244 protein-coding genes, 7 tRNA genes and 1 other RNA gene (2 of these 252 running past the window's edge) are annotated in these 230686 nt (G+C 30.5%); 115 read left to right on the forward strand and 137 right to left on the reverse strand.

All coding sequences use genetic code 11. The annotated features are described in order from the left end of the window. The 3 genes from cysS to HA141_RS06475 all read left to right on the forward strand — a co-directional run. Window positions 1-592: the final stretch of a cysteine--tRNA ligase gene (cysS, locus tag HA141_RS06465; protein ID WP_209118075.1), read on the forward strand. 878 nt of this gene lie to the left of the window's left edge; 592 of the gene's 1470 nt are visible here — the last part of the coding sequence; the start codon falls outside the window, past its left edge; the stop codon is at window positions 590-592. 82 nt (window positions 593-674) lie between these two features. After that, window positions 675-1904 carry a 1-deoxy-D-xylulose-5-phosphate reductoisomerase gene (locus HA141_RS06470; protein WP_209118077.1) on the forward strand — a complete coding sequence of 410 codons (1230 nt, stop codon included), beginning with the start codon at window positions 675-677 and terminating at the stop codon, window positions 1902-1904. A 2-nt stretch (window positions 1905-1906) separates the two neighbouring features. Further along, window positions 1907-2251 carry a (2Fe-2S) ferredoxin domain-containing protein gene (locus tag HA141_RS06475; protein WP_032521576.1) on the forward strand — a complete coding sequence of 115 codons (345 nt, stop codon included), beginning with the start codon at window positions 1907-1909 and terminating at the stop codon, window positions 2249-2251. Here the strand turns inward: HA141_RS06475 and HA141_RS06480 are convergent. Genes HA141_RS06480 through HA141_RS06495 form a run of 4 tightly spaced genes read right to left on the reverse strand, consistent with a single transcriptional unit; the run spans window position 2238 to window position 6191 of the window. Continuing rightward, window positions 2238-3326 carry a YheT family hydrolase gene (locus HA141_RS06480; RefSeq protein ID WP_209118079.1) on the reverse strand — a complete coding sequence of 363 codons (1089 nt, stop codon included), beginning with the start codon at window positions 3324-3326 and terminating at the stop codon, window positions 2238-2240. The two genes, HA141_RS06475 and HA141_RS06480, sit on opposite strands and share 14 nt — an antisense overlap. Next, complete coding sequence (locus HA141_RS06485) at window positions 3307-4746, reverse strand: NAD(P)(+) transhydrogenase (Re/Si-specific) subunit beta (protein ID WP_209118081.1); 1440 nt, start codon at window positions 4744-4746, stop codon at window positions 3307-3309. The genes HA141_RS06480 and HA141_RS06485 overlap by 20 nt, the downstream gene beginning before the upstream one ends. A gap of 8 nt (window positions 4747-4754) precedes the next feature. After that, entirely contained in the window at window positions 4755-5048 is a 294-nt protein-coding gene (locus HA141_RS06490) for an NAD(P) transhydrogenase subunit alpha (RefSeq protein WP_011863273.1), read from the reverse strand. 12 nt (window positions 5049-5060) lie between these two features. Then, on the reverse strand, window positions 5061-6191 hold the full coding sequence (locus HA141_RS06495) for a Re/Si-specific NAD(P)(+) transhydrogenase subunit alpha (RefSeq protein WP_209118083.1): 1131 nt from the start codon (window positions 6189-6191) through the stop codon (window positions 5061-5063). Window positions 6192-6318: 127 nt separating this feature from the next. Here HA141_RS06495 and HA141_RS06500 point away from each other — a divergent pair, with 127 nt between their 5' ends. The 3 genes from HA141_RS06500 (at window position 6319) to trxB (ending at window position 8732) form a co-directional block, all read left to right on the forward strand. Continuing rightward, window positions 6319-6897 carry a hypothetical protein gene (locus tag HA141_RS06500; protein WP_025894761.1) on the forward strand — a complete coding sequence of 193 codons (579 nt, stop codon included), beginning with the start codon at window positions 6319-6321 and terminating at the stop codon, window positions 6895-6897. 154 nt (window positions 6898-7051) lie between these two features. Next, window positions 7052-7276, forward strand: coding sequence for a hypothetical protein (locus HA141_RS06505; RefSeq protein ID WP_025888753.1), 225 nt, complete (start codon window positions 7052-7054; stop codon window positions 7274-7276). Between the two features lie 79 nt (window positions 7277-7355). After that, window positions 7356-8732 (forward strand): thioredoxin-disulfide reductase, encoded by a 1377-nt coding sequence (trxB, locus tag HA141_RS06510; RefSeq protein ID WP_209118085.1) that lies wholly within the window; start codon window positions 7356-7358, stop codon window positions 8730-8732. Between the two features lie 9 nt (window positions 8733-8741). On the opposite strand, the gene infA is transcribed toward trxB, so the two are convergent. From infA to petM, 4 genes are all read right to left on the reverse strand, one after another. Beyond that, window positions 8742-9008 carry a translation initiation factor IF-1 gene (infA, locus tag HA141_RS06515; RefSeq protein ID WP_025938552.1) on the reverse strand — a complete coding sequence of 89 codons (267 nt, stop codon included), beginning with the start codon at window positions 9006-9008 and terminating at the stop codon, window positions 8742-8744. Window positions 9009-9100: 92 nt separating this feature from the next. Continuing rightward, a complete protein-coding gene (locus tag HA141_RS06520; RefSeq protein ID WP_002807551.1) occupies window positions 9101-9313 on the reverse strand; it encodes a hypothetical protein in 213 nt (70 codons plus the stop codon). 54 nt (window positions 9314-9367) lie between these two features. Beyond that, window positions 9368-10330: an NAD(P)H-binding protein gene (locus tag HA141_RS06525; RefSeq protein WP_209118087.1), complete on the reverse strand. Its 963-nt coding sequence runs from the start codon at window positions 10328-10330 to the stop codon at window positions 9368-9370. Window positions 10331-10387: 57 nt separating this feature from the next. Further along, window positions 10388-10486 (reverse strand): cytochrome b6-f complex subunit PetM, encoded by a 99-nt coding sequence (gene petM / locus HA141_RS06530; protein WP_011132786.1) that lies wholly within the window; start codon window positions 10484-10486, stop codon window positions 10388-10390. Window positions 10487-10579: 93 nt separating this feature from the next. Here petM and HA141_RS06535 point away from each other — a divergent pair, with 93 nt between their 5' ends. Together HA141_RS06535 and ilvN are read left to right on the forward strand one after the other, a co-directional pair. Continuing rightward, complete coding sequence (locus HA141_RS06535; RefSeq protein WP_209118089.1) at window positions 10580-11521, forward strand: alpha/beta fold hydrolase; 942 nt, start codon at window positions 10580-10582, stop codon at window positions 11519-11521. A 6-nt stretch (window positions 11522-11527) separates the two neighbouring features. Further along, entirely contained in the window at window positions 11528-12052 is a 525-nt protein-coding gene (gene ilvN, locus HA141_RS06540) for an acetolactate synthase small subunit (protein ID WP_209118091.1), read from the forward strand. Here ilvN and HA141_RS06545 read toward each other — a convergent pair. Both HA141_RS06545 and HA141_RS06550 read right to left on the reverse strand, forming a co-directional pair. Then, entirely contained in the window at window positions 12049-12654 is a 606-nt protein-coding gene (locus tag HA141_RS06545) for a peptidylprolyl isomerase (RefSeq protein WP_209118093.1), read from the reverse strand. The two genes, ilvN and HA141_RS06545, sit on opposite strands and share 4 nt — an antisense overlap. Window positions 12655-12698: 44 nt before the next feature. Further along, window positions 12699-13256: a photosystem I assembly protein Ycf4 gene (locus tag HA141_RS06550; protein WP_209118095.1), complete on the reverse strand. Its 558-nt coding sequence runs from the start codon at window positions 13254-13256 to the stop codon at window positions 12699-12701. A gap of 180 nt (window positions 13257-13436) precedes the next feature. Here HA141_RS06550 and psbD point away from each other — a divergent pair, with 180 nt between their 5' ends. Then, the gene (gene psbD, locus HA141_RS06555) at window positions 13437-14513 is read left to right on the forward strand and encodes a photosystem II D2 protein (photosystem q(a) protein) (RefSeq protein ID WP_002807316.1); all 1077 of its coding nucleotides are present in this window, start codon (window positions 13437-13439) and stop codon (window positions 14511-14513) included. Then, a complete protein-coding gene (gene psbC, locus HA141_RS06560) occupies window positions 14497-15879 on the forward strand; it encodes a photosystem II reaction center protein CP43 (RefSeq protein WP_079296603.1) in 1383 nt (460 codons plus the stop codon). The genes psbD and psbC overlap by 17 nt, the downstream gene beginning before the upstream one ends. A 60-nt stretch (window positions 15880-15939) precedes the next feature. Here psbC and HA141_RS06565 read toward each other — a convergent pair whose 3' ends face one another. Continuing rightward, complete coding sequence (locus tag HA141_RS06565) at window positions 15940-16551, reverse strand: nucleoside triphosphate pyrophosphatase (protein WP_209118097.1); 612 nt, start codon at window positions 16549-16551, stop codon at window positions 15940-15942. A 67-nt stretch (window positions 16552-16618) separates the two neighbouring features. Between HA141_RS06565 and HA141_RS06570 the strand changes: the two genes are divergently transcribed. Together HA141_RS06570 and HA141_RS06575 are read left to right on the forward strand one after the other, a co-directional pair. Then, window positions 16619-18148, forward strand: coding sequence for a cobyric acid synthase (locus tag HA141_RS06570; RefSeq protein ID WP_209118099.1), 1530 nt, complete (start codon window positions 16619-16621; stop codon window positions 18146-18148). Beyond that, window positions 18145-18396, forward strand: coding sequence for a 2Fe-2S iron-sulfur cluster binding domain-containing protein (locus HA141_RS06575; protein WP_209118101.1), 252 nt, complete (start codon window positions 18145-18147; stop codon window positions 18394-18396). Before HA141_RS06570 ends, HA141_RS06575 begins: the two co-directional genes overlap by 4 nt. 730 nt (window positions 18397-19126) lie before the next feature. Here the strand turns inward: HA141_RS06575 and HA141_RS06580 are convergent. Both HA141_RS06580 and HA141_RS06585 read right to left on the reverse strand, forming a co-directional pair. Next, a tRNA-Ser gene (locus tag HA141_RS06580) sits at window positions 19127-19211 on the reverse strand. Between the two features lie 62 nt (window positions 19212-19273). Continuing rightward, window positions 19274-20245, reverse strand: coding sequence for an extracellular solute-binding protein (locus tag HA141_RS06585; RefSeq protein WP_245157332.1), 972 nt, complete (start codon window positions 20243-20245; stop codon window positions 19274-19276). 153 nt (window positions 20246-20398) lie between these two features. Here HA141_RS06585 and HA141_RS06590 point away from each other — a divergent pair, with 153 nt between their 5' ends. Both HA141_RS06590 and HA141_RS06595 read left to right on the forward strand, forming a co-directional pair. Next, window positions 20399-21064 (forward strand): Fe2+-dependent dioxygenase, encoded by a 666-nt coding sequence (locus HA141_RS06590; RefSeq protein ID WP_209118105.1) that lies wholly within the window; start codon window positions 20399-20401, stop codon window positions 21062-21064. Window positions 21065-21141: 77 nt separating this feature from the next. Further along, the gene (locus HA141_RS06595) at window positions 21142-21381 is read left to right on the forward strand and encodes a hypothetical protein (protein WP_209118107.1); all 240 of its coding nucleotides are present in this window, start codon (window positions 21142-21144) and stop codon (window positions 21379-21381) included. A gap of 74 nt (window positions 21382-21455) precedes the next feature. Here HA141_RS06595 and HA141_RS06600 read toward each other — a convergent pair whose 3' ends face one another. The 5 genes from HA141_RS06600 to HA141_RS06620 form a co-directional block, all read right to left on the reverse strand. Next, entirely contained in the window at window positions 21456-22739 is a 1284-nt protein-coding gene (locus HA141_RS06600) for a porin (protein WP_209118110.1), read from the reverse strand. 141 nt (window positions 22740-22880) lie between these two features. After that, window positions 22881-23750 carry a glycine--tRNA ligase subunit alpha gene (gene glyQ / locus HA141_RS06605; RefSeq protein WP_209118112.1) on the reverse strand — a complete coding sequence of 290 codons (870 nt, stop codon included), beginning with the start codon at window positions 23748-23750 and terminating at the stop codon, window positions 22881-22883. A 247-nt stretch (window positions 23751-23997) separates the two neighbouring features. Then, entirely contained in the window at window positions 23998-24384 is a 387-nt protein-coding gene (locus HA141_RS06610; RefSeq protein ID WP_209118114.1) for a DUF1824 family protein, read from the reverse strand. A 26-nt stretch (window positions 24385-24410) separates the two neighbouring features. Then, window positions 24411-24743, reverse strand: a complete 333-nt coding sequence (locus HA141_RS06615) for a phenylpyruvate tautomerase MIF-related protein (RefSeq protein WP_209118116.1) — start codon at window positions 24741-24743, stop codon at window positions 24411-24413. Window positions 24744-24745: 2 nt separating this feature from the next. Beyond that, window positions 24746-24916, reverse strand: a complete 171-nt coding sequence (locus tag HA141_RS06620) for a hypothetical protein (RefSeq protein WP_209118118.1) — start codon at window positions 24914-24916, stop codon at window positions 24746-24748. A gap of 148 nt (window positions 24917-25064) precedes the next feature. Here HA141_RS06620 and HA141_RS06625 point away from each other — a divergent pair, with 148 nt between their 5' ends. Both HA141_RS06625 and HA141_RS06630 read left to right on the forward strand, forming a co-directional pair. Continuing rightward, entirely contained in the window at window positions 25065-25700 is a 636-nt protein-coding gene (locus tag HA141_RS06625) for a methyltransferase domain-containing protein (protein WP_209118120.1), read from the forward strand. 98 nt (window positions 25701-25798) lie between these two features. Next, complete coding sequence (locus HA141_RS06630) at window positions 25799-26044, forward strand: hypothetical protein (RefSeq protein ID WP_209118122.1); 246 nt, start codon at window positions 25799-25801, stop codon at window positions 26042-26044. A 4-nt stretch (window positions 26045-26048) separates the two neighbouring features. Here HA141_RS06630 and HA141_RS06635 read toward each other — a convergent pair whose 3' ends face one another. From HA141_RS06635 to fldA, 3 genes are all read right to left on the reverse strand, one after another. Further along, window positions 26049-26702 carry a DUF3386 family protein gene (locus HA141_RS06635; RefSeq protein WP_209119198.1) on the reverse strand — a complete coding sequence of 218 codons (654 nt, stop codon included), beginning with the start codon at window positions 26700-26702 and terminating at the stop codon, window positions 26049-26051. Window positions 26703-26778: 76 nt separating this feature from the next. After that, on the reverse strand, window positions 26779-27837 hold the full coding sequence (locus tag HA141_RS06640; protein ID WP_209118124.1) for a chlorophyll a/b binding light-harvesting protein: 1059 nt from the start codon (window positions 27835-27837) through the stop codon (window positions 26779-26781). A 144-nt stretch (window positions 27838-27981) separates the two neighbouring features. After that, on the reverse strand, window positions 27982-28506 hold the full coding sequence (gene fldA, locus HA141_RS06645; protein ID WP_209118126.1) for a flavodoxin FldA: 525 nt from the start codon (window positions 28504-28506) through the stop codon (window positions 27982-27984). A gap of 142 nt (window positions 28507-28648) precedes the next feature. Between fldA and HA141_RS06650 the strand changes: the two genes are divergently transcribed. From HA141_RS06650 to HA141_RS06670, 5 genes are all read left to right on the forward strand, one after another. Beyond that, entirely contained in the window at window positions 28649-29383 is a 735-nt protein-coding gene (locus HA141_RS06650; protein WP_209118128.1) for an AhpC/TSA family protein, read from the forward strand. Window positions 29384-29397: 14 nt separating this feature from the next. After that, a complete protein-coding gene (locus tag HA141_RS06655; RefSeq protein WP_209118130.1) occupies window positions 29398-29667 on the forward strand; it encodes a SemiSWEET transporter in 270 nt (89 codons plus the stop codon). A 74-nt stretch (window positions 29668-29741) separates the two neighbouring features. Next, window positions 29742-29966, forward strand: a complete 225-nt coding sequence (locus HA141_RS06660) for a hypothetical protein (RefSeq protein WP_209118133.1) — start codon at window positions 29742-29744, stop codon at window positions 29964-29966. Window positions 29967-30170: 204 nt separating this feature from the next. Continuing rightward, on the forward strand, window positions 30171-30962 hold the full coding sequence (locus HA141_RS06665; RefSeq protein WP_209118135.1) for an AEC family transporter: 792 nt from the start codon (window positions 30171-30173) through the stop codon (window positions 30960-30962). A gap of 59 nt (window positions 30963-31021) precedes the next feature. Further along, window positions 31022-31273, forward strand: coding sequence for a CopG family transcriptional regulator (locus tag HA141_RS06670; RefSeq protein ID WP_209118137.1), 252 nt, complete (start codon window positions 31022-31024; stop codon window positions 31271-31273). Here HA141_RS06670 and HA141_RS06675 read toward each other — a convergent pair. From HA141_RS06675 to HA141_RS06685, 3 genes are read right to left on the reverse strand one after another with little or no spacing between them, the layout of a single operon-like run. Beyond that, the gene (locus HA141_RS06675) at window positions 31270-33075 is read right to left on the reverse strand and encodes an ArnT family glycosyltransferase (RefSeq protein ID WP_209118139.1); all 1806 of its coding nucleotides are present in this window, start codon (window positions 33073-33075) and stop codon (window positions 31270-31272) included. The genes HA141_RS06670 and HA141_RS06675 overlap by 4 nt on opposite strands. A 15-nt stretch (window positions 33076-33090) precedes the next feature. Next, window positions 33091-34167 (reverse strand): glycosyltransferase family 4 protein, encoded by a 1077-nt coding sequence (locus tag HA141_RS06680; RefSeq protein WP_209118141.1) that lies wholly within the window; start codon window positions 34165-34167, stop codon window positions 33091-33093. Between the two features lie 28 nt (window positions 34168-34195). Next, window positions 34196-35137, reverse strand: a complete 942-nt coding sequence (locus tag HA141_RS06685) for a DMT family transporter (protein WP_209118143.1) — start codon at window positions 35135-35137, stop codon at window positions 34196-34198. Between the two features lie 52 nt (window positions 35138-35189). Here HA141_RS06685 and sppA point away from each other — a divergent pair, with 52 nt between their 5' ends. The 12 genes from sppA (at window position 35190) to HA141_RS06745 (ending at window position 45898) form a co-directional block, all read left to right on the forward strand. After that, entirely contained in the window at window positions 35190-35999 is an 810-nt protein-coding gene (gene sppA, locus HA141_RS06690) for a signal peptide peptidase SppA (RefSeq protein WP_209118145.1), read from the forward strand. Window positions 36000-36005: 6 nt separating this feature from the next. Beyond that, window positions 36006-36389, forward strand: coding sequence for a chorismate mutase (gene aroH, locus HA141_RS06695; RefSeq protein ID WP_209118147.1), 384 nt, complete (start codon window positions 36006-36008; stop codon window positions 36387-36389). A gap of 69 nt (window positions 36390-36458) precedes the next feature. Beyond that, window positions 36459-37037, forward strand: coding sequence for a DUF2808 domain-containing protein (locus tag HA141_RS06700; protein WP_209118149.1), 579 nt, complete (start codon window positions 36459-36461; stop codon window positions 37035-37037). Window positions 37038-37067: 30 nt separating this feature from the next. Further along, window positions 37068-37205 carry a 50S ribosomal protein L34 gene (gene rpmH, locus HA141_RS06705; RefSeq protein WP_002808184.1) on the forward strand — a complete coding sequence of 46 codons (138 nt, stop codon included), beginning with the start codon at window positions 37068-37070 and terminating at the stop codon, window positions 37203-37205. A gap of 13 nt (window positions 37206-37218) precedes the next feature. Beyond that, window positions 37219-37605 (forward strand): ribonuclease P protein component, encoded by a 387-nt coding sequence (gene rnpA / locus HA141_RS06710; RefSeq protein ID WP_209118151.1) that lies wholly within the window; start codon window positions 37219-37221, stop codon window positions 37603-37605. Further along, on the forward strand, window positions 37602-38015 hold the full coding sequence (locus HA141_RS06715; protein ID WP_209118153.1) for a PH domain-containing protein: 414 nt from the start codon (window positions 37602-37604) through the stop codon (window positions 38013-38015). The genes rnpA and HA141_RS06715 overlap by 4 nt, the downstream gene beginning before the upstream one ends. A 72-nt stretch (window positions 38016-38087) precedes the next feature. Continuing rightward, complete coding sequence (gene yidC, locus HA141_RS06720; protein WP_209118155.1) at window positions 38088-39230, forward strand: membrane protein insertase YidC; 1143 nt, start codon at window positions 38088-38090, stop codon at window positions 39228-39230. Between the two features lie 15 nt (window positions 39231-39245). Then, the gene (locus HA141_RS06725) at window positions 39246-40712 is read left to right on the forward strand and encodes an AAA family ATPase (protein ID WP_209118158.1); all 1467 of its coding nucleotides are present in this window, start codon (window positions 39246-39248) and stop codon (window positions 40710-40712) included. 123 nt (window positions 40713-40835) lie between these two features. Then, window positions 40836-42113 carry a serine--tRNA ligase gene (gene serS / locus HA141_RS06730; RefSeq protein ID WP_209118160.1) on the forward strand — a complete coding sequence of 426 codons (1278 nt, stop codon included), beginning with the start codon at window positions 40836-40838 and terminating at the stop codon, window positions 42111-42113. 9 nt (window positions 42114-42122) lie between these two features. Continuing rightward, a complete protein-coding gene (gene rseP, locus HA141_RS06735; RefSeq protein ID WP_209118162.1) occupies window positions 42123-43202 on the forward strand; it encodes an RIP metalloprotease RseP in 1080 nt (359 codons plus the stop codon). A 61-nt stretch (window positions 43203-43263) separates the two neighbouring features. Then, complete coding sequence (gene rpsN, locus HA141_RS06740) at window positions 43264-43566, forward strand: 30S ribosomal protein S14 (protein ID WP_012008067.1); 303 nt, start codon at window positions 43264-43266, stop codon at window positions 43564-43566. A gap of 166 nt (window positions 43567-43732) precedes the next feature. Beyond that, window positions 43733-45898 carry a polyribonucleotide nucleotidyltransferase gene (locus tag HA141_RS06745; protein WP_209118164.1) on the forward strand — a complete coding sequence of 722 codons (2166 nt, stop codon included), beginning with the start codon at window positions 43733-43735 and terminating at the stop codon, window positions 45896-45898. Here the strand turns inward: HA141_RS06745 and HA141_RS06750 are convergent. Further along, the gene (locus HA141_RS06750; protein ID WP_209118166.1) at window positions 45895-46803 is read right to left on the reverse strand and encodes a 3'(2'),5'-bisphosphate nucleotidase CysQ; all 909 of its coding nucleotides are present in this window, start codon (window positions 46801-46803) and stop codon (window positions 45895-45897) included. The genes HA141_RS06745 and HA141_RS06750 overlap by 4 nt on opposite strands. A gap of 3 nt (window positions 46804-46806) precedes the next feature. Here HA141_RS06750 and rsmI point away from each other — a divergent pair, with 3 nt between their 5' ends. Both rsmI and HA141_RS06760 read left to right on the forward strand, forming a co-directional pair. Next, window positions 46807-47670: a 16S rRNA (cytidine(1402)-2'-O)-methyltransferase gene (gene rsmI, locus HA141_RS06755; protein ID WP_209118168.1), complete on the forward strand. Its 864-nt coding sequence runs from the start codon at window positions 46807-46809 to the stop codon at window positions 47668-47670. A gap of 84 nt (window positions 47671-47754) precedes the next feature. Beyond that, the gene (locus tag HA141_RS06760) at window positions 47755-47919 is read left to right on the forward strand and encodes a hypothetical protein (protein ID WP_348535322.1); all 165 of its coding nucleotides are present in this window, start codon (window positions 47755-47757) and stop codon (window positions 47917-47919) included. Here the strand turns inward: HA141_RS06760 and HA141_RS06765 are convergent, their stop codons facing one another. After that, a complete protein-coding gene (locus HA141_RS06765; RefSeq protein WP_209118172.1) occupies window positions 47920-48564 on the reverse strand; it encodes a hypothetical protein in 645 nt (214 codons plus the stop codon). A 142-nt stretch (window positions 48565-48706) separates the two neighbouring features. Here HA141_RS06765 and HA141_RS06770 point away from each other — a divergent pair. Together HA141_RS06770 and HA141_RS06775 are read left to right on the forward strand one after the other, a co-directional pair. Continuing rightward, a tRNA-Arg gene (locus HA141_RS06770) sits at window positions 48707-48780 on the forward strand. 88 nt (window positions 48781-48868) lie between these two features. Beyond that, a complete protein-coding gene (locus tag HA141_RS06775) occupies window positions 48869-50185 on the forward strand; it encodes an O-antigen ligase family protein (protein WP_209118174.1) in 1317 nt (438 codons plus the stop codon). Window positions 50186-50655: 470 nt separating this feature from the next. On the opposite strand, the gene HA141_RS06780 is transcribed toward HA141_RS06775, so the two are convergent. Genes HA141_RS06780 through HA141_RS06810 form a run of 7 tightly spaced genes read right to left on the reverse strand, consistent with a single transcriptional unit; the run spans window position 50656 to window position 56711 of the window. Beyond that, window positions 50656-51795 (reverse strand): glycosyltransferase family 4 protein, encoded by a 1140-nt coding sequence (locus tag HA141_RS06780; protein ID WP_209118176.1) that lies wholly within the window; start codon window positions 51793-51795, stop codon window positions 50656-50658. A gap of 37 nt (window positions 51796-51832) precedes the next feature. Continuing rightward, window positions 51833-52693: a glycosyltransferase family 2 protein gene (locus HA141_RS06785; protein ID WP_209118178.1), complete on the reverse strand. Its 861-nt coding sequence runs from the start codon at window positions 52691-52693 to the stop codon at window positions 51833-51835. After that, window positions 52683-53450, reverse strand: a complete 768-nt coding sequence (locus tag HA141_RS06790) for a class I SAM-dependent methyltransferase (protein ID WP_209118180.1) — start codon at window positions 53448-53450, stop codon at window positions 52683-52685. The genes HA141_RS06785 and HA141_RS06790 overlap by 11 nt, the downstream gene beginning before the upstream one ends. After that, the gene (gene galE, locus HA141_RS06795; RefSeq protein ID WP_209118182.1) at window positions 53447-54454 is read right to left on the reverse strand and encodes a UDP-glucose 4-epimerase GalE; all 1008 of its coding nucleotides are present in this window, start codon (window positions 54452-54454) and stop codon (window positions 53447-53449) included. Before galE ends, HA141_RS06790 begins: the two co-directional genes overlap by 4 nt. A 53-nt stretch (window positions 54455-54507) precedes the next feature. After that, window positions 54508-54996, reverse strand: coding sequence for a polysaccharide biosynthesis protein (locus HA141_RS06800; RefSeq protein WP_209118184.1), 489 nt, complete (start codon window positions 54994-54996; stop codon window positions 54508-54510). 36 nt (window positions 54997-55032) lie between these two features. Continuing rightward, window positions 55033-55632, reverse strand: a complete 600-nt coding sequence (locus tag HA141_RS06805) for an acyltransferase (protein ID WP_209118186.1) — start codon at window positions 55630-55632, stop codon at window positions 55033-55035. After that, complete coding sequence (locus HA141_RS06810) at window positions 55632-56711, reverse strand: glycosyltransferase (protein ID WP_209118188.1); 1080 nt, start codon at window positions 56709-56711, stop codon at window positions 55632-55634. The genes HA141_RS06805 and HA141_RS06810 overlap by 1 nt, the downstream gene beginning before the upstream one ends. A gap of 141 nt (window positions 56712-56852) precedes the next feature. On the opposite strand from HA141_RS06810, the gene gmd reads away from it, so the two are divergent. Both gmd and HA141_RS06820 read left to right on the forward strand, forming a co-directional pair. Beyond that, window positions 56853-57965 (forward strand): GDP-mannose 4,6-dehydratase, encoded by a 1113-nt coding sequence (gene gmd, locus HA141_RS06815; RefSeq protein ID WP_209118190.1) that lies wholly within the window; start codon window positions 56853-56855, stop codon window positions 57963-57965. Between the two features lie 21 nt (window positions 57966-57986). Next, on the forward strand, window positions 57987-58982 hold the full coding sequence (locus tag HA141_RS06820; protein WP_209118193.1) for a GDP-L-fucose synthase family protein: 996 nt from the start codon (window positions 57987-57989) through the stop codon (window positions 58980-58982). Here HA141_RS06820 and HA141_RS06825 read toward each other — a convergent pair. The 11 genes from HA141_RS06825 to HA141_RS06875 all read right to left on the reverse strand — a co-directional run bounded on the left by HA141_RS06825 (window position 58971) and on the right by HA141_RS06875 (window position 70012). After that, the gene (locus HA141_RS06825; RefSeq protein WP_209118195.1) at window positions 58971-60095 is read right to left on the reverse strand and encodes a glycosyltransferase; all 1125 of its coding nucleotides are present in this window, start codon (window positions 60093-60095) and stop codon (window positions 58971-58973) included. The genes HA141_RS06820 and HA141_RS06825 overlap by 12 nt on opposite strands. Before the next feature lie 6 nt (window positions 60096-60101). After that, entirely contained in the window at window positions 60102-61073 is a 972-nt protein-coding gene (locus HA141_RS06830; protein WP_209118197.1) for an SDR family NAD(P)-dependent oxidoreductase, read from the reverse strand. 127 nt (window positions 61074-61200) lie between these two features. Continuing rightward, window positions 61201-63024, reverse strand: coding sequence for an ABC transporter ATP-binding protein (locus tag HA141_RS06835; protein WP_209118199.1), 1824 nt, complete (start codon window positions 63022-63024; stop codon window positions 61201-61203). A gap of 54 nt (window positions 63025-63078) precedes the next feature. Next, window positions 63079-64284 (reverse strand): N-acetyl sugar amidotransferase, encoded by a 1206-nt coding sequence (locus tag HA141_RS06840; protein WP_209118201.1) that lies wholly within the window; start codon window positions 64282-64284, stop codon window positions 63079-63081. Between the two features lies 1 nt (window position 64285). Continuing rightward, window positions 64286-65047, reverse strand: coding sequence for a HisA/HisF-related TIM barrel protein (locus tag HA141_RS06845; protein WP_209118203.1), 762 nt, complete (start codon window positions 65045-65047; stop codon window positions 64286-64288). Next, complete coding sequence (gene hisH / locus HA141_RS06850; RefSeq protein ID WP_209118205.1) at window positions 65048-65665, reverse strand: imidazole glycerol phosphate synthase subunit HisH; 618 nt, start codon at window positions 65663-65665, stop codon at window positions 65048-65050. Then, the gene (locus tag HA141_RS06855; protein ID WP_209118207.1) at window positions 65662-66798 is read right to left on the reverse strand and encodes an N-acetyl sugar amidotransferase; all 1137 of its coding nucleotides are present in this window, start codon (window positions 66796-66798) and stop codon (window positions 65662-65664) included. Before HA141_RS06855 ends, hisH begins: the two co-directional genes overlap by 4 nt. A gap of 3 nt (window positions 66799-66801) precedes the next feature. Next, window positions 66802-67743, reverse strand: a complete 942-nt coding sequence (locus HA141_RS06860) for a hypothetical protein (RefSeq protein WP_209118209.1) — start codon at window positions 67741-67743, stop codon at window positions 66802-66804. A gap of 34 nt (window positions 67744-67777) precedes the next feature. Continuing rightward, window positions 67778-68836 (reverse strand): pseudaminic acid synthase, encoded by a 1059-nt coding sequence (pseI, locus tag HA141_RS06865; protein ID WP_209118211.1) that lies wholly within the window; start codon window positions 68834-68836, stop codon window positions 67778-67780. A gap of 235 nt (window positions 68837-69071) precedes the next feature. Then, window positions 69072-69509 carry a hypothetical protein gene (locus HA141_RS06870; RefSeq protein WP_209118213.1) on the reverse strand — a complete coding sequence of 146 codons (438 nt, stop codon included), beginning with the start codon at window positions 69507-69509 and terminating at the stop codon, window positions 69072-69074. Beyond that, window positions 69506-70012 carry a GNAT family N-acetyltransferase gene (locus tag HA141_RS06875; protein ID WP_209118215.1) on the reverse strand — a complete coding sequence of 169 codons (507 nt, stop codon included), beginning with the start codon at window positions 70010-70012 and terminating at the stop codon, window positions 69506-69508. The genes HA141_RS06870 and HA141_RS06875 overlap by 4 nt, the downstream gene beginning before the upstream one ends. Window positions 70013-70196: 184 nt before the next feature. On the opposite strand from HA141_RS06875, the gene HA141_RS06880 reads away from it, so the two are divergent. Then, on the forward strand, window positions 70197-70688 hold the full coding sequence (locus tag HA141_RS06880; protein ID WP_209118217.1) for a GNAT family N-acetyltransferase: 492 nt from the start codon (window positions 70197-70199) through the stop codon (window positions 70686-70688). Window positions 70689-70707: 19 nt separating this feature from the next. Here the strand turns inward: HA141_RS06880 and HA141_RS06885 are convergent, their stop codons facing one another. The 3 genes from HA141_RS06885 to HA141_RS06895 are packed head-to-tail and all read right to left on the reverse strand — an operon-like array spanning window position 70708 to window position 74613. After that, window positions 70708-71997 (reverse strand): DegT/DnrJ/EryC1/StrS family aminotransferase, encoded by a 1290-nt coding sequence (locus HA141_RS06885; RefSeq protein WP_209118219.1) that lies wholly within the window; start codon window positions 71995-71997, stop codon window positions 70708-70710. Continuing rightward, a complete protein-coding gene (locus HA141_RS06890; protein WP_209118221.1) occupies window positions 71994-72965 on the reverse strand; it encodes a Gfo/Idh/MocA family protein in 972 nt (323 codons plus the stop codon). The genes HA141_RS06885 and HA141_RS06890 overlap by 4 nt, the downstream gene beginning before the upstream one ends. A gap of 52 nt (window positions 72966-73017) precedes the next feature. After that, window positions 73018-74613: a CDP-glycerol glycerophosphotransferase family protein gene (locus HA141_RS06895; RefSeq protein WP_209118223.1), complete on the reverse strand. Its 1596-nt coding sequence runs from the start codon at window positions 74611-74613 to the stop codon at window positions 73018-73020. A 443-nt stretch (window positions 74614-75056) separates the two neighbouring features. Between HA141_RS06895 and HA141_RS06900 the strand changes: the two genes are divergently transcribed. The 3 genes from HA141_RS06900 (at window position 75057) to HA141_RS06910 (ending at window position 79001) form a co-directional block, all read left to right on the forward strand. Further along, complete coding sequence (locus tag HA141_RS06900; protein ID WP_209118226.1) at window positions 75057-76646, forward strand: hypothetical protein; 1590 nt, start codon at window positions 75057-75059, stop codon at window positions 76644-76646. Window positions 76647-76917: 271 nt separating this feature from the next. After that, window positions 76918-77931, forward strand: a complete 1014-nt coding sequence (locus HA141_RS06905) for a zinc-binding dehydrogenase (protein ID WP_209118228.1) — start codon at window positions 76918-76920, stop codon at window positions 77929-77931. Next, on the forward strand, window positions 77919-79001 hold the full coding sequence (locus HA141_RS06910; RefSeq protein ID WP_209118230.1) for a Gfo/Idh/MocA family protein: 1083 nt from the start codon (window positions 77919-77921) through the stop codon (window positions 78999-79001). The genes HA141_RS06905 and HA141_RS06910 overlap by 13 nt, the downstream gene beginning before the upstream one ends. Window positions 79002-79170: 169 nt before the next feature. Here the strand turns inward: HA141_RS06910 and pseF are convergent, their stop codons facing one another. From pseF to pseB, 3 genes are read right to left on the reverse strand one after another with little or no spacing between them, the layout of a single operon-like run. Continuing rightward, entirely contained in the window at window positions 79171-79857 is a 687-nt protein-coding gene (gene pseF / locus HA141_RS06915; RefSeq protein ID WP_209118233.1) for a pseudaminic acid cytidylyltransferase, read from the reverse strand. Then, a complete protein-coding gene (pseC, locus tag HA141_RS06920) occupies window positions 79854-81032 on the reverse strand; it encodes a UDP-4-amino-4,6-dideoxy-N-acetyl-beta-L-altrosamine transaminase (protein ID WP_209118235.1) in 1179 nt (392 codons plus the stop codon). Before pseC ends, pseF begins: the two co-directional genes overlap by 4 nt. Next, the gene (gene pseB, locus HA141_RS06925; protein ID WP_209118237.1) at window positions 81029-82048 is read right to left on the reverse strand and encodes a UDP-N-acetylglucosamine 4,6-dehydratase (inverting); all 1020 of its coding nucleotides are present in this window, start codon (window positions 82046-82048) and stop codon (window positions 81029-81031) included. The genes pseC and pseB overlap by 4 nt, the downstream gene beginning before the upstream one ends. A 294-nt stretch (window positions 82049-82342) precedes the next feature. On the opposite strand from pseB, the gene HA141_RS06930 reads away from it, so the two are divergent. From HA141_RS06930 to HA141_RS06955, 6 genes are all read left to right on the forward strand, one after another. Beyond that, complete coding sequence (locus HA141_RS06930) at window positions 82343-83200, forward strand: hypothetical protein (RefSeq protein ID WP_209118239.1); 858 nt, start codon at window positions 82343-82345, stop codon at window positions 83198-83200. Between the two features lie 110 nt (window positions 83201-83310). Continuing rightward, window positions 83311-84093: a class I SAM-dependent methyltransferase gene (locus tag HA141_RS06935; RefSeq protein WP_209118241.1), complete on the forward strand. Its 783-nt coding sequence runs from the start codon at window positions 83311-83313 to the stop codon at window positions 84091-84093. An 84-nt stretch (window positions 84094-84177) separates the two neighbouring features. After that, window positions 84178-85332: a UDP-N-acetylglucosamine 2-epimerase gene (gene neuC / locus HA141_RS06940; RefSeq protein WP_209118243.1), complete on the forward strand. Its 1155-nt coding sequence runs from the start codon at window positions 84178-84180 to the stop codon at window positions 85330-85332. A 2-nt stretch (window positions 85333-85334) separates the two neighbouring features. Beyond that, window positions 85335-86018: a cytidylyltransferase domain-containing protein gene (locus tag HA141_RS06945; protein WP_209118246.1), complete on the forward strand. Its 684-nt coding sequence runs from the start codon at window positions 85335-85337 to the stop codon at window positions 86016-86018. A 95-nt stretch (window positions 86019-86113) separates the two neighbouring features. Further along, a complete protein-coding gene (locus HA141_RS06950; RefSeq protein WP_209118248.1) occupies window positions 86114-87109 on the forward strand; it encodes an N-acetylneuraminate synthase family protein in 996 nt (331 codons plus the stop codon). A gap of 103 nt (window positions 87110-87212) precedes the next feature. Beyond that, a complete protein-coding gene (locus HA141_RS06955; protein ID WP_209118250.1) occupies window positions 87213-88382 on the forward strand; it encodes an NAD-dependent epimerase/dehydratase family protein in 1170 nt (389 codons plus the stop codon). A 46-nt stretch (window positions 88383-88428) separates the two neighbouring features. Here HA141_RS06955 and HA141_RS06960 read toward each other — a convergent pair whose 3' ends face one another. From HA141_RS06960 to HA141_RS06970, 3 genes are all read right to left on the reverse strand, one after another. Next, the gene (locus tag HA141_RS06960; RefSeq protein WP_209118252.1) at window positions 88429-89805 is read right to left on the reverse strand and encodes a hypothetical protein; all 1377 of its coding nucleotides are present in this window, start codon (window positions 89803-89805) and stop codon (window positions 88429-88431) included. Window positions 89806-90162: 357 nt separating this feature from the next. Next, window positions 90163-90537, reverse strand: a complete 375-nt coding sequence (locus HA141_RS06965) for a DoxX family membrane protein (RefSeq protein ID WP_209118254.1) — start codon at window positions 90535-90537, stop codon at window positions 90163-90165. Between the two features lie 62 nt (window positions 90538-90599). Then, window positions 90600-90974, reverse strand: a complete 375-nt coding sequence (locus tag HA141_RS06970) for a DoxX family membrane protein (RefSeq protein ID WP_209118256.1) — start codon at window positions 90972-90974, stop codon at window positions 90600-90602. A gap of 186 nt (window positions 90975-91160) precedes the next feature. Here HA141_RS06970 and HA141_RS06975 point away from each other — a divergent pair, with 186 nt between their 5' ends. The 4 genes from HA141_RS06975 (at window position 91161) to HA141_RS06990 (ending at window position 93250) form a co-directional block, all read left to right on the forward strand. Next, window positions 91161-91901, forward strand: coding sequence for an AAC(3) family N-acetyltransferase (locus HA141_RS06975; protein WP_209118258.1), 741 nt, complete (start codon window positions 91161-91163; stop codon window positions 91899-91901). Window positions 91902-92442: 541 nt separating this feature from the next. After that, window positions 92443-92515: transfer RNA gene (locus tag HA141_RS06980), tRNA-Ala, on the forward strand. 136 nt (window positions 92516-92651) lie between these two features. Continuing rightward, window positions 92652-92969 carry a hypothetical protein gene (locus tag HA141_RS06985; RefSeq protein ID WP_209118260.1) on the forward strand — a complete coding sequence of 106 codons (318 nt, stop codon included), beginning with the start codon at window positions 92652-92654 and terminating at the stop codon, window positions 92967-92969. Between the two features lie 53 nt (window positions 92970-93022). Then, the gene (locus tag HA141_RS06990; RefSeq protein WP_209118262.1) at window positions 93023-93250 is read left to right on the forward strand and encodes a hypothetical protein; all 228 of its coding nucleotides are present in this window, start codon (window positions 93023-93025) and stop codon (window positions 93248-93250) included. Between the two features lie 171 nt (window positions 93251-93421). Here the strand turns inward: HA141_RS06990 and HA141_RS06995 are convergent, their stop codons facing one another. The 3 genes from HA141_RS06995 to HA141_RS07000 form a co-directional block, all read right to left on the reverse strand. Continuing rightward, window positions 93422-94465, reverse strand: coding sequence for an SGNH/GDSL hydrolase family protein (locus tag HA141_RS06995; protein WP_209118264.1), 1044 nt, complete (start codon window positions 94463-94465; stop codon window positions 93422-93424). A gap of 1 nt (window position 94466) precedes the next feature. Further along, window positions 94467-94628 (reverse strand): DUF5989 family protein, encoded by a 162-nt coding sequence (locus HA141_RS09660; protein ID WP_219050208.1) that lies wholly within the window; start codon window positions 94626-94628, stop codon window positions 94467-94469. A 757-nt stretch (window positions 94629-95385) separates the two neighbouring features. Continuing rightward, window positions 95386-96342, reverse strand: coding sequence for a hypothetical protein (locus HA141_RS07000; RefSeq protein WP_209118266.1), 957 nt, complete (start codon window positions 96340-96342; stop codon window positions 95386-95388). A gap of 226 nt (window positions 96343-96568) precedes the next feature. Between HA141_RS07000 and HA141_RS07005 the strand changes: the two genes are divergently transcribed. After that, the gene (locus tag HA141_RS07005) at window positions 96569-97402 is read left to right on the forward strand and encodes a hypothetical protein (RefSeq protein ID WP_209118269.1); all 834 of its coding nucleotides are present in this window, start codon (window positions 96569-96571) and stop codon (window positions 97400-97402) included. 53 nt (window positions 97403-97455) lie between these two features. Here HA141_RS07005 and HA141_RS07010 read toward each other — a convergent pair whose 3' ends face one another. Further along, on the reverse strand, window positions 97456-98334 hold the full coding sequence (locus HA141_RS07010) for a hypothetical protein (RefSeq protein ID WP_209118271.1): 879 nt from the start codon (window positions 98332-98334) through the stop codon (window positions 97456-97458). A gap of 400 nt (window positions 98335-98734) precedes the next feature. On the opposite strand from HA141_RS07010, the gene HA141_RS07015 reads away from it, so the two are divergent. The 6 genes from HA141_RS07015 (at window position 98735) to HA141_RS07040 (ending at window position 105432) form a co-directional block, all read left to right on the forward strand. Beyond that, entirely contained in the window at window positions 98735-100426 is a 1692-nt protein-coding gene (locus tag HA141_RS07015) for an ABC transporter ATP-binding protein (RefSeq protein ID WP_209118274.1), read from the forward strand. Between the two features lie 62 nt (window positions 100427-100488). Continuing rightward, window positions 100489-101178 carry a class I SAM-dependent methyltransferase gene (locus HA141_RS07020; RefSeq protein ID WP_209118276.1) on the forward strand — a complete coding sequence of 230 codons (690 nt, stop codon included), beginning with the start codon at window positions 100489-100491 and terminating at the stop codon, window positions 101176-101178. 62 nt (window positions 101179-101240) lie between these two features. Continuing rightward, on the forward strand, window positions 101241-102392 hold the full coding sequence (locus HA141_RS07025; RefSeq protein WP_209118279.1) for a 3-dehydroquinate synthase family protein: 1152 nt from the start codon (window positions 101241-101243) through the stop codon (window positions 102390-102392). A 122-nt stretch (window positions 102393-102514) separates the two neighbouring features. Continuing rightward, window positions 102515-103216, forward strand: a complete 702-nt coding sequence (locus tag HA141_RS07030; RefSeq protein WP_209118281.1) for a cytidylyltransferase domain-containing protein — start codon at window positions 102515-102517, stop codon at window positions 103214-103216. A 9-nt stretch (window positions 103217-103225) separates the two neighbouring features. Beyond that, window positions 103226-104218, forward strand: a complete 993-nt coding sequence (locus HA141_RS07035; protein WP_209118283.1) for a sulfotransferase domain-containing protein — start codon at window positions 103226-103228, stop codon at window positions 104216-104218. A 2-nt stretch (window positions 104219-104220) separates the two neighbouring features. Next, window positions 104221-105432 carry an ATP-grasp domain-containing protein gene (locus HA141_RS07040; protein ID WP_209118285.1) on the forward strand — a complete coding sequence of 404 codons (1212 nt, stop codon included), beginning with the start codon at window positions 104221-104223 and terminating at the stop codon, window positions 105430-105432. On the opposite strand, the gene HA141_RS07045 is transcribed toward HA141_RS07040, so the two are convergent. From HA141_RS07045 to HA141_RS07140, 20 genes are all read right to left on the reverse strand, one after another. After that, window positions 105429-107300, reverse strand: coding sequence for a nucleoside-diphosphate sugar epimerase/dehydratase (locus tag HA141_RS07045; RefSeq protein WP_209118287.1), 1872 nt, complete (start codon window positions 107298-107300; stop codon window positions 105429-105431). The two genes, HA141_RS07040 and HA141_RS07045, sit on opposite strands and share 4 nt — an antisense overlap. A 21-nt stretch (window positions 107301-107321) precedes the next feature. Beyond that, a complete protein-coding gene (locus HA141_RS07050; protein ID WP_209118289.1) occupies window positions 107322-108500 on the reverse strand; it encodes a DegT/DnrJ/EryC1/StrS family aminotransferase in 1179 nt (392 codons plus the stop codon). Between the two features lie 4 nt (window positions 108501-108504). Continuing rightward, a complete protein-coding gene (locus tag HA141_RS07055) occupies window positions 108505-109143 on the reverse strand; it encodes an acetyltransferase (protein ID WP_209118291.1) in 639 nt (212 codons plus the stop codon). A 46-nt stretch (window positions 109144-109189) separates the two neighbouring features. Continuing rightward, entirely contained in the window at window positions 109190-109894 is a 705-nt protein-coding gene (locus HA141_RS07060; protein ID WP_209118293.1) for a PIG-L deacetylase family protein, read from the reverse strand. Window positions 109895-109896: 2 nt separating this feature from the next. Beyond that, the gene (locus HA141_RS07065; protein WP_306822736.1) at window positions 109897-110463 is read right to left on the reverse strand and encodes a sugar transferase; all 567 of its coding nucleotides are present in this window, start codon (window positions 110461-110463) and stop codon (window positions 109897-109899) included. A gap of 13 nt (window positions 110464-110476) precedes the next feature. After that, window positions 110477-111436, reverse strand: a complete 960-nt coding sequence (locus tag HA141_RS07070) for a GNAT family N-acetyltransferase (RefSeq protein WP_209118297.1) — start codon at window positions 111434-111436, stop codon at window positions 110477-110479. Further along, window positions 111436-112572, reverse strand: a complete 1137-nt coding sequence (locus HA141_RS07075) for a glycosyltransferase (RefSeq protein WP_209118299.1) — start codon at window positions 112570-112572, stop codon at window positions 111436-111438. The genes HA141_RS07070 and HA141_RS07075 overlap by 1 nt, the downstream gene beginning before the upstream one ends. Before the next feature lie 37 nt (window positions 112573-112609). Next, window positions 112610-113746, reverse strand: a complete 1137-nt coding sequence (locus HA141_RS07080) for a hypothetical protein (RefSeq protein WP_209118301.1) — start codon at window positions 113744-113746, stop codon at window positions 112610-112612. Further along, window positions 113722-114915 carry a glycosyltransferase gene (locus tag HA141_RS07085; RefSeq protein WP_209118303.1) on the reverse strand — a complete coding sequence of 398 codons (1194 nt, stop codon included), beginning with the start codon at window positions 114913-114915 and terminating at the stop codon, window positions 113722-113724. Before HA141_RS07085 ends, HA141_RS07080 begins: the two co-directional genes overlap by 25 nt. 9 nt (window positions 114916-114924) lie before the next feature. After that, window positions 114925-115725 carry a class I SAM-dependent methyltransferase gene (locus tag HA141_RS07090; RefSeq protein WP_209118306.1) on the reverse strand — a complete coding sequence of 267 codons (801 nt, stop codon included), beginning with the start codon at window positions 115723-115725 and terminating at the stop codon, window positions 114925-114927. 44 nt (window positions 115726-115769) lie between these two features. Then, window positions 115770-116903: a glycosyltransferase gene (locus tag HA141_RS07095; protein ID WP_209118308.1), complete on the reverse strand. Its 1134-nt coding sequence runs from the start codon at window positions 116901-116903 to the stop codon at window positions 115770-115772. A 2-nt stretch (window positions 116904-116905) separates the two neighbouring features. Then, the gene (gene asnB / locus HA141_RS07100) at window positions 116906-118807 is read right to left on the reverse strand and encodes an asparagine synthase (glutamine-hydrolyzing) (protein ID WP_209118310.1); all 1902 of its coding nucleotides are present in this window, start codon (window positions 118805-118807) and stop codon (window positions 116906-116908) included. A gap of 66 nt (window positions 118808-118873) precedes the next feature. Then, window positions 118874-120127 (reverse strand): glycosyltransferase, encoded by a 1254-nt coding sequence (locus HA141_RS07105; protein WP_209118312.1) that lies wholly within the window; start codon window positions 120125-120127, stop codon window positions 118874-118876. A gap of 8 nt (window positions 120128-120135) precedes the next feature. After that, a complete protein-coding gene (gene rffA / locus HA141_RS07110; protein ID WP_209118314.1) occupies window positions 120136-121272 on the reverse strand; it encodes a dTDP-4-amino-4,6-dideoxygalactose transaminase in 1137 nt (378 codons plus the stop codon). After that, on the reverse strand, window positions 121269-121910 hold the full coding sequence (locus HA141_RS07115; protein ID WP_209118316.1) for an RraA family protein: 642 nt from the start codon (window positions 121908-121910) through the stop codon (window positions 121269-121271). The genes rffA and HA141_RS07115 overlap by 4 nt, the downstream gene beginning before the upstream one ends. A 101-nt stretch (window positions 121911-122011) precedes the next feature. Continuing rightward, a complete protein-coding gene (locus tag HA141_RS07120) occupies window positions 122012-123106 on the reverse strand; it encodes an aldo/keto reductase (protein WP_209118318.1) in 1095 nt (364 codons plus the stop codon). A 97-nt stretch (window positions 123107-123203) separates the two neighbouring features. After that, the gene (gene rfbB / locus HA141_RS07125; protein ID WP_209118320.1) at window positions 123204-124295 is read right to left on the reverse strand and encodes a dTDP-glucose 4,6-dehydratase; all 1092 of its coding nucleotides are present in this window, start codon (window positions 124293-124295) and stop codon (window positions 123204-123206) included. Window positions 124296-124344: 49 nt separating this feature from the next. Continuing rightward, on the reverse strand, window positions 124345-125220 hold the full coding sequence (gene rfbA / locus HA141_RS07130) for a glucose-1-phosphate thymidylyltransferase RfbA (RefSeq protein ID WP_209118322.1): 876 nt from the start codon (window positions 125218-125220) through the stop codon (window positions 124345-124347). Between the two features lie 61 nt (window positions 125221-125281). Further along, window positions 125282-125749 (reverse strand): protein-tyrosine phosphatase family protein, encoded by a 468-nt coding sequence (locus HA141_RS07135; protein ID WP_209118324.1) that lies wholly within the window; start codon window positions 125747-125749, stop codon window positions 125282-125284. Window positions 125750-125752: 3 nt separating this feature from the next. Beyond that, window positions 125753-128113 carry a GumC family protein gene (locus HA141_RS07140; protein WP_209118326.1) on the reverse strand — a complete coding sequence of 787 codons (2361 nt, stop codon included), beginning with the start codon at window positions 128111-128113 and terminating at the stop codon, window positions 125753-125755. A 175-nt stretch (window positions 128114-128288) separates the two neighbouring features. Here HA141_RS07140 and HA141_RS07145 point away from each other — a divergent pair, with 175 nt between their 5' ends. After that, the gene (locus HA141_RS07145; RefSeq protein ID WP_209118328.1) at window positions 128289-129371 is read left to right on the forward strand and encodes an SLBB domain-containing protein; all 1083 of its coding nucleotides are present in this window, start codon (window positions 128289-128291) and stop codon (window positions 129369-129371) included. 149 nt (window positions 129372-129520) lie between these two features. Here HA141_RS07145 and HA141_RS07150 read toward each other — a convergent pair whose 3' ends face one another. From HA141_RS07150 to HA141_RS07165, 4 genes are all read right to left on the reverse strand, one after another. Then, a complete protein-coding gene (locus HA141_RS07150) occupies window positions 129521-130528 on the reverse strand; it encodes an NAD-dependent epimerase/dehydratase family protein (RefSeq protein ID WP_209118330.1) in 1008 nt (335 codons plus the stop codon). Window position 130529: 1 nt separating this feature from the next. Continuing rightward, window positions 130530-131795: a nucleotide sugar dehydrogenase gene (locus tag HA141_RS07155; protein ID WP_209118332.1), complete on the reverse strand. Its 1266-nt coding sequence runs from the start codon at window positions 131793-131795 to the stop codon at window positions 130530-130532. A gap of 41 nt (window positions 131796-131836) precedes the next feature. After that, window positions 131837-133288 (reverse strand): nucleotide sugar dehydrogenase, encoded by a 1452-nt coding sequence (locus tag HA141_RS07160; protein ID WP_209118335.1) that lies wholly within the window; start codon window positions 133286-133288, stop codon window positions 131837-131839. A 188-nt stretch (window positions 133289-133476) separates the two neighbouring features. Continuing rightward, on the reverse strand, window positions 133477-134919 hold the full coding sequence (locus HA141_RS07165; protein ID WP_209118337.1) for a mannose-1-phosphate guanylyltransferase/mannose-6-phosphate isomerase: 1443 nt from the start codon (window positions 134917-134919) through the stop codon (window positions 133477-133479). A gap of 100 nt (window positions 134920-135019) precedes the next feature. Here HA141_RS07165 and HA141_RS07170 point away from each other — a divergent pair, with 100 nt between their 5' ends. Together HA141_RS07170 and HA141_RS07175 are read left to right on the forward strand one after the other, a co-directional pair. After that, window positions 135020-136159 (forward strand): glycosyltransferase family 4 protein, encoded by a 1140-nt coding sequence (locus HA141_RS07170; RefSeq protein WP_209118339.1) that lies wholly within the window; start codon window positions 135020-135022, stop codon window positions 136157-136159. Between the two features lie 133 nt (window positions 136160-136292). After that, window positions 136293-137417 (forward strand): glycosyltransferase family 4 protein, encoded by a 1125-nt coding sequence (locus tag HA141_RS07175; protein ID WP_209118341.1) that lies wholly within the window; start codon window positions 136293-136295, stop codon window positions 137415-137417. Here HA141_RS07175 and lexA read toward each other — a convergent pair. The 6 genes from lexA to HA141_RS07205 form a co-directional block, all read right to left on the reverse strand. Continuing rightward, a complete protein-coding gene (gene lexA, locus HA141_RS07180) occupies window positions 137414-137962 on the reverse strand; it encodes a transcriptional repressor LexA (protein ID WP_245157335.1) in 549 nt (182 codons plus the stop codon). The two genes, HA141_RS07175 and lexA, sit on opposite strands and share 4 nt — an antisense overlap. A 128-nt stretch (window positions 137963-138090) precedes the next feature. Next, entirely contained in the window at window positions 138091-139017 is a 927-nt protein-coding gene (gene argF, locus HA141_RS07185; RefSeq protein WP_209118343.1) for an ornithine carbamoyltransferase, read from the reverse strand. 27 nt (window positions 139018-139044) lie between these two features. Then, the gene (ftsH, locus tag HA141_RS07190) at window positions 139045-140907 is read right to left on the reverse strand and encodes an ATP-dependent zinc metalloprotease FtsH (protein ID WP_209118346.1); all 1863 of its coding nucleotides are present in this window, start codon (window positions 140905-140907) and stop codon (window positions 139045-139047) included. Between the two features lie 109 nt (window positions 140908-141016). Further along, window positions 141017-142114, reverse strand: coding sequence for a bifunctional diaminohydroxyphosphoribosylaminopyrimidine deaminase/5-amino-6-(5-phosphoribosylamino)uracil reductase RibD (gene ribD / locus HA141_RS07195; RefSeq protein WP_209118348.1), 1098 nt, complete (start codon window positions 142112-142114; stop codon window positions 141017-141019). Between the two features lie 15 nt (window positions 142115-142129). Next, window positions 142130-142630, reverse strand: coding sequence for a DUF3122 domain-containing protein (locus HA141_RS07200; RefSeq protein WP_209118350.1), 501 nt, complete (start codon window positions 142628-142630; stop codon window positions 142130-142132). Further along, window positions 142605-142856 carry a hypothetical protein gene (locus HA141_RS07205; protein WP_032513062.1) on the reverse strand — a complete coding sequence of 84 codons (252 nt, stop codon included), beginning with the start codon at window positions 142854-142856 and terminating at the stop codon, window positions 142605-142607. The genes HA141_RS07200 and HA141_RS07205 overlap by 26 nt, the downstream gene beginning before the upstream one ends. Before the next feature lie 83 nt (window positions 142857-142939). Between HA141_RS07205 and cbiE the strand changes: the two genes are divergently transcribed. Next, window positions 142940-144214 carry a precorrin-6y C5,15-methyltransferase (decarboxylating) subunit CbiE gene (gene cbiE / locus HA141_RS07210; protein WP_209118352.1) on the forward strand — a complete coding sequence of 425 codons (1275 nt, stop codon included), beginning with the start codon at window positions 142940-142942 and terminating at the stop codon, window positions 144212-144214. 13 nt (window positions 144215-144227) lie between these two features. Here cbiE and HA141_RS07215 read toward each other — a convergent pair whose 3' ends face one another. Beyond that, window positions 144228-145136, reverse strand: a complete 909-nt coding sequence (locus HA141_RS07215) for an NAD(+) kinase (protein WP_025942499.1) — start codon at window positions 145134-145136, stop codon at window positions 144228-144230. A gap of 70 nt (window positions 145137-145206) precedes the next feature. Further along, window positions 145207-146214 (reverse strand): phenylalanine--tRNA ligase subunit alpha, encoded by a 1008-nt coding sequence (gene pheS, locus HA141_RS07220; RefSeq protein WP_209118354.1) that lies wholly within the window; start codon window positions 146212-146214, stop codon window positions 145207-145209. 68 nt (window positions 146215-146282) lie between these two features. Here pheS and surE point away from each other — a divergent pair, with 68 nt between their 5' ends. Beyond that, window positions 146283-147092 carry a 5'/3'-nucleotidase SurE gene (surE, locus tag HA141_RS07225; protein ID WP_209118356.1) on the forward strand — a complete coding sequence of 270 codons (810 nt, stop codon included), beginning with the start codon at window positions 146283-146285 and terminating at the stop codon, window positions 147090-147092. Here the strand turns inward: surE and HA141_RS07230 are convergent. Then, window positions 147072-147605, reverse strand: a complete 534-nt coding sequence (locus tag HA141_RS07230; protein ID WP_025913739.1) for a DUF3611 family protein — start codon at window positions 147603-147605, stop codon at window positions 147072-147074. The genes surE and HA141_RS07230 overlap by 21 nt on opposite strands. Window positions 147606-147673: 68 nt before the next feature. Between HA141_RS07230 and HA141_RS07235 the strand changes: the two genes are divergently transcribed. The 5 genes from HA141_RS07235 (at window position 147674) to HA141_RS09725 (ending at window position 150340) form a co-directional block, all read left to right on the forward strand. After that, window positions 147674-148597 (forward strand): bifunctional riboflavin kinase/FAD synthetase, encoded by a 924-nt coding sequence (locus HA141_RS07235; protein ID WP_209118358.1) that lies wholly within the window; start codon window positions 147674-147676, stop codon window positions 148595-148597. Between the two features lie 7 nt (window positions 148598-148604). Beyond that, a complete protein-coding gene (locus tag HA141_RS07240) occupies window positions 148605-149660 on the forward strand; it encodes a thiamine phosphate synthase (RefSeq protein WP_209118360.1) in 1056 nt (351 codons plus the stop codon). Next, window positions 149650-149859 carry a sulfur carrier protein ThiS gene (gene thiS / locus HA141_RS07245; protein WP_209118362.1) on the forward strand — a complete coding sequence of 70 codons (210 nt, stop codon included), beginning with the start codon at window positions 149650-149652 and terminating at the stop codon, window positions 149857-149859. Before HA141_RS07240 ends, thiS begins: the two co-directional genes overlap by 11 nt. A gap of 113 nt (window positions 149860-149972) precedes the next feature. Then, window positions 149973-150140, forward strand: coding sequence for a hypothetical protein (locus HA141_RS07250; protein WP_209118364.1), 168 nt, complete (start codon window positions 149973-149975; stop codon window positions 150138-150140). Window positions 150141-150208: 68 nt separating this feature from the next. Then, window positions 150209-150340, forward strand: a complete 132-nt coding sequence (locus tag HA141_RS09725) for a hypothetical protein (protein WP_257473164.1) — start codon at window positions 150209-150211, stop codon at window positions 150338-150340. A gap of 4 nt (window positions 150341-150344) precedes the next feature. On the opposite strand, the gene larB is transcribed toward HA141_RS09725, so the two are convergent. The 7 genes from larB to era all read right to left on the reverse strand — a co-directional run bounded on the left by larB (window position 150345) and on the right by era (window position 155294). Further along, complete coding sequence (larB, locus tag HA141_RS07255) at window positions 150345-151001, reverse strand: nickel pincer cofactor biosynthesis protein LarB (protein WP_209118366.1); 657 nt, start codon at window positions 150999-151001, stop codon at window positions 150345-150347. Continuing rightward, on the reverse strand, window positions 150998-151444 hold the full coding sequence (locus tag HA141_RS07260) for a TIGR03792 family protein (protein ID WP_209118368.1): 447 nt from the start codon (window positions 151442-151444) through the stop codon (window positions 150998-151000). The genes larB and HA141_RS07260 overlap by 4 nt, the downstream gene beginning before the upstream one ends. Next, the gene (gene ispF / locus HA141_RS07265; protein ID WP_209118370.1) at window positions 151434-151940 is read right to left on the reverse strand and encodes a 2-C-methyl-D-erythritol 2,4-cyclodiphosphate synthase; all 507 of its coding nucleotides are present in this window, start codon (window positions 151938-151940) and stop codon (window positions 151434-151436) included. The genes HA141_RS07260 and ispF overlap by 11 nt, the downstream gene beginning before the upstream one ends. Window positions 151941-152076: 136 nt before the next feature. Beyond that, complete coding sequence (locus HA141_RS07270; protein WP_209118372.1) at window positions 152077-153018, reverse strand: hypothetical protein; 942 nt, start codon at window positions 153016-153018, stop codon at window positions 152077-152079. Between the two features lie 387 nt (window positions 153019-153405). Then, window positions 153406-153546: a hypothetical protein gene (locus tag HA141_RS07275; protein WP_209118374.1), complete on the reverse strand. Its 141-nt coding sequence runs from the start codon at window positions 153544-153546 to the stop codon at window positions 153406-153408. A gap of 53 nt (window positions 153547-153599) precedes the next feature. After that, window positions 153600-154382, reverse strand: coding sequence for a tRNA (guanosine(37)-N1)-methyltransferase TrmD (gene trmD, locus HA141_RS07280; RefSeq protein ID WP_209118376.1), 783 nt, complete (start codon window positions 154380-154382; stop codon window positions 153600-153602). Further along, window positions 154383-155294: a GTPase Era gene (gene era / locus HA141_RS07285; protein WP_209118378.1), complete on the reverse strand. Its 912-nt coding sequence runs from the start codon at window positions 155292-155294 to the stop codon at window positions 154383-154385. It lies immediately after the preceding gene. Window positions 155295-155332: 38 nt separating this feature from the next. Here era and HA141_RS07290 point away from each other — a divergent pair, with 38 nt between their 5' ends. After that, window positions 155333-155860, forward strand: coding sequence for a hypothetical protein (locus HA141_RS07290; RefSeq protein ID WP_209118380.1), 528 nt, complete (start codon window positions 155333-155335; stop codon window positions 155858-155860). Between the two features lie 50 nt (window positions 155861-155910). On the opposite strand, the gene HA141_RS07295 is transcribed toward HA141_RS07290, so the two are convergent. From HA141_RS07295 to HA141_RS07315, 5 genes are all read right to left on the reverse strand, one after another. Next, complete coding sequence (locus tag HA141_RS07295; RefSeq protein WP_209118382.1) at window positions 155911-156648, reverse strand: Bax inhibitor-1/YccA family protein; 738 nt, start codon at window positions 156646-156648, stop codon at window positions 155911-155913. Window positions 156649-156721: 73 nt separating this feature from the next. Continuing rightward, window positions 156722-157678, reverse strand: a complete 957-nt coding sequence (locus tag HA141_RS07300) for a PhoH family protein (protein WP_209118385.1) — start codon at window positions 157676-157678, stop codon at window positions 156722-156724. Window positions 157679-157714: 36 nt separating this feature from the next. After that, window positions 157715-158080 carry a 30S ribosomal protein S16 gene (gene rpsP, locus HA141_RS07305; protein WP_209118388.1) on the reverse strand — a complete coding sequence of 122 codons (366 nt, stop codon included), beginning with the start codon at window positions 158078-158080 and terminating at the stop codon, window positions 157715-157717. Window positions 158081-158134: 54 nt separating this feature from the next. Next, window positions 158135-159610 (reverse strand): signal recognition particle protein, encoded by a 1476-nt coding sequence (gene ffh / locus HA141_RS07310; RefSeq protein WP_209118390.1) that lies wholly within the window; start codon window positions 159608-159610, stop codon window positions 158135-158137. 47 nt (window positions 159611-159657) lie between these two features. Then, on the reverse strand, window positions 159658-161763 hold the full coding sequence (locus HA141_RS07315) for an IMS domain-containing protein (RefSeq protein ID WP_209118392.1): 2106 nt from the start codon (window positions 161761-161763) through the stop codon (window positions 159658-159660). A 148-nt stretch (window positions 161764-161911) separates the two neighbouring features. Here HA141_RS07315 and pdhA point away from each other — a divergent pair, with 148 nt between their 5' ends. After that, window positions 161912-162949 carry a pyruvate dehydrogenase (acetyl-transferring) E1 component subunit alpha gene (gene pdhA / locus HA141_RS07320; protein ID WP_209118394.1) on the forward strand — a complete coding sequence of 346 codons (1038 nt, stop codon included), beginning with the start codon at window positions 161912-161914 and terminating at the stop codon, window positions 162947-162949. Here the strand turns inward: pdhA and HA141_RS07325 are convergent, their stop codons facing one another. Next, window positions 162950-163891 (reverse strand): RpoD/SigA family RNA polymerase sigma factor, encoded by a 942-nt coding sequence (locus tag HA141_RS07325; RefSeq protein WP_209118396.1) that lies wholly within the window; start codon window positions 163889-163891, stop codon window positions 162950-162952. It lies immediately after the preceding gene. Between the two features lie 138 nt (window positions 163892-164029). Then, window positions 164030-165595: an NAD(P)H-hydrate dehydratase gene (locus HA141_RS07330; RefSeq protein WP_209118398.1), complete on the reverse strand. Its 1566-nt coding sequence runs from the start codon at window positions 165593-165595 to the stop codon at window positions 164030-164032. A gap of 46 nt (window positions 165596-165641) precedes the next feature. Between HA141_RS07330 and mnmA the strand changes: the two genes are divergently transcribed. Further along, window positions 165642-166796 (forward strand): tRNA 2-thiouridine(34) synthase MnmA, encoded by a 1155-nt coding sequence (gene mnmA / locus HA141_RS07335; RefSeq protein ID WP_209118400.1) that lies wholly within the window; start codon window positions 165642-165644, stop codon window positions 166794-166796. Here mnmA and HA141_RS07340 read toward each other — a convergent pair. Further along, complete coding sequence (locus HA141_RS07340; RefSeq protein WP_209118402.1) at window positions 166789-168276, reverse strand: apolipoprotein N-acyltransferase; 1488 nt, start codon at window positions 168274-168276, stop codon at window positions 166789-166791. The genes mnmA and HA141_RS07340 overlap by 8 nt on opposite strands. Window positions 168277-168362: 86 nt before the next feature. Between HA141_RS07340 and HA141_RS07345 the strand changes: the two genes are divergently transcribed. The 3 genes from HA141_RS07345 to sodX all read left to right on the forward strand — a co-directional run bounded on the left by HA141_RS07345 (window position 168363) and on the right by sodX (window position 169832). Next, window positions 168363-168935 carry an FKBP-type peptidyl-prolyl cis-trans isomerase gene (locus HA141_RS07345; protein WP_209118404.1) on the forward strand — a complete coding sequence of 191 codons (573 nt, stop codon included), beginning with the start codon at window positions 168363-168365 and terminating at the stop codon, window positions 168933-168935. A gap of 78 nt (window positions 168936-169013) precedes the next feature. Next, complete coding sequence (gene sodN / locus HA141_RS07350; protein WP_209118406.1) at window positions 169014-169487, forward strand: superoxide dismutase, Ni; 474 nt, start codon at window positions 169014-169016, stop codon at window positions 169485-169487. An 81-nt stretch (window positions 169488-169568) separates the two neighbouring features. Beyond that, window positions 169569-169832 carry a nickel-type superoxide dismutase maturation protease gene (gene sodX / locus HA141_RS07355; RefSeq protein WP_245157314.1) on the forward strand — a complete coding sequence of 88 codons (264 nt, stop codon included), beginning with the start codon at window positions 169569-169571 and terminating at the stop codon, window positions 169830-169832. A 5-nt stretch (window positions 169833-169837) separates the two neighbouring features. Here the strand turns inward: sodX and HA141_RS07360 are convergent, their stop codons facing one another. Genes HA141_RS07360 through HA141_RS07375 form a run of 4 tightly spaced genes read right to left on the reverse strand, consistent with a single transcriptional unit; the run spans window position 169838 to window position 173787 of the window. Beyond that, window positions 169838-170509, reverse strand: coding sequence for a hydantoin utilization protein A (locus tag HA141_RS07360; protein WP_209118408.1), 672 nt, complete (start codon window positions 170507-170509; stop codon window positions 169838-169840). A gap of 55 nt (window positions 170510-170564) precedes the next feature. Next, window positions 170565-171452, reverse strand: a complete 888-nt coding sequence (gene trpC / locus HA141_RS07365; protein WP_209118410.1) for an indole-3-glycerol phosphate synthase TrpC — start codon at window positions 171450-171452, stop codon at window positions 170565-170567. A gap of 12 nt (window positions 171453-171464) precedes the next feature. Next, window positions 171465-172904, reverse strand: coding sequence for a dihydrolipoyl dehydrogenase (gene lpdA / locus HA141_RS07370; RefSeq protein WP_209118412.1), 1440 nt, complete (start codon window positions 172902-172904; stop codon window positions 171465-171467). 7 nt (window positions 172905-172911) lie between these two features. Further along, window positions 172912-173787, reverse strand: coding sequence for a TrmH family RNA methyltransferase (locus HA141_RS07375; RefSeq protein WP_348535327.1), 876 nt, complete (start codon window positions 173785-173787; stop codon window positions 172912-172914). Between the two features lie 158 nt (window positions 173788-173945). On the opposite strand from HA141_RS07375, the gene murA reads away from it, so the two are divergent. From murA to HA141_RS07395, 4 genes are all read left to right on the forward strand, one after another. Continuing rightward, on the forward strand, window positions 173946-175316 hold the full coding sequence (gene murA / locus HA141_RS07380) for a UDP-N-acetylglucosamine 1-carboxyvinyltransferase (RefSeq protein WP_209118414.1): 1371 nt from the start codon (window positions 173946-173948) through the stop codon (window positions 175314-175316). A 524-nt stretch (window positions 175317-175840) separates the two neighbouring features. After that, a tRNA-Leu gene (locus HA141_RS07385) sits at window positions 175841-175922 on the forward strand. A gap of 5 nt (window positions 175923-175927) precedes the next feature. After that, window positions 175928-177103 (forward strand): aspartate aminotransferase family protein, encoded by a 1176-nt coding sequence (locus tag HA141_RS07390; RefSeq protein WP_209118416.1) that lies wholly within the window; start codon window positions 175928-175930, stop codon window positions 177101-177103. Between the two features lie 11 nt (window positions 177104-177114). Further along, window positions 177115-178338 (forward strand): bifunctional folylpolyglutamate synthase/dihydrofolate synthase, encoded by a 1224-nt coding sequence (locus tag HA141_RS07395; RefSeq protein WP_209118418.1) that lies wholly within the window; start codon window positions 177115-177117, stop codon window positions 178336-178338. 5 nt (window positions 178339-178343) lie between these two features. Here HA141_RS07395 and HA141_RS07400 read toward each other — a convergent pair whose 3' ends face one another. Continuing rightward, complete coding sequence (locus tag HA141_RS07400) at window positions 178344-179699, reverse strand: FAD-binding oxidoreductase (protein ID WP_209118420.1); 1356 nt, start codon at window positions 179697-179699, stop codon at window positions 178344-178346. A gap of 36 nt (window positions 179700-179735) precedes the next feature. Next, entirely contained in the window at window positions 179736-180971 is a 1236-nt protein-coding gene (locus HA141_RS07405; protein ID WP_209118422.1) for an amidohydrolase family protein, read from the reverse strand. Window positions 180972-181100: 129 nt separating this feature from the next. On the opposite strand from HA141_RS07405, the gene HA141_RS07410 reads away from it, so the two are divergent. The 6 genes from HA141_RS07410 to ftsZ all read left to right on the forward strand — a co-directional run bounded on the left by HA141_RS07410 (window position 181101) and on the right by ftsZ (window position 186158). Continuing rightward, window positions 181101-181173 (forward strand) — tRNA-His (locus HA141_RS07410). A 72-nt stretch (window positions 181174-181245) separates the two neighbouring features. After that, window positions 181246-182640, forward strand: coding sequence for a tRNA (N6-isopentenyl adenosine(37)-C2)-methylthiotransferase MiaB (gene miaB / locus HA141_RS07415; RefSeq protein ID WP_209118424.1), 1395 nt, complete (start codon window positions 181246-181248; stop codon window positions 182638-182640). Window positions 182641-182652: 12 nt separating this feature from the next. Beyond that, window positions 182653-183720 (forward strand): D-alanine--D-alanine ligase family protein, encoded by a 1068-nt coding sequence (locus tag HA141_RS07420; protein WP_209118426.1) that lies wholly within the window; start codon window positions 182653-182655, stop codon window positions 183718-183720. Between the two features lie 10 nt (window positions 183721-183730). Further along, complete coding sequence (locus HA141_RS07425; RefSeq protein ID WP_209118428.1) at window positions 183731-184141, forward strand: hypothetical protein; 411 nt, start codon at window positions 183731-183733, stop codon at window positions 184139-184141. Further along, complete coding sequence (locus tag HA141_RS07430) at window positions 184138-184863, forward strand: cell division protein FtsQ/DivIB (protein ID WP_209118430.1); 726 nt, start codon at window positions 184138-184140, stop codon at window positions 184861-184863. Before HA141_RS07425 ends, HA141_RS07430 begins: the two co-directional genes overlap by 4 nt. A gap of 179 nt (window positions 184864-185042) precedes the next feature. Further along, window positions 185043-186158: a cell division protein FtsZ gene (gene ftsZ / locus HA141_RS07435; protein ID WP_209119204.1), complete on the forward strand. Its 1116-nt coding sequence runs from the start codon at window positions 185043-185045 to the stop codon at window positions 186156-186158. 12 nt (window positions 186159-186170) lie between these two features. Here the strand turns inward: ftsZ and ffs are convergent. Then, window positions 186171-186267, reverse strand: an RNA gene (gene ffs, locus HA141_RS07440) — signal recognition particle sRNA small type. 47 nt (window positions 186268-186314) lie between these two features. Here ffs and panB point away from each other — a divergent pair. Then, on the forward strand, window positions 186315-187088 hold the full coding sequence (gene panB, locus HA141_RS07445; protein WP_209118432.1) for a 3-methyl-2-oxobutanoate hydroxymethyltransferase: 774 nt from the start codon (window positions 186315-186317) through the stop codon (window positions 187086-187088). Here the strand turns inward: panB and hemW are convergent. Continuing rightward, window positions 187081-188304 (reverse strand): radical SAM family heme chaperone HemW, encoded by a 1224-nt coding sequence (gene hemW, locus HA141_RS07450; protein ID WP_209118435.1) that lies wholly within the window; start codon window positions 188302-188304, stop codon window positions 187081-187083. The genes panB and hemW overlap by 8 nt on opposite strands. Before the next feature lie 96 nt (window positions 188305-188400). Here hemW and HA141_RS07455 point away from each other — a divergent pair, with 96 nt between their 5' ends. From HA141_RS07455 to HA141_RS07485, 7 genes are all read left to right on the forward strand, one after another. Next, window positions 188401-189510 carry a PIN/TRAM domain-containing protein gene (locus tag HA141_RS07455; RefSeq protein ID WP_209118437.1) on the forward strand — a complete coding sequence of 370 codons (1110 nt, stop codon included), beginning with the start codon at window positions 188401-188403 and terminating at the stop codon, window positions 189508-189510. Between the two features lie 40 nt (window positions 189511-189550). Beyond that, window positions 189551-190213, forward strand: a complete 663-nt coding sequence (locus HA141_RS07460) for an ATP-dependent Clp protease proteolytic subunit (RefSeq protein WP_209118439.1) — start codon at window positions 189551-189553, stop codon at window positions 190211-190213. A 26-nt stretch (window positions 190214-190239) separates the two neighbouring features. Then, a complete protein-coding gene (locus tag HA141_RS07465; protein ID WP_209118441.1) occupies window positions 190240-190851 on the forward strand; it encodes an ATP-dependent Clp protease proteolytic subunit in 612 nt (203 codons plus the stop codon). 110 nt (window positions 190852-190961) lie between these two features. After that, complete coding sequence (gene ilvC / locus HA141_RS07470) at window positions 190962-191951, forward strand: ketol-acid reductoisomerase (protein WP_209118443.1); 990 nt, start codon at window positions 190962-190964, stop codon at window positions 191949-191951. Continuing rightward, complete coding sequence (gene cbiB / locus HA141_RS07475) at window positions 191939-192964, forward strand: adenosylcobinamide-phosphate synthase CbiB (protein WP_209118445.1); 1026 nt, start codon at window positions 191939-191941, stop codon at window positions 192962-192964. The genes ilvC and cbiB overlap by 13 nt, the downstream gene beginning before the upstream one ends. 52 nt (window positions 192965-193016) lie before the next feature. Beyond that, window positions 193017-193262: a chlorophyll a/b-binding protein gene (locus tag HA141_RS07480; RefSeq protein WP_209118447.1), complete on the forward strand. Its 246-nt coding sequence runs from the start codon at window positions 193017-193019 to the stop codon at window positions 193260-193262. After that, window positions 193263-193475, forward strand: coding sequence for a hypothetical protein (locus tag HA141_RS07485; protein ID WP_209118449.1), 213 nt, complete (start codon window positions 193263-193265; stop codon window positions 193473-193475). It begins immediately after the preceding gene. On the opposite strand, the gene HA141_RS07490 is transcribed toward HA141_RS07485, so the two are convergent. The 4 genes from HA141_RS07490 to HA141_RS07505 all read right to left on the reverse strand — a co-directional run bounded on the left by HA141_RS07490 (window position 193470) and on the right by HA141_RS07505 (window position 194801). After that, on the reverse strand, window positions 193470-193727 hold the full coding sequence (locus HA141_RS07490) for a hypothetical protein (protein ID WP_209118451.1): 258 nt from the start codon (window positions 193725-193727) through the stop codon (window positions 193470-193472). The two genes, HA141_RS07485 and HA141_RS07490, sit on opposite strands and share 6 nt — an antisense overlap. A gap of 56 nt (window positions 193728-193783) precedes the next feature. Beyond that, window positions 193784-194029, reverse strand: a complete 246-nt coding sequence (locus HA141_RS07495) for a hypothetical protein (protein WP_209118453.1) — start codon at window positions 194027-194029, stop codon at window positions 193784-193786. Between the two features lie 54 nt (window positions 194030-194083). Next, window positions 194084-194341: a hypothetical protein gene (locus tag HA141_RS07500; protein WP_245157316.1), complete on the reverse strand. Its 258-nt coding sequence runs from the start codon at window positions 194339-194341 to the stop codon at window positions 194084-194086. Window positions 194342-194525: 184 nt separating this feature from the next. Next, the gene (locus tag HA141_RS07505) at window positions 194526-194801 is read right to left on the reverse strand and encodes an HU family DNA-binding protein (RefSeq protein WP_025930770.1); all 276 of its coding nucleotides are present in this window, start codon (window positions 194799-194801) and stop codon (window positions 194526-194528) included. Window positions 194802-195424: 623 nt separating this feature from the next. On the opposite strand from HA141_RS07505, the gene HA141_RS07510 reads away from it, so the two are divergent. After that, window positions 195425-197458: a glycogen debranching protein gene (locus HA141_RS07510; RefSeq protein WP_209118457.1), complete on the forward strand. Its 2034-nt coding sequence runs from the start codon at window positions 195425-195427 to the stop codon at window positions 197456-197458. A gap of 1 nt (window position 197459) precedes the next feature. Here HA141_RS07510 and HA141_RS07515 read toward each other — a convergent pair. After that, window positions 197460-197530, reverse strand: a tRNA-Gly gene (locus HA141_RS07515). Window positions 197531-197642: 112 nt separating this feature from the next. Between HA141_RS07515 and HA141_RS07520 the strand changes: the two genes are divergently transcribed. Genes HA141_RS07520 through plsY form a run of 5 tightly spaced genes read left to right on the forward strand, consistent with a single transcriptional unit; the run spans window position 197643 to window position 201811 of the window. Then, the gene (locus HA141_RS07520) at window positions 197643-198992 is read left to right on the forward strand and encodes an MFS transporter (protein WP_209119207.1); all 1350 of its coding nucleotides are present in this window, start codon (window positions 197643-197645) and stop codon (window positions 198990-198992) included. 9 nt (window positions 198993-199001) lie between these two features. Beyond that, the gene (locus HA141_RS07525; RefSeq protein WP_209118459.1) at window positions 199002-199757 is read left to right on the forward strand and encodes an MlaE family ABC transporter permease; all 756 of its coding nucleotides are present in this window, start codon (window positions 199002-199004) and stop codon (window positions 199755-199757) included. Between the two features lie 4 nt (window positions 199758-199761). Next, on the forward strand, window positions 199762-200166 hold the full coding sequence (locus HA141_RS07530) for a DUF3119 family protein (protein WP_209118461.1): 405 nt from the start codon (window positions 199762-199764) through the stop codon (window positions 200164-200166). A gap of 35 nt (window positions 200167-200201) precedes the next feature. Then, the gene (locus tag HA141_RS07535; protein ID WP_209118463.1) at window positions 200202-201212 is read left to right on the forward strand and encodes a DUF3086 domain-containing protein; all 1011 of its coding nucleotides are present in this window, start codon (window positions 200202-200204) and stop codon (window positions 201210-201212) included. A gap of 5 nt (window positions 201213-201217) precedes the next feature. Further along, the gene (gene plsY / locus HA141_RS07540) at window positions 201218-201811 is read left to right on the forward strand and encodes a glycerol-3-phosphate 1-O-acyltransferase PlsY (protein WP_209118465.1); all 594 of its coding nucleotides are present in this window, start codon (window positions 201218-201220) and stop codon (window positions 201809-201811) included. Here the strand turns inward: plsY and pyrF are convergent. Genes pyrF through HA141_RS07555 form a run of 3 tightly spaced genes read right to left on the reverse strand, consistent with a single transcriptional unit; the run spans window position 201795 to window position 204111 of the window. Further along, window positions 201795-202523: an orotidine-5'-phosphate decarboxylase gene (gene pyrF / locus HA141_RS07545; RefSeq protein WP_209118467.1), complete on the reverse strand. Its 729-nt coding sequence runs from the start codon at window positions 202521-202523 to the stop codon at window positions 201795-201797. The two genes, plsY and pyrF, sit on opposite strands and share 17 nt — an antisense overlap. A gap of 6 nt (window positions 202524-202529) precedes the next feature. Further along, the gene (gene tyrS / locus HA141_RS07550) at window positions 202530-203768 is read right to left on the reverse strand and encodes a tyrosine--tRNA ligase (RefSeq protein ID WP_209118469.1); all 1239 of its coding nucleotides are present in this window, start codon (window positions 203766-203768) and stop codon (window positions 202530-202532) included. 19 nt (window positions 203769-203787) lie between these two features. After that, a complete protein-coding gene (locus tag HA141_RS07555; RefSeq protein ID WP_002807348.1) occupies window positions 203788-204111 on the reverse strand; it encodes a DUF1825 family protein in 324 nt (107 codons plus the stop codon). A gap of 150 nt (window positions 204112-204261) precedes the next feature. Between HA141_RS07555 and HA141_RS07560 the strand changes: the two genes are divergently transcribed. Beyond that, window positions 204262-204873, forward strand: coding sequence for a hypothetical protein (locus HA141_RS07560; protein ID WP_209118471.1), 612 nt, complete (start codon window positions 204262-204264; stop codon window positions 204871-204873). A 24-nt stretch (window positions 204874-204897) separates the two neighbouring features. Beyond that, window positions 204898-206370: a leucyl aminopeptidase gene (locus tag HA141_RS07565; RefSeq protein WP_209118473.1), complete on the forward strand. Its 1473-nt coding sequence runs from the start codon at window positions 204898-204900 to the stop codon at window positions 206368-206370. Between the two features lie 12 nt (window positions 206371-206382). Here the strand turns inward: HA141_RS07565 and msrA are convergent, their stop codons facing one another. Genes msrA through purC form a run of 7 tightly spaced genes read right to left on the reverse strand, consistent with a single transcriptional unit; the run spans window position 206383 to window position 213236 of the window. After that, window positions 206383-206985, reverse strand: coding sequence for a peptide-methionine (S)-S-oxide reductase MsrA (gene msrA / locus HA141_RS07570; protein WP_209118475.1), 603 nt, complete (start codon window positions 206983-206985; stop codon window positions 206383-206385). Window positions 206986-207002: 17 nt separating this feature from the next. Further along, on the reverse strand, window positions 207003-208181 hold the full coding sequence (lpxB, locus tag HA141_RS07575; protein WP_209118478.1) for a lipid-A-disaccharide synthase: 1179 nt from the start codon (window positions 208179-208181) through the stop codon (window positions 207003-207005). Next, a complete protein-coding gene (lpxA, locus tag HA141_RS07580; RefSeq protein WP_209118480.1) occupies window positions 208178-209020 on the reverse strand; it encodes an acyl-ACP--UDP-N-acetylglucosamine O-acyltransferase in 843 nt (280 codons plus the stop codon). Before lpxA ends, lpxB begins: the two co-directional genes overlap by 4 nt. Window positions 209021-209024: 4 nt before the next feature. Further along, window positions 209025-209483 (reverse strand): 3-hydroxyacyl-ACP dehydratase FabZ, encoded by a 459-nt coding sequence (fabZ, locus tag HA141_RS07585; protein WP_209119209.1) that lies wholly within the window; start codon window positions 209481-209483, stop codon window positions 209025-209027. Between the two features lie 17 nt (window positions 209484-209500). Beyond that, on the reverse strand, window positions 209501-210337 hold the full coding sequence (gene lpxC, locus HA141_RS07590; protein ID WP_209118482.1) for a UDP-3-O-acyl-N-acetylglucosamine deacetylase: 837 nt from the start codon (window positions 210335-210337) through the stop codon (window positions 209501-209503). Further along, on the reverse strand, window positions 210338-212464 hold the full coding sequence (locus HA141_RS07595) for a BamA/TamA family outer membrane protein (RefSeq protein ID WP_209118484.1): 2127 nt from the start codon (window positions 212462-212464) through the stop codon (window positions 210338-210340). A gap of 43 nt (window positions 212465-212507) precedes the next feature. After that, window positions 212508-213236 (reverse strand): phosphoribosylaminoimidazolesuccinocarboxamide synthase, encoded by a 729-nt coding sequence (purC, locus tag HA141_RS07600; protein ID WP_209118486.1) that lies wholly within the window; start codon window positions 213234-213236, stop codon window positions 212508-212510. 137 nt (window positions 213237-213373) lie between these two features. On the opposite strand from purC, the gene purD reads away from it, so the two are divergent. After that, entirely contained in the window at window positions 213374-214705 is a 1332-nt protein-coding gene (purD, locus tag HA141_RS07605) for a phosphoribosylamine--glycine ligase (protein ID WP_209118488.1), read from the forward strand. A 4-nt stretch (window positions 214706-214709) separates the two neighbouring features. Beyond that, window positions 214710-216776 (forward strand): HAMP domain-containing sensor histidine kinase, encoded by a 2067-nt coding sequence (locus HA141_RS07610; RefSeq protein ID WP_209119211.1) that lies wholly within the window; start codon window positions 214710-214712, stop codon window positions 216774-216776. Here the strand turns inward: HA141_RS07610 and kaiC are convergent. Both kaiC and kaiB read right to left on the reverse strand, forming a co-directional pair. Further along, window positions 216773-218302 carry a circadian clock protein KaiC gene (kaiC, locus tag HA141_RS07615; RefSeq protein WP_209118490.1) on the reverse strand — a complete coding sequence of 510 codons (1530 nt, stop codon included), beginning with the start codon at window positions 218300-218302 and terminating at the stop codon, window positions 216773-216775. The two genes, HA141_RS07610 and kaiC, sit on opposite strands and share 4 nt — an antisense overlap. A gap of 75 nt (window positions 218303-218377) precedes the next feature. Beyond that, window positions 218378-218692, reverse strand: coding sequence for a circadian clock protein KaiB (gene kaiB / locus HA141_RS07620; protein ID WP_209118492.1), 315 nt, complete (start codon window positions 218690-218692; stop codon window positions 218378-218380). 143 nt (window positions 218693-218835) lie between these two features. On the opposite strand from kaiB, the gene rplU reads away from it, so the two are divergent. Both rplU and rpmA read left to right on the forward strand, forming a co-directional pair. After that, window positions 218836-219276: a 50S ribosomal protein L21 gene (gene rplU, locus HA141_RS07625; protein WP_209118494.1), complete on the forward strand. Its 441-nt coding sequence runs from the start codon at window positions 218836-218838 to the stop codon at window positions 219274-219276. A gap of 9 nt (window positions 219277-219285) precedes the next feature. Continuing rightward, the gene (gene rpmA / locus HA141_RS07630; RefSeq protein ID WP_209118497.1) at window positions 219286-219546 is read left to right on the forward strand and encodes a 50S ribosomal protein L27; all 261 of its coding nucleotides are present in this window, start codon (window positions 219286-219288) and stop codon (window positions 219544-219546) included. Here the strand turns inward: rpmA and HA141_RS07635 are convergent. Beyond that, window positions 219539-220213 carry a class I SAM-dependent methyltransferase gene (locus HA141_RS07635; RefSeq protein WP_209118499.1) on the reverse strand — a complete coding sequence of 225 codons (675 nt, stop codon included), beginning with the start codon at window positions 220211-220213 and terminating at the stop codon, window positions 219539-219541. The two genes, rpmA and HA141_RS07635, sit on opposite strands and share 8 nt — an antisense overlap. Before the next feature lie 155 nt (window positions 220214-220368). Here HA141_RS07635 and truB point away from each other — a divergent pair, with 155 nt between their 5' ends. After that, a complete protein-coding gene (gene truB, locus HA141_RS07640) occupies window positions 220369-221283 on the forward strand; it encodes a tRNA pseudouridine(55) synthase TruB (RefSeq protein ID WP_209118501.1) in 915 nt (304 codons plus the stop codon). A gap of 3 nt (window positions 221284-221286) precedes the next feature. Here the strand turns inward: truB and HA141_RS07645 are convergent, their stop codons facing one another. After that, the gene (locus tag HA141_RS07645; RefSeq protein ID WP_209118503.1) at window positions 221287-222462 is read right to left on the reverse strand and encodes a SpoIID/LytB domain-containing protein; all 1176 of its coding nucleotides are present in this window, start codon (window positions 222460-222462) and stop codon (window positions 221287-221289) included. 89 nt (window positions 222463-222551) lie between these two features. On the opposite strand from HA141_RS07645, the gene rnz reads away from it, so the two are divergent. Together rnz and HA141_RS07655 are read left to right on the forward strand one after the other, a co-directional pair. Beyond that, window positions 222552-223490 carry a ribonuclease Z gene (rnz, locus tag HA141_RS07650; RefSeq protein ID WP_209118505.1) on the forward strand — a complete coding sequence of 313 codons (939 nt, stop codon included), beginning with the start codon at window positions 222552-222554 and terminating at the stop codon, window positions 223488-223490. Between the two features lie 74 nt (window positions 223491-223564). Continuing rightward, window positions 223565-224125: a pentapeptide repeat-containing protein gene (locus HA141_RS07655; protein WP_209119214.1), complete on the forward strand. Its 561-nt coding sequence runs from the start codon at window positions 223565-223567 to the stop codon at window positions 224123-224125. Between the two features lie 13 nt (window positions 224126-224138). Here the strand turns inward: HA141_RS07655 and HA141_RS07660 are convergent, their stop codons facing one another. From HA141_RS07660 to serA, 4 genes are all read right to left on the reverse strand, one after another. Then, complete coding sequence (locus HA141_RS07660; protein ID WP_209118507.1) at window positions 224139-224504, reverse strand: hypothetical protein; 366 nt, start codon at window positions 224502-224504, stop codon at window positions 224139-224141. Between the two features lie 78 nt (window positions 224505-224582). Further along, a complete protein-coding gene (locus HA141_RS07665) occupies window positions 224583-224882 on the reverse strand; it encodes a ferredoxin (RefSeq protein WP_032520210.1) in 300 nt (99 codons plus the stop codon). Between the two features lie 144 nt (window positions 224883-225026). After that, on the reverse strand, window positions 225027-225929 hold the full coding sequence (gene prmA / locus HA141_RS07670) for a 50S ribosomal protein L11 methyltransferase (RefSeq protein ID WP_209118509.1): 903 nt from the start codon (window positions 225927-225929) through the stop codon (window positions 225027-225029). Window positions 225930-225947: 18 nt separating this feature from the next. Further along, window positions 225948-227534 (reverse strand): phosphoglycerate dehydrogenase, encoded by a 1587-nt coding sequence (serA, locus tag HA141_RS07675; RefSeq protein ID WP_209118511.1) that lies wholly within the window; start codon window positions 227532-227534, stop codon window positions 225948-225950. A 99-nt stretch (window positions 227535-227633) separates the two neighbouring features. Here serA and HA141_RS07680 point away from each other — a divergent pair, with 99 nt between their 5' ends. The 6 genes from HA141_RS07680 to HA141_RS07705 all read left to right on the forward strand — a co-directional run bounded on the left by HA141_RS07680 (window position 227634) and on the right by HA141_RS07705 (window position 230589). After that, complete coding sequence (locus HA141_RS07680; RefSeq protein WP_209118513.1) at window positions 227634-228200, forward strand: hypothetical protein; 567 nt, start codon at window positions 227634-227636, stop codon at window positions 228198-228200. Beyond that, on the forward strand, window positions 228201-228992 hold the full coding sequence (locus tag HA141_RS07685; protein ID WP_209118515.1) for a photosystem II S4 domain protein: 792 nt from the start codon (window positions 228201-228203) through the stop codon (window positions 228990-228992). A 49-nt stretch (window positions 228993-229041) separates the two neighbouring features. Further along, window positions 229042-229113, forward strand: a tRNA-Val gene (locus HA141_RS07690). A 66-nt stretch (window positions 229114-229179) separates the two neighbouring features. Further along, entirely contained in the window at window positions 229180-229797 is a 618-nt protein-coding gene (locus tag HA141_RS07695; RefSeq protein ID WP_209118517.1) for a methyltransferase family protein, read from the forward strand. After that, window positions 229790-230341, forward strand: coding sequence for a pyridoxamine 5'-phosphate oxidase family protein (locus HA141_RS07700; RefSeq protein ID WP_209118520.1), 552 nt, complete (start codon window positions 229790-229792; stop codon window positions 230339-230341). The genes HA141_RS07695 and HA141_RS07700 overlap by 8 nt, the downstream gene beginning before the upstream one ends. A 74-nt stretch (window positions 230342-230415) precedes the next feature. After that, entirely contained in the window at window positions 230416-230589 is a 174-nt protein-coding gene (locus HA141_RS07705) for a hypothetical protein (RefSeq protein WP_209118522.1), read from the forward strand. On the opposite strand, the gene HA141_RS07710 is transcribed toward HA141_RS07705, so the two are convergent. Beyond that, window positions 230581-230686, reverse strand: partial view of a DoxX family protein gene (locus HA141_RS07710; RefSeq protein WP_209118524.1) — the 3' portion only. Its footprint extends 446 nt past the window's final position; 106 of the gene's 552 nt are visible here — the last part of the coding sequence; the start codon falls outside the window, past its right edge — the gene reads right to left on this strand; it ends in the stop codon at window positions 230581-230583. The two genes, HA141_RS07705 and HA141_RS07710, sit on opposite strands and share 9 nt — an antisense overlap.

A 230686-nucleotide genomic window follows, 5' to 3' on the forward strand; every position in this document is an offset into this window, starting at 1 on the left:
ATATTTTGTTATGACTGTGAATTATAGAAAACCACTTGATTTTACTGAAGAAGCTTTAAGGAGTGCTTCAGAAGCTTGGAAAAACATTAATGTAGCCCTTTCTTTTATGGACCTTACAAAAGGTGCTTTTAGATCTATTGAAAAAAATGAATCTCTCGAAGAAGAATATAAAGAGAAAATAAGTTTTGAATTATCTCAAAAAAAGCTTAAATTTTCTGAGGCTCTTGGAAATGACCTTAATACAGCAGGTGCTATTGCAATTATTTACGATTTAGCGAAACCATTAAAAAACTTTTTAAACCAATTTCAAAGGGTTGAAGGTTTTAAAATAGACCTAAATGAAAAATTCTTTCTACTTGAGAATTTTAAAACTCTAGAAAAGTTGACTGAGGTACTTGGTCTTAAAAAAGAGGTTTTAGTAAAAGAAAGTAAAATAAAAGAAGACGAAATATCATCGCTTATTGATGAAAGGTTGAAAGCAAAAATGGAAAAGAATTATGCGAAGGCAGATGAAATCAGGAATTTGTTAAAAGAAAAAGGTATTGAACTTATTGATCAATCAAAGGAAATAACCACATGGATAAGGGTATAAATTTTAAGAAAAAAACCAATTTGAAATTTTTGTTTTTTAAATACACCTTTAGATGGGAAGATAATAGAAATATCAGAGAAAATTGAAATACATTACTGTGCTCGGTTCTACTGGTTCAATAGGGACTCAAACTCTCGAAATAGCTAGTGAGCAGCCTGATAAGTTTAAAGCCGTAGCTCTTTCCGCAGGAAGAAATATTAGTTTATTAACTGAACAAGTTAAAACACATAAACCAGAGGTGGTTGCAATTGAGGATGAAAGTCTTATAGAAGATTTAAAAGATAATATTAATAACTTAGATTTAGATGTTGCTCCCTTGGTTCTAGGTGGAAAGCAGGGGATTAACGCAGTTGCGGCATGGGACAAGGCAGATACTGTGGTAACAGGGATAGTAGGCTGTGCAGGCTTAATTCCAACAATGTCAGCAATTAATGCGGGGAAAAATATTGCACTTGCTAACAAAGAAACTTTAATTGCTGCAGGACCAATTGTTATTCCTGCATTAAAGAAAAATAATAGTAGGCTTTTACCTGCTGATTCAGAACACTCTGCTATCTTTCAATGTTTACAGGGATTACCTAATTATGAAAATGCAGATTTTTCAACAGGAGAGATGCCTAAGGGTTTAAAAGCCATACATTTAACAGCTTCAGGTGGTGCTTTCAGAGATTGGGCCGTTGAGGATTTAAAGCATGTCACAGTGGAAGATGCGACTTCACATCCTAATTGGGATATGGGAAAAAAAATAACTGTAGATTCTGCAACTCTTATGAATAAAGGATTAGAAGTTATAGAAGCTCATTATTTATTTGGGACCTCTTACGAAAATATCGAAATAGTTATCCACCCTCAAAGTATTATTCATTCAATGATTGAGATGGAAGATTCTTCAGTATTAGCTCAATTAGGTTGGCCAGATATGAAACTACCGATTTTATATGCGATGAGTTGGCCTGAAAGATTTAAAACAAATTGGAAAAGATTAAACTTAAGTGAAATTGGAAAATTAACTTTTAGAGAGCCAGATGAGTTTAAATATCCATGCATGGGACTTGCCTATGCTGCAGGAAAATCATCTGGGACTATGCCTGCAGTCTTAAATGCTGCTAATGAAATGGCTGTTGAACAATTCCTCAAAGAAAAAATTTCTTTTCAAGAAATTCCAACATTTATAAGTAAAGCTTGTGAATCACATATGGAGAATTTGAATTTGAGTCCCGAATTGGAGGATATTCTTGACGTAGACAATTGGGCCAGACTTTTTGTTAAGCAAGAAATTAAAAAAGGGAAAAAATACGTAAGTATTGGATAAAAGTGAATATAAAAAAACATCTTCTACTATGCGCAACACCCACAAAACAGAAATGCTTTAAAGGCAACGAAGGGCAAAAAACATGGGAATGTCTGAAAAAGACTTTAAAAAAATTTGAGAATGATCCCTCTACAAAAAACGTTCATATATTAAGATCAAAAGCTGACTGTTTAAGGGTATGTAAGAACGGCCCAATTCTTCTTATTTGGCCTGATGGTATTTGGTATGAGAAAGTTTCTCCAGAAAAAATTTCAGAAATTTTTACCTCACATATTATTAACGGTAAGCCAATAGAAAAATGGATTTTCAAAAAAACACCATTTTTAAATAGTCCTAGATACTCATAAACCAGTTCTTTACGACTTCGTCTGACCAGCAGCCATTAATCGAATGAAAACCATTATGACCTCCTTTTTCAGTTATTAAAATAGTAAATTTATCAATAGATTCTTTTCCTAAATTCAAAGTATCCTTATATGGAACCCAGGGATCATCCTTGGCATGAATAAAAAGCATTGGAGGTAATTTTTTTATTGAGTTTTGAATTCTAAATATTGGAGAAGCTTTAATATAATAATCCTCTAAAGAATTAAATCCCCAACAAGGAGCTGTAAATTTCTGATCAAATTCTCTTATACTTTTTAAATTTTTAATTTTAATTCTTAATTTCTCGTTATCAAGGAGTTTGCCCTCATCATTAAATCCCTCCCATAACTGATTTTTTAAGCGGTGAAGTAGCCATTTTTGGTAGATAGAATTTCTAGGTTTTTCAATACACAGACTGCATGAAGACAAATCTAAAGGGGTACTCACGCAGGCAAGGCCATCTAAAAGTTTTTCTCCTTTGTTTTTGTCGTAATCTAGGCAGGCATTTAAAAGAATTGTTCCACCTAAAGATAATCCAACTCCGTAAATTGGAAGATTATTATTCCTTTTGATAAGATCTTTGAACTCTAAATTAATCAATTTTTTAAAATAATTAATTGCTGAAATTACATCACTGGAGCATCTAGCACAATAATTTCCTTTAGCTAAATATCTCGCTGATCCAGATCCTCTTAGATTTAATTTAAGAACTCCAAAACCATTATTTGCTAATTTCCTAGATATTCTTCTTAAACCAAACCGTTTAGTTGAGCCCCCTAAACCATGTGTAACGATTACAAAACCCCTAAGTGAGTTTAAGTTTTCAGGTAATTCTAAAAAACCTAAAAGATAATCACATTCAAATTTTTTAGAAAGAATTTTATTAATCGGAAAGAATATTTTTTTATTTTTTTTTGATTTACCAAAATCAATAACAAAAGTATCTCTCAAAGTTTGTAAGTCGCCACCTATCCAAGGTAAGACTTCTCGAAATGGCTTATTTTTTATGTAATCTAAGAAACTAAAAGATATACTATTATTTCTCCCCAACTCCAAGATCCTTTAATTCTCCAATCAAATCATTCAGTACCTTTTTTGCATCACCAAAGACCATTGAGGTATTTGGCAGATCAAATAAATCATTTTTAATTCCGGAGTAACCTGCACTCATACCACGTTTAATTACAAATACAGTTCTTGCTTCCTGCACATCAAGAACTGGCATGCCATATAAAGGAGAAGAGCTATCATTTTTAGCTTGAGGATTAACCACATCATTTGCTCCTAAAACTAAAACAACATCCGTTGCTGGAAAATCAGGATTTACAACGTCCATCTCTTTAAGTTGTTCGTAAGGAACATCTGCTTCTGCTAAAAGTACATTCATATGTCCAGGCATCCTCCCTGCTACAGGATGAATTGCGTAAACAACTTCAATACCATTTTGCTCTAGTTTTTTTGTCACTTCCCTTAAAGTATGTTGTGCTTGAGCTACCGCTAGACCATAACCAGGAACAATAATTACCTTGTTAGCTGCCTCTAAAGTCAATGCACATTCTTCAACACTGCAAGAAGTTATATTTGTGTATTCTCCTGAACCAGAAGAGGTCGTACTTTGCGCAGACAAAGACCCTCCAAAAAGAACTGAGACCAATGATCTATTCATACCCTTGCACATTACCTGAGTAAGTATTAGACCTGCTGCTCCAACCATTGCGCCTGCTACTATCAAAAGCTGACTATCTACAACGAAACCTGCTGCTGCTGCTGCAATACCTGAATAGCTATTTAATAAAGATATAACGACTGGCATATCAGCTCCACCAATTGGCAAAGTAACTCCAATACCTAATAAAGAAGAAACTATAACTAAAAGCCAAATAGAACTTGTATTGCCGTTTATCAAATCAAAAAAGGCTATCAAGGAAGCAACTGCAAAAACAATATTTACAAAATGTCTAACTTTGCTCTGAGTCCATCCTGGAGTTGACAACCAACCCTGTAACTTTGCCATCGCGACAATTGAACCTGTGAAAGTTATGGCACCAACAAATATAGAAACAGATATTGAAACTTCGTTAATCAGTGACTTAAAAAAATCAAAATTTTCTTGTCCACCAGATATAGGAAAAATTGCCACTCCTAAAGCAACTAAAAGTGATGACATTCCTCCACAACCATTGAACAATGCCACTGTTTCAGGCATGGAGGTCATAGGTACTTTTTTTGCAAGAATTGCTCCAAATAAACTACCTATGATTGATCCAATTATTATCCAAATCCAAGACTGAATAGCAATTCCAGAAGTACCTAAATAATAAGAAAGTAATCCTAATACTGATAGCGACATTGCAAATGCAGCTAATCTATTGGCATCCCTTGCTGATTTTACTTTTGACAATCCTTTTATTCCCAAAGCCAGTAAAAGTACTGCTAGAAGGTCAATAACGAATTTAATGATTACAGGTAGATTCATGTTAAAACTTACTTCTTATTTGATGGTTTACGACTAAACATCGCGAGCATTCGATCAGTCACAAAGAAACCTCCCACAACGTTGAAAAGAGCAAATCCAAGAGAAACTGAACCAATGATTAAAAGTGGTACGTTACCTTCTGCTTTTACAATTAAAGTCAAGGCTGCAAGCATTGTTATTCCTGAAATTGCATTTGCTCCACTCATTAGAGGTGTATGAAGAGTAGGAGGAACTTTTCCAATTAACTCGAGGCCTAATAAACTACCAAGTAAAAGAACCCAAAGAAGACTGATAAAAGACATAATTTTAAAACCTCAATTTTCAAAAACTTTATTTTGAAGAACAACTCCTTCATCGCTTAATAAACATCCAGAAATGAGTTCATCCTCTTTATCTAATTTAATTACACCATCTTTTACAAATGGTGTAATCAAAGATGTTAAGTTCTTAGCATAAAGTGAACTTGCATCATAAGGAACTGAAGAGGGTAATTCGCCCGCTCCTATAAGTTTTACCCCATCTTTGATAATAGTTTCATTAGATTTTGTTCCTTCGCAGTTCCCTCCCTGAGAAACAGCTAAATCAATAACTACTGCTCCAGGCCTCATTTTTTCAATCATGGGTGAGTCTATTAAAACAGGGGCCTTTTTACCTAGAACTTGCGCAGTACATATAGCAACATCAGCTTCAGATAAATATTTAGTTAAAGTTGCCTTCTGTTTTGAGAGAAATTCGGGTGTTACAGCTTTTGCATAACCTCCTGCCTCACCAGGCTTTTCCTCAACTTCAGGAAGTTCTATAAATCTTGCTCCAAGGGACTCTACTTGTTCTTTAACAGCAGGTCTAATATCAGATACAAATACTATTGCTCCAAGTCTTTTCGCCGTCGCAACTGCCTGTAATCCTGCAACTCCTCCACCAAGAACCACTACTTTTGCAGGTTGGACTGTCCCTGCTGCAGTCATAAGCATTGGAAAATATCTATCTAACTCACTTGCAGCCAAAAGAACTGCTTTATATCCAGCAATATTGGCCTGTGAAGAAAGAACATCAGAAGACTGAGCTCTACTAATCCTCGGAAGCAACTCTAGTGATAAAGCTGAAATCTTATTACTATTTATAATTCTAAGAAGCTCTTTATTACCATATGGGTTAAGAAGACCAAGAAGAACAGCGCCTTTCTTTAACTTAGTTAAATTATTCTCTGATGGAGTTTGAACACAAAATATTAAGTCAGCTTCACCCCAAATTTTTTGATCTAGGTTTTTTATTATTGTTCCGCCCGATTCTTCATATGATAAGTCACTAAATCCTGATAATTCTCCTGCTGAACTTTCAATATAAATATCACATCCAAGGCTTTTTAATTTCTTTACCGCTTCTGGTGTTGCTGAAACTCTCCTTTCACCAGAGCTCGTTTCGGAAGGAATAAGTATCTTTGTCAATTTATTTATTTTTTTAACATACTAAATATAAATTGAAGAAAGTCAAAAGTCTTGGATTTTTGTTAAAAATATATTTTCTTTTCTATAAAAAATAGCTATCTAGAATATATAAGTACTAAATAATCCAATGAGTATAAAAGCAATCGAATGTCCTGATGGAGTTTGCCACAGTCATCATGGTGGTCATGCTGTTCCAAGGCAAGCTATGCAGAAAAATCTAGAAAAGCATGGCAAAGACTGGTGCGAGAAATTAGCAGAGAGAATTTATGAAATGTCAGTTGATACTTATTCACAGACAGTCATGCCCAGTCTCCACTCGGCAGGTTGGCAAAGAAGGCATTTAGACTGGGAATTTAAGCTGGCAGAAAATGATTCTGAACCTGACGAAGCTCTTGTTGAAGGAATTATTAATGCCACAGAAAGCTTTCTAAGGAGTAGTGAGGTGCATCGATTATTTATTCAGGAATTAGTTCAGGGCACATTCGAGGAAGCAAATGATAAAAAAATAATTTCTAAAGCAATAAAATCTATCATCGAAGAAGAAATTGTTAGTTCACTTAGAGAAAAGAAAGAAACTCTTTTAAAGAAAATATCCGCAAAATTAATATCAGAAGAAAAAGTTAGCGAGGAACTTGCAATAAATTCAGCTAAAGAGGGTTTTGAGGAAGTTGAAAGGCTACTTGCAAATCACAGCGAGGCAGTCTAACTCTATTTCTTTATATTTTCTTTATAATTAACCCAAAAATTGGCTCAAATATAAACTAAAGATTAAATTATTGTTTGGAAGTACAAAGTTGTAACTTATTAGACAATATATAGGTTGTCCGATGTGTTTATCTATATACAACTTTTATGTTTCAATGGACAATTTCATTAGAAAAAGGATCGATATAGCGACCTGTTGGGCTACTAACAGAATTTCTGCAATGGACACTTTAGAAAGGTATGAAGACAGTTACGCAATCGCAGAAGAATTTAGAGAGTGGATACTACATATTGGAGAAAAGAACGAAAATTTAAAAGATTCTGTTTTAAACTTCCCAAAGGAATTAAAAAAATTATTAGACCAAAAAGTCAACGATTGAGTCATAAATCTATCGAGTGAAATCCGCCCTACATTATTTGGGTTTGTTTATTATCATTAGAAGTGAAATTAGCAAATAAATGGAAAATAGAGAGCAGATTTCAAACGTAGAAAATGTTGTAATTATAGGCTCGGGACCTGCGGGTTATACAGCTGCTATATATGCAGCAAGAGCAAATCTTCAGCCTTTGCTCGTAACAGGATTTAATTCTGGAGGAATTCCTGGTGGTCAATTAATGACTACAACATTTGTTGAAAATTATCCAGGTTTCCCAGATGGAGTACTAGGTCCTGAATTGATGGATTTAATGAAAGCTCAAGCAGAAAGATGGGGTACTAATCTATACGAAAGTGATGTTGTCTCAATAAATACTGATTCACATCCCTTTGAATTAAAAACTTTAGAAGGGACTATAAAAGCAAACGCAATTATTATTGCAACTGGTGCAAGTGCAAACAGATTGGGCGTTATAAATGAAGATAAATTTTGGAGTAAAGGAATAAGTGCTTGTGCAATATGTGATGGAGCTACCCCACAATTTAGAGATGAAGAATTAGCTGTTATTGGAGGAGGAGACTCTGCATGTGAAGAAGCAGCATACCTCACAAAGTATGGCAGCAAAGTGCATCTGATTGTTAGATCAGGAAAATTAAGGGCCAGTGCAGCAATGGTTGATAGAGTAAAAGCTAATCCAAAGATAGAAATCCATTGGAACACAAAAGTTGATAAAGCTGATGGTTCTGAATGGCTTGAGAGAATAGAAACTATTCACTCTCAAGAAGGTCAAGGGGAAATTAATATAAAGGGTCTTTTTTACGCTATAGGACACACGCCAAATACGAAGTTCTTAGAAAACAAAATTGATTTAGATAATAAAGGATATATTGCTTGCAAATCAGGAAGACCAGAAACATCTATTGAAGGCATTTTCGCTGCAGGTGACGTTGTTGATTCAGAATGGAGGCAAGGAGTTACTGCCGCAGGAACAGGCTGCATGGCAGCATTAGCCACTGAAAGGTGGCTGGCCGAAAAGAACTTAGCAAAAACTATAGTCAGAGAAACACCCGAACCAGAAAAAAAACTTAATTCATCAGATTTCAATGAAGAAGAGGTTAATGAAGACACCTTCGATTCAAACTCTGAATGGCAAAAAGGCAGTTATGCATTAAGAAAGCTCTATCACGAGAGTAAAAAACCTCTCTTAGTTATTTTTAGCTCCCCAAGCTGCGGCCCATGTCATGTCCTGAAACCTCAATTAAAAAGGGTAATTAAAGAACTTGATGGTGCAGTGCTCGGGGTTGAAATAGATATTGATAAAGATCAAGATATTGCAAAACAAGCTGGTATAAATGGCACCCCAACAGTTCAACTCTTTAAAGAAAAGCTATTAAAAAAACAATGGCAAGGCGTCAAACAAAGAAGTGAGTTTAAAGAAGCTATAAAAAATATTCTCTAAAGAAACTTTTTACTTATTATTCCTTTTAGGATTATTTTTATTAGTTGTAGGTCTAGCATTCCCTGCGTTTCTTTCTCTATAAGTTATCCTCCCCCTAGAAAGATCATAAGGGCTTATCTCAACTAAAACTTTATCTCCAGCTAATAATTTAATTCTAAATTTAGTCAATTTGCCTGCGGCTCTGCATAAACATTGATGTCCTTCAGGTTGTTCCAAGGTAACCAAATAAAATCCATTTCCCTGTTCTTTTTCTATTACACCTGAAGTTTCAATCATTAATTAATCTTTTACTAATTTCATATTATCAGAAAAAGATTGGCCAAAATTGATTTAAGAAAAATTACATACGTAAAAATATGAAATTCAATTCAAATAGAAAATTTAATTTCATTAATTATTTGAAGTTGACCATAGTAAAAATTTGCTTTCGCAATTTTTTCAGAATCTTCTAATTGATCAAAAAAAACAAACCCAAGACTTTCCCATAATGAAGATCCGCAAACATTATTCAATTCATTTTTTGCTTCTTTTGCAAAATTATCTAGTTTTCGCTCAAGATTTTTAGACTTAGAAACAGACATAGTCAATACTATTTATATAGTACAAATATACTATACAAATCTAAGATTGCAATATTAAAAAGGTAATCTCTTTTTTTCCTCAATATTTAGATCTGCTTCCATTTCCCTTAACCTTTTAAGTATTTGTTGGTAGTACTCCTTTATATAACTCTCTAGTGATGTCATATCTTCTTTTTTAAGTTCCAAAATTTCATAAGTTTTGCTCATGTCGGCATCTAATGATTCACCACTACTAGTTACTTCAGCGAAAGCCAATCTTTCAGCAACATTTAAAGAATCTTGGAAAAAGGAAACTACTTTTTGAGTAACAGTAATTAGGAAGGGGGAAACTCTAAAAATTTTCGCCTTTTTTTCACTAAATTTTTCACATAAAGATATAACTTCGTTTGAATCCCATGCTTTGGGACCTACTAACGGTAATGATGTTCTGTGAGTTTGAGGATTATCTAGTGCTGCCACAACAACTTTCGCCATATCTTGAGTATTCATATACGCAATTTTAGTTGGGGTTCCACTCATCCAAACTGCTTGACTATCCAAGATTGGGATGGCGAATTGGCCAATAACTCCTTGCATAAATGCCGCACATTTGAAGATTGTATAGTTTAAATTAGACTTCTCAAGAAGTTTTTCAGTGCAAAATTTAATGTCCATCAAAGGAACATTTCTAAACTTTTCAGTTAGAAGGATGGAAAGAAATATTACCCTTTTTACATTTAAAGATTCGCAAGCATTAAATAAATTAAGTTTTCCATCCCAGTCTATCTCATAAATACTTTTTGGATCATCAGGCCTGCTAGTCGCCGCATCAATAACTACTTCAATATCTTGCAATGCATATTCAATATCAGATGAATTTAATAAATTACCTTTTGTTAGTTCACAACCCCACTCTTGCAGAAAGGAAGCTTTTCTTGGGTTTCTTACAAAGCATCTGACTTCATGTCCATCTTCTATAGCTTGCTTCGCTATTTGTCTACCAAGTGTACCTGTTGCTCCTACTAAAAGAATCTTCATATTTAAGATTTGCTTAACTTGTAGACCATAACTCAAATTGTGATGTATTCGTGAGAATCAATCTCCCTGAAACTTTAATAACAAAGCGCCACCAACCAATCCAATTGGTATCAGTATCCAAAAAACTGCTGCAATACTAAAAATTTCTTTTGCCATAGTAAAATTTTATGATTAATATAATTTACATTCAATATACATTTATTTGTTAAAAAAGTAGATAATGCAAATATCTTGAAAATTTTTAAGTAAATGAATAATAATTTTGCAAAAAATATAAACTTCCCTAATTACTGGAATTGGAATGGTTTTAAAATTTGCTGGAGTGTTGCAGGCGAAGATAATGAAATTCCAATTATTTTTCTCCACGGATTTGGCGCCAATCGAAAACATTGGAGAAACAATTTAGAATATTTTGCGAAAAGGAATTGCGCCACATATTCGCTAGATTTAATAGGATTTGGAGATTCAGATCAACCTGGGATTAGACAAATTGGAAAACTAGATAATGAGATTTGGTCTAATCAAGTGAAAGACTTTATTGCACAGGTGATAAGACCAAAGAATTCTGGGAAAGTAATTCTTATTGGCAATTCTCTGGGATCACTAGTTGCTTTAACATGTGCTGTTTCATTGGAGGATCAGATTGCAAAAGTTATTGCATCCCCGTTGCCAGATCAAATTCAAGAAAATAAAAAGTCGATAACAAAAAAATCATCACTTATAAAATTTCAAAATAAATTCATAAGAATATTTTTTATATTTTTCCCTTTGGAGATCATTTTATTTTTAATAACCAAATTAGGAGTCATAAAACTGGGACTAAATTCTGCTTATTTCAAAAAAGATAATGTTGATCGGGAACTAATAGATTTAGTGACAAAACCAGTTTTAAGGAAAACTTCAGCTAGATCATTACGAGCAATGTGTATTGGGATGTCTTCAAGAGATGAAAAATTTAAAGCCTCTTACCTTTTGAGAAAACTCAGCGCCTCAAGAAAAGTTCCCTTTTTATTAATTTGGGGAGAAAAAGATAATTTCATACCTTTGTTTGTTGGTAAAAAGATTGCAAATTTCCATAGATGGGTAAAATTAAAAATAGTATCCAATTCAGGGCATTGTATCCATGATGAAGATCCTTCAGTATTCAATAAAATCTCTTATGAATGGATTAGAGATTTAAAAACTTTTTAAAAAAATATGAAACATACATTGTCAGTTCTTGTAGAAGATGAATCTGGAGCATTGAGTAGAATCTCAGGTCTCTTTGCTAGGAGGGGATTCAACATAGATAGCCTCGCAGTAGGCCCTGCAGAATCCAAAGGGATTTCAAGGTTAACGATGGTTGTAGAAGGTGACGATGAAACTCTTCAACAAATGACTAAGCAATTGAATAAGTTATTTAATGTCCTAGGAGTTGTAGATTTTACTAATCTCGCAGCTGTTGAGAGGGAATTAATGCTACTTAAAGTTTCATCGAAAGAAGATACTAGAAGTAATATTTTAGATATAGTTCAGATATTCCGTGCAAAGGTTGTTGACGTTTCAGATATAGCCTTAACACTTGAAGTGGTAGGAGATCCAGGTAAGTTAGTTGCTTTAGAGAAATTACTCGAACCTTACGGAATTCTCGAAATAGCAAGAACTGGTAAGGTAGCTCTTAAACGCTCTTCAGGAGTTAATACAGAAATGCTGAAAATAAACAAATTTTCTCTAGAAATTTAATTAGATATCTTGACTTCTTTGATATAGTCGCCATTCTCAATTTTTTTAAGAGTATCTAATCCTTTTATGATTTTTCCGAAAATTGAATATCTTCCGTCTAGTTCAGGAATATTATTAGTTACAAAAAAAAATTCAGTAGAAGAAGAATTATTTTTACCGCTCTTAACCATAGATATTGAACCACTCACAAAAGTATTAACTAATTTTTCAGTTTCATAAGGATTTTTGGTTTGGTAATTATATCTCGGATTAATTTCTTCTTTAAATTTTATTTCTAAAGGTATTGAATGACTTTTTTTATTTAGAGTTTGAATTCGTTCAAAATAAAATTTGTTTTCTGGATTAATACCTCCATGTATAAATTTTAGTTGGGGATGATTTACTATTTTATAAAACTTTTGGTTTTCATAAATATTTTTTTCTATATTCTCTAAAAAGTTTGACACTGTTACTGGATTATCTTTCCCAAATAATTCAACCTCAAAATCACCTTTTGAAGTTTTAAAAAAAACTATTTTATTACCTTGGATACAATTGAATTTGAATTTTTGGCAGTAATAATTTGAATCAATTTCGTTTTTAAGACTACAAGCTACTACCAAAAGCGAGACCTGGAAAAAAGATAATGCTCTTAAAAGGTTATTTTTTATTTTAGACCCTCCAAATTAACACCCAAAAATTTAGCCAGCCGAGCTCCTTCTTCTTCAACTTGAAGCAGTGGTTTAAGTTCACCTGCTCCGCTTAGGGGAAGAGGTTTTTTTCTACCCTTTAAAACCAAAGTAATTCTTCTTCTAGGGTTAAATCCCTCACTAATATCTAACTTAACCGATTTAATTTCATCAAAATTTAATTTAACTTCAATTTCTTTAAATAATCCTTTTCTTTTTATTTCCACAGATTTTGATGATTTATCAAAATAATTACTCCCTGAACCAAAATTTATGTAAACCAAATACCACAAGTAAAAATTTAATAGATTGGCAATAACTCCGTATGCTCCCATTATGATTCCTTGAGGGATAAACAATAAAGTGGAAGGATTCCCCAAAGGTAATAAATCCCTACCTGTGTAGCTAGATATAGAGGCTAAAAGAAAACCAATACCTCCTATGGTTAGCATTCCTCCAATAATATAATTTGAAATTTTTCTTGATCCACCAATTTTTTGTTCGATTTTATCGAAAGAAGTGAGGTCTGAATTCATTTTTATCTTTTTTAGAGCCTAATTCAGATAATTTAACAAACTAAGGGAGTATTCTTACCTAATTTTTAATAAAAAAGTCAGGAAAGCTTTACAAGGCGTTTCAGATATACAAATATTTCCCCACATTACTCACAATCTTTGTTACAGTCACTGCGTATCCCGAAGCTAAAAACGATTCTCATGACGATCGCAGTTGGTAGCGCCCCACAAAGAGGATGGTTTGATGTCCTCGATGATTGGTTGAAGCGCGACCGCTTTGTATTTATTGGTTGGTCCGGACTACTTCTACTTCCTTGTGCATATCTTGCTATTGGTGGTTGGTTCGTCGGAACAACATTTGTTACCTCTTGGTACACACACGGAGTTGCAAGCTCATACCTTGAAGGTTGTAACTTTTTAACAGCAGCTGTAAGCACCCCTGGTGATGCCATGGGACACAGTCTTTTATTTTTATGGGGTCCTGAAGCCCAAGGTAGTTTTGTAAGATGGCTACAACTTGGAGGTCTTTGGAACTTCGTTGCATTACATGGAGTATTTGGCCTAATTGGTTTTATGCTTCGTCAGTTTGAAATTGCTGGCCTTGTTGGAATTAGACCATACAACGCGTTAGCTTTCTCAGCAGTAATCGCAGTATTCACAAGTATCTTCCTTATTTATCCTTTAGGACAGCATAGTTGGTTCTTCGCGCCTTCATTCGGTGTTGCAGCAATCTTCCGTTATATCCTGTTCATTCAAGGTTTTCACAATATCACTTTAAACCCTTTCCACATGATGGGAGTTGCTGGAATTCTTGGTGGTGCTCTACTTTGCGCTATCCATGGAGCTACAGTACAAAATACTTTGTATGAAGATACAAGTATATATACAGATGGTAAGGTTCAAAGTTCAACATTTAGAGCTTTTGATCCAACACAAGAAGAAGAAACCTATTCAATGATTACAGCGAATAGATTCTGGAGTCAAATCTTCGGTATTGCTTTCTCAAATAAGCGTTTCTTACATTTCTTGATGCTATTTGTACCTGTTATGGGTATGTGGACATCTTCAATTGGTATTGTAGGCTTAGCACTAAACCTGAGGGCTTATGATTTCGTAAGCCAAGAAATCCGTGCAGCAGAAGATCCAGAATTTGAAACTTTCTATACAAAAAATATACTTTTGAACGAAGGTATGCGAGCATGGATGTCTTCTGTGGATCAACCACACGAAAACTTTGTATTCCCTGAGGAGGTTCTTCCACGTGGAAACGCCCTTTAATAATCTATTAAGAGCTCCAAACCAAAGTATTGAGGAAACTGGTTATGCCTGGTATGTAGGCAACGCTAGATTAATCAATTTATCTGGACGTTTATTAGGAGCTCACATTGCTCACTCTGGACTAATAGTCTTTTGGGCGGGAGCAATGATGCTCTTTGAGGTTAATCATTTTACTTTTGATAAACCAATGTGGGAGCAAGGTTTAATCTGTATGCCACACGTTGCAATGTTTGGCTATGGAATAGGCCCTGGTGGTGAAGTTACTGATATCATGCCTTTCTTCCAAGCAGGCGTGGTTCACTTGATAGCTTCCGCTGTTCTTGGTTTTGGTGGTATCTACCATTCATTAGCAGGTCCAGAAAAGCTTGAAGAAGATTTTCCATTTTTCTCCACAGATTGGAGAGACAAAAATCAAATGACTAATATCCTTGGATATCATTTGATTGTTCTAGGTGTAGGTGCTCTAGCATGGTCAGTAAACTGGTGTTTTATTGGCGGTGCATACGACACATGGGCACCCGGTGGTGGTGAAGTTAGACTTGTAAACCCAACGTTAGATCCAAGAGTTATTCTTGGTTATCTATTCAGATCTCCATGGGGAGGAGCTGGTTCAATAATCGGTGTCAACTCCATAGAAGATATTGTTGGTGGACATGTTTATGTGGGTATTACTGCAATTATTGGAGGAATATTCCATATCTTTACTAAACCTTTTGGATGGGCAAGAAGAGCATTTATTTGGAATGGTGAAGGACTATTAAGTTATGCTCTTGGTGGAATTTGTGTAGCAAGTTTTATCGCTTCAACATTCATTTGGTTTAACAACACTGCTTACCCTTCCGAATTTTATGGTCCTACAAATGCTGAAGCTTCACAGGCCCAAAGCTTTACTTTCCTAGTGAGAGATCAAAGAATTGGAGCTAACGTAGGTTCAACAATGGGGCCAACAGGTTTAGGTAAGTATCTCATGAGATCTCCTACTGGCGAAATTATATTTGGTGGTGAAACAATGAGATTCTGGGATTTCAGAGGTCCATGGTTAGAGCCTTTAAGAGGACCTAACGGATTGAGCCTTGAGAAAATCCAGAATGATATTCAGCCTTGGCAGGTAAGAAGAGCTGCTGAATATATGACTCATGCTCCTAACGCTTCTATCAACTCTGTTGGTGGAATTATTACAGAGCCTAATGCTGTTAACTTCGTTAACTTAAGACAGTGGTTAGCTGCAGCTCAATTCTTCCTAGGATGGTTTACATTTATCGGTCACCTTTGGCATGCTGGACGTGCTAGAGCAGCCGCTGCTGGTTTCGAAAAAGGAATCGACAGAAAGAGTGAACCAGCTCTTGAATTGCCTGATTTAGATTAATTTCTATCTCAATTACAAAAAGCCCTATCTTTTGATAGGGTTTTTTTTTGCTCAATTTTACTATCTATACAAATTTTCTCTGAGCCATGGCAGGCTTAAACCCATTACATTACTGAAACAACCCTCTATTTTTTCTATATATTTCCCGCCTATACCTTCCAAGGCAAATCCTCCGGCGCAATATAAAGGTTCATTTGTATCTACATAACTCTTGATTTCCCAATCTTCCAACTTAGAAAAATAAACTCTTGAACTTACTGTTTTTTTTATTATTTCAGCAATTTTAAAAATTTTGGAAGTTGAATCAAAATTCCCAATTATTAGAGTATGACCAGTATGTAAAAATCCAAATTCTCCAGACATTTTTTTCCATCTAATAAATGCCTCCTCTTTATTAGATGGTTTTCCATAAGCTTCTCCTTTAAATTCAAAAATTGAATCGCACCCAAGTATTTCCACTGGACCATAATTAAATTCTTCTGGAAATGATATGTTTTGAATATTTTCAGATAAATTATTAGCCTTTTGAAAAGATAATTCCAAAGCTAAATTAAATATATTCTTTTCTTGAATAGTAGTTTCATCAAAGTCACTTGATTTTTGGATAAATTCAATTTGACAATTTTCTAGTAATTTCTTTCTAGATTGAGAAGCAGAGGCTAGAATTAACACAAATTTTTTTCCAAATTATAATTCAATTTACTTAATTAATAAATTTTTAAATTAATACAAATTACTTATGGAGTTAGAAGCAAAATTATATGAAATAAAGAAACCAATAATGGTACTAGGCACTTCCAGTGGAGCAGGGAAATCTTTAACGGTTACTGCTATTTGCAGGATTCTTAAAAATTTAGGAGAAGAACCAATCCCTTTTAAAGGACAAAATATGAGTAACAACGCTTGGGTTGATTGGGAAGGTGGAGAGATGGCATATTCACAAGCTCTTCAAGCTTTTGCTTGTGGTATTAATCCCTCTGCAGAGATGAATCCAATTTTATTAAAACCACAGGGCAACTCAAAAAGCGAGGTCATTCACCTTGGTAAAAGTGTAGGGATAACAACCGCCAAAAATTACTACCAAGATTGGTTTATTCCTGGCTGGGAAGTAATTAAAAAAAGTCTTAATTCTATTTATAAAAAAAAACCAAATTGCCGTTTAATTATCGAAGGAGCTGGAAGTCCAGTAGAGATGAATTTGATTCATAGAGACCTTACAAATTTAAGAGTTGCTAAGTATTTAAATGCAAATTGCATTTTGGTTACTGATATTGAAAGGGGAGGAGTTTTTGCACAAATAATCGGAACCCTTGAATTAATGAAACCTAAAGAAAAAAAACTTATTAAGGGAATAATTATAAATAGATTCAGAGGAGACCTTTCATTATTTGAAGAAGGGAAAAAATGGATAGAAGATAAAACTCAAATACCAGTTATCGGAATTGTCCCATGGTTAAATGATTCATTCCCCCCAGAAGATTCTTTAGATTTACTAGAAAAAAAATCACGTTTCACAAATCCTGATATCAAAGTTGGAATAATAAAATTACCCTCTATAAGTAACTTCTCAGATTTTGATCCATTAGAAAATGAAGAATCAATATTAATTGAATGGATTAGAGAATCGCAGAACTTGAGAAAGTATGACTTTATTATTCTGCCTGGGAGTAAACAAACTATTAAAGATCAGATTTTTCTTGAAAATTCTGGTATAGCTCAAGATATAAGGGAATATTCCAATAACAAAGGAAATATTATTGGAATTTGTGGAGGTTTACAAATGTTAGGAACAACACTCGAAGATCCTTATTTCAAAGAGGGTTCCAAAAATATTTCCGAACAAAAAATTAAAGGAATTGGATTACTACCATTAAAAACAACTTTCTTTGAAAAAAAATTAACACGTCAAATTAACTCTGAATCTGTATGGCCATGCAAATCAAAAATTAATGGATTTGAAATTCATAATGGTCAAACCGAATTGAATAAAATGCAAAGTGCTTTAAAAATTAACCCTATTTTTAAGGAATTAAATCTAGGTTGGTATAAAGAAAATAATGGGGGAGGTACTATTGCAGGAACTTATATACATGGGATTTTTGAAAATGATAGCTGGAGAGATCAATATATTAATTTAATAAGAAAGAGTAAAAATTTACCAATATTAAGTAAAAAATCAATATCTTACAAAATGAAGAGAGAATCTATTATTGATAATCTTGCTAACGAATTCGATAAACATTTAAATCTTAAACAATTTTTAAATTGAAAGAAAAAAAAATAAAAATTATTTGGCCAAATAAAAATGAAACATTTGTTTCAGAGGGAGATGATTGGTTCTCATCTGCTGAAAAAGCAGGTTTAGAAATCCCAACTGGATGTCTCACTGGAAGTTGTGGAGCCTGTGAAATAGATGTAAATGGTGAAACAGTGAGGGCTTGTATAAGTGATATTAAAATTAAAAAAAAATGTACGTTAAAGGTTTCTCTTACTACAGATCCATTCTGGGAAAAATAACTTTTTCTAAACATTACCAATTATTAGAAAAAGAAAAATATAGTAGAAAAGTGACCCTAAAAACGTGTTTAAGAATATTATCTTTTTCCTGATTTTTGTAGAGGCAATAATATAGCTTCCTAAAACATGGGGTAAGATTGGGAAAGATCTTATTATTAAAATATAGAAAGATTTAAAATTAATTTTTACAAAAAATTTATACAAATTATTATTTTCTGGCTTTTTCAAGAACAACATATTTTTAGAAAATCTGAATTTAATTTTTCTCAAGATAAGAACTTGAATTACACTTAAGATTGTTAATACAGGAGAAAAAAATAAAATATAATAAAGTCCAAAAAGCTTTATTAATAAAAAGTCAAAAATTATTGAAAAAGGGAGGCCTAAAAATATAGAAATAATATTCAAAGCTATTAAATAACTGTATTGAACATTTTCAAGTAACGATTCAAAATCATAGGTATATTTAAATATTAGTGCCAAAAAATAAACCACTAAATAGGTGAAAAATATTTTAAAAATTACTGATTTAAAATTCATATTTTTATTCATATAAGATCAATTATTCCAAATAAATACAAAAAAAATTTTTAAAACACTTTTTAAAGGTAACACTTAGCAAAACATAAATTAATAAGGTATTGTCTTTTTTATTTTCTTTGAAAATAAATCTGGTATTTCTTAACTTAGTTTTCTAACTATGTACTTTGTCACTAAATGTATTTATGAACGGAGAGGGTGGGATTCGAACCCACGAATAGTTTCCTATTAAACGATTTCGAGTCGTTCGCTTTCGACCACTCAGCCACCTCTCCTTCTATTTATAAGTATGCATAAAATTAAAATATATTTACGTTCAATCAAATTATCTTAATTTTTAATCCCACCCTGCATCTTTCATTAATTTTATAGCAAGAGAGTTATTTTCCCCAAGGTCTTCAACAGTTACCTTATCAGGAGTGAATTCTCCAAAGTCTTTAACAATTGGATTTTGATTAACCTCTTTTAATGGATGTTCAAAAGTAGGGGCAGCCAGTCCTTTACTTCCCTTAGGAGATGCCAGATATTCAAGAAGTTTAATAGCTTCATTTTTGTTTGTTGCGTATTTAGCTACCCCACCAGCACTAATATTTACATGAGCGGGATTTGGCGTGATGACTGATGTTCGTTTTGCATATAAAGCATCTCTTCTTCCATTAACACCTGCTAACATTCTTGCGACATAGTAATGATTAACAATCCCTACTCCACATTTTTTCTTAGAAACAGCTCTTATTATTGAAATATCCCCTGGGAAGAAAGGTTTAGAAACATTAGAAATCATTCCACTTAACCAAGCTTTAGTTATTAATTCACCTTTGTTAACTATTTGATTGGCAACTAAAGATTGATTATATGGACTTTTTCTATTTCTTAAGCATACTTTACCTTTTAAAGACGGATCAGCTAAATCAGTGTAGTCCCTAATCTTGCTCACATCTACAACTTTTGGATTGGCTACCATAACTCTCACTCTTCTAGTCAATGCATACCATTCTTTGCTTTTATCCTTTAGCCCTATTGGAACATCATTTTCTAAGGATTTTGATTCTACACTTTGAAGCAATCCAGCTTTAGCCGCATTAGTAATTCTTGCTGCATCAACTAGCAATATTAAATCCGCTTGGGAATTCTTCCCCTCTCTTTTCAATCTTTCAAGTAATGATATTCCTGCAGCCTCGATAAGTCTAACTTTAATTCCCGTTTCATCTGCAAACTTTTTATAAACACTTCTATCAGTGTTGTAATGTCTACCCGAATAAACTTTGACTTCCTTTTCCTTTGAATTAGCAGGAATATTAAAATTCAGTACAAAAGAAAACGCTAATATAGAGTAAATTATTCTTCTTAGATTTTGCACTTTCCAAAAATAGTATCTATGGTTACTTTATATCTAACTTGATAACAAGGCTTCTTAAAGAGAATTTCTATACATCGATCTGTATCATTTTTTATATCAAAAATGAATTATCTAACTCATCAACTATTGAATTCTGAAGAACTAGAAATTCTTATAAAAGAATTAAACAAAGAGGAATTATTTTGGGAAGATGGCAAACATACTGCTGGAAATCATGCTGCCAAGGAAAAAAATAATTTACAACTTAGGAGAGATTTAGATTTTTCAAAAAAATTTTCAGGATTAATCATAAAAAAGATTCTTAGTAATGATTTAATTAAAAGCTTCGCCTTACCCAAAAAGATTCATGGAACAATCTTCTCAAAATCCAAGAGCGGGATGAAATATGGACGTCATATTGATAATCCTTACATGTCATCTGGTAGAGCAGATTTATCTTTTACAACATTTTTAAGTTGCAAAGACAACTACGAGGGTGGTGCATTATCAATTGAGAGTTTCGACTCAGAAAAAAAATTTAAACTTAATGCAGGGGAAATAATAATTTATCCAAGTACATTTATACATTCAGTAGAAGAAGTTATGTCTGGTGAAAGATTAGTATTTATTGGTTGGATTGAAAGCTATGTTAGAAGCATTGAAGAAAGAGAATATTTATTTGATCTAGATACTGCAGCAAGATCATTACTTACTAAATATGGAAGATCAGAAGAGGTTGACCTTGTCTTTAAATCATATTCAAATCTTTTAAGAAGATTAGGCGATTAGCCATGAATCATTTTATACACTAGATAGAAAAACTTTTTTTAAATACTTAAAATAAAAAATATGTTTCGGAGTTTTCAATGCCCAAGAAAAGCTCAATTGCAATATTTTTAGCCGCAACTAGTGCTATTGCTATCTCATCTACAGAAAATTCAACCTTAATAGCATCAGAGAATGAGTTGGGAGGTTTAAAAGAATGGAATACTGATATGCCCCTAGACGCTGATTTCAAATTAGATGCTAAAGCTCAAGAATTGGCTGACGAGGCTGCAGAATCAAGTGTCTGCATACCCATCGGTGAAGGAGAGAATTGTTGGTAAATTTAAGCTGAATAGTCAAAAAAAAACACCCATATAGGGTGTTTTTTTAATATTAGTTTAAGTAAAGCTAATATTTAGAATTTGAACTTTGAAGTAACAAGGAGACCAAAGATGTCGTCATCTTCATCTGCTGCGATGTCATTTCCACCGAAAATTGCAGGTGTTATCTCCATTGAATCATTTGGCCTGAAAGAATAATAAGCTTCCCAAACTTGGGCGCCAACTTCGCCAGTGTCTCCTCCACCTTGCACTTCAGTAGCTGATAAAGGTTGTGTGAATGCAATGCCGATTCTGTCATCTGCTTGGATCATATCTTTCCAAGTAAATCCAACCATGTAACTATTTGCTTGTGTAGTGTTACCAGCTGTAAATACTCCTCCATATGATTTAGTGTCATAACCCACTGAGATTTCAGGCACTGTAGTACCTGTTTCCTCTGGCATCCAATAAGCTCTTAGGGCATAACCAATAGAGTCTCTAGCTACTTGCCTACCCATTGTAGTTGCATTGTAATCATGAGCACTCCAGTTACGTGCGTTTGATAGAGTTCCTGAAACGTGCCATCTATCAGTTGTATAGGCAATTTGTGAATCCCACTTAATTGCGTTACCAGGAGCAAACCAACCTTCGCCTTCGTCAGCACCCTTGTCAACAACATTGGTAGCGAAACCAATTCCGTTATCAAGTTCATACTTAAGTCCGTAACCTACATCTGTACTTGCTCCAAAGTTACTATTTCCACCAAGTTTAAAAGATTTAAGTGCACCTGGCTTATAGATAGAAGGAGTAATGTACATGTAGTAGTTTTCGATCCTTGGGCCTACAAAAGCGGTAACTTTTTCACCAAGAGGGAACGTATACCACATCTTATCCACCTCTAGGAGATCACTATTATCTTTAGTCTCTATGTGATATGTGTATTTGTTTTTCCATTGATCTCCTTGTTCACCTGTCTTAAGACGAACATAAAGATTATCATCACCTGAAAAACTTGTATTCAAGTTCATTGTAAATGTATAACCTGTTTGAGTATCCTCAGAACCACCAAATTCGTTTCCACCATCAACAGCACCAGCCCACATCACAGCTTTACCATCCATAGTTGTGGTTTCAGAGAAGGTTCCAGCTTCAAATTGATTTCGTTGAACCTCAAGGCCATTAATATCGCCTTTATTATTTGAAACATCACTAAAATCATTAGCGAATGTTTTATGGTCAAATCTTGGAGTTTTCTTTTTTTTGCTACGAGAGTAGCTATTCATCTCCTCAATATTGACTATATCGGAAGCTTGAGCAGCTATTGGAGCTAATAAGCTCAAAGTTGCACCAGCTACCAACATTTGTTGGAAGAGTTTCATTTTACCTCACACTTAATAAACCCAAATAAAATGGGTAACTATACTGTATCGAGCGTAACTAAAAAAGAAAGAAATATAAGTTTCAAATACGTGTAACTTTTGATACTTTTAGTTTCCATCTTTATATAAAATCTCTACAATTCAAAACTTTCTTAATGGATAGTCTAAGAATTCTCTTTCTGCCACCCAAGACGACGCAACTTCTCTAGCTAATTTTCGAATCTTTTCAATATATTGGGCACGATCTGTAACTGAAATAACTCCTCTCGCATCAAGCAAATTAAATGTATGACTACACTTTAAAACATAATCAAGAGCTGGATAAGTCAACTTCTTTTGGATTAAGGAATTTGCTTCTTCTTGGTAAATTTCAAATAATTTCCTTAGATTAATAGGACTCGAATCAGTAAAATTATATGAGCATTGACTTTTTTCAAATTGAAGCCAGATATCACTATATTTAAGATTTTTATTCCAATTTAAATCCCAAATACTTTCTTTATCCTGCAAGAACATTGCAACTCTCTCTAATCCATAGGTAATTTCAATCGGTATTGGACTACAATCTAACCCCCCGCATTGTTGGAAATAGGTAAATTGAGTAACTTCCATTCCATCCAACCAAACTTCCCAACCTACTCCCCAGGCACCAAGAGTTGGTGATTCCCAATTATCTTCTACAAATCTTATATCGTGATTTTCAGGATTAATCCCTAATGACTCCAAAGAATTCAAATATTTTTCCTGTATTCCATCTGGTGATGGCTTAATTATTACTTGATATTGAAAGTAATGTTGAGCTCTATTTGGATTGTCGCCAAATCTCCCATCAGTCGGCCTTCTACATGGTTCTGTATATGCAACACTCCATGGTTCTGGTCCAATAGCCCTCAAAAAAGTATGAGGATTCATAGTCCCAGCACCCTTTTCAGTATCATATGATTGCATTATTAAGCATCCTTCTTCAGACCAAAATTTATTTAAGTTTTGAATTATATCCTGAAAAAACATCTATTTAAAAAATCTAAAACCTATAGCATAAACATACAACATAATAACAAACCTCTTAGGAAGAAGAACAAAAATAATTCATTCAAAATATTATTTTCTTTCCTAAAAAAATCTTTTTTCAGATGTCAAAAATAAAAACTTATCAATTTTGATTAACAAAATTGTTGATCAAATCTGATTAACTAATCAAATTCTAAAAAAATATATTCTCGACATTTGATATTAATGATTAAAAAATTTAAAAAGATTAATTAAAAAAATCTAGTGGGAATGGTCCATAAGTATTTGATCCTTTAGCATCTTCATCAAATTGACAAGTTATTAAAATTCCTTCTCCCAGACCATTTTCAGATCTAACAAAAACATTACCAGTTTTTTGGTTACCTTTTAAAAAAACACTCCCTTCAGCATGAAGCGAATCTAAATTACAAAATTTAATTGAGGAGTATTTTTTTAAAATTGATTTTAATGATTCAATAGCCTTTGTATCACAAGGTGCCATTATTCCTATTGTTATCCAGTCGGCATTAAAAATATTAGTTTCTAATTCTTCTAATAATTTTTTTACTTCACTATCACTTAATTTAGGAGCAGTTCTAAGACTATTTAACTCTTTTAATTTATTTATTTCCATTTAATTAATACCTAAAACAAAAACTATTATCCAAAGGTTCTTCCATTCCAAGCCCACATTGAAGCAGGCACATCCTCGAATGAAATATAAATCTTATCTATTGGAATTCCCATTTTCTTATACACAAAATTAGATATTGGCTTTGCCATTTCTGAAGGATTTAAAGATCCTATTGACTTAATCTCTAAGAAGCAACAAGGGCTATCATCATCAAAAAACATTTCGGAATTATTATCTAATTTAGCCATAACAAATCTTTTTGATTTATTTGTTAATGAAGAAACTAATATTGAAATTTCTTCAAGTATTTTTTTCTTATCCTCTATTTTTGCTGAAGTAGAAATATTAATGTAAGGCATATTTATGCAGCTAAATTATCTTTTTGCAAATCATTTTGAAGTTTAAAATTTTTATTTTTCAAAACTTTTTTTGATGAAAGATATGCAATATCATATTGACTTATTCCGTTTCTATATGGATTAAAAAGAGCATTTTTAGATCTACTTTTTTTGCTCCTTTTGAAATCAATCATTTTCAACTAAATTATTAATTAGTAATTTAACTTTTTTTAAGTATATGTCTAGCTTTTTTAAAAATCTTTAATTAAATGCAAAATATATTCTTAATCACAATATGCATATCTATTTACTAGATTTAATTTACATAAATTCATAGTCATTTTGGAAGTTTTAAAAAATTATCAAAGAAAAAAACTTGATGAAAGCAATGATGAAGAATTCTATTCTGACCCAAAATTTGTTTATCATCTAGACGCTAACTTCAGGCAATATTTATCAAATATTTATAAAAAAGAAATTTCAGATAATTCAACTGTCCTAGATTTAATGTCCAGTTGGGATAGTTATTTACCTGAAGAGAAAAAATACAAAAAAGTTATTGGGCATGGATTAAACAAACAAGAACTTGAGAAAAACAAAATTTTTGATAATTTTTGGACACAAAATTTCAATTTAAATCAAAAAATTCATTTAGATAATGAAAGTGTTGATTATTGTTTAATGGTCGCAGCTTGGCAATATTTACAATATCCAGAAAATTTAACTAAAGAAATCTCGAGAATTTTGAGTAATCACGGCAAGTTCATAATATCTTTTTCAAACAGAGCATTTTGGCATAAGGCTCCCAACATATGGACTTCATCTACAGAAGAAGAAAGAATTAAATATGTAAGAAAAGTATTAATATCAAACGGATTTAATGAGCCAAAAATAATTAAAAAGTTTAATGAACCAGCCTTGAATATCTTTAATTTTTTTAGTAAAGACCCATTTTATTGTTTAATTGCAACTAAATAGTAAGTAATACTTTTACTACCTTTAAAACAAAGCTATGAAAAAGATCTATAGCCACACTTTTAAATTTTTACTAATATTGGATAGTTAAAAATAATAATATGGGCTCTAAAAGAGAAAAATATCCTGAAAAATGCCCTTGGGATCTTGGACCTAATCAGCATTTAGCTAAAGAAGAAAACTGGACTTTAAGATTAGGTGATGCACACGTATGTTTTAGCAAAAATAAATTAGACAATAATTATTTTCATGTAATTAGTAATGAAAATGAAGAACAAATTTTAGCCTTCAGAGCAAGACTTCTTTATCAAAAACTACTTGACAAAGGATTTAGATTGGTTGAATAAAAACCTATTTTAATAAACTTAAATCCTCGAAAAAAAACTTTTGTATTTCTTCTTCATTATTATGGTTTAGATATCTTATCGATCTAGAATTTAAAATCCAATAATCCTTTTTACCTACATTTATAAACTCATCTTTGTATTCAAATTTTTGAGTATCTGTCTTCAGGGTTTTTGAATTAATTTGTTGAGAAGTATATTTCTTACTAAGGAAACCAACTCCAGTATCAAAAAATTCCTCAACAAAAATTTCAATAATTGTTCCATGGATTCTTCTATAAACCATATTAATACAATCATCTTTAACCCTATACTTATCTCCTTCATTTTTCCCGGAAACAACTATTTCAATTCCATTTTCAGAACTTTTAAGTAAATTAAAATTATTTTCTGAATGAACTGAATAAAATTCTCTTTTTACCCTGTGAATACATACTTCAAACAATTGCGAGGCAATACTTTTCTTGATCTTTTCATCTTCTATATATTTAATTTCAGGTTTAAAATTTTCTCCTAGTGAGAATTCACCTTCATAAGCATGTTTGTCAAATAAATAAGTACATTTGCCTTTATATCCTCTGAAATCAGAATTCCATGTATATCTTTTTTGATAAGCATCTCGAAAAATCTCCTTACAATTAATTTCTCCTTGATTCTCCATTGATTTTTTTGAATACATTTAGTAATACTACAAAAAAAACCCTCCTGTTAGAGGAGAGTTTTTTTATTAGATTGAACTAGTTTTGAGTAATTTTTGTATTTTCAATATTGTCAAATGCTTGACCAATTTTCTTAAAGTCAAATCCCATTGCTCTTAATGCATGCCAAAGATGACCTTGTAAGAAAAAGAATCCCAAATAAAAATGAGTATTAGCAAGCCAAGCTCTTGAGCTGTATGCTCCCGAACCTAAATCAACCGTATCAACAAAATAAGGTGCAAATTCAAATTGAAGCTTTAAGGGCTCTCCATATAAATCAACTGGATATATGGTTGTATTTGAAGCACACCAAAAAGCAGCAACAAAAGCCATATAAGAAACACCAACTACTGAATAAGACAAAATAGCCTCAGCACCAAGTAATCCTTTTCCTTTAAATTCTGTATATTCTCCAAATTGCTTTGTACAAATATGGAAAACTCCTCCTATTATTTCAAGGAAAGCTAAGAAGGCATGTCCTCCCATAACATCTTCAAGACTATCTATTTTTAAAAAGTCAAATTGATGGTTCCAAATAGCAGCAATATCTAAGTTGTAAACAACTTGTCTTGTAGATCCTAAAGCTGGGTCATAAATTCCATGAATTCGTGCCCATTCAACGAACATTATTGCTCCAAGACCAAGAAAGATTAGATGATGACCAAGAATAAAAGTTAATTTATCAGGATCATCCCATTCAAAGTCAAATTTTTGTGGCTTACTATTTTCCGGATAGTCTCCAAGATCACCTGCAAATTTATTGGAGTGTAATAATCCCCCAGCACCTAATACAGCTGAAAAAATTAGATGTAATGTGCAAATTACAACAATTCCATATGGTTCTGTGATAACACCATTTTCAATACCGCCAATTCCAATACCGGCTAAGTGAGGTAAAACAATTGCTTTTTGTGCACCCATAGGAATACTGGCGTCGTAACGAGCCAATTCGAATAATCCAAAAGCTCCTGCCCAAAACATCATTAAGCCTGCATGGGCAGCATGAGCTGCTATGAATTTACCTGAACGGCCAACAACACCAGAATTTCCTGCATACCAGTCATAGGTGACATCAGATTTTCCGTAAGTTTGTAACACTTGATTTAAATAAACAGCAAGTTGAGCATATTGCTTATTAGTTTGTTTTTTTACATGTTCTTTACAGATTTAATTACTTATGTAAAAAAAACATATATCGAAAGAACAAATGTTACAACTTGGGAAATTAATATCTTTGAAAGCTTAAGCCAATGATGGGATTTCGCTCTTAAGCTGAGAAGCCCATGTTTCAAGACGTGAATCAGTCAAATCGGATTCACTATCCTCATCAAGAGGTAATCCACAAAAGCTTTCTCCAATTACACTTTTAGACTCATCAAATGTATAAGTAGATTTATCTACGTAACCCACCATTTCCGCGCCTGCTTTTGTGAAGTAGCTATGAAGTTCTTCCATGGCGTCGCAATAATTTTCCGTGTAGGTAGAAGAGTCTCCTAAACCAAAAATTGCGACTTTTTTACCTGATAAACTTAGTTCACCAATATCCTCTAATATTGAATCCCATGCAGTTCCTGATCTTTCTTCATCTGCACCAGTATTCCAAGTTGGTATCCCACAGATAATTCCCTCAAGACCTTCAAATTCTGAAAGATCATCCACATCAGATACATCTTTAGGTGCTTCTGCTGAAGAAATAAAGTTGTGAAGACGATCAGCTACGTCTTCAGTTTTTCCAGTTGTAGTTGCGTAATAAATTCCTACAGTCATAACTTAAAAATGTTTACATTAGAATAATAAAATCTAAAAACGTTAAATTAATTTCTTTAAAAACTTTTTCATGTAAAATTTTATACTAATCAAAGTAAGAAAATTTTTTTGAAATAATTTAAGAAAAAATATTTAAAATATCGTGACCGACAAATTTCAAATTAAAATCAAAAACCTCGTTGAAGGATTTAATTTTAATGGAGAAAAAAATTTCAAATTAATTGTTTTATTTGGTTTATTAGGAGATTTTGATAGCTTTGAATATGCAATAAATTTGAAAAATTTTATAGATAATCATCAAGATACAAATTTAGATATCTTTGCTATTGCTATTGGTACCCAAAGGGGAAAAGAAAAATTCTGTAACTTTACAGGTTTAGGTGTAGAAAATTTAAGAGTTGTTTCTGATAATCAAATCCACAATAATTTAAATGTTTCAAGAGGATTAGATATAGGTTTAGGAGGTTGGATGAATATGCTTTTGATGCTATCAGGAATCAATTCTTTTAAAACAATCAAGGAAGTTATAAGAGGTTATACAGGAGACCGAAAGGCAAAACAAATCTATTCAGAAATTGACAAAATTGACGTTTTGAAATTACTAAATTTTTCAGGTAATTCTTTTAGCAAGGTTTTCGGAGATGGTTATTTGAGACCATTTGAATTAGCAACATTTAGATTAAACAACATGAATGAAATAATCCAAAATTGGGATGATTATATTCCTCATGCGAAATATCTTCCTCAAAGAGGAGCTTCCTTTTTATTAAATGATAAAAATCAAGTTATTTATAAATTTTTTTCAAGTGATGTTCTTGGTTATTCATCAAATATGAGAAATCCTTTAGGCTTTTTGTCTGATTATATTAAAGAATAATTTTTTAACCTTTTATGAATGAAGACATATTTGGATATCTTGCCGCGATTTTAACAACAGTTGCATTTCTTCCTCAATTGATAAAGACTCTAAAAACAAAAAAGGCAGATGATGTTTCATTGACAACTTTAATAATGTTCATTATTGGAGTTTTATCCTGGATTATTTACGGTTATAAAATTTCTTCTATCCCTATATTGATTGCTAATTTGATTACCTTAATTTTAAATCTTATGATATTAACCTCAAAATTATATTTTTCAAAAATCTCAAGTCAACAATAATTACCCTGATATTATTAAATTATAGAAATATTAGTTAAATACTATATATCATTAAACTAAATTTTTTTCTTATCTTGAAAACTTCAAAATGCTGGGTTTGGTTCAAAGGAAGCCTTAACAATGGTGGTTTTTGGAAAGAGGGATTTACTTGTACTTTTGATGAAAAACCCGGGGTTTTAATAGAAAGTCCTGCTTATGTCACTTGTAGAGTTCCAAATTGGAGAGTTCTAACTAAAGAACCAGAAGATCTATATAAATCTCCTTTAATTCCAGATAATGCAATTTGGAAGATAATTTAATTTATCCATGAGTTAAAAAAACTTTTTGACTGTTCGACGGCAAGTTAATATTGCTTTATTAAATATTTAATTAATACTATCTACTCTCTTTTTATAAATATTATCCCTTTATTAATTTTTGGTTTTTTTCTCGGGAAAAAGAATCCAAAGATTTCTAAATATATTGCAAGGCCTCTTATTAGATTTGGTATTCCACTAAGTGTAATGGGTCTTCTATTGAAAGAGGGTATAGATATAAACCTTATTAAAAGCTCATTTTTAGCATTCTCACTAATTGGATTTTTAATTATTCTGATAAATATATTCCAAATATTCAAAAATAAGCTCCCAAATTACACTTTACAGCTGGCAGGCCTAATAGGTAATACATCATTTCTTGGAATACCAATTGCAATTGCTCTTCTACCTTCAACAACTATTAATTTCACAATAGGTTATGACTTAGGTACAACACTATTCGCTTGGCTATTTGGACCTTTATTTCTTCAAGAAAATTCAGTAAACAAGAAAATTCCAAATATCGAAGGATTATTAAACGCATTGATAAATAGTCCTGCCTCAAGAGGGATTATTGGTGTACTTTTGGCATATCTTTTTGATTTAAACGAGTTATTAGGCAATTATCTTTGGATACCTGCGAGAATAGTTATTGCATTCGCAATAATAATTGTCGGAACAAAACTGGGCATGATAACAAATCAAAAGGGTGAAGTTTTTGATCTAAAAGAAGAAATTAAATACTCAATTTTATTAAAGTTATTTATTCTACCTTTTATTGTTTTTGTAATAAGCAAATTATTAAATTTTGACTTCTATCAATCATCTGCTGTAATACTTCAGGCAGGAACCCCAACCGCGATATCCACAATTTTAATGGCAGAGGCTTACGGCCTGAAACAAAAAATTGCATCAAAAATTCTATTTTCCTCCACTTTAATTTCAATAGTTACAATTCCTCTTTTAAAAATCTTAATGAATGCATTTAAAAATGCATGATTTTTGAATATTGTAAAGATAATGTCCTGATAACTACATAATGTCTTAAGATTTAGGTTATGAAGTCAGCGAACCCTGAAAATGAATACATTCCTTTAGATCTCAGGATTTCTGTAAGGAGGGATACTCTTAGGCTAATCTCAGAGATGGCTCAAGATATGGGAATAAGCATTAACGAAGTTTTTAGTTTTTTAGCCGAAGATTCTGTTGTAGATCTCGAATTACTTGAAGATTTAAATAAAATTGAAATCCCCAGCAAGTGTAGCCTTGATGATCTAAAAAACGCTCTTCTTAAAAAAAGACTTTGCTAGAATTTTTCAACATTTCTATTTTTCCAGTCTGATTTATAACCACTATTCACTAAAAGTTCCGAATACTTACGTAAATCACTTTTCTGAATTCGCCATAAATTATAAATCCCATATACGCCCAATTTTTGATGTTTGATATTTGACCAGTGCTGTTCGCGCGAAGAGTATTGATCTATAACAACTAATAAAGATTTGTATTCATAATCAGGTTGATCCTCATAATTTTCTCTCCTATCAGTATTTAATCTGTCTGAGAGATTAATTAACCCTTCCTTAGTATTTGGTTCGTAAAAAACTATTTGTCTAGAATAATAATGTAATGACGGTTTTCTTATCCCGATCATTGCTAAAGTTTCTTTCCCTTCACGAATATCTAATATTAATTTTGAGATATTCCTCAAAGGTAATTGTCTAGAGGTATCAGCTAATTTTCTTATTGGCGACATCAAAAAAGATTGTCCAATTAAAAAGAAAATTTGAAGATAAAGAAATATATTTTTGACTTTGAAAGAAAATAAAATTATTGCAAGAATAGTAAACGAAGAGAATAACAATTTAGCTTTAAAAATGATCCCAGAAAGTATTAGTTCAGATACCAAATTGGGCATTTCAGGATCATTTATTGTACTTAGCCAAATATTTGAGAAAAAGAATGCTATTGAGAGGCCAAACAAAATTAAAATATTAAAAATCCATAAATATAAATAACTTTTATTCGAATTTTTTAAGTTTACAAAGCTATTACTAATTAAAATTGCCGCTGCGGGAATTGCTGGCAACCAATAGCTTGGAAGTTTCGTAGCAGAAATACTAAAGAAGATTAAAACTGACACTAACCAACATAGAGAATATGTGTAAAGAGTTTCAGTGACATTGCAACTTTCTTTTGAACTTTTCAAGAAATCCTTAAAAGCCCTAAATATACCGTCATATAAAAAAGGGGTGAATGGTAATGAAGCCAATATCATTATGTAAAGAAAAAACCAGAAAGGTTCTGCATGATTATTGACAACTGATGTATATCTTTGAAAATTATGGTAACCAAAAAAGTTTTCCCAGAAAGGCTTACCTTCTTTTATTAGTTCTAAAAAATACCATGGAACACTTATTAAGGTTGTTATAAAAAAACCCTTCTTGGGGTTTATCTTGCCAAGCAAACTTTTCCAATCCTTTTGAATAAATAAAAAAGATGTAACAGTCAATGTTGCTAAAATTAAAGCAACAGGTCCTTTAGTTAAAATTGCAAGCCCCAAAAAAACCCATGCTGAGATGCATTGATCATTATTGTCACTTGCCATTCTTCTCCAAAACAAGAGTAGACTAATCCCTAGAGTTCCTGTTAATAAAGCATCACTTACAGCAGTTCTACTCCAGATAATGATCAATGGAGACAGAGCAAATCCTAGTGATGCAACTATTGGAGTAAGGAATTGCCTATCACCTTTCTGTGGCCAACAAAACAAAGTATCTCCAATCATCAACATTAAAAATAATGATCCCAAAGCTGAAGGAAGTCTCGCTGAAAGTGTCCCCAAACTATCCCAAATTTCGTTTTTCGGTAATGAGTAAAAAAAACCCATTAGCCAATATATTAGTGGAGGCTTATCAAAACGAAACATACCATTGACTTTTGGAGTTAACCAATCGCCAGATTCACTCATTGCCCGTGCAGCAGCTGCAAATAAAGGAGGAGTTTCATCCACTAGTCCTGTAGTTCCTAAACCTAAAATAAAAATAATAATTCCAGAAACTAAAACTATCAATAAGGTTATGAACCTTTTTTTTGAATCTAAAAGAATCATTTAATATTATTTATGTTACTTATATTCATTAATTACTTTATTAAGCCAGTTCACAACCTTGTTAGCAAATATATTTGTAGAAGCATTATTTTCTACCCATTTTCTACAATTTTTACGCTTTATCTTTTCGATAATCCCTACATAGGAAAGAAGATCTTCTTTATCATCAGGATTAGCAAGATACCCTGTTTCCCCATGCCGAATAATTTCACTTGGCCCACCCCTATTATAAGCAACAACTGGAACCCCACAGGCTAAAGCTTCAACAATCACGTTTCCATATGCCTCATTCCATTTCGGAGTATTTAGCAACACCCTACATTTACCAAGTTCTTTTTGTAATTCATCGGTTGCCAAAAACCCCATCCAATCTATGGTTCCCCTGGGGAATGATTGTTCTATCTTTGATGCATAGTTTTCATCCTCTATAAATCCCCAAACTCTTAATTTTTCTCCAAGTTTATTTGCTACATAAGCTGCATCCTCTAAACCTTTCTCCGGTGCCACCCTTCCAACCCAGCCTAATGGCCCCTTCATTGAATCTTGAAAAATATAATTATCTAATTTAAAACCATTTCCAATAATTATTGGTTTTTTAATAAATGGATAATCATTAGCTTGATTTTTTGAATGAAAAGCAAAGTTATATGGATGTTTAGAATATACCTTTGAAATTAAATTACTTATTACTGAACTTTCAGAACCCATACTAATAATGTGAGCAATCGGTATATCCGAATTTAGAGTAATCCAAATAGGCAACCAATCATAAGACATATTCAATAATACATCTGCTTTATTGGCGATATCTAACCCCTTTTCAACCATTCCTGCAAGAAGTGAATTGTCTGGGATAATTACAGGAGAATTGAAATCTTGATGCTGCCAACTAATTTGATCTTCACCTTCTGCAAAATGCAAATTTGCTTTTTCATTACCTTTATGTAATTTAGAATTTCTTGGGGCTATTACATCTACAGAGTGACCTAAAGAAAGAAAACCTGAAACTAAAGAATTTAAAGTTAACTCAACTCCTCCACCTTTGCCACTTCCTAGAAAACCTATTGGAGTACTAATCAAAACTATTCGCATTATTGAACTTTTTACACTAAAAAACTATTTAAATAGTAGTATCTGTCAATTTATTTTCCCACAAAGACCTTCTCTGACTAACACAAAATACCGAGATAAGAACAAAAACTACTCCTACCCATTGAATAATAGTAAGTCTTTCATCTAACCAAACACCTCCACTAAGAAGAGCAAATACAGGAGTTAAAAATGCAAGAGTACTAAATCCAGTTATTTCTTTATTGTTAGCAAAGTAAAAAAACAACCCATAGGCTATTGCTCCTCCAAAAATACTTGCAAATGACATGAGAGTCCAATCAAAAATTGACCAATCTGGAATTATTTGAACATTTGATTTTAAGCAATGCTTAATAATCAAAGGTATACTCCCAAAAACCATGTGCCACCCTGTAACAGCAACTGGATCACTTTTTGTGCAAGTAAATCTAATTAAAATTGTTCCTATTGCCATAGCCAGAGAAGCCGCTAGCATCCAAAGTTCTCCAAAGTTAAAAGCCACATTATTAATAGCCGTATCAGACATTAACCACCAATTTTGTAGAAATTCTTGAGGAACACCCAAAAATACGATTCCTCCCAAGCCAAAAAGTAATCCTAACCATCCTATTGGATTAATTAAATTCCCAAAAATTGCCCTTGCTAAAATAGCTACCAAAAGAGGTTGAGAATCAATCAATACAGAGCCAAGACCTGCTCCAGTTTTTTCAATCCCATAAGTTAAAAACAACTGAAAGAAAGTGGCGTCTACAATTGTAAAAACAAAAAACCACTTCAAATCACACTTATAAATTTTTAAATCTCTTTTAAAGAAATATGTTGTAATTAGAACAAGAATTCCTGCAGGAAGTAACCTCAAAGAAGCAACAAACTCTGGCCCAGCACTAGATACTAAGGGGGTCATAGCCGCCATTGAAGTACCCCATAGTGCAAAAGGTAGTATCATTAAAAACCAATTTAGGATTGAATTCATTAGGTCTGCTGATAATCTTTTTAAAGTAGTTTTATGTTTTTACTTTAAAAGAATGATTTGGCCTTTTAGACGAAAGTCAAAAAAAAGAATGGCTCGTATTGTAATTGATGAGCCTATTACAAGTTCAACAAGAGTTTCCGTCCTTAAAGCTCTTAAACAAATTGAGGATAGGGAATTTCCTGCTTTAATCGTGAGAATTGATTCACCAGGAGGAACTGTTGGGGATAGCCAAGAAATATACTCCGCTATTAAAAGACTAAAAGATAAAGGATGTAAAGTTATAGCTAGTTTTGGAAACATATCGGCCTCTGGAGGAGTTTATATTGGTGTTGCATCTGACAAAATAGTTGCGAATCCAGGCACAATCACAGGATCTATTGGTGTGATTATAAGAGGAAACAATTTATCTGAACTATTTGATAAGGTTGGCATAAAATTCGAGACTGTTAAAAGCGGCGTATTTAAAGATATACTTTCTCCAGATAAACCTTTAAGCGAGGAAGGCAGAGGACTACTTCAAGGCCTTATTGATGAAAGCTATAAACAATTCACTGAAGCTGTTGCTGAAGGAAGAAAATTACCTGTAGAGGAAGTAAGAAAATTTGCAGACGGGAGAATTTTCACTGGTACACAAGCAAAAAAATTAGGCCTCGTTGATGAGGTTGGAGATGAATTCGTTGCAAGAGAACTTGCGGCAAAAATGGCTGATATTGATCCTAAAGTTCAGCCCTTAACATTTGGGAAGAAAAAAAAGAAAATACTTGGCCTAATTCCAGGAAGTAAAATTATTGAAAAAGTTGTTAATAATATCTTTTTTGAGATTGATTCATCCAATAAAATACTTTGGTTATATAAGCCTTAAATTAATATGAATGAAAAAATGAAAGATGATTATAAAATTACATTTATTCGAGGAGCTACAACAGCAACTGGAAACACTGTTAAGGAAATAGAGGATGCCGTAGTGGAATTAATAGATGAATTAATCTTACGCAACAATCTAATTAAGACCAACTTATTATCTATTATGTTTACCTCGACAAAAGACTTGGATGCATGTTTCCCTGCTTCAATTGCAAGGAAATGTAATGGACTTGATTCTGTAGCATTTTTAGACTGTCAACAAATGTATGTCCCTAATGATGTTGATTTTTGTATAAGAATAATGGCACAAGTTTTATTACCTTCAAATAATTCTGTAAAGCATCCCTATTTAAGAGGGGCATCAAAATTAAGGACCGATAGATGTTAACCTTAATAAAACAATTTCCACTTTAAATTTGGATATACTCTATTTCAACTTAAAAATTAACTCAATATAATGTCAAAAAAAACAAAGAAACTTCCACTAAATTTTAAAATTTTAAGATTACTTCTTATTCCTACAATATTAATAACAGTTCCATTTTTCAATAAGATACAAGAAGCTAAAGCAGGTTTAGAATTTCAATGGGACGAGGACCCTTCTTTCAAAAGATTAAAGTGGTTCCAAAAAGAAAATAAAAAAAGATTTAGAAATAAAATTTATTTTTTCTTAAGGCCATCTGATAGAAATGCTGAGCTTTTAAAGATAAATCTATCCATCCCTAAAACCTTTAAAGTAAATTTAAAAGAAGAAAAAATAAGCCTTTGCAAGGTGAGAATAGGTGGTTTTGAAAATAGAACTAAATGTTTAGAAAATATTCCTGCTGATATTGAAATTATTTCTGAAGAATCATCTTTACGTTCTATAAATATCTATCCCTATAAACCTATTCCCTCTAATAAAGAAAGTTATGCGATTCTTCTAAAAGTCTTCAATCCAAAAAAATCAGGGCTATATCAATTTCATTCTTATGGGCAACCAAAAGGGGGATCAGTTTCAAGTTATTTAGGTAGCTGGACTATAGTGATCGATTAAATGATAAATTAATTAAGGATAATAAAAAAAATGACTAAAAGAACATTTGGTGGAACATCAAGGAAAAGAAAACGCGTTTCTGGTTTTAGGGTAAGAATGCGTTCTCATACGGGTAGGAGAGTTATTAAAAGCAGAAGACAAAAAGGTAGAGAAAGAATAGCTGTTTAACAGACAATTTAAAATGGCCTTACCTTATGATATGCGCTTAAAAGGTCATAGAGCTTTTAATTATATCCATAAAAATTCTAAAAAATATCATGGAAAATTAATGACATTTAAACTTGCAAAATCAAATCCTGAAATTTTATCATCCCATAAACTCAAAAATACCTCAAACAATTTGAAGATTGCAATTGCTATTAGTAAAAAAGTTTCAAAAAAAGCTGTAGAAAGAAATAAAATTAGAAGAATCCTACAAGAGTGGGTATTATCCAATAATAAAAAAATTGATAACCACAAACCTTATTGGTTACTTGTTAACCTTAAAATTGGAGATTTCTGCAATGATAAAAAAAGACTTTTGGAGGAATTTCAAAACTTAATGTTCAAATCTCGTCTAATCAAATGATTAACATGAATGAAGAAACCTTTTATGAGGGTGGTCCTGCAAAAAGTGATTTAATAATAAATCTTATAGCAGGTATAACTATTCTTGGTTTGCCTTTTACCTTTGCAGCAATTGTTAGATCCTTATGGTTGAGATATAAAATCACCAACAAGAGAATCTCAATAAATGGGGGATGGTTTGGCAAGAACAAGACACAAGTCTCTTTAAGTAATATTGAAGAAATTAGATCTATTCCTAGGGGATTTGGGTCATATGGTGATATGGTTCTTATTCTTAATGACGGATCAAAGGTTGAGATGAAATCACTAGCACTTTTCAGAGAAAAGCAAAAATTTATTGAAGAAAATATAAACAAAAGATTTCAAATACCTAATCTTAATGAGGTTGAAGGATTTGCTACTAAATCCTAATTAAATTAATTACAAAAAACTTATTTTCTTGTAAAATAAAATGTCTACTAAAATTACATTCTTTTTAATATCGTGATAGGGTTCATTTCTGAAAAACTACTTATCCCGATTCTAGATTTTTTCTACGGTTTAGTTCCAAGTTATGGTTTAGCAATTGTTGCATTAACGGTTGTTATTAGAATTGCACTTTTCCCTTTAAGCGCAGGTTCAATTAGAAGTGCCAGAAGGATGAAAATTGCACAACCGGTAATGCAAAAAAGACAGGCAGAAATAAAATCTAAGTTTTCAGGTGATCCAAAGAAACAACAAGAGGAATTAGGAAAACTAATGAATGAGTTTGGTAGCCCTCTTGCTGGTTGCCTTCCATTAATAGTTCAAATGCCAGTTCTATTTGCATTGTTTGCAACACTTAGGGGGTCACCATTTGCTGATGTACCTTACAACATAAATCTAAAAGTCGTTCCTCAAGATCAAATTGCCGCTATCGATCCAAAACCTTATAAATCTCCGAGACACTCTATTTTTATTACAGAAAAGTCCCATTTCCCTGTAATAGCTTCAATCCCTAGTGGAACAAAATTAGGAACAGATGAATCAATTAAAGTAAATTTGCAAACAACAAATGGGAACAGTTACTCGGAAGTTTTATCCAATTATGATAATGGTTCAAAATTCCTTCCTAAATGGTCAGTTTCAAAAGGATCTGAAAATATAAAAGTTTCTCAAGACGGCACAGTAACGGCGATTAAACCAGGTGATGCAACAATTGAAGCAAAAATTCCTGGTCTAGCTGCTAAAAGTGGTTTCCTATTTATTAAAGCTCTGGGCCAAGTTGGTTTTTATGTAGATGGGGCTGTTAATTGGGATATTGCAGCACTAGTTGGTGCCTTTGGATTAACACTACTTCTCTCTCAAGTATTGTCTAGTCAAGGGATGCCAGCAAATCCACAGCAATCAACAGCAAACAAAATTACACCAGTCATGATTACTGGAATGTTTCTTTTCTTTCCACTACCTGCAGGCGTTTTACTATATATGGTTGTTGCCAATATATTTCAGGCATTTCAAACTTTTCTTCTTAACAAAGAAGCTCTTCCTGAAAACCTACAGAAAATATTAGATCAACAATTATTAGCCAAAAATGAAGTAATAACAACTTCTTCGACACCCATTTCAGATAAAAGATTACCTTTTGAACCTAATAGTAAAAAATAGTCTTAATCTTAGATAATGAATTCTTGGTCTAGAAATTTAGAATTACTTATAAAATCAAGAACCTCATTAATTTGGATCAGGACTAAAGAAGAGGAAAGATTAAAAAAATTAATTAATTTCTCTTGTGAAAGATTAAAAGTAAAAAGATTCATTTGTTGGGACTGTGTTAACGGTATTAAAGGATTAATAAATGAAGAAGGTAAATTTTCGAACAACCCATTAGGTGTGCTTAATTGGCTTAAGGAACAAAATTCTGAAGTCTCAACAATTCTATTAGTTAAAGATTTTCATAAATTTTATGATGATCCATCTATCAATAGAACTATTAAAGAACTATCTTCAGCGCTTAAGGAAACTTGTCATAATTTAATTATTTGTTCTCATCTATTCCCATCATCTGAGGATCTTGATGAATTAATGACAATTATCAACTTACCCTTACCAGATCAAAAAGAGTTAAAAAATTTAATAAAGACAATTGCTATAAATACCGACTCAAATCTTAATGATCAAGACTTAAACGAACTTTCAATAGCTTCTAGTGGATTAACCGAAATAAAAGTAAAGCAAGTTACCGCAAAGGCACTTACTCAAAGAGGGAAAATAAGTAAAGAGGATATCAAAGATATTCTTGAAGAGAAAAAACAAGTTATAGCTAGAAGTGAAATTTTAGAATTTTTCGAAGCCAAATCAAGTCAAGATGATATTGGTGGTTTAAATGTTTTAAAAGTTTGGCTGAATCAAAGATACAGGGCTTTTTCTAAAGAAGCTAGAGAATATGGGCTACCTATTCCCAAGGGGGTCTTACTTGTAGGAGCACAAGGGACGGGGAAATCACTTACCGCAAAATCAATTTCTAAGAGCTGGTCGATGCCGCTACTTAGGTTGGACGTGGGAAGACTATTTTCGAGCCTTGTTGGTTCAAGTGAGGCAAGAACGAGAGAAACTATATCAAGAGCTGAGGCAATGTCACCTTGTATCCTTTGGATCGATGAAATTGACAAAGGCTTTGGTGGTGATGCAAGAAGTGATGGAGGAACAAGTCAAAGAGTTTTGGCAAGTTTGCTCACTTGGATGTCTGAAAAAGATTCCCCCGTATTTGTAATTGCTACTGCTAATGCTATAGATAAGCTTCCTGCTGAATTATTAAGGAAAGGCAGATTTGATGAGATATTTTTTCTTGATTTACCGAATTCCGAAGAAAGGTTGAGTATTCTAGATTTGCACTTAAAAAAAAGAAGACCAAGTTATAATTTCCCTCTCACTACCATAATAGGGCGAACCGATGGATTCTCAGGCGCAGAACTTGAACAAGCAGTAATAGAGGGGATGCACATTTCATTCTCAGAAAATAGAGAACTTATGGAGAAAGACTTAATAAAGGCAGTTTCTGAATTAGTTCCCTTATCAAGAACAGCTAAAGAGCAAATTGATTTACTAAAAGCATGGTCATCTACAGGACGAGCTCGTTCAGCATCTTAGCTAAAATTTAATTTTTAAAATATTACATAAGTTAGGAATCATTAATTAAGTTAATTTTTCATCAAAAATACCTAATAATTAACTGAGATTAACTATCTTTATTAAGGTATCAAAAAAAAAAGAGTGTTAGATCAAAAATTAATAAGAGAAAATCCAACATTAGTTGAAGAAAATCTATCCTTAAGAGGAAAAGTTTTTAATATATCTCTCATACACGAATTAACTGTTAAAAAAAAAGAAATTGATGTTGAAATATCTAGTCTTCAATCTGAGAGTAAAAAATTAAGCAAATCGATTGGTCAAGTAATTGGTAAATCACAAAATAATAATTCACAAGAACTCAATGATTTAAAAAAAAAGGGAAATAAATACAGAATCAAAATTTCTGAACTTGAAGAAAAACAAAGAATATTAGATAAACAAGTAGATGATGAGATTTATAATTTGCCTAATTTTCCTAGCAAAGATGCTCCTCTCGGAAAAGATGAAAGTGATAATGTAGAAATAAAAACTTGGGGGGACCCTTTTAAAAAAGAGAATATTAAATCACACTGGGAAATAGGAGAAAGTCTTAATCTTTTTGACTCTGTAAAATCAACAAAAACATCAAAAAGTCGTTTTATTACTCTTTTAGGCAATGGTGCAAGATTAGAGAGGGCATTAATCAATTTCATGCTAGATATGCATACTAAAAATGGTTATTTAGAGTTAATGCCTCCCGCCTTAGTAAATTCAGAAAGTCTTAAGGGATCTGGACAATTACCTAAATTTTCAAATGAAAGTTTTAAGTGCTCAAATGACGATTTATGGCTCTCTCCAACAGCTGAAGTTCCACTTACTGCTTTTCATAGAAACGAAATTATTGATCCCAAGCAGTTACCTATTAAGTATGTTGCATATAGTCCATGCTTCAGGAGAGAAGCTGGAAGTTATGGAAGGGATACTAAAGGTTTAATAAGACTTCATCAATTTAATAAGGTTGAGCTTTATTGGTTTTGCGATCCAAGTAAATCTTCAGAAGCTCATAAAAAGATCACTGCAGATGCAGAGAGCATTTTAAAAAAGCTCAACTTACCGTATAGATTAGTAGATATTTGTACAGGAGACTTAGGCTTTTCTTCTAGTAGAACTTTTGATTTAGAAGTCTGGCTTCCGAGTAGTAGATGTTATAGGGAGATTTCAAGTTGCAGTAACTGCCTCGACTTTCAAGCTCGTAGATCATCAATTAGAACAAAAATTGATAAAAAAAATTCATATATACACACCCTAAATGGCAGTGGGCTTGCTATCGGTAGAACAATGGCCGCGATTCTTGAGAATGGCCAACAAGCAGATGGAAGCGTTAAGATTCCAGATGCTCTGGTTCCATATTTTGGGTCAAATATTTTAAAACTTGCTTAATATAAAAAAATGAATGTTTTAACCTCAATAACAGTACTTGGATTTCTGATTTTTTTTCATGAGATGGGGCACTTTCTCGCAGCAATTTTACAAGGCATTTATGTTGATGGATTTTCAATTGGCTTTGGACCATCAATTATTCAAAAAAAATATAAAGATATCACTTATTCATTTAGGGCCTTCCCTTTAGGTGGCTTTGTTTCCTTTCCTGATGAAGACTTAAATAATATTGACCCTAAAGATCCAAATCTTTTAAAAAACAGGCCAATAATTCAAAGAGTTATTGTAATATCTGCTGGAGTATTTGCTAACCTAATCCTTGCTTATACAATCTTAATAATAAATGTAACTACTGTTGGCATTCCATTTGATCCGGAACCTGGCATTTTAGTTTTAGCTACTCAACCTGAGAAGGCTGCCTATCTTGCTGGTTTAGTACCAGGAGATAAAATTTTAGAAATTGAAACCATAACTCTTGGAGCTGGTGATCAGGCAGTATCCACTTTAGTAAAAGAGATTCAAAATTCTTCAGATGATCCAATTTCTATAAAGATTGAAAGAGATGGAATTCTTAAAGATTTAACTTTGATACCAAAAAATGTTAATGGGAAAGGAACAATAGGGGCTCAATTACAACCTAATATAAAAAAAGAAACTAAAAAGACAAAAAACGTTTACGAACTTTTTAAATACTCTAATAATGAATTTTCGTCTCTCTTGGTTAAAACAATTCAAGGTTATAAAGGATTAATAACTAATTTCTCATCTACAGCTCAACAATTAAGTGGGCCGGTAAAAATCGTTGAAATTGGTGCTCAACTGTCGCAGCAAGGAGGTACAGGCATATTATTATTTGCTGCTTTAATTTCTATTAATTTGGCAGTACTCAATTCATTGCCTTTACCATTATTGGACGGTGGACAACTCGTTTTCACTTTAATAGAAGGTTTAAGAGGAAAACCTGTTCCATTAAAGGTACAAATGGTTGTAACTCAGTCCAGCTTTTTTCTTTTAGTTGGATTAAGTGTACTTCTCATTATTAGAGATACTAGTCAACTTTTAATCGTACAAAAATTATTTAACCAATAAAAGTTTCAAAAAATTGATTACCTAGATGTTAAGATTAAGGATATTTTTATTTTTTAATTAAATGGCGAAAAAGTCCATGATTGCGAGAGAAGTCAAACGCAAAAAGCTCGTAAAAAAATATGCCGCGAAGAGAAAATCATTATTAGATGAATTTAATGCTGCAAAGGATCCAATGGAAAGGTTAGAAATACATAGAAAGATTCAAGGCCTTCCAAGAAATTCTGCCCCAAATAGAGTTAGGAATAGATGTTGGGCAACTGGTAAACCAAGAGGTGTTTATAGAGATTTTGGACTTTGCAGAAATCAGTTAAGACAAAGAGCTCACAACGGTGAACTCCCTGGGGTGGTTAAATCAAGTTGGTAGTTAAAGTTTTTTATTTAAATTTTTTTACAAAAAATTATTGGCATATAGGGATTAAAGATTAATTAAGAGACATTTTTAAAATTTTTTATAGCTTATCTAAATAATTTACTCAATATGTCCCTATAAAATGTAAGAATAAATTATGTATAGATTTATAATTTAAAAAGTGGAAGGACAAAATAAGTCGATCACGTTTGACGGACGAGAGATACGACTAACAACAGGACTATATGCTCCTCAAGCAAATGGATCAGTAATGATTGAGTGTGGAGACACCTCTTTATTAGTTACAGCAACAAAAACTACTAAAAAAGAAGTTTCAGACTTTCTACCTCTAATTTGTGATTATGAGGAAAAACTTTATGCTGCAGGAAGAATTCCAGGCGGGTTTATGAGAAGGGAGGGTCGTCCTCCTGAAAGAGCAACTTTAATCTCAAGATTAATTGACAGACCAATGAGACCTCTTTTCCCTTCTTGGATGAGAGATGAAATTCAGATTGTAGCTTCCTGCCTTTCTCTTGATGAAAGGGTCCCCGCAGATGTGCTAGCAGTTACAGGTGCATCAATTGCAACTTTACTTGGAGAAATACCATTTTATGGTCCTATGGCTGCTGTTAGAGTTGGTCTTATAGGTGATGATTTCATCTTAAATCCAAGCTATAGAGAAATAGAAAAAGGTGATCTAGACATTGTTGTAGCAGGTTCACCTGACGGTATCGTAATGATTGAAGCTGGTGCTAATCAGTTAACCGAGCAAGATACTATTGAAGCAATAGATTTTGGGTATGAGGCTGTTTCTGAACTTATTAAATCTCAAGAAGATTTACTTAAAGATTTAGGAATAAAACAGGTTAAGCCCTTAGAACAGGAAGAAGATCCAACTCTAGCTTCATATTTGGAAAAAAACTGCGCTAAACCTATTAATCTTGTTTTAAAGAAATTTGAACAAACAAAAGATGAAAGGGATCTTGAACTTGAAAAAATAAAACTTGATACACAAAGTAAAATAGAATCCTTAAAAGATGACAATCAATTAAAAGTTTTAATCTCAGAGAACGAAAAGTTAATTCACTCAGATTTTAAAAAACTTACTAAGAAGTTAATGAGGGCCCAAATTATTACTAATGGCAAAAGAGTTGATGGGCGAGATCTTGATGAGGTCAGAAAGATAACTGCAAGTGCAGGGATTTTACCTAAAAGAGTCCACGGTTCAGCCTTGTTTCAGAGAGGACTTACACAAGTTCTATCTACCACAACATTAGGCACACCAAGTGATGCTCAGGAGATGGATGATTTAAACCCAAGTACTGAGAAAACATACTTACATCATTATAATTTCCCGCCATATTCGGTTGGCGAAACTAGACCCATGAGAACACCCGGCAGAAGAGAAATTGGTCATGGAGCTCTAGCTGAGAGAGCAATAATTCCAGTTCTACCTGGCAAAGAGACTTTCCCTTATGTCCTTCGTGTTGTAAGTGAAGTTTTAAGCTCCAATGGATCAACATCAATGGGGTCGGTATGCGGGAGCTCACTTTCATTATTAGATGCTGGTGTACCTCTAAAAGCTCCAGTTAGTGGGACTGCAATGGGTTTAATTAAAGAAGGCAAAGAAGTTAGGATACTTACAGATATCCAAGGAATTGAGGATTTTCTTGGTGATATGGATTTTAAAGTAGCCGGCACAGCTAAAGGTATAACTGCATTACAAATGGACATGAAAATAACAGGTCTACCAGTCTCTATCATTTCTGATGCGATAAAAAAAGCACGCCCCGCAAGGCTACATATATTAGAGAAAATGCAAGCCGCAATTGACAAGCCTCAAGAATCTCTATCACCACATGCGCCAAGGCTACTAAGCTTTAGAATTGATCCAGAATTAATTGGAACTGTAATTGGGCCTGGAGGAAGAACAATCAAAGGCATAACAGAGAGAACGAATACTAAAATAGATATAGAGGATGGAGGTATTGTTACCATCGCTTCACATGATGGAGCCGCTGCTGAAGAAGCACAGAAGATCATTGAAGGTTTAACAAGAAAAGTACACGAAGGTGAAATTTTCTCAGGTGTTGTCACGAGAATAATACCAATAGGTGCTTTCGTTGAAATCCTTCCTGGGAAAGAGGGGATGGTCCATATTTCCCAATTATCTGAAGCGAGAGTTGAGAGGGTTGAGGACGTTGTTAGACAAGGTGATGATGTAACTGTTAGGGTTCGAGAAATTGATAGCAGAGGAAGGATTAACCTTACACTTAGAGGAGTTGCGCAAAATGGAGGAATGTCTTATCCAGAACCAACTCCAACACCTGTAGCGCCTTTAAACTAGGAATCAAAGGGATATAAATCATTTTTCATAATTATTTCTTTAATTTGTAAACATAAATTTTCATGTGTTTGATTATTATTTGAAGCAATAATTATTCCGCCTTGATGATAGTTCTTAGTCCCATAACAAAGTTCCTTATTGTCTATGTTTGTTATTTCGCCGCCAGCGGCTCTTAAAATAGCTTCTGGTGCAGCAAAATCCCAATCTTTTGGTGAGCTTTTGCCTGGTAAACTGCAACTTATATAAATATCACTTTCGCCTCTTAAAATAGAGGCTACTTTACAGCCTATACTGCCCATTACATTTACTCTCTTAAATCCAACCTTATTAATTAACTCACTTAAAGTTGCGTTTCTATGATTTTTACTTGTAACAATTGTCTTCTCTCTTAACGGCTTATTATTTTGGTGAGTAGCTTTTTTTGTCAATCCATCTTTGTTTTCACACCAAACATTTTCGTTATCTGTAATCCAAAGCTCTTCTTTCTCGGGGATCAAAACTACACCAATGCAAGGTTTTTTTTCATAATTTAAGGCTAAATGCATCGCATAATTTTCTGTTCCCTGAATAAAATCCTTAGTACCATCTAATGGATCAAGAACCCACATCCATTTAGAATTAACATCTGAGTTATCTGATACAATTTTTACGTTTTCCTCACTTAATATATGCCAATCTACTCCTTTGTAGTTTTTGTTAATTCTTTTAATTATTAAATCATTAACTGCTAAATCAGCTGCTGTAACAGGTGCTGAATCATCTTTAATATTGATTATTTCTTTTGCATAATTTGGATTCTTTAGTATTTTTGAGTAATGAAGCAAAATATCTGAGGCTTCCCAGCTAAAAACACGAAGATCATCGATAAGATTATGAATATCAACACCAATTGGTAATTTAAACACAATATGAATATTAATTCCTCATCTTCTCATAGAAGCGAAGAACCTGAAAGTGGTGTTTTATATTTAGTTGGCACACCTATTGGTAATTTAAATGATATTTCTTCAAGAGCAATAAACATTCTTAGAAATGTTTCATTAATTGCATGCGAGGATACTAGACAAACAAAAAAAATTACTAACCGATTTGATATAAATAATAGACTTATAAGCTTTAACAAAAACAATTCATTAAATAAAATTCCAAAAATAATTAATTTCCTCAAAGAAGGTAAATCAGTTGCCCTTGTAAGTGATGCAGGTATGCCAAGCATTTGTGATCCTGGAGAGAATCTAGTAAGAAATGTTAAGTTACATAATTTAGAGACAATCTGTATCCCTGGGCCATCTGCTGCTTTAACTGCACTTTTGTCCAGCGGTTTCTCCGCTTCAAAATTTATTTTTGAAGGATTTTTACCAAAAAAGAAGAATGAAAGAAAAAAAATATTATCTGAAATTAGCAATAATGAAAAAACAACTATAATTTTCGAAAGTCCGCATCGTTTTAAAAAACTTTTAATTGAATTAAAAGAACACTGCGGGGGCGGAAGGGAAATTTGTGTTTCACGAGAATTAACCAAAAAATATGAAGAACAAATAAATAATAAGGTTGATAAAATTATTGATATTTTCAACCAGCGAGAAATAATTGGTGAAATAACCATTGTTATTAAAGGTCTCGAGAAAAGTAATATTGTAGAATTTAATAAATCTCATCTAAAAAAAGAACTACAGGAATTAATTAATGCCGGACTAAGTCTTTCAGCTGCCTCCAAATATTTAGCAAAAAAGAAAAACTTAACAAAAAATATGATTTATAATTTGTACTAAGAGTAAATATTAAAAATACTAAAAATGTTTTTTGAATTAAAGAAATTTTTATTCAATACATCTCTAAACATTACATTTTTTTTAATGTTACTTATTGGTATTCAAAATAGTTCGAATAAAGCGAAGATTAATTTCTTAATTAATGAGACTATTAAATTACCTATAAGTTTCATCATAGGAGCAAGTTTTATTAGTGGTTCTATGCTTGGTGGATTTATAACCTTAGATTTCTTCAAAAGCAGCAAATAGTCAAAGAGCTATTAAAACTTCAGAACTAACTATTCTAGATATTCCGCGTGATAACAAAATTGGCGCTGTTATTTTAAAAACATCGCTATTAGGCACTTTTATTACTCTTTGATCTTTTTTACTTGATCTTTTTGCCGACTTTAAGTCGAAAAAGATTTCAATAGTTTTTCTGCTCAAATCTTTTTCCGATAAAAAATTCCACTCAACATATTCTTTTAGAAATTTTGTCTCCAATTCAACTTGCTTACCAACAATCATATAGACAACTTTAGGTAATTCAACCTCCTTTATTGACACAGAAGATAAATCCTTTTGTTGCGTGTTTTCTATTTCTAAATTTAAAGGTGCAATTTCAAGAAATGTATTCTCAGGGAATGAATCATAAATAAATTCTTTAGATGATCCATCAAAATTATTATCAATAACCTTTTCTTCATCTAGTTTATTGGGATCTGAAAATCTTTTATTAGATTTGTTAAGTTTATTTATTTCAGTAAACTTATCCTCGCCAAGATTTTTTTTAAGGTGTCTGCTTATTGTTAGTTTAGTAAAATTATATTTCTTTGATATTTCTTCTAAAGATTGATTTTTAATAAAAGCATCAATTATTTCTCTTATTTGTTTTTCTGAAATTCTTTTTGCCAAAATCAAGTAATTATATTTAGTAGTTATTGTAAGAAAACAAAAGACAAAAAAAAAGTATAACTTTTATTTCTTTAGTTTAATAAATATTTAAAGAAGTCATTTTAATTGTTTAGTCATAAGCTCTCGGATATAATAATGAAATGCTCCCTTAGCTCAGCTGGATAGAGCAACTGCCTTCTAAGCAGTGGGCCGCAAGTTCGAATCTTGCAGGGAGCGCATTATTATTTCTTAAAGAATCATTCAAAAATTAATTTTTCTAATAAATAATTTAGTAAAACACGAAATTTTTAAAACTTTTTAATGAATGATAGTAAAAAAATTTAAACACATTAATTTGCGGAATAAATTAACTAATAATCAACCAAAAAAATTAGGATTTAAGCTATTTAGAATAGGTATTTTATTATTAGCTACTGCTCCTTCTTTAAGCTTTTTGCTTTTGCTATTTTCAACTTTTGGAGGATTACTTAGTAGAGAAAATAAATTTTTAGAAGATAAATATAGCCGGTTATTAATTCTAAGTTCATTTTTAATGATCTTTAACTGTTTTTTAATAACAACAGATTTAATTAAAACACCTGAATCAGATAAATCACTTATCTGGTTAGGGCTACTAAATTGGATCCCTCTATTTTGGTGTTTCTGGGGTTTTCAAAATTATCTAAACACAAAAAATGACAGGTTGGTTGCTTCAAAATTACTTGTTATTGGATCAATACCAGTTTTAATAAGTGGTTTTTGTCAAAAATTCCTTGGTCTATATGGACCCTACAGATTTTTTAACAATTTAATAATTTGGTATCAACGCCCTTTAGGAGCTGATGGAGGCGTATCTGGATTATTTAATAATCAAAATTATGCTGGTGCTTGGTTATGTATTATATTCCCACTTTGTCTAGGATTTTTATTACAAAAACATAAGAAAATTTTTCTGAACTATATTAATTTCTCAGTTGTATCCTCATTTGTAACAATGATAATCTTAACAACATCTAGATCAGCAATATTAGCGATGTTAATTTCTTACTTAAATTTAGAAAAATTTACTAGAAATAAAGTTCTGGCAATTTTTATCTCTATCCTTTCATTAATTCTGTTAGGTAATATTTTACTTCTTATTAATATTGATATTCAGAAATACATAACAGACTATCTACCAACTGGAATTTTAAATAAAATAATTTATTTTAAATTTTCAAATTTAGACACTTTACCAAGATTTGATATTTGGAGTAAATCACTAACTTTCATAAATCAAAATTTATTTTTTGGATATGGTGCTGGATCATTCCCAAATATGTATGTTCTATTTGATGGAAATTTTGAAGGAATGCAACATACACATAATATTTTCTTAGAGCTTGCCTTTAATCATGGATTATTAGTTGCGCTTTTAATTTTATTTACAATGGTTAGTATTTTAATTACTGCATCAAAAAATTATTTTTTTAATAATAGTCAGGATTTATCTTTAATTGATAAAGCATGGATTATATCATTTGCTAATTTCATAATAATTCATATGTTTGATATTACATATTTTGATGGCAGAATTAGTATTTTATGTTGGACCCTATTAGCAGGCTTAAGAAAAATGAAAAAAAATATACCTAAAATATAGAAATAGAATTTCTAGCCTTTATAAATTTTTCCCCAAAAACACACTCATATAAAGTTCTTAATTAGTAACGAAAGTTCTTATTTTACAACTTTTAGTCAAGCTAAATTATTCTTCTAAAAAAGTCTTACATTAAACATATCAATCCTTTATTTTAGAAAATTCAGCAATAATTTAACTTACTAAAAAAATAGTAAGATCTTTTTATTTTATAAGTTCTTTTTCATTGACCAGAAATGATCTAAGGGCCACTATATTCATTTCTAATTTAATTAAAGAAGCTAATTTATTTAATCGAATTTTTTCTTTTTTTATTTTCCCAAACGGAGGAATTTTCAATATTATAAAAATACTTTGAAAAATTTTTTATCCCTGTTCATTTCCTAAAACTTTTTAACTTTAACTTTTTAAGATTTTTCTCTACATATTTATTAAAAAGTAAGGAGAAATATATTTAGAATAAATGTATAAATCTATAATTCATCATATATTGATAATGTTTGCGAATTAATTATTTCAGATGAGAATTCTGATTTTGCAATTCTTAAACTCTCTTTTCCCATTTTAATTCTCAACTCTTTATCTTCAATCAATTTTTGGATTGCCAAAGATAATTTTTTAGATTCTTTTATAGGAACCAAATATCCATTTACTCCCTCTAAAACCACTTCTTTACATCCTACTGTATTAGTAGTAACTAAAGGCAATCCAATAGCAGCACCTTCTAAGAGACACTTTGGAAGACCCTCTCTATAAGAGGGTAAACATAGGATATCAGTCTCCAATAATATCCTGTTAACATCATTTACCCATCCTAACCATTCTATAATTTTTTTATCATTCCATTCTTCTAATTTTGATTGTTTGAGAGATGTTGGATTTTTCTTGTCAATATCCCCTATAAGTAAAAATCTAGCCTTTATCTTTTTATAATGTAAAATTTTTGCAGCTTCTACAAATTCATATATGCCTTTATCTTTTAACATTCTAGCTACCAATGATATGGTTGGAATTTTATTTTCTTTCTTTTTTTTAATCAATTTCTCATCAATCTCTACTCCAGCCCCTCTAATTAAAATTGATTCATTAATATTTACTATTTTTGCGTTAATAAAAAAATTCATATCATCTGAATTTTCAAAAATAACTCTATTGTTTTGATTACTACCATGATGTTTATTAAGAGTAAATTTAAACAAAAGAAGTAAGATATTTTTTAGTAATTTAGCTTTTAAACTTGATGAAGTGAATACAAATCCCATTCCAATAGGGGCATTAATTACCGACTTAATTTTTAATAATTTTGCAATAATTGATCCATAAATAATTGGTTTAGGTCCTACATTATGAATTATATCTGGCTTTATTTTATTAAAAATGTATAAATACTTTAAGAGCAAATAAAACTCATATATAGGATTAATTCCTCTTCTATCTAAAGGTAAAGAAAAAAATTTAATGCCATTTTCTTCTATATATTTTCTACTATGTTCTTCATTACAAGAAATATAAACATCATATCCAGCTTTTTTTGCTTCAAGAGCCCTTCCAAGAAAATGCGAAACAAAAAACCAATCTTCTGTTAAATTAATAATAATTTTTTTTTTAATCATCTTCAATTTTGTAATACTTAGGTATTAAAAAAGTAAATTAATTTTTTAATAAAAATTTAATTTTCCTAAAAAATAGGAAAGTTCTTAACATTAAAAATTCTGGTAGATAATTTAACATCAAATACCATATGAAAACAAGAATTAAAGGGTAATTACTTTCTTCAAGTCTCCATTTATAAAAAACATTAACTATGTTTTTAAATTTATAAAAACTTTTATTTTTAGATTTTATGTATTTCCAGATTTTTATATGATTTCGAATTGATTTTGATATTAACATGCCTGAATTAGAAACATGATAGTGAAAAAGAGGTTTAGATATACTTTTGCCATAAACCTTCCTTGATGCAAGTCTTATATTTAGCTCCCAATCCTCATATCCAAGCGTCATGTTTTCATCGTAAAATCCATTTTCTAAAAATACTTTTCTTGGTATAAAAATACAATATGGTATTTGATTTATAAACATTTGCTCGAATAAATTAAATATTTTTTTCCTCCTACCTTTTGATTCACCCTCTAAAAAACAATCCGTAAAAACATATGAGATTTTTCTCTCATTCTGCATATTAAAAAATAATTCTTCAAGAGTATTTTCTTCAATCCAATCATCTGCATCTAGAAAGAATAAATAATCACCTTTTGAAAACTTTACACCTTTATTTCTTGCTGCAGATAGACCTTTATTTTTTTGATTTATTAATTTAACTAAACTGTCATTTTTAAAACTATTTAAAATTTTTAAGGTTTCTTCATCATTCGAGCCATCATTAATTAATATTACCTCTTTTTCATTCCAAGTTTGATTCTTAATGGAATTAATAGTTTTTCTTAAAGTTTTTCCGCTATTAAAGCAAGGCACAATAACAGAAATCATTCTATGATTTTCAGAAATCATATTCGCATTTTGTCCAAATCTCTCCCCAATCAGTTATTGTTTCTTTCATAATTAAATTTACCTTCCCAAGCTCTTTTTCTAATTCTTCTAATGTATGTTCAATTTTATGATCATTGTCAGAAAAATAGTAAATCCCAAATTTCTTTCTAAAAGCAATTTGCCAATCCCTTTTAAAATATGGGACTCTAACCAAAAAAGTTTTTGCACCACTTAACTTTTGAACATTTTTTAGAAACAAAACTCTATCTTCAATATGCTCTAATACATTTGAAAGAATAACAACTTCCGAACCTATTTCAGAATAATCATCAATATTTCCATTAATAAAATTCAAATTTTTTAAATTACTTTCTTTTTGTTTTTGTTTAGCAAAATCAATATTTTTTTTACTTATATCTATTCCAGTTATAAAGCTTTTTGAAAGTTTTTTTGCAATACTGATAGCTACTGATCCATTACCGCAGCCTACATCAAGGACATTTTCGCCATTAATGATACGATCAATAAAAAATTGATGATAATTAGTTAATTGATGTTTTGGATGAATTCCGTCACCATATTTCAATGCTCTTTCATTAATAATCCAATCTAGTTTATCTTTTATTAAAAATAAGTTTTTTATTGAAATTAATGGGTTATTTTGTCTTGACTCTAAAATAAAAAAGCTTGTAAATATATATCTTCTTAATTTAGTTGGAATTAATAACCAACTATAAGAAAAGAGCTTTGCAACGCCTAAGATTATAATTTTCTTCATTTTGAATTTCTATTTACAAATTTCCATGAGCTTTCACACATTTGATTAAGATCATATTTTGCACTCCATTTAAGTATATCATTAGCTTTTTTAGGGTTCGCAAAACAGGCGGCACAATCACCTTCCCTTCTTTTAGATATTTTTATTGGTACATTTAATCCCGATACATTTTCAAAGGCTTTTTTTAATTCCAAAACACTTACACCTTTACCCGTACCAATATTGAAAAAATTTATTCCATTTTTTTTATCAATAAAATTTAATGCTTTATAATGAGCTTCTGCTAAATCCATAATATGAATATAGTCTCTTATTCCAGTACCATCAGGAGTAGGATAATCATCCCCAAATACTTCTAAATAATCTTTTATACCTCTTACAACTTTTATGATCTCAGGCATTAAATTTGCATTTTTACCAGATAATGGATCGTCTCCAATTAAGCCAGATTTATGGGCTCCAATTGGATTAAAATATCTCAAGCAAGCTACCGACCAATTTTTTTCAGCTTTATAAATATCTTTGAGGATATTTTCGATTATAATTTTTGTTTGCGCGTATGGATTTAATGGTTTCAAGATATGACTTTCATCAATTGGGCAAAAATCGGGTTCTCCATATACTGCTGCAGAACTGCTAAAAAGAAACTTTTTAACGCCTGTTAATTGCATAGCTTTTAATAAACTTATAGTCCCATTAACATTAACTTCGTAGTATTCGAGGGGATTAACTATTGATTCGGAGACTGATTTAAGAGCTGCAAAATGTATTACCGATGTTACTTTATTCTCATTAATTATTTTTATTAAGTTCTTGTTATCCCTTATATCACAATCGTAAAAGCAAACTTTATTCTTGGTGATTGTCCTAATCTTATCTACAATCTCTCTTTTACAATTACTAAAGTTATCCACTATGACATATTTCTGATTCTTCTCCGACAGTAATGTTGCAGTATGAGATCCGATATATCCAAAACCTCCAGATATTAGGATACAAGACATTTACAAAAATACCCTTATTAAAAATATATATCTATAAAATTTATATGACATTTTTAAAATATAATCCGCTCAGAATTTTTTTTAATATTTTCATTAAAAATCCAATCAACAATTTCTTTTCGTGGAGTATATCCTATTATTAATTTTCTAAGTATTAGGGTAATATTTTTTACATAATTTTTATAAATAAATCTTCCTAAAGAATCAATCTCAATAGACAATTCTTTCCAAGGTAAAAAACAATATTGAGCCTTAAAAATTTTTAGATATTTTTTAGGTAAATATTTATCCTGTATTAGAAGTTCCTCAAACAATTTTTCTACAGGTCTTAATCCAGTTATCAATATTTCAATATGAGCTTTTAGATAATTTTTATTTTTCAATTTTAAGCTAGAAAAATTAAATAACCCAATTCTTAAATAAAATTTCAGCCATACAGTTTTATCATATAAAAATGTATCTACAACAAATGAGATTATCAACCTAATTTCTCTAGGTAAATTCAGTAAAAATAATCTTAATTTATTTATTCTTATGTTCATAAACAAGTATTTACAAGATAATGCTTAAAGTAAAAATCATAACTTCAAATCTCTTTTTCTAATTAACTTAGCAGGAATCCCACCCACGACTGTATGTGACTCAATATCGCTTGTAACAACAGCACCGGCAGCTACTACTACCCCTTTACCAATCTTACAGTTTGGTAGGATTACAGCATTTGAACCTATCCAGACATCATCGTTTACAATTATTTCTCCATCTTTCATTCCTTGTTCAATTATGGGTAATTTAATTGTCTCAAAAGAATGATTACTAGATCTTAGAACAACATTTGGACCTATTAATACATTATTTCCAATTAAAATTTTACCCTTACCTCTAGCATTAATCATCACATTTGAGTTAAAACTAACATTCGAACCTATGGAGATTAGACTAGATTCAGAAGCATAAATTTTGCAATCCATCCCAAAGTAAGATTTTGAGCCTATTTTTATATTCTGAGGGAATTCAATTCTTAGGCCTGATTCAAATCTATTATTCCCAAAAGATTTTTTTAATCTTATTTTGTAATAATTATCTCTTATAAAATAACCTACTCTGCCAGGGATATTTCTTATAAAAAATTCAAGCCAATCTTTTAATTCCCTGCATATTAGATAAATCTTTTTCATTATAAATTTTTATTGGGATTTTTCTTATAAAATAATTTTACTATATTTCTAAACTTCAAAATTAAAAACAATAAATTCAAAAATAAATAAAAGGGTGATTTCAAAAGAAATCTTTTTTCTATGATTTTTCTCCTATTTTTCAATAATTGTGAAAACAACGTTAAATATTCACTAGTCATCTTTTCAGAGTCATGAGGATATTGAATTATATTTTTTTTAAATTTAGAGTAATCTTTTATCATTTTCTTCAAAGCAGGTAAAAAATCTTGATTTTCAAAAGAAACACCAAAATCGCGACAATACTCAGGTAGCGCACCACTATTTCTATAAATAATTGGCAATCCACATAGTATCCCTTCTATATGGTGCATACCAGCTGGTTCGTTAATAGAAGCCGAAATGTATAAATCATTTTTAGATAGTTCTAAAGCAAGTTTTCGACCATTCATCGGACTTAAATGTTTTGTATTTTTGAAACTAAATCCTTTTGGCAAATTACCAATATAAGTAAACTCCACTTTGTTTTTCCAATCAGAAGTGGAAAGTAAGCTATCCAACTTTTGATATACATCAAAACCTTTCATTTTGTTTGGACTCCAATGATGAGTTACAAGTCTTATGGGGTTTGTACCATTCCAACTTTTCTTTTTATGACTATTAAATATTTTTTTATCCGCACCATTAAGGATTACTTTTGAGGGTTTATCTGTAAGGTAAATATCTAAATTTTTCAACCATGACCCTATAAAAACAGTAAAGTCAGCACAGTAATTAGACCATTTGAGTAATTTATTCATATGAAATGTATTTTTTCTTTCATCACACTCATTAATCCTATGAATTACCAATGCGTTTTTATTTTTTAAGATTAAATATTTTATTATCTCTAATGAACCAAAAGTAACTCCATCATTATAAGAGCGAGGATCTATCATGAGAATTATGTCTATATCTTTGTCAATAAGAGTATTAGTAACTTCGTGACCTTTAACTTTTAAAGCTTCTACGAGTGTTTTAACAAATTGGTTGCCTCCACCCCAAGAACTATCTTTAACATCAAATCCAATAGCGACTTTCAAACCTTTAGAAATTAATTTTTAATTTAATTAATAATATCAAATTCATAAATTTATAAATTTATATAGCTATTAAACATTGAGTTTTTTAAAAATTAATTAATTTCTATATGTTATGTTTATAGATAAATATTTTTTATTTCTTTGAAAAAGGTCGCATTGATAACTGGCATTACTGGGCAAGATGGTAGTTATCTAGCTGAATTCCTTTTAAATAAAGGTTATCAAGTTCATGGTATTAAGAGAAGATCGAGCAGTTTTAATACCTATAGGATTAATCATATTTATCAAGATCCTCATGATAAAGATTGTTCCTTTAAATTGCATTATGGTGACTTAACTGATAGCACAAATATTATAAAAATAGTAAAAGAAACTCAACCTGATGAAATTTATAACCTAGGAGCTCAAAGTCATGTTTCAGTAAGTTTCGAACAACCTGAATATACTGCTAACTGTGATGGCTTAGGAATTCTTAGAATTCTCGAGGCGGTAAGGTTGTTAAACTTAGAGAAGAAGACTAAAATATACCAAGCCAGTACAAGTGAGTTATATGGTCTGGTCCAGGAAGTTCCTCAAACAGAAACAACTCCTTTTTATCCTAGAAGTCCTTATGCAGTAGCAAAACTTTATGCTTACTGGATTGCAGTAAATTATAGAGAAGCTTATGGAATTTATACATGTAATGGGATTTTATTTAATCATGAGAGTCCAAGGAGAGGAGAAACTTTCGTTACTAGAAAAATCACAAGAGGTTTAGCAAGAATTAGCGAAGAATTAGATAACATTTTATATCTTGGAAATTTAGACTCAATGCGCGATTGGGGGCATGCAAAAGAATATTGTGAATTAATGTGGTTAATGCTTCAAAAAGAAAAACCTGATGATTATGTTGTAGCAACAGGAAGACAACTTTCCGTAAGGAGTTTTGTTGAAATGACTGCTAGAGAATTAAAATGGAACAAAAATGATTCAATAAATGCAATTATCTGGGAGGGTGAAGGCATAAATGAAATTGGTAGAAGGTCTGATAATGGCCAAGTCGTTATAAGAATAGATAAAAGATACTATAGACCTTCTGAAGTAGATAATCTGCTTGGCAATCCTGAAAAAATTAAAAAAAATTTAGGATGGGAGCCAAAAATCAGTATTGAGGAAATAGTCAAGGAAATGGTAGCAAATGATCTAGATGAAATTAGGCAAGAAAAATTCTTAAGAAATAACTATATTGATAAAAAAGCTCATTTACATAAATAAAATTAAAAGCTGAAAATTAAAATGAATCTTATTAAAAAAAAAGATAAGATATTTGTTGCTGGATCTACTGGAATGGTTGGCAGCGCAATCATAAGACATTTAAATCAAAAAGGCTACAAGAATATCCTTGCCAACAATAAAACTTTTCTCAATTTACTAGATTATAGCTCCGTTGAAAAATGGTTTGAAATACAAAAACCTGATGTGGTAATTATCGCTGCAGCCAAAGTGGGTGGAATATTTGCAAATAGTAATTTTCCTGCAGAATTTTTATTAGAAAATCTCAAAATACAATCAAATTTAATAGAGGTCTCATACAAAAAAAATGTAAAAAGATTACTATTTCTTGGGAGTAGTTGCATATACCCAAAGTTCGCTAATCAGCCCATATCTGAAGAGGAATTGTTAACTGGGCCTTTAGAGAAAACTAATGAGTCTTATGCAATTGCTAAAATCGCAGGAATAAAACTTGTTGAATCATTCAGAAAGCAATATGGATTTGATTGCATATCATTAATGCCAACAAATTTGTATGGTTATGGTGATAATTACAATCTTAAAAATAGTCACGTTGTGCCAGCCATGATAAGGAGATTTGTAGATGCAAAAAGAGAAAATAATTCATCTGTAGTATGTTGGGGAACAGGAGCCCCATTAAGAGAACTTCTTAATGTTGATGATCTAGCAAAAGCATGCATTTTTGCATTAGAAACATGGAATCCCAGTCATAAAGATTCTCCAAAGATATTACCTAATGAAGAATTAACATATTTAAATGTTGGAAGTGAGGATGAAATTAGTATTAAAGATTTAGCTGTATTAATTGCCAAAATTGTTGGTTACAAGGGGTCAATAATATGGGATAAAAACAAACCTGATGGCACTCCTAGAAAAAAGCTAAATTATGAAAAAATCAAGAAAATAGGTTGGGTAACTTCCATAGATCTAGAACTAGGTTTAAAACAAACGATAGAAGATTTTAGAGTAAAATTTTCTGAAGGACTTTTAAGAGATTAAAAATTTTTCAAAAATTGATAAAGTTGAAATGTTAGCGTTTATCAGTGAAAAATGTTCCTCAACTATTTTCCTTGCTTCCTTAGAAATATATTCATAAGTCTTTCTATCATTTTCTAAAAGCTTAATAGCATTCTCAATTCCTCTTACATCTCCAGGTTTAACAAAAATACAATTTTTAAGATTATGAAAGACCTCAGGGGCCCATAATCCTTTGGTGTATGTAATTATTACTGGTTTTCCGCAAGCCATAGCCTGAAGAGTGACGCTATATCCACTTGGTTGGAAAACATCTTTTAGAGGTACTATCACAGCAAAAGAATCTTGATATAGTTTTTTAATTTGCAAATCTGATAGGGAATTTTTACTTTTATGATAGGTACCATTTGTTATTTTAAATTTACTATCATCTCTAAAATTAAGTAAGCTAGTGTGGATGTGTATTTTCTTTTTTGTAGAAACTTTCAGAAGTGTATTGAAATCTCTTGCAGGATCTTGTCCAATTGAAAAAAGATAATTTGAATTAAAATTTATTTTCTTATTTGGCTCCCAGAATTTAGTATCAACTCCAAATCTAATAAGAAATGTTTTTTCTTTTTTGATATTGAAGTTTTTAATAGAATTTAATCTATCTGCATTGCCATAAAATATTATAAAATCTAATCTTTTTAAAATTTTAAAAAATAATTTATAATAAAATTTCTTTAGAAATTTTGGAAGGTTAGTATCATAATCAGATAATTTATGAAAGGCACCTACTAATTTTATTTTGGTTTTAGTATCAATAAAAGTATAATAAAAAGCTAAACTAATACTAAATCCATCGGTTAAACTTACTACATAATCAGAAACTTTAATAATCCTTTTGAACTTGGCTACAGATAAAGGCCTTAAACCAATATTAGAAATCTTACAAAAAAAATCTTCTATTATTCGTCCAAATAAATTAAATAAATTTTTCTTATACTCTCCACTAGATGAAAGATGATTTATATCAAATCCTTTTGCTCGAAGAAAATCTATGCTTTGAAAAAAATCTTTAGGCGCTTGATTATTTTTTACTAATTCCTCTCTTTCTTTTCTTCCGCCCTTATCAAATATCAAAATTTTAGGCATTACTGGTTAGAAATTATCCTTATACCAACCTATCATTCTTTTAATACCATCTTCTATTTCAATAGTTGTTATTTTTTCTTCAAGAATTGAATTAAGTAATGTAGTGTCTGAACTTTTTATAAAACGACCTTCTGGTTTCGAAGTGTCAAAAATTATGCGCGGCTTTTTACCTGAAACATTACAAATTAAATTTACCATTTCGGATATGGAAACTGTCTCATTGGTGCCAATATTTACAGTAATATTTTTATCTACCTTTTCCATTATTTTTAGCATTATCCTTGAACAATCATATGCATGCATATAACTTCTCCTTTGATTTCCAGAACCCCAAGCATAAAGTGGATCTTCATCATCCAATATTCTTTTAACTAGCATCGGTATTGCACTTGAATATTCTCCTACCCATCTATACCTTTCGCCATATATATTAAAAGGCCTAACTATTTTTAAATTTATATTAACAATTTCTGATAACAGTATAAATTTTTGCTCTAAAAATCTTTTTGCCCAACCATAACCTCTATTTACTCTCTCAGGATCATTTTCAAATAATTCTCTTTCTCCAATCAAATCGGGGCCCTTATCCATATAAACACATGAAGAACTTGTAATCAGCAAATTCTCAGGTTTAGAACTCTCAAAAACCTCCAATAAATTATTTGTTATTTTTTCATTATGTAGCAAAGTTTCTATATGATTTTTTGATGAATAACCTACTCCATAAGCTCTACTTGCCAAATGAAATAAATTTTTAGCTTTACCAAGAGATTTTTGGGTTTGTGATAAATCTTGTAAATCAGCTTCGATAATTTCTATTTTGTCTTCAATATGTTTTAAGTTCTTTAACTGACCTTTAGAAAAGTCATCAACAACAAATACTTTATAACCACTTTTAAGAAGTATCTCACATAAAAAAGAACCTATTAAACCAGCGCCCCCAGTTACATATATCTCTTTACATAAATTTTTAATCATAAGATATTAATTTAAAAGTTTGAAAAAAAATAATTTATCACTTTATGCAATTTTGTTAAAAATCAATTATATATCATAGGTTTTGTGGAATAAAAGATAATTTTTATAAATTAACTTTTCATTATTGCTAATTATTTATTTGTGAGTCAGCAAATTTTTTAAATAAAATTGAATTTTCATAAAGATAATTTAAGTCTCCTTGATCAACTAATCTACCGCTTCTGAACAAGAAAATATGATCCACAAATTTGAGAGTTGAAAATTGATGAGATATAGAAATTAATGTAACTTTTCTATGTAATTTATTAAATGCAGATCTTATTAAATCCTGAGAAATAGAATCTAGGGAATTAGTTGCCTCATCTAAAATTATTATCTCAGGATCTTTATAAAGGGCTCTCGCTATTGCTATTAATTGTTGCTGGCCTCCAGAAAGAAGTTTGCCTCTTTCTTTTAAATTAGTTAATAAACCTTGAGGTAAATTATAAACGAAGTTTTTTAAACCAACTATCTCAAGACATTTTAAAACTTTATCTTCATCAATATCTGCTAATTCAATACCAAAAGCAATATTCTCTTTTATTGTCAAATCATTTATCTTTGGTTGTTGAGGTACGTATCCAATCTTACTTTGCCATTTGTCAACACCAAATTTTTCTAAATTTACCCCATCCACTAAAACATTGCCCTTTGTTGGATTCAATAGACCATTGCAAATATCTACTGTCGTTGATTTACCTGCACCAGAAAATCCTACGAAACCATAATGTAATCCTTTTTCAATTTCAAGATTTATATTATTTAAAGAGTAATTTTTAGAAGAGGGATATTTATAATAGACATTTATTAAAGATAATTTATTCCATAAAAATGAAGAAAAATTATTATTTTTGGTTTTATCCAAATAATTTTCATGATGTACTTCTAAAAATATCTCCTTCAATTTTTTAGAAAAGACGTGTGCGTTAGAAACGGCATTTAAGGAATTCCCTAATTTGTTCAAAAGGGGGACAATTTTGAAAGCAAGTAAAGTTATGACAGTCATAATCCCAACAAGCCTACTCTGACTAATATCACTTACGAATAAAGCGGTGCCTAATATTACAACAGACAATTGGCTTAACATAAGTACTGAATTAGCCGGAAGAAGATTATAGTTTTCTATTCGAGCTTGACCATATGCAAAATCTTTCCACAAATAATTAAATTTTTTTAGAAAATTATTTTTATTATTTGAAAGTTTTATATCCTTTATCCCCTGCAGAAGTTCTGTGAGAAAAATATTTATTTCATCAATTTTAATTCTTTGCAAATTGGTTATTCTATTTGTTCTTATCCTTATGTACTTTAAAAAATAAAATATAAAAAACGAAATCAGGAATAATAAAAACAAGCCATATCTTGGAGATAATATAACTACACTCACAAGAGGAATTATTAGACAAGAAATATATCCTATTAAAAGAGGAATTTGTTTGATAACCCCTCTACTCCAGTATGCTAAATGGTTAGAAAAAAGATTCATTAATTTTATGGAGTTTTTCTGTAAATGCCATTCATAATCCATAATTGCAAAATTTCTTACAATATCGTTTCCCAACCTACTTTGACATCTTGCTGCAAAAATATTTAAACGATATTGAGAGTAAAGACTAATTAGAGATGAACTAATTATTATTAATGTTATTGAGAGTGATAAGTAAATAATGAATATGTTTATAGTTGGCGAACCTAATAAATGCCAAAGATAATTGTAATTTTTGTCATCATAAATTAAGTTTGGATTTAGAATTACAGAAACAAAAGGGAAGATAGAAAAAACCGTTAAAATATCAAATGAAAAACTTACAAAACAAATTAAACAGTAGATAATTAATTTAATTTTTTCGTTCTTTTTAAGAAGCGAAAGAGATGTTTTAAAAACATCTAATTGATTGAATCTTATTTTCATTATTGATTTTGTTTTTAATAATTTTTAAGAATCTTTTTAGATTAAAATAAAGCTTTAAGGGTATCCTTTCCCTACATTTATTAATTTTTCTCCAATATTCCGCACAATAGAACTATTAGCTTTAAACCCTATTTTTTTCATATCAATAGTAATAATTTTACTTTTTTTATTTTTTTCATTTGGATTTCTAATTTTAAGACTATCTAATATAAAATTAATACTTCCATTTTCTATACCAAGCCAATCGCAAAATAATTGATTATACAAAGATGGCATTTGAGAATAATACTTAATGAGATTTCGGGCATCTTCTCTTGAAATCCTTTTGTGTCGTATTTCTCTGCATGCATGATCAGTAACCTTGCTAAACCCATGTTTTTTTTGTTTAATAATGTCATGCATATTCATATAGAACCAATCATCAACATGATCAAAAGTATCGAAAGTCCTATTCAATTTCGATGATTTATAATCAAATTTTTTTATCATTTCTTTATGTTGCATCAAAGGGTCCCATCTTATATAGTTTCCTAAATAAATACCTCTAATCCCAATACTTTCAATTTTCGCTTCACTAGGGTATCTATACTGCCATATATCTTCTTCATTTAGAGAGTCATAAACTTGCAAAAGATCGTCTGGTTCATATCCCATTAAATCATGATCTTTTCTATATCTCCTAGTCATCTCTACATCATGAAGATGAGAAAACATTCCTACTTGCTCTAAGCCTTGATGAGCTCCCCATATTATCAATGGTATTTTGTGAGTAACTGCTGTTTGCACAGGGAATACACTCTGACCTGCCAACGCAGGCCATTGAAAACTTTTTAGTCTTCTCAAAGTAGTTTTAATTATTTTTTTAACGCTAGTTGGATTAACATTCATAGTCAAAATGTCACAGTTAAAATTCCTCCTTAGTGTTGCTAAATTGTGGATACCAAGGGGAGTGTTGTAGTAACGATTGTATGTAACCAAAAGAGGATTTAAACCTAATTTATTTTTAACATTATGTAAGATGTAAAATGAATCTCCAGCTCCAGTAACGGGGACAATACAATCATAATTTCTTGAATCTTTACTTTTATATGGCTTAACTAACTCAACTAACTTATTCCATCTTTCATCCCAATCAATACTGTCTTTTTCTTCATGAATTCTACATCCGCTACAAATTCCTTCATTATCAATAATTAAGCCCAAAGGATGATTTGAATCGTAAAGGCATCTTTTACAGGTTTTGAAACTAACTTTTTTCATTTTATCCACAACTTTTATGAAATCTTATTTGTTTAGAATTTAATGAATTTTTGATCTTTTTTATTGAATGTTCTTTATAGTTCAAGGTATTACCTATTAGTATTCCAGATATTTGTGGTGTAGAAAGTAACTTTGAAATTTGGTGATCGTTAACTATACCCCCAAAGACTAATATTGGCAGTGAAGTATAATTAATAATCTCGTTTACAAAATCGTCATTAAAACCACCAAGTGAACCCTCCCCTTCTTTATCAATTAAAATAATCTCAGATAAGCTTTGTAAATCAGAAATTTTTTTTAAATATATGCTTATATCTTCTTTTTTGTTTAACCTATGATTATAGTACGAAATTTTTCCATTATTTTCTTTTATTAGAGGAATTGAAGCTAAGATTGCTTGCTTACCAACAGCTTCAGAAATAAGTTTAATCTCAGAAATATTATCATAAATAACAGTATCCAAAACTATTCTCTCAGCACCTGAATTAATAACTTCAATTGCATCTTTACTATTCCTAATTCCTCCCCCATAAGTAAAAGGTGTGGTTAAGCCAAGAGCACTTATTGATTTGATTAATTCAAAATCAGGTCCATTGTTTTGTCTGTCAGTTGATAGCAAAACTATTTCATCTGCTCCCCATCTATCAAAATTTTCTGCTAAACAATAGGGTTTTCCTAGAGGAAGCCATTCTTTATAAGAAAAAGACTGAACAGCCATGCTGTTTTTTACCACTATAGTTGCAATTATCCTTTTTTTTAGCATCTAAATTACCATCTCATTAATTATTCTATCCAACAACTTCATTCCTGATTGTTGACTTTTTTCAGGGTGAAATTGCAGACCTACTGTTTTTCCTCTTCTTATAGCCGCTACTATTGGGTTATCTTCTTGATTAATCCTGCTAGTAGCAAATATAAATTCCTTTGGTCCTTCGTAACAATATGAATGATTAAAAAACATTGGTTCATTATCGCTTAATTTAAAAATATTATCTTTTCTAGTAGCCTCAATTGAATTCCAACCAATATGCCATCTTTGCCCTTTAATTGGCTCAATAGAACCTGGGATTAATCCCAAACCATCTGTAAATTTTATTTCCTTTGAACAATCAGCAAACAATTGCATCCCAAGACATATTCCAATTAAAGGTTTACTAGACTTATGAGCATCTTTTAAGTAAGAAACAAGATCATACTGATATAGATAATTCATTGCCGTGGGGAATGCCCCTACCCCCGGCAAAACAATAACATTTGCTTTATCAAGTTCATTTTTGTCTCTGCATATTTTTGCTCTATAGCCCAGAGTTCTTAATGATCGCAATACAGATATGTGATTCCCAACCCCGTAATCGAGAATTGCAATAGAAATTCTACTCAATACTTAAGCCCAAATCCAACTTTAAATTTTTTTTTGATTTTTCCATTTTTATCTATTGTGAACAATTTTTTATTCATATTGTTATGAACCTTATCCCAAAAGTAATTTTCTGATATCTCAATATACTCACAGAAACTTTTAATATAATCTTCTCCACAACAACCATCATATTTCTCAATAATTTCAATACCTTGCTTTCGGTTTATTCTTTTTGCCCTAATTTCTTCGTTCACGTAGTCAGTAGCCCTACCAAAACCAAATTTATAATATTTTATCATTTGATTTAGTGTTACCCAATCCTCGTCAAGTGAAGTAAGCCCATAGAGATCGCCAGAATTTTCTGGTACGTCGCTTCTTAACTCCAAACCATTTAAAGAGGAATAGAGACCATTGTTAACTAAAGACCAATCTCCTAAAAACCAGCCTAAATAGACAATTTGCAAATTAGCATTTTCAAATTCATCAATATCTGGATAAAGGTAGGGTAATAATATTCTTTCTTCAAATCCTTCATCTTTAATCCATTCGATTCCTCCTCCACTTAAAGTATTCATGAACCTTAAATTATTTCCGTCATAACCTGTTTTTCCTAAAGTCTTAAGATCTCCTAGCTGTAAACCAGGATTTTCTCCCCAAAAAATCAATGGAATTTCATATTGAATCGCTAATCTTGGCACAGCACTAAATAATGCTAATTCAGTAGACTTACACCAATTTGTAAATTTTGAGAACGATAGAGACATTAATTTTCTCCAAGTTTCAGGTGCAGGAGCAATAGTTCTCACATCAAATCCTAACTCTATCAAGTTCGATAAATTATCAACCCCTCTTTCAGTTATCTGTTCGGGAGGATATGAAATACAGACTAATAAAGGATTAAGTTTTAATTTATCTCTTATCCATAAAGCTTGCCTAGTGCTATCTTTACCTCCACTAACCCCAATAATACAATTATGTTTATTGGAACCTTTTATTGAATACTTATCTATTAGGTCTAATAATATGTCAAATCTTTCTTGCCAATCAACATTTTTTAATTTGGAAAAATAATTACAAGCCGGACATACTCCATCATTGGTGAATGAACTATTTGGTCTTGTATTAGGTTGTAAACAACTAATGCAATATTTCATAATTTAGAGGATATTTCTTAAGTGGATTATATTTTCATGGGGTAATCTACATTTTGGAGCCCATGGAGGCATGCTACTAAAGGTTGGCAATCCGCAATTCATAGAAACTACCAATGCTTGAGTTTCACATCCAAAACAAGCATCAGTATAAACTAAAACTTCTGCAAGATCTTTTTCTATTGTTTTTTTTACAGGAATAATATTTTCAAAATTCTTTATTAAATTATCGTATTTAGAAAATTCCTCAGATGGATGAAGCTTTATTTTGACTTCTCTAATTTCATCAAAAGGGCATATAACATTCAAACTGGATAACCTATTTAGGTTGGATAAAAAATATCTCATACTTTGAAACTCTCCTTTTTCAAATTTACCCCAACTTGATCTAATAGGCTCAGTTAGATAAAGAAGTTTTGAGGGTAATAAAGAAGATTCATATGTTTCTAAATTTTTTAAATAATTAACCTTTTTCTTGATATTCTCTAACCAAATATTAGGTATTTTAAAAATTGGAGTTTCTGAAAAAACTTGATTTGCTATTTTAAAAGCTTCGCAATCAGTTACCCATATTTCATTTGGAAGAATTTCTTCCTTTCCTCTACAAAATCTCTCAAAATAATTAACCCAATGATCAATTATTGCGATACTAAAAATTCCTCTTTCATGCGCTATTTTTCTTGAATTATGCTCTAAATCACTACTCCAGCCAGTACCACTAATGAGAAACTTTGTATCAATTAGAGATTCTTCTAATTTATAGTTTTTAAATTTTTTAAAATTATCTTTAAAAATTTCTAAAGCAGGACCATCTAGGCATAATTTCGTATTTTTTGTATTATTTTTAAAAATTTCTAAAAGATGATTGGCAGCTCCTGCATCATTTGCACAAATTGTAATTTGATGATCAAAGTTTTTTATTAAAAATCTATTTAATTTATTTATCATTTAATTTAAAAAATTTTAAAATATAGGATTACATTTAAAGAAATTGATCAAAGTTAAAAGGGGAACCTTTTTTAAAACTCTTATTAGCAGTTTTACCTATAAAAGAGGATAAAAGGTATGGTGGAGCCCCCATTCCCGGTCTTACAATTCTAAGATTTTTATACGTAAATTTCTCACCCTTTTTAATATCTCTAGCAACATAAATAGATCTTCTGAATATTAAACTTTTCTCTTCAGATTTGGTTGGGCCATAATTTATTTCACCAATTGCTTCCCAAGCTCTTTTAGATTCATTTACAAGTTGAGAAAACTCCTTTGGTTCCATTGAGAATTGACTATCAACTCCACCATCAGACCTTGCTAAAGTGAAATGCTTTTCGATCACACTTGAGCCAAACGCTATGGATGCTACAGAAACCCCAATTCCAAAGGTATGATCAGAAATGCCTACTTCACAATTAAAAAGTTGCCTCAAGTGTTTAATAGTAGAAATATTTGTATCTTTAGCATTTGCAGGATACGTGCTTGTGCACTTTAGGAGGATTATTTTTTCACATCCGGCCTCTTTGGCAGTTAAAACAGCTTGTTCTAATTCTCCTAAGGAAGCCATACCTGTAGAAATAATCAAAGGTTTACCTGTTGCAGATGCTTTTTTAATCAATGGCAGATGATTATTCTCAAAACTTGCTATTTTATATGCGGGAGTATCCAATTCCTCTAAGAAATCAACAGCTTCTTCAGAAAAAGGAGAGCTAAAACAAATAATTTTTTTTTCTTTGGCTCGTTTAAATATTGCTTCATGCCATTCCCAAGGTGTATATGATTTTTTATAAAGTTCATGCAAGTTTTGGCCCTGCCACAAGCTCGATTTATCTTTTATTTTAAAATCACCTCCCTTAACGTTTAAAGTCAATGAGTCAGCCGTATATGTTTGCAACTTAATTGCATCTGCTCCACTTTCAGCAACTGCATCAACAATTTCTAAAGCCTTTTCTATACTTTGATTATGGTTACCACTCATTTCAGCTATTATGAAAGGTGAATAATTTCTACCAATTTTTCTATTAGAGATCGAAATGCCTTCCTTAAACATTTATATTAAGAATTTTTAGATATTTTACTATAAATTAATTTAATGATCAGCTATCTTATTGGGATATAAATTTCTTAGTTGAAATTAATTTATTAATTTAATTAAACTTTTAGAAAAAATAAATTCAAATATGTATTTTAGAGTTTTAGCGATCATCAAAGAAAATTTTTTGCAAAAGAATATTCTTTTATGGAATTTGGATATTTAAAGTAAAATTGGAAGACTAATCAAATTTTTAAACATCTTTTTTCCTAAATTGAAAAGTTGATTGAATTTGCTCTGCACCTAGTTTAAGTAGATCATCTACATAATCATAATCACTAACAGAAACATTAAAAATGAATTGATTAGGTATTAAACTTGTAATTCCAGGTTCCGGAGAGAAGTTTTCTAATACTTTTGTTATGACATTTCTCCTATAAACTACGTATTCAGGGAGTAAATGTATGCCAACTGTGTTGTTGAAGCCTATGTATTGCGCTCCAATATGTGTATTTCCTTTAATTACTATATTCCAAGTTTTATAAGGGTGGTTTAATACAAATTTCCGATGATCTTCAAAAGATGGTAACTTTTTATGACTTATAGAAGCATTCCTATTTTTCAGAAGAAAATATAGGAATTTAATTTCTTTCTCATTTGGAGGATTACTTAAAGAGATGAGTGAAATCACGAGACTTCTAATGAATACATATGGAACCCTTCGTTTGTGGAAGGACAGGGTAAGAATCCTGCGGAAATAAATAAATTACTGCTTCTGTAGTTATTTTTCTTTATTTCAGCAAATATAAGACTTTTCTTTCTAATTTCGCTGTTAAAGAAACTAATACCAGAAGAAAGAAGCTTTAAACCATAGCCTTTCCCTCTGAAAATAGGAGATATATTTATACTGACTTCATAATGACTTTTATTCAAATTAATTAATTCAAACCTTAAAACACCAATTGATTTTTTTTCTGATAAATCTGTAGAGATTCCTAAGTAAATAAATTTATTAGGATCTTCAAGAGAATCTTTAAACCATTTTTCATGTTCTTCCCAAGTAATAATTTTAGGATTTCTTGATAAAGATCTTGTTTCATCATCATTTCTCCATTCCCAAGTTACTCTAGCGTGAAGAATATTAGCTTTTTCTATATGAAATTTATTAATTGAATCCATAGCCTTAAAATTCATTATCAAAAGTTATCAAATGTGTATTAAAAAAATATTGAACGAATATACTTTTAAAAAATGTCATAACAGAAAAAATATACTTTCTTTTTGAACTTTTAATCAAAAGATAATTTAAAAATTATTAATTCAAAAATAGTTATTATTAATTAAATAATGTTGTTAAATAAAATTTAATCACTTCAGCATGGAACTTCGTATATTAACGCCTAAAGATGTAACAAAAGCTTATGTTGATTGGATGCAAGATAAGGAAGTAGTTAAATACTCAGAAAATCAATATAAAATATTTTCAATTAAGAGCCAAAAAATTTATGTGAAAAATTGTCTTTCAGAAAAGGATATAGTTTTATATGGTATTTTCATCAATTCAAAACATGTTGGAAATATATGCTTAAAAGGACTAAATTCAACACATAAACGAGCAGAGTTAACCTATATGATAGGAGTTAAGCAGCTTTGGGGTAAAGGTTTAGGCAATCAAGTAGTAGAAAAAATTGTATTAAAAGCAAAAGAAGAATATAAATTAAAAAAATTATATGCAGGTGTTGCTAGTGAAAATATTGCGAGTAAAAAAGTTTTAGAAAACAATAATTTTAAATTAGAAGGAATAAGAAAGAAACATCTTTTTTTAAATGATAATTTTATGGACCAGCTTGATTACGGATTAATTTTATAATTATTTCACAAATTCAATTTCATTTTAAACTTTCTAAATTACTCCAAACTTTATTAAACGCCTTAACTATGTTATTGATATCTTTATCTGATAATTCAAACAAACACATTTCGAATCCCAAATAAGTCTCATCTTGTAGTTTTTCTGCGATTGGACATATCCCCTTTTTATAATTAATTTCTCTTTTACAGATTTCAGAATTCCAAGGGAAACCTTTAGATCCATAAGCTATTTTTTTCTGATAAAGGGGTAGAAGGTGTAAATTGACATATTGTCTACTTAGACCTTGTACGCCCTCTGCAATCAAAGCTTCATATATTTTATCTCTGGATATTCCTATAATTGTTATATCCAATTGCATGAAAAACATATAGTAAGAATGAGTACAATCCTCTTTAACAAATGGTGTCTTTAAGCCTTTTAATTTAGACAAACTTTCAGATAATTTATTAGCTGCTAATCTTCTTGTTTGAACAAGAAAGTTAAGTTTTTTTAATTGTTCAATTCCAATTGCGCATTCAATTTCTCCTAATCTAAAATTATGCCCAATCATATTACTTATATTTTTCAAATCAATTGCCTCAACTGAAGCCTCTGCATGATTTCTTATTAAATACATCCTCTCGGCCAGAAAATCGTCATTAGTAACTAATATTCCTCCTTCTCCAGTATGAATATGTTTATGGTAATTAAGGCTGTAACCGCCAATATCAGTTAACGTCCCTGCAAATTTCCCTCTATTCAATGCTCCGGGGGCTTGGGCAGCATCTGAAATAACCCTTAAATTATATTTATCAGCAATTCTATTTATTTCTTTTGTATTAGCAGGATGTCCTCCTATATCTACACTTATTATTGCCCTAGTATAAGGAGAAATATTTCTTTCTATTGATTCAGGTGATATACAAAAAGTATCTTCTTCAATGTCAGCAAAAACAGGAATTGCATTCCAATGAAGTATTGCAGTAGCAGTAGCGCACATTGTCCAAGTTGGAACAATGATTTCATCACCAGGTTCTATTTCTAAAGCACCTACCGCAGTAACAAGTCCTGATGTCCAAGAGTTTACTGTTATTGCGTGCTTAACATTAAAAAAAGCCTCACAATCTTTTTCAAATTCTTTTACTTTAGGACCCCCAAAAAAATCTTCTCCCCATTTACCTAAATATTTTGATAACAAACCGCTATCCATAACTTTCTTAACTGCGTCTGATTCTTCTTTGCCTATTGAGTTATACTTCTTAAAAGGTTCTAATATTGTTTTTTTGCCCCCAAATAGAGCAAGTGTTTTATCTTCGTTAGTAATCATAAATTTGACTTGATTTGGTTTAAAATCTTTTGTGTAAGTAATGCATCTTTACCAGTACATAAAGTAACTTTTTCATTTTTTAAAGCATTGTTAATTTGCTCAGTAAAATGGAATTGTATTCTATCAAAATCATTTATATAAAGCTTTGGTTCATCTTCTAATACTTTATATCCAACAAATCTTTGATCATTTTTGGATTTTCTCCATATTATTTGGGATCCGCCATTTTCGAAAGTTAGTTTACCATTAGAAAATATTAAATCTATATTATTTAAAAAAATATCATTGTTCTTATTTGAATAGAAAACTATATTTCCCTCTTCGAAAATTAATTCAAAATCAGGTTGAGGGTCCTTTTTCTTTTTATTAATATTAATGATCCTCACTTTTTTTACATCACCAAAATAAAATTGAAATAAATCAATAAAATGAGATGAAGTATTAAAAATACCCTTTGAATAAATGCAAATACCTTGAAAAGGTAAATGTATATTTTTCAATTTTAATTGGTTATAAATTTCTAAAAATGCTGGTTGTACTCTTCTAAAGTAATTAACAAATAATTTGCTCGAATTCTTTTTACATATTTCTACTATTTCAATCGCCTCATTTAATTCATAAGACAAAGGCTTTTCGCAAATTATTATTTTAGGTTTACCGTATTTAAAAATCTTCTTTATATTGTCAAGATGAGATTCAGAAGAAGTTGAAACAATTACTATATCAGGGGAGAGGTTAATCATAGCTTGTTTAATTTCATTAAAAGCTAGACATTTGTAATGTTTTTCAAATAAATCTCTAATCTCTTTCTTTATATCTACCCCACCTACTAATTTGAATTTCTCATTAAGATAAAATGATTTGCAGTGAGTAAGTATTTTTTCTTCACCTTGAAAATTCAAGTCATATAACATACCTATATTTCCAAGACCGATAATTAAAACTTTAGGTATTGGAGATGAATTCATTGTTTAATAAATTTCAATATTTAAAGTAAGCTAATTTTTTAAAATTAATTTATTACTTAATAACAGTTGTAAAGTTGCTACTATTTAGCATTTTGTAGGTATGGTAACAGTTTGTATTTGTATTAATCCATTCCCTTATTAATTTAATCTCTTTTTTGATTAACTTCTGATTATTAGAAATAATTATTGGTAATTTTTCTCTAAGTTTTTCATTATCACAATCATCTGGAATAACTAAATTTTTCTGCCAGTTAGGTATTCCAAAAAACAATCCAGCGAATAATCTTGCTCTTAACTTAGCTTTTTTCAAATCTATTAATGTATGCCATTTTTTTGTAAGTAAATCTAAATAGTCATCTTTAGATTTAGGGAATTTAACAAATTCGCAATCATGAAACCAACCAATATCTGTAACTAAAACAGGCTTACCCAAAGCAGCAAATTCAATAGCGGCTGTCCCATGATGAGTAACTAAGGCATCAGACTTTTCTAAGATATCTTTACCTGAGTAATCATAATTTAATAGGATAACGTTACTAGGTAATTTCTTTGGAAGTATATCTTTCAAGGTAATTCCACCGTGCCATTGATCACATGGATGAGGTTTTAATAACCAAATTACATTTTTATTATTACTAGCTGTCTTTATTGTGCTTAATATCCAATCTTTAACATCAATAAATCTTGTCATTCCCAAAGTATGCGGGTAATCATAAAAAGTATTTGAATAAATAGCAATTGTTGTTTTCTTGTTTTTAGAATTTCCAAAAATTTCTAAACTTTTATTTTTTCCTTGAAAGGCAAATCTACCGCTAATGTCAGAAGATTGACCGGAAACTCTATCTCTAATATATTCTTTACCAGTTTTAAGTATTTTTTGTCTTTGATGATCTGATAATGAATCCAAATCCTCCTTTTGAGGATGGCCAAACCCAAAATAAATATCTTTAGTATTAATTACTTTCCAAAATCTTGATACTCCAAAATCTCCAGCCAAAATAATCACTGGGATTTTTTTTTGAGCACTTATCCAAGCTAGTGGTGCGCATTGATATGAAAGGCAATGACTCAAAATAACGAGATCAGGTTTATAATCTTCCAAAATGTTTTTGGAGAAGTTAATAGAATAAAGAAATTTATATATGTATTTTTTTAAGTTTTTATCATTTAAATCTACAGTTGGTAATCTTTGCATTTTTAGAATAACGTCATACAAGAAAGAACCTGGAACATCAAAAGGTAACTTAATATTTAATATATCTTCCTTTTTTTTAATACTTTTAGCCAAATTATCAGCATCCCTATATAAGTCTGTTTTGAAACCTCTTATTAAATAGGTAATATCTTTTATACCGATAAAATTAAGCAAGTATTTACAAATTTTGTAATTACAATCCCATATATATGCCTTTTCTTTAGTTTTTTCAGAACTTATTGCAGCTCTAATTAACTGAAGTCTATAAAAATATCCTAAGTTATAAAAACCTCCATCAATAAGTATTCTCTTAAAATTATTTGTTTTAACTGAATTATTAGTGATAATTTTATTAAAAGAATAAAGAACTTTTTTATTTTTAAAATTTATAATGTGAGAATAAAAATTATTATGTATTTTTTGGCTAATTTTTACTTTTAATTTGCTGAACATTATTATTTAGTAATTTATAGACTTTAACATTATTTCTGCTTTAAACCAATCTTCATTTAGTCCCAAAACAATAAGATTATTTCATAAATATATAGAAAAAAAAGTTTAAATGATTAATCATTAATGTCATTTTTTTTGAACAATCCTAGGTAATTAATTTGATAAATTTGCTTTTCCAATAAGTTTTTCCAAGTCCTAATAATCTACGATAGAAAAATATTTCAGTAATAAATATAATTGTTCTCAATATAAATCTTTACTAATTTGCATAATCCTAATCATAATGAAACTACAAACCAAAACCATTGTCATAAGAAGATATATTAAATAATTAAAAGAATCTCAATGGAATGAGCAGCTTAGATTCAATTATCATTGGTTGTTCTACAAAAATTGACTTATTTAACAGGTAGAGCTACATTTATAACAATTTTTTAGTTTAAATGTCTCCTTTAACGAGAGGATTAATAAAAGATAGTCAATTATTAGAGTCAAATATTGTAAAAAGAGCAGCAGCATTATTCACAATATTTGATCTGAATTATGTGGATACTTATCTTCTTTTCCAAAACTATTGGAATTGGAAAAGAGGTATAGAAGTTATTGGAATTATTTCCTTAAGAAACAAATCTGGTAAATTAATAACTTCACAAAAAATAAAAAAGTTATCAAATACTAATTCTTTCTCCGTCAAAAAAATCTGCGAAAAAGAAAAGATTCCTTTTTCATATTTAGAGCACGGCACCGTAGAGATTGAAATAATTTCAAGAGATAATTTATACTTCCCATTTCCAGCAATAATAGGATTATTCAAGTCAAATTCTGGTCACTTTTCATCAGTACATGCTGCAGGCAGAACAACTGATAGATTTAATTCACAGAAATTCTCTGAAACAAATTTTTATTCCAAATTTAGTAATCAATATAAACCTTTTATTCATTTATTTAATGGCAAAGAAGGAAAACTTGATAACTTATCAATAGAGATAAAGTCCAAGGGTGAAGCAATTTCATCGCCAATAAAGAGATTAGATAAACCTTTTCAATCTGAAGTTATTTTTATAGATAATTATTTTAATATTGATAAAAGTAAAGAAACTATATGTTTAAGAAGTGAGTCTTCAAAAAGCAGAGAAATTGCTATTGATGATAATACTATTATTTTGGTTAAAGGTACTTGTGAAAGTATATTTCCAAGATTTATAGTTGGGAATTATGATCTATATAATAATTATCCATGTGTGACACATACTTTTAGAGAAATTACTAATAAAGACGAGATTCAATATACACATGAGGAAAAAAATTCATCTACTATCGCGTTGCCTGTTTTACATGAAGATATAGACCTTAAAATAATTATTTATCCAACTATATCACCTGAGAAAACAGAAGTTGAAGTTAGAGCATTTGATTTAAACTCATTAAGTTTGCTAAAAAGATATTCACAAAAAGATTTATCTTCAAAAGAAGGAAAACCTATTGTTCAATCATCAAATATTAATCAAAATTTGGGGATTGGACTTATTGCTCAATCTTATTCAGAAATTAAAAACTTGCCCGCAAGAATTCCAGTAAATTTACTTTATTCACTAAAAAATATTAAATCTAGTCTTCATACAGATATTGCTTTGCAAATGAGAACAAAATTTGCAAAAAGAAAAATCAATTTTTGGTATAACAATATTTTGGATAAAGATTATATAAATATAATTTTAGGCTCTTCATTTATGGGAAGAAGTTTTGATTCTAATAATAAGCAAGATCTTAAATTTAGGCTTATTTTTAATATTGAAAAATCAAATACTTTTCATGAAAAAAATTTCCATTTTGATAATTCTGAATCAAGATCTTTTTTAATAAATTTAAACGAAATTTTCAAAGATGAAATTTATTCAATTTTAAATAACATTAGTAATGAATTAATTACTTTTTCATGGCGTATAGAGCTACTTAATGGAGAGATGCAAGATCTTTATTGTTTAACATTTAATAAAAAAATAGGTTGTCTATTCGGTGATCATAGCTTTTAAGATAAAATAACTTATTAAGTTTTAAAAATTTGATTCTAAAACGTGAAAAAGATGAAAATCATCTAAAAGTTTTATTTTTCTATTTAAATAAAAAATTATCCATTAAATCAAATTTTCGAAATATAACTAAAGTAAATCCCATCTAAAAACCAAAAAATTACAGAATAAATTCAACTATAAAATAATTATATTTAAGTTGCTATAGTGAAATATAAATTAATTTCCTAATTAATTTATTTTTATTCAATTAATGAAAAATTATAAATAATTAATGTCTAATTTATATGATTCAGATGTAATTTGGCTTGACTCACCACGTAATATTTCAATTAAGCGTGAGCAATTATTTCCACCAGTATCAAAGGAAATTATATGTAAAACAATTGTTACTGCTATATCAACAGGAAGTGAAATAAGTCATTTTTTAGGATTTCCCCCTCTTGTTCCAAGAAAGAGTAATTTCCCAAGAAAACTTGGCTATTGTAATGTATCTGAAGTAAAAGCAATCGGTAAAGATGTAAATTCTGTTCAAAAAGGAGATAGGATTCTTTCATTCGCCACTCATAGAAGCAGCTTTTTACTTCAAGAAAGTGACATTAAATATATATTACCTAAACATTCTAATTCAGATTTAATAAGTACTTCTTATCTTTATCATCTTGGATATGATGCTGTATTAAAATCGGGAATTAAACTTGGTAGTAAAGTTTTAGTAATTGGATTAGGTTTATTAGGTCTAACAAGTGTTTGCATGGCTAAATTAGCTGGTGGAATTGTTACTGCTATTTCTGATAACAAATCAGCCCAAGATATCGCAATTCAGAATGGAGCAATTGAAACATATTCTAGAGATGAAATATTAAAAAAAAATATCGAAGAAGCTTTAGAATTTGATGTGATTGTGATAACAACTAATAAATGGACTGATCTTAAAATTGCTCTTGAGAGTGCTTCTCAAAAAGGAAATATTTCTATTCTGGGACATTTAGGAAGAGGTGAAGAAAAAATAAATTTCAATCCATTTAGCTCTCAATATTTTCAAACAAAACAACTTAGTATAAATGCCGTAGGCCTCTCTCCTGAATTCCCTGATGAAAGAGGTTTTTTGAGATTTAACGAGATAGATAATTTGAAATTTATAGCATCACTAATTAATGAAAAAAAAATTAAGCCTGAAACAATAATTAGTGGTTCATACTTTTATAAAGATATTACTAAAGCTTATGATAATATTTCTACTCGAAAAGGTTCTCCTATTACTTTTCTAATAAAATGGCAAGAATAATCGACTCAGCAGTAGTCGGCTGTGGCCGTATGGGTTGCACTACCTCTGATTGGGTAAAAAAATATGCTCCCAAATATTTTTTCCCTCTTTCTCATGCAGACGCTATACACCAACATAAATATTTAAATTTAAAAGCACTATGCGATACAAACAATGAAACCCTTGATAAGGTTGCAAATCATTTTCAAGTTAAAAATAAATATTTAGATTTTAACAAGATGCTTCAAGCTATTAACCCAGAATTAATTACTATAGCAACAAGAACAAATATTAGATCACATATTATTCATAGGGCTTATGATTTTGGAGTAAAAGCTATGCATGTTGAAAAACCACTATGCAATAGCATGAGAGAGCTATTATCTCTTGAAAAGATTTTAAATGAAGAGGATTTCTATTTTACTTGGGGTGCTATTAGAAGATATTTATTACCTTATCAACAAGCATTAAAATTAGTGGAAAGCGGAGTTTATGGAAAACTTCAAGAAATAAAAATTAATTTTGGATCTTCATCTTTATTTTGGACACATCCACATTCAATTGATCTTATTATTTGGGCAGCAGGGAATAGGAAATTAGAATCAATTCAGGCTTATCTTGGCCATTTGGATAATAATCAAAAAAAGAATGTAATTGAAAATGATCCAGAAGTATTAAGTTCAATTTTGTATTTTGATGATGGAGTTATTGGAAATATAACCAGAGGAAATGGATTAGATTTTATACTTACTTGCGAAAATGCCGAATTAAATGTTCGTGCAGATGGACATGAAATAGTGATTTATTTAAGTGAAAACAATGATTACCCGCAATATAAAAAAGTAGATTTATCTAAGACATTAGAAATGCAAGGAACCCTTGCTCCATTAAATCAGTTATTTTTATGCCTTACCAATAATAAAGAGTTTATAAAAAATAATCTCTTAATTAAGAGAGATATTTTAAAAACTCAGAGAATTTGTTTTGCTATTCTTCAAAGTCATTTGCAAGGCTCTATCCCAATTAGTTTAAATGAAATTGATGAAGATTTAACTATTATGGGTAAATCAAAGGAAGGATTTTTTTCATAAAAATATAGAATTAATAAATTATTTTAAGTCTCTTCATAAGTAATTTTAATCAATTAAATTTTCAATAATTATTTAATTATTATTGATAAATTTTTAAAATTTTAAATTTTAGACATTACTATTTTTAGGTTTTAACTGATTTCCCTTTTTAATCTTGTGAATAAATAAATTAGTAATTTAAAGATTTAAACATCATTTCTGCTCTTAACCAATCCTCTTCATTATCTATATCCTGAACCTTATATCTTGGAATAATTATTGGCAAAGAGTTATCTTGAAAAATATTTTTATTTGATAACCATGCTGATGCTCTACCCCAATAAAACTGTGCGGCATCATGAAAACATGATTCCAAGTCTTGAGATCTAGTATTAAATTCTTGAGGGAAAAACATCAAAGATCGATTATTTTTATCAATTTTTATCGCTCTTTGTATTGGGAAAGGAAAACTTGTAGCAGAGAAAGCAAAGTTTGCTTTTTCATCAGCAATTTTTTTTAATCCTAATTTAATGTATTTTGATTCAATAAATGGAGCAGTAGCATATATACAACAAGCGTACTCAACTTTTCCATATTGTTTATTTACAAAATCTATTGCATGTTTTAATACAGGGATTGTAGGAGTGTGATCATCTGACAAATCTGTAGGTCTTATAAATGGAACTTCAGCTCCAAAATTTTTGCTAATTGCGGAAATTTCATCGCAATCGGTGGATACAATAACTTTATCAAAACATTCACTCTTTAATGCAGCCTCTATAGACCACTTTATTATTGGTTTTCCGCAAAATAACCTAATATTTTTTTTAGGAATTCTTTTACTTCCCCCTCTTGCTGGAATAACGCATATATTCATTTAATTAAATCTTTAAGATAATTTATTACTTGCATTTGATTTTTTTTATTTAAACCAGGGAAAAGTGGTAGAGACATCGCTTTTTTTGCATAAATTTCAGATTGAGGAAAATCTCCATATTTAAAACCTAATTTTTTGTAAAAAGGATGCGTATGAATAGGAATATAATGGAGTTGGACTCCAATATTTTTCATTCGCATATTTTTAAAGATTTTTTTATGTTCCTCTGGATCATCGGTATTTAACTTTATAATTCCCAAATGTACAGCTGATTTGCAATCTTCTGGTATTTCTAAAAAAGAAATTTTTAAATTTTTTCCCAAAGACTTATAAATTTTTAAAATCTTATTTCTTTCTTCTATTATCTTTCTCAACCTTTTTAATTGACTAATTCCTAATGCTGCATGTATGTCAGATAATCTATAGTTAAAACCTAAATTAATTTGTTCATAATGCCATAAACCTTCCTCTTTCGAAAAAAATTCACTTTCATTTTTATTAATACCATGGCTCCTTAATTCAGTCATTTTTTTTGCAAGAAAACTTGAGTTTGTTGTGGCTATACCACCTTCTCCAGTTGTTATTATTTTTACAGGATGAAAGCTAAAAACAGTAATATGACTATATTTACAATTTCCAATTGGTTGATTTTTATATTCCCCTCCCAAGGCATGACTCGCATCCTCAATAATCTTAAAATTATATTTATTTGATAATTTATATATCTTTTCCATGTTGCATGATGTGCCTGCTAGATGAACTGGGACTATAACTTTAGGTAATTCTTTTTTGAGTGCTGCAGTTTCTAACTTTTTTTCCAATAAGTTTTCATCTATTAATCCACTTCTCGGATTAATATCAACAAAGTCAACTATTGCTCCGCAATAGAGTGCGCAGTTTGATGAGGCAACAAAAGAAATAGGTGAAGTCCACAATCTATCTCCTTTTTTAAGATCTAACGCTAAACATGCAATATGAAGTGCGCTTGTAGCACTATTAACAGCTACTGCATATTTAGATTCAACAATTTTTGATAAATTCTCTTCAAATTGAGGCACCTTTGGACCCTGTGTTAAAAAATTAGATTTTAATGTTCTAACAACCGCACTAATATCTGATCTAGTTATCTTTTGCTTTCCATAAGGCAGATATTTATTTTTATCGAAATTTATCATATTGGAATAAATTTATTATCTACATGCTTTTTGATTAATTCCCTTAATCTGTCTGAAGATAAAAATTCATCATTTTTGTTTGAAATGTAAGAGAATCCCTCTTCAACTGCTTTAAATCTCATTTTCATTTTATTGAAGTGAAATTTTGGTTCATAATTAGCAGGAAGGATTATGTAATATTTACCGATATCAAAAGTGTTTACACTATCAGATGTAGTAATCATTTCCTCATGAAGTTTCTCTCCTTCTCTAATACCTAAAATTTTCTTATCACAATTTGGTCCAATTGCTTGAGCAAGATCAGTAATTTTATAACTTGGAATCTTTGGGATAATTATTTCCCCACCAACAGCATTTTCAATGGCCCATAGTACCATTCTAATTGACTCCTCTAAAGTTATATTAAACCTAGTCATTCTCTTATCTGTAATTGGTATAATTCCTTTTTTAGCCTCCTCAATAAATAATGGAATGACTGATCCTCTGGACCCCATTACGTTTCCATATCTGACACAAGAAAAAATCATATCTCTATCTCCCTTTATATTGTTAGCAGCAACAAATAACTTATCTGCACATAATTTTGTGGCTCCATAAAGATTGATTGGAGCTGCGGCTTTATCAGTACTAAGAGCTATTATTCTTTTTACATTCTTTTCAATACATGCCTGTACCAAATTTTCAGAACCTAAAATATTCGTTTTTATAAATTCAATAGGATTGTATTCAGCTGCATTTACTTGCTTTAGAGCGGCTGCATGAATTACTATGTCAATTTTTTCTAATGCGCTAATTAGTCGTTCCTTATCTCTTATATCTCCAATAAAATATCTTAATTGTGGATATTTTTTTAAAGGAAATTTCTGTTGGAGTTCCCATTGTTTTAGTTCATCTCTACTAAAAATTACAATTCTAGCAATATCTGGATATTTCTTTAATATTGCAGATAAAAAAGCTTTTCCAAAGCTCCCAGTACCTCCAGTTATTAAAATTTTCGAGTCTTTAATTAGAGACATTAATTAATAGATCTTAAAAAATTAAACAGGGAAATTTAAAAATCTCATTTCTTATATTAATTGATAAGATCTACAAATTAATTAAATACTGAAGATAGAATATTTTTATGAAATAATTTTTGCAAAATTTAAATTTCTAGATTTAATATTTTTTGTTTAAATTGATTTTTGTTAATATTAAAAAAATCAAATTAAATATAAATGCGATATCTAAACCAAGATATAACCTTTAAAGCTTTTGACCGTTTAAGTTCCATTAGATTGCTTATCAAAATAAATGTTTTTCGAAGTCCAATGAGTGAATTAATCTCATTACAATATTCGATTAATCATCTAATAGCAAAAATTATATTTAAAGTAAAAAATAGAAAGTTTAATTTAAACAAAAATCAATATGCCAAAAAATTTAATCAAGTTGGTTTTGCATGTTTTACAGATAAGAATATTGAAAATGAATGCAAATCTATTTTGCAAAAATTAAATTCAGAAGATGAACCTTGGGATTCAGAAAATAGGTTTAATAGATCTGCCTCTAAAGCGTTCAAAAAAGAATTAATAAATATTTTCAATAGTGGAGTAAATGAATTTATTCAATCAGCATTTGATTCAGATTATTATATTTTTTATCATACACTTTATAAATCAAATAGATTATCAAAAGCAAAAATCCCAGAAGGTTCTCAGTTATGGCACGCTGATGGCGGGCCAGGTAATTGCATGAATTTAATGATCTGTCATAGCCATATAAATGAATTTAATGGATCAATGAAAATCTTCCCATGGGAAATATCCAAAAAGCTTTTAGGGAATTTATCTTACGGATATAAAAGATTAATCAGATCAGATTTAAATAAGATTAAAAATTTTGACCATTCAAGAATGGCTTATAGAGAACTAAAGTGTAATCTTTTAGCTAAATATATTAAAAAAAACGCCTACAAATTTTTCCAACCAAAATCTAAAACCTCTGGTACCATATTCGCTTTTAGGAATAATTGTGTTCATGCTGGAGGATTCACAGAAGTTGGGAATGAAAGGATAGTAAGTATTTTTCATATCTATCCATCTAAAAAACAAACTTCTATCGAAGAAAAATTTGAAAGCTTACATTTAAAAAATAAAGCTTTACCGGCGCCAAAAGAATTACCATAAATAAAAATATAATTTAATAAAAAATTTTAAAAATTAAAATTAGAATGTAAAAGATAAATTTTAGATTTTAATGAATTAATGTAAGATGTATCCTAAATAAAAAAAACATTTTGATTAAATCACTAATTTCAAAGTTAATATTTTCAATATTTAAGCCAGAAAAAAGGATTGGAAGTAGTAATCCCTTTAAAGAATTATTAAAATTACCAGTTATTTTTGATTTAACTTCTTTTTTAATTCAATTGCGATACATAAGAAAAATAATAAACATAAATGCTCTAGAAAAAAAATCTATATACATAGAAGATGTTATCAATTATAATTATTCAGTAACCTCAAGTAAGTTAATAACTAGGAATAGAAGGGCAGAAATTTACTATAAAGTAAGCAGCTTAATAATTCCAAATTTGAATAAAAAAAAATTATTAATAATAGGACCAAGAAATGTACAAGAATTATTTATGGCTTGGATTTATGGTTTTAGTTGGAATAAAATTTTAGGAATTGATCTTTATAGTAGTCATAAAAAAATCAAAGTAATGGATATGCATAATTTAGAGTTTAAAGACGAAACTTTTGATTGTGTAATAATGTCTAATACTCTCGCTTATGCTGATGATACTGAAAAAGTAATTAATGAGGTAGTCAGAGTCTTAAAACCTAATGGTCTTTTCTCTTTCGGAGCCACATATGATCCAGGAGACAAAAGATGGGTAGGCTCTTCTGTAAATGGAGAAACTATCTATAAAATACTAAAAAAAGATGGAATGAAAATTATTTTCCATCTTCCAGTCGAAAAAGTAAACTCATTAAAAAGGAATCAAACAGCTCACCACTTTAGCGCCCAAAAAGTGGATCTTAAGACAAAATTAACAGATGACTTTCATCTTTAGTATGGATTATTAGCTAATCTATTTTTTTACATTAGGATTCATACTATAATTTAAATATTTAATTTTTAAAGTTTAGAATTATTGATGCGAGAAAATATAAGAAAGATTTGCATACCTATTTCAACAAGAGGTAATTATGGCAAATTGAAAAGTACCTTCGAAGCTATAAATAAAGATAGAAATCTTCAGTTACAGATTATTCTTGCAGGGAGTATCCTTCTTGATAGTTATGGAGATTTCAAAGAAATAATTAAAAAGGATGGGTTTAAAGTGTCTGCTGAAATTCCTTTTTTGCTAAAAGGAGATAGTAATGAAATTTTGGCTATTTCTTCAGGGATTGCGCAAATGGAGTTTTCGAGAGTATTGGCAAGACTTAAACCCGATATTGTCTTAATAATTGCTGATAGATTTGAATCACTTGCATTTGCTCAAGCTGCTCTTTGCATGAATTGCTGCATAGCTCATTTAGAAGGAGGCGAGGTCTCTGGGTCTATAGATGAAAGAATTAGACATGCTATTACTAAATTATCTCACATTCATTTTGTTTCAAATTCAGAATCTGGTAATCGTTTAAGACTTATGGGAGAAGAAGAGAAAAATATTATAATTTCAGGTAATCCAAGTATCGATATAATAAATGATATAAATCTTGAAGAAAAAATTCTTCTAGAAAACTTTTTAAAAGAAAAAGAAATTTGTTTTAATTTAAAAGATTCATATTTAACAATATCGCAACATCCTGTTGTTACTGAAGTAGATTCTTATCTTGATCAATTAAAAGAAACTTTTGAAGCAATAAAATTTTTTGATATTCAAAAATTTTGGATACTTCCTAATATCGATGCTGGCTATAGCAAAGCATTAGAGTTTCTAAATTACAAGATTTCGGAAGAAAATTCGCAGATTATAGTCTTAAATAGTTTGCCTTTAAATCTTTATGCAATCTTGATTAAAAATACTAAATGTTTGATAGGTAATTCATCTAGCGGTATAAGAGAATCTTCATATTTAGGAGTACCATCAATAAATATAGGCAATCGACAGTTTGGACGTCTAAAAGATAAAAATACTAGAGATTGTTCACATGAAAAGAATGAAATAAAAGATGCTATAAAATATCAAATAAATCATGGTTCTTATAATCCCTCTTTTATTTATGGTAAAGGTGAAAGTGGAAAAATAATTTCAAATTATTTATCAAATTGTGATCTTTTTCTTGAAAAAACAATAACTTATTAATTATGAAATTTTTAGCAATAGTGCCTGCTAGAGGTGGAAGTAAAGGCGTAAAAGGGAAGAATCTTAGAAAAGTTGGTAATAAATCATTATTAAAAAGAGCAATTGCAAGTACTGCAAATTTTATGGATGTAATTGTTTCTACTGATAGTCATTTAATAAAAGAAGAAGCCCTAAAAGTGGGGGCAATAGTTCCTTTCATGAGACCTAATGAACTTTCAACAGATAATGCAAATACAATAGATGTAGTTTTACATGCAATTAAAGAATATGAGAGATTAGTTGATTGTAGATATGACTATATTTTTACAATAGAACCTACTTCTCCCTTCCGAGAGGAAAAACATGTAAAAAATGCAATTGAAAAAATTAAAACAAATAAATTTAAATCTATTATTTCAGTTTGCAATTTAGAAAGAAAACCTGAAAATATTTTCTTAAAAGATTTTTTTCTAGAAAGATACATAAAAATCCCTAATCAAACTTTTGAACAAAGACAAAATATGGATCATCTTTGTAGATTAAATAGTGCTATTTATGCAACAAATAGAGATTGTTTAATTAAAGATAAAAAACTATTAATTGACCCAATAGGGTTTACTGAAATGTCTCAAGTTGAAAGTATTAATATAGATAGCGAATTAGATTTAAAATTCGCTAACTTTATTTCAAAAACATTTGACTTATAGAAAATAGTATTTCTTATTTAAGAGAAACATAGATTTTTTGTTATTTAAAATAAAAGTTCTACGTTAAAATAAATTTTAAAATAGATAATTATTTAATGATAACAATTAAAAAAAGACCTTATCTAATAGCTGAAGCTGGTGTTAGTCATTTTGGTTCTTTTGAAAAAGCTAAAACTTTACTAAAAGCAGCAATTGATTCAGAAAGTGACGCTTTTAAAATTCAAGTTTTTAATACAGATACATTATTTGCTGATGATGCAAAAGGTTGGAAAGATAGACTTAAAGATAGGGTTCTATCTATTGACGAAATAGTTAAATTATCTAAGTTGTGCGATGAAAACAATATTGACTTTATAATAACCCCTCATGATGACTATATATTCCCTCACTTAAAGGACATTAAAATAAAGGCATTGAAAATAGGTTCTGGAGAAGTCGGAAATCTTGATTTCATTTCTCGATGTTTTGATTTTAGTGACTTTGTTATTTTTTCAACAGGATTGAGTTCAATAGATGAAATAGATAAAGTAGTAAAAATTGGACAAGAAAAGTCCAAAGGTTGCGCAATTTTACATTGTAATACCGCTTATCCAACCGAGGATGTAGATGTAAATTTGAGTGTTATAGACGAATTCATAAAAAGATATCCAAGAAATATAATAGGTTATTCCGATCATACAAAAGATCATTTTGCCTGTATTGGTGCAATAATGAATGGTGCTAAAATAATCGAAAGACATATAACCCTAGAAAAAAACATTCCAAATGCTCAAGACTGGAAAGTATCGTCACTTCCTAATGAATTAAAAGATTTAAGAAAGCAAATTGATAGAGCTCAAGTACAAATTGGAAACCCAAAAAAAATAGTAACTAATTCGGCTAAAGAGAATATATATTGGGCTTGCAAATCTCCATATTTAAAAAAATCAGTGGCACAAGGTGATGAATTAAAACTTGAAATAATTTCAATGAAAAGACCCTTTACTGGCACAAAGATTGAAGATATTTTGATTCTTAACAAAAAAGTTATTTTCAAAAAGAATCTTGAAAAAGGTACTGCCGTTACTGAAGATAATTTAGATTTTAATTGAATTTAGATTTAGATTTATCCAAAGTAATCCAATTATTGAATAGTTAAAATATAAATTAAGCATTTAATCTGATAATATTTTAAGGTTTATACGGTTTATTCAAATGAAACGGCTCTTGGTATTAGGTGCCGATGGATATCTGGGATTTCCAGTATCATTACATTTTGCTTCAAAAGGGTGGTCAGTTTATGCTGTTGATAACCTCTCCAAAAGACATATAGAAAGTAAACAAGATGTTTCCCCTTTAATTCCTTTACCACTTTATAAAGATAGATTCTCAGAGTGGAATGATTTATACGCCAAGAATAAAACTCAAAAAATTAAAAGTTTTGTTCTAGATATAGCTGTTAATAATCGTCAACTATATAATTTGCTTGAGGAAATTAAACCTGATGCAATTATTCACTTTGCTGAACAGCCATCCGCACCATATTCAATGAAGGGAAGGTATGAAGCAGTTAATACACAGATAAATAATATTACAGGCACGTTAAATTTAATTTTTGCCATTAAAAGATTTAATCCAAGTTGCCACATAGTTAAATTAGGTACAATGGGTGAATATGGAACCCCTAATATTGATATAGAAGAGGGTTGGTTAAATATAAGTCATAATAGTAGAAATGATCGGGTTCTTTTTCCAAAGAAACCGGGAAGTTTTTATCATTTATCTAAAGTTCATGATTCTAATAACTTAGAATATTCATGTAGAACTTGGGGTCTAAGAGTAACTGATTTGAATCAAGGTATAGTTTACGGTTCGCACACTGAACTTTCTAAAAATAAAAATCTACATACTTCGTTCCATTATGACAGTATATTTGGCACAGCAATTAATCGATTTATTGCACAAGGTTTAATTAATCATCCTTTAACTATATACGGTTCAGGTAATCAGACCAGAGCTTATTTACATATAGACGATGTAATTCAATGTATCGAATTAGCGATAGAAAACCCTGCCGAAGAAGGTGAATTTAAAGTCAGGAATCAATTTACTGAATTTAAGTCTATTAATGAATTAGCTTTATTAGTAAGTCAATCAATAAATTCTGAAGATATAAAAACTGAAATCAGAAAAATAGATAATCCTAGAGTGGAAGAATCGGATCATTACTATAATCCAAAAAATAAAAGTTTTTTAGATTTAGGATTAAATGTAAAAAAAATAAGTGAAGAGGTAATTATTGATATTGTTAGATACATAACGCCTTATATTAAAAATGTGAGAAAGAAAAACTTATTGCCAAATATCAAATGGAATAATAAATAAAAAACTAATTCACTGATAAAATCAAATATAAATATTTTAAAAAATTTTATTTTTCTATATAACTTTTAACCAATTTATAAAGATTCTCTCCATAAGATTCTTTTGATGGATTAATAAAATATTGACTATCTTTTATAAGTTTTTTTGATAATGTTTTATTACCTATTTGAGAATATAAATCAAGACAGGATTGGAGAAAATCTTCTTCTTGAGAACAAACATTCACCTCATTTAATTGAATTAATTCTTCAAAATGATTCATATTTGCAGGTTTATAATTATCATCGGTACCTTCAGGAAAAAATAAGAGAATAGGTTTTCCATTTAAAATAGCTTCAATCAGAATAGTTGAAAGAGGAGATATGACAGCATCCGCTAGATTTAATAATTTATGACTAAAATCATAATCCACTAAAGAAGGCAGTCCTTTAGGATTATTTATTTCATTTTTATAGTAATCATACATCGAAGGATCCATAACAATATTATCCCATTTTTGAGATAAAAAATCCTTTTCACCAACTCCTAAAGCCCCTCTCCATGGATGAGGTCTATAAAGTATCTGACAATCTCCTAAAAATTTGGAATTCACATAATTATCAAGTAATTTAAGATATCTAGTTTCATAACTGCCGTTACCTGCCCCAGCATAAACTATGATTTTTTTATTTTGGTTTACATTAAATAGTTGAGATAATTCTTTTCTACTATATTTACATTCTTTTTTATAAACTTCGAATTGAGCTGCTCCATAACACTCAATATCTTTTTCCTTCAATCGCATAAATTTAATAGCATGTCTTTTAGTTTGTTCGCCCCAAACGACTAACTTCGAGGGGCTACCAGTGCAAAAAGCTTTCCCAGAAGGATTGTCCCAAGAATTCATTAAAAAAATTAATGGTAATTTTTTTTGATAAAATTCAAAGATCCTTAATAGATCATTTATATAACTACCGCTCAATACTGTTGGATGAATTATTAGCGAGGGATTTTCAATTTTAATAAGCTCTTTTATCCCTTTGTGAATCCCCAGAAAATTGATAAACAGTAATTTAAAGATATGATAAATTCCTGGTAATGCTGCAATTCTTGCTAGAAACAAATTTCTTTTACCAATACTTAAGCTTATGACTTTTAATCTTGATTGATATCCTTTACTACTTTTTTGCTGACGTATAACTGTAATAATATAAAGCCAGAACCATGTCCCAGTTCTTTTATTAGGCATATTAATTACTCTAATCTTACTGGAATCAATAAATTTATTTACTATATGATTTTTCTTGAAATCATATTTTTCCTGATTAAAAACATAAATTAAATTGTAATTTTCCTCTAAGTAAGAAAAAGTTTTATTAGCAATAAAATGTCTAAGGATTATTGGTAAATCAATAAATATCAATATCTTTTTTTTCTCTTTCATAAAAATTTATCAATTAATTTAGAATGAATTTAGTTTATTAGGATTCAAATTTTTATAGTTTAACTTTTAAATTACTAATCTTTTCTAAAATTCATAATACTTTGGAAAATTGTCCACGAATGAATTTTAATATTTTAATTATTTAAGGTTTACTTTAATATTAAAAGATTTTGTTAACCAAAAATTAAATGTCTAATAAAATATATCATAAATCATGAAATGATAAATAATGAATAAAAGTAGTTTTTAAAATTTGAATTGTTTTTTTGAAATTTAAATTTATGATTTCTTTTTATATATTATTTACTTATTATTATCCAAAATGTTAATTATTTAATTTATCTATTTTATAAATTTTTATTTTCTTATTAAAGCAATAATAAGACCCCCAATTAAAACAAGATTTCTTGTCACCCCTCCCATATGTGGGAAAGCAAATACATGAAAAATTAATGTAGTAGGTATTAAAAATATTAATAGTAATATTGGTCCTAAATTACTTTTTTTTCTAAAAACGAATAGAAAAGTTCCAATTAAGATTATTAAAATTGCGCAAATCAAAAAAAATGGAGATAAGAATTCTGGAATTCCAGCAGAGCTTACATAATCAACATTTCTTTCAAAACTGAAAATCTTAGTTGGTAGAGAATTTATAAATATCGAAGATATAAAAACTCTTGCAATGGTATCTATAAAGTTAATGAGATTTTTTTTTCTTAAATTAAAAAACATATTTATAAATTGTGATGAATCTAGAGAATCATTTTATATTTAATTTAAACATAATATCAATTTTAATCTCGTAAAATAGTTATTATAAGGACGCCAATAATTGATAAATTCCTAATAATAGCTCCGATATCAGGGAATGCAAAAACATGAATAATAAATGTAGTTGGTATTAAAAATACTAATAATATTATTGGGCCTAAATTGCTAGCTTTTCTGAAAATAAACAAAAATATCCCAATTATGATTAATGTAATTGAGCTAAATAATAAAAATGGAGATAGTAATTCATTAATTCCAGTAGAGTTTATGTATCTAGAATAATATGAAAAATCAAATATCATAGTTGGTAGAGCATTTATAAATATCGAAGATATAAAAACTCTTGCAATGGTATCTATAAAGTTAATGAGATTTTTTTTTCTTAAATTAAAAAACATAAATTATTTAATACTTAATTTATACTTACTACTTTAACCTGTAATAGAATTTCTTAATTAAAAAAAAATTAGAAACTAATTTAACTGCTTATATATGTTAAAAATTAAAAAAATTATTAACTTAAAAATTTTTAAAATTTATTTATTATATAAGTAGTAAAATAAATATCTCTGTAAAAAGTTGTTTTGGAAAAAATTTATAGTTTTGATATCAAGAAGGTTTTTGAAAATCTAATAAAACCAGGAGACGATTTATTAGTACATTCTTCTTTAAAAAATATTGGTTTTTTTCATCCTAGTCCAGAAATAATTATTGATAACTTGGAAAAAATCCTAACTGAATTAGGTACTCTAATTATGATGAGTGATACACGTTCTTTTGCAGAAACAAAAAGTTTTTCACTTACACAAAAAAGTGAAACTGGTTTATTAAGTGAATGTTTTAGAAAAAGATCAAACGTCAAAAGATCAACAGTTCCTATGATATCTTTCTGTGCTTCCGGCGCGAGATCTTCACTATATACCGAAATTTACAATTCTTATTTAGACAAGTCTTCCCCATTCACTCACTTATTGAAAAACAATGGAAAAATAATGTTATTTGGAATTGGATTCCAAAAATGTACGCTTTATCATTTAGCAGAGGAAAGATATCAAGTCCCATATAACTTTTATAAAACATTCAAAGGTCACTTAATAAGCGGAGATCAAAAAGTTCCTATTTCTCAAAGATATTTTGTTAGGAAAAATTTAAAAACAAAAAAAAATAATAGAGTTGCGACCGAATTGATGATTAAGAAAAACTTTTTAAAAAAGGAAATTTTAGGCTCAGGTGAAATCTTGGTATTTAATGCTAGAGATTATGATGAATGTTGCATGGAAATACTAAAATGTAATAGATTGGCATTTCTTGAGCAAAATAATTAAATATTAATTTCTTTGATTTATAGTAAGATGAGAATATATAAAATTTATAAACCCTTTATTATAAAATGAAATTTTAAATATAAATTTTAGATTTTTTATCTAGGGATTGATTCTGAATATCTTTTTTTTATATAATTTATTATTTGAATTTTTCGAAAAAAGTCTAATACAGAAACTAATAATTAAGATTATAAAGAAATTAGAGATCTAAAAAAAATATACCTAAATTGAAGAAAAGAATTAAAGGATAATATACTTTTTTCTGAGGATTTTATTTATCTAGAAATTTATTCTCATCAGGAATTGAGTAGGCTTATCTAGCAAATGAAAAAAGGTGAAATAATTTTACATCTAATAAATAAAATTTATCAGAGAGGATAAACCATTAATGCATTAATAAAGTTATTAGAAAAAACTATATCTTTAACTAGAAAAAATAGAAAACAAAAATAACTTTATCAACCTCTTTTTTAAAAGATAAGGCATATTTTACAAACAAAAGATTGCTTATTTTCAATAAGACAATTTAAAATAAGCATATGGGGCTATAGCTCAGCTGGTAGAGCACCTGCATGGCATGCAGGGGGTCAGGGGTTCAAATCCCCTTGGCTCCATTAAATTTTTCCAGTGATACCAAACATTTTCAAGAACGATTTCGTAAAGACATAACTTTTGTACCCACTTGTCCAAGCTTGTTTAGTCAATTCTGCACCCTAAAATGCACTTAAGGACATTCTTAAGTTGCTAAAAATGAAACCTTTACTACTAAGTCTACTAGCTGTTATCGCTTTACCTAATGCTGTTAATGCTGAATGGAAAATCGATGGTAAGTTTAAAACTAAATTCCTAGGTTGTTATGGTGACATTTGTCAGAGAAAAGTTGAAAGAGTTAATAACAGACCAGGATGGGAGTACAAACAGATAGAAATTTTTGATTGTAAAAATTTAAGAACTAGATTTGCTAATGAAATATCAATAGAACCTAAACCGACGCCTCCATGGAGTGATGTAATTATTGGAACTATTGGATTTAACGAATTTAAAGATATTTGTTCAAAAAATAAATGAGAAAAATTCTTTTATTATTTTTATTTGCATTAATACCTTAAGCTAATGCAAGAGTGGTTTATATAGTTAATCATGGAAGAATAAATATTAAAGAAAGATGCCAAGACGGAAAAGCAGTTCATCAGATTTGGCATATGGATGTAAAGGGGAAAGTACAGAAGTTAAATATAAAAAGGCATGGAAATAAATATTTTAAAAATCCAGAATTAATTCCGAGTAATATTAATAAGTCTGATAAAGGTTATTTATGCAGTCAAAGAAAACTAACAAAAATGAAATAGAATTCTACGATAAGAAATTTAATTAACATTAAATATTTGACGTTTTGAGAATATATATAAGGAGGAATTCTTATCTACTATAAAGATTGCCAAGAAATTCAAAAGCCTTTCAAATATTTATTTTGATTATTAACAAAATTAGTCAAATTTATAAAATATTAAAAAAATTTTTTAATCACAATTTTCTAATATTTTTAATTCTTCTATTGAGGGTTTAAATAAATCAGCATCACTTAGAGGAACAGGTCGTATTTGACGCATTTTTGCGTAAGAGACACCTTCTATATCATTATCTAAGACTTGAAGGATTATTATATTTGGCTGTATTTTTACTGTCTTTTTAAGTGTTTCTGCTTCGTGAAAAATTGTAGATCCATTGAGACCTGCATTTAGTATTTGAATATTCTTTGCACCAAGTTTGATTAGATTTTTCTGTGCTAATTCAGGAAATGTATCATGGTTTGCAAGATAAGGGCCAAACGTAAATGAATCACCATATACTATGGCAATCTTTGAGTCACTTTTTAATTCTTTTGTTGTTCTGAATCCATTTTTATTTGTATAAACTCTATAAACCATATTTGAGTGTTTATTCCAGATAGATGATTTTGAAGCCTGGAGAAATGTTAACTGTTTTTTAATCATTTCTATATTTCTATCGATTTTTCTCTCTTCCTTATTTAATGCATTTAATAAATAGCTTGATAATTTTCTTGCTATTATTTTATTTCCAAATCTTGATAAGTGCCCATCCTCTGGGTAAAGACTCCATATATCAATATCACCTGAATTTCTTAATATTGGAGACATATCAATAAAATCTAAAGAATTTTTTCTTGCTAGATTGGAGAAAAATTGCTTGTGTAAATCTCCACTTATTCGAGAGGGTAAATACAAAATTATTACAGGAATATTATTGGCAGTTTTTAAGAATGTATTAAATCCTTGCTCATATTTTCTATAAAATGGCAAAACATTTTTTTTTGTATAATCATTAGCCGCATTAGCAAGACACTTTAATTCTCTATTCCCTTTTTTACTATTACCCTTATATTTGAATGAATGCATATAAACTCTAACCTTTGTAGCAAACTCAATGATTGCTAACCCATTGAAGTCTTTCCTTGAAAGATAGATGCGAGAAGCTGTTTCTAAGATCCCTAACATCATTACCAAAACTAAAGTATTAATTGTGATTTTTTTTGTAATTGACATTCTAAAAAATAGAATAAATAAAGGGTGCTATTACTGAACCTTGAGTGAAAATGATAAGAGCTCCCATTAAAACAATGGTAATAATCAAGGGTGCTAACCAATACTTCTTGCGAACTCTAAGAAAGTCCCAGATGTCTTTAATGAGATCAAGAAATGCTTCCAAATTTAAAAAATTTTCTTTAAATTTACTTTGTGATTAGTCTTTATTTCTCGGTAGGATTTTTGGGTAAACTTTTTTGTTCGTAGTGGATCATGGCCAATGCTTTTCATGACTAATGAGATAGGTATAAGAACAATTTAAAAAACTAATCCTAGTATTATACGACTATTTACCCATCCTAGAATATGCCTGCCCTTTGGCAACTAGTTCAGCAGCATGAGCAACTCTTGATTCTGTTTCTTGCTTAGTAGCTCTTTTAGACATACCTTCAATATATACTCTATTTCTATAATTTGATTACATAAGAACCATTGTTATTACTGATATTCTCAAATAATAAAGCTTACTATTTTTTCCCTTTTTTGTTTCAAAATATAGTTAATAAAGTAGGTAAAAGCTAGATATGCTTATTGATCTCCTTACTTATGTTTGCCTGGACAAAACCGCACTTATTTCTGCACTCGGCTTTATTAAAAAACTGTCATAAATAAAGTAATTGCTAGTTTTTGCAGTCCTTTTGGCTACTACATGGCATACAGGCTAAAGGGTTTGAGTCCGCTTAGCTCCACTTATTTGAGGCTCTTCATTAAGTTAAAAATGATTTAAGAAAGATTAAATATTTGACGATTTTAAACTATATAAAGAAGAATTCTTATCTACTAAAAAGATTGCAAGAAATTCAAAAGCCTTTCAAATAAATTAGTTTTTATATTTTGAACTAATAATCTAATAATCTAAAAATTCTCAAAAAATATAAATATTATTGTTTTTTTCTTGCTTGTATAAATGCACCAGATGTTTTTCTATCTAACTCTGAAATTGAATTAAAAGTTTTAGATAACTTGCTTTTATGAAAAGTTGGCTTTAAAAGATGCCTTTCAACTTTTAAATTTAATAATCCGTTATCTTTAATAAATTTAATATGAGTCCCACAAGGGTATCTATTGATGAACCATTTTCTATTACCTCTAATTAATTTCCAAAATATAGATGAATATTTCCAATGTCCGTCCCAACTTTTTGAGGTATTATGACTTTTAAAATCTATTTGATGAGACATAAAACCAGAAGAAGATAAAGCCTTACTCATGAATTCATATGTTTTGCTCAAATTATCAACATGCTCAAGGGTCGCTTGTGAAAAAATCATATCAAATTTAAAATCATCAATATTTCTCTCAAAATATGAGTTGGTTACATATTGAATAGAAGATGATTTAGATTTAGTATTCATTATGGAATATTTAATTTCCTTGATCCTTTCATGCGATAAATAACTCTTTAGAGTTTTATCAGAGAAAAGATATTTTGGGAATTTATAATCCTTAAGTTTTGGTTTGATCTTAGGGAATTCATCATGATTAGGGATATCAGATTTATTAGAAAACAAGACAATTAGCTCTTCGAGTATTTTTAAATTTTCTTCAATTTCTACATTAGGCTGAGCATCAAATGCTACATATTTTTTCGCGCCAGATAAAATTGCTGCTATTCCTGTACCTAGTGTATCTCCTGGACCTAGTTCTATAATTGAATCGGGAATAGCTTCAATAAATTTATTTTCGTAAGCTTTCACAATATGTCTAAGCCATACTGAATAACAGTATCTAGCACTATTTTTAATTTCGCCTGATTGCCTATATTTCGAGTATGTTTTTCTATTATTTCTAAATAGTCTATAAAAACTTTTTAATAATAATCTTAGAGAAAAAAACATGCTCAAAAAGTATAATGATTTTTCATTATATGCTGTATTAATTTTTAAAATCTTTAATTTGATATTTTAACTTGCATAATGAAATTTAAATCTTTGAAAGTTTTAAAAAATAATATTATTGTCTTAAAACCAATTTATACCTAAATAAGATAAATTTATTAGATGAATTTATAGCACTTTTTAAAATATTTGATTAAAGTAAAAAATTATAAATTTAAAAAAAGTAATGGGAGTAGGAAATTTTGGATGGCATATTCTAAAGAAGCTTTCAGAAAGAAGAGGTAAATTAGGAAGTACTTTAATGATAGGCAATCAGACCGATTACAGAATATTTAAAAGTAATATAAATTATGGCAAGCCAATTAAAAATATAATGATTGAAGAAAACTTATCTACAGAGGTAGATGTTGCAGATATTTCTAGCTACGAAAAAGCTAATATAGTTTTAGATTTATCCATGCCACACAAAATAGAACAAAAATTTAATACTCTTATTGATTACGGTACTATTGAACATGTATTTGATTCAAAACAATGCATTTATAACTATTTCTCTCTAATAGAAGTTGGAGGAAATTTAGTTTTAGCCACACCATGTAATAATTATGCTGGACATGGTTTCTTCCAATTCTCTCCAGAGTTTTTTTATAATTCCTTATCTTATAAAGGCTTATTTAAAAATATAGAATGTTATCTAGTTGAGTCTCCGATCTCATTAACTTACAGCAAACCAAAAGCTTGGAAAGTTAAATCACCACAGGATGTCAAAAGTAGAATTAATATTAGAACAAATTTCCCAATTAATATTTTGGTAACAGCTGAGAGAACTGATATTAAATTACCAAAATATTATGATTTTAATCCCATTCAATCTGACTATATAAAAAATTTAAAAAATAATAAATCATCACATAAAAAAGATAATAAGGAAACAAATAAATTGAGGAAATTTATAAAAAATTTTTTACCTAAGTTTTTAATCAAGCAATATTTAAATATAAATGCTAATCGAAAAGCTTCACTAAATTATAAACCACATTTCACAAAATATAATTATTAAATAAATTAAATTTGTACAAATAAAAATATTAATATAAAATTTTAAAAAGTTTTTTATTTTAATAAAGATTCTTTAATTAAATCTATATAGTTAAATTCATTTGTCCAATCAAGAAAAACTGCTGTTCTTTCACCAGGGCTTGAATATTTTCCACGTCTGTGAAAAATCATATTGAAAGAAGTAATAAGTGTATTAGGTGGCACATAGGATTGATATATTTTATTTTTACTTAGCTGCGAGGGTAGTTTCTCATGAAATGTTTTTATTTCTCGCTTACTAACTTTTTGAAAATATTCATAGGGTGATATTTCAACAATTTCATATGGGAGCCAATCACAACCATATGGGAAATAAATTGCCTTTATGAATGGGATGTATCTATCAGCATGCCAATCAACAACATGCGGATCTGTATCTTGGGGCTTTAGATTACCTGAAAGGGATCTTTCATAATGATACAATCCTCTAGCTTGAACTGATTTATTAAAGAAAAAATTAGTTAATTCATTTAACTTAACTTGTATAAGTTGTTCTATTTTCTCATCTGCTCTTGCCCATTCAGATAAATGATCTTTATCACTTCTTGAAATTTTATTTGTGATTGATTTTCTTACTATTTCTTGTTCTGTTTCGGTTAAATAATTATCTATTCTGCCATAACCTCTAGATAGCATTTCAACAGCAATTTGAGGAGCATTTACTGGAAGATTTGTTGAATAACATAGAGACAAGCTTTTTGTTCTTTTGGCTATATTTGTCCAAAATAAAGCTTTAAAATCATCTATTTTATTAAACTCTGGAGTCTTTCTTCCTTTTTTGATAACTGATTTTGAAGTTAATTTTGGAAATTGATCAGGAATGATTTTTTCAAAGATTTTTTTATATAACTTTCTTGCTAATGCTACATATTTTATCAAAAAAGATAATTTCATGACTATCATGGATTTACTTAAAAATAATATAAATATATTTAATAGAAAAAGTTCTAAATAAATTTCTTAACAAAATAATCAATCTTAATAACCCCTCTTTATAAAACGAAAAATAATATGATTTATAAAATATAAAAAAAGAATAAAGATTAAAAATAATATTTATAATTTTTTTAGTTTTATTTTCTATAAAATCATAATGTAAAATATATCAAGTGGTTTGTGATACTAAGCTAGTGTATAGTGAAAAAATGGTGGTTTAAAGAGATTAAAAGTGCCAATTTATTTTTCAGAAAAAAATAACATTAATAAAAAAGTTTCTATTATTAATATAATTAAATCAATATACTCATTTCTTTCTGCAAAAAGAAGATTTCAATTAATTGGGCTTTATTTGCTGATGCTTTTAAGTAGCATATGTGAAATATTTTCAATAATATTAATTTTTCCTTTAATCCAATCTTTAGCTAATCCTAAATCAATTTTTAACAATATAAAACTAAACTTCTTACTAGATTTTTTTAATATTGAAGATCAAAGATCTCTAATTACATTTATTACTCTAAGCTTTTGCATAGTAGTTACATTTTCCGGAATTGTAAGGCTCTTTACACTATGGTCTAATACAAATTTCGCGGCAAGGATAGGAAATGATATAGGAATTCTCGCTTTTAAAAAAGTACTTTATCAAGATTATAAGACTCATATTCAGCAATCTAGTAATAGAGTAATTACTAATTTAACGACAGAGATACAAAGATGCGTACAAGTAATAACTTATCTTTTGCAGTTATGGACATCAATTCTAATTGCATTAGGGGTTGTAATAGGACTACTTATAATTAATTGGAGGATATCAACTTTTGTTGTTTTATTATTCTTGTCAATTTACTTGGTAGTAGCAAAAAGTCAGAAGGGTCAATTATTAAAACTAAGCCGAATTATTAGTGAATCGAGTGGCCTTTTATTAAAGTCTGTTCAAACAGGAATTGGAGCTTTTAGAGATATCACTTTCGATAATAGTCAGAATTATTTTATTGAAGACTATAGAAAGTTTGGATTTGAATTTAGAAAAACTCTAGCAAAATCACAATTTTTACAGGTATTCCCAAAATATTTAATTGATTCTTTAAGTTTAAACTTTATAGCAATAATTTCATTTTTTTTAGCCATTTCGAATGATGGAACTTACGTCATAACAATTATAGGTTCAGCTGCTTTAGGGTTTCAGAAACTAATTCCAGCACTTCAGCAGGTGTATAGTGCTTATGCAGGTATAATGTCTAATTCTTCAGCTATAAAAATTATTTATCTACTCCTTAACGAAAATCAATCGAAACCATATAAAATATCTGATAAAAATCCTGAAAAGGCTTTAGCTCTTTTTGATGAAGTTAAATTGTGTAATATTTATTTTAAATATCCAAATAATAAAATGTATATTTTAGAAAATATCAATATGAATATTAAAGCAGGAAATATGGTTGGAATACTTGGGGCTTCTGGTTCTGGCAAGAGTACATTAGTTGATATATTATCTGGCTTGGTTCAGCCTTGCTTAGGCGAATTAATCATTGATGGTAATAAAGCAGATATTGAGAATAAAGATATTTTCAAGCAATGGAGAAAAAATATAGCTTATGTTCCACAATCAATATTTATAGCTGACGTAAGTTTGGCTGAAAATATAGCTTTTGGAATACCTAAAAAAAATATTGATTCAACCAAGTTACTCTATGCGATTAGAAAATCAAAATTAGAAAATCTATCATTAAAAGATTCTGAAATATATACAAAAAAATTAGGAGAGGGTGGAATTAATTTGAGTGGTGGACAAAGACAGCGCATTGGGATAGCAAGAGCTATTTATAAAGAATGTCCAATTATGATATTTGATGAGGCTACAAATGCTTTGGATAATAAGACTGAAAATTATCTCCTTGAAAAAATTTCTTCCTTCAAAAATAAAAAAACCATAATAATAATTTCCCACAGTTTATCAACAATGAAATTTTGCGATAAAATTTTCAAATTAGAAAATAAAAAAGTTAATGATGTAAGCGATAGATTTAAAAAATTTTTTAATGACTAAATTTATTTTTTTATAAGTTCTATATTTACCCTTTATAATTAAATGACTAAAAATATCTAGCCTTGAAATTAACAAAAAAAGATTTAAATAATGTTATCGATAGATATACAAAAAGGTTTTTAGAGTTTGGACATGACCCTAAATCATTGGGTTGGGATAAAGGTAAACAGTTCTTAAGATACCATATATTAATAGAAAATTTAAACTTGGAAAATTCAACCATCCTTGATTTAGGTTGTGGTTTTGGGGACGCAAACTATTTATTAAAACAAATTGTTTCGGACTATATTTATTTAGGAATAGATATAGTTCCTGTTCTTATTAATGAAGCTAATAAGGTATGGGAGGAAGACTTAAAAATTAATTTTATAAATGACGATTTTCTTTCTTTTGATTTTAGTGATAATTTTGATTATGTAATTTCCTCTGGGATGTTTAATTTTAAATTAAATGATATTGATAACTATATTTTCATTGAGAATACCCTTAAAAAAGCTTTTAAAATTGCAAAAAAAGCAGTCTCTTTTGATTTCCTCTCTAATAATGTTGATTATGAATATAAGCATACTTTTCATTCTAATCCTTCCAAAATACTTGAAATTGCTTACTCATTAACTAAAAGAGTTAGGCTAAGAAATGATTATATGCCATTTGAATTCTCAATAACTCTTTTTAAAGATGATACTTTTGATTCTTCAGATACTATTTTTAAAAATTATAAAATTGAGAATCCATTTGTTAAGATTTCTTAAATTAACATGTTCATAAACTTACTATTTAATGTTAATGTTATATATCGCGGAAATTTAAATAGATGAGAGATATAGAAGCTTATTCTGACACTAGTTATAGTTATAAAATAATTTTAACAAGTGAATTAGAAGACATAGAGCAAATTATTTTTGATAAATTAAAAAAATATCCTTTATTAGTAGTATTTATAGATAATGGAATTACAAGAATTGATCCTGCAAATAATTTTTTAGAGATGCTTCAAAGGTGTGCTAATAATGCTGGATCAAAATTAATAAAAAAAAAATTGGAGTCTGGAAAGCATCGTAAAACTTTATCTATCATAAATGATTTAACAGACTGGCTAGTAGATAGATGTGTCCAAAGAGATAGCTTATTTATTGCTATGGGAGGTGGAGTTGTAGGTGATGTTGTAGGTTTATTATCATCTTTATATTTCAGAGGTATTTCTCTTTGGCATGTTCCAACAAACATGCTGTCAATGTCAGATTCATCTATCGGCGGAAAAACCGGTGTTAATACTACAAGACATGTAAATACTTTAGGCACATATAAGCATCCAGAGTTAAATATAATGTATACGAAATTTATTGATACTATTCCTGATAGAGAATTTTATGCTGGATTGGCTGAAATCATAAAAATATCCTTATTAAAAAAAGGACCTCTATTTAATTTATTGAATAGTGTTGATTCTAAAGATAATAAGATTCGATCTAATCCTAAGTTGCTTGAAGAAATATTATTTCACTCTATCAGATATAAGTTGTTCTTTACTAAAGATGATATAGAAGAAAATTCAAAACGACTTTTTTTAAATGTAGGTCATACTTTTGGTCATTCAATTGAAAGTATACAAAGTTTTAATTCAGAAGAATATTATAGACATGGAGAAGCCGTTGCTTTGGGACTAGTTGTATGTGCAAGATTAAGTAAAATAATTCTAAATTCTCATATAGAAGAAGTTATACTTTCAATTTTGCCTAAGTTTAATCTTCCAATTAAACTTACTTCTGAATTTATTAAATTGGTCTCCGAGAAAGATGATTTTAATATTCTAGAGAATCTAACTGAAACAACATTGATGGATAAAAAAGGTTTAAACGGTGAATTAAGACTTATTCTTTTTGATAATTATTCTCAACCTGTTATTTACAAGACTAACAATATGGAATTAATCTCTAAGGCTTATAGATTTATCGTGCCATTTTAGAATAGTATGAGGGAGCAATTTTCATAAGTACTTACTTATGTAATATTTCTCATATTTACTTTGTTAATGCATATTGATTGGTACATTCTATGATTAAATTAATATGAAGAGGTAATTAAAAATTGGATGATCAGAAAGTTACTGTATTCCTTGGCGCTAGATCAGGTAGCACGAGATGTAAAGGTAAAAATTTTCGTCCTTTCACTACAGATGGTAAGTCATTAATTTCACTAAAGATAGAGCAAATAATAAAAATTGATGTTGCCTCAGAAATTATTTTTTCATCTAATTGTGAGAATTCTTTGTCTCAAGTTTTGCCTTATTCCAAATTTGATAGAAGAATAAAGATAATTAAAAGAAATCATGATCTCTGTAAATCAGATACTCCTGTCGAAGATTTTATAAAACATGTAGGTTCAGTCTCATCTAGTACAAATGTAATGTGGGTTCATGCAACATCACCATTTATAGATGAAAATATCTATAAAAAGGCATTAAATGAATATTTAAACAATAATAAGTTTGATTCCATGTTTAGCGTTAATAAACTGCAAAATTTTATTTGGGATCAAGACAAGCTATCCATCATAAATAATGATGGTAAATGGGTAAATACACAAAGTCTAAAGCCTCTTTATGAAATAAATCATGGTTTTTATCTCTTAAAAAAAGATAAATTATTAAAAGGTCATCGAATTGGTCAATTACCCTCTTTATTCATTTGTCATGGGAATCAATGCATTGATATTGATACAGAAGATGACTTTCAATACGCTCAATTTTTACAGAAGTCTATTGAAGCATCACAAAGCAAAAATATTTAATAAAACAAAATGTTAATTCAAATTGATGGCTGGTATGCAGGTGGCAAAAGTGTACTTTGGGCACTTCTAGATTCTCATCCAGATATTTTTGTTAGCCCAATCCATGAATATTCATATGCACCATTTTTAAATATCAATAATAAAGATGAATTTATTCTCAAAAAACATATTACAAAATTACGTCAAACTTTAGCAAAATCTGAATATTATAAATTAGAAAAAGTTATGAATGAAGGTAAATATCTCATATATTTATCTACCAATGAGATTATTGAATTTCCTTATAAAACTGATTTTTATACTATTGATAGAAATTTTTCAAAAGAGTTATTAAATATGAAAGAATGGACTGTAGAATCAATTTGCTTATCTCTCTATAAAAATATTCATAATGTGCATAGAAATAGTAGTACAAATCCAAAATATTACGCAACAATGAGCCATCCCGAATCCTATTTGTATTATGAAAAAATACCATCTTTAATACCTTGCATGAAGTCTATTACCGTTAAAAGAGATGTAAAAAATATTGTTGCTTCAAGAACAAATAGGAAAGAAAGACCTAATGATCTAAATCAAGCGAAAGCATTTCGGGTCCCATTTGAGAAAATTTTAAATACAAATGAAATAGAAAAAATCCTTCATTATTATTCGACAATTGATAAACTTTCTGAACTTTATCCAGAAAAATTTATGAGCGTTAGTTTAACTGATTTAATAGATGATAGATATATTACTATGAAAAAAGTTGCATCTTTTTTAAACATTAAATTTTCAGATTCTTTACTTACTGCGACAAGAGAAGGAATTGAATTGAAAAATGATAAATTGTCTTTTCTTGAAAAAGAAAATGATACTTTTATTGATTTATTAACTAGAAATGAAATAAAGACTGTTAATTGGAGATATAATTTTGCAAAATTTCATAAAAAACCATTTTATCCATTTTCATTATTAAACATAATTAAATCAATTTATAAATTTTTCCGAAATAAAAAATAATTGTGCAGCATTCTGTATTGGTTGTTGGTGGTGGAAAATGGCAAATACCACTTTTACAAAAACTAAAACAATATGGTTTTTATGTTATTTGCACAAATTTATTAGATAATTCACCGGGATTTAAATATTCTGATAAATCTTATGTATTAGACATTAGAGATAAAGAATCTAATTTGGAAATTGCTAAAAAGCATAATATATTAATGGCTTTTACTGATCAAACAGATATTGCTGTTCCAACAGTAGCTTATATAAATGAAAAACTTTCTTTAGATGGAGTAGGAATTGATGTTGCTGATTTATTTACTGATAAATATAAAATGCGACAACAATTAAAAGCTCCAGGATTATTTCATCCAAAATTTAGATTATGTAAAAGTGAAAATGAATTACAAGATTTCTACGAATCCATCAAATCAGATGTAATTATCAAACCAGTTGACTCTCAATCCAGCAGAGGAGTTTATGTCATTAAAGAAAATGAAAAAATTGATCATATATTCGCAAATTCACTAAAATACTCAAGAAAAAAAGCTTTGATAGTTGAAGAATTTATAAATGGTATAGAAATAACTGTAGAGGGTTTTAAAGGCAGAAATAAGTCTCATAATACGTTATGTGTCTCAAGGAAATCTCATTTTCCTCATACTTTTGGAGTCGCAAATTCATTAACATATGAACCAAGTTTTGACTGGATTGACAGGTCAAAAATAGCTACTATAAATGATCTAATATATGAAATGCTTCCATTTGGGTTAACACATACAGAATATATTTTTTCGAAAAAAAAACTCTATCTAGTAGAAGCAGCAATTCGAGGAGGAGGTACTAATGTATCCTCTCACATAGTTCCCTCATTAACTGGCTGTGACTATCTATCTACTTTTATTGAAGAATCATTATTCAGAATTGACCTAAAGTCATCTAATAATAAATACATCCCTAGGAAATATTCATATGCATTACTTGAATTCTTAGAAATTGCCCCTGGAATATTAAGTTCATTTAATATAAATCGAAAAAAAATAATGAAAAATTTAAATATACTAGACTTTGATATAAAGTTGAAACCTAACCATAAAATCAATTTACCCTGTGATGATAGTTCTAGATTGGGTTATTACATTGGAGTATCAAATTCAAAGGAAGAATTGAATAAATTAAAACAACATGTTATTGAAAATATAAAGTTAAACTATGATTTTAAAATTTAATTAATAGTTTTAATTTCCCATTCTGGAACCATTTCTTTTAGACATTTGATAGCATCATTTTTATTGTTTTTACTAATGTGTAATTTAATTTTTTGTATAGCTTCTTCAATTTCTTCATAAGGCAATAAACTTTCAATTGCCTTGTATATTAATGGATGTTGAGTTCTAATACTTTTTCCACTTATAAGTAGTTCTTCGTAAAGCTTTTCACCAGGTCTAAGACCAATTTCAATTATATCTATATCTCCATGTGGATTAGTTGAATCTTTTATGATCTTCCCATTTAATTTCGCCATCTGATAAGCAAGATCAATTATTTTTACAGGTTTACCCATATCTAACAAGAAGACATCTCCTCCCTTAGCTAAAGATTGAACTTGAAGCACTAGACCAACAGCTTCTTCAATTGTCATAAAGTATCTTATGACTTTTTTATCGGTAATTGTAATGGGACCTCCTTGTGAGATTTGTTTCTGAAATAAAGGTACAACTGATCCTGATGATCCAATTACATTTCCAAATCTAACAATGGAGAAGGAACATTCTTTTTTTAATTTATCACTAGCTTGCACTATTAATTCAGCTGCCCTTTTTGTAGCTCCCATAGTATTTGTAGGCCTAACAGCTTTATCACTAGATATCAATAAAAAGTTTTCGATATTATTTTTAAGTGATAATTGACATAATTTATATGTATTAATAAGATTATTTTCTATTCCTGATAATTGATTCTCTTCCACAATTGGCACATGTTTATATGCAGCAGCATGAAAGATTACTTGAACATTATATTTATTCATTAAGTTATCAACAAATACATCATGAGAAATATCACCAAGAATATATACAACTTCTGTTAAACAATTAGAAGAATATTTTTTTAGTTTATGGATTAGATCGTATAAGGAAGATTCATTTCTTTCTATTATTATCAATTTTTTTGGTAAGTAATTTAGTAATTGCAAACATAATTCACTTCCGATAGACCCACCACCACCTGTAATCATTATTATTTTCGAATTTATACCTTTTTGAATAAGTTTAACTTCTTTTTTAGCAACATCTCTTCTAAGTAAATCATTTATATTGACAGGCTTTAGATTTTCTACTATCAGTTGACCGGATGCTATTTCTGCGAGAGTTGGGACTTCAAGTATAGAAACAGTAACCTCATTAAGACTGTTAACTATTCTTTTTTTATCTTTTAATTTTATTAAAGGCATAGCTAAAAGAACTTTTTCTATCTTTTTACTTTTTATAAATTGATTTAAGTTTTTTGGTGATATTATCTTTATGCCATCTATTTCATTACCCCATAGTTGAGGATCATCATCTACAAAGGCAATTATCCTATCTAATCTTGCAATTTTTAATGATTTTGAAAGTATAACTCCTGCATTTCCAGCACCATATATCACAGTATTTGATCTACGTCTTTTAATAAAAAAAATACTTTGTAGCCAATCTCTAATAAGAAATCTTGATAAACTCATTAAAGATGTTGATGTAAGCCAAATCCAAATCCAAATTGATAAATCAGGAATAGCTTTCCCAAATATAATTCCAAAAATATATGTAAAGAAAAATGATATTAATAATCTAAAAGATAAAAGATAAACTGATTTACTTCCGAGATATCTTGTAAGACTCCTATAATTTCCTAAAATAAATAATATTGGGATACATATTGCAGGTGATATTAGTAACCATTGGTAAGAATTTAATTGTTCACCCTGAATTAAAAATCTACTGTAATTTGGATATATAGCAGCAATTATTAGTAATATATCAAGAAAAAGAATAAGTATTCTTCTGTAAAATTGAGGTAAGGAAAGGAGTTTACGTTGTAATGAAATATTAAAGTTCATTTCTTGTCAATTTTTTTCATATTAATTTGAAGCACTTTTTAGTACATTTTTGATATTTTCAGCATATTCATGCATTTCTTCAATACTTATAAGCGGATCAACAAGAAAAGATAAACTTGTCTCCCCAAGATTTCTAGCATTATTTAATCTTTTGGAGGGTTGCATATTAAGTTTCTTGAAGCATTTCTCCATATATATTTCTCCACAGCTACCAGCGAATACTGGAAATCCTGCCTCAGTCAATGTATTTATTATTCTATCTCTGCTCCAATCTTTAGACAATTTATCTTCTTTTATATAGGCGTAAAACTTATACCAAGCATGTTTAACTGATTTAGGTGGCATTGGTATCCTTACAAGATCCAATGTATTTAAAATTGAAGAAATTATTAAAGCATTTCTCTCTCTAATTTTTTGTGTTTCATCTAGTTTTTTTAACTGTATTCGACCAATACTTGCTTGTAACTCTGTCATCCTATAATTTGAACCAAGATCTTCATGTAGAAATTTATATCCAGTAGAATATTGTTGATTAAATACAGCCTTATATGACTTGCCATGATCTTTATATGACCAAATTTTTTCGTAAATTTCCTGATCATTTGTTGTAATCATTCCACCTTCCCCTGCGGTAGAAATTATCTTATCTTGACAAAAGCTCCAGCAACTTAGATGCCCAAAACTTCCAACTGATCTATAAACATCTCGAAATTTAATTTTAGCGCCATGCGCTTGTGAACAATCTTCAACAAGATATAGCCTATTATTTTTTGCAATTTTGCAAATATTCTCCATATCTGCAGGCCAGCCTCCTATATGGACAACTGCAATAGCTTTTGTATTTTTTGTAATAAGTGGTTCTATCGCTGATGGACTTATACATCCTGTATTTATATCGACATCAGCAAAAATTATTTTCGCTCCTAAATTAATTGCTGCCATTGAAGTGGCTATAAAAGTTCGAGGCGTTGTAATAATTTCATCTCCCTCTTTAATACCAATTGCCCTATAACCAGCTTCTAAAGCCATTGTCCCATTAGCTAAAGCTACCCCAAATTTTGAGCCAATATATTTTGCAAATTCTTTTTCAAAAGCTTTACATTCGCTACCGGTCCAATAATTAACTTTTCCTGAGGATAAAACATTCAATGCTGCTTCTATTTCAGCTTTTGTGTATTTAGGCCATCTATTTAACTTCATAGAATTAATTTTTAATCTTTGCTGGGACTCCAATCGCATTCACGGAGTTTGGAATATTACTTATAACAGCTGCATTAGCTCCGATTTTGACATCAGAACCAATAGTAATGTTTTCAATAACAGAAGCTCCGATTCCTATCCAAGATCTATCTCCAATATGTACAGATCCCGCAATATTTACTCCTGGTGCTATATGAACACCATGACCTAAAAATGAATCGTGATCTATAGAGCATGAATTATTAATAATTAATCCTTTACCACCTTTGACCCCAGTCTGAATAGTTGATTGGGAAAGTACTATTGAACCTATCCCTAATGATGCAGATTTAGAAACCCAAGCAGTTGGATGAATTATGATGGGAATTTCATATTTAAGATTTTCTAATTGATCTATTAATTTTAGTCTTCTTTCAGAGTCCCCTATTGCTACAAAAGCATATTTAAAATTTGATCTGAATTGTTTATCAAAAATTTGATCTGTTGTTCCTAGTATATTTTTTGTTTTTGAAAAAAATGTTTTTGTATTATTATTAAAATTGTCATCTAGATAAGCTATCTCATTAAAAATCTCGAGCTCTATTAAAGTATCTTCAATCACATTCGAATGGCCTCCAGCCCCGATAATAATAATTTTCTTCATGTAATTAAATTAACATGAACTATATGATAATTAGAACTAATATAATTCATGATTCCAAGCAAAAAGAAAGTATGAAAGCTTCTGCAAATTCTTTATTTACATGAACCCCTCTTAATTTTGCTAATGCTTTTATAGCTTCAATAGATCTTGGCGAAGATGAATTTGTTAATTGACTTTGATAAAACTCCATTGCTTTTAATTTATAATTTATATATTTTGATATATCAATATAAAAATTAGGAGTAAATTGAGAAAAGTTGGAAGGTTCTATTGGAAGATTAGTCTCTGAAAGTACTTCATAAGAAAGAACTAATCTTACACTTTTATTAATAGGTAGATATGGTCTAAGATTTACAGATAATGCATAGTTAATAATTTCATGATCTTTATGCATATCGCCCTTCCAAGGCATAAAAATAACAGTTGGGTTTATTTGACTTAGTACTGATTTTATTTCCTCATTTACTTTATAAATAGGCAAATCTGGAAGACAAACTGCTGGTAGATTTCCATAGATTGTTCTTTTTATTCCTAAATAAGATGAAGAATTTTCACATTCATTATGAATTGAATCCCATAAATCTTTTGGCCAGATTGGATGAATTCCATCTCCATGTCCTGTAACAATATATAGAGTAATATCTAAACCTCTATCTGCAAGAAATTTTATTGTTCCTCCACAACCTAAAACTTCATCGTCACAATGAGGAGCTACTATTAAAACTCTGTCATTTTGTCTGAAAATAGACATTTCTAAAGACTTATTCCTTGCTTATTATTTACTGCTCTTTTGTATATTGCAACAAAAGTCTTAAGCATAATTATTAAATCTAGGTATATTGATTTATTTCTCACATAGAAAATATCAAAAACCAGCTTTTCTTTATGCGATCTAATCTTCCCTTCTCCATATACTTGGGCTAATCCAGTTAGGCCAGGCGGATAAATATGCCTCTCATTAAAATATTTTTTCATTACTCTTGAGTTAAAACAATTAGAGGGTAAAGGTCTTGCTCCTATCAATTCCATTGATCCATTGATTAAATTTATTATTTGAGGTATTTCATCTAGGCTTGATCTTCTTAATAAACTTCCAATTTTTGTAATTCTTTTTTTATCGTCCATTGTCCCGTGTCTCATTGTTCTAAATTTATAAACAATAAAGGGGATACCATTTTGACCAATTCTTTTGCTTTTATAAATTACTGGCCATCCCTGAAATAATATACAAATACAAGATATAAATAAAAAGATTGGAGAAAATATGATGAAAATAATACAGAAAAAAATTTTTTTAACGTAAGGCATCAAGTATTTCATTAATCAATATATTTTAGAAAGCATCATGATTAAGCATACTTGTTTTGGTAAGAAGTTCTTCAGGGAAATCTAATTTATTTAATTTATTTGTTATGTAAAAACCTCTATAAAAGATAGGACCATTTTCAATCATTCCTGATTTTATTGCATTTCTAATTTCTGCCCTATTTTTTTGAGATATCCACATTTGGCACTTTATTAGTTTTTTGTTCTTCCATATCGAATTAACCAAATCCGATAAAATAATTTTTAATTGAAAAAAATCAATCTGATTAAAATGCAAAGCACAATAAATACTTTCAAATTGATCTTCTTGAAATCCTAAGAATGAGACAATTTTAGAATTTTTTTTAATTAAACAATAAATAACTTTATTATTTCTAGTTAATCTTTTTTTTAACGAATTGGTATCATAATCAACAATTGACTCATATAAGCTTGAATATAATAGGCAAAGATTATTTAATTTATTAATCTGAATATTAGAATTATTAAAAATATCTATATTATATCCATTAGTATCTTGACTATTTTTTTTAAAATTTATACCAAAACTATATTCAAAAGTTGTTTGAGGAAATAAAGGATGAAAATTATTATCTTTTAGACAACTTAACAAATTTATTTTGTTTGGCCATGCATATAATAATGATATATTGGATACCTTTAGATAATCTAAGGTTGAATTCATAAGTTTTTGATATAGTCCCTTTCCCCTATATTTTTCATTAATGAAGGTGCTAAATCTAAATGCAATTTTTTTATCTTTTAATCCCTTTAAAGGATGCTGAGATATTCCTATATGCCCAATTATCTCATTAGAATCATTTTTAGCTATTTGGCTATGAAATATTTTGTTATCTAAAAAAGTTTTAATATACTGGTCTATTGTAATTTCGCGACCAAAAGCATTTTTATAGTGGTAAGTAATTTCTTCTAAATCATTAAAATTTACTTGTTGGGTTTTTAACATTAACTTAATAGAAAGATTTTTTTAAAAATATAAATGTATTCATTTAAGATTTTCATGGAATCATAATTTGCATAAGCATGAGATATGCATTTCATTCTTACTTCATTATATTCTTTTAAATCTAGTGAAAGAATATACCTCAATAAGTAAGATGCAGTTTTAATATCATTCTCATTAAATATATAGTTTACTTTTGAACCTTCTAAAACATCTTTGCATCCTCTAATGTTTGATGTAACAACTGGGACACCAAGAAATAGTGCTTCCTGAATAGATACATTCAAGCCTTCTCTTTTACTGGGAAGGAACATCACATCGAAATTCGAAATTTCATTCTCAATTTTATCAGTAAAATTATTAAATTTCACATTAAAAATTTTCATTCTTTCAGCTTTTTTTCTGAAATAATTATAGGTTCCTGAACCATAACAGTTGAATTTATATTCACTTAATTCTTTAGCAACATTTAAAAGGGTTTCATATCCTTTATCTTTATTATAAGTAGCAACTGTTCCTATAATTTTTGATTTATTTAAAACTTTCTTCTCTTTAAAGTATTGCTTTAATTTATTACTTTCTACTCCAACTCCTTTTACTAAAAATACATTTTTTTTTGAAAATAGCTTAAATAACTTTGCGATTCTATAATCAAACCTATTTATCGTAATAATATAATTTGTGCTTAAAATGCACAAGAAAAATTCAATTATTAAAAATATTATTTTTCCAATAGAAAAAGTTTTTCCATAAAAACGAAAACCATGTACTTGATAAATTATTATAGGTTTACTTCTAAAATTGAAAATTTTAGAAATTCTCATTATATTGGATGCTATTGGAGTATGCACGTATATATATTTTATTTTTTTTTTATATATCAACTTATTAATTTTTAAAATTATGTTCAATAATTTTATTGGATTTAATAGCTCTTTCCAAGATCTAGGATAGTAAATTTCTACACTTTTATATTTTGACCATTTTGAATTAAGTTCATCTATATCCCGTGATCCAATAATTATATCTAGATCTAACTCTTTATCTAATTTATCGCAAATTGGGAACAGAAATCTATTTAATGTTATTGGTTTTGTAGTAGTAAAGAGTAGTCTATTCTTATGAACATTTTTCTCCATTAATATATTATATGTTGTGTTCGTACCATTTTACACTTCAATCACAATTAGATCTTAATGATTCTCTTATTCTTTTATAACTTAAATATCTATTCCTTTTTAAACTTACAACTAAAGTCGGTAGAACAATCCATTTTTGCCTTGCTGCAATTCCAGGATTATAAACGATCAAAGGTAGAAGAAATAAAAGAATTATTGAAAATAAAAAAAAGGGATTATTTGATATATTTTTAAAACTCTTTGGATCTTTAATTATATTAAATAAGTAAAAACAAATGAATAAAGTATTTACATAATCTGCTAAGTATAAAGGACTGAAATTTATTGCAGGTAATGGAGTAAATAAAAAGAAAATAACTCTAAGTATATAATTTATATTTTCTTCCTTTGACGATGTGTTGACGAATCTTTCCTGTAATATGGAAATACTATCGAGGATATTCATATTTTCTATTGAGGCAAATTTTTGTATAAAAGGTACTAAAATCCAAAAAGTTAAAGTAATGATGAATAATAAAGTAAATCTTATGTATATATCTTTTTTCTTTTTGATTTGAAAAAAATAAAAAACAATATAAGCCAAGATCAGAGAAGCTCCTACGTGGGGCCTAATTAATAACAATATTATGGATGAAAGTAATATTTTAAAATTGATCTTTAGAGAATTATCATCTAATTGTATAAAAGAATATAAAGCATAATTTATTATCAAGAAATTAATAGAGTCTTTTCCTGGCGATAATGTCCAAAATGTTATTGATGGTAGGAAGCAAAATAATGCACTTGTAATACCTATTTTATTAAGACCTCTCAAATCACATTTTTTAATAGCACAATATAGATAGCAACATCCTAATGCTCCTAAAAGGCCAAATAATGAATATAAAGCATATCCTTTTATACCTAAATACTTCCCACTAAAATCAACTATTCTTAATACGAATCCTGATCCTATCACTTCAGAATCTATTGCGTTTCCGCGAATATATGTATTCGCATCTGCGAAATCATTACTTGCATAAAAAATATAAAACAGCGAAAATATAGATCTATAAAAATAAATATATAAAGCTGTACTTAATTTTAAATTAAGTCCCTTAAGCAGAAAAATATAAATAGGTATAAGACTTATTGCTGTGATTAAATATTCTAAATACATAGTAATTTGTTCCATTCATGAATATATTTATAAACCATTTCTTTTTTTGTAAATTTACTTCTAGAAAAGTCTGATAGTTTTTTCCTTTTTAAAAAATATTTTTGATTATTTTCTATCTTATCTAAAAATAATTTATATTGATCACTTAGATTTGCTTTTAATGATTCCTTATCTCCAATCTCAAAAAGAATTCCATTATCTGCAACTATTTTTTTAGTATCACCAACATTTGATGCAATTATAGATAATCCTGTATAACTTGCCTCTAAAATAACATTAGGAAAACCTTCACCGAAACTACTAGTGGAGATATATAGATCAAGTCCATTTAAAATTTTATTTATATCAGACCGAAAGCCACATAAAATTGTACTTTTTTCAAGATCATATTTCCTTAATAAACTTATTAATTCTTTATTTTGTAAATCCATGCCCCTTCCACACAATACTAATCTAGTATTTCTTTTGTTCTTCAATACACAACTAAAACATTCCAATAAGATTTGATGAGATTTTTGAGGAGAATATCTAGCAATTGATCCTACAATAAATATCTTTTCGCTAAGATTAAATTCTGATCTAAACTCATTCCTATCTTCCTTAGAGAATTTAAAGATATCGTTGCCACCATTAAAAATATATTTACTTTTCAAACTTGAATAACCATTTGATTCGTGAATTTGCTTACCTGTTTTTGAATTATATATTATTAAATCTGGAATTATATTTGAAAAAACAGAATTAATTTTTGAAATTAACCTTGTACTAAATTTTGTTTCTTTTGAGAAGAAACCATGTCTTATGCACCAAATTACTTTTGATTTATATATTAATGAAATTATTAAACTTAAAAACTGTGAATGGTACATCCAATACTGGATTATATCTGGTTTATATTTTCTTAATGTTTTTAATAATATCTTTAAAGAGTAAATTATAGAAAAAGGATTTGGTCTTAATTTTAAACTTATAATTTTAATTCTTCCATTTATATTGTTGCGCAGTTTACTTATTTCAAAAATATTCTTATTATCTTTGATAGAAATAATTATATGCTTATAAAAGATTGATTCTTCCACAAGAAGTTTTAATTGGCTCTCAGCACCGCCAGGAATAAAATTTGGAATAACATGCAATATTATTTTATTTTTAATAAGAGTATTTTTTAATCTTTTATTATTCACTAATTTATCTTATTTTTTTATTACAAGGCCGATATATTTTTTATCTTTTTTTATTACTGTAAATTTTGCTTCCTTTTTTTTTATAAATCTACAAAATGAAAGATTATCCTCAATATCATCTGATATCAATATACCGCCCTTTCTAAGACCCTTCCAAAGAAGTTCATAACCATATTCTTTTCCCCTAATACTTTTATCAGAATCATAATGTGCTAAATCAAATTTTTCTAAATTTTTTTTAATAGATACTCTAATTCCTGGTTTATCAGGAAGACTAATTAAAGTCCATTTTTGTTTTAAATAATCTGGTATTACTTTTCCTACATATCCAATACTTTTTGAGGATGGATATGGCATGTCTATGCTTACCAATCCTTTTGCCTGATTTTTTTTAGAAAGTGCAAGTAAGATTGCTAGACTTGACCATCCATAACCAACTCCTGTTTCAATTACAAACTTAGTATCAGTTATTAAAGTTAAAATATATAGAAGCTTGATATAAGCTTTTCCTGCTAATTTTTGAGAGTCAACGGAAGGGTCTATATTTATTAGTGAAGATTTAATTAATTTATCTCCATTATCAATAAGCTCTTTATTTATATCTAGTTTTAGGATATCTTGATTACAGTTTATTCCAATTTTTTTAAAGCCATTTAATAAAGAATTTGAATTTTTCTTTGCCCAATCTAATCCTTGCTTGGATTCATCTTTTTTAATATAAATATACTTTCTTTTTAATAACTCTAATGAATGTTCCCAGAAAAGAGGTCTTAATAAATACCATAAAATAATTTTAAATTTATAAAACATATTATTTACTAGATTATTTTGCAAATACTATCATTTTAAATAATTCAAATTTCAAAAGCTTCTAAGTATTGGTCAGCAATTTTATCTATATTAAATCTATTTAATCTACCAATTGTAGGGTTGAAGTATTGCTGATCTAAATCTTTATCTTTATCCTTAAGTTCTTCCAGCATAGTATTAGCTAATTCGTTAATATCATTTACTTTAGTAAGTCTACCCCATTTCCCATCCTCTAAGATCTCACGAGGACCTGCGTCGCAATCGGTTGATACAATCTTGCAATTACAAGCCAAAGCTTGGATGAGAACATTTGGTAGACCTTCCCATAAAGAAGATAGAACAAATAAATCACAAGCTTTCATGAAAGGAAATGGATTAGCCACGAATCCGGGCATAATAATTGACTTTTTGTCTATTTCTAAATTTCTATAGAGTTTCTCCAAATTAGATCTTTCTGGACCTTCCCCCAAAATGATTAGCTTACAATTAATTATTCTATTAACTTTTTTGAAAGCATTTATTAGTAAGCTAAAGTTTTTTTGAATAGTTAGGCTACCAACAGCTAGTATAATTTTTTGATTATCAGATTTAATACTATTAATAATTCCAGAATTTAGAATATCTTTTGATTTTAATTTATTTATTTTTTCAAAATCACAGGGATTTAAGATACACTTTACTTTTTTACTTTTTAATTTATAAGTATTAATTATTGATTCCCTTACTCCTTTTGAAACTGTGACGATACATTTTGCTTCAGGATACAAATATTTAATAAGCAAGTCCAATATAATTCTTTTTATTCCAACTTTATTATTTGTATTAAGGTGGCTTACATTCCTTTCCGAGACTACAACCTTTGTATTATTTTTAATAATCTTTCTCGCTAAAAGAAGGACACAATTTGCATGAGATAAAGCTGAAATAATTCCATAAGGACTAGATTTTTTAATATATCTGCATAAGTCAAATAAACTTAGGATAGTTGATTTACAATTAAGATTAATTATATTAATAGAAGGATCTATTTCATCTAAGTATATTTTTCCACCTTTAGCTAGAACTATATCAATTAAATAATTTCGTTTAGAAAGATTATTTGCAATATCAATTATTACTCTTTCAGCTCCTCCAAAAGTTAGTTTAGGAATGAAAAAAGCTATTCTTTGAGAATTCATATCTATCCATTTAATTTCTCATTAGATAGCCATGATTGAAACATTAAAATTACCCAAATTTTATTTGACCAATCACGTTTACCCTCTAAATGTTCAGACCACAAACTACTTACTTTCTTATAATCTAGAATATCATATTTTTTTAAATTAGACTTATTTAATAATTCCATTGCCCAATCTTTTAATTGACCTTTTAACCAATCTTTCATTGGGATGCTAAAACCTTTCTTTTCATCATTTATAAGTTCTTTTGGAATATAGTTATTTAAAACCTCTTTTAGCAAATTTTTTGGGTTATTTTTTTCATGAATTAAGCTTCTTGGAAGACTCCAACTAAATTCAATTAAGTGGTGATCTATTAAAGGTATTCTTGTTTCCAAGGATGATCTCATCGCCATCCTATCAACTTTAGTTAATATGTCATCTGGTAAGTAATTAATGGTATCTGAATACATTGCTGCATCAATAATATTTTTATTTTTAATAAAATTATCTTCGTTCCTATTAATACCATATTCTCTACTTAATTCAGGATTTATAATTGAATTACCACAGAAAATATTCATATATTCATCATAAAAATTTAAAGCCGATTCTGATTTTATTAGTTTTTTTAACTTATTTGTATAGCTAAAGCTATCTTGATTATTGATTTTATTTTTGACTGAGTTAATTACATCTATTAAATAAATTGAGTACTTTGGAATTTTATTTATATATTTATAAAGATTTTTAATCCGATAATACCTAGAATAACCTGAGAATAATTCATCTCCTCCATCACCAGATAAAGCAACAGTTACATATTTTTTGGCAAATTTACTAATTAAATAAGTTGGAAATTGTGAAGAGTCCCCAAAAGGTCCATCAAACATTGTTGAAATTTTTGGAATCAATTCTTGAATATCTTTTTCAGAAACTATAAGTTCATGATGATTTGTTCCTAAATAATTTGCTAACCTTTTAGCCTTACCAGATTCATCATAATTATGATCCTCAAAACCTAATGTAAATGTATTTATTTTATTTTTAGAAATACTTTGCATAATTGAAACTACACATGAGGAGTCTATACCTCCAGATAAGAATGCACCCAAGGGTACATCTGCAACCATTTGTCTATTTATAATTTTCTTAAGATGGATTTCAAGCTCCTTTTTGGCTTCTTTTTTTGTCCCTTCGAATGTATTAAAATTATTATTTATAATTTTAGAAAGAGACCAATATATTTTTTTTTCATGGATGAATAAGCAATCATAACTGAGCTTAACAAAAGATCCAGGTTTAACCTTTTTAATATTTTTATAAATTGTATTCTCTCCGCTTATAAAGCCATAGTCAAAATATTCAGAGATATTTTCGTAATTTATTTCATTCATTATTAATGGATGTTTTTTTAATACTCTTATTTCAGAACCAAAAATAAATAAATTTTTATTTATATAATAATAAAGTGGTTTTTCTCCTATACGATCTCTTACTAAATACAAGTATTTTTCTTTCTTATCCCATAAGCAAAAAGCGAACATTCCATCTAATTTTGTAATTGCCTTCTCCACACCCCAAAATTGAATAGCCGCCAAAATTGTTTCTGTATCAGTATCAGAATTCCATTTATATTTATATCCATACTTATCAAGATTCTTTCTTATTGTTTTATGATTATAAATTTCACCATTGAAACATATTACATATCTATTGTTATATGAATGCATAGGTTGAATACCTTTATTACTTGTATCTATGATTGCTAACCTTGAATGACAAAGAGCTAGTCCAATTGTCTTCTCAATCCAATAACCTTGATAATCCGGCCCCCTATCCATGAGTGGCTGAAGCAACAATTTAGCTATATTTTCATCTGAACCATTTTTGGGGGACCAATAACCTCCAATTCCACACATCTAATCTTTCATTCTTTTACTAATTTAAGCTATTTTAGAGTAATTGACCTTTATTTAATACTTATATTAGTAATTATATTGTTTGAAATTTATATATTTTGGTATATATTTTCTAAGAAATATATTTTTTGCACGGCTAAAGTTATATCTAATTTTACTATAGAAAAAATTATTATTTGTAGTTAATCCTTTATCTTCAAAATTATTATTGCATTCAGACATAGTAAAGATATATACGCAATTTTTATGTTTTTTTGCTAATTCATTTTTCTCAATATTTGTTTTTTTAGAATAATCTTTGATGAATTTTAATAAGTCTAATTTGGGATGATTTAACTCTTTTGAGTTATATGATGATTTTGCTAGATCAGAGAAATAACCATAACAATAGCTGCCTGAGAAGGATTCAATTGCAGTGATTGATATAAGTCCAACAGAACTAGCTTCAATTATAGCAGTACCGCCTCCAAAGAATAAATCATAATTTTTAAAAGTTCTAGATAGATTTACATACTCAATATTGCCGCAGAGTTTTACTCTTTCTTCTAATTTTAAGTCTATAATTTTTTTCCTAATTGATACATATAATGGACCATATCCATAAATATCATAATAGGCATCTATTCCATCTTTTACTAAATTTTTTACTGTATCTATCATTGCAAATATATATTTTTTATAATTAACAAGTCTTGTTACTGAACAGATTTTTATTTTTTTACTTATTAAATTTTTAATTTTTATATCAGAGGAATTATATTTATCTATTACTCCTATTCTAAAGGTTTGAGCACCTTTAAATTCAATGCCAGTTTCTTTTTCATAGAAATCATTCATTCCTTCGCTATATAGATATAAATTATTTTTAGAAATATGTTTAAGAACAAGATTTCTATGAACCTTTTCAAAGTAAGGCAGCTCTTTATAATTTCCCCACGTAAATTCTCTAGATGAATAAAAACCTACAGTTAATTTAACTCTTTGATGAAGTATTTTAATAATATCTATACCTATAACTGCAGTCTCTCCATTAGAGGTATGAATATGATTTATTTCAGAAAAAAAATACTTGATTTTATTTATATTCAAATTTGAATAATTAAAAATTTTTGAAAAATTGTTTTTACTAATATCCTTTTTGTAAAAAACATTAGAAACATCTTCAAGGTTTTGAACTAAATCCAAATCGCATTTTTTTCTATCTGAAAAGATTAGAAAATATGTTTTGAAATTATTCTTTTTTCTGTATCTTGCAAGTCTCAAATAAAAAGTTTCGATTCCACCAAAACGAAAACCTCTATGTATTATTAACAGAGCCATTTATTCCACTAGAAAAAATCCTTTATTTTTTGAATTATTTTACAAATCTGATTATCTTTAAGAGAATAAAATAACGGAAGCCTAATTAATCTATTACTCTCCATGGTCGTGTTTTGGTCTTCACCTGAAAATGTACCAAATCTTTTACCAGCTTCAGAATTATGTAATGGTAGATAATGAAATACAACTTCAATATCTTGATTACTAAGGTATTCGATTAGTTTATTTCTCTGATTAATATCTTTTAACTTTATAAAAAATAGATGAGCATTATGATTAATATGATCACCTGTTTTAGCTAAATTAATCAAATTCTTATTAGCTAATTCTTTTAACCCAGAATAATATTTATTCCATATAGATTTTCTTTTCTCATAAATTGCTTCTGATTTTTCTAATTGAGCAAATAAATAAGCACACTGTATGTCAGATGGTAAATAACTACTTCCAATATCTATCCATGAATATTTAGATATTTCTTTTCTAGTAAAGGCAGTTCTATTTGTTCCTTTTTCACGTATTATTTCTGCCCTCTTTGCAAAGGTTTCATTATTTATAGTGATTAATCCCCCCTCGCCAGCGCTGGTAAAATTTTTAGTTTGATGAAAGCTAAAGCATGCAAAATCTCCAAAGGTTCCAATCATTTTATTCTTATATGTACTCATTAATGCCTGTGCTGCATCCTCTATAAGAAAAAGATTATATTGATTTGAAATAGATTTTATTTTATCCATTTCGCATGGCACACCTCCATAATGAACAACTACAATTGCCCTTGTTTTATGAGTAATAGCAGCTTCTATTTTATTTTCATCGATATTCATATCGCTTGCTTTTATATCTACAAAAACAATTTTTGCGCCTCTTAAAACAAAAGCATTTGCTGTACTTACAAATGTGTAACTTGGCATAATTATCTCATCACCTTTTTCAATACCCATTAGGATCCCTGTCATTTCTAATGCTGCTGTACAGGATGGAGTCATTAATGGATTTTTAAAACCTTTTTCTAGAAACCATTTTTGACATTTCTTTGAAAAAAGATTATCACCACATAATTTATTAGACAACAATGCTTCTTTTATATAAGCTATTTCGTTTCCAACTTGTGTTGACTTATTGAAAGGAATACTAATTTCTTTCATAAATTTTTTTCTCTAATGCAAACAGTTTGGAATGTGGATAATTTCTTTCTGTCTATACACTCTAGCCATCTATCTTCTTTCTCTTCAATTGCTATTAAATCATTAAGAAATGAGTGATTATGTTTATTTTTTGGAATGATAACGACACCAGTATCATCACAAACTGCTATTGAACCATGAAAAAATTCCTTCCTTTCTTTGATCTTTTCTTTAATAGCTGTGGTTACCTCCTCTTTATTATTATTGAAACCAATAGGGCTCCTCCCAATACACCATATTGGCCAATTCTCTTTTAATAATTTAGGTGCATCTCTAACTTTTCCATTTGTGATTATAGAAGCAACCTGTTTATAAATAATTAGATACTTAGAGATTAAATCACCAAAAGAGGCTTTCTCAATTTTATTGTCTATAATATCTATAAATACAACTGAATTTTCTGGAGCATTCTCAGCACCCAAATGAATGTCCCAATTGGTTTCGTTTGCACCCCAAATATAGAATACTTCACCAGTCTTATGATGATTTGTATTTAAAGGCATAATATCTTTTAATACACCTTTCTTTTGGAGAGCATCAGCCACTTGAGTGCTTGAGACTCTGTTACTACGTATAAATTTTAAAATTTCTTCTTTCATTTTAAAACTAAATTGATCTGATTCTTAATTTAATATCACTCATTATAAATTTTGGCTAATAGTAATAAGCTTTTTTATATAAGTGATGAGATTTTTTGTATTCAATTAATAATGTCAAAGGCTTGGTTTGTACTTCTTGGTTTCCATTTATCAATTTCTTTTAATGTTTTTAATTCCATAAACTCTCTTTCTTCATCTATAAATTTTTCATCTTTAATTAAATTTATTAATTCTTTCAATCTTTTCATTTTTAAAATTTGTGATTCTATTCTAGGACCATATACTGCAGAGCATATGAAATTTTTTGATATGAGCCACCCGATTGCGTACTCCTCCAAAGAGAAATTTATTGTATCTAGCTTATTTGTTAACTTGTTAAGGATATTTTTACCCTCATCAGTTGGTTCTATAACTGTGGTACTTTCATCAAATAATCTTGACTTCATATCCTTTTCACCTTTTACATAACTTGAAGTTATTATACCTTGACTTAAAGGACTGAAAGCTATAGTTGTAATTCCCCACTTTTCATAGCAAGATCTACATTTTCTTAAATAATCTAGATTCATAAGGGAAATATTATATTGTAATGGGCCAATTGGAATTTCTCTTTCTATTAGAAGACTTATAATTTTATTTAATTCTTTTTCAGGATAAGAGCTAATACCTGCATATAAAAAATAACCTTTATCATGTAAATATTTTAATGAATCTGCTACAACCTCTAAGGAACAATCGCTAGCGTATCTATGTGTATAAAATATATCAACATAATCTAATTTTAGTCTTTTCAAGCTTCCTTCAATTTGGCTTCTCAAATGCTTAAGACTACTTCCAGAACCATTTGGGCCTGGGAGCATTTCGTAACCAGCTTTACTTGATATTATTAATTCATCTCTCATATAAGATAATCTTTTTAACAGTCTTCCAAACTCTTCTTCAGCTGAACCGGGAGGACGCCCATAACCATTTGCACAATCAATATGGTTCAACCCTGATTCAATAGATTTATAAAAAACTTTTTCTGATTCGTTTCTTGCAATTTGACCTCCAAATAATCTCCATATACCTATAGATAATATTGATGTATAGCAAGAAGTGTTTGAAATTTCTTTATATACACCTTTTTCATATCTATTTAAATTTAGGTCTTTTTTAGAATGATAATATTTCTCCGGAGTTTCATTAAAATGCATAAAACCTCTATTTATAATACTTTGCTCAAATAACTATAAGAATAATAAGTATTTATTCGAAAAATAAACTATTTATTTCTAAATATGATAATTTTTTTTATTTATTGAGTCCAAGTCTTTCTCCTTCATAGCCTGATTTGATAAGTAATGATTCTGCCCAATTTAAATTTTCTAGATACCACAAAACCGTTTTCTTAAGTCCATCATTAAAATTAATTTTAGGTAACCATCCTAATTCTTTTCTGATTTTAGTTGAGTCTATAGCATACCTTTGATCATGTCCTGGACGATCAGTTACATTTTTAATCAAGTCATGGTATGAATAATTTGTTGGTTTGTATTCATTAAGTAAGTTACATATATTATTAACTACTTCTTTGTTCGTTTTTTCATTATTTCCACCGATGCAATAAGTATGACCATATTCCCCAATTTCTAATATTTTAATTAACGCCTCTATATGGTCATCAATAAAAAGCCAGTCACGAATATTTGATCCATCGCCGTACAAAGGTATGTACTCGCCTCTAAGAGCCTTAATTATAACTAATGGAATAAGTTTTTCAGGAAACTGCCATGGCCCGTAATTATTGCTGCAATTAGAAATAATTACTGGTAATCCATAGGTGTGATACCAAGCCTTTGCTAAATGATCGCTTGAAGCTTTACTAGCAGCATATGGGCTTCTTGGTTCATATCGTGATTGTTCTGAGAACATCCCTTCTTTTCCCAGTGAGCCAAACACTTCATCAGTACTGATATGATAAAAACCAAAATTTCTTTTTCTTTCTTCAGGAAGAGATTCCCAGAAGGATGTTGATGCTCGAAGCAGGTTAAATGTTCCTACTACATTAGTATTTACAAATTCTTTTGGCGAATCAATAGATCTATCAACATGGCTTTCAGCGGCTAAGTGAACAATGATATCTGGATTTGCATAACTTATTGTTTTTTGGGTTAGTTCATCATTTGATATGTCAGCCTGAATAAATTTATATCTTTCTTTTTTCTTTGGCTTATTGTCAAATAAACTATTAATTCTACTTAAGTCGCTAGAGTAAGTAATTTTATCTAGATTGAAAATTTCAAAAGAGGTTTCATCTAAAAGTTTTTTTATTAATGCGCTTCCAATGAACCCCGCTCCACCAGTTACAAGTATATTTTTTATTGGTTTATTCTTGAGTTTCATAAAAAGATAGATAGTTTTTAATTAGTAAATTAATATTTTATCCAATGTTCTAATCGGCTAATTTTAGTAAATATTCCCCATAACCACTCTTAAATGATTTTCTTGCAAATTCTTTGAGTTGTTCATTATTTATCCATCCTTTACGCCAAGCAACTTCTTCTGGACAGCCTATCTTCAAACCTTGTCGATGTTGCATCGTTCTAATATAGCTTGATGCTTCGTGTATACCATCAAAAGTTCCAGTATCAAGCCAAGCCATACCTCTACCAAAATTCTGTACATGAAGATCATCTTTCTCTAGATAAATTCTATTTAATTCAGTAATTTCTAATTCGCCTCTTTTAGAAGGTATTATTTCTTTTGCATATTCAACAGCATTAGAATCATAAAAATATAAGCCAGTTATTGCAAAGTTACTTTTATGATCTGAAGGTTTTTCTATAATATTTATTACCTTAAACTTTTTATTGAATTCAACTACTCCATAGCTTGATGGGTTATTTACCTGGTATGTGAAAATTGTGGCGCCATTTTTTTGTTTGTTGGCAAATTCTATTTTTTTCACTAAATCTTGCCCATGAAAAAAATTATCTCCAAGAATCAAGCATGTTGGAGATCCTTGGAGATAATCTTCTGCAATTAATAAAGCTTCTGCTATCCCATTAGGTTTAGGTTGTATTTTATATTCTAAATTCAGCCCCCAATCGTTACCATTTCCAAGTAATCTTTTAAATGATTGTAGATCCTCTTTACTAGTAATAATTAAAATATCTCTAATTTCTGCCAACATTAAAGTTGTAATTGGATAGTAGATTATTGGCTTGTCATAAAGAGGAATTAATTGTTTACTTATTCCATTTGTTATTGGGTTAAGTCTAGTCCCTTTCCCTCCAGCCAATATAATTCCTTTTCTTTTCGAGGACATCCAAATCCAAGGATAAACATAATTAATTTTAACTTATGAATGATTAAACAACTATTTAAAGTTAATATTTTATCTCATGTAGCAATTCAAATTGTTCCGCTAATGGATTAGTACCTGGATGTATTTGCATCATATAATCCAATGATTGTTGAGGCTTTAAATTATGTTCTTTGATAAGCCATGCCATACAAACCAATGGTGATCTTTCCATTGCCGCAATACAATGTACAAAAATAGGTCCATTCTTTTTTAGTTCTGCTAAAAGACTTATTGCTTGATTCAATTCTTCAATAGAGGGGATTCGCCCACTTTTGTGATCAGGAAGAATAAATCGTTCGCAACGAAAAAGATCTCTCATTTGGGTTGGAAATTCAGCTTCATCTTCTCTGCAAAGACTTAATACTGAAACTATACCCTCATCCCTCATTTTCAAGAAATCTTGTTCATATTTTGGAGCTCGTCCAATAGCTAATTCATTTACTAAAATCCAATCTATATTGAATGACCTTTGACTTTTAAACTTTTTCATATTCTATTTTTCTATCCAAGCTATTAATTTATTAAGCTGATGACTTGTTGATTTAATAACTCTATCAATTGAAACTTTTAACTTATTTTCTAATTTTGTTTCTTCTTTAAAGGAAGACAAATCTTCTGATTGATTGGAAGTGTCTGAGATTTCATTTTCTTGAGAAGGATTTACAGAAGCATAGTTTGCATAGTCTGCATAGGAATTACTTTCTTTATTGTATTTATCTTCATTCCTTGTATTGGTAATAACACCTAGAAGTTTCGACCCGGAATCATTTATTCTCATCAAAGCTTTTTTAGGGAGGTTTCTCTCAACTTTATTAATACTTACTAAAAGTATCATTCCATCAGTATTTTGAGATGTCAGAGCAGCATCTGCTATCAGCAATATAGGAGGGGTATCGTAAATAATTAAATCAAATTCCCCTGATTCAGAAAGTTCTTTCATTACATTTTTAGCTCTATTTGAACTTAATAATCTAGTTGGATCAGGAGGATTAACTCCCGCGGTTAATACCTTTAAATTATCCATTTTTGGCACACTTTGTATGGTGCCTAGAATATCTATTTCATCATCAATAATTAAATTAGAAAGACCTACAATATTATTCATTCCGAGCCTTTTATGGAGTTGAGGTTTTCTTAAATCTGCGTCAACCAATAGTACTCTTTGACCTATTTCACTTATCGTTTTAGCAAGGAGTATGTTGGTAAGTGATTTTCCTTCAGATGGTATTGAACTTGTTACTACTATTGACTTTATTTTACCTTCAGTATTTAAAAATCTTATTGAAGTAAATATATTTCTAAATGCTTCCTGGTAAAAAAAACGTTGATAACGATCATTTGCGTCTATTTTTTGTAAGTCTTTAGTATTAAACAGTAACTCTTTTATTGAATTGGTTTGTTCATTAAATATTTCTGTATAAGGAATATGGCCCAAACTTGGAACTTTTATTTCTTCAAAAACCTCATCTACATTATGAAAAACATAATCTAATTTATCCCTAATTAATGCTGCAACTATTCCAGCTGAAATCCCTACGAAAAAACCAAGTATTAAGTTTTTTGGAATCGAAGGTTTAATTGGTCTTTTGCTCATTTCGGGAGGAACAATGGTAGACCAAGGTGAGGTATTTTGAGCCATTTGCAATTGAAATCTTGATTTAGCCGCTCGCAATGCTTGTAAACTTTCTTCAGCGAATTGAACTTCTTGCTGTAAATTATTGTAATTCTTTATGATGTCAGGCTGAGTTCTAAAAATAGTTTCAAGCTCTACGATTCTCTTTTCTAAGTTAATTATTTTAGTTTCATTTAATTCAATAGTGGCATCAACTGCTTTAAGCTGATTCTTTAAAATTAATGGTTTTATCTTTTCAATTTTTGCAAATAAACCTTTTACAATTTTTGAACTTGATGTGTACTTAGTTTGTGCTTCTGAAAGAGCTGTAAGAACTTTATTAAATTCCTCTAACAGAGTTTGATCAATATTAAAGAAAACCAATGCTTGTGAGTCATTACCTATTTGACCCTTTAATCCAAGAGCAATAATTTTTCCCTCCTTTATTACATTCTTAAGTTCAAACAATTCATTTCTTTTTGATTTTAAAACAAACAGTTGTTCCTCTAGTAAACGCTCTTGGTTCTTTAAGGTATCTCCTTTCAAAAAAGGTTTAATTATTAAGTTTTGCTCTCTAAAAGTCGCCAGTTTAGATTGAGCCTGCATCGATTTTTCTTTAAAAACAGGGGCTTGTGAATCTAGAAACTTAATACCATCTTCAATTTGTTTCTTTCTCTGGTCAAGTGAGCTTTTGATATAAATTTGATTTAATTCATTCAGTATATTTTCACCTTCTCTAAAGTTTCCAATTTCAAGACTAACTGTAAGTAAACCCTTAGCTGCTTTTTTTTCTCTAGATTCATTAGTGATTTTTATCATATTGGCAAGAGATTTACTTGAAATATCATATTTTTTAGTTAGGGGTTTTAGTAATATTGGATTTTTTAAAAACTCTACTAAAGTTGGGAAATCAGATATAGAATTATTATTATTTGCAAGATCTTCAAATAAAGCTAACGAAGCATTTGATAAGTTATTATTACTAGTCTCATTAATAGGATCGCTTATTAAAATTGTAAAAGTTCCTTTATAAACAGGATTAAAAATTCTATTGTAAAAATTAAAGAAACCTGTAAGTACTAATATCGTTCCCGTTGTAACTGCAAATAATTTTTTTCTTCTAAAAATTGCTTGGTATATTTTTTTAATATCAATGCTATCTTCACTTTCTATTTTTTTAATTTCAGTCTCAAATTGTTTATTTAATTCGAAATTGGAATCTGATGAGGAGTTATTAGACAATTAATTAACCCTAGATGATGATGCGATAAACAAAATAGAGTGTTTACTTTTTTTTGCTCTTCAAGATAGTAGAAATATCTTTCTACAAGTTAAACATTTGTTTGAGCAAAAATACTTGCAAGTATATATTATAATTTAATAATGTTATTGTCCAATTTGGCTTTTCAAGGAAAATATGAAGAAAAACTTAGAATGTGTAATTTTTTCACTGTTTTTTTCTTTTACAATTTTTGATGTAGCATCTCTTGCTGATGAAGTTAATTCTTCCAATCAATTTGCAAGCATCGATAATAAAATTCTTTTAGAAGATTCTTCTTTACAAATGGATTCTTATTTAATTGGTCCTGGAGATGTAATAAGTTTAAATTTTTATAATAATTTAGAATTAAATAATCAATATGAAGTTTTAGCTAACGGTTCTCTTCATTTACCATTAGTTGGATCTATTGAAGTAAAAAATAAAACACTAAATCAAGCCACTAAATTAATAGAGTCCTCCTACGGAGAACATTTGTTAGCTCCAGAACTATATTTAACATTAAGCAAACGTAGATCATTAAGTATTTCTCTTATTGGTGAAGTGTTAAGACCAGGACTTTATTCTTTCGCTCCAAAAGAATCATCATTGACTAATTCTGGAATGCCTACAGTTGTTGATGCAATTCAAAAAGCCGGGGGAATTACGCAATTTGCAGATATAGAAGATGTCGTCTTAACTAGACGGACCCCAAGCGACTCATTATCTAGAAAAAGAACTTCTCTCAATTTATTAAACTTGATATTAAAAGGAGAACATTATCAAAATGTAATATTACATGATGGTGATGTAATTAAAATAAATAAAACTAAAAATCTCAAGTATGAAAATCTAGATATTGCAGTTGCGAATCTTTCACCTAAAAAAATAAATGTCACAATTCTTGGTGAAGTTAATAGTCCAGGTCCTATATCATTAAAAGCTAATACGCCGTTAGTAAAAGCAATTTATCAAGCTGGTGGTCCAAAAGTATTCAGTGCAAATTACAGTAATGTTGCATTAATTAGAACAAACCGCGATGGAAGTTCATTCATTGAAAAATATAAGATTAATTTAAAGGAGAAATTATCTGCACTTAAAAATCCCCCTTTATCTGATGGAGATGTTGTGAAAGTATATCCAAACTCACTTAAAAAAGTATCTGATGGATTATCAGTAGTAACTGATCCTTTAAGTAAAACTGTAACTGCAATTACAGTTTTTAAATATCTTACTGATTGAAAATAATAATTATTTAAATCTTAGAGATCTAATTTCTATCTAAAGAGAAATATTCGATAAGTTATGAGTCTTTGTAATTAAATAAAAAATTTTTCCTTTTTTAATTTTCACTCAAAGAATTTTATTATAAATTTAACTTTATATTCGTTCTAATTTAAATAATATTCCTTATACCAATTGCAAAAATTTCTAATACCTTGTTTTATGTCAGTCTTAGGTTTAAAACCTGTTAAGGAATATAGTAAATCATTATTAGCAAAAGTCTCTTTTACATCACCTGTCTGCATTGGTAAATAATTTTTGGCTGCTACAACTCCCAAATTTATTTCAATTTCTTTTATGAAATCACTAAGATTTTTTACTTTAGAATTTCCTATATTAATCACTCTCCAAGGAGCCACAGAAGATAATGAATCTAGTTTTGATACTTTTTGATCTTTTTTGGGAATACATTTAATTAAGAGTGAGATTGCTTCAACTAAATCTGAAATATAAGTGAAGTCTCGCTTCATTTCACCATAGTTATAAATATCAATTGTTTTTTTCTCATGAATAGCTTTTACAAATTTAAATAATGCCATATCAGGCCTCCCCCATGGACCATAAACAGTAAAAAATCTAAAGTTTGTGATGGGTAAATTATATATATGTGAGTAAGAATGAGATAAAATCTCACAAGATTTCTTTGTTGCAGCATAAAAAGATATCTGATTTTCTGTTTTTTGAGTTTCTATAAAAGGCATATCAGTATTAGCCCCATAAACAGAAGAAGTAGATGCTAGTAATGTGTGCTTAATTTTATTTTCTTTGATCAACTCTAAAATATTAAAAGTACCATTAATATTTGATTCTAAATATGATCTAGGATTTTGAATAGAATATCTTACCCCAGCTTGAGCTGCTAAATGAATAACGAAATCAGGACTATATTGTTCAAATACTTCTGATAATTTATCAAAATTTGTTATGTCTATTCTTACATCAACAAATTTTTCATATTTTAATAAAATATTTAATCTATCTAGTTTCAAATTTTGATCATAATAATCTGTTAGACAATCAACTCCAATCACAAAGAAATCTTTTCGTAAAAGTAATTCACTTAAATGAAAACCAATAAATCCAGCTGAGCCCGTAACTAAAATTTTTTGATTCATATTAAAGCCTTAAATCAGTTAAATTTGATGGATATATATTTTTTACATCAAAAATTATAGAATTTTCGATACAAATATCTCTTAAAATTTTAATATCAAATGATTTAAATTCTTCATGAGCTACTGCAATAATTATACCCAGATATCTTTTATCTTTTAACTCATTAATGAGATTTGATTTATTAGTAATTTTTATATTATTTTTGAATAACATTGGGTCATAAATATCAACTTCTAAATTGTATTCTTCTAATATATTTACAATCTCGATTGCTTTAGAGTTTCTAATATCTTTACAATTCTCTTTAAAAGTTACTCCCATAACTAAAACTTTTTTAGATTTTTGTAAAAGACTTTTCTTTACAGCTAATTTCACAAATTGGGACGCCACATAATAAGACATAGAATCGTTTATTTTTCTCCCGGCCAAAATCAGCTCAGGTTTATATCCGATTTCCATAGACTTATATGTAAGATAATATGGATCAATACCTATACAATGTCCGCCAACTAATCCAGGTTTAAAATCTAGAAAATTCCATTTAGTACATGCAGCTTCTAAAATTTCTTTAGATGAAAGATTAAGCTTATTAAAAATAATTGAAAATTCATTTATCAAAGCTATATTAATATCTCTCTGAGTGTTCTCAATAACTTTAGCTGCTTCGGCAACTTCAATAGAACTGACCTTATAAGTTCCAGCACTAATGATTTTTTTATAAATTTGATCAACTATTAAAAGAGTTTCTGAATTACTGCCACTTGTTATTTTTATAATATCTTCAATTGTATGTTTTTTATCTCCAGGATTAATTCTCTCAGGAGAATAACCTACACCAAAGTGCTCATTAAGTTTCAAACCTGAAGTTTTTTCCAAAATTGGAACGCAAATTTCTCTCGTGGCACCTGGATAAACAGTTGATTCAAAAATTACAATATTATTTTTTTTAAGGGATTTCCCAACCAGAGAACAAGCATGTCTTAAATTTTTTAAATCTGGCTGATAAACATTATCAACTGGAGTAGGAACCGTTACGATAAAAATATCAATTAATTTAAGATCCTCAATATGAGAACTATAAATTATACTTTTTGATTTAAGTATGTCTTTATCCTTTATCTCTCCAGTTCTATCTTTTCCATTTTTTAATTCTGAAATTCTTGATCGATCTATATCAAATCCAACTACATCATAAAATTGACTTAATTTAATTAAAAGCGGTAAACCAACATAACCCAAGCCAAAAACAGCAATTTTATACTTCATACAATAATTCTTAAATTAAGCAATTTTCAACAAATATTCTTTCATGATCCATCCCCAACTCTCCATAAATTAAGTTCTGCATTTTTTACTTCTTCAGAATCTAAAATTGATCTTGAATCAAAAATCCAGCCTGGTTGAATCATTTTCTTAGCTATTTTTTTCCAATTTATCATAGAATATTGCGGCCATTCAGTTAAAACCAAGACAGCATAAGCATCTTCAAAAATTTCAATATCAATATTTTTACTGAAACTCCAACTACCTAAGCCATTATTATTATAAAAAGAGTTTTCTTCTAACTTTGTATTTAGTTGTTCCATTTCCAAATCATGAGTAATCTGATTTGAACTTACCTTTGGATCATTAATAATCAAATTTGCACCTTCGTTAATTAGATCTTTACAAATTTGTATAGCAGCAGATTCCCTTGTATCGTTGGTATTTGCTTTGAAAGCAAATCCTAAAATTACAATCTTTTTACCTGCTAAAGTTCCGAATAGATTTTTAATCACCAGCTGAGAAATTCTGCTTTGATGCCAAGTATTTATATTTACTACACTTTCCCAGAAATCAGCTACTTCATTTAATCCATAAAACTTTGCAATGTAGACTAAATTCAATATATCCTTCTTAAAACAGCTTCCTCCAAAACCTGGTCCTGAATCTAAGAATTTCGAACCTATCCTAGTATCTTTTCCAATTGCACGAGAAACCTCTCTCACATCAGCGCCTGTCGATTCACATATTGCGCTTATGGAATTAATAGAACTTATCCTTTGCGCTAAAAAAGCATTCGAGGTAAGTTTTGCTAACTCACTACTCCATATATTAGTTTCCAAAATTTTATCTTTTGATACCCAATTTTCATAAATTGCACTCAATGTTTTAATGGCTTTATTATTATTACCCCCTATTAAAACTCTATCAGGATTTTTCAAATCATTTATAGCTGTGCCTTCAGAAAGGAATTCTGGATTGGAAAGTACATCAAAAGTTGGGGCTTCATTATTTTCTTTTGTTCTTCTTTGAGCTATTTCTAAGATATTTTGGATTACCTCGGCTGTCCTGACTGGCAATGTACTCTTTTCAACTACTATAGTGTGATTTCTTGCAAAATTAGCTACTTGCCTAGCACAAGCTTCTACCCATTTAAGATCACTTGCTTTACCCGCACCAAAACCTCTTACTTTTGTAGGAGTATTAACAGAAATAAAAACAATATCGGCAATACTAATGTATTTTTCAATTTCGTGAGAAAAAAACAAATTCTTATCTCTACACTTCTCTATTATTTGATCTAAATTTGGCTCGAAAACTGGTAATTTATTCAAATCTTTATTATTCCAATTAGAAATTTTTTGTTTGTCAATATCAACCACGAACACATTAATATCTGGACAATATTTTGCGATTACAGCCATTGTAGGTCCACCAACATAACCAGCTCCTATGCAACATATATTTTTTACTTTAAAAGTCTTAGCATCCTTCATTAATAGTAAATTTTTTATTAAGAACGTATATTACCTGATTATAAAATCATAAGTGTTAATGATATAGAAAGTTCAATTTATCCTCAAAAACTTTATAAACATTAAATTATAAAAATTTTAGTATTTTTGAATAAATTCAAAAATTCATACTTAAATTTGTATTACTTAAAAAAATATTTATTTAAATATCAACTTTTTAATCTTCCATATTTATCATCAAATCTAACAATATCATTTTCATCGAGATAGTTTCCAGTTTGTATTTCAATTAGAATTAGGGGAATTTTACCCGGATTACTTAATCTATGTTTAGACCCAATTGGTATGTAAGTACTTTCATTTTCTAATAAAATCTTTTGTTCTGAATTAAGGTCAATTTTGGCTATTCCCCCAACAACAATCCAATGTTCAGCTCTATGATGATGCATTTGAAGTGATAAACTTTCACCTGGCTTAACGTTAATCATTTTTACTTTCCATTTTTTTTCTTCAAGAACAGAAATATAAGATCCCCATGGCCTATAAATTTTTTTATGCTCTTGCCCTTCTTTCATTCCAGCCGAATTTAATTTTTTAACAACTTCCTTAATTTTCTGGGCTTGATCTTTACAAGAAACTAACAAAACATCACTAGTATCTACGATAATTAAATTTTCTAGACCAACTCCAACTATTAATCGATTTTCACTTTTAAAAAGACAATTTTTTGAATCCTCTGCTATGACATTCCCTTCAATAGAATTTCCTTTATGATCCTTTTTTGAATTTTCCCAAACTGATTGCCAATCACCAATATCACTCCATCCTACGTCCATCGGTAATACAATTCCTTTTTTGGTTTTTTCCAAAACTGCATAATCAATCGAAATATTTGGACATTTTTCAAATAAATTTTTATCTAATCTTTGAAAATCCAAATCCGAACTTTTATTATTAATTGACTTTTTGCAACACTCTAGAATTTCTGGATTATATTTCTCAATTTCCCCTAAAATTTGCTTTGCCTTAAAAAGAAAAATTCCACTATTCCATGTGTAACATTTATTTTTTATTAATTTACATGCCTCGTTAAAATTTGGCTTTTCGATAAATTTAACAATTTCAGTTCCTTTGATTTGTTTTTCATCAAAAGGTTCCTTACCTTGAATATAACCATATCCGGTGTGGGGAGAAGTTGGCACTATTCCAAAAGTAACCAAATTATTATCTTCCGAATAAACAATACCTTTTTTAATAGCTTCCACAAAATTTTTATTATTTTTTATTTGATGATCTGCCGAAAGCACCATAAGGTTTGGATTTGAATAATCCTCCATAGCAAGAAGGGCGGCTAAAGTAATAGCAGGAGCAGTATTTCTTCCAAAAGGTTCTAAAAGAATTTTATTTGGTGTAACATTTATTTCACGCATTTGTTCTGCGGCAATAAAACGATGAGTTTCATTACAAATTAAAATAGGATTTTCAATATTCTTTATATCTTTTAATCTCTCTTGAGTTTTCTGTAACAAAGACTTTTCTTCATTGAAATTGAGAGATAAGAATTGTTTTGGGAAACTTTCTCTAGACAAAGGCCATAATCTTGACCCTGTACCTCCACATAATATTATTGGAACTGTAACACTATCAGGCATATCTTTTTTTGTTAGTAGAACTTATGATCATATCAATTCTATAATTATGCTTAGTATCGAATAATAATATTTACCCATAACTTACCATAACTTCAGTTTTATGATTATTTCTATTCTAAAAAATAATTTCTTTAGATATCTCAAAAACTACCTTATAATTATTATTCAAAAAATAAAAGTCAAATTTAATTCTGAAAGATTTGATAAAGGTAAGATAAACTTTGTAACTGAGAAAGAAGATTGGTCTATTAGGTGGGATGGAGAATATATCAAATCATCAATCAATAAAAGCTCTAAAGATGATTTAGTATTTTTGAGTAATTTTCCAGTAATAGGTTTAGACAAAAAAGTATTTCATTTTGGATCTCAATATATGTGGTTAGATTGGCAAAAAATCTTACCTAAAGAAAATAAATATATTGTTTCTTTTTTTCATGGAAAACCAGAAGATAGTCCAGAAGTTAAAAAACATATAGAGGATTTTTTATTGTCCAGAAATTCTCTTTTTAAAATTATTACAGCCTCTTCATTGGTTTATAAAAGACTTTTGAAGTGGGGTGTAGAAGAAACAAAACTATCTCTTATTCCAATTGGCGTAGACACAAATTTGTTTAATATAACAAGTGATAAATTTAAGGCCCAAGTTAGATCAAAATTAGGTTTTAGAAAAGATGAATTTGTAATTGGCTCATTCCAAAAAGATGGCATAGGGTGGGACAAAGGTGATAAGCCAAAATATATTAAGGGTCCTGACTTGTTTATAAAAACAATTGAGTTAATTGCTAAGGAATTAAAAATAGCTGTCTTATTAACAGGGCCAGCTAGAGGTTTTGTAAAAAGAGAGCTTGCAAAGAGGAATATAAAATTTAGACACATCTATCTTGACTCATATATAGAAATTTCAAAATATTATCAGGCCTTAGATCTTTATATTGTTTCATCTCGAGAAGAAGGAGGTCCAAAAGCAATTGTAGAATCTATGGCAAGTGGAGTTCCTATTGTTTCCACTAACGTTGGAATGGCGAACGACTTTATAGTCAATGATCATAATGGTTCAATTATTAAAGATTTTGACCCAAGAAAAATAGCTAAAAAAAGTATAGAAATGCTAATGGATCCAAACAAAGAAAATAAAATAAGAAATGCTAGAAAAGATGTTATTAGAGCAGATTGGAATAATATTTCCAAATTATTATGGAATGAAGTTTATATGCCAGCAATAAAAGAATTAGAAAATTAATTATGAATTTTTCTAAAAACATAAATTGTAAATATAAAAATTTAAACTTTTTTTTAAGATTATTTTTTATGAAAACTAGTTTTAATCAAATATATATTTGTTTTGGGAGTTATTATGTTGAAGTTAAATATTGATGCCTGAGAAAAAATTGGATTTTCAAAAATTCTCCATAAAAAAAATAGTTAAAGAAAGCTATAAGATATTTAATTTTTTACAAATAATTTTTGGCTCAATCCTTCCAGTTAAAAAAATTTACCCTCGCATTTTTTATGGAGGCTTAAGATCTGGAAATATAGGTGGACCTTTAGTAAAAATAAAAAAACTTAAGGAATATTTTCCAGAATATAAATACCGATTCAATATAGTCTATACGACTTCAAGTAATTACTTTTTAACCAAAAGTGCAATAAAGCATCTAAAAAAAAAGAATTATCCAATAATACTTAATCAGAATGGAGTTTTTTATCCAGCTTGGTTCGAAGGAAACTGTCAAAAAAGAAATCTCTTAAATAAATATTTATATCACAATGCTGATTATGTTTTCTGGCAGTCTAAATTTTGCAAAAATGCATCTGAAACATTCCTTGGCAAAAGAAATGGCTCAGGAGAAATTTTATACAATGCGGTAAATACAGAAATTTTTAAGCCTATTAACAAAACCAAAAATAATTTTCATTTTTTGATAACAGGAAATATCACTAAAAAAAATAATTATAGAATTTTATCAGTTTTAAAAGCATTAATAGATGTTTTAAAGTACGATCCAAAAATTTGCCTTATTATTGCAGGTAATATTGTTGATAAAAATTACTTTGTTTCAGAATCAAAGAGATTAGGCATAATAAATCACGTTAAATTCCTTGGAAAATTTAAACAAGAAGATGCCCCAAAAATTTATCAAATGGCAGATGCCTATATAACGATGTCTTATCAGGATAATTGTCCTAGCGCGGTTCTAGAAGCGATGTCATGTGGATTACCAATACTTTATTCAGCCAGCGGGGGTATTCCTGAATTAGTTGATGAATATTCAGGAATTGGACTTGAGGTAGCTTCAAGCTGGCAAAGTATTGCGATTCCAGATCGCAAAGCAATTGCAGAAGGAATGATAAATATATTAGAAAATAAAATTAACATGTCAAAATCATCAAGAATAAGAGCTATTGAAAAATTCGATATCAGATATTGGCATAAAAGGCATGAATATGTTTTTGATTACTACTTTAAGAAATTTTATAAATTATCTAAAAATTTTTAAACTTTTCTCCACACAGCAAGTAACTTTCCTTGAAAAACTACATTATCTAAATTTAGTTCTATGGGTTCGTATGAAGGATTTGCTGCTTCTAAAAATATCTTCTCTCCTTTTTTAATAAAGTACTTTAAGGTAGTTCCTAAACCAGGAACCAAAGCACTTACTATTGTTCCATTTTTTATAGCGTAATAATCTTTAATTGGTTCCATGAGTACCATATCGCCATCAGCAATACACGCGTCTATCATCGAGTCTCCATTGACAGTTAAAGCAAAAATATCCTTCTTTTGCAAAACTTCTGAGATATCTAAATTTTCATTTACATCTGAAAAAGTCTCAATCAAACCTCCAGCTGCAACTGAGCCTAAAATTGGTACTCCCACGAGTACATCATCAACTATTTGAAGAGTTCTCGCTTTACCTTCTTGCCAACTAATAAACCCTTTTTTTTGTAAATGCTTGAGTCTACTTTGAATTGGGGCTGGAGATTTTAATCCCATAGCCTCCATCATTTGCCTTATTGAAGGACTGTGGTGGAAGTTTTTCATATAATTTTTTATCCATTCGTATAACTCATTCTGAGCATCTGAAAGATTATTATCAATTAATGTCAAGACTAAAACAAATGTACTCTAATACATTTGTACCCTATCAATAGGTTGATTGCAAGTTTTATTTAATAAAGAAGGCAAGATAAAAGAGCTTGCTGAACGTGCATTCTATTCTCAGCCTGTATAAAAATCCTGCTATTTTTACTTTCAATTACTTCATCGGTAATCTCTTTAGATCTATAAGCAGGGAGACAGTGAAGAACAATTGCTTCGTCTTCTGCCTCTCTTAGTAGATCACTATTAATTGTAAATCCATCAAATTGCTTATCTTTTTGTTCTTTTCGAGTCTCTTCACCCATTGAGGACCAGACATCTGTGTAGATAACATTAGATCCCAAAATTGCAGTGTGAGGATCATTAGAGATACTCAATAAACTTTTATTTTGATATATTTCATTTGCTTTATTAATCACTTGAGAACTTGGTTCATATCCTCTAGGACATGCAATTCTTACTTCAACCCCTAACAAGGCTCCGCATAAAATTAGGGAATTGGCGACATTATTACCATCCCCAATAAAAGTCAAAACTATATTTTTAAAATCAGAAAATTCTTCTTTGATTGTCATAAAATCAGCCAAGGCCTGACATGGATGTTCTAAATCTGTGAGTGCATTAATAACTGGCTTAGAAGACCATTTTGCATATTCTTCTAAATCAGATTGATTAAAAGTTCTTATTGCAAGAACATCACAATATCTACTTAGCACCCTTGCCGTATCCTTTATTGGTTCACCTCTTCCAATTTGTGAAGTAGTAGGATTTAAGTCAATTGTAGTTCCACCTAGTCTTGACATTGCCACCTGAAAGCTGACTCTAGTTCTTGTAGATGACTTATCAAAAACTAATCCTAAGACTTTCTCTTGAAGTTTAATTTTAAGATCATTGTTCTTAAAATTTTCAGCAAGATCTAGTATATGTATAATTTCTTCTGTGGACATATCTAAATTTGATAAAAAATTATCGCTTGCTAACTTATACGGTTTCAACATCAATCTCTATTTTAAAACTAAATTCTACTATGCAGGCATTTTAGTTTCCTCAAGAAGAGTTTTTAAATCATCTCCTTCAATTACTTCTTCTTGAAGAATTTTCTGAGAAATTGATTCGAGTAAGGGTAAATTATTTCTCAATATCTTTAAAGCCGTTTCATGAGCGTCGTCTACTAGATCTCTAACTTCTTTATCAATAGCTTGAGCAGTCGCGTCACTAACTGATCTTCTTGGGTTGTTACCATTCCCCAAGAATTGACCTCCTCCTTGTTTATCGTAGGCTAATGGGCCTAGAATTTCACTCATACCAAAAGTACCTACCATTTGTTCTGCAATATCAGTTGCTCGTTGAAGATCGTTTGAAGCTCCAGTTGTAATTTTTCCAAAAACGACTTCTTCAGCTGATCTTCCACCAAGAAGAGTTGCAATTTGTCCTTTTAATTCTTCTTTGGAATTGAGGAATCTTTCTTCAGTTGGCAGTTGGAGTGTATAACCTAGTGCACTCATACCTCTTGGGACAATTGAAATTTTTGCAACTTTAGAACCACCAGGCATTAAATGACCAACAATGGCATGACCAACTTCATGGTAAGCAACAACCTTTTTTTCATCTTCTTGAAGTACTCTGCTTTTTTTCTCCAAGCCAGCTACTACCCTCTCAATAGCCTCGCTTAAATCTCGCTGCTCAACACTATTTCTTTTTGCTCTCGCAGCCAACAAAGCTGCTTCATTGACCATATTCGCTAAGTCTGCGCCAGCAAATCCACTTGTTGCCTGAGCAATAGAATCCAAATCAATGGATTCAGAAAGTTTTACCTTTTTAGTATAAATTTCAAGGATTGTCTTTCTTCCTGATAAATCAGGCCTATCAACTAAAACTTGTCTATCAAATCTTCCAGGCCTTAATAAAGCAGCATCAAGTACTTCTGGTTGGTTTGTAGCTGCAAGCACTATAACTGGTTTATCTGTTGATGCAAAACCATCCATTTCAGTGAGGAGTTGGTTTAAAGTTTGTTCTCTTTCATCATTGCCGCCAACAACTCCCATCGATCCAGAGCGACTTTTGCCGATAGCATCCAATTCGTCAATAAATATTATACAAGGAGCTTTCTTTTTGGCTTGTTCGAATAAATCTCTAACTCTCGCAGCACCAGCACCCACAAAAAGTTCTACAAATTCTGATCCTGAGATTATAAAGAAAGGAACTTCAGCTTCACCCGCAACAGCTTTTGAGAGGAGAGTCTTTCCTGTTCCAGGAGGACCTACAAGAAGAACTCCTTTGGGTATTCGTGCTCCAATATCGGTGTACCTTTCAGGTCTTTTTAAAAAATCAACTATTTCTGTTAATTCGTCCTTAGCTTCATCAACACCTGCAACGTCAGCAAATGTTACTTTCGAATCATCATCGGGAACATAAACTTTAGCTTTACTTTTAGTAAAACTTAAAGCTCCCTGCGCTCCTCCTCCTCCCATACTTCTTCTAGCAAAGAATTGTAACACAAGAATAAAGATCAATGGAGGAACCACCCAGCTCAAGATAGTTGAGAAAAAATTAGGTTTTTTTGGAGGAGCAGCGGCGAATTCCACCCCTTTATTTTCTAACCTTTGAGGAAGATCCATATCAAATATTGGGGTAGTAGCCAGCACAGAAGGTGCACCCTCTTCAGCTCCGTTTAACTCATATCTAATTTGTTCTTGGGTTATATATGCTCTCTTAACTTCCCCATCATTAACCTGATCTATAAACAAAGAATAGGGAACCCTAGGGATTTGCATATTCTGACTAGGGAAAAGGCTACTGAACAAAAGTAATGCTCCAACACCTATCAAAATGATATTTACAATTCCAAATCTTTTATTAGGTTGATTATCATCTTGTCTTATTGGCATGGTTGTAATCAATTTTGAACTTATTATAAACTAAACGAAGAGTTTCCGTATCTGTATTATTTTTTTTGGGTAAGAACCGAACGGTACTTTAACCCATGAAAAATTGGTATTAAAAATTTTTGAAAGAACCTTTAACACTCATATCATTACCAAACAACCTGACCCGTAGATCACTTAATTTAATAACTTTATCCATTTCTCTAAATTCAAAATCACTTAAAGGACTCATATTATTTTCACCACCTAAAATTTTTGGAGCAATAAAAGTAATAACTTCCTGAATACAATTAGATTTAATCGCAGCAGTGGCCAATCTTGGACCACATTCCCAAAGAACTTTATTGCATCCTCTTTTTGCAAGTATTTTTGAAATTAACTCTGGATTATCTGATGATACCTTTTCTACCTCTACACATTCAGGAATCCTTGAGAGGTAGCTTTCATTTGATGTAGAAGAATTATAAATAACTAAAGTTTTTGCTTTACTACAATCCCAAAGATGTGAATCTGAAGGGAGGTCTAAACTTTTTGTGAAAACAACTCGCAAAGGCTCGGGATTTTTGGAACCTCTACTAGTCAAAAACGGGTTATCTTTTCTTAGTGTATTTCCCCCAATGATTATTGCATCAAATTCTGCTCTAAAAGAATGAACTAATGACCTCGATTCATCATTAGTAATCCATTTACTTTTACCATTTTTTAAAGCTATTCTTCCATCTATACTCATTGCCCATTTAAGAACACCAAATGACTTTTTAGTAATATTCCTATGAATGAAAGCCTTATTTAGATCTAAGGATTCTTTTTTGCATAATCCTAAGTTAACTTGTATTCCAGCTTCTTTTAAAAGCTTAATACCTTTACCAGAGACTCTTTTATCAGGGTCTTCAATAGAAATATATACCTTTTTTATCCCAGAGGATATCACTTTATCTACACAAGGAGGTGTTTTACCTTGATGGCAACAAGGTTCAAGATTCACATACATTATCCCGCCTTTAGCGTCCTTTTTTAAGTTATTAAAAGCCATTGCCTCTGCATGAGGCATCCCTGCTTTGAAATGAAAACCTTCTGAAATAAGGTTTCCATATTTATCAAGTATCACCGCTCCCACATTAGGGTTAGGACTCGTTGTATTTTTGCCTAAAGAAGCCAAAAAAATTGCTCTTTTCATCCATTTTTTATGGCTTACATTTTTTTCAGACATCTCCAAAAATCAAATTCAGTTTATTGATCTCCACTCTTTAACAACAAAGGGTGGAACAGGCAACTCAGAAAAAACTCCTGACAAAGATAATCTTAATGGTCTATTTTTATCTAAATTTTTAATCAATTTGTCAAGATCGAATTCTGCCGCAGCTTGTCTTCCATCATTTGCTAATTCCACATTAAGTAATGTTTTATCATCTAAAAGCCACTGTTTTCTACCTGATTCAACACTCAAGTAAGTGGGATGATCAATCCTAAGATTTCCTGGATATCCTATTACTCTCAAGATCAATTTATCTTCAAAAAGAGGTGATTTATAAGCTACTAATTGCCAAGTTTCAAAGTCCAAGTCCCTTAAAAACTCACTGCTAGCATTTATTAATTTCCCATTTATTTCTGTTTCTGCAACTTCTGCAGATACTTTTAATGGGTTAAAAATAAAAAATAGTAGTAAAAGTAAAGGTAATATTCCTTTTAAAAAAAATTTTTTATTTGATTTTGTAATTTTCTTCATTTTCAGAATCCATCAGGGCATCAAGAGTTACAGCTGTTCTTACAATAGCTTGATATCTTTTGATTATTTTACGATTTTTTTTTATAACTCGAGATAAATTCAAAGTGTCTTTTTCAGAATAGCTAGAGGTTAAATCGCTAGAATCTTCTTCAATAAACTCAAATTCACTATCTTTATTAATTAGAGTTAACAATAAATCATGTAATCTCTTTCTCCTTTCAGACAATTAATTTACTATGATAACTCGAATAATAATAAGATAATTCAATAAAACATTCAAATAATTTAGTTCCACTTCATTAAATATTCATGACTGAAGGTAATAGAAAAATTCATATAATTGGGATTAACTCTTATAAATTTGAGGATCTATCTTTCAAATTACAAAATCTATTTTTAGAAACAGAACATATTGCAGTTCCAAATTCATATTTTGAAGAAATTAAATCATGGAGTCAAAATAACTTAGAAAAAAAGAAATCATTTTTTTCGAGCTACAGTAATAACGAACTTGTAAACTGGTTGAGATCTCAAAAAAATGATGTAATTTTAATTTCGAGAGGAGATCCACTTTGGTTTGGAATTGGGAGAATATTACTAGAAAATTTTTCAAAAGATGAATTAAGTTTTTACCCTTCAAATACTTGCATTCAGTTAGCATTTAGTAAGCTAAAGATCCCATGGCAAGATACGGTTAATGTGAGTATTCACGGCAGAGATTCGACTAAGTTAGTTGAGTCTCTCAAATCAAGGCCTTCAAGTTTGGCGATTATTACAGACTCTAATAACAAAAGTTTAGAAGTAATCAAAAAACATTTATTAGAGTTAAATCTTACTGACTTCTATGATTTTTGGCTCTGCGAAGAGATAGGCTTCGACAATGAAAATATACGCAAATTAAATCTTAAAGAGTCATTACCATCTGATATATCAAGTTTAAACATTGTTGTTCTTACAAAAACAAAAAAAAAATTTTTTAAAAATAATATCCCTCTTTTCGGAATCAATGACAGTATTTTTAAAACTTTTGATGACAGACCAAATTTATTAACCAAAAGGGAGATTCGCGTTCAAATATTAGCTGATTTAGAGCTCCCTAAAAATGGTGTCATTTGGGATATAGGAGCAGGTTGTGGATCAATTGGTTTAGAGGCAATAAAATTAAGGCCTGATTTAGACTTGTTTTGTATCGATAAAAGGATTGGATCAAAGGCATTAATACTAGAAAACTCGAAAAGACTTGGCGTAAAACCAAAATTTATTTTTGAGGAAGACATAATTAAAACCTTGAACACGAGAAATTTAAATTCTTTTGAAAAACCGAATAGATTAGTAATTGGAGGATGTGATAAGAAGACCAAACTACAAATTATAGATAAACTGGCTCAGAGTATGAGAATTGGAGATATTATCGTTATCCCAATAATTGACGTTCAAACTATTAAAGAGTTGAAAGAAGAATTAGAAGATAAAAATTTCAAAACAAATTTAAATTTAATTCAGACCTATAAAAGCTTAAGTATCGCTGAGGGAATGAGATTAGAACCAAATAATCCTGTTTTTATATTAAAAGGGAAAAAATAAATTTAAGTAATTGTTATTTGTCTGGTTTAGCCACATGGGGCAATCCCCAACCTAGTTTATTTCTTAAAACTTGGAAAAATTCATGATCTTCAAGTCTTATAAACTTCACCGAGTGTTTACTTTTTCTTATTAAAACCCTATCTTCAGGCCAAACATAACAACCAGCATTCCCATCAACAACCATTACTAATCTTTCAGGAGTAGCAGGGAAAACAGTTACTGGTTCTGAATCATTAAAAACAAGTGCCCTTGATGCCAACGAGTGTGGAGCAATTGGAGTTAATTGTACTACTGGACAATCAGGTGTAATAACTGGTCCTCCAGCACTCAGAGAATATGCAGTAGAACCAGTTGGAGTAGATAAAATTACTCCATCAGCCGAAATATCAACAGGAGCATGTCGCCCTATAGAAATCTCAAAGTGACACATACTTGTTAAAGGTTCTCTATGAAGAGCCATCTCATTAAGGCAAAGAGACTCCCATCTTCTCTGATCATTTCTCATTACACTAACTATAAAGCAAGTTCTTTCTTCAATATCCCAATTTCCAGCAATTATTTTATCTATAGCTTCATCTAAGTTAGATAAATAAGCTTCCGCAAGAAATCCTAAATGACCTGTATTTATTGTAAGAATTGGAATTTTAGCAGGAGCCGTTTGCCTTGCAGCAGAAAGCACCGTCCCATCTCCGCCAAGAACAATTGCAAATTCCATTGATGAATCAAACCCCTCAGGAACACAATTCGTATATCCCAAAGGACGAACATGTTGATCAGGATTTGCGAAACCAACCATCCCTCCAGAGCTGCTAACTCTCACAACTTCAAAATTAGATTTTTCCAATTTTTTTTGAACAGAAGTTGCAGTTTGAACAGCTAGTTCCTTTCCATCATTAACGATTAGTCCTGCTTTACGTACCAATCAAAAAATTAAAACTAGGACTATCTTAAACTAATTTGTTGGACAATCCTAATTTAAGAATTAAATACTATTAGAACTGTTCTAAGAATCTAATATCATTTGTATAAAATTTTCTGATATCGTCGATCTGATGTCTCACCATACAAAATCTCTCAACTCCTAATCCTGCTGCAAAACCAGTCCACTTCTCAGAATCTATTCCTAATTTTTCTAACACCTTTGGATCTACCATTCCGCAGCCCATTACTTCTAACCATTTACCTTTCCACTGGACGTCTACTTCTGCTGAAGGTTCAGTAAATGGGAAATAACTAGCTCTAAATCTTACAGGAATATCTCCAAAAAAGGTCTTTAAAAATGTTAGGACTGTTCCTCTTAAATGACTAAAGTTAATGTCTTGATCGATACATAAAACCTCAACCTGATTAAATACTGGTGAATGAGTAGCATCTACTGCATCTCTTCTGTATACTCTCCCGGGAGCAATAATTCTTACTGGAGGAGGATTTTTCTCTAAGTATCTTATCTGAACAGGAGAAGTATGAGTCCTTAAAAGTCGATTTTCATCTAAGTAGAAAGTATCCTGCATATCTCTGGCGGGATGATTTTTGGGTATATTGAGAGACTCAAAATTATAAAAATCAGTTTCTATTTCAGGGCCACTTTCAACTGAGTATCCTAAACCACAAAAAATATCTATTATTTCGTCTTGAGTTGAAATCAAAGGGTGTTTATTCCCGGGAGGTGTTCCAATTGAAGGGATAGTTACATCAATTTTTTCTTTTTTAATCTTTTTATTTAGGGCTTCGCTGTCTAGTTTATTTTTTCTTTCAGTTATTAGTTCTTGCAAATTTATCTTTATTAAATTTGCCTTCTGACCAATAATTGGTCTATCGGTTGCAGATAATTGACCCATTGTTTTTAAGATAATTGATAAATCACCTTTTTTCCCTAGCAAGGAAACTCTCAACTGATCCAGTTCTTCATGAGTATTAGAATTATCTATATTATTTTTTGCTGTTAGAGAAAGATTATTTAGTTTTTCCTCAATTTGACTTAATGATTCAATTTGACTCACTGATATAGTAAAAATAAGTATTGCTTTATCTTACTTAAATATTGTCCATAAATAAAATGTATTGATTAATGAAACCGTTAAATATATTAATTAGCAATGATGATGGTGTTTTCGCAGCCGGGATAAGAGCTTTAGCAAAATCAGCTCAACAAAGAGGTCATAAGGTAAAAGTAGTATGTCCTGACCAAGAAAGATCAGCTACTGGTCATGGTCTTACCTTACAATCACCATTAAGAGTGGAAAAAGCGGACGAATTATTTGGAGAAGGAATTGAAGCTTGGGGATGTTCAGGTACACCTGCTGATTGTGTCAAATTAGCACTATCTGAACTCTTGAATCATAAACCTGATCTGGTCTTATCTGGAATAAATCACGGGCCCAATTTAGGGACAGATATTTTTTGTTCAGGCACAGTTGCTGCAGCTATGGAAGGCACTTTAGAAAATGTTCCCTCCATGGCAATAAGTGTTGCTAGTTTTAAATGGAAGAATTTTGAATTTGCTGGAGAAATTGCAATGAATATTGCCGAACAAGCAATTAACGATAGTTGGCCAGCTTCACTTTTATTAAATTTGAATATCCCCCCCTGCGAAAAAAACAAAATAAAAGAATTGTCTTGGACAAGATTATCGGTAAGAAAATATAAAAATCAATTTTCCAAAAGGGAAGATCCAAGGGGTGACGATTATTATTGGTTAGCAGGTGAGGTTGTTTTAGATCTTAAATCAAAAGGTTATGGTCCAAAAAACTGGCCCAGCGATGTATCTCAAATACAAGAAAATAAAATATCCCTTACACCTGTAGAACCAGATTTATTTTGGAGAGGTAATTTAGACAACTTACCTAAAATTAATAATTCATTTGTAAATCCTTCTTAAAAGCCATAAAGAAAAGCAAAGTCCAAAAAAATGAGCAGCAATAACTTGAGTGTTACTAAGAACTGATAATATTTCAAGACCAGTAATTGGGATATCAGATGTCGCTGTTATCAATTGTCCAGTTGTTTGAGAGGATGCTTGTATAAATAAGGCTCCCATAAGAGCTTGATATCCAATTAATCCAAACAAAATTCCAAATAAATCAACTATTAGTCCTCGTTTTATCAATTTACTGGTTTGTCCTCTTGAGGGTCTTGCATTACTTGCGATTGCTCTTCCTGTTCTAACTATTAACCAACCTTGCCAAAGACTAAAAAGTAGTAAAATCAGGGATATTGTTGTAAGTGATAGACCAGGCGCCAAGCCAAGCTGTCCTTCGCTGTTATTTACAACATTTGAAAAAAGCAAAACAGCTGCAACAACAACACCTAGAATGGACTGAACCCAAAAGCGTATCCATCCAATGCGCCGCATTCCAAATGAAAGGGACTGAAAATCAATTTTGTCAGACATTCATTTGATTGAATAAACTGTAACCAATCCAAATTTGCCACTAAAATCATAAAATTGCACGTAATCTTTTGATCTCTTTAATATCGCCATCTGAAGTTAAAACTCCTACCTCAATAGCTATTGGAAGTTTTGATGGCCTTCATGCTGGCCACAGACAGTTAATAAAAAGTGTAGTTGAAGAAAATCAATATACTCCAACGATTGCAAGCTTCTGGCCTCACCCCAGAGAAGTTCTTTATAAAGAGACTCGTCTTAGACTTGATCTTCCTAATGAAAAACTTTCTATTCTTGAAGATTTGGGGATTGAACAATTAGTTCTGATTCCTTTTGATATGGAACTATCCAAATTAAGTGCAGAAAGATTCGTAAGAGATATTTTGATAAATCAATTACAGGCAAAAAACATTTCTGTAGGTGCTAATTTTAAATTTGGTTTCAGAAGAAGTGGAGACATAAATACAATAAAAAATATGATTAAGGATACGGATATTAAACTAAAAATTACTCCAATTTTAGAAGACAAGGAAGGTAGAATCAGCAGCAGCAGAATAAGAGATCTATTAGAGAAAAGTGATCTGAAAAATGCTTTCAAAATTCTTAATAGGCCTTATAGTTTTAATGGAAGGGTTGTTAAAGGTAAAGGAATTGGAAAAAGTATAGGATGGCCTACCGCAAATCTTGAAATAGATGGAAGAAAATTTTTACCTGGAGAAGGAGTTTACGCATCTTGGACAACCATAGAAAATTCCAACCAAAAAATTGAATCTGTTATGAATCTTGGCTCTCAACCAACAATAAATCCTTTATTGCCATCTGCAGTTGAAGTTCATTTAATAAATAAAGATATCGATCTATATGGTTTAAATCTATCTGTAGAACCTGTTGAAAAACTAAGATCTCAAATCAAGTTTAATAATATAGATCAACTTTCTAATCAAATTAAAAAAGATAGAGATAATGCTCTAAAAATTTTTAAAAACTATAAAAAATAAATTACAAATGCTGAATTCCAATACTAAAGACTCTGAGGATTTAAGAATTTATCAAATTATTGACGCTAATCTAGATAGAGCTAGAGAAGGACTAAGAGTATTAGAGGATTGGGCTAGATTTGGTCTGGGCAAAAAAAAATATGTTGAAAAGATTAAAAATTTTAGACAAATTTTAGGAAAAAATCATTTAGAAGTTTATAAACAATCTAGAAATCACATTGAAGACCAATGTAAAGGATTGACTCATCAAGAGCAAATCAACAGAAAAACGTCTGAGCAAATTATAAGTTCTAACTCAGCCCGAGTTCAAGAAGCATTACGAGTCATAGAAGAATTCTCGAGGCTACAGAATCATGAACTTTCAAAAATCGCTTCCGAAATTAGATATGAAATTTATACTATTGAAATTAACTTATTAAGTTACAGCAAGTTTAAGAAGTCGGAGGAAATATTAAAAGAGAATGACTTATATGTAATCACAGATCAAAAGGATAATTTATTAGAAATAATAGAAGAGATTTTAATTGCAGGAGTAAGAATTATTCAACATAGATTTAAAACGGGAACTGATCAAGATCATCTTCAAGAAGCAATTCAGATTAAAAATCTATGTAAAAGATATAATTCTTTATTTATCGTTAACGATAGACTTGATATAGCTTTAGCATCAAATGCTGATGGCATTCATCTTGGACAAGAAGATCTAGACTTGAAAACCGCAAGAAAACTATTAGGATATTCAAAAATTATTGGAATAAGTGCAAATAATGCAATTGATATTTCAAATGCTCTTAAGGAAGGTTGTGATTATTTAGGGATAGGGCCAGTATTTGAAACTAAAACAAAAAAGAATAAAAAACCTTTAGGTATTGAAAATATCAAAACATTAACAAAGGATTTAAATATTCCTTGGTTTGCTATTGGAGGAGTTACAACGAATAATATTTCGTATTTAAAAAGAAATGGTTTTAAAAAAGTTGCCTTAGTTTCGCAACTAATGAATTCTGAAGATCCAAAAGAAGACGCTATTATGATTTTAAAAGAGTTGTCTTATGAAAATTAGGGTAAATGGAGAGGAAAAAAAAATAGACCTTGATCAAGAAAATGCTCCATTATCTATAGTGTTAAATTCCATGGGATATAAACCCAACACAATTGTTGTAGAGTTAAATAATTTAATTATTAATTCTTTAAAATGGGAAAAAGTGAAACTTAAAGATGGAGATAATTTGGAAATAGTTTCAATAGTTGGAGGTGGTTAAAAAGATAAAAACTTAAATTATTAAGAATCTTCATAATTTTTTAAGTTTAAGCTTGAAACAATAACCAAATTTTTTCTGTTTTCGTTTTATATTTTTATTACTTATTTAAACCAATGAAAGAAAAAACTGATAATAACTCCAGGTCATTAAAATGGGAGCAAAATGGTGAGTTAGCCCATAAAGATTTAACGGAGCTAATTGAAAGATTAAAAAATGTAGAAAGTGAGCATACCTCCTCTGAGCTATCTCGATTAGGTACAAAATCAAACATAAAAGATTAAATTTGTTACTTAGATCTTGTTTTTATAAAAATTTGTACCAAATTAAAATTACTGAATATAAAAAATAAATGCCGAAAAGATTTCCCGAGTGGGTAAACACAGAGGTGGTAATTAAAGCAATCAAAATGAGAGACGAAGGAATGCTTTCAAAACAACTCAATTTATGGATAGAAAACCTATTAGAAATTGAAAAAAAGTAAGTTTTTAGGAAAAAGTATTAATAATTCTTAGAGCTGCCATTGCTGCTCCGTAACCATTATCTATATTCATCACTGTAATACCTGGAGAACAACTAGATAACATACTAAATAAAGCACTTTCTCCATTTCTGCTAACTCCATATCCTACAGATACAGGTACTGCGATTATCGGTTGAGCTAACAATCCACCAACTACAGTTGCCAAAGCTCCCTCCATTCCAGCACAAACTATCAATACATCATATTTATTAATTTCTTCTAACTGACTGATTAATCGATGAAGTCCTGCTACGCCAACATCTATAAAAGATTGGCAATTAACACCATAAATTTCAAGAGCCAATTTAGCCTCAAGTGTTACTGGCAAATCACTTGAACCTCCTGAAATTAATGCAACTTTTTTACTTGTGTTTAGTTTATTCTGATTTTCCCCAATAATTAAGCATTTTGCTTCTTCATAGAATCGTGCATCATCATGCAAAGCCAAAAGATCAATAGCTTTTTCATTATTAATCCTAGTAATAAAAACAACCTCATTTTTACTTAATACACTTTCCGATAATCTCTTTAATTGGTCGATAGTCTTATCTTGACCCCAAATTGCTTCAATGAGTCCGAGCCTTTCTCTTCTTTGGAAATCAAACCTGATATCAAAATTCATCCTTGTTTATCTAATTCTCCCTCATAAACTAACTCAAAAGGATTTTCTACTACATTAAGAGCATCTTTAACATTATCTTCAAATTTTTTTTGAACTAAATATACTTCAGACATTGGTATACTTTTCCATAATTTTTTGCTTTCCCAATTTACTAATATTAAAGCTTCTTCTTTTTCTTTATCCCAAAACAATTGTCTCCCTAAGAAACCATCTTGAGAAGATAACCATGGCTCCCATACTTCTTTTTCAGCATTCAACCATACTGCTTTTGCATCAGCAGGGACTTTAAGTCTTAATTCTTCTATCACCATTGCACTTTGATAATTATCCATTGTAAGAGCTTTTAGATTGGGAATATAAGATTGAAAAGTTAAAACTACTAAGCAAACTAATATTAAACAAAATCGTTGAAATTTTCTTTTCAAATTACAATTAAATATCATTTTTCTCAAGAAGTACTACAGAATGGCAGCTTATACCTTCTTCTCTTCCTTCTGGCCCCAATTTTTCATTTGTAGTTGCTTTAATTCCAATTAAATTTTCATCAATATTTAATATCTCAGAAATATTTTTTTTCATTAATCTCACATGTGGTATAAATTTTGGCCTTTCAGCGACAAGTACACTATCAATATTATTTATTTCCCAACCTTCTTGTCTTATCAAGTCAATTACTTTTGATAACAAAAACAAGCTGTTAGAATTTTTCCATTTTTCATCAGATGGTGGGAAGTATTTCCCTATATCGCCAAGCGAAAGAGCTCCCAATAATGCATCCATGATCGAGTGAACTAAAACATCAGCATCACTATGACCATCCAAGCCTAAATCATCTGGATGATACAATTTTACACCACCAATTATTAAATCCCTATTCGCTACTAATCTATGAATATCGTATCCATTACCAATACGAAAATTAGGAAATCTTTTTTTCATACCAAAAGATGTGAAAGATAATAAAACAATCTGAAATTATTTTGTAATTCTAAGTAGGTTTTTTAAAATTTATAATTAGATGATACTTTTATACCCACTTTAAAGTAATTTTACCAATAAAAAGTACCATTAGTAATTAATGGAAATTTCTAGCAAACTTGTTATCTAAATAAATCCCAAAGGACACTATTAGTAAAGTTGCCAAAGATAGAAAATATATATTAGTAAAAATATAAAAAATGGATAAAAAGGATATTGATAAAATATAAAGTAAAGAAACGTGTGAATGCTTTAAACCTCCAGCAACTAACCTTTGATATAGATGTAATTTATGAGAATTAAAGATATTTTGCTTATTTATAGCCCTTCTAATAAGACAGACGAGTGCATCAAAAAGTAAAGGAGAAATCAAAAGAATTATTTTTATTATTTCTTCAATACTATTTGATTTATAAATTAAACTAGTCAGGTAAGCACCTAGGAATAAGCTTCCAGAATCGCCCATAAATACCTTTGAGGGATACCAATTAAAAAATAAAAAAGCACTCAAAGTTCCAATTATTGGTATTAAATAATGAAAATTTGTATTCAAAGTTAAAAAAATCACTATCATACTTCCGCAGATCAATCCATCAATCCCATCCATAAAATTTACAGAATTAATTATTATAGTCCCGAAAAAAATAATTAAAATTATAAAAAAAGAATTTATATCTAATAATTTACTTATGAAAACTGACTGATCTTTTGAAATGTAAAAAACTATTGCACATAAAGTAACTACTTGAAATATATATCTAACTAATTTAGAAATATTAAATTTATCATCAATTATTCCTATAAATGCCAAAGGTAAAGATAGTAATGGCAAATAAAAGCCTTGATAAATTGCTAAAACACTATAGGTAACAATGAAGGAAATCCCACCGCTTGATGGCATTATTTTTTTATGCATTCCTCTTTGGGTAGGTTTAGCTGGAAAAATTTTGTAAAGTAAAGGGATTGATTTTTTTAATATCAAAAATGTAAATAAAGATGAGACTATGAAATGTAAAAGATATTTGTATAGTTCTCCCATATAAATTTTTAACTCCTAACCTTCTTTCGAATATACCATTTTCAACCATCTTGGTACATCTTTATCTAGGTAAAAATTGATCCACTTAAGACATTTTTTATTAATAATTTAGTACTAAATTTATAGCGAGATCTGCTTCCATCTTTTTAAAAAATTTTATTTAATAACTTTATTTTACCTTTTCCAGAAATTTTATTAATTCCAAAATATTCACATCTTCAGCATTTCCAAGTTTTATTAAAAAAGTTTTTGATATTTCTTGAACTTGAATTTAAAGTATTTATGTGTGAATTCGCCATGTGCATAAAATAAATAATCTCTGATGCTTTTCCATAGAGAATGCTTTGTCTTATTAATTATCGAACAAACTCTGTTCTTTTTGTATTTTTAAGAACATCTAATATCTAATGCATTATTTAATTGGTCTACATCAAAACCAGCAGAGGATAATAATGTCTTTACTGCACTTAAAATAAAAGAATTATCTTTAATTAATTTGAAATTTGTAATTTCTGGTACATTTGACAAAATTTAATCTGTGACACTTCTGTAATTCATAAATCAATTCGAAAAAGTTTTAACTACCAATCAGGGTAAATATCATATTCATTGCCTCTTCTAAATTCCATAAATTGATTATATTCTTTTATTATTCTTTTACTTTGTGGGGATTTTTTATAGTTTTGGTTCGAAATCAAGTCGCTTCTTCTCTCCAATGTTCTTTCCATACTTTTTTGCCTCCTCCACGATTTAATCTCTTCATGGTTACCGCTGACTAAGATATCAGGCACTTTCATATCTTTAAAAATTAATGGCCTCGTGTAGTGAGGATATTCTAATAAAAAAGAATTATGACTCTCATCAACTAGGGAGTCTGGATCACCAAGAGTTCCTGGTAATAATCTGGTTAAACCATTAATTATTGATATAGCGGGTATTTCACCTCCAGAAAGAACATAATCACCTATCGATATCTCTTCATCAGCTAAACATCTAATCCTTTCATCAAAACCTTCATATTGACCACAAATAATTATTATTTGATCCAAAGCGGACCATCTCACAAGATCCTTTTGCTTTAAGACTTTACCCTGTGGGGTCATTAACAAAGTTTTACTTTTAGGTGATTTTCTAATAGATTCATATGCCTTATAAATAGGTTCAGGTTTTAGTACCATTCCTGCTCCTCCTCCATAAGGCTTATCATCTACTTGTCTGTAGGAACCTTCACCATATTCTCTTAAATCATGTAAATTTACATCGATCAAATTCTTATCTAGAGCTCTTGTTATGACCCCTGAATTATTTATTAATTCAAAAGCTTTAGGGAACAATGAAATTACCTCAAAATTAAAACTACTCATCTATAAATCTTCCTCATAACCGAACTCAATTAACCTTGATTCTTTTTTTCTCCAATTTGGAACAACTCTCACAAACAACTCCAAATGAACTGGACCATCAATTAATTTTGACATATCAGATCTTGCCGAATGACCAATCTTTTTTAACATTGAACCTTTCTTACCAATAAGAATACCTTTTTGAGTTGATCTTTCAACGATAATAGTAGCCAAAATAGCTGTAAAACTTTTGCCATTATTTCTTTTCATTTCCTCAATCTTTTCTATCTTTACTGCAACACTATGAGGGACTTCTTCTCTTGTATTAATTAATACCTTCTCTCTTACTAAATCAGATAATAAATTATCTAATGGTTGGTCGCATATCATTTCTTCATCATAAAGTTTTGGTCCCTCTGGAAGAAAAGTTAGCACCATATCGATTAATTCAGAACATCCTTCTCCTTGGGAAGCACTTACAATTAGAAAATTTCTGTTAATTCCGAAAAATTTTCTATATTGATCAATTCTTAAATTTCTAAATTCTTTATTTACCAAATCCCACTTATTTAATACAACAATAAACTCAGTTTTACTTGCGATTAGAAAGTTCAAAATATATTCATCACCTCTACCAGGTTCTTCACTTGAATCGATTACAAAAATTACCATATCAACTCCATTAATTGCAGATTTTGCATTTTTTACTAATATCTCCCCAAGTCGATGATGAGGTTTATGAACCCCTGGTGTATCAACAAAAATTATTTGCCCATTGCCTGTAGTAAGTATTCCTTTTAATTTATTTCTAGTAGTTTGCGCTATTGGAGAAGTAATCGTTATTTTTTCTCCAATCAATTTATTTATTAAAGTAGATTTACCTACATTTGGCCTTCCTAGTAAACTTACAAACCCAGATCTATAATTGGCCAAAGACTTTTAATGCATCAATAATAAAATTCTGATCAAAAATGGAAAAAAAAACCATAAATTTAAAAGAAGCTTCGTTCACACAAGCAATCAACATATCCGCAAAATGGTGCAAAGAGTGGGGTGAAGATTTACTCAGCGAAGAGGTTTTGGCAGATAGAATCGCAGAGCTAATTAAAACAAGAAATGGACTCAGAGGATTTTTTGCATACGCCTTATCAGATAAAGATTGTTTTTTGTTAGACAAACTTCCTTTTTCACTAATTTACAAACTGAATGAAGGCGGTGATGCTGTAACAGACATAGTAGTAAAAAATTTAATAATGAGTTCTGCTCAAATTATTATTCATCGAAGAGATAATAATCAAGAATATGAGATAACATCGGAAAACATTTCAGATAGATGTAAGGCTATTCTAAGACTGCTAGAAACTAAGTCAGTTTCAAAGTCTGTCAATAAAGTCCTTATATACTTAGATGATATGGGAAATAGTTTTGATAATTCAGTAAAATATGATTCAGAGCAAAAGGAATTTATAAAAAAACAAATTCTTGATATCCCCCAATAAAAAAGCGTAGAAACAAATCTACGCTTTTGGATAGCTATTTATTTAATGTTTTAGTCTCTTCTTCCACCGCCTTGGAGTGCAATCATTAATCTCAATATAAAAACAAAAAGATTTATATAAGTAAGATACATACCTAAAGCCCCTGAAAGGTATTGATCGTCTTTATATCTTCTTGGCATTGTATAGAAATCAACGAAAGACATTGCAACAAATAAGACAGTTCCAAATCCTGCAATTATCAATTCGAGTCCTGAACCTCCAAAAACTCCTGGAGCAAATAATCCCCCAATTAATTGGACAAACATTGCTATAAGCAGTCCTATCAATCCGAGACCAACTACCCCACTGAGTGCTTGACCCACACTATCACTCATTCTTTGACCAGTGTAAGAGGCAATAACGAAAGTTATACCAGTAGCTAAAGCAGCTGTTCCAACAGAACCAATACCAATTGTTCCTATTGCTAAAGCGACTATTCCACTTAATGTGAATCCAGTTAACAAACTAAATGCTGTCAATAAGGGCAGGGCCTTCGCATTATTTGCATTATTTGCAGCGCTTGTGGCTATAAAAAACAAAATCAATTCTGCAATAAATGCAACTATTGAAAGAGGCTGGAAAAGACCAGGATTTGTTGCTATGAGTGAGACACCTGCTAAAACGCCTAAAGAAGTTAGAACCATCCCTCCACCTACATAAGGTAAAGCTTTTTGAACAACATTAGGTCCAACAATTGAACCACTTTGTGCTTCACGAATAGCTTGATTGAAATTACTACTTGCTGGCATTTTTTTTATTAAATATGATTATATTCTACTTGATTTTTAAAATTTCAGGGTACGGATCTCCAGAGTTATAAAGTTATCGATAAGCCTCAATAATTTTCTGAACTAAAGGATGACGAACTACATCTTCAACAGTCAAATGACAAAATTTGATCCCTTCAGTTTCCGAGAAAATTCTTGATGCTTCTATTAGGCCGCTTTCCTGATCTTTTTTTAAATCAATTTGGGTAATATCTCCATTTACTACCATTTTTGATCTTTCACCTAATCTGGTTAAAAACATTCTCATTTGAGAACAAGAAGTGTTTTGGGCTTCATCAAGAATTACCAAAGAATTATCCAAGGTTCTGCCCCTCATAAAGGCTAAAGGAGCAACTTCAATAATTCCTTTATCGATTAACGAATTTGTTTTTTCAAATCCGAATATGCTATGTAAAGAATCAAATAAGGGTCTTAAATATGGATCTACTTTTTGTTGCAAATCTCCAGGCAGGAATCCTAGACTTTCACCAGCTTCAACGGCTGGTCTGGTTAAAACAATTTTTTCTATTTTTTTTTCGTTCAATAGTCTCGCTGCGCATACAGTTGCTAAAAATGTCTTTCCAGTCCCAGCGGGACCAATTGCAAAGGTAAGATCATAGTTTTCAATTGCTTCAACATATTCTTTTTGCCTTAAAGTTCTTGGTCTTAAAAATATTCCCTCTTTTGAACGCGCAAGAACTTTTTTCCCAAGTTGAGCATGTGATGATGACTCTCCCATATTTAAAGAACTTAAAGCTGCTTTAAGATCTACTTCTGGAACTTCTAAACCTTGTTCCCAAATAGGTCTTGTCAGCTCCACCAATGCTGATGCTCTTTCAATCTTAGAGATTACACCGTTCATCTCAAGTTGTAAGCCTCTTATAGTTAAAGAAACTCCCGTTAAAGACTCAAACTTTTTTAAGAAAGAGTTCCCTGGTCCAGATAATGCAGTGGCAGCATCAGAGTTTGGCAAATCAATTGTGAAGTGACCAGTTTTGGAAACTTCTTTCATTTAGTTATTTTATTAGAATTAAAAAAAATCAAACTTCTAGCTTTCAGCTTCATTACTATCGCTTTCAGCTTTACTACCAACATTTTCTTCGTCTTTGGTTTTAGCCTTAGCTAATTTTTCCTTCTCTAGCTTTGCCTTACCAATAGCGATAGAAGGTCTCTCTACTTTTTCTAAAAGTCCGCCTTTCTCTAACAAAGTCCTAACTACATTAGTTGGCTGAGCTCCTTGCGTAAGTCTTGATCTTAAAGCTTCCGTATCTAGCCTAGTTTCTTTAGTTCTTGGGTTATAAAAACCTAGTTCTTGAAGAGGTCTACCATCTCTTCTGGAAGTACTATTGCACGCAACAATTCTGAAACTTGCCTCTTTCTTCTTACCAAAGCGCTTAAGGCGCAACTTAATCATTTTAAATTAATGTGTTTTTAATAATAATATCATTTAAAGGTAAAAAATTAGAAACTATAAATCAGCAAATCCTTTTTTCTTTTTATTATTTTTTTGTTTTTTAAATGGTTTATTACCCATTCCTCCCATTCCCGGCATTCCTCCCATCCCCGGCATTCCTCCCATTCCCGGCATTCCTCCCATTCCCGGCATTCCTCCCATCCCCGGCATTCCTCCCATCCCCGGCATTCCGCCATTCGAGATTTGTTTCATGAAACCTCTCATTCTTTGAAAATCAGCTAGTACTTTATCTACATCTTTTGCTTCATAGCCACTACCCTGAGCTATTCTTTGTCTTCTAGAAGGCTGGGCGGCAAGAACCTCAGGTTTTTGTTTCTCCTCGAGAGTCATTGAAGAGATCATAGATTCTATTTTTTTAAGTTGATCTTCTCCATTTTTTATCATCCCATCATCTATTTTATTCATTCCAGGTATTAATTTCATCAATCCCCCAAGTGACCCCATCCTTTTAATTAATCTCATTTGCTTAACAAAATCATTAAAGTCAAAAGTAGCCTCTTGAAGTTTCTTTTGCATCGCTTCTGCATCAGCAAGCTCTACTTCTTTTTGGGCTTTTTCAACAAGTGTTAATACATCTCCCATTCCTAAGATTCTGCTAGCCATTCTCTCTGGGTGGAATGGCTGCAGGGCCTCAATTTTTTCTCCAACACCAATAAATTTAATTGGTTTACCACTTATTTTTCTTATTGATAAAGCAGCACCTCCTCTTGAGTCTCCATCCAATTTAGTTAATATCGCTCCGGTAATTCCTACTTTTTCATGAAATGACTTTGTTAAGTCAGCAGCTTCTTGCCCAATCATTGAATCAACAACAAGCAAAACTTCGTCCGGGCTAGAAACTTCTTTTATTCGAACCATTTCACTCATCATTGAATCATCAATTTGCAATCTTCCTGCGGTATCAATAATTATCGAATTAAAATCATTTTCACTAGCAAAATTCAATGCGTCCTTAGCTATCTCTTCTGGTTTGCTATTTTTTTCTTTAGCTGAAAAAACTTCCAAGTCATATTGACTTCCCAAAGTTTTGAGCTGCTCTACAGCTGCCGGTCGATAAATATCAGCAGCGACCAAAAGAACTTTTTTATCTTTTTCCTTTAAATAAAGGCCTAATTTTCCTGTTGCAGTTGTTTTACCCGCCCCCTGAAGTCCAGCCATCAAAATGACTGTGGGACTATCTTGATTTTCTTTTAGAGGAGAGTTTTCATTCCCCATAATATTAATCAATTCTTTATTTACAACTTCTATAAACTTTTGACCTGGGTTTACCCCTCTAACCACCTGTTCTCCGATAGCTTTATCTTTAACATCCGAAATAAATTCTTTTACTACAGATAAACTAACATCCGCATCGAGAAGTGCTCTTTTAACCTCCTTCAAGGCATCATTGATATTATTTTCGCTTATTTTTGCTTCGCCTCTTAAACCTTTTACCGCGTCTTCAAAGCGTGATGACAGTTCATCAAACATTATTAAAAAGTAATTTTAATTATTATATAGGATCTTCTAATTTATACTTACAAGCCACTTACAAAATCAACCAATTTCCATGATTTATTAGAAAAACCTAAAGTATATTTAACTTTTAGCGGAGTCAATGATGTTTCATTAACAAATTCTCCTGAATTCTTTATTATTCTCTCTAGGTAATCTAATTCAGCTAAAACAACTATCCTAGAAGAAGTTTGAGATTCCAAATCTATCTTCAGGATTCGGGAATTAATTTCTTTATAGATTCCTTTCTTGATATCATTTTGTCGTTCTTCAATAGTTCTTTCAATCAAACCACTTCTAACAATATGGGAAAGATTAATTTCACCCTTTCTAGATAAATAATTACTTTTATTTAGTAGCCATTGATTAATTAAACTACTTATATCATCTAAGGAAGGAGAGGCTTTAGTAAGTTTTTTAACTTTGATGGAATTAGTTTCAGTAGATTTTACAGGGATTGGTTTTAAGTTATTTGAAGGATTTTTTTTTATTTCTTGATTAATAGCTTTATCACTTAACTTTTGGTTTGTATCTGTAGATACTAAGGGTTTATCTAATATGGCTTCATCTTGAATAGAATTTTTAAAATTATTTCTTAAAAATCCAATGCCAATACCAAATGCAAATAATAATAAAAACGCATACAAGTATATCAACAATGGTGACCTACCAATAATTTCTTGATCATTCAAGAATTCCCCAAAACTAAACTTTAGTTCAGCAATTTTTTCAATTAAAAACCTATAAAAATCTAATGTTTTATTCTTAAAAATTTCCTCATTAAATTTATTATCTTGGATATCGATTTTTTCGAACTTTTGTTTTATGCCACCTGGCAATGGTAATCTCCCTTCATCAAAATTAGTTACTTCGTTATCAAAATTTTGAGTAACTTTTGTAGTGGATTCTTTATTGAATTGTTGATTCTGAAAATTTGGTCTAAATGAAGTTTTATTTGATTTCTTTTCTAATCTTTCAATAAATTCTTGAATTTCCCTGTCTTCAAACCAAGTATTTAAATCTACCTCTTTTGATTCAATATCTCTATAACCAACTAACACATCGTTCTCTAACCAATTTTTACAGAAAATACATATTGCTTCTAGCTTATTTCCTGGATAGTTATTAAGCCAATCTCGCAAATTATCGTCAGAACTACTTAAGAACCTAGCTGAGGCCTGATCAACATCTGCCAGAAGCAAGTCTAAACAGCCTATAAGAGGCATTGAATCAAGTCCTGATAAATTTAGTTTCTTCAGAATTCTTCTTGCTTCGAACAATTTTTCAGGCTGTCTTCTAGAGAAACCAAGTGCTGTCAAAGATAGAAAAGCCAAAAATCCAGCCTCTAATGAACCTCTTTTTTGTAATTCAAGAAACAACTCTATCTGTTCATCTACTGTCAGATATGACTTTATTTGTTGGAAAAAAGCTTCAAATTCTTGTTGATTTAGGTAATCTCCATATTCAGATTTATTGTTACCTTCTAAACCCCCTCTTTTAGTTATTAAATTTTCCAACATACTTAAACCTTTTTTATGAGACTCTTGATCATTTAAATCCCTACTAAGTAAGTCTAGGATCCTGTAAGGAAGCAGAGAAACCAAGTCTTCTTCAAGATCTTTCCTAATTTCAACAAGCTTTCCCATTCTTTGCAGAAGTTGTATACCCTCTTGTAAAAAATCTGCAGCGTTGGAATACGATCTAAGCTTTTGTTCTTGAATTGCAGAGTCTCTAGCAGTTAATGCAGCCAATAAAGTTAGATCGGCTTCTCTACTACTACCTAAGGCTGGAGTTTGTGGAGGCTGCAAAGCTTTTCTTGCGATTTTAAAAGCTTCTTTTGGGGAACCTGATTCCCAAAGAAGTATCAAGCCTGCAACATCTCTATTTGAGGAAAACTCTAATCCAGAGACGCCATTTGATAATAAATTCTCATATTCTCTCCTACTTTCTGGGTCAGTAAGCAAATCAGCGGTAAGTCGAAGCAACTCTGATCTTTGGGATAAAACTTCATAAGTAAAGCCTTCATTAGGTGTCTTATCCAACCGCAATTGAAAAGCTCTTAATATTTCCTCAGATGTTGCAGAGGGGCTTACGCCAATTAAACGAAAATGGTCTAATGGAAGTTCCAAACAAATATCCTATTGAAAATTCTTAGACAAATTTTATCAAGTTAAAAATTTTTTTCATAAGGTCATACAGAGTTATTAAAAAAAATCATGAAAATTGACCTTCACAGCTTAGAATGTTAACAAATCAAAACTTCATTAAGGTATTTTCTTGGAAACACACGTAGAAAGAATTTCAAATCTTCAAGATATAAAAAAAGCCGAATTAGATCGAGAAACAGGGTTATTTCTTTATGAAGATATGATACTTGGCCGCAGATTCGAAGATAAGTGTGCAGAAATGTACTACAGAGGAAAAATGTTTGGTTTCGTTCATTTATATAACGGCCAGGAAGCTATTAGCACTGGTGTAATTGGTGCCATGAAAAAGAAACACGATTGGTTTTGTAGTACCTACCGCGATCATGTACATGCACTTAGTGCAGGTGTTCCCTCTTTTGAAGTAATGAGCGAACTTTTTGGTAAAGCTACAGGTTGTAGTAAAGGCAGAGGTGGATCCATGCACTTATTCTCAAGAGAGCATCACTTGTTGGGAGGATACGCATTTATTGGGGAAGGCATTCCAGTTGCTTTAGGAGCAGCCTTTTCAAGTAAATATAAAAAAGAGGTTGCTGGTAATAATAGTAGTGACTCGGTAACTGCAGCATTCTTCGGAGATGGAACTTGCAATAATGGACAGTTTTTTGAATGTTTGAATATGGCCCAATTATGGAAATTACCCATAATCTTTGTTGTTGAAAACAATAAATGGGCTATTGGAATGGCCCATGATAGAGCAACCAGCAATCCTGAAATTTGGAGAAAAGCCTCTGCTTTCGGTATGCATGGTGAGGAAGTTGACGGAATGGATGTATTGGCTGTTAGAGGGGCTGCACAAAGAGCAATTGAGCGAGCTAGAGCAGGAGAGGGTCCCACCCTTTTAGAATGTTTGACCTATAGATACAGAGGACATTCACTTGCAGATCCTGATGAATTAAGGTCTGAAAAAGAGAAGGATTTCTGGGGAAAAAGAGATCCTATCAAGAAATTAGCTCAAGAAATTATTGATAAAAAATTTGCAACGCAAGAAGAATTAAAAAGTATTGAAAAGAAAATTGATATAGAAATATCAGAAGCTGTTAAAAATGCTTTAGAGGCACCTGAACCTCCTTCTAAAGAGTTAACTAAATATATTTGGGCCGAAGATTAATTAAATTCCACTGGGTAACTTTCTGGTTAAATTTCTTAATTTTCTTAATGCCTTCAATTCAACTTGTCTTACTCTCTCCCTAGAAACTTCAAGTAATCTTCCTATCTCAGCAAGTGTATGCCTCTCATTGCCATCAAGGCCAAATCGTAATTTAAGTACATGTTGTTCTTGCTCGCTTAGATGGCTTAACCACATACCAAGTTGCTCTTGATGCATTTTCTGTTCAACTTGATCTAAAGGTTCTTCATTGTTACTATCGGCAATTAAATCACCTAGGAAGCTCCTACCATCATCACCATTAACAGGAGCATCCAAACTACTTGTTGATAAAGCTTGTCTTAAAACAGAATCTAATTCTTCCACATCAATATCCATAGCTTCTGCAATCTCAATTCTGCTTGGCATGGCACCAAGTTTATGCGCTAAATCTCTACTAACTTTTCTGATGGATGCCAATCTTTCGCTTAGATGAACAGGTAAACGTATGGTCCTAGATTGACAAGCTATTGCTCTTGTCATACTTTGCCTGATCCACCAAAATGCATAAGTTGAAAATTTATACCCTCTTTTTGGATCAAATTTTTCAACGGCCCTTTCGAGCCCGAGAGAGCCTTCTTGAACTAAATCTAAAAGTTCTAGTCCCTTGCCTTGATATTTTTTTGCAACACTGACTACTAATCTTAAATTGGCCTCCATCATTCTATCTTTAGCTCTTTTACCAACTTTTATATTTCTTTTTTCTTGAGAGGTGAATTCTTTATTTTTTTCGTTTAATTGACCGTCTTCTGTGAGAATCATCATTTTTTGAACTTGGTTACCCAATTCAATCTCCTCATCTGGAGTTAGGAGAGGACGACGACCGATCTCCGATAAGTACCAACTTATAGAGTCTTTGCCTCTTCTTTTATGAGTTTCAGTTGGTGTTGGTACTGATGAAGACATTTCTGACCTAGTAAGGTATTAAAACTCTCCTATATTTTTTAATAAACCGCCAAATATTTAATATCTGCTTCAGATTTCAGGTAATAATTGTACATAAATGTGTTTAAAGCTAAAAATAACTCTCTTAAATTGTTTCTTTCAAGATATTTGTCTCGTTTTCCTATTTCTCATTAATTTAGATAATTCATCACCAATAGCATAAGCATTTGAGCCTGTTTTACACTTTGATGCAGCAAAAGAATGTAGAAGTACGTATTTAGTAAAAAAATCCGTTGTTATTTTTTTACAAAGGGTCAAATCAATAGCAGAACTGCCAGCTATAAATCCAGATAAAAGATCGCCTAATCCTGCTCTAGCAGTCTGAGAATCAGTCCCAAAAAGTTGCCATGCTTTTTCATCATCAGCAACTATGCTGTTAGCTCCTTTTAACAAAACACTTATATTAAATTCTTTGGCCGCTTTAAGGGCTAGTCCAACATTAGTCTCACCTTCTATATTAGGAAATAACCTTGAAAATTCCTTAATATGAGGTGTAATCCATGTTTGAAATTTTCTTTCTATAAAGAATTTTGATCCTAATTTTGATTCAGAAATTCTATTAAGTGCATCTGCATCTAAAATCAATAATCCTTTAAAACCTATAAGGTAGTCTTTTGATTTTTGCCAATCATCATTATCAATTCCTATCCCTGGACCTACAGCTAATGAGTCATATAAATTTAGATCAATATTTTTTAGTGCGCTGAACAAGGATGCATTACCATTTTGATTAGTTGTCATAGTTCCTTTTAAAACTATTTCCGGAGCGACTTGCCAAATAGATTCAGCTACTAATTCAGGCAGAACCGCAGAGATAAAACCAGCTCCACTTGATATTGCTCCTCTTAATGATAAGTATGCAGCCCCTGGATATTTTTCACTTCCAGCAATTATTAATGTTCGTCCTCTTTTGTATTTATTAGAATTTTTTGGTAAAGAAGGTAAATCAATATTTTTTAAATCTTTGTAAGTAACGTTAATAATTTTTTTCTCAATCTTAGATAACTTATTAATAGGCACCCCAATATCTATATGGTGCAATTCTCCAATAAAAGGTAAAGCAGAATCTTGAGTTAACCCAATCTTATTAAGACCAATAACTAAGGTATAGTCTGCCTTTACTGCGTTATCAAAAAAAGGCTCTCCTTTATCAGGACATAATCCTGTTGGAATATCAATACTTATTACCTTGCCATATTTGTTATGAAATTTTTGATTAAAAAGTTTAATTAATGTATTATCGACTTTTCTTTTTTGATTATTACCAAAAACTGCATCAATCCAAAGTTCTTTCCCATTTGGATCAGGGCGCTCTACTAATTTTGTGACGCCAATAGATGTAAGATAATTAAGGTGATTATTTGTTGATGTTTTTTTTATCGTGAATGGGCACCATACCTGGACATAAAAACCATTCAAAAAAAGCTCTCTAGCTATTACGGCACCATCACCACCATTATGCCCAGGGCCTATAAAAACAGTTATTCCATGCTTGAGAAGAGGTTTCTTTTTTAAGAGCCATCTACTAATTTGGATTCCTGCTTTTTCCATCAATGCTTCTTGTGGCATTCCATCAGAAAACATTTCTTTCTCTAATTTCAACATTTGCTTTGAATCAACAATTAAATGTTTTGAGTCAATTGTTGGCCATACAATTTTGTTCATAATTAGTACAAAGCAATTTAGGTACTGTTCAAAAATTCAAACTTCCATGTTAAAGACACAAAAGGATAAAAAATCAGAGAACTGTTTTTCTAATAATAAAACTAAGAAGAAGAAAAATATTATTGTAGGTCTTTCCGGTGGCGTAGATAGTTCCCTTTCAGCTGCTCTTCTTGTAGAAAGAGGCTGGAATGTTGAGGGACTAACTCTTTGGCTGATGAAAGGAGAAGGCTCTTGTTGTTCTGAAGGATTAGTAGATGCTGCTGGCCTTTGTGAAGATTTGGGAATTAATCATAAAATAATAGACTCAAGAGAAATTTTCGAAAGAGAGGTAATTAAAAAAACTACTGAAAGCTATGAGAAAGGATTCACTCCACTTCCATGTTCGATGTGCAACAAGAATGTGAAGTTTGAAGAAATGCTTAATTACGCATTAAACAAAAAAGACTTTACTCATATTGCGACTGGACATTATGCAAGGATAAAAAAATCATCTTATGCTGAAACGCTTGATTATAAGAGCTTTGTATTTAAGGACTTCCTTCTTCTCAGAGGTGCTGACGAAAACAAAGACCAAAGTTATTTTCTTTATTCTCTTTCACAAGAAGTACTAAGCAGATTAGAATTTCCTCTTGGTGAAATGAAAAAAGAAGAAACAAGAAAGGAAGCCCTAAGATTAGGCCTTAGAACTGCTCAAAAACCAGAAAGTCAAGATTTATGCTTAGTTGAGCATTATGGATCAATGCAGAGATTCATCGACAAACATATTGAACTCAAAGAAGGAGAAATTGTGCATGTAAATGGGAAAGTCCTAGGAATGCACAATGGTATTCAGCACTTTACGGTAGGTCAAAGAAAAGGTTTGGGAATCGCTTGGCCGGAACCATTATATGTGAAAAGTCTAGACAGGGTAAAAAACATAGTTTATGTAGCAGATAAAAGTGATCTATTTAATAGCGAAGCAATAATTACTAATGTTAACTGGGTTTCAATAGAAGAACCTAAACAAGAGATAGAAGTAGAAGCACAAATCAGATATAGAAGTCATCCAGTAAAGGGAACTTTAATTCCTTTGAAAAATTTTGATAATCCAACGTCAACATTTAAATTAATTTTTGAAGAAAGTCAAAGTTCGGTAACGCCCGGACAAGCTGCAGTTTTTTATAAAGGAGAAATTTTATTAGGTGGCGGATTAATTAATTAATTTTCCAAAAGAGATTTAATCCCATGAAAAATATAAACAATAACAAAACAGGTTTATCTCCAAATTTTGTATAGAAGGTCTTGTCGGATGAAAAATTAGGGAAAACTACTTTATTTTGCTCCACATTAAAATCCAGAAGTTGGATGATTTTCCCATCATCCCTTACTAAACCCGAAGGACCAGTATTTGATACTAGTAAATTATCTTTTTTATTTTCAATACTTCTCAATCTTGCCAAAGACAGGAATTGATTATAAAGCTTAGTTGGATAGGGATCTAAATTTGCGACAGTTATTATTAGTTTTGCACCGCTATTAATAGCCTTTCTTATTTTCAATCCATCACTAATTTCATAACAAATAGCCACTGCTAGAGGTTGTGTAAATTTAGGATCAAAAAATCTTGAATCAGATCCTGGTTGAATTCCTCCTACTGCAGATAATCCTTTTGAAAAACTTTCTAAAAATCTTGGTATTTTTTCACCTAACGGGACAAGTCTATTTTTATCTATAAAAGAAGTAAAAGATTTTTCTCCAACTTGAAATCCGAGTAAAGAACTTCTTAACTCATTTTTTGAATTTCTGAAACCTCCTGCTAGGGTATCAACCTTAATGCCTTTAGATAAATAAAAATTTTTAGGTAGAGTTCCTTCAGGAGCAACAAGAAGTTTTACTTTGTTGGATAAAGCATATTTTTGAGCGATAGATTGTTTTTCCTTAATAAATTCATCTTCTATTTTTAATTTTTCTCTAGTTGGTAAATTCGTTTGCCAAATAGCAACTGGATATTCATAATTTCTTTCTATTGGAGTTTTTAAACCTCCAAATAAATGCAAGAAAATAATAAACAAAAGTCCTAAAAAAAATGTTTTTTTAAAGTATTTTTTTCTTATCCATCTCTCGTGACTTATGAAAATCCAAAATCCAATCATTAGTTGTACTACACATAAACCGCTCGCACCAACCCATCTTGCCAAACCAGCAAGATATAGATCACCCGGGACAAGACTCTCTCCTAAACCTATCCAAAATAAAGGTGTTTGAGAAAGTATCAACTCACCCATGCCCCAAGTCAGAGATAAAAAAAATACTTTTACAGTTAAAGGTAATATTTTCATTTTAAAAACATCCTCTTTCCAGAGAATCATTTCAACTAGGTATCCCCATAGATAAACTAATAATCCACCCAAAAAAGCACAAAATAATAATATTGAAATGGTGATTATTAAACTTGCAAGCCATGAAAATCCAAGCCATGTCAATGGATGAAGATCGTATAACCATGAATGACTTATTAAAACAAAGAAAAAACCCCACCAAAAATTTGCTGTTTTTCTCTCACTTTTCTTCCATAAAATAAATAAAGATATCGGCATAAAAATAAGCCAAAAGTGAGTTGAAACAGAAATTCCTCCTAGAATTCCTGCTAAACAAGAGCAAAAATATTGTCTTAAACTTTTAATTTGAGTCGAGACTAACAATCTAAAATTACAAAATTAAACTTATAATCACCCATTTATTGTACCTTTATTCTGTAAAATTAGATTTAGTAACTTTCAAAATCTAAGTGAAAGAAGTCTTTATTAGTTTTGCAATTTTTGTTTTCTGTGTTTCATTAACTCTTTTCAGTCAATTTAATTCACCACAAGTTGTTAATGCTACTGAATCAGAAATTCAGTCAGTTCAAAAAACACCTGTTGCAAAATCATCAAATGTTTCAAATAATAATTTATTTGAATTAGACCCATCAGATCCAAACCCTATACTTTTCGCTATGGCAGAAGAAACACCATTAGATAGCAACTCAAGGACTACAGAAAGTGGCCTAATTATTGCGGATATTGTGAATGGGGAGGGTGATGAAGCCAAACCAGGGCAGACAGTTACCGTTAATTACACTGGAACTCTAGAAGACGGAACACAATTTGATACAAGTATCGGAAGAGCTCCATTCAGCTTTCCCTTGGGTGCTGGAAGAGTAATAAAAGGTTGGGACGAAGGTGTGGCAGGTATGAAGGTTGGAGGAAAAAGACAATTAACAATTCCTCCAGAACTTGGTTACGGATCAAGAGGGGCAGGAAATGTGATTCCTGCCAATGCAACTTTAATATTTGAAGTTGAATTATTAAAAGTCAATTAAATTAGGTAAGAAAAATATCTAAGACTTTTCAATTTTGTTAATCTCCAAGTAATATATAAACAACATCAAATATTTGAAATGCTAAGTAAATTCATCAATTCTTTTCTAGATAAAAAATCCCCATTGACAGTCCATGCTCACTGTGATGGGCCTTGTGGTGTTTATGATCCAGCTTCTACGAGAGTTGCTGCTGAAGCAGTTTTATCAATGACAAAAAAACTCATTGCATTAGAAGCCCCTTCTAGCACTGATACAGCAGAGTGGGCTGCATACAGTAATACATTTTCAAGATATGTTGCAGTTAAAGAAGAGCAAGCAAAAGAAACAAAGAAAGAAATCCTAATTTTGTGGACAGATTACTTTAAGCCTGTTCATTTGGAAACATATCCAGACTTACATGAAACCATTTGGAAGGCGGCTAAATTATGCAGTGCATGCAAAGTTAATATTGATTTAGCTCAAGCTGAAGAACTTATGAGTTATGTAGAAAAGATTCATAATATATTCTGGGCATCAAAAGGAAGATCAGACGCTTTTGTAAAAGCTAGTTAAATTATTAACTTCAAATATTTTTATGAATTTCTTCTTTTTCTTTTAAGGCTGAGAGAAGTAGCAAAAATTGTAAATAATTCAATGTCACCTACCTTTAAGGAAGGTGATATAGTCTTTTACAAAAAATATTTAATTAATAAATCTAATCTTAAGGTTGGTCAAGTTGTCATCTTTAGGCATCCGATACAAGACAGAATACAAATTAAAAGAATAAAGCAAATAAAAGAAAATTGTATTGAAGTAATTGGAGACAACTCAAAATATAGTAATGATAGTAAATCTTTCGGCTTTATTCAAAATGAAAAAATTTTAGGTATCGTAACGTCGAAAATATTAAAGTTTTAAATTATTTAATTCAAAAAAACAGAAGCACTTCTTTGAATCCAAAATAATCCCAAAGAAAAGGAAAGCCCTCCTGCTCCAGCTATTAATCTTTTAATAAATTTTTGACTTGCTTTAAAGATGGTAAAAGATATTAAACAAGTAAAAAGATTCATACTTATTAGTGAACCAATCAAATATGAAATCAAATATAAGCAAGCACTTATTAAAGGTAGTGCTAAAGCAGGAAGAACTGCCAGAAAATGTGAACCTCCAGCTACACCGTGTAGCAAGCCTAAACCAGTCAAAGCATGTGAGTGCTTATTATTATTTTTTTGTTCCTTAACATGCAAGTGAAAGTGACGATGAGCAATTCCATTAGAATGCTTATGGGAATGAGAGTGGATACTTAATTGAAAAGAATTTTTTATAGCAAATACTCCAACAATTAGAAGAGAAATTCCAACTAGGAATTCGGCAATATTAGAAAATCTGTTTAATGGCGTAATATCCTTAATAACAATCGCTAGAAAAGCTAACAAGAGGACACCTGAAGAGTGTCCCAAGCCCCATGAGAAACTATTTTTAAGAGCTTTTTGGGGATTATTAATCGCTGATGGTGCCATTGCAATTAGATGATCAGCGCCACTAACTACATGCACAAATCCTGCAACTATACCTGTTAAAATTACAGCCTGCATATATATTCTGTACAACTCTGTATATTCAATTTTATAGCACGATTTGAAGTCAAAATTAAATTGAGTTAAATAATTCCTTGAAAGATTTTTTAATATCACTTTCTCTCATAAAAGTTTCACCAATTAATACTCCCCTAATTCCAATAGATCTAAGCGACTCTAAATCTTCGGAAGAATTAATTCCTGATTCACTAATAGGAAGAATATTTTGTTTTAAAAATATATCTGCATAAATATTCATCAATTCTATTGATGTTTTTAAATTTGTTTTGAAAGTCTTTAAGTCCCTGTTATTTATTCCAACCAAATTAAAAGATTTTAACTTTAGTATCCTTTCTAATTCATTATTGTTATGGACTTCTACGAGAACACTCATCTTTAAGTTATCAGCAATTTTCTTTAGATAAATTAAATCGTCATTACTTAAAATCGCAGCGATTAATAATATTGCATCAGCACCAGATACCCTTGCTTTATAAATTTGATAAGCAGAAATAATAAAATCTTTGCATAGAAGAGGGAGATTAGTTGATTTCCTTACAGTTTCGAGTATTTCATAACTACCTTGAAAAAACCTTTTATCGGTAAGTACTGAGATACATGACGCACCTAATCCTTCATAACAAATTGCTATATCTTCAGGGTTAAAATCTTTTCTAATAACTCCTTTACTAGGACTAGCTTTTTTTATTTCAGCAATTAATCCTGGTTTTATTTTTGACTCCAAGATATTTTTATAAAAATCTTTTGGGGGAGGCAGTTTTTCAATTTTTTTTATTAGATCTTCTAAAGAAACTTTTTTTTTGAAATTCTTAATTTCAATGTCCTTATGCCATACAATTTCTTCAAGAATATTTTTTGGTTGTGCTTCTCTATGAGGCACAGCATATTCTAAATTTTCTACCCTTACAGTTGGATTGGGTGGCCTGCGTCTTATCTCCATTAATTTTAGATATTATTTTATTTGAGAAGCAGCTTGTTTATATGCCACCTCAACTACTTCACTAAGAGTAGGATGAGTGTGAACTTCTGTAGATAATTCAATTACATCTTGATTCCTTGAAATAGCGTTTGAAATTTCTTGAATCAAATCAGCTGCATGTAAACCAAAAATATGAGCACCTAAAACTTTCCCATTATCTCTATTAAAAATCAACTTGAGTATTCCATCACTCTCCAATTCAGCCAATGCTTTTGAATTTGCCTTAAAGAAACTTTTGACAACTCCCAAAGTGAAATTTTCCTTTACAGATATCTCTTTAGCTTCAGCTTCAGAAAGACCAACTGAACTGATCTCAGGGTGAGTGAAGGTTGCTGCAGGGATACTTTTATAGTCTATTTCGACGTTGCCACCGCAAATATTATCAACAGCAATAGTACCTTGAGCTGCAGCTGTATGGGCAAGCATTAGTTTGCCTGTTACATCTCCAACAGCCCAAATGTTAGGTATTATTTCCTCGCCATTCTTAACCCTCATTTTATCATCTATAGGAATGAAACCTTTTACAGTTTCGATTCCAACCGACTCAAGATTTAAGTTATTACTATTAGGACTTCTGCCAGTTGCCACGAGCACAGCATCAACTTCTAAAGTTTCTACAACTTCTTTAGTTTTTGCATCTGTCAGTTCTATTGTCACAGGACATCCAGGTGTTATTTTTGTCGCAAAGACATTTGACTTTGTATCTATATCTCTTGATTGAATAAGATTCTTCTTAGCAATTTTTGTAATATCTGGATCAAATGTTGGCATAATATTTTCCAAGGCCTCGATCATGGTAACTTCACAACCCAGTGCGGTATAAACATCAGCAAATTCTAATCCTATATATCCACTTCCAATAATAGCTATCCATCTTGGAAGCCACTCAAGTTTAACCGCATCATCACTAGTAAATACAGTCCTATTATCCACAGTTATTCCACGGGGTACAAAAGGAGAAGAACCAGTTGCTATAACAATATCCTTACATGTAAAGATTTTATCAATTCCGTTTTTATCTCTTACACCTACTTTTTGATTTCCTTCAATTCTGCCAATCCCCAAAATAATTTCAACTCCATTCCTTTTGAGAGTTTTTGTTAAATTTTCTCTAACATTTAAAACTAAATTATTTGCATGATCTGCAATTTTTGATCTCTCAAACCTTACTGGGGAAGCATGAATACCGAATTTAGCTAAATGTTCATAATCAGCTATTTCCCTGACTTTACCACTTGCAGCCAAAAGAGCTTTAGAAGGGACACAACCTTTGTTAACGCAAGTACCGCCCATTTCAGAAGATTCTACTATTGCGACTTTCAGTCCCTTACCAGCAGCATGTTTGGCGGCATCAAAACCTCCATAACCAGCTCCTATAACGATTAAATCAAAATCAAAACTTGAATCAGTCACTTTTTATCTACATATTAGATGTGTATGTGACTCTTTTTCGTTCTAGTAATAATGGAACTGCAACGCAAGCCACATTTAATGATTCTACAAGCTCACTATGCGGAATTGTAATTGTTTCATTAAAAGCTTCTTGAATTTTTTTATGAATACCTTGCCCCTCATTACCCAAAATCAATACAGTGGACTTAGTCCAATCAATTTCCCAGTATGGTTTTGAAGGTTTTTTTGAAATTTTATTAAAGCTACTAGTGGAAAAAATCTTAAATCCTTCATTTGATAATTCAGATAAAGACTTTAATAAAGAATTTATTATTTCTTCTTCAGTACCCTCATATCTTTGAAATGGGAGATTAAAGACAGCGCCAGTTGATGCTCTTAATACTTTTTGGCTTAATGGGTGCGCACCTCCAGCTAAAAAAATTGCATCAACACCAGCAGCTAAAGCAGTTCTAAAAAGATTACCCATATTCCCAGGATCTTGAATCCTATCTAGAACAAGAACAAAATCATTCTTACTATTGAATTGATAATTAGGTATTGAAGAAATTTCTACTAATGCTGCGATGCCATCTGGATTAACTGTTGAAATCGCAGAAGCTAAAACCTCTTCTGAGACCAAAGTTAATAATGATTCATCAAACTGTTTACTAAGATTTTGGTTCTTTTTTAGCCATTTTTCAGTAACTAAAATTTTGGAGGGAGAATTTCCAGACTTCAGCAATTCCTCAATAAGATGAGTCCCCTCTATACAAAAAAAATCTTTATCTTTGCGAGAGGATCCGCTTTTAAATGACCTAAATTTTTTAACTAGATTATTGTTTTTACTAGTTATTTTTAAAAAAGTATTTTCTATGAGTAATTTGAAAAGTTCATTATCTACTATATTTTAATAACATAAATATTTTGATCAATTATTTATTAAATTTTTATTTTCCAAGAAATAAAAAATATATTTTCAATTTTATTTAATTTTCAAGACGTTACATAGGGTGGACTTACTAATTTTCGTTTGTCATCATGAATCTAATAAATTAAGTCTTAATGATTTGCGTAAGCAAAAAGAAGTCATATCTTAAATCACAAAATTTAAAGATTTTTGGCCAAGGCAAATTAAATGGAATCGTTGAAATAAGTGGTGCGAAGAATTCGGCTTTAGTTTTGCTTGCTGCATCATTACTAACAAATGAAAGAATAGTTCTTCAGAATGTTCCTCGCCTCACTGATATTGACAAAATGGCTAATATCCTTAGAAATTTAGGGGTTAAAATAATAGAAAAAAACAATAAATTAGAAATAGACTCACAAAATATTTCTATTAAAGAACTTCCATATGAACTTGTTAATGGATTAAGAGCAAGTTTTTTTTGTATAGGTCCACTATTAGGTAAATTTGGAGAGGCTAAAGTCCCTTTACCTGGAGGGTGTAATATTGGTTCAAGGCCAATAGATGAGCACATTAACGGGCTTAAAGCACTAGGAGCGGAAATTCTTATTGAAGAAGAAATTGTCAAAGCAAATATAAAAGGAGATAAAAGAAGATTAATTGGCACCCACATCAAATTAAAGTGCCCAAGCGTAGGAGCTACTGAAACTTTAATAATGGCCGCAACATTAGCGGAGGGAAGAACTACGATTGAGAATGCTGCAAGAGAACCTGAAATACAAGATTTATGCCAAATGCTAAATAAAATGGGGGCAAAAATTTACGACTCTGGCAAAGAAAAAATAATTATTGATGGTGTTAATAAGCTGCGTGGTTGTACTCATAAAGTAATTCCAGATCGAATAGAAGCTGGCACTTTTTTAATAGCTGCTGCTGCGACTTCCTCTTCGATAACAATTTCTCCTGTAATTCCTAATCATCTTGAAGCTGTCACGAATAAGCTTCAAGAGAGTGGAAGTAAAATTACGATTAAAGGTAATTCAATTACAATGCAGGGTAATAAGATCAAAGGGGTAGATATTGAAACAGCTCCTTTCCCAGGATTTCCAACTGATTTACAAGCACCATTTACAACTTTAATGGCAATCGCAAATGGTGAATCAAAGATAACTGAAACAATTTTCGAAAACAGAATGAACCATGTTCATTTACTTAACAAAATGGGGGCAAATATAAAATTAAATAAAAATATAGCCCATATCAAAGGTGTTAAAAAAATTAAGGGAATGGATCTTGTTGGATCTGATTTGAGATCTTCAGCTGCATTAATAATTGCTGGGATTATAGCTGAAGGCACTAGTAAAATTTATGGTTTAGAGCATTTGGATAGAGGTTATGAAAATTTTGAATCAAAACTAAAAATATTAGGTATTAAAATAACAAGAGAGCTTAACAAAAAAACTTTGACAAATAGGGAATTCAAGACTAGTTCAGACCCTTCAGATATTCCTCGATATAGAGCAGCCTAAATTGAAAAATGCATGGGTCTTATTAAATATTTAAACGTAAGCAATATTAATGAGTGAAATACAACCTAAAAATATGAGGAATAATACCAAGAAACGACTAGACCAAATTTTATTTAAACCACTAATCTTGAGATCATTCATGCCCATGTTCCGATATTAGATCCAAATGTTGTCAAGATAGTGACTACAATGAAGAGGTAGGGAACGAATTGTAAAGATAATTTTTTTGCTTTAATTTTAGTCATTTGTTTTTTCTTTAATTATAACATAATATTACTAAATATGAAGCTTGGCTCTCAAAAATAAGTTTTTAGCTGGATATTTGCAACATAATTGTATCATATATGTGAATAGTGCATTTTAATTTTATTTTTCTTCAGCAAATTCAATCAATATAATTCTATGTTTTTAACGATAAGATTAGCTATTAAAAAACGTATTCTTGATCACTCTTACTTGACCAAAACAATAGTCAATAGGTTGATTTTTGTTATAATAAAAAAGTTCATTTTTGCAAAAGCCTTGGGAGCGTGGTGGAATTGGTAGACGCACCGCACTCAAAATGCGGCACCTTCGGGTATGTCGGTTCAAGTCCGACCGCTCCCACTTTGATGAATACCTATAGTAGATTTGATATATCTTTCAAAAAGGGAAAAGGTTGTTGGCTATGGGACAAAAAAGGTAAAAAATATCTTGATGCAGTCGCTGGTATAGCAACTTGTAGTCTTGGACATAGCGATAGAGTTTTAAGAAGAAGGCTATCAACTCAACTAAGAAAGATTCAGCACATTTCCAATCTCTACAACATTGAAGAACAAGAACAATTAAGTAGAACTTTAACGAATATGAGTTGTGCTAAAAGTGTCTTCTTCTGCAACAGTGGAGCTGAAGCTAATGAATCAGCAATTAAATTAATAAAAAAATATGGTAATACAATAAATAAGGGTAAAGAATCAATTATTCTCGCAGCAGAATCCAGCTTTCATGGAAGGACGCTGGCAGCATTGAGTGCTACTGGACAGCCCAAATATCAAAAAGGCTTCGAACCATTGATTCAAGGGTTCAAATTTTTTAAATTTAACAATTTTGATTCGGTAAAAAAATTATTTGAAGAGTGTGAAAATAATGATCAAAAAATTTCAGGCGTTTTAGTTGAACCAATACAAGGAGAAGGTGGCGTAATTCCTGGAAGTAAAATATTTTTTAAAAGCCTGAGAGATATATGTGATAAATATAATTCTCTTCTAATTTTAGATGAGGTTCAAAGTGGAGTAGGTCGAACTGGGAAAATGTGGGGTTATGAGAATTTAGGAATTGAACCTGATGGATTCACCCTTGCTAAAGGATTAGGAGGAGGTCATGCAATTGGAGCATTATTAGTAAAAGAAAAAGCCAATATTTTTTATCCAGGAGATCATGCAAGCACATTTGGGGGGAACCCTTTCGCATGTAAAGCTGCCCTAACTGTATTAGAAGAAATAAATAGAAGAAATCTTATCAATAATGTTTATTTAAGAGGGGAACAATTAAGTGCTGGATTTGAAGAATTGTCAAAAAAATTTCCAAATATTATTACCGGAAAAAGAGGTTTAGGTTTAATACAAGGTCTTGTGATCAATGAAGATTATGCTGATGCAAAGAAAATTACATTAAAAGCTTTTGATAAAGGGTTACTGGTAGTTCCGGCAGGAGGGAACGTTGTAAGGATTGTCCCACCATTAGTTATATCTCGAAGAGAAATTAATATTCTTTTGGATAAGCTAAATTTAATTTTTGGAGAGTTATAGCAATTTAAATTTTGAAAAATGCAAATTTAAAAATTTTTGAATTATTATCACCTAAATATGAAAGGGATAATATCAAGTTAGGTTTATCAAGAATTAAAAAAGCACTTCAAAAACTTGGAAATCCTTGCGAGAATATTCCAGCGATACAAATTATTGGAACTAATGGGAAAGGATCAATCGCAGCATATTTAGAAAGTATACTTTTTGAAGCTAAAAGGAATTTTGGCGTTACGACATCGCCTCATCTTTTGGACGTATGCGAGAGGATAAGAGTTAATAAAAAAAATATTAACAAAACTGATTTTGAAAAAATCTATAGCTTAATAGAAAAAAAATTTTCAACATTTGAATTAACTCCTTTTGAAAAAATCATTTGCTGCGCGCTAAATTTTTTCAACAATAAAAAAGTTGAATTGCTCATTCTTGAAGCTGGCTTAGGGGGAAGATTAGACGCGACAACAGCCCATAAATATAGACCAATAATTGCTATTGGGAAAATTGGCCTAGACCATAAAGAATTTCTTGGAGATACGATTGAAAAAATTGCCAAAGAAAAATTAGCAGTTATTGAAAAAAACTCAATTGTCATCTCATGCAAGCAAAATAGTGAAGTTGAAAATTTAATAAACGAAAAAGTTAAAGAGGTTGGAGCGGAAATCATCTGGAAAGATTCAATTTCGAAAAGCTATGAACTTGGATTAAAAGGGATTTTCCAAAAGCAAAATGCCTCAGTAGCTGTTGGAGCAATTGAAGCTCTGAATAATTTGGGATTTAATATTAAAGAAAAACACATATCTGAAGGTCTTAAAAAGACAGCCTGGAAAGGAAGGCTAGAGATAATAAATTATTTGAACAAAGAAATTCTTGTAGATTGTGCGCATAATTATCCCGCTGCAAAAGCACTCTCTCATGAGCGAAGGAATTGGGAGAATGAAGATAAAGGAATTTATTGGATTTTAGGTGTCCAAAGACAAAAAGATATTTACGCAATATTAAAAACTCTTCTAAAGGAAAATGATCACTTATTACTTGTGCCAGTTCCAAACCAACCAAGTTGGCAATTAAACGATCTCTCTCAGATTAAAGAAATTGACTTTCAAAAAACATTTGAATTTAAAACATTTGAACTTGCCCTTAATTATTTATTTTCCCTAGAAAAATGGCCACATAATCATCCTGTGTTAACAGGTTCTATTTTTTTAGTTGCTGAATTTATTAAATTTGCAAAAAAATAGAAAGGTTAAATATTAAATTTTTCCTTTATTTCCCAGCCTGCCAATTTGCCTGGATTTAGTAGCCCTTTAGGATCAAATTTTAATTTCGCTTTTACTTGATCTGAGTCAACCACTCCTAAGCCTCCTCCTTCGACAGTTAAAACATGGGGATTAAAAATAAACGCACCAAGTTTCTTACAATCTGCCATTATTTCATTTAATTCATCTATCCCATTCCACTTTAATACAGGCAAAGCTGCTAATCGCGGTGATCCTTGTTGAGAAACTGCCTCTAGATGCCAAAGAACTTTTTTACCCCATTTTTTTCTCAAAAAATTAATTAACTCTAGTTCATTATTAAGTGGCAAAAGCATCTGTAAATACGTCCAATTTTTATCCCTAGACCTCATATGAAGAGTAGTATGGTTCCATACAACTTCAGAAATTCCATTAATGAGTTTTTCTTCTTCCCCAAGGAGGGTAAATTCAACTTTGAATTTTTTACAAATCAATTCGATCGTTTTTGTTCCTCCAAGAGTAGATTGAATTAATACCTTGTGACTTCTTGAGTTATTTTTAAACCATTTTGGCATTTGATCTACAATTTCTTCTTCAAGAATTGCTCCTAGTTTCAGATCAATTGCGGCGCTTGTAAGAGTTTTTAATATTTCTATTGTTTTTTCAAATTCAATACAGTCGATAACAATTGAAAACCATTTACGTTTGATATCAGTAGCAAGTAATAAAGAAGTAATTATTCCATTAGTCCCATAAGCATGATTCAAAGGTTCGGATTCTTCAGCATCAAATTTTAATAAATCGGGTTTTTCATTAATCGTCACTGCCTCTAAACCGATAAGATTCCCTGGATCTCTTAAAAATCCCCACCTAATGGAGCCAATGCCTCCTGACCCACCTGCAATAAAGCCTCCAATTGTAGCGGTTTTCCAAGTACTAGGAAGCAACCTTAATTCCCTTCCATATTTTTCTAATTGTTTATTCAAATCTCCCATGACACATCCAGACTGTACTTTCACAAAACCTGTATTTGGATCAAATTCTTCTAACTTATTGAAGTAACTCATCTGCATTACAACTCCTTTAAACAATGGAACAGCCTGACCATAATTGCCTGTACCTGAACCCCGTAAAGTAAGCGGGATAGAAAATTCCCAACAAATTTTCGCTACTTTCTTCACAGCATTATGATCACTAGGTCTTACCACCAAATCAGCAATACATTCGTCTAATCTTTCAGTAAGGATTGGAGAGTAGTTATAAAAATCTTTTGAAAGTCTTTTTACGTCGGATTGGCTTTCAATAATCTCTAAGTTTTTGACTTCCCTTAATTTGTCTAAAAATTTAAGACTATTTGATGTCATTAATAAAATTTCCTGTTTTATATATAAATTAGTCGATTAGCAATATAAATCGCCTTTTATATATACTTTTCTCTTTAAGTTAGTCGAAAAAACATCTGCCCATCTTTGTGCATCCAGAATTACAAAGTCAGCAGGGCAACCCTTTTTAATTAAACCATCCCATTTTAAATTTAATAGTCTGCTTGGAGCTAAAAAAATAGAAGATAGAGTCATTCTCTCCCAAGGATTTAGTTGAAGCATAGGTATCGAGCAAGACAACATATAAAAAGGGTCAAAATTACCAAATGGGTACCAAGGGTCTTGAACATTATCACTGCCCAGAGATACATCCACATGTGATTTTTGTAATTGCTTTATAGGCGCAACTGGTCTTTTTAATGATGTAGTTTTATCACTTCGATTGAGCAGCCAAAAATTTGTTAGGGGTAAAGCAATAACCTTAATATTTTTCTCAGCCATTTTTTCTCCTAAAAATAAAATCTCTCTATGACTTAGAGAAATAAGACTACTCAAATGACTACAAGTAATCGGAATACTATCAATTTTTAAATTTTCGATTGTTTCTAATAAAACTTTTATTCCTGCTCCAGGCTCGATAATTGACTCATCTATATGCAAATCAATTTCTAATTTATGTTTACTCGCAAGAAGAAGCATCTTTGCGAGAAATTTGCTTGTATTTTTTTTATTGAAAGGGGGTACAATAACTCCTCCTAAAATGCCTCCATTGGAGGAAAACATTTTTGCCAACTCTTCTCCATTAGAAGTATCCCAAAATTCCAATGGAGCTAGAGCAACAAATTGTAGAGTCAACTCAGATGAAAACTTTTTTTGTAATTTAAACAGTTCAATCCAAATATCAATAGATTGACTTTTATATGTATCAATATGACTTCTAATAGCTCGATATCCATTTTGTATAGCAAGTTTTAATGATTTCTCAACTCTTTCAAGGACCTTATCTGTGGTTCTAGTTTTATGTTCTTCAAGATTTACTGATAATGCTCCTCCATAGTCTGATTTCATATTAGGAAAGTCTGCCCATATAAATGATTTATCAAAATGCGAATGCGTTTCAACAAATCTTGGGAATAAAATATTTTTTGGTTTTGTAACTTTATTTTTTAAAGGCTTTAACTCAGAAACAAATCCATCCTCCCAACTAATGGAAACTGAACATAAATCCTCTACATCAATAATGAGGTTATCTATATCTTCTATTAAACAAAGGCTTCTAGGAATAAGAACCTCAGCCATACCTGAATTACTCAAATTTTTTAATTTTCTTTTATTTTAAATCATAAGAAAACTTTACTGAATTAGAAAATAATTCAAATTTCGCCAAAAGATAAAAATAACTATGAAAAATTACCCTTGAGTTGTTAAATTTATAAATGTGAGGCGGGCGTCGCCAAGTGGTTAAGGCAGCGGCTTGTGGCGCCGCTATTCGGGGGTTCGAATCCCCTCGCTCGCCCTCAAATAAATTGCAGCAAAATTATTTAACTTGTAATTTTGAATTAAAGAATCATAAAAAATTCCTAGTAAAGTGCTAACAAAAACAAAACCATACGAAAAAAATTTTCAAAAGAATTCAACTACTGGCAGTTATTGGATAACCACATTTGGATGCCAAATGAATAAGGCTGATTCTGAGAGAATGGCTGGGACATTAGAGAAAATGGGATATACCAGAGCAGATAATGAATTAAATGCCGATTTGGTCTTGTACAATACATGCACAATAAGAGATAATGCTGAGCAAAAAGTTTATAGCTTTCTAGGAAGACAAGCAAAAAGAAAGCACAAAACACCTAGCTTAAAACTTGTTGTTGCAGGTTGCCTTGCTCAGCAAGAAGGTGAGTCCTTACTAAGAAGAGTCCCAGAACTTGACCTGGTCATGGGGCCTCAACATGTAAATAATCTTGAGAATCTTCTGGGTAAAGTTGATTTAGGAAATCAGGTTGCTGCAACAGAAGAAACCTTCATTTCTGAAGACATTACAAGTGCAAGAAGAGAAAGCTCTATTTGTGGCTGGGTAAATATCATTTATGGATGTAATGAAAGATGTTCATATTGTGTAGTCCCGTCTGTCAGAGGAAAAGAGCAATCAAGATATCCAAATGCAATAAAAAGTGAGATCCAAAAATTAGCTGATGATAATTTTAAAGAAATTACTCTTTTAGGTCAAAACATTGATGCTTATGGTAGAGACCTTCCAGGAACAACAAAAGAGGGGAGAAAAGAGAATACATTAACTGACCTCTTATATTATATCCATGATGTTAAAGGAATTAGCAGAATTAGATTTGCTACGAGTCATCCAAGATATTTTTCAAAAAGGTTGATTCAAGCTTGTTATGAACTTGATAAAGTCTGTGAACATTTCCATATTCCCTTCCAAAGTGGAAATGATGAAATTTTGAAGCAAATGTCCAGAGGATACACTGTCAAAAAGTACAAAAAGATTATCGAGAATATAAAATCATTAATGCCAGGTGCATCAATCACAGCTGACGCAATAGTTGCTTTCCCAGGAGAAACCGAACAACAATATCAAGATACATTAAAGCTAATATCAGAAATTGGCTTTGATCAAGTGAATACAGCAGCATACTCTCCAAGACCAAACACACCTGCAGCAGTTTGGTCAAATCAACTTTCGGAAGAAGTGAAAAAAGCTAGATTACAGGAAATTAATGATTTGGTCGAGAAAACTGCTAGGAGTAGAAATCAAAGATATATCAACAATATCGAAAGCGTTTTAATTGAGGGTTTAAATCCAAAAATTCCCTCGCAAATGATGGGTAGAACTAGAACAAATAGATTAACTTTCGTAGAGATTCCCAAAAACATTAACTTTAATTTTTCATTAGGAGATGAAATAGATGTCAAAATAAATGAAGCAAGACCTTTTTCTTTAACGGGTGAACTTTATTTATAATTTTTTTTCAAAATGATTGGGGGAAAGAAAAAATGTATTGGGTTAATATTTGGCGGAGAATCCAATGAACATGAAGTATCTATATCCTCTGCAAAAACAGTTTTTCAAGCCTTTAATTCAGAAATAAACAAACAACGCTTTACTGTTAAAGCCTTTTACATCAGCAAATTTGGAGATTGGCTTGATAGTGATCTTTCAGAAAAAATTCTAGTTGGAGAAACTAAAAACAATACAACAAAAAAACAAGGAATTTTAAATCAAGAGAAAATTAATTTCCTTGACGGAATTGAATTTCAAGATGTTGATGTTTGGTTTCCTCTTTTACATGGATTTAATGGTGAAGACGGATCAATTCATGGCTTACTGAGATTTACAAAGAAACCTTTAGTAGGATGTGGAATTGTAGGCTCTGCAATTGGAATGGATAAAATTTTGATGAAAACAATTCTCTCAAATCTTAAATTCCCACAAGTTAATTATTTAGTTATTCAAAATGAAGATCTCAACGATAAAAAAGTTATAAATAAATTTGTTGATGAGATTTTAAAGAAATTAAATTTTCCTCTTTTTGTCAAACCTTCGAACTCCGGATCATCTCTTGGCATCTCCAAAGTTATAAATGAATCAGAAATATTAAAAGCATTAGAAAAGGCTCGAGAAATAGATACAAGAATCCTAGTAGAGGAAGGTTTAGAGGTGAGGGAGATTGAATGCGGAATAATTGGGAATTCAAAACTCTTAACTTCTGAGATAGGAGAAGTAAAGTACAAAAGTGATTGGTATGATTACGATTCAAAATATTATTCATATAATCAAATAACCATCCCAGCCGAAATAGATTCTAAAATTACAAGAAAAATTAAAGAAATTGCTATTCAAAGTTGTAGAGCACTAAATATTTTCGGTTTTGCAAGAGTAGATTTCTTTTTAGAAAAATCTTCAAATAAAGTTTTGTTAAATGAAATAAATACAATCCCTGGTTTTACAAAAAAAAGTATGTTTCCAATGCTTTGGAAAGCTTCAGGTTTAAATATTGAACAACTTGTGGCTAAACTGGTAGATATATCCCTAGATTTATAATTCAAATCAAATGATGCATGGACTTCTTTGGTTACCATTGCTTTTTATCTTTATATTATTGACTGCTCTAGGATGGTTAGAAAGAAGAAGGCAAAATCTTTTTAGGCGCTGGGCCAGTGGGTCAGAACTTTGTAAGTTAGATAGTTCAAGTGCAGCTTCTCTAAAAAATGGGGAATTGAGATGGAGTGCATTTGAAGCTGGTACATTTGAAGAAAAAGATAGTTTCACAATCAAGAAACTAGAATTAGTTGAATTAATGGCCCTTACTTCAGGAGAAGCTCCGCTTACAAATGAATCTCAAGGAAAGTGCAGGTTGAGATTAGTAGGTAATGGGAAAGAGATGGATGTACCATTTTCAGATGCAGATCAAGCGAGAAAATGGATGGAGCAATTAATGGAAAAAGCTCGATGTGATTTGTGAAAAACGAGAAAAAAATTGACAATAAAAGCTTTTTGTTACTTATATTATTTTTATTTTCGACAAGCTTAATAAGCCTAAAAACAATAAAAAAGGTAAATATTCAGGACATTAGAATTACTGGAAGTGAATTATTCTCTCAGAATGATGTCGTAAAAAATTCATCTTTAAAATTTCCAATTCGATTAATTTTAATTAATGCGCATTTTTTAGAAAAAGAGTTAAAACAAAATTTATCACTCAAGAATGTCTCAGTCAGTAGACAAATATTTCCCTTTGGTTTGAAAGTTAATATTAAGACAAGAACTCCAATTGCTTATGGTGAGAGAATATTAGATGACAAAAAAATATCAGGATTTGTCGATAAAGATGGGATTTTTATAAATAAAAAAAATTTAGCAAATATAGATTTAAACAACTTAACAATACAAGTATTTGGTTGGAAAGATAAATTCAAAAAATTATTATCAGAAATATTTATTGCCCAAGAGAATTATGACTTTGAGATCGTCAAAATAACTTTTTCACCAAATGGGTTTCTAACTCTTGAGGAAATAAATTTAAAAACAATATTCTTAGGATTTAATCCCAATTTAATAAATTATCAATTACAAATAATTAATAACTTAAAAAATGAATTAAAGAAAAAAAATTTTTCTGAAAAAATTGATAGTATTGATCTTACGGATCCGAATAAACCTAAAATAAAAGTGTTCAAACCCTAATATTTGAGATAGGATTTTAATTTATTTTTCTTAATTATTGTAGTGTTGGTTTGGATTTAGCATTTAAAACAAAAATATTTATTAAATGAATATTTAAGGTTTTTCCTCAACAAATTCCTACATATGAGCTTACTAAGTTCATAATGCATCCAACACAAGTATTAGATCCCTATTCAGAGATGAGCTTCGGTAACAATCCTAACTTTGATCAATCAAAAGAAATCCTTCCAAGTCAAAATGCCAAAATTGAAGTAATTGGCGTTGGTGGAGGAGGAAGTAATGCTGTAAACAGGATGATTGATAGTGATCTTGATGGGGTTTCATTCAGAGTTCTTAATACTGACGCGCAAGCTTTACTGCAGTCCTCCGCAGACCGAAGAGTTCAATTAGGTCAGAATTTAACAAGGGGGCTTGGAGCGGGAGGAAATCCAAGTATCGGCCAAAAGGCTGCAGAAGAATCTAGAGATGAGCTTCAACAATCTTTAGAAGGATCGGACTTAGTATTTATAGCTGCAGGTATGGGTGGAGGTACAGGTACAGGAGCTGCTCCAGTTGTTGCCGAAGTTGCGAAACAAAGCGGTGCATTAACGATTGGAATAGTAACTAAACCTTTTTCCTTCGAAGGCAAAAGAAGGATGCGTCAAGCAGAAGAAGGAATAGCAAGATTAGCAGAAAATGTTGATACTCTTATTGTCATACCAAATGATCGATTAAAAGAAGTTTCTGCGGGAGCCTCAATTCAAGAAGCGTTCAGGAATGCGGATGATGTTTTAAGAATGGGAGTACAAGGTATAAGTGAAGTAATTACCCGCCCAGGTGAGGTAAATCTTGATTTCGCTGATGTGAGATCAGTTATGACTGAGGCTGGGACAGCTCTTCTTGGTGTTGGAATAGGATCAGGTCGGTCTAGAGCTATAGAGGCTGCTCAAGCTGCCATTAATAGTCCACTACTAGAAGCAGGAAGAATTGATGGAGCGAAAGGTTGTCTTGTAAATATTACTGGGGGTAGAGATTTGACTCTTGACGATGTGAACTCAGTTGGTGAAGTTATCAGTGATGTAGTGGATCAAGATGCAAATATAATCGTTGGTCAAGCTGTTAATGAAGATATGGATGGTGAGATACAAGTTACCGTCATTGCAACAGGTTTTGATACAAACCAACCATTGAAGCAACAAAGAATTAAAAATAGATTATCAAATCAATCTTTCTACAATGTTTCCGATAACAAAGATTCAGGAGCAAATATCCCAGAATTTTTGAAGTTAAGGCAAAATAAAAAAAATATAGATTAATAGTTAAAATAAAGTGACTCGGTTATCTCGCCTGCCTCAAGCATCCCTTGTGGCTGCTACCTTCCGGTCCTGACCAGGTTTAGGCGTTAAAACCGCGAAAGGCCGAGTCAGTGATATATTAGCAATTCTTGATTAAAAAAGATACATAAATTTCTTATGTTACCTTCAGACCTCGTTAAATATAAAAAAAAATCTCGAAAAATAATTGCATTAACTGCATGGGACTCAATATCAGGATCTATCGCAGAACAAGCTAACGTTGACCTTGTCTTAGTGGGAGATTCTCTAGCGATGGTCTGTTTGGGATATAAATCCACACTACCGTTAACTTTAGAAAATATAATTTATCATACTAATGCCGTTTCAAGAGGGTTTAAAAACAATGCTGAAGATCAACCTTTAGTCGTTTCAGACATGCCTTTTCTTACTTACCAATGCGGAGAAGATAAAGCAGTTGAATATGCAGGAAAAATTATTCAAAACACTTATGCAAAAGCAGTTAAGGTAGAGGGGGCTGAACCAGAAATACAAAAAGTTATTTCTAGATTAATAAGAATGGGAATCCCTGTTATGGGTCATATAGGGCTTACTCCGCAAAGTTATTTAAATCTTGGATTAAAGAAACAAGGAGAGAGCTTAGAAAGCCAAGAAAAAATTAAAAAAGAAGCCTCAATTCTTGAAAAATTAGGATGTTTTTCAATAGTTCTTGAACATATTCCTGAGTTGCTTGCTAAAGAAATACAAAGTAACTTAACAGTTCCTACGATTGGCATTGGTGCAGGTAATTATTGCGATGGGCAAGTAAGAGTTACTGCAGACTTGTTAGGCCTTAACGATGATCAACCTCCATTTTGCCAACCAATCATTCAAGGGAAGAAATTACTTAAAGATAAATTAAAAGAATGGGTTGCCTCTGAAAGACTTAACTAATAGAATCCCACCATTTAAACATTGAGATAAGAATTTGATTGCTTAACTCCATACCATTTGGATCACTTAAAAAGAATCTATTTCCCTTCATTACTAATAGTCCACTCTCAAGAAATCTTTCCCATTCATTGAGCAATTTTCTAAAGTTACTTTTAAATCTTTTATCTTCCCAATTTTGTTCTTTAAATAGTTTGTAAATATCTACACCCTCTTTGAGTCTCAAACCTAACATTATTTTCTCATCTAATTCACGATAAGCAAAATCATTATTAATGAGAGACCAATCTAGGTTAAGTTCGTATTGCCTTGTTACCCATTCTTTGTATTCTTTACTAACTCTTGGCCTAGTAAGTTTTTGTCCCCAGGGAGAACTAGTGGAACCTTGTCCAAAACTCCACCAGCCTAAGCCGCTCCAGTAAACTCTATTATGCCTAGATTGATGCCTAGGGAGACAATAGTTTGAAATTTCATATCTTGAGTAGCCTGAGTTTTTTAAAATTAATTGAGTTGATTTACTATTTCTAAAAGAATCTTCATCACTTGGAAGTTGTAATTTACCTAAATCAACTAATTTTTTAAAAACAGTTCCATTCTCAATATTTAGATCGTAAATGGATATATGCGGTGGTGAAAATGTTATTGCCTCTTTTAAATCTTCTTCCCATTCTCTTAATCCACTTTGGGGTAAGTTTTGAATTAAATCTAAGCTCCAGCTTTTTATTAAGCCAAAATTATAAGCTTTCTTCAACCATGAACAAGATTTTTTAGCATCTTCTCCCAAATGCCTCCTCCCAGATTTTTGAAGTATCGCATTATTAAAACTTTGAACTCCAAGACTAAATCTATTTATCCCAGCATTTATGAAACCATAAAGATCATCTTGATTAAAACTTGCTGGGTCAACCTCCATAGTGATTTCTGCACCATAGTCAACTCCATAATTTTCTTTAAAAAGATCAATTAACTCTTTAATTTGTAGGGGATCCAAGATTGATGGCGTACCGCCACCCACATAAATTGTCGAAAGAGGTGATTTATGCTTAATTGACAATATTTCTTTATATAAATAATTCAAATATTCTTTAACAGTTTTACTTCCATAACCTTGTAAAGTTTCAACTTTGTTTCCTAGTGGAATAACTGCGAAATCACAATAAAAGCACCTTCTATGGCAAAAAGGGATGTGCACATAAGCACTTCTTGGAAACTTATTCATAATTTAAATACATTTTTAAGCTCCAATAAAGTATTAAGGATCGAAAAAAATAAAATCCTTATTTACTCAATTAATAAATCCTAGTAGATTATAGATATGACAGATATCTTAGTATTAATTTTATTTGTATTGTCTGGGGCTGCTTCAGGATGGCTTGGCGTTGATTTATTGCCAGTAGACATACTAAAACAGGTATCTAATGTAGAGGGTTTTAGAATTGTTTTAGCAATAATCGGTTTTTTTATTGGATTAGCCGCTGGCTTTGTTTTTCTTCAACTTAGAAAAACCTTTCTTGATCAAATAAGGACAATGCCTACGGATTTATTGATAAGTAGGTCTGTTGGCTTAATTTTAGGATTACTTGTTGCGAATCTCCTTCTTGCTCCAATATTATTAATTCCTTTCCCTAGAGAAGTCTTTTTTGCAAAACCTTTAGCAGCAATATTAAGCAATATTTTCTTTGGTGTGCTTGGTTATAAGCTGGCGGACACCCATGGTAGGACATTATTGAGATTATTTAATCCAAATAATACTGATGCATATTTGGTTAATGAAGGGATACTCCCTGCAGCAAGTCCAAAAATTTTAGATACCAGTGTAATTATTGATGGCAGAATAAATGGCCTATTAAGTTGTGGTTTGCTGGAGGGACAATTAATTGTTGCTCAAAGTGTAATTGATGAATTACAAACTTTAGCTGACTCAAGCAGCAATGAAAAAAGGTCTAAGGGTAGAAGAGGTCTAAAATTGTTAAAAGAATTAAGAGATTCATATGGTAGAAGACTTGTAATTAACCCAACAAAGTATGAAGGTAATGGGGTAGATGAAAAACTATTGAAAATTACTGAGGATATGACAGGGACTTTAATTACCGCTGATTATAATCTTTCTCAGATTGCAGAAGTCAAAGAATTAAAGGTTATGAATTTGAGTGATCTGGTTATTGCTTTAAGACCAGAAGTACAACCAGGAGAATCTCTTAATATTAAAATCGTAAGAGAGGGTAAAGAAAAAATGCAAGGTATAGGTTACTTAGATGACGGAACAATGGTGGTTATTGATGAAGCAAAGAATTTTGTAGGAAGCAGATTAGACATTGTCATAACAGGTGCATTACAAACTCCTACTGGAAGAATGGTCTTTGGAAAACTGATAAATAATCCTGAGTCAAACAAATCTTTTAAATCACCAGCGACACAGGGCTAAATCTAGCTAGAATCAAAACAATCTTATTTTTGTGATACAAATGACTGTATCTGCTCCTTATTACGGCGAAAATACCGTTATGAGGACTCCACCCCCTGATCTACCTTCCCTTTTACTAAAAGAGAGAATTGTCTACCTAGGTTTACCATTATTTTCCGATGATGATGCGAAAAGACAATTAGGAATGGATGTTACTGAGCTAATAATTGCTCAACTTCTTTACCTTGAATTTGAGGATCCAGAAAAACCTATCTATTTCTATATAAATTCAACTGGGACAAGTTGGTACACTGGTGATGCAGTTGGTTTCGAAACAGAGGCTTTCGCTATTTGCGATACAATAAGCTACATTAAGTCTCCAGTTCATACAATTTGTATTGGACAAGCAATGGGATCTGCTGCAGTTATCCTTTCATCTGGAACAAAGGGACAAAGAGCTGCTCTTCCGCACGCCTCAATAGTTTTACATCAGCCTATAAGCGGAGCAAGAGGTCAAGCAACCGATATTCAAATAAGAGCTGAGGAAGTTTTAAAAAATAAAAAATCAATGCTGGAGATTCTCTCTCGTAATACAGGAAAGACTATCGAACAACTTTCTAAGGACTCTGACAGGATGAGTTATCTTAACCCTAAAGAGGCACTAGATTATGGAGTTATCGATAGAGTACTCACTAGCCAAAAAGATTTACCAAATAAAATTTAACTCTTACAAAAAATTATTTTAAAATCATGCCAATAGGAACTCCAAGCGTACCCTACAGACTTCCAGGAAGTCAGTATGAAAGATACGTAGACATTTACACAAGACTAGCTGTTGAGAGAATCTTATTTCTTGGTCAAGGAGTTGATGATGCAATTGCTAATAACATTGTTGCTCAAATGCTTTACTTGGATTCAGAAGACAATTCCAAACCTATTTATTTATACATAAATAGTCCAGGTGGTTCAGTTTCAGCTGGTTTAATGATGTACGATACCATGAAATATCTCAAAAGTGATGTAGTAACAATTTGTGTGGGGCTTGCCGCATCTATGGGCGCATTTTTACTTGCTGCAGGTACTAAAGGCAAAAGAGTAGCATTACCAAATAGTAGAATCATGATACATCAACCTCTTGGAGGCACCTCACAACGTCAAGCGAGTGATATTGAGATAGAAGCTAATGAAATTTTAAGAATGAAAGATATGTTAAATATGTCTATGGCTGATATGACAGGGCAAACATTTGAGAAAATTGAAAAGGATACTGATAGAGATTATTTTCTAAGTGCAGAAGAGGCTAAAAACTATGGCTTAATTGATAGAGTAATCACAAATCCAGACGAAGCGAAACAGTATTGAATTTTAAAAATAAATTTTTTAATTTTCATTTTTAAATTAATAATATTTTGGTTTATTTACACCTTTAATGTCTAAAATATTAATTATCAAATGCAAAGAAGCTACGACTAATGACCCAACTCTTTTACGACACAGATGCAGATCTAAGCCTTTTAAATAATAAAACAATATCAATCATTGGATATGGTTCCCAAGGTCATGCACATGCCTTAAACCTAAAGGATAGCGGTATGGATGTAATTGTCGGATTATATAAAGGAAGTAAGTCTGAAAGCAAAGCTATTAATGATGGTCTAAAAGTGTTTAGTGTTTCTGAAGCTTGCGAAAAAGCAGACTGGATTATGATTCTCCTCCCAGATGAGTTTCAGAAAAATGTTTACCTTAAAGAAATAGAACCAAACTTAAAAGAAGGAAAGATATTAAGTTTTGCTCATGGCTTTAACATTAGATTCGGACTTATCAAACCTCCAAGTTTTGTGGATGTTGTAATGATTGCCCCAAAAGGACCTGGACACACTGTTCGTTGGGAATATCAGAATGGTCAAGGTGTTCCTGCCTTGTTCGCAGTTGAGCAGGATTCTTCTGGCAGTGCAAGATCATTAGCGATGGCTTATGCTAAAGGGATCGGTGGAACCCGAGCTGGGATACTTGAAACAAATTTCAAAGAAGAAACAGAAACTGATCTATTTGGCGAACAAGCTGTTTTATGCGGGGGCTTATCAGAACTTGTCAAGTCAGGATTCGAAACTCTTGTAGAAGCAGGTTATCAACCAGAACTTGCATACTTCGAATGTTTACATGAAGTTAAACTTATTGTTGATCTAATGGTGAAGGGAGGTTTATCTCAAATGAGAGATTCCATTTCCAATACTGCAGAATATGGAGATTATGTAAGTGGCAAAAGACTCATCAATAGTGATACAAAGAAAGAAATGCAGAAAATTCTAAAAGATATCCAAGATGGAACTTTCGCTAAAAATTTTGTAGAAGAATGCGATAAAAATAAACCCTTAATGACAAAATTAAGAGAAGAGAATTCAAAACATGAAATCGAGAAAGTAGGAAAAGGTCTGCGCTCTATGTTCAGTTGGCTGAAATAAATTTATTTTTAATATTTCTTGGAGCAATCGGTTTTGATTTGTTGATCGGCGATCCAAGATTCTTAATCCATCCTGTTCAAATAATTGGCTTTTACATAAAAAAATTATCTGATTACTTCATAAATAATTTTGGCGAAAATAAAAAGATTTTATTTTGGGGCGGTTTCACTGTCGCTGTTTCTACTATTGGAATTAGTCTTAGTTTAGGAAAACTGATAGAACTTAGTTTTGCGCAATCAAGAAATCATTTTTTTAGTGGCTTGTTGATTTTTTTTGGACTTTCAAGTTGTATTGCAACTAGGGGACTTATTTCAAGTGTAAAAGAGATTGCTGAGCTAATAGAAATCAAGGAAATTAATGACCAAAATAAGAGAATAATAGAAGAGAAAGTTCAAAGAATAGTAAGTAGGGATGTTAGGGCATCTTCTTTAGAACATCTTTTGAGATCAAGTACCGAGAGTTTAACCGAAAATTCTGTTGATGGAATATTTGGGCCATTATTCTGGATTTTTATTGGAGTTATTTTTATGAAGTTTTCAATTTTCCTACCAGGACCTTTGTCACTTGGTTTTTCTTATAAAGCGATAAGTACTTTAGATTCAATGATAGGTTACAAATATGATTACTTTAGATATTTAGGTTTTTTCAGCGCAAAAATCGAAGATATTTTTACTTTTGTCCCCTCAAGATTAGTTTTAATCACATTACCTCTAGTTAGTTCCAAAGTTAATCAGTACAAATTAATAATAAAAAAAAGTTATCTTGATGGTAAAAAATATGTTTCACCTAATGCTGGAATTTCAGAAGCTATTTTTGCTTATATTTGCGGGATTAAATTGGGAGGAAAAAGTAAATATAAAAATAATATTATTGAAAAGCCAATAATCAATCCCACTGGAGATAATTGCAATGGAGAAAAAATTAAATTAATTTGTCAATTAATTTTGAGATTACAATTTTTATGGATAATAATTTTTGTCTTAATTTTTTCATTAATTTCGAGTTTAGTTTGATTTAATAATAAATTAGTTTAAAAATTATTAATATAAAAAAAAAGAAAACTCTATGCAAGAAAAAGACTCTTCAATGGAAAATCAAAATGATGATTTTACTAATAAATCATCAACTGATAATAAATACTCAAAATGGATAGACAATCAAGGGGATGAAGTAAAAAACGTTTTTGGATTTAATAGCAGTGCTGAGCTTGTGAATGGTCGAGCAGCTATGATCGGATTTTTAATGCTCATATTAACCGAGTTAGTATTTAGCGGCAGGCCTGTGACCTCTTCAATCTTTGGTATTAATTAAATGGAAGAAAAAAAATCTAATTCAATAAAAGTTTTCTTATACATTTCTGTATGGGTAATAATTTGGGGAACATTAGGCTCTTTTATAGATTATCCTCTATATAAAAACAAAATCTACTTAGAAGGAAGCATATATCAGTATCTTACATTCTCAATAACAGCGATAGTTTCCATTATAGGTGCAAAGTTTTTTTATAAAAAATTTGAATTATAAAAATTTGTACCTAAATTTCTTAATAATTTTAGCTGGTTCTCTATTTTCATTTGACTCGTAGAGTATCCACTGATGAGTTTCAGTATCATGATCACAATCATAATTTCCAGATAAGTTGTCATAGCTTGAAAGATATGAATGACAATACTGATCAGCCTCAAAAGCAGAGTCATAACCTGTAAAGAAATATATTAATAATAGAGCAAGTACCAACATAAAAAATACTTGAAAAATTAAATTAACTATCTTCATAAGAATCTCTAAAATTTAAATATATCACTTAAAAAATTTTTTCGATCTCAAAATAATTAACGACCAACATTAAAAATAAAGTCATGAAATTCTTGATTATTTAAATATAGGATGACTAGCATTATTAAAATAATATTTAAGCCTATTACTATTGATCCAAAAATATTTATTTGTTTTTTCCCTGGCAGAGTATAAGTAAATTTCTTACCTTTAAGAAAAGCAGCTAAACCTTTTTTTTCTTTTTTAGATTCTGTTATTCCAGCATTATTCTTAACTTCATTTTCAGAAAAACCTTTTACCATTACAACTCAAATAACAGACTTATAATATTCCAAAAAAAGAAATAATTTTAGTAATTAACAATTTTTATTCACAAAGGGAATCATAAATGAATTTTTTTTATTAGAGTAATTTTTTAAAAAATAAGCTTCAATAAGTTCCGACTGCAAACCTAATAAACTAGATTGACATTTAAACCTATTTTGATCGAATACTAATAATTGAAGTTTTTCTATTTGAAAGATTAATTCTCTACATTCTTCGTTTTGGGAATCTTTAATACATTCACTCGATTGTTTTATAATTTTTGACTTTGTTGGTATTGCTTCTGCCATAAGGAAGTTAGAAAAAAATAAAAATTTCAGGAATAAAATAGTTAAAAACTTCATTAATTCTTGAGTTATAAAATTGAAAGTTGAATTAAAAATAAAAAAATAGTTATTTCCATATTATTGATATTCATAAAAAAGATGCCCTAAAAGAGCATCTCCTATACAAGAAAGAAATAGATTTTAAAGATTAACCTTGAACTCTATCCTTAAAAAGTTTACCTGCTGAGAATGTTGGAACTCTTTTAGCAGGTATTGCTATTTTTTCGCCTGTCTTAGGGTTCAATCCCTGTCTTGCAGAACGATCTCTTGGCTCAAAAGAACCAAATCCTAGTATGGAGACTTTTTTGCCTTCCACTACTGAATCAACAATAGTCTCAATAGTCGTATCAACTATTGAAGAGACAACAGTTTTTGTTTCTCCTGTTGCAGCAGACACCAGGTTTACTAAATCAGCTTTGTTCATTGAATTTTAAAGTAAAGCAGAGATTAAATAGACGTGAATTTTAATCAAGCCTAAAAACCTCGAACTTGCACATCATATGGAGCAAATACGAATACGGCAACCGAAAATGCCGGTGGCGCAAAGCTTTATACATATTTTAGGGGCTTTTTTAACTATATTCATTTAATTTTATACTTGCTGATTTTTCTTATATAAAAAAAGCCTCTTTAACCATAAAACAGTAAGAACTATTGGTACCACTTGATTTTTCCTTAAGAAATCTAACTTCATTTGTCAAAACGATTAATGTGAAAAGTTAACGGATCTAAGAATAAGAACAATATATTATATTTTATTAATTTTCAGATATATTTCCTTCTCATCACATGAGAAAGTCTGATTTGTATTTTGAAATCAAGAAAAATCTGTTTTTTCATTATTTAACTGTCTCTCCGAATCATTTTCTTTAAAGCTTATTTGGATGTATAAATTACAATAGTTCAATAAAGTTAATATTCTCTGAGATTTAATGAAATAGATTTGTAAAACCTCAAATTTAAAGGCTTTTTTTCAATTTTGCATCTATTATTCAAATATCATTAAATTGAATAAATTTTCACATTATTCCATTAATTAAGGAGACAGTGAATTATATAAATAAAGGGAAACCATTTCCTTTAGGAAGTTCTCTTACATCAAAAGGAGTTAATTTTTCTTTAGTTGCCACAAATGCAGAATATGTGGAAATCTTATTTTTCGAAAACGCAAACTCTGAATTCCCCAAAACGGTATTTAAATTAGATCAGAAGAATAAGACCGGTCCTTACTGGCATGCTGAAATAAGCAATTTAAAAGAAGGTTGCATTTATGCTTTTAGGATAAAACAAAAAAATAATGGGATTAATAATAACTACGAAAAAAAAGTTTTACTCGATCCATGTTCAAGGGGTATTACTGGATGGGAAAGTTACATAAGAGAAAATGCATTAAAAATCCATGAAAATACAAATTCTTGCCTTAAAAGCGTTGTTTGCGATAGAAAATTATTTAATTTTAAAGATTATCCTAGGCCGAAACATTCATGGGAAGAAACAATTATTTACGAACTTCATATCAAAGCTTTTACCCAATCAAATGATCAAGATGAAAGTTGTTTTAAGAAATTTTTAAAAAAAATTCCGTATCTGAAAGAACTTGGCATTACGGCAATAGAATTACTTCCAATTTTTTGTTTTGATCCAACTGATGCACCAAATGGTTTAGAAAACTTTTGGGGTTATAGTCCAATTAATTGGTTTACCCCACATTTTGAATATCTTTCAAATGAATCTGCCGAAAATAATAGAGAGGAATTTAGAAGATTAGTAGAGGAATGCCATAAAGCGGACATTGAAGTTATCTTGGATGTTGTATTCAATCATACTTCTGAAGGAGATTCTCAAGGGCCAGCAATATCATGGAAAGGTATAGATGAAAATCTTTATTATTTTATAGGAAAAGATAAAAATTATCAGGATGTCTCTGGGTGTGGTAATACTATTGCAGCAAATAGAGGATTAGTTAGAAAACTAATCATTGAATCATTAAAATGTTGGGCAAGTGAATTTGGTATTGATGGTTTTAGGTTTGATTTAGGAATTGCTTTATCAAGAGGAGAAAATCTTTCGCCACTAGATAATCCTCCGATTTTCGAAGATATAGAATGTGAACCAGAACTTATTGATATCAAGCTGATAAGTGAACCATGGGATTGTGGTGGTTTATATAAATTAGGTAATTTCCCGTCTAAACATACTTTCACATGGAATGGTCATTATAGAGATGACTTAAGGAGATTTTGGAAAGGAGATAAAGATACAGCTTGGAATATGTGCGATAAAATAAAGGGTAGCCCATCTATTTACAAAGAAGATAATATTTACCCAAAATCAATAAATTTTATTACTTCACATGATGGATTCACCCTTAAAGATTTAGTGACATTCAACATGAAACATAATTTTGCTAATAAAGAGCAGAACCGGGATGGTGATAACCATAACAACTCTTGGAATCATGGGATAGAGGGTCCAACGACAAACATATTAATCAATGATTTAAGAAAAAGACAACAAAAAAATCTTCTTCTTAGTTTACTCATATCTAAAGGTGTTCCAATGTTACTTATGGGTGATGAAATAGGAAGGTCCCAAGGTGGCAACAACAATTCTTGGTGCCAAAATAATTTAATAGGTTGGATGAATTGGGATCATAGTCAACAAGATTTGGAGTTATTAGATTATTTTAAATACGTTATAAAAATTCGAAAAAAACTTATAAAAATTTTTAATCCATCATTCATACCCAATAATCTAAGCCATGAAAATAATCCAAGATACCATTGGCATGGAACAAAATTAGATAGCCCCGATTGGAGTAGTTGGTCTCATACAGTTGCCTTCAGCATTAATAAAGGAAAAACCAATCCTCTCGTCTGGATAGGTTTTAATGCATATTCAAAAAGTATCGATTTCCAATTACCAAAATGTAAATATAATTGGTTAAAAGTTATTGATACTAGCATGTCTGACATTTTTAAACCATTAACTATTAATGATAAATCTGTTTCAATAAAGAGTAGAAGCTCTTTATTAATCATTTCAGAAGGAATATTTGGGGCAAAAAATAATTTATTCTAAAAGCGGGCGGCGGGAATCGAACCCGCATCTTCAGCTTGGAAGGCTGAGGTTTTACCACTAAACCACGCCCGCAATAAGTAATAGAATTACCATTGCAATAATACATTATCAAACAATAAACAAAGTAAAAAGATTGGAAAATTCACACTCGAAAAAAAATATTACTAATTCAACAACAAGATTAATGTTCTCTTATGGGTTGGGAGATGCAGGCACAGGTTTAGTCGCTACACAATTCGGTTTTTTTCTGTTCAAATTTTTTATTTCTGCAGGTTTACCAGTAATAATTGCAGGTTCATTATTAATGTTAATAAAGATATGGGATGCAATAAATGATCCCTTAATTGGATGGTTAAGTGATCGTACTAAATCAAAATGGGGGCCTAGAATACCTTGGATGGTAACAGCATCTGTTCCTCTTGGTTTCTCTTTAGCCGCGATATGGTGGACACCCACTGGTTCCGTGCTAACCAAGACTATTTACTATGCCATAATTTCTATAATTGTAATGACTGCTTATACAAGTATTAATCTTCCTTTTGCAGCGCTATCTACTGAAATTTCTGAAAAAACAGTAATTAGAACAAGACTAAACGCATCTAGATTTACTGGCTCAATAATTGCAGGACTAACTGGTCTAATAATTGCTGGAATTATATTAGGTTCTGAAGGATCATCAGCAAATAATGAATATTTTTTAATGGGTAAAATAAGCGGATGTCTTGCGGTTGCTGCAACATTAATTTCTTGTTGGGGGTTGGCTCCATTCGCAAAAAAAGCAAGAAGGCCTTCAGGAAAAGTTGAGCCTATAACACTTCAATTCAAAAGGATTTTCAGAAATAAAAAATTTTTAAAAGTTATTACTCTTTATATTCTTCTTTGGTGCGCCTTACAATTGATGCAAACAGTAGCGTTAATCTATGTAGAGGATGTTCTGAATGTACCAACATACATTGCGAAGTGGATCCCGATACCTTTCCAAATTAGCGCTTTAGTAGGTTTACAAATATGGGCCAGAGTATCAAATAAATTAACCAGGATTTCAGCTTTAAACTATGGAGCGATTATATGGATTATTTCATGCACGGCAGCTTTATTTTTACCTTCATTATCAAAAATTTCAGGCGTTGAATATGGCTTATTCCTAAATACCAGCAACATATTTCTGTTCATTCTTTTAATTTTTATAATCTGTCTTATTGGCATTGGAGCTTCAACCGCTTTTCTTATCCCTTGGTCACTACTTCCTGATGCAATAGACGAAGATCCAGAGAAACCGGCAGGATTATATACTGCTTGGATGGTACTCATTCAGAAGCTTGGTATCGCGTTTAGTGTTCAATTATTAGGCTTTTTATTGTATTTATCAGGTTATCAATCATGCTTTGTTGATAGAGAGGGTCTTAATATTATTGAACAATGCTACTCAGCACAATTAACTATTAGATTATGTATAGGTCTTATACCCTCAATATTGGTAATACTTGGTCTTTTAATCATGAGAAAATGGGATCGAGAATTAATTACAAACTAATATAAAGATATGTATTACCCTAATTTTTTCAAAAGACTTTTAAGCAGCCTAATCATTGGCGGGCAAGCAATTAATTTTATCTTTAAGGGTAAAATTTCCAAAAATGATCTGTTTGAACAACTTATGGAGTCAGGTCCTGGGAGTTTGTTAATTGTATTAATTACAGGAATTGCCGCAGGCACAGTTTTTAATATTCAAGTTGCATCACAACTTACAAGTATGGGGGTTTCAAGTGAAATTGGAGGTTTATTAGCCGTAGGTATGGCAAGAGAAATGGCTCCTCTTCTAACTGCTACTTTAATGACTGGGAAGGTTGCTACTGCCTATGCTGCTCAACTGGGCACTATGAAAGTCACAGAACAAATTGAGGCAATAACCATGTTAAGAACCGAACCAGTCCAATATTTGGTAGTTCCAAGGTTACTATCGATGGTAATAATGTCTCCAATACAATGTCTTTTATTTTTATCTGTAGCTTTATGGAGTGGACAAATTTGGAGCACAATTTTTTATAAAGTTCCTCCAATAGTTTTTTGGACATCTGTAAGGTCAGGTAACGTCAGTTTAACCAATACAGACTTAACTTCAATGTTAATAAAATCTGTAGTGTTCGGATTACTCATTGCAATTATTGCTTGTGGATATGGACTCACAACTAAAGGTGGTCCAAAAGAAGTTGGAACAAGTACAACAGGCGCGGTTGTAATGACTCTTGTTACTGTATCTTTAATGGATGTATTCCTAACACAAATTTTATTTGGATAATTCAATGTTTAACACTAAATCAAAAAAAGAAGAACCGGTAACAATATCACCTTCATTTCAGTTGCCAATCATTCTAATAGTTTTGAGTTTTATGCTTTTATTTTTGAATATTGGTTCTTTGCCAACAATAGTTTCTGCCTCTTTTAGCTTTTTCTTATTGCTTCAGTCATTTACCTTAAGAATCAAAATATCAAATGATAATTTTATAGTTTTACAATTAGGGAAAGAGATTAGAACTTTCCCATTCAAGAACTGGATATCATGGAAATTCTTCTTTCCTGCAATTCCAGGTATTTTTTATTTTAGAGAAAAGTCCAGTCCTCATTTATTACCAATATTATTTAATCCAAAGCAATTAAAAGATGAACTTTTAAAAAAAGTTGACTCCCTGGAAATTAAAAAATCCTAAAATTGACTTTTTGCTTAATTATCAAAATTATTTAAATGACCAATACACAAATTTCAAACAATAATCCTGAGAAGGAATTAACAATAAATAAATCAAATTCAGATGATAAAACAAAACAAATTATTAATAAAAATACAACACAAAATAAAAAAATTTCTTCAAAAAGCGACAAATCAAACAAATCTTTTAATGAAATTTCTGATAAAATTTTTAGCGATCTAGTTTCAAAAAAAGACTCACTAGTTAAAGAAATAAAAGAGTTAGAAACAAAAAAAATTGAATTAGAAAAAGATATTGAGTCAAATTTTCAAGGACAGTCAGATAATATAGCTAAAAGAGTTAAAGGTTTTCAAGAATACTTAACTGGAGCTTTACAAAATCTTTCACAAAATGTTGAGAAACTTGAATTAGTTTCTCAACCAATTATCGTAAAGCCTTCTCCACTTGATGAAAAAAAGCAAACTAAAAACACAAATAATGTAGTTAATGTTCCTGCTCTTTCTGAAACATTTAAGCCAGATGAGGAGATTATTAAAAGTTGCTTTTCAACTTTCAATGAACAACCTGATTTTTATGCTGAACCTTGGAAATTAAGACGAAGTCTTGATTCATCAGATATAGAAATTATGGATGATTGGTTCTTTAATATGGGAGGAAGAGGTTCTCTTGAAAGTAGAGGTTCTCGACAAAAAAATGCCTTGTTATCAGCGGGTTTAATATCTATTCTTGGCGAATTGTACGGAGATCAGTTTCAGACCCTTATTTTAGCTTCTCAGCCTGAACGATTAGGTGAATGGAGAAGAATTCTTCAAGATTCACTTGGTCTTACAAGGGATGATTTTGGACCTAATAGTGGGATTGTTCTTTTTGAAAGGCCTGAAGGTGTCATCGAAAGAGCTGATAGATTAGAAGCCAATGAAGAATTGCCATTTATTATCATTGATGCAGCAGAAACCTCTGTTGAAATTCCAATACTTCAATTCCCATTATGGGTTGCATTTGCTGGTTCAGATAATGAAATTTACGATGATCTTGAATTAAACTAAGCTTTATGAATATATTAATAATATTTACAAGTTATCTTTTAGGGTCACTACCAACGGGTTTTTTAATTGGGAAATATCTCAAAAATATAGATCTAAGAACTATAGGATCTGGATCTACAGGTGCCACAAATGTCTTAAGAAATGTTGGAAAATGGCCAGCACTTTTTGTATTTATCATTGACGTTGGGAAAGGCCTTATTGCAGTAAAAATTGCTCAATATTACTCAGATCAAGGATTAATAGAGGTTATAGCAGGAATATCCGCTATCTCAGGACATATTTGGCCAATATGGCTTAAAGGTAAAGGAGGGAAAGCTGTTGCGACTGGATTAGGTATGTTTTTGGCTCTTTCTTGGAAAGTTGGATTAGCTTCTCTTGGTATTTTTTTAATAGTCCTAACAAAAACTAAATTTGTTTCTTTATCAAGTATTTCAGCTGCAATCTTACTTCCTTTTTTTATGTTTTTTTATCTCGGTAAATATATGCACTCATACTTTTTTATAAGTTTAATTGTTGCATTATTAGTAATCTGGAAACATAGAACAAACATAACAAGATTGTTAAAGGGAGAAGAATCCAAAATTAATCAGAATCAATAGATTTAAATATTTCTATTAGAGCTTTATTAGGATCTAGAGCTTTTGATATTGATCTACCAATGACTAACTTAGAAGCCCCCTTATCTATAGCTTCATTTGGTGTCATAATTCTATTTTGATCATCTTTATTGTCAATATTTAATCTGATACCTGGTGTAATAAGTTCAAAATTATCCTTATAAATAGATCTCAACATTTTCACCTCCCAAGGGGAACAGACACATCCATCTAATCCAGCATCAAAAGACAACTTTGCAAGTCTTAATACATTTTCTTCAATTGAATTATTTCTATCAAGATCAGTTTGAAAATCTTTAAGAGAAAAGCTCGTTAAAACAGTTATTCCTACAATAAATGGAGGTTTTACACTGACTGAGGAGGCTCCTTCTAAAGATGCTTTTTTCGAATCCTTAAGCGCTTTCAGACCTGCTGAAGCATGAATAGATATTATATCAACCCCTAATTTTGAAACTTGGAAACAGGCTGCTCTCATGGTATTTGGAATATCATGAAATTTTAAGTCTAAGAAAATTTTTTTATTTAAACCTTTTAATATTTCAATAACTCTTGGGCCTTCCCTAACAAAAAGCTCTAAACCAACTTTCACCCACTTAATATTAGGACATTTTTCTAGAAGTAATTTTGCTTGACTTAAATCTAATCCATCAATTGCCAATATTATTTTATCTTCTGAATTAAATCTGTTATTCATCAATTTTCAGTTTTCAAACCTCTTAATTACTTTTTTTCCAATTTGCAAAATTTTCCCTTCCAAATCATTTTTTGAATTAAAAACTAAATCAGGATTTATTACTTTCTGACTATCAATTTTTACACCTCCACCTTTAATAGATCTTTTGGATTCGCTGCTCGATTTGAAAAGTTTTAGAGCACTTAGCAAATAAAAAAACTTTACAGGAAAAACTATTTCTTTTAATGAAATCTCTGGAATTTCTCCAACTTTTTCTTTGTGTCCAAGGAATAATTTTTCGCAGTTTGATTGTGCCTTTAATGCTTCTTCAGCCCCATGGAATAAAGTAGTAACTTCTAAAGCCATTCTTCTCTGTAATTCACGAGGATTTGAGTTTTCAAGAAAACTTAAATCTAGTTCAGTAAGTAATTCAAAATAGCTAGGTATTATACTATCGGGGACTTTTTCTAATTTTGAATACATTGAAAGAGGATCTTCAGTTAAACCAACGGTGTTAAATTCAGATTTACTCATCTTCTTAATTCCATCTAAACCTGTCAAAATTGGGAGTAGAACACCAAATTGAGGTTCTTGTTTAAAATGCCTTTGAAGATCTCTTCCTATTGCAATATTAAATTTCTGATCTGTGCCTCCAAGCTCAATATCTGATTGAACAACTACCGAATCGTAACCTTGTAATAGTGGATATAAGAATTCATGCAAAGCAATTGGAACTTGTGAAGTATACCTTTTATTAAATTCCTCCTTAGCTAGCATTTGACTAACTGTTGCACTCCCCATTATTTCAATTATCGAATTAAGATTTAATCCTGTTAACCATTCACTGTTATATCTAATTTCTATTTTATCTTTTGAATCAAAATCCAAAATAGATTCACTAGCTGGCTTACCCATTCCTAACTGAGTTAAATATGTTTTTGCATTATCCTTAACTTGTTTTTCTGATAACTGGACTCTTGTTTTGTTTTTTCCGGTTGGATCTCCAATTCGAGCAGTAAAATCCCCAATAATTAAAACTGCAATATGTCCATTATCTTGAAATGACCTAAGTTTCTTAAACAATATGCTGTGCCCAAGATGAATATCTGTTCCAGTTGGGTCGATACCGAGTTTAACCCTTAATTGTTTATTATTATTTTTTGCATGATCGATTATCTCCGAAAAAGTATGATCTGTACCCTTAACTGGGAAATATTCTTCGATTCCTCTTGATAGCCATGATGGCAATATAAAATTATCTGACATAAATCTTTAACCGTTAAATTTAAGAAGTTTTATCAAGTTCATCCTTCATTCTTATTAAAGTTTTATTCATTTGATCGAACATTTGATCAGGAGTAATACCAAATTGGCTTAACTGTGTCTTTAATTGTTCTACTGTCATTTTTGCTTGAAAATCTTCAGACAATTCAAATCTCTTCATAAAAACCTTATAACGATCCATGAGAGATTCCATTTTTTTTATAAACATTTTTTTCCCTTCTCTGTCAAATTTTCCATAATCAGAACCAAGTTTCATAAGTTCTTGGTAATCTGTAAAAAGCTTTTTAGCTTCTTCTTGAACAATGTCTGACTCAAAAAATCCCATTTCTATTTTTTACAGGGCAAGATTAAGGCTCAATTACAAGATAACAAGAATCTTTTAAATTGATTAGAACATTAATAAATTTTAGTTTAAAAATAATTCTTTGATTTATTCTTTTTCAGAATTAAATTTAGTATAAATATTTTATAAATATTGGAAAAATTCAACATAAATAATATTTCAAAACAAAGTAGACAATTTGAATTATTTAGTTCAAATGTAAATACATCAATTAATTTTCAAAACTCAAATAATATAAAAATTAAAGGCGAAATCTTAACTCAATGGAGAAATAAAATTCATAATCACCAAATCAAAATTTCAAATGATACTCACAATAAAACTTCTTACCAAACAAGTCTTCCTGTAAATTCAATTTCTAATGAAAGAAAAATTGATCCGTTTTCACTGCAGCCATTATCATTGAACTTTTGGAGAACCAATCAACATATACATAATGGTCCAGCAATGTATTTTGTAATTGACTCTATGGAAAGTTCTAAAATAATCCTTTATATAGGAGAAACAAATTCAGCGAATAAAAGATGGAAGGGAGAACATGACTGTAAAAATTACCTAATGAACTATAAAGAAGCCCTAGCCCATAACAAACTCTCAAGTAACCAAGATATTCGTTTCTTCTTAGATGTACCTAAAGGAGTAAAATTAAGACGTAAATTAGAACAACAACTGATATATTTATGGTTACCACCATTTAATAAAGAAACTCGAGATAGGTGGGCAACTACTTTCACAAACAACTAAAAGTTAATTTAATCCATTTTAAAAATGCAATTTTCCACATTCCAAAAAAATCTAGAAAACTGGCAAGGTGCTACATTAATTTTTGGAGTTTTAGAGGAAAAAATTGCAAGCCAACTTGAACACATAAAATTTGTTGTTGATCCAAAATTATTACTAAAAAAAGTTACTCAAAAAAATTTCAAAGGTGAAAAAGGAAAAACTTTAAGCTTTGAATTCCTGGATCAAAAATTAGAAAATTTAATCATACTTGGTCTTGGCAAATCAAAAGAGCTAAATAAAAGTGATATAAGAAACTCCATAGGAAATCTAATTAGAAAAACTGTTGATAAAAATGAAAAAATTAGCATCTTGCTTCCTTGGGAATTAATCAATTCACAATTAGAAATAAATCATTTAGCAGAGTCAGCCAGATTATCTGCTTATAAAGACAATAGATTCAATAAGAAAAAAGATGAAAAGAATGTTCTTAAAGAAATTGAGTTTTTGAATTTAAAAAAATTTGAGAAAGTTAGCTTTGATGAGACAGAAAAAATATGTGAAGGTGTTGAACTTGCCAGAAGACTTGTAGCCGCCCCTCCAAATAGTCTTACGCCTAAGGAAATGTCCATTCAAGCTTCTCAAATAGCTAAAGATCATGGTTTGGAAGTAAAAATTTTAGAGGCAAAAGAATGTGAAAATTTAGGTATGGGTGCATATTTAGCTGTAGCAAAAGGTTCTGATCTAGATCCTAAATTTATACACCTTACTCTAAAGTCAGAGGGGCCTATAAAAGAAAAGATTGCGCTTGTTGGAAAGGGTTTGACCTTTGATTCTGGGGGATACAATTTGAAAGTAGGAGCCTCTCAAATTGAAATGATGAAATATGATATGGGAGGAAGCGCTGCAGTTTTAGGCGCAGCAAAAGCACTTGGAGCAATAAAACCAAAGGGACTAGAAATACATTTTATTGTGGCCGCTTGCGAAAACATGATAAATGGATCTGCAGTACATCCTGGAGATGTAGTTAAAGCATCTAATGGTAAGACAATTGAAATAAATAATACTGATGCAGAGGGTAGACTCACATTAGCTGATGCTTTAACTTACGCATCCAATTTAAAACCTGATTCAATAGTAGATCTCGCCACTTTAACAGGAGCTATTGTTGTTGCATTAGGAAATGATGTAGCTGGATTCTGGAGCAATAATGATGAGCTAGCAAATGATCTAAAAGCTGCATCAGCCCAAGCTGGAGAAGAATTATGGCAAATGCCTTTACAAAAATCTTATAAAGAAGGGTTAAAGTCTCATATAGCTGATATGAAAAATACAGGTCCTAGACCGGGTGGTTCAATAACTGCTGCACTGTTTTTAGAGGAATTCTTTGATGCAGAGATTAAATGGGCTCATATTGATATTGCCGGGACTTGTTGGACTGATAAGAACAAGGGGATTAATCCATCAGGTGCAACCGGTTTTGGAGTTAAAACTCTTGTTCAATGGATTAAAAATAAATAAATACATTTAAAATCATTTAGTCCAAGTATTCATTGATCTAGCGTTATCCCCCCATAATTTATCCAACCTCTGATCTCTCCCACATGAGAATCTATAGAATTTATATTTCAATTCATTTTTCTCAGCAAAATCCTGATGATATTCTTCAGCTAACCAAAATTGACCTTTTAATTTTAGTTCTACAGATATTTTTTCTAATGGAACTTGCAATTCATTAGAGGCCGAAACAATTGCATTTTTTGCGTCACTTTCCTCAACTTCATTTTTCAAATAGATCACTGGCCTATAAGAATCTCCACGATCACAAAATTGACCCTTGCCGTCCAAAGGATCAATATTTCTGAAATAGAGCCTAAGTATCTCCGGTAAAGTTACCAGATGGGAATCATAGTCAACCAAGACCACTTCCTGATGTCCTTCATGATTTTCGTAGTTTGGATTTTGTAAATCTCCACCTGAATATCCACTGTCTACAGAATTCACACCTTTTAAGGACTGTAAGTCATGTTCTAAACACCAAAAACAACCTCCTGCAAGAATCAATTCCTCTGCAAGAGTGTTTATAGGGTTTGCTAAAATAGAAAAAGCAATTATTAGAGGCAGGAAATATTTCATTTTTTTTATTATAAAGTTCAAATAATAGAATTAATAACCTCTTTAGCAGCTCTTTCGACTACACCCTCTTCTCCTAATTCTTTTTTTAAAAAATCATATCCTTTTTTAATTTTTATTTTTTCTGACTTCCGTTCAAGAATCTTACAGGATTTATAGAAAATTTTCTTGTAGTCAAAATCTTCTTGTACAAATTCAGGTATTATTAATTTATTTACTAATAAATTTACAGGGGAAATAAATCTGAGTTTGAAATTAAGAATATATTTTGCAATAAAAGCTGTTATTTTACTTACTCTGTAACCAACAATTTGCGGAATTCCATACAATGATAGTTCCATATTAACTGTCCCAGATTTGCAAAAAGCAATTTTTGTGAGCGAATAAATATAAGGCTTTAATCTTGCATTATCTTTTTGAGAAATCACATGTCCTACAACTTGATATTTTCTAAAGGCCTTTTTAAATCTTTCATCAAAAACCCCTCTACAGGAGAGAATATAAACAACCAAATTTGGATATTTTTGTTGTAATTTTCTAGCCGCCTTCATAAAAGTAGGTAATATATATTTTAATTCTTGAGGTCTTGAAGCTGGCATTAAAAGCAGGATATTTTGATTTGGATTAAGTTTCAGAATATTCCTGGCATCTTTCTTTAGAGGAAGTTTTTTTGTCAAATCAATCATTGGATGTCCAACCCACAAAACATTTCCACCCTTCTTTTTATAAAAAGCGGCTTCTTTCTTGAAGATCGCAAAAATTTTATCTGAAAAATTTATTAAATTAGTCGAAGTGTTATTTCCTACCCTCCAAGCCCACTCTTGAGGAGCGATATAGTAGAAAATTGGAATTTTAGTCTTCGATCTTTTTAATTTAGTTCCAATATTTATATTGGGACCCATATAGTCAATTAAAATTAAACAATCAGGGGGATATTTTTTTAGTAATTTATAAAATCTTTTTTGGATTTTTATTGTTGGAATAATAAGAGGTAAAGCCTCCCAAATTCCAATTGCACTTATTGATGTAGTATCTTGGAGGATTTTTACACCTTCTTTTTTCATTCTTTCACCACCTAATCCACAAATTTCTAAATCTATAGATTTTTTTTTCGCTTCGTCTAATAATGCTTTTGATAACAAACTCCCATGCAAATCTCCAGAGACTTCTCCAGTACTTATAAATATCTTTTTATTCATAAATTCACTACAGGCATTGGTCCTCGTCTTTCTTTAGATATTGATTCCTTTAAAAAATTACATAATTTTGAAGATGAAAGATCTAATTCTCCTTTAAGTAATTTTTCTAATGAATTTGAAATCGCATCATCAGATTTAAAGAGAAGATTCCAAGTACTTTGTAGTAATTTTAAATCAAAATCTTTATTTTCCATTAAACCACTCCTTTTGATCCCAATCCTATTTAAACCTCTCAATCTTCCAGGATGTCCCTCGGCCAAACAAAAAGGAGGTACATCTCTATCAACTCTAGTCATTCCTCCAATCATTGCTAAGTAACCAATATGTACGAATTGATGAATACCTAAACAGCCACCAATAATAGCTTTATCTTCTATCTTTACATGTCCTGCAACTTGAACACTATTTGATAAAACTATCCCATCAGCAAGTTCACAATTATGACCTATATGGCTATAAGCCATCAACAAATTATTATTCCCAATAATAGTTTTTTCTCCTTCATAAGTTGCCTTATTAATAGTTACGCATTCTCTAAAAGTATTATTATCTCCAATAATTACTTCAGTAGATGCACCTTTATATTTTAGATCTTGGGGATCCAGACCTATAAAAACATTTGGGAAAACTTTATTGTTAATACCAATTTGAGTTCTTCCAGAAATAACAGCATTTGGTCCTATTTCTGTTCCTTTCCCGATAGTCACATTAGGGCCGATAATTGCTCCTTGAGAAATAATGACACCATCATCCAGTTCGGCACTTGGATCAACAAAAGCGTTTGGGTGCACTTTTACACCACTAATGCTTGCCTTTAATTCAGTATTTTTATTCTCCATATCACTAATCAACTAATGAGAACATCAATTCTCCAGCACAAACTAACTTCCCATCAACGTGTGCCTCACCTTTAACCTTGCCAAATCTTTGTCTTTTAATACTTAATAACTCACAAGAAATTATCAATTGATCGCCAGGTACAACAGGTTTTCTAAATTTAACGTTATTGATTCCAGCGAAGACGAAAAGTCCTTTAGGAAGATCAGGCATTTGAGTCACTATTATTCCCCCAACTTGAGCCATTGATTCAACAATAAGAACTCCAGGCATTAAGGGCCTTTCAGGAAAATGTCCTTGAAATTGAGGCTCATTAATAGTTACATTTTTTACAGCGACAGCTCGCTCACCGGGAATATGCTCTATGACTTTATCCACAAGAGCAAAAGGATATCTATGAGGTAATAAACCTAGTATTTTCTCCGAGGAGAGTTGATTATTTTCAATAGATAATTTCTTTTCCAAAATCATTAAAGATAAAATTAATTTTTAAGCGATGAGGCCAATAAAGCATTTAAAGAATGTGATCCTCTATAAACTAAAATTTGAGCCTTAGGTAACCCTACCAAAGCCAAGTCCCCAATTAGGTCCAAAATTTTATGTCTTATTGGTTCATTATCAAATCTTAATGGTGGATTAACCCATCCATCTCCGTCACACACAAGGGCATTTTCCAAACTTCCTCCCTTAATTAATCCAAGTTCACTTAACTCTTGAAATTGGTCCTTAAAACCAAATGTTCTTGCTGGAGCAATCATTTCAACAAAACTTTTTGGATTTAAATCAATCACAAAAGTTTGATTTCCAATTGCTTTATAGGGAAAACTTATAGTTGATATAATCGTAAGTCTTTGGGAGGGAATTGCAGCTATAACCGAACTTTCTTTATTTAGAATTATTGATTTATTAATCTCTCGAAAAAAATTATCTGGCTTGGGTGCCTTTTTTATCCCTACTTCTTCAAAATCTCTAACCCACTGAATTGCCGATCCATCTAAAAGCGGGATCTCTTTCCCATCAACCTCAATATGTATATAACTTAACCCACACCCAGCCATTGAAGATAATAAATGTTCAATAGTATATAAATTTCTTCCCCCTATTTTAACAGCCGTACAAAGCATCGTACTTCCTATTAAATCTTGAGTAAGCTTAAAAATCTCGTTGGGTTTATCCCTAAAGGAAATAAAATATCCTTCTTTTTCATAAGAAGAAATCGTTACTCTTGTTGTTTCACCACTATGGAGACCTATACCTTCTCTGGAAATAACACCAGCTAAGGTATAACAATGATCATAACTAGAAGGCCAAGAAAACACTTAAAACTTCCATCCAACTCCAAGTGTATATCTCCAATCTCCACTTAGATCCTTACTAGCAACATCTAATCTTAATGGGCCAATTGGCGTTTTCACTCCAATTGAACCTCCAAACGAATAACCTGTACCAGATTTCTGTAATAATTTACCAGGTTTTCCAGGAACATCCTTTTGTGAACCTAAATCACTTCCTGCATCTGCAAATAGAGCTCCAGTTAGCATTCTCCAAATAGGGAATCTGTACTCTACTGTGCCCTCAACAAAACTTTTACTTACCGCCAAGTCACAAGATCCCCAACCTCTCACTGAAGATGTCCCTCCCATACAAAATGCTTCATAGGGAGGCAATTCCCCAATAATAGTTCCAGCTTTAAGTTGAAAACCAATAGCTTGAGGACAATCTTCACTGCTTGCATTACTAGACTTACATTCTTTGGTTAAATTTATAAATCTTGTTGGTATAAAATATGAATATGAGGCTTTCATTCTATTAAAAGTTGGTGATTTGGGACCCATTGAAACAAACTGTTCAGTTCCAAAGGTTAATTTATTTCCTGAAGTTGGGTTCAAAGAATTATTCAAATTATTTCTAGATGTACTTGCAATAACACTTACCAATATATTTTCATTAGGGCATGTACCATCATTTGGAGTAAAACCAATACAGATGATATCACTTATATTTCCTGTAGTTGGAGTCACATCACCATATGGTTTTTTGTTCCCATCACCATCAATCAACTTTACTTTCTTAAAATTCATCCCTGTAAGAACTCTCCATTTAGCAACTTTAAATGGATCCCCACCATTAAGAGGCCTTGAGAAGGAAAATCCACCACCGGATTTTTCTAGAACTATTGACGAAAAAGAATCAGCTGTTGAGGTATTTGTATTATCTACAGCATATATGCGTCCATTATTTTCGCTTTTAAATTCTTGAGGATAATCTCTACTTAGAAAGAAATTTGTTCTGAAAGAAGTTTTATGTTTATCTCCTTTGATCCATGGATCAAATAAAGAAAAGTTATAGGTTGTTGAATATTCCCCAAAATTTAGATTGATTTTTGTAGACCAAGCTCTTCCTAATGTATTTGTTTCCTGCAAACCAATTGAAGCGAAAATACCTGAAGCATTACTATACCCAAGTCCACCTGTTAATGATCCTGTTCTTTGCTCGCTCAAATCTAAATAAATTATGACTTGGTCAGGATTTAAGCTATCTGGACCAAGAGATACTTTTACATCATCAAATAATGATGTGGAATATAGTCTATTGATATCTGCTTGTAAAATTTTTCTATTAAATATAGTGCCAGGTTGTGTTTTCAACTCTCTTTCTATTACCCAGTCTTTTGTTTTTCCTTTTCTAGGTTTTCCATCGATAATAGATTCACCGTCAGATCCCAAGAATCTAAACTGTACATCAGATATGATTCCTTCAGAAACATTTAAGGTTACTATTCCGTCATCAGATATTCTATCTGGGCCTTTAATTCTAGCTAAAGAATAACCTTGACTTTCATAACGCTTTTTTATAATTTCTATTTTATTTTGTAATTCATTGAGGTTAAGAGTTGTGCCATAAAAATTTTTAAAAATATCATCTACATATTCATTAGAGATTAGTGAGTTTTTTGGTTGAAGTTCAACTTTTTTCAAAATTGGATTAGGTACTACATTTACGATTAGCCTCACCCCCAATGGTCCATCTTGTGAATTTATTTTCACTCCTGAAAACCAACCACTAGCATAAATTGCATTCAGGTCTCGATTTAAAATTTGATTATCAACAATACTACCAGGCTTTATATTCATAGAATCATATGCAGCTAGTTCAAGTTTTCTGCCCTCAGGATGATTTTCCCAACCTTGAATAATTATTTCTGAAATAAGAGCACTTTCTTTATTAATATTGTTTTGATTTTCTGCTATTAAGAAATTTGTATCTCGTTTCATATCAAATTCTTGAATTAAAACATTTTTATTAATTTCTAGATTTTTAACTCCTTGCTCAAAGTCATTTGGCAAATATTTAGCAGCTAATTCTGAATTGTTTGATAGAAAAATCAAGGGGTAACAAGTGATATTTGAAAAAACCTTACTTAATTTTAAAAAATGTTTCTGCATAGTTTTCTTAATTATGGTGAATAAAAATATTCATTGAATTTAGTTAAATGAATTCATTTATTCTTCGGTTAATTTCACTATAAGCTTCAATTAAACCACCTAAATCATTCCTAAATCTGTCTTTATCTAGACTTACTATTGTATCATTTTTCTGATTAAGATCCCATAATCTGCAATTATCGGGACTTATCTCGTCCCCAAGAAGAATTTTATTTTTAAAATCATAGCCAAACTCCAATTTGAAATCTACAAGTTGGAGCTGAATATTTTTAAAAAAACTTTTTAGGATTATATTAATTTTTAGGGTTAAATCAATTATTAAATCCAAATCTTTAGAACTTATTATATTCATTAATTCAATTCTTTCTTTTGTAAGAATAGGATCATTCAGTTCATCATTCTTAAGATAGATATCAATTAATGGTTTTGCCAAAATAGTGCCAGGTTTAATAGTCGTTTGTTTACACAATGAACCATAAGCTGTATTTCTTAAAACAATTTCTAAAGGAATTACTTTTATTTTTTTCGCAATCATTATATTTTCATTTTTCAGTTCAATGAAATGAGTTGGGATATTATTACTTATAAGTATTTCAAAAATTCTTGCACTTATTAAGCAATTAAGTTTTCCCTTCCCTTCAAACTTTGCTTTTTTCAATGCATTAAAAGCTGTAGCATCGTCTTTAAATTCAATTATGACTTTATCTGAATCTTCATGAGAAAAAACTTTTTTTGCTTTACCTTCATAAATCAACTCGTATTTATTATTCATTAATTAAACCCTCATTTTATGTTTAAAAGTATTTTTTTTATTTAACATATTATTAGTGATCAACTTTTCAAAATAGTTTATGTCATTTTAACTAATTATTCATCGAAACCTCATAAACTTCAAGAAAAACAAATTTCATGAGTATTAATTCAACAAGTTCTAAGAATTTACATAGATTAGAAAATATTTTAATAATTGGAAATGGTGGAAGAGAAAATTCTTTAGCTTGGGCAATTCAAAAAAATGAATTAGTCAGACAAGTTTATTTAATCCCTGGCAATGCTGGTTCAGAAAGAATAAATAAATGTAAAAGAATAAAAATTGATATAGAGAATAAAAACGAATTAGTGGAAAAGCTTAATTTTTTAGAAATAGATCTAATTGTAATAGGTCCAGAAATACCTTTAGCAAATGGTTTAGCCGATTTTCTTCGAAAAAAAGACTTTAAAGTGTTTGGCCCTGGTAAAGATGGAGCAAAATTGGAATACAGCAAATCTTGGGCAAAAGAATTTATGAAAGACGCAAATATTCCAACTGCAAACTTTTGGAAAGTAAATTCATTAGCAGAGGCAAAAAAAATTATCTATTCATCATTGATTCCACTTGTAGTAAAAGCGGATGGTCTAGCTTCAGGTAAAGGTGTTTTTATTCCTGATTCAAAAGATGAATGTTATAGAGCAGCAGAATCAATTTTCAATGGTAAGTTTGGCAAATCCGGGGATATAGTAGTACTGGAAGAAAAAATTGAGGGTCCAGAAGTTTCAGTTTTTGCTTTATGTGATGGAGAGAGATACATATTACTCCCAACTGCTCAAGATCACAAACGTCTCAATGAGAATGATAAAGGTCCTAATACAGGAGGGATGGGAGCTTATTCTCCTACTCCACTTTTAACAGAGGATTACCTTGACAGAATAATCAAAGAAATAGTTGAACCGACTATAGTCGAACTTAATAAAAAAAATATTGACTACAGAGGCGTAATTTATTTTGGATTAATGATCACACAATCTGGGCCCAAAGTTATAGAATATAATTGCAGGTTTGGAGATCCAGAATGCCAAACAATAATGCCTTTAATGGATCAAAATTTTGTATTCCTTTTAGAAAAATGTTCAATGGGAAATTTAACTGGCGATGAAAAAATTGATACTTTGGATAAGGTTAGTGGTTGTGTAATAGCTTCATCAAAAGGTTACCCTTACGATTATAAAACTGGCTTCCCAATAAAGATAGGGAAGATTGACTCAAATGATTGTCAAATTTTCGACTCCGGTACATCTCTAAGTAAAAATGGTGAACTAATAACTGATGGGGGAAGAGTTTTAAGTATCGTCTGTCAAGATAAAGATTTCGATATTGCATTTGAAAAAGCCTATAAAAATTTAAAAGAGATTAATTTTGATGGCATTTACTTCAGAAATGATATTGGTTATCAAGTTAGGGAAAACTTTTCAAAGAAAAATTAAGCTTATGGTAGATACCAATAATCAAGAAAGTAAAAAATATTCCGTTATCGATAATGAAGATATTAATAATAATTATTGGATTAATAGACTTCTCGCTTGGTGGAGCGGATTTAGTCTAAGAACAAAGTTATTAGCTATAGCAACTCTTGTTGTAAGTCTCCTAATGACAGGAATCACGTTTTTTGCACTTAATAGTATTCAAAGAGATGCAGGGATGAACGACACTAGATATGCCCGAGATCTTGGATTACTGCTATCGGGGAACGTCACAGAATTAGTTGCTAATAATCAAAAAAAAGAAATTTCAAATGTAGCTGAAAAGTTTTGGAGATCTAGTAGAAATTTACGTTATATTTTTTTTACTGATGCTGAAGATATAGTTCAACTTGGGATACCAATTAGTGCCACCCCTACAAATTCAGATAGTCAGTATCAGCTCACTAGAAGATTAAAATTACCATCAGAATTGAAGAAAAGGCCTCAATTCCCATTAGTCAGGCAGCATGTAACACCTCAAGGCCAAGTAACAGATGTATTCGTACCAATGCTGTGGAAAGGGAAATATATTGGAACTTTAGCTTTAGGTGTTACACCTAATAAAAAAGCCCTAGCCAGCGCGGCATTAACTAGAGAAGTTACGATTGCAGTTTTTATTTCGATTTGGGTTCTAGTAATACTAGGAGCTGTATTTAATGCACTTACGATTACAAGACCAGTAAGAGAATTAGTAAGAGGTGTTAGAGAAATTTCAAAAGGAAACTTTAAATCCAGAATTTCTTTACCCATGACAGGAGATCTTGGAGAACTTTTAAATGGATTTAACCGAATGGCCACTCAGTTAGAAAATTATGACGAAGCCAACATTGAAGAACTTAAAGCTGCTCAAATAAAGCAACAATCACTTATAGCTACTATGGCTGATGGTGCAATATTATTAGATTCTCAGGGCAAGATTGTGCTTACTAATCCAACAGCAAAAAGATTATTTCGATGGGAAGGAAGATTTCTAGAAGGAAAATATTTTTTAAACGAAATTCCCGAAATTTTGTCTAATGACTTACATACCAATATAGAATCTATTCTTAACAGAGAAAAAGAAAAAGATGATTTAAGGTTTAGCTTAGGAGAACCTCCTAGAACTTTAAGAATCGTATTACAATCGGTCTTAGACACAAACAAAGTTGAATTAAAAGGTATTGCCGTCACGATTCAAGATCTAACAAGAGAAGTAGAACTAAATGCTGCACAAAATAGATTTATTAGTAACGTTTCGCATGAACTAAGAACTCCACTTTTCAACATTAAAAGTTACGTAGAAACCTTACATGATTTAAAAGATCAGCTGTCTAACGAAGAACAACTCGAATTCCTCGGCATAGCAAATTCAGAAACTGATAGGCTGACAAGATTAGTTAATGATGTGTTAGATCTATCAAGATTGGAGTCGGGAAAAATAATTCAACTAGAGGAAATGGATATAAAACCAGCAATTGAACAGACTCTCAGGAACTATAGACTAAATGCTACAGAAAAAAATGTTTCATTGGCACATGATATAGAAGAGACTATACCTTCAATTCTTGGAAATTTTGATTTACTTTTGCAAGTTTTTGATAATTTGCTGGGGAATGGATTGAAATTCAGTCCAAAAAACAGCAATTTAATGATAAGAGCTTATACATGGCCAGATTCCTGTCCAGCCTTACCTCCGAGTAACAGAGACAATGACGCGCCCCAGTGTGAGTTGGTTTCCCCATTACCAAAAGTAAGAATTGAGATTGCTGATACAGGTTCAGGAATATCTCAAGCAGATCAAGAAAAGATATTCGACCGTTTTTATAGGGTGGAGAATGCCGTTCATACTGAACAAGGAACTGGTTTAGGTTTATCTATAGTGCGAGGAATAATTGAAAAACATGGTGGAGAAATTCGTATGGCTAGTGAATTAGGAGTTGGAACAACGTTTTGGTTTGATTTAGCCTTAGCACAATCTGACAAAGATGAATTACTGACTCAAACAATTAATAACACAGATACTTTTTCAAGCTCCGAAATTAACGAAATAATCTAATTATTATCTAACCCTTTAAAAATATTTTGAACATTTTGATCAGGAACAACTCTGTGTGGGGCTCCACTAAAAATCTGTTCAAAGTTAGAAAAAGAATCTTTTATTTCAGGGCCTTTATTAGTAATAATAAATTCTCTTATTCGTTTATCATGCCATGATCCTCGCATTTTAAAGACATTTAAGGCTCTAGCCATCTCTCCTTTTATTTCAACATATTGGAGCAATAAAATTGTATCCGTAATTGTTGAGATATGAGAATCAGTAATAGAGTGACTTCCCATAAATTCTTCTGCAGTATTTGTAAAAAAGCCTGCTATCTCTTCTTGTTTTGTATAACCAGTAACTGCAATCACAAATTGTCTAAATGCATTCAAACTTACACCTCTGGCTAGTGCCGAGAGAGAATCTATCGCCATTCTCTTAGGTTTAAATTGATTAATTTGCGTTTTTATTATTTGCAAATGATCTTCCAAACCAGTTGATTCAGGATATGCACAAATAATTTTCAGTAACCCATCACTTTCCATTTTTTCAAAGTCTATTCCCCAACTAGTGGCATTCCTGAGCAATTGAGCCCTAGATTCTTCATATGCGAAAAGTATTGCTCGTTCATTGTTGTTATAAGCATCTTCCACAAATTTAGACACAAGCATTGTCTTACCTGTACCAGTAGCTCCTGTGGCTAGGATAATAGAATCTTGAAAATACCCTCCTCCACACATATCATCAAGATCTTTAACTCCAGAACTAATCCTAATATTTGAAGATCTTTGAGTAAGTCTCATTGCCCCTAGGGCAAATACACTTATACCATCATTTCCCATAGTGAATGGGTACTCCCCTTTCATATGTACAGTACCTCTTAACTTCAAAACTTCTAAAGTTCTTCTTCTTTTCTCAGACTCTAAAACATTTCTTAATAAGACAACATTATCAGAAACAAATTCTTCCACTCCATATCTTGCAATAGGTCCGTAATCATCAACCCTTTCTGTAGTCATGACTGTAGTAACTCCTATTTCTTTTAATCTTGCTATTAGTCTAAATATTTCTCTTCTAACAACATAAAGAGCATCATATTGCTGAAAAACAGCGGTTATTGAATCTATGGCAACTCTCTTAGCTTTATATTTTCTTATCGCATAACTAATTCTTTCAATAAGACCAGACAAATCAAAGTTGCCCGCGACATCTTGACCGTCAGGATCTGGTGAGGCATCTAGTATAAATAACTTATTTTGATCAATTAATTCTTGTAAATCCCAACCAAAACTAGCAGCGTTTCTTATTATGTCTAATGGTGACTCTTCAAATGTAACGAAGATCCCAGCTTCATCAAAATTGCAAATTCCATGGTGTAAATATTGTAGCGAAAAAACAGTTTTACCAGTTCCAGATGTACCACTAACAAGTGTACTTCGAGATACAGGCAAACCGCCTCTACAAACATCATCAAAGCCTTCTATGCCAGTAGGTAATTTTTGAACTTGCATTTTATTTGCTTTGCCAAATTTCTTATCTTTCATAGTTGTTTGCTAAAGAAACTTAAATAAAAAATAAACATTAAATTTATCTTTATTTTACAAGTTTTCTATATATTATTAATCACTACTATATTCAGTTTCTGTTAATTCATCAAAAAGTAGATCTAAACCTATTAAAACTTTTTCTCTATCAGAAAGATCTCCAATTATTCTTCTAACTGGTGGAGGTAAAATTTTAGCTAAAGTTGGGGTAGCCAAAATTTTATCTTCCTCTGCAAGTTGTGGTTGCTTAAGTACATCAATTACCTTCAAGGCATACACTCCCTTAAATTCATTTTCTAAAATTTCTTTTAAAGTATTTAAAGCCCTCATTGAATTAGGAGTATTCCCAGCAACATAGAGTTTTAAAATATATGTTTTTCTTACTGCCATTGTTATTTTCTTAAAGTCGATGTGAAAAATTTAATATAACCCTTGACTTATTACACTACAAAATAAGAAAATAAACAAATTATTACGATTGCTCGTTTGGCTTAATCAAATCATAAATTTGAGCCTAACAGCGTCTTTAAAATATGACAAACTCTAAAAACTCTTCAAACAATTCTCCTAAAAATAATGAATTGTACGCAATAGCCGAGACCTCAGGTCAACAATTTTGGTTCGAAGTTGACAGATATTATGACATAGACAGGTTAAATGCAAAAGAAAAAGAAAAGATAACACTAGAAAAAGTTTTACTTTTTAAGGATGAAAACTCGATTACTATCGGTAAACCTTACATAAAAGATGCAAAAATTGAACTTGAAGTAGTTTCACATAAAAGAGCAAAGAAAATTCTTGTATATAAGATGCGTCCGAAAAAAAAGACAAGAAGAAAAATGGGACATAGACAAGAACTTACAAGAGTTATGGTAAAATCTATTTCAATAGGTAAAAGCGCTCCTAAGTCTTCTTCAAAAAAAGAAACTGTTAAAAAGGAAACTAAACCAAAATCCGAAAAATCCACAAATTAAACATTTCTAATGGCACATAAAAAAGGGACAGGTTCTACAAGAAACGGTCGTGATTCAAATTCCAAAAGACTTGGTGTGAAAGCTTATGGTGGTGAGAAAGTATCTGCTGGATCAATTTTAATTCGCCAAAGGGGTACATCATTTTTACCAGGAATCAATGTTGGCAAAGGCAAAGATGACACGCTTTTTGCGCTAAAAGAAGGAACCGTAAGTTTCGAAAGCATTAAAAGAAATTTAAGAAATAGAAAACGAGTTAATATAGTTATCTAATTTTCTTATAAGCTCTTGTAGTTATAAGAATAGGATGAAATACTTCTAAAAAATTTGATTGAAGAGTCTCAAAAAACTTCTCAACAATTTGACTATCGTCGATATGAAAGGGATATTCATTTTTATCTCCCTTATAGAAATACCAATTGAACAGAGCAATAGAACTACTATCCATAATCTCACCGAAATTATTAATTTGAGAAGATGGATCTGCAAGATGTTCCAAAACATCAAGACAAACTATAGTATCAAATTTCAATATTTGTGTATCTTGAATTGTCCTACAAAAAGTAAGTTTTTTTTCGACTCCTAATTTCTTAGCCCTATATTCAACAAAATTTCTATTTGTTTGATTAATGTCTACAAAAAAAACATGCTCAACTTTTGAAGACATAGCGTTAGCTAAGGCGTGCGTACCAATACCTCCTCCAAAATCCAAAACTAAATCTCTAGAAAATCTCTGCTGAAGTTTTAAAGTATCAGCAATGTAGTCCTTACTTGTAATATGCCAAGCAGCTAAATCAGCTACATGCCTATCTCCTACAATCTCAGTATAAAAATCTGAAACATCATTCAAAGCATCCCCAGGATGTGAATTTGCCAAATTCATCTTTGCATTTGCAAGGAATCCATCCAAATCACATTCTCTAATTGATAAGTATTCCATTAAGTGTGATTTCAAATTAAAAGCATTGTCTAAAAACTCTTTTAAAATAAAATTATCGTTTTTCAATTTCTTACTCTAAATTTTCAATACCAAAATCATAGGATGGTCATAAATCTTTCTCAAAGTATTCTTAATATTAAAAATGAAAACTAAAGATGGATGGATTCTTAGTAATTAATAAAGATAAAGGATGCACCTCTCATGATTGTGTTAAGCAAATAAGGAAATTGCTAAATATAAAAAAGGTCGGGCACACAGGAACTCTTGACCCAGAAGTTATAGGAACATTACCAATCGCTATAGGCAGCGCAACAAGATTTATTCAATATCTTCCACAGGGTAAAACTTACATAGGACAAATCAAACTAGGGATAAGAACTAACACTGATGATATTCACGGAAAAATAATTAATCAAACAAGTTGGCCTAAAATCAGTGGTGAAAAATTAGATCAATACTTAAATAGATTTAGAGGAATTATTAAACAAATTCCGCCGAAAGTATCTAGTGTGCACGTCAATGGTGAGAGAGCTTATAAAAAATCTTTCAGGAATGAATTATTTGAATTAGCACCAAAAGAAGTAAAAATAGACGAACTTACTTTATTAAACTGGGACCAAATAAACGGAATCATAGAAATAAAAATCAAATGTTCAGCTGGTACTTATATAAGAGCAATTGCAAGAGATTTAGGAGAAATTCTTAATTCCGAAGGTTGCCTCCTAGAACTAAAAAGAATTTCGGCTTGTGGCTTTGATGAACAAAACTCTATAAAAATATCTGATATCGAAAAAGAAAAAGGGGGGGGGAACTCAAAAAATTTTATTATTCCAACAATTTCTGCTCTTAATCACATTACATCATTTGTCTTAAGTAATGAAGAACAACTTAATTTCTGGCAAACAGGGAGACCAATTAAGGTTGATATTGATTACTTCAAAGCAAGTAAGTCTTTTGAATATAAAAAACCCATAAAAGTATTAGATGAAAAACAAACTCTTCTTGGGATTGGCTTCTTAAATAAAGATCAATCTAATATAAATCCAAAATTAGTCCTTAATGCTAAATAACTTCTATAAGTAATTTTTTCTAAAAGGTTTAATCTGCACTCCACTATAAAAATACTTTAATATTCTTTCAGCTTTATAGCCTCTAGATGCCAGATATTTAGCACCCCATTGACTCATTCCTACTCCATGACCTGATCCCTGTCCAAAAACTATCAAACCTTTTTTTATAGGAAAATTATTGTTTAATTCTTCTTCAAAAAATTTAAATCTCACATAATTACTATTAAGGCCTAATCTTTTCCTTAAAACTACCCCAGACATTTGATCAGATCCATAAGCCCCAAAAAGTTTTACATTTTTTACCCTCCCAGTACTAGTAATATCTAGAATCTCTATATTTTTTAAACCTCCAATCTTGGGAAATAAATTTATTAATTCATTATTCGAAAATTTTTTTTGCCATTTAAATTTTGGATTATTTTTGTCAAAATCTTTCACACTTGATAAATATGGATATTTATTCTTCCATACATCTTGACTATTTTCTGTCATTCCACCTGAGCTACTATGAAACAAAGCATTAATTAATTTTTTTTTATACGTCAAAACCAAAGATCTTGTACTTTTAACGGCTCTAGTAGTTCTATAAGTTCTTGATTCCAAACCATTATAGACTTGATTTTTCTGGGTTGAATCTATATCAAATAAATTATTTCCCTTTTGCTTTAAAGCATAAGTTCTTGAGGCAATTGCTTGTGCTTTTAATGCTTCAATAGGCCATTTTGTTGGCATCTCTGAGCCCACTACACTACTTAGGTATTTTTCTATTCCTAAAACATTCACTACCAATATTTCAGAATCAAGTACAAAGAGATTAAGCTTACCAGAAAATCTCTTCTGACCTACCCATATACCTCTTCCATCAGAAGATCTAACTTGAAATTGTTGATTACTTCTTAAGTCATATTTTTTTTCTTTATTTTTATCAAAATATAAAATTTTTCTATTTTTCTCATTTTTCAAAGTTAAGCCTTTTATTTTTTTACTTGAAAAAAATCCCCCCTCTATAGTTAAAGGGATTGATTTATCTGATCTAATTCTTAAATTGTTATTTTTTGATATCAACACTCTAATTATTGGCTCTCTAGATGCAAATACACTTTCACTCTGAAAGACACAAATACATAAAATAGTAAGCAAGCAACATTTACCATAATTATTTTTGAATTTAAGTATCACTTTGTTTAAAAAACAAATGCTTAATTTGCCTAAGTTTGACTAAAAGTCTAGATTTAATCCAGATATAAAAATAAAAATATCATAAATAAGTGAATATCACCTTCTTAGGAACAAGCTCAGGAGTCCCATCTTTAACAAGAAATGTTTCTTCTCTGGCACTTAAATTATCACAATCATCAGAAGTCTGGCTTTTTGATTGTGGTGAAGGAACACAACATCAAATAATGAAAAGCAATATTAAATCTTCACAAATAAAGAAAATATTTATTACACATATGCATGGAGATCATATTTATGGTTTGCCTGGACTTTTAGCTTCCTTAGGTTTATCAGGAAATAGTAGAGGTATTGAAATTTACGGTCCTTCACAGTTGCGAAGTTTTATAAATTCTGCACTTAAAAGTAGTTTTTGCAAATTGTCTTTTCCATTGGATTTTGTGGAAGTTGAAGATTTTGCATCAGAAAATAAAATTCTATTTGAAAACAACAAATTAAAAGTAAATTGCGCTTGCCTTAAACATAAAATACCTGCTTATGGTTATCGAGTTAGTGAAAAAGATAAGCCTGGTGAATTTGATATCAAAAAAGCAAAGTCTCTAAAAATAGCACCTGGACCAATTTATTCAGAACTGCAAAAAGGTAAAAAAGTCACATTAGCGGATGGTAGGACATTTGATGGGAAAGAATTCTGTGGACCTCCTAGGGAGGGTGAAAGTTTTGTTTATTGCACAGATACAGTATTTAGCGAATCAGCTGTTTCACTATCAAAAAATGCCGATTTACTCGTACATGAATCGACTTTCTCAGAGGAGGATGAAAGCATGGCCTACGAAAAATTACATTCCACAACAATCATGGCTGCCAAAACTGCACTATTGTCTAATACAAAAAAATTAATTATTACTCATTTAAGTCCAAGATACACTAACAAAAATGCAATTACGCCAAGCGATTTGCTTAAAGAGGCTCAAAAAGTTTTTCCTAATACTCAGCTTGCAAAAGATTTTCTAACGGCAGAAATAAAATAAACTGCAACAGTTCGTGAGAAGAAAGGTCGCAAATGACCAACCCATGGAATAATAGTCATAGGTTTTCTATATTGATGTTGATCGAAATGGTTTCTATTTTTTCATCACTACAAAAGTCTTGTAAAAGACTATTTATTTTTCTTCCATTAATTATTGGTTTACTTATTAATCCAATCTCTGCAAACGCACTCTATCCTAGTGATCCTTCATCAGTTGACGTACTAAAAGATGATCTTCACGGTGCTGATCTTCATAATACTGAATATGTTAAATATGATTTATCTAATCAAGATTTAGGAGAAGCTAATCTTCAAGGCGCATATATGAGCGTAACAACTGCAAAAAACTCTAGTTTTAAAGGAGCCAATATGACAGACCTCATTGCATATGCAACACGCTTTGATAATGCTGATTTTACAGATGCAAATCTTACCAATGGTGAGCTAATGAAAAGTGTTTTTGATGGTGCAATTATTGATGGAGCGGACTTTACTGATGCAAATCTTGATCTTTCTCAGAGAAAATCATTATGTGAAAGAGCTAGTGGAACTAACTCACAAACTGGAGTTAATACAATTGATAGTCTTGAATGCACCGGCTTAAAAGGTTACATGCCTCCAAAGCCAAAAGCATAATATTTAAAGCTAACTAACTTAAAGAAGGGAAGATATTACCAGGCTCTTTTGAGCCTGGTTTTTTGCTATACCACCATTCTTGTATATCAGAAGAAAATTTCTTGGGGAAAAGAGTTATAACCGTCTCAACAGGTTTTGATCCAGGCTCCAAAATTTGCACTGAGTAAGATGGGCATTTTCTTGAAGCCATATCAGCAACAAACCTAGAACCTATTCTTCTCCAACTAGGCTCTTTACTTCTCCAAGCAAGCCTTGAACACGGCCAAGGTAACTCTTCTCTATCGTAGAGTCTGCAACATGGTCCAATTACCTTAAAACTGTACTGACCTCCATAACTTGATTGAACACTACCACTCTTGAAAAATTCAAATTTATTCATTTATAAAAAAAAGCCACCTTATAAGAGGGTGGCAAAGAAATTATGAATAATCAACTAAGAAAAGTTAATTTTTTATAATTAGTACAATTCTTCCTCAGCATGAGTTGTGATTGTTACATCAGATGTTGGGTAAGCAACACATGTAAGAACAAAACCAGCTTCTAGTTGGTCATCATCCAAGAAACTTTGATCTGATTGATCGACACTACCTGAAGTAACTTTTCCAGCACATGTTGAACATGCTCCAGCTCTGCAGGAATAGGGAAGGTCGATACCTTGTTCTTCAGCCGCATCAAGGATGTATTGGTCGTCAGGTACTTCAATAGTTGAATTGAGACCTTCACCTTCGTTGATGAGTGTTACTTTGTAAGAAGCCATTTAAATAAAAAATTGTTGGTAATTAATACCTATCACATACATTTTTAACATCGATTAGGTCGATATGTGAGATTTTGAAGTAAAAAATGACACAATAAAATGTATGAAAGAGTATCTATAAGAAAAACTTATACTTAGATTGGATCACTGGTTTTTTTGCGCAGAAATGCATGCCCAATCTTTTCTAATTGATACATCCAATAATTTCAAGTCATTCTGAATTAATATTTTTATAATTTCATCCTTTTGCGAATTCAGAATTCCACTGAAAATGACTTCCCCATTGTTTCTCAAGCACTTATAAATATTTGGAATCATTCCTTTTATTACTTCAGCAAGAATATTGCATAAAACAAAATCAAATTGTTCAAGTTGATTTTTTAAAATTACCTCATTGAAAGATCCTAAATATGTATTTAACTTGTCCAAATTACCGAAATTTAGTTGGAAATTAGATTTAGTTGAATTTATAGCTAAATAATCATTATCCACTGCGCAAACCTCTTCAGCGCCGAGTAATCTTGCTGCGACACTCAAAATACCGCTACCACTTCCAATATCTAATATCTTTTTATCAGAAAATAAAATATTCTCCATTTTTTCCAAGCAAAGATAAGTCGAAGGGTGACTTCCTGTACCAAAGGCTGCTCCAGGATCAATTTTTATGATTTTTTTATCTTTAAATTTTTCATTTAGATCTATCCAACAAGGCAATATTAAAAAATGATTTCCTACTAATTCAGGCGCCCAATATTTTTTCCAGCTTATCAACCAATCCTCCTCTTTAATAATACTCCATTCAAAAAATTGATTCTTAGGAGCATTAATGTTTAGAAGTTTGCTAATTATTTTTTCAAAACCACACCTAGAACTCTCGCCCCAATCATCAACTGGAAGCCATATATTCACCTCTTTTTTATTTTCATTTTTAATTAAATATTCAAATGAAAAACTAAATATTCCCAGTTCATTTAGTTTCCAAATAATAATTTCTTCTAAATCACTATCTATCAGAAAAGTTAGTTTATACCAATCTTTAATTGCCATTATGTAGATTCAGACTTTTTATAAAGTAACTGGATTAGCATTGGTAATTCCTTCAACTTCAATAATGGTGTCAAGCAACTTATTAGGAATTGGATCATCAATACTTAGAACCATAACAGCTTCTCCTCTAACAATTTTGCGCCCAACTTGCATTGAGGCAATATTTACATTATTGCTACCCAATAAAGAACCAAGCTTACCGATAATACCAGGCATGTCCCTGTGCCTAGTAACCAGCATGTATCTACTTGGCGATACATTAACAGGATATTGATCAATACTAATAATTCTTAATTCCCCATCAGCAAAAATGCTTCCTGCTACGCTATGGTCGCCATTATCTCCATAAGTGGTTAATTGAAGCGACCCGCTAGCAAATTCAGGTCTTGCCTCATCTTTACTTTCGACAATTGTAATACCCCTGGAATCTGCTTCTAGAGAAGCATTTACGTAATTTATCCTATCTCCTAAAGCTTTACCTAGAAGGCCTTTTAGACTTGCTATTATTAATGGCTGGGAAGGATGTTGAACAAATTCGCCTTGAAGCTTCACCTCCAGTTTTTGAATCTGTCCACCTGAAAGCTGACTAATAAGCATACCCATTGTTTCTGCCAACTGCAAATGAGGTTTTAAGCTATCCATAATATCAGGGTTCAAACCTGGTATATTTACTGCAGTTCTAGCAGATAACCCGAGCAAGACATCTCTGATTTGTTCTGCAACATCAACAGCTACATTTTCTTGTGCTTCCCTAGTAGATGCTCCTAAGTGAGGGGTAAGAATAAGATTCTTTTCAACCTTCAAAAGTGGTGAATTAGATTCCAAAGGTTCCTTAGAAAAGACATCTATTGCAGCGCCTCCAATCATTGATTTATTTAAAGCTTCTGCTAATGCCTCTTCGTCAATCAAGCCTCCTCGAGCACAATTAATTAATTTTGCGCTACTTTTCATACTTTTAAGCACCTCCATATTTACTAAATTTTCTGTCTCTGGTGTGCGAGGCAAGTGCAAAGTTACATAATCGGATTGTTGGAATAAATCTTCTAGATCAGATAGTTTAACTTGGATTTGTTGAGCTCTTTCAGTTGAAACAAAGGGATCATATCCGCAAACTTCCATTCCTAATGCATTAGCAACTTTTGCTACATGAGCACCAATTTTCCCTAAACCTACAACACCTAATTTTTTCTTATAAAGCTCATTCCCAACGAATTTCTTTCTCTCCCATTTACCTAACAAAGTACTACTATTAGCAATTGGAATATGTCTAGATAAGGCCAACATCATGGCTATAGTATGTTCAGCCGCAGCTATTGTGTTACCGCCTGGAGAATTAACAACAAGGACTCCTTTTTGCGTAGCAGCCTTAACATCTACATTATCGACTCCAACTCCTGCTCTCCCAATGATTCTCAGTTTACTTGAAGAGTTAATAATTTCTTCAGTCACTTGAGTACCAGAGCGAATCATTAAAGCATCATAATCTTTAATAATGGAAGCTAACTCAGAGTCTGAGATTCCTATCTTCTGATCAACCTGAGCAACTTGTGAAAGAATATCGATTCCTGTTTGATCAATTGGATCTGTAATGAGAACTTTTGTCATTTAAGATTGGTTCTTTAATCTTTTACTTTAACTTAATCTATAGTGTATGTATCTTATTTTATTAATTTGAATAACACACAAACATTTGAGGATTGAAATTTGACTAAAAGTATTGTGATATTTGAAGACATTGATAAATGTATCCAGCTATTTGATGTTTTCAAAGAAAAATCAGTAATGCTCTCTGAAGCTATTTTGATCCCACCAATAAGTGAGAAAATATCATCAGACGAAACAAAATTGCTAAATTCGAAAGCAAATATCTTATTCAAATCTCAAAATTTTGAAGATATAAGAATTCTAAATCCTAAACTTGATAGAAAGATTAGACAAAAAGAAATGAGTAGATGGCTAATGCCATTTGGTTTTATAGCTGGAATAGCTTTTTCTAATATGACAAATTTATCTACTTTCAGTTTTCTTGGTTTGAATAACATTGGTGAATCCTTAATTGGAGGTCTTTTAGGAATGGTTTCAGGATATTTAGGTAGTGTCGTTTCTTCTGCAAGTATCAATATTAATAGGAATAAAGAGTTGAGATCAATTATAAATTTAAATAAAGAGGGTAAATGGCTTGTTCTGCTTGAAAATCAAATTGGAACTGAATTACCTTGGGCATTTATAAAACAATCAGAAGCAAAAGATATAATTTTTTTAGAAGGCTAAATGATTAACTTAAAAGAAATCTTAATAAATTCAAACTACAAAAAAGAAGCTGAAGAATTAATAAATATTTCTAACTTAGCTTACAAACACTGGGAAACTTATTGGACTGGGTTTAATTCAACTTATGTTTGCGAAGAGATTTTAAAAGATTTTGAAAATTTAAATGATTTTAAATTTTTTATTTATGGAGGATTCTCCTCTTCTCAAAGATCTAGGATAGCTTGCTTTAGAGGAGATAATATTCCTGCAGAGGATGCGCTAAAAAGTAATTTTCCAGCTCAAGGAATAAAAATTAGTGGAAATTTTTTATTTGATAATGCTACACAAGACGACTTTAGATCCCTCTTAATTGAAAATGGGGTTAATCAAATAAAAGTTGGAGATATATGGACTATTGGCGATAGGGGGGCACAAGGGATAATTGATAATTCAGATATTAAACATCTAGATGAAAAGATTTTTTATTTAAGAGACGTAAAAGTAAAAGTTAATTTAGTAGATATAGATGAATTACAAATACCCTCTGGAAGATCAAAAAAACTTGTCAATACAGTAGAAGCTTCAACAAGATTAGATGCTATAGCCTCAGCTGGCTTTAGGGTATCACGAACCAAAATCATTGAAAGGATAGAAAATGGAATGCTCAGATTAAATGGAAGCAAAGTTAATAAGCCAACAATTAATCTAAAAATCGGCGATAAACTAGAACTTGAAAATAAAGGATTTATCGAAATTCTAAATTTAGAAATAACCAAAAGAGAACGCTGGAAAGTTAAATTACTTAGAAAATGAAACGCAACCTGCTATTTTCTTATAAGGGGTATTAAAAATTCCTCAATTTGGGCGATTAGCTCAGTGGTAGAGCACTACCTCGACACGGTAGTGGCCACTGGTTCGAATCCAGTATCGCCCATTAAAACTTTTGAAGACCTATGTTATATCCACAGAAAATAATTTCATTTTTTAGATTATTAAAAAAATGAAACTTAATCAAATAATTAATCTACATAAGGGGCTCACTGCATTTGTAGTGGTAGGTCTTATGATTTTTTTTGATAATTTTACTATCGCTCCCTACGTTTATTTAGCTCTGCATGGTACTTATGGATTACTTTGGCTTCTAAAAGAAAAGATATTTCCAGATCCTTATTTTAAAGAAAAAATAAATTTTTTAACTTCAGTTACTGGTTTTATTTTCCTTGGAAGTTACTGGGTAGCTCCCTACATTCTTATCTCATCTCAGAAATCTGTTCCAAATATCGTAATAGCTGCCTCTGTATCTATAAATATAATTGGTGTGTTTCTACACTTTGCTAGTGATGCCCAAAAATATTTTTCTCTTAAATTAAAAAAAGATCTAATTAAAGAAGGATTTTTCAAAAATATAAGGAATACAAATTATCTAGGAGAAATACTAATTTATCTATCATTTGCCATACTTTCAATGAGTTTCATACCATTAGTAATTCTTGCAATATTTTTCTCTATAGTTTTTCTACCAAGAATGATAAAAAAAGATAAATCGCTCTCAAAATATGATTCATTCGAAGAATACAAAAAGAAAAGTGGTCTTATATTACCTAAATTAAATGCCTGATAACAACTTACCCAGTTGGAGGCAAGATTTAAAATCTTCTAGAAAAAAAGAGGGCAAATCACCCTCTAATAGATGGATACAGCTTGCAACAGTCAGCAAAGAAAATGAGCCAAGATTAAGAACAGTTGTTTTCAGAGGATGGCATAAAGATAGTTCAATGATTATTTTTACAGATAGAAGAAGTGAAAAAATTGGGCATTTAAAATCTAACCCTAATGCAGAAATCTTATGGTTCTTTTTGAAAACGAAATCGCAATATAGATTCAAAGGAAAAATACATGAATTAAGTGATAACAAAAATTATTGGGATTTATTATCAGAAAAATCAAAATCTTCTTGGTTTTGGGGATCTCCTGGAGAGAAAATAAACCCAAAAGTCCAATCTACTTATGAAATATTATCCAATCTACCCAAGACAAAAAATTTTGTAGTTCTAAATTTTGAGATTGATTCAGTAGATCTTCTTAAATTAGAACAACCTGTTCATAAACGATATCTTTGGGAAAAGATTAATAAATGGGAAAAAGTTGAAATTAATCCTTAAATATTTCTAAATTGTATATTTAGGTTGAAAAACATACAGTGATCAGTCAGTTTTAAAAAAGAAGTATTATTCATATGAATTTCTCAGAAATTCCAGAAAACCCTTTTATTTTTTTATCTTGGGTAACAGCGATAGGGCTATTTATAAGTCTTTCTGAAGCAACAATTAAGATAAGACTTGAGAAGAGAAATAGTTATCGAAAAAGGTTAGAGCTAATCAATAATCTTTATCCTAAGAAGTTAGCTTGAAGTATCTGAGAGTATGTTCGCTTGCAAAAATTGGAATAAACCACCTTTACTTGTTTCTTCTTTAACTTCATCTTGCTTGGAAGCTTTTGCTCTTGTT

Source organism: Prochlorococcus marinus XMU1402, assembly GCF_017696205.1.
Lineage (GTDB): Bacteria > Cyanobacteriota > Cyanobacteriia > PCC-6307 > Cyanobiaceae > Prochlorococcus_A > Prochlorococcus_A marinus_AC.

Bases quoted from the DNA above. Each gene is read 5' to 3' on its own strand.
- hemW (WP_209118435.1), bottom strand. From the start codon at position 188,304: ATGAATAAGTTTCCAAGAAGTGCTTATGTGCACATCCCTTTTTGCCAT.
- HA141_RS06505 (WP_025888753.1), top strand. From the start codon at position 7,052: ATGGACAATTTCATTAGAAAAAGGATCGATATAGCGACCTGTTGGGCT.
- HA141_RS06885 (WP_209118219.1), bottom strand. From the start codon at position 71,997: ATGATTACTAACGAAGATAAAACACTTGCTCTATTTGGGGGCAAAAAA.
- HA141_RS06670 (WP_209118137.1), top strand. From the start codon at position 31,022: ATGAAGTCAGCGAACCCTGAAAATGAATACATTCCTTTAGATCTCAGG.
- HA141_RS06930 (WP_209118239.1), top strand. From the start codon at position 82,343: ATGAGTGAATTAATCTCATTACAATATTCGATTAATCATCTAATAGCA.
- sppA (WP_209118145.1), top strand. From the start codon at position 35,190: ATGATTTGGCCTTTTAGACGAAAGTCAAAAAAAAGAATGGCTCGTATT.
- HA141_RS06900 (WP_209118226.1), top strand. From the start codon at position 75,057: ATGTCTCCTTTAACGAGAGGATTAATAAAAGATAGTCAATTATTAGAG.
- HA141_RS07090 (WP_209118306.1), bottom strand. From the start codon at position 115,725: ATGTTTTATAAATTTAAAATTATTTTATGGTATTTATTAAGACCTCTT.
- HA141_RS07270 (WP_209118372.1), bottom strand. From the start codon at position 153,018: ATGGGAGAACTATACAAATATCTTTTACATTTCATAGTCTCATCTTTA.
- HA141_RS06835 (WP_209118199.1), bottom strand. From the start codon at position 63,024: ATGAAAATAAGATTCAATCAATTAGATGTTTTTAAAACATCTCTTTCG.
- HA141_RS07460 (WP_209118439.1), top strand. From the start codon at position 189,551: ATGACTGTATCTGCTCCTTATTACGGCGAAAATACCGTTATGAGGACT.
- HA141_RS06785 (WP_209118178.1), bottom strand. From the start codon at position 52,693: ATGATTTCTGAAAATCATAGAATGATTTCTGTTATTGTGCCTTGCTTT.
- msrA (WP_209118475.1), bottom strand. From the start codon at position 206,985: ATGAAATATTTCCTGCCTCTAATAATTGCTTTTTCTATTTTAGCAAAC.
- HA141_RS07010 (WP_209118271.1), bottom strand. From the start codon at position 98,334: ATGAAATTATCTTTTTTGATAAAATATGTAGCATTAGCAAGAAAGTTA.
- HA141_RS07005 (WP_209118269.1), top strand. From the start codon at position 96,569: ATGGGAGTAGGAAATTTTGGATGGCATATTCTAAAGAAGCTTTCAGAA.
- neuC (WP_209118243.1), top strand. From the start codon at position 84,178: ATGCGAGAAAATATAAGAAAGATTTGCATACCTATTTCAACAAGAGGT.
- HA141_RS07495 (WP_209118453.1), bottom strand. From the start codon at position 194,029: ATGGTAAAAGGTTTTTCTGAAAATGAAGTTAAGAATAATGCTGGAATA.
- rfbA (WP_209118322.1), bottom strand. From the start codon at position 125,220: ATGTCCTCGAAAAGAAAAGGAATTATATTGGCTGGAGGGAAAGGGACT.
- HA141_RS06590 (WP_209118105.1), top strand. From the start codon at position 20,399: ATGAATTATCTAACTCATCAACTATTGAATTCTGAAGAACTAGAAATT.
- trxB (WP_209118085.1), top strand. From the start codon at position 7,356: ATGGAAAATAGAGAGCAGATTTCAAACGTAGAAAATGTTGTAATTATA.
- thiS (WP_209118362.1), top strand. From the start codon at position 149,650: ATGAAAATTAGGGTAAATGGAGAGGAAAAAAAAATAGACCTTGATCAA.
- HA141_RS06800 (WP_209118184.1), bottom strand. From the start codon at position 54,996: ATGAACATAAGAATAAATAAATTAAGATTATTTTTACTGAATTTACCT.
- purD (WP_209118488.1), top strand. From the start codon at position 213,374: ATGAGTATTAATTCAACAAGTTCTAAGAATTTACATAGATTAGAAAAT.
- petM (WP_011132786.1), bottom strand. From the start codon at position 10,486: ATGGCAAAAGAAATTTTTAGTATTGCAGCAGTTTTTTGGATACTGATA.
- HA141_RS06860 (WP_209118209.1), bottom strand. From the start codon at position 67,743: ATGATAAATAAATTAAATAGATTTTTAATAAAAAACTTTGATCATCAA.
- HA141_RS06655 (WP_209118130.1), top strand. From the start codon at position 29,398: ATGAATGAAGACATATTTGGATATCTTGCCGCGATTTTAACAACAGTT.
- HA141_RS06490 (WP_011863273.1), bottom strand. From the start codon at position 5,048: ATGTCTTTTATCAGTCTTCTTTGGGTTCTTTTACTTGGTAGTTTATTA.
- HA141_RS06665 (WP_209118135.1), top strand. From the start codon at position 30,171: ATGGGTCTTCTATTGAAAGAGGGTATAGATATAAACCTTATTAAAAGC.
- HA141_RS06525 (WP_209118087.1), bottom strand. From the start codon at position 10,330: ATGAAGATTCTTTTAGTAGGAGCAACAGGTACACTTGGTAGACAAATA.
- ftsZ (WP_209119204.1), top strand. From the start codon at position 185,043: ATGAGCTTCGGTAACAATCCTAACTTTGATCAATCAAAAGAAATCCTT.
- HA141_RS07250 (WP_209118364.1), top strand. From the start codon at position 149,973: ATGAAAGAAAAAACTGATAATAACTCCAGGTCATTAAAATGGGAGCAA.
- ftsH (WP_209118346.1), bottom strand. From the start codon at position 140,907: ATGCCAATAAGACAAGATGATAATCAACCTAATAAAAGATTTGGAATT.
- trpC (WP_209118410.1), bottom strand. From the start codon at position 171,452: ATGGAGATAAGACGCAGGCCACCCAATCCAACTGTAAGGGTAGAAAAT.
- ilvN (WP_209118091.1), top strand. From the start codon at position 11,528: ATGAAACATACATTGTCAGTTCTTGTAGAAGATGAATCTGGAGCATTG.
- HA141_RS07295 (WP_209118382.1), bottom strand. From the start codon at position 156,648: ATGCCAGCAAGTAGTAATTTCAATCAAGCTATTCGTGAAGCACAAAGT.
- HA141_RS06675 (WP_209118139.1), bottom strand. From the start codon at position 33,075: ATGATTCTTTTAGATTCAAAAAAAAGGTTCATAACCTTATTGATAGTT.
- rplU (WP_209118494.1), top strand. From the start codon at position 218,836: ATGACAAACTCTAAAAACTCTTCAAACAATTCTCCTAAAAATAATGAA.
- HA141_RS07120 (WP_209118318.1), bottom strand. From the start codon at position 123,106: ATGCATTTTAATGAAACTCCGGAGAAATATTATCATTCTAAAAAAGAC.
- HA141_RS06520 (WP_002807551.1), bottom strand. From the start codon at position 9,313: ATGTCTGTTTCTAAGTCTAAAAATCTTGAGCGAAAACTAGATAATTTT.
- HA141_RS06895 (WP_209118223.1), bottom strand. From the start codon at position 74,613: ATGTTCAGCAAATTAAAAGTAAAAATTAGCCAAAAAATACATAATAAT.
- HA141_RS07165 (WP_209118337.1), bottom strand. From the start codon at position 134,919: ATGCCTGATAGTGTTACAGTTCCAATAATATTATGTGGAGGTACAGGG.
- aroH (WP_209118147.1), top strand. From the start codon at position 36,006: ATGAATGAAAAAATGAAAGATGATTATAAAATTACATTTATTCGAGGA.
- HA141_RS07390 (WP_209118416.1), top strand. From the start codon at position 175,928: ATGAATACCTATAGTAGATTTGATATATCTTTCAAAAAGGGAAAAGGT.
- HA141_RS06550 (WP_209118095.1), bottom strand. From the start codon at position 13,256: ATGAATTCAGACCTCACTTCTTTCGATAAAATCGAACAAAAAATTGGT.
- prmA (WP_209118509.1), bottom strand. From the start codon at position 225,929: ATGGCAATTAAAGATTGGTATAAACTAACTTTTCTGATAGATAGTGAT.
- HA141_RS06830 (WP_209118197.1), bottom strand. From the start codon at position 61,073: ATGATTAAAAATTTATGTAAAGAGATATATGTAACTGGGGGCGCTGGT.
- HA141_RS07685 (WP_209118515.1), top strand. From the start codon at position 228,201: ATGATTAACTTAAAAGAAATCTTAATAAATTCAAACTACAAAAAAGAA.
- HA141_RS07290 (WP_209118380.1), top strand. From the start codon at position 155,333: ATGGAAAAAAAAACCATAAATTTAAAAGAAGCTTCGTTCACACAAGCA.
- HA141_RS07635 (WP_209118499.1), bottom strand. From the start codon at position 220,213: ATGGAATACTTATCAATTAGAGAATGTGATTTGGATGGATTCCTTGCA.
- argF (WP_209118343.1), bottom strand. From the start codon at position 139,017: ATGTTGAAACCGTATAAGTTAGCAAGCGATAATTTTTTATCAAATTTA.
- HA141_RS06760 (WP_348535322.1), top strand. From the start codon at position 47,755: ATGTTACTTATTGGTATTCAAAATAGTTCGAATAAAGCGAAGATTAAT.
- HA141_RS07080 (WP_209118301.1), bottom strand. From the start codon at position 113,746: ATGGAACAAATTACTATGTATTTAGAATATTTAATCACAGCAATAAGT.
- HA141_RS07300 (WP_209118385.1), bottom strand. From the start codon at position 157,678: ATGAAAGAAGTTTCCAAAACTGGTCACTTCACAATTGATTTGCCAAAC.
- HA141_RS06685 (WP_209118143.1), bottom strand. From the start codon at position 35,137: ATGAATTCAATCCTAAATTGGTTTTTAATGATACTACCTTTTGCACTA.
- HA141_RS07465 (WP_209118441.1), top strand. From the start codon at position 190,240: ATGCCAATAGGAACTCCAAGCGTACCCTACAGACTTCCAGGAAGTCAG.
- rfbB (WP_209118320.1), bottom strand. From the start codon at position 124,295: ATGAAACTCAAGAATAAACCAATAAAAAATATACTTGTAACTGGTGGA.
- ffh (WP_209118390.1), bottom strand. From the start codon at position 159,610: ATGTTTGATGAACTGTCATCACGCTTTGAAGACGCGGTAAAAGGTTTA.
- rnpA (WP_209118151.1), top strand. From the start codon at position 37,219: ATGGCCTTACCTTATGATATGCGCTTAAAAGGTCATAGAGCTTTTAAT.
- HA141_RS07425 (WP_209118428.1), top strand. From the start codon at position 183,731: ATGATGCATGGACTTCTTTGGTTACCATTGCTTTTTATCTTTATATTA.
- pseB (WP_209118237.1), bottom strand. From the start codon at position 82,048: ATGTCTCTAATTAAAGACTCGAAAATTTTAATAACTGGAGGTACTGGG.
- HA141_RS06700 (WP_209118149.1), top strand. From the start codon at position 36,459: ATGTCAAAAAAAACAAAGAAACTTCCACTAAATTTTAAAATTTTAAGA.
- HA141_RS07500 (WP_245157316.1), bottom strand. From the start codon at position 194,341: ATGGCAGAAGCAATACCAACAAAGTCAAAAATTATAAAACAATCGAGT.
- pseI (WP_209118211.1), bottom strand. From the start codon at position 68,836: ATGTTTAAGGAAGGCATTTCGATCTCTAATAGAAAAATTGGTAGAAAT.
- HA141_RS06715 (WP_209118153.1), top strand. From the start codon at position 37,602: ATGATTAACATGAATGAAGAAACCTTTTATGAGGGTGGTCCTGCAAAA.
- rpsN (WP_012008067.1), top strand. From the start codon at position 43,264: ATGGCGAAAAAGTCCATGATTGCGAGAGAAGTCAAACGCAAAAAGCTC.
- glyQ (WP_209118112.1), bottom strand. From the start codon at position 23,750: ATGTTTTTTCAGGATATAATTCAAAACTTAAATAAATTTTGGTCTGAA.
- galE (WP_209118182.1), bottom strand. From the start codon at position 54,454: ATGTCTTGTATCCTAATATCTGGAGGTTTTGGATATATCGGATCTCAT.
- HA141_RS06570 (WP_209118099.1), top strand. From the start codon at position 16,619: ATGGAGTTAGAAGCAAAATTATATGAAATAAAGAAACCAATAATGGTA.
- HA141_RS06945 (WP_209118246.1), top strand. From the start codon at position 85,335: ATGAAATTTTTAGCAATAGTGCCTGCTAGAGGTGGAAGTAAAGGCGTA.
- HA141_RS06890 (WP_209118221.1), bottom strand. From the start codon at position 72,965: ATGAATTCATCTCCAATACCTAAAGTTTTAATTATCGGTCTTGGAAAT.
- HA141_RS06635 (WP_209119198.1), bottom strand. From the start codon at position 26,702: ATGGAGAATCAAGGAGAAATTAATTGTAAGGAGATTTTTCGAGATGCT.
- HA141_RS06955 (WP_209118250.1), top strand. From the start codon at position 87,213: ATGAAACGGCTCTTGGTATTAGGTGCCGATGGATATCTGGGATTTCCA.
- HA141_RS07260 (WP_209118368.1), bottom strand. From the start codon at position 151,444: ATGATATTTAATTGTAATTTGAAAAGAAAATTTCAACGATTTTGTTTA.
- pyrF (WP_209118467.1), bottom strand. From the start codon at position 202,523: ATGAATAACAGATTTAATTCAGAAGATAAAATAATATTGGCAATTGAT.
- HA141_RS07480 (WP_209118447.1), top strand. From the start codon at position 193,017: ATGCAAGAAAAAGACTCTTCAATGGAAAATCAAAATGATGATTTTACT.
- HA141_RS07160 (WP_209118335.1), bottom strand. From the start codon at position 133,288: ATGAAGGATGCTAAGACTTTTAAAGTAAAAAATATATGTTGCATAGGA.
- lexA (WP_245157335.1), bottom strand. From the start codon at position 137,962: ATGAAAAACTTCCACCACAGTCCTTCAATAAGGCAAATGATGGAGGCT.
- HA141_RS06615 (WP_209118116.1), bottom strand. From the start codon at position 24,743: ATGCCTTACATTAATATTTCTACTTCAGCAAAAATAGAGGATAAGAAA.
- serA (WP_209118511.1), bottom strand. From the start codon at position 227,534: ATGACAAAAGTTCTCATTACAGATCCAATTGATCAAACAGGAATCGAT.
- HA141_RS07105 (WP_209118312.1), bottom strand. From the start codon at position 120,127: ATGGCTCTGTTAATAATACATAGAGGTTTTCGTTTTGGTGGAATCGAA.
- HA141_RS07025 (WP_209118279.1), top strand. From the start codon at position 101,241: ATGAGAGATATAGAAGCTTATTCTGACACTAGTTATAGTTATAAAATA.
- HA141_RS06820 (WP_209118193.1), top strand. From the start codon at position 57,987: ATGAATCTTATTAAAAAAAAAGATAAGATATTTGTTGCTGGATCTACT.
- HA141_RS06610 (WP_209118114.1), bottom strand. From the start codon at position 24,384: ATGGAAATAAATAAATTAAAAGAGTTAAATAGTCTTAGAACTGCTCCT.
- pseF (WP_209118233.1), bottom strand. From the start codon at position 79,857: ATGAATATATGCGTTATTCCAGCAAGAGGGGGAAGTAAAAGAATTCCT.
- HA141_RS06995 (WP_209118264.1), bottom strand. From the start codon at position 94,465: ATGTCAATTACAAAAAAAATCACAATTAATACTTTAGTTTTGGTAATG.
- HA141_RS06840 (WP_209118201.1), bottom strand. From the start codon at position 64,284: ATGAAAAAAGTTAGTTTCAAAACCTGTAAAAGATGCCTTTACGATTCA.
- infA (WP_025938552.1), bottom strand. From the start codon at position 9,008: ATGATTGAAACTTCAGGTGTAATAGAAAAAGAACAGGGAAATGGATTT.
- HA141_RS06790 (WP_209118180.1), bottom strand. From the start codon at position 53,450: ATGAAGAAAATTATAATCTTAGGCGTTGCAAAGCTCTTTTCTTATAGT.
- HA141_RS07360 (WP_209118408.1), bottom strand. From the start codon at position 170,509: ATGCAGGCTGTAATTTTAACAGGTATAGTTGCAGGATTTGTGCATGTA.
- HA141_RS06780 (WP_209118176.1), bottom strand. From the start codon at position 51,795: ATGATTAAAAAAAAAATTATTATTAATTTAACAGAAGATTGGTTTTTT.
- HA141_RS06485 (WP_209118081.1), bottom strand. From the start codon at position 4,746: ATGAATCTACCTGTAATCATTAAATTCGTTATTGACCTTCTAGCAGTA.
- HA141_RS07175 (WP_209118341.1), top strand. From the start codon at position 136,293: ATGCCTGAGAAAAAATTGGATTTTCAAAAATTCTCCATAAAAAAAATA.
- HA141_RS06845 (WP_209118203.1), bottom strand. From the start codon at position 65,047: ATGCTAAAAAAAAGGATAATTGCAACTATAGTGGTAAAAAACAGCATG.
- rsmI (WP_209118168.1), top strand. From the start codon at position 46,807: ATGAATATTAATTCCTCATCTTCTCATAGAAGCGAAGAACCTGAAAGT.
- HA141_RS07145 (WP_209118328.1), top strand. From the start codon at position 128,289: ATGAAGAAAAACTTAGAATGTGTAATTTTTTCACTGTTTTTTTCTTTT.
- murA (WP_209118414.1), top strand. From the start codon at position 173,946: ATGATTTGCGTAAGCAAAAAGAAGTCATATCTTAAATCACAAAATTTA.
- larB (WP_209118366.1), bottom strand. From the start codon at position 151,001: ATGAATTTTGATATCAGGTTTGATTTCCAAAGAAGAGAAAGGCTCGGA.
- HA141_RS06535 (WP_209118089.1), top strand. From the start codon at position 10,580: ATGAATAATAATTTTGCAAAAAATATAAACTTCCCTAATTACTGGAAT.
- HA141_RS06805 (WP_209118186.1), bottom strand. From the start codon at position 55,632: ATGAAAAAGATTTATCTAATATGCAGGGAATTAAAAGATTGGCTTGAA.
- HA141_RS06595 (WP_209118107.1), top strand. From the start codon at position 21,142: ATGCCCAAGAAAAGCTCAATTGCAATATTTTTAGCCGCAACTAGTGCT.
- HA141_RS07035 (WP_209118283.1), top strand. From the start codon at position 103,226: ATGTTAATTCAAATTGATGGCTGGTATGCAGGTGGCAAAAGTGTACTT.
- ispF (WP_209118370.1), bottom strand. From the start codon at position 151,940: ATGAAAAAAAGATTTCCTAATTTTCGTATTGGTAATGGATACGATATT.
- HA141_RS07325 (WP_209118396.1), bottom strand. From the start codon at position 163,891: ATGTCTTCATCAGTACCAACACCAACTGAAACTCATAAAAGAAGAGGC.
- panB (WP_209118432.1), top strand. From the start codon at position 186,315: ATGTTACCTTCAGACCTCGTTAAATATAAAAAAAAATCTCGAAAAATA.
- tyrS (WP_209118469.1), bottom strand. From the start codon at position 203,768: ATGTCAGATAATTTTATATTGCCATCATGGCTATCAAGAGGAATCGAA.
- HA141_RS07525 (WP_209118459.1), top strand. From the start codon at position 199,002: ATGTATTACCCTAATTTTTTCAAAAGACTTTTAAGCAGCCTAATCATT.
- HA141_RS06500 (WP_025894761.1), top strand. From the start codon at position 6,319: ATGAGTATAAAAGCAATCGAATGTCCTGATGGAGTTTGCCACAGTCAT.
- HA141_RS07045 (WP_209118287.1), bottom strand. From the start codon at position 107,300: ATGAACTTTAATATTTCATTACAACGTAAACTCCTTTCCTTACCTCAA.
- HA141_RS06905 (WP_209118228.1), top strand. From the start codon at position 76,918: ATGTCTAATTTATATGATTCAGATGTAATTTGGCTTGACTCACCACGT.
- HA141_RS07695 (WP_209118517.1), top strand. From the start codon at position 229,180: ATGAAACTTAATCAAATAATTAATCTACATAAGGGGCTCACTGCATTT.
- HA141_RS07150 (WP_209118330.1), bottom strand. From the start codon at position 130,528: ATGAATCAAAAAATTTTAGTTACGGGCTCAGCTGGATTTATTGGTTTT.
- HA141_RS07505 (WP_025930770.1), bottom strand. From the start codon at position 194,801: ATGAACAAAGCTGATTTAGTAAACCTGGTGTCTGCTGCAACAGGAGAA.
- HA141_RS06910 (WP_209118230.1), top strand. From the start codon at position 77,919: ATGGCAAGAATAATCGACTCAGCAGTAGTCGGCTGTGGCCGTATGGGT.
- HA141_RS07610 (WP_209119211.1), top strand. From the start codon at position 214,710: ATGGTAGATACCAATAATCAAGAAAGTAAAAAATATTCCGTTATCGAT.
- HA141_RS07660 (WP_209118507.1), bottom strand. From the start codon at position 224,504: ATGAATAAATTTGAATTTTTCAAGAGTGGTAGTGTTCAATCAAGTTAT.
- HA141_RS07665 (WP_032520210.1), bottom strand. From the start codon at position 224,882: ATGGCTTCTTACAAAGTAACACTCATCAACGAAGGTGAAGGTCTCAAT.
- truB (WP_209118501.1), top strand. From the start codon at position 220,369: ATGGATGGATTCTTAGTAATTAATAAAGATAAAGGATGCACCTCTCAT.
- fldA (WP_209118126.1), bottom strand. From the start codon at position 28,506: ATGACTGTAGGAATTTATTACGCAACTACAACTGGAAAAACTGAAGAC.
- HA141_RS06880 (WP_209118217.1), top strand. From the start codon at position 70,197: ATGGAACTTCGTATATTAACGCCTAAAGATGTAACAAAAGCTTATGTT.
- mnmA (WP_209118400.1), top strand. From the start codon at position 165,642: ATGTTAAAGACACAAAAGGATAAAAAATCAGAGAACTGTTTTTCTAAT.
- HA141_RS07535 (WP_209118463.1), top strand. From the start codon at position 200,202: ATGACCAATACACAAATTTCAAACAATAATCCTGAGAAGGAATTAACA.
- HA141_RS06855 (WP_209118207.1), bottom strand. From the start codon at position 66,798: ATGAAATATTGCATTAGTTGTTTACAACCTAATACAAGACCAAATAGT.
- rseP (WP_209118162.1), top strand. From the start codon at position 42,123: ATGAATGTTTTAACCTCAATAACAGTACTTGGATTTCTGATTTTTTTT.
- HA141_RS07240 (WP_209118360.1), top strand. From the start codon at position 148,605: ATGCTGAATTCCAATACTAAAGACTCTGAGGATTTAAGAATTTATCAA.
- HA141_RS07115 (WP_209118316.1), bottom strand. From the start codon at position 121,910: ATGAAAGAAGAAATTTTAAAATTTATACGTAGTAACAGAGTCTCAAGC.
- HA141_RS07155 (WP_209118332.1), bottom strand. From the start codon at position 131,795: ATGAAGTATAAAATTGCTGTTTTTGGCTTGGGTTATGTTGGTTTACCG.
- rffA (WP_209118314.1), bottom strand. From the start codon at position 121,272: ATGAAAGAAATTAGTATTCCTTTCAATAAGTCAACACAAGTTGGAAAC.
- ribD (WP_209118348.1), bottom strand. From the start codon at position 142,114: ATGTCTGAAAAAAATGTAAGCCATAAAAAATGGATGAAAAGAGCAATT.
- HA141_RS07700 (WP_209118520.1), top strand. From the start codon at position 229,790: ATGCCTGATAACAACTTACCCAGTTGGAGGCAAGATTTAAAATCTTCT.
- pseC (WP_209118235.1), bottom strand. From the start codon at position 81,032: ATGATAAATTTCGATAAAAATAAATATCTGCCTTATGGAAAGCAAAAG.
- sodX (WP_245157314.1), top strand. From the start codon at position 169,569: ATGTCACCTACCTTTAAGGAAGGTGATATAGTCTTTTACAAAAAATAT.
- HA141_RS07135 (WP_209118324.1), bottom strand. From the start codon at position 125,749: ATGAAAAAGTTTAAAAGTCAAAGGTCATTCAATATAGATTGGATTTTA.
- HA141_RS07485 (WP_209118449.1), top strand. From the start codon at position 193,263: ATGGAAGAAAAAAAATCTAATTCAATAAAAGTTTTCTTATACATTTCT.
- sodN (WP_209118406.1), top strand. From the start codon at position 169,014: ATGCTAAGTAAATTCATCAATTCTTTTCTAGATAAAAAATCCCCATTG.
- HA141_RS07490 (WP_209118451.1), bottom strand. From the start codon at position 193,727: ATGAAGATAGTTAATTTAATTTTTCAAGTATTTTTTATGTTGGTACTT.
- HA141_RS07055 (WP_209118291.1), bottom strand. From the start codon at position 109,143: ATGAAGAAAATTATTATTATCGGGGCTGGAGGCCATTCGAATGTGATT.
- HA141_RS07230 (WP_025913739.1), bottom strand. From the start codon at position 147,605: ATGTCTGACAAAATTGATTTTCAGTCCCTTTCATTTGGAATGCGGCGC.
- HA141_RS06875 (WP_209118215.1), bottom strand. From the start codon at position 70,012: ATGAATTTTAAGGCTATGGATTCAATTAATAAATTTCATATAGAAAAA.
- HA141_RS07655 (WP_209119214.1), top strand. From the start codon at position 223,565: ATGTTGATCGAAATGGTTTCTATTTTTTCATCACTACAAAAGTCTTGT.
- HA141_RS07530 (WP_209118461.1), top strand. From the start codon at position 199,762: ATGTTTAACACTAAATCAAAAAAAGAAGAACCGGTAACAATATCACCT.
- HA141_RS07455 (WP_209118437.1), top strand. From the start codon at position 188,401: ATGACAGATATCTTAGTATTAATTTTATTTGTATTGTCTGGGGCTGCT.
- HA141_RS07420 (WP_209118426.1), top strand. From the start codon at position 182,653: ATGATTGGGGGAAAGAAAAAATGTATTGGGTTAATATTTGGCGGAGAA.
- surE (WP_209118356.1), top strand. From the start codon at position 146,283: ATGAAACCGTTAAATATATTAATTAGCAATGATGATGGTGTTTTCGCA.
- purC (WP_209118486.1), bottom strand. From the start codon at position 213,236: ATGAATAATAAATACGAGTTGATTTATGAAGGTAAAGCAAAAAAAGTT.
- HA141_RS06680 (WP_209118141.1), bottom strand. From the start codon at position 34,167: ATGCGAATAGTTTTGATTAGTACTCCAATAGGTTTTCTAGGAAGTGGC.
- HA141_RS06775 (WP_209118174.1), top strand. From the start codon at position 48,869: ATGATAGTAAAAAAATTTAAACACATTAATTTGCGGAATAAATTAACT.
- HA141_RS07565 (WP_209118473.1), top strand. From the start codon at position 204,898: ATGCAATTTTCCACATTCCAAAAAAATCTAGAAAACTGGCAAGGTGCT.
- HA141_RS06600 (WP_209118110.1), bottom strand. From the start codon at position 22,739: ATGAAACTCTTCCAACAAATGTTGGTAGCTGGTGCAACTTTGAGCTTA.
- HA141_RS07555 (WP_002807348.1), bottom strand. From the start codon at position 204,111: ATGGGATTTTTTGAGTCAGACATTGTTCAAGAAGAAGCTAAAAAGCTT.
- HA141_RS06620 (WP_209118118.1), bottom strand. From the start codon at position 24,916: ATGATTGATTTCAAAAGGAGCAAAAAAAGTAGATCTAAAAATGCTCTT.
- lpxA (WP_209118480.1), bottom strand. From the start codon at position 209,020: ATGGAGAATAAAAATACTGAATTAAAGGCAAGCATTAGTGGTGTAAAA.
- kaiC (WP_209118490.1), bottom strand. From the start codon at position 218,302: ATGAAAGATAAGAAATTTGGCAAAGCAAATAAAATGCAAGTTCAAAAA.
- HA141_RS07095 (WP_209118308.1), bottom strand. From the start codon at position 116,903: ATGAATTCTCAAAGAATAGCTTTTTTCATTCCTAAACTAACTTTTGGA.
- HA141_RS07400 (WP_209118420.1), bottom strand. From the start codon at position 179,699: ATGACATCAAATAGTCTTAAATTTTTAGACAAATTAAGGGAAGTCAAA.
- HA141_RS09725 (WP_257473164.1), top strand. From the start codon at position 150,209: ATGCCGAAAAGATTTCCCGAGTGGGTAAACACAGAGGTGGTAATTAAA.
- cbiE (WP_209118352.1), top strand. From the start codon at position 142,940: ATGACTGAAGGTAATAGAAAAATTCATATAATTGGGATTAACTCTTAT.
- HA141_RS07595 (WP_209118484.1), bottom strand. From the start codon at position 212,464: ATGCAGAAACATTTTTTAAAATTAAGTAAGGTTTTTTCAAATATCACT.
- rpmA (WP_209118497.1), top strand. From the start codon at position 219,286: ATGGCACATAAAAAAGGGACAGGTTCTACAAGAAACGGTCGTGATTCA.
- HA141_RS06630 (WP_209118122.1), top strand. From the start codon at position 25,799: ATGGGCTCTAAAAGAGAAAAATATCCTGAAAAATGCCCTTGGGATCTT.
- HA141_RS06970 (WP_209118256.1), bottom strand. From the start codon at position 90,974: ATGTTTTTTAATTTAAGAAAAAAAAATCTCATTAACTTTATAGATACC.
- HA141_RS07000 (WP_209118266.1), bottom strand. From the start codon at position 96,342: ATGTTTTTTTCTCTAAGATTATTATTAAAAAGTTTTTATAGACTATTT.
- trmD (WP_209118376.1), bottom strand. From the start codon at position 154,382: ATGAGTAGTTTTAATTTTGAGGTAATTTCATTGTTCCCTAAAGCTTTT.
- HA141_RS06725 (WP_209118158.1), top strand. From the start codon at position 39,246: ATGAATTCTTGGTCTAGAAATTTAGAATTACTTATAAAATCAAGAACC.
- HA141_RS07050 (WP_209118289.1), bottom strand. From the start codon at position 108,500: ATGAAGTTAAATAGATGGCCTAAATACACAAAAGCTGAAATAGAAGCA.
- HA141_RS07200 (WP_209118350.1), bottom strand. From the start codon at position 142,630: ATGAAGAAAATTACAAAATCAAATAAAAAATTTTTTTTAAAAGGAATA.
- ilvC (WP_209118443.1), top strand. From the start codon at position 190,962: ATGACCCAACTCTTTTACGACACAGATGCAGATCTAAGCCTTTTAAAT.
- HA141_RS06825 (WP_209118195.1), bottom strand. From the start codon at position 60,095: ATGCCTAAAATTTTGATATTTGATAAGGGCGGAAGAAAAGAAAGAGAG.
- HA141_RS07015 (WP_209118274.1), top strand. From the start codon at position 98,735: ATGCTTTTAAGTAGCATATGTGAAATATTTTCAATAATATTAATTTTT.
- HA141_RS06985 (WP_209118260.1), top strand. From the start codon at position 92,652: ATGAAACCTTTACTACTAAGTCTACTAGCTGTTATCGCTTTACCTAAT.
- HA141_RS07170 (WP_209118339.1), top strand. From the start codon at position 135,020: ATGATTATTTCTATTCTAAAAAATAATTTCTTTAGATATCTCAAAAAC.
- lpxB (WP_209118478.1), bottom strand. From the start codon at position 208,181: ATGAATAAAAAGATATTTATAAGTACTGGAGAAGTCTCTGGAGATTTG.
- HA141_RS07075 (WP_209118299.1), bottom strand. From the start codon at position 112,572: ATGGAGAAAAATGTTCATAAGAATAGACTACTCTTTACTACTACAAAA.
- HA141_RS06965 (WP_209118254.1), bottom strand. From the start codon at position 90,537: ATGTTTTTTAATTTAAGAAAAAAAAATCTCATTAACTTTATAGATACC.
- HA141_RS07330 (WP_209118398.1), bottom strand. From the start codon at position 165,595: ATGAACAAAATTGTATGGCCAACAATTGACTCAAAACATTTAATTGTT.
- HA141_RS07060 (WP_209118293.1), bottom strand. From the start codon at position 109,894: ATGTCTATTTTCAGACAAAATGACAGAGTTTTAATAGTAGCTCCTCAT.
- plsY (WP_209118465.1), top strand. From the start codon at position 201,218: ATGAATATATTAATAATATTTACAAGTTATCTTTTAGGGTCACTACCA.
- psbD (WP_002807316.1), top strand. From the start codon at position 13,437: ATGACGATCGCAGTTGGTAGCGCCCCACAAAGAGGATGGTTTGATGTC.
- HA141_RS07705 (WP_209118522.1), top strand. From the start codon at position 230,416: ATGAATTTCTCAGAAATTCCAGAAAACCCTTTTATTTTTTTATCTTGG.
- kaiB (WP_209118492.1), bottom strand. From the start codon at position 218,692: ATGGCAGTAAGAAAAACATATATTTTAAAACTCTATGTTGCTGGGAAT.
- rpmH (WP_002808184.1), top strand. From the start codon at position 37,068: ATGACTAAAAGAACATTTGGTGGAACATCAAGGAAAAGAAAACGCGTT.
- HA141_RS07070 (WP_209118297.1), bottom strand. From the start codon at position 111,436: ATGTTAAAAACCCAACAAGTAAATTTTAATGATTTAGAAGAAATTACT.
- HA141_RS06960 (WP_209118252.1), bottom strand. From the start codon at position 89,805: ATGAAAGAGAAAAAAAAGATATTGATATTTATTGATTTACCAATAATC.
- rpsP (WP_209118388.1), bottom strand. From the start codon at position 158,080: ATGATTAAGTTGCGCCTTAAGCGCTTTGGTAAGAAGAAAGAGGCAAGT.
- HA141_RS07520 (WP_209119207.1), top strand. From the start codon at position 197,643: ATGTTCTCTTATGGGTTGGGAGATGCAGGCACAGGTTTAGTCGCTACA.
- asnB (WP_209118310.1), bottom strand. From the start codon at position 118,807: ATGTGTGGAATTGGAGGTTATTGGTCCCCCAAAAATGGTTCAGATGAA.
- HA141_RS06950 (WP_209118248.1), top strand. From the start codon at position 86,114: ATGATAACAATTAAAAAAAGACCTTATCTAATAGCTGAAGCTGGTGTT.
- HA141_RS07065 (WP_306822736.1), bottom strand. From the start codon at position 110,463: ATGAAATACTTGATGCCTTACGTTAAAAAAATTTTTTTCTGTATTATT.